Origin of the sequence: Anaeromyxobacter sp., from assembly GCA_016718565.1 — a bacterium.
Lineage (GTDB): Bacteria > Myxococcota > Myxococcia > Myxococcales > Anaeromyxobacteraceae > JADKCZ01.
On the sequence record JADKCZ010000005.1, the window covers coordinates 226834 to 457519 of the forward strand.

Genomic DNA, 230686 nt, shown 5'->3' on the forward strand with positions numbered 1-230686 from the left:
GTCCACCCCCGGACGCCGTCCGGGGCCGGTCAAGCCAGGCCCGGAGCCCGGACCGAGACGATCCAGCCCTCCCCGAGCCAACCCGCCAGCGCCTGGCGCGCCGCGGCGGCCGGGTCCGGCCCGGACGCGAACGGCGCGAGGGCCTCGCCCATGGTGGCGGAGCGGGCGATCCGCAGGGCCTCCGCCTCGGCGGGCCCCAGGGGCGCGTGGAACACCTCGAACCCGCGTCGCCAGACGGCCAGAGCGGTGGGCGCGGGGCGCGCGGGTCCGGCCGCCTCCCCTGCCGTGAGGTCGCGCCAGGCCGGCGCGACGTCGTGGCGCAGCCGGAGCAGCACCAGGGCGGGCGACAGGCGCAGCCGCACCTCGGCGAACGCCTCCGGCGCGATCGCCGCGAAGGCGCCTGGACCCGCGGCGACGACCGGCCTGGCGAAGAAGACCCGGTGGCGAGCCCACTCCAGCGCCGCCAGATCGGCGAGGTCGCTCCGCTCCGGCGCCGGGTGGCGGCGGAGGAAGCCCGGCAGGCGGCGACCGACCCGCCCCACGTCGTGGTGCTCCGAGGGGTGCCGCGCCAGGTAGGCCTCCGCCAGCGCCTCGAAGCGGGCGGGCCCGAGGCCTCGCGCCAGCGCCGGGAACACCTCGCGCAGGGCCCCGGTGAGCCGCGCCCGGTACATGGCGGCGTAGAGCCCGGCGCCCTCGACCGCCGCCAGGCCGGGCGTGTCCAGCAGGCAGGCCTCGAGCGCGCCTGGCGGCGCGGTCCCGGTCAGCGCGCCGTGGAGCAGCGCCTGCGTCTCGGCCAGCGTCATGACGCCCGCCTCGCCGCCGCCAGCTCCTCGGCCTCCAGCGCCGCGGCGCGGTCCCGCTCCGCCACCACCACCTCCAGCGGCGGGATCGCCTCGTCCCACTCCACCAGCGTCGGCACCGGCCCGCGCCGCCGGACCAACTCGCGGTGGAGCGCCCAGACGGCGGCGGGGACGGCGTGGTCGTGCGTGTCGAGCAGGTAGCGCCCGTGGTCCGAGTGGCCGGCCAGGTGGAGGTAGCCGACCGCGTCGAGCGGGACGCCGGCCAGGTAGTGGAGCGGGTCGAAGCCCAGGTTGTGGCCGCTCACGTGGACGTTGTTCACGTCGAGGAGGAGACCGCACCCGGTGCGCCGCACCAGCGCCGCCAGGAACTCCCACTCGGTCATGGTGGAGTCCCGGTAGGCCAGGTAGGCGGAGGGGTTCTCCAGGAGGAGCGGGCGGCCGAGCCGCTCCTGCACGGCGTGGACCCGGCCGGCCACGTGGGCCAGCGCCTCCTCCGTGTAGGGGAGCGGCAGCAGGTCGTGCAGGTACTGGCCGCGGTGGGTCCCCCAGCACAGGTGGTCGGAGACCAGCGCGGGCTCGATCCGCCGCACCAGCCGGGAGAGGTCGGCGAGGTACCGCTCGGGCAGCGGGTCGACCGACCCGATGGCGAGGGAGACGCCGTGCAACACCACCGGCAGGTCGCGGCGCACCTGCTCCAGCACCGCGATGGGCCGGCCGCCCGGCGCCATGAAGTTCTCGCTCACCGCCTCCACCCAGTCGACCTCCGGGCGCTCGGCCAGGAAGCGGGCGAAGTGGGCGGTTCGGAGGCCGACGCCGTGCCCGAGGGCGGGGCGCGTGGGTGGCCTCGACGGCCGGGCGGCGAAGGAGGGGTGGCGCATCGGTGTGGACCCCGGGGGCCGGCCGTGCCAGCCGGCCCCGGGGCTCCGGTGAGGGTCTACTTCTTCGCCATCGCGACCTTGCCGCCCTTGTCGGTGCACTCCTTGGCGGACGTGGCCTCCACCCAGCCGTGCCCCTTGCACGTGTTCTGGGCCTTGCAGGCGTTGTCGGCGCCGGCGCAGGCGCCCTGGCCCTTGCAGGCGTTGAGGCCGGTGCAGTGGACGGCCCCGCCGTCCTTGGACTTCTCCTCGGCCTGGGCGGCGCCGGCGGCGAACATGGAGCAGACGGCTGCGGCGACGAAGGCGCCCTTCATGGCGTTGCGGGTCATCGGTCCTTCCTTTCGGGTGCGGGGTGCTGCGGGTGGGTGCTGCGTTCACTTCGCCTTGGCGAAGAGGGAGAGCTCGACGGTGCCCCGCTCGGCGACCACCTTGGCGAGCGACTGGACGCGCGCCAGCCAGCCGTCGGTGTGCTTCGGGCCGATGAGGTAGGCCTCGCGGTCGAAGCCGGAGACGGTGGCGCGGATGCGGATGGTCCTGGCCTCGCCGTAGGTGCCGGGCGGGAAGAGCATGGCCGTGCCGGTCACGGTCTCGGCGCCGCCGCCGGCGCGGGTTCGACCGCACACCGTGAAGGGGACGCTGGCGGTGAAGGGGACGGCCCGCTCGGGCGCCAGCGCCCCGAGCTGCACGCCCGTGAAGACGGCCTCGAGCCGGCAGTCGCGGGGCTCCGACTTCTTGTTGGTGGCCCACTGGCGGAAGTGGTCGCTCTTGGTGTCGTCGTTGTCCACGCGGATGGACTCGAGCGGGACGCTGCAGCGGCCGGAGGCGGTGCCGGTCCTTTCGTCGAAGGTCACCTGGCAGCCGACGGCGGAGCTGACGGCGGTGATGCGCTCCCCCAGGGCGGCGTCGAAGACGGCGGAGAAGCCGCTGTTGCCGGCGTCGGGGTTGACGGCGTAGTCCGCCGCGGCGGCGGCGGCCGGCAGCGTGACCAGCAGGGACAGCAGGGCGGCTGGGTTCATCGGAGTGGCTCCTCTTCGGCCGAAGGGTTCGGCGGCCTCGAAGCCGATTGACTCAGATCAAGTCCGGCCGTTACAGCCAGGCCGCGAGCGACCCATTCGAGCGGCGCCGCGGGGCCGTCACGAGCGAGCAGGACCGGCCGTCAGCGCGATCCGGCCAGGTAGCCCTGGAGCGCCTGGCGCACCTTGCTCCGGGCCCGGTGCAGCAGCACCCGCTGGTTCGCCGCCGAGATCCCGAGCAGGGTGCAGACCTCCTCGGCCTCGAGCCCCTCGACGTCCCGGAGGGTGAGCACCGTTCGCTGGGCGTCGGGCAGCCTGGCGATCTCCGCCTCGAGGAGGGCGCGGGTCTCGGCCCCCATGGCGAGCCGCTCGGGGTTCTCCTCGGACCAGGTCCCGGGTGGCTCCCTCCACCGGCCGGCCTGGTCGAAGCCCCCCGCGGCCGCCTCCCACCCCTGGGCTTCGCCGGAGTCGGCGAGGGCCGAGAAGGGCAGCGTCCGCCCCTCCCGGACGGCTCGCGTCCTGGCCTTGTTGACGAGGATGCTGAAGAGCCAGGTCCGCAGCGAGGCGCGCTCCTCGAAGCCGTCGAGGCCGTCGAGGAGCGCGAGCCAGGCGTCCTGCACGACCTCCTCGGCCTTGGCGCGCTCGCGCAGGAAGCTCATCGCGACGCGCAGCATCGCGCCGCCGTGAAGGCCGACGAGCTGCGCGAAGGCCGCCCGGTCTCCTGCGCGGAGCCTGGCCAGGATGGTCCGCTCCTCCGCGCCGGACGGCGGGGCGGGGCGCTGGGGTGGGGCAAGGCCCATCGGAGCGGAAGGGTGCCACAGCGGGCGCGGCTCCGCCGCGAGATGGCCGGCCCCTCAAGGGTCGCCCCGCGCCGCACTGCCTGGCCGAGCGCGGCGCACGAGTGCCCTCCACCGAGTCGGCTGGGACGGTGTAACGTTCCGGCGCTCCGGGAGACACGGAGCCAGGGGTGTCACCGGACACCCCGTCGGTCGACTCCTCGTGGGGGGGAGGCCAGCGCGAATGCTGAGCTGCAAGGACATCACGGAGCTCGCCGCGGACCACGCGGAGGGCGCCCTCGAGCCCGAGTCGGGGCGGCAGCTGGAGGCCCACCTCGCCTCCTGCCCTGGCTGCCGGGCCTGGCTGGACCAGCTCGACGTCACCGCCCGCGCCATCCGCGGCCTGCCGCCGCCGGCGCTGCCGGCGGCGCTGCAGGACCAGCTCCTCCTCCGCTTCGACGCCTGGCAGGCGGGGCGGGCGGTCGCGGCCGTCCCGGGCCGCGCGGCGCCGGCCGAGCCCCGCGGCCGGTACGCCTGGGAGGCGCTCGTCGCGCTCGTCGGCGTGGTGGCGCTCCTCGTCGGGCTGGCGCGGCACCCATCGCGCGCGCTGGCCGACCTGGCCGTCTCCGCGGGGCTCGCCGCGGGGGCCATCCTGCTCGCCCGGCTGGCGCGGCGGCTCACCCCCCGGGTCGCGGTGGCGGCCGTCTCGGCGGCGCTCGTGGCGGCGGCCATCCGCGGAGGGCCCGGACCGCTCGAGCTCTCCGAGGGGCTGGAGTGCCTGGCCGTCGAGGGCGCGGCGGCCGCGGTGGTGGCGGGCGCCGCCTGGGTCTCGGCCCGGCGGACGAGGGGCGCCGTGTCGCTCGGGCCGTGGGCGGTCGCGGGGGCGCTGGCCGGGGCCGCGGTGCTCCAGCTCGCGTGCGGCGCCCACACATCGCTGGCGCACCTGGTCACCTTCCACGCCGGCGGCGTCCTGCTGGTCGCGGCGATTGCGCTGGTCGGGACCAGGCGCCAGCCGCGGCCGGCCTGAGCCGGCGCCCCCGCGGCAGGCAGGCGACGAGGGCGGCGCGCCAGCCCCTCCCTGGCCCACCGGAACGCGCTCCACTCCGGGTGCTGCTCGAGGGACGACTGCCTGCGGCAGCGATGCCGCGGCAAAGTGGCGCAGCCGGCGCCGGGCCGGCCGGCCCGGTTCCGTTTCCACCCCTTGTCCGTCGGCGTACCATCGAAGCCTCGAGGTCGCAGCCGAGGAGGTAGCCCCTGTGGAAGCTCCGGCGACCGGGCGACCGGTGCCGGCGACCGGTGCCCGACCGGCGGCGACCGGCGGGCGACCGGGGCGACCGGCGCGACCGGTGCCGCGCGACCGGTGCCGGACACCCCTGGACCGGTGCCGTGGACCGGGTGGACCGGTGCCGGACACCCCTGGCCCTGGCCCCCTGGCTCGGAGCTTGCTCAATGCCGAGGGAGCATGGGCCGACTCCTCCGCAGGCACCTCGTCGAGGAAGGCTCGACCAACCACTGCACCTGGCGCAGCCACGGCCATGGCCTGGTCCTCGACTCGAACGAGGCCCGCCACCACTTCCTGGCATTGCTGCGGAAGTACAAGCAGAAGTTCGGAATCGAGATCCACTCCTACTGCCTGATGGGCACCCATCCACACCTCATGTGCCGGGCCACCAAGGGGCAGCAGGCCTTCAGCGACTTCTGGAAGGCGGTCAACTGGGGCTTCGCCCGTTGGTACAATCAACGGACCCAGGGCCGCGGACAGGTCGTCATGGAGCGGCTCAAGTCTCCCCGCATCCAGGACGGCCGCCACCAGCTCGTGGTGATGCGGTACGGCGACCTCAACCCCGTCCGCGCCGGCCTGGTCCGGTCTCCGAGCCGGTGGCGCTGGTCGAGCTTCCGCCACTACGCCTACGGCGAGCCGGACGACCTCATCACCGAGGCGCCGGAGTACCTGGCGCTCGGCCGCACCAGGCCCGAGCGGCGCACCGCCTACCTGCACCTCTTCGCCAGGCCGCTCGTCGAGGAGCTTCGCTCGCGGCGCCCAGACCTGGTCTGCGGACCCTTCATCGGGGACCGCGACTGGGTGACCGTTCGCCTGGAGGCGTGCGGCCTCTCGCCGCCCGACTGAGGCAGCTCCCGACCCGACGGATGCCGCTCCGCCTCGACGCCAGGGCCGTGGTGCATCCGCGCGCCGCCAGTTTCAGCAACCTGAGTTCGTTGACGCCGGGTGACGGGCAGGCGCGCCCCTGTGGGCCATGGCCGGGCAGGTGGTCCCGGCCCTTCGTCCCGCTGGATCCGGTTCCCGGAGGCATCGACGCGTAGGTTCGCGAATTCAGGGATTCGGATTCACTGGCGATCGATGTCCGGCACCGCTTCCCGCTTCCCCGGTGGTGAGCTGGTCCTGGGACTTCGGCGCCGGCGGCCGGGCCACCGGGGTCACGGCTCACCATGGCCACGTCGCGGCGGCGGCTGCAGCATCCGGGGGGCCGGCGAGCTCGGCTCGCTGCTCGGCACCCTCCTCGCCTTGGGCGGCCTGTGCATCCGGAGTCGCGTGGTGCTCCCGGCCGCGCCGGTGTTCGAAGCCGGCCAGCGAGCGCGGGAAATCGGCCGCGGCCTGGTGCTCCGGCGCGCGCCCCTGATCGGACCCGGCGCGGAGGACCTCGCCGGCGGCGAGCGCCCCGGGCTTCTGCCTGTTAAGTGGGTTCTTTCCAGGTGGTGGCCCGGGCCGCCACCTGCCGTCCGCCCCGAACGGCGCCGTCGAAAGGCTTGCGATGCGCTCGCACCACCTGGCCGCCGCCCTCACGCTCCCGCTCCTCGCCGCCTGCGCCGCCGCGCCGCTCCCGCCCGTGGCGGTGAGGATCCCCGACCGGCCGATCCACTACCTCTCGCAGGTGAGGCCGCTCCTGGAGAAGCGCTGCACGGTCTGCCACTCCTGCTACAACTCGCCGTGCCAGGTGAAGCTGGACTCCTACGAGGGGCTCGACCGGGGCACCACCAGGAAGGCGGTGTACGACGCCGCCCGCCTGTCGACGATGGAGCCGACCCGCCTCTTCACCGACGCGGCCACCACGGCCGAGTGGCGCACGAAGGGCTTCTCGAGCGTGACGGAGAGCACCGCGGGCGAGGGCTTCAACGACTCGCTCATCCTCCAGCTCCTCGAGCACAAGCGGAAGCACCCGAAGAGCTCGGGCAGCTACAAGCCCGAGGCGGACGGCTTGACCTGCGCGCAGGACCGGAGCGAGCTGGCCGGCTTCCTCGAGAAGCACCCGAACAGGGGGATGCCCTTCGGCTTCCCCCCGCTCGAGCCGGCGGAGTTCGAGCTCGTGGCGGGATGGCTCTCGCAGGGCGCCAAGGGGCCCACGCCCGCCGAGCAGCGGGCGCTGGAGGCGCCGAGCCCGGAGGGGGCGGTCGAGGTCGCGAAGTGGGAGGCCTTCCTCAACCGGGACGACCCCAAGCACGCCATGACGGCGCGCTACCTCTACGAGCACCTCTTCCTGGCCCACCTCAAGTTCGCCACGCCGACCAGGGAGTTCTACGAGCTGGTCCGCTCCAGGACCGCACCCGGGGCCCCGCTCGACCTGGTGGCGACCGTCCGGCCCTACGACGACCCGGGCACGGCCCGGGTCTACTACCGCTTCAGGAAGATCCACTCCACCATCGCGCAGAAGTCGCACATGGTCTACGAGCTCGACGACGCCCGGCTGCGCCGCCTCCGCGAGCTCTTCCTCGAGCCGGCCTGGCTCCAGGCGCCTCACCTGGTGGGCTACGAACCGAAGCTGAGCGCCAACCCGTTCAAGGCCTTCGAGCAGATCCCGCCGCGCTCGCGCTACGCCTTCCTGCTCGACAGCGCCCACTACCACCTCATGACGTTCATCCACGGCCCCGTCTGCAAAGGGCAGATCGCGCTCAACGTCATCAACGACCACTTCTGGGTCCTGTTCCTGGATCCCGACCACGATCTCACGGTGCGGAACCCGGGGTTCCTCCGGCTCCACGCCGACCGGCTCGCCATGCCGAACGAGCAGGGGAGCGATCCCGGGCTCTTCTCCGCCCTGACCGACCGGCACCGGAAGTCCGCCGTCCAGTACTACCAGGCGCGCCAGGACACCGCGGCGGCGCTCAACTACACGGGGCTCGGCTACGAGGCGATCTGGAAGGGGGGCAAGGACTCGGGGGCGCCGCTCCTCACGGTCTACCGCCACTTCGACAGCGCCTCGGTGCACGAGGGGCCGCTGGGAGCCCTGCCCAAGACGCTCTGGGTGATCGACTACCCGCTCTTCGAGCGGATCTACTACTCGCTGGTGGCCGGCTTCGACGTGTACGGCACCGTCGGCCACCAGCTGGCCGTCCGCCTCTACATGGATCGGCTGCGCATCGAGGGGGAGAGCTACTTCCTCGACTTCCTGCCCGCGGAGGCGCGGCTGGAGACCATGAAGTCCTGGTACCGGGAGAGCAGCTTCAAGGACCTCGACTACCGCCCGGCCCCCATGCCCTCGGCGATCAGCTACGCCACGCAGGACCCGAAGCGGGAGTTCATCGAGCGGCTCGTCGGACAGGAGCTGCGTCCCGAGGCGGGGATGGCCTTCGACCCGGTCAACTACCTGAAGGCCGGGGAGGACTACCCCTCCGTTCCAGCGAGCGCGGTGACCAGGGCCGACATCATGCGAGGCTTCCGGGCCGTCTCGCGCCCCGGCACGCCCTTCGTGGCCATCGTCGACGGCCAGGACGCCAACCTGGCCTACGTGCGGATCCGCCAGCGGTCGGGCCAGGACCTGGTCTTCACCGCCGTCGTCAACCGCTGGCACGACGACATCACCTTCACGCTCCGGGAGGAGAAGCGCCTCGATCCGAAGAAGGACACCATCGAGTTCATCCCCGGGATGATCGGCTCCTACCCGAACATGTTCTTCGACGTGTCCCAGGACGACCTCCCGGCCTTCCTGAAGCTGCTGGCCACCTTCGACGGCGGGGCGGAGCACCGGGAGGCGCTGTCCAGGTACGCCATCAACCGCGGCGACGACCGCTTCTGGGCCACCTACGACTGGTTCCAGCGGCGCTTCGACGAGGACGAGCCGGTCCATGGAGGGCTGCTCGACCTGAACCGGTACTTCCACGTGGCGAACTGAATCGACGTCCGGGACGGTTGCCCCAGACCAGGGGCCCATCCACTCCGCCCCTCATCGAGTCGCCGGCGGGGTCGCGACGAACGCCTCGCGCACGATGCCCAGGACGTCGGAGAGCGCGGCCTTCACCGGAACGCGTGCCGGAACGCGCGGAACGCGTGCCGGGAACGCGGGGGAACGCGTGCCGGAGAGGAACGCGGGAACGCGTGCCGGACATCGATCGCCAGGGAACTCAGCGGAACGCGTGCCGGACATCGATCGCCAGGGAATTCCGCGCCCTGCGCCCGCGAGCCTGCCCATCGACACCTCAGCGAACCGCGTCGAGCGCGACGAGACATCGATCGCCAGAACGGTCCGGCGCTGCTTGCTGGAACGCGTGCCGGACATCGATCGCCAGGGAATTCCGCGCCCTGCGCCCGCGAGCCTGCCCATCGACACCTCAGCGAACCGCATCGAGCGCGACGAGACACCCTGCGTCTCCCTCTGGGAGGAGCCCAGGCAGCCGCGACGACCCTTCCACCCTCGGGTTACCGGCGCTGCTTGCTGAGTTGGGCCGTGCGCGAACGCACCAAGGCCGCCGCGTCGAGGCGGGTCTGGGTCTGTCGACCTGTCGACCGACTCAGTCCGGCGGGGAGAGGCCGCACGCCTCCAGGCGCACGGTCACCCAGTCGCGGTCCCCGATGAAGGGGCCGTAGACGAGGTCGGGGCGACGCGAGCGCAGCTCCTCGACGAGCGGCTTGGCGAAGAGGTGCAGGTAGGCGGTGCGCCGCTCGGGCCTGGTGCGGCCGAGCGCCAGGTACTCCGGCGCCTCGGTGATGAGGTCGTCCGGCTCGCCGTAGGCGTAGTGGCGGAAGCTCGACCAGCGCCACCGGCTCGGAGACCGGACCAGGCCGGCGCGGACGGGGTTGAGGTCGCCGTACCGCATCACCACGAGCTGGTGGCGGCCGTCCTGGATGCGGGGAGACTTGAGCCGCTCCATGACGACCTGTCCGCGGCCCTGGGTCCGTCGATTGTACCAAACCGCAAAGCCCCAGTTGACCAGCTTCCAGAAGTCGCTGAAGGCCTGCTGCCCCTTGGTGGCGCGGCACATGAGGTGTGGATGCGTGCCCATCAGGCAGTACGAGTGGATCTCGATTCCGAACTTCTGCTTGTACTTCCGCACCAGTGCCAGGAAGTGGAGCCGGGCTTCGTCGGAGTCGAGGACCAGGCCATGACCGTGGCTACGCCAGGTGCAGTGGTTGGTCGAGCCTTCCTCGACGAGGTGGCTGCGGGCGAGCCGGGCCATGCTCACGCTGCCTTGAGCAAGCTCCGCGCCAGCGGGGTCCCAGATTGTCCAATGGGCAATGGGTGTCCGGCACCGGGACCCCGGGACCCCAATGGGCAATGGGTGTCCGGCACCGGGACCGGCACCGGGACCGGACCCGCACCGGGACCCTCCGGCACCGGGACCCGACGGTCGACACACCGGAGACGCCTCCGCTCGGCATCCCGGGCGCGATGGTCGGCGGCGTGTGGGTGGCGCGCCGCGGCAAGGCGACCGGGAGGCGTCCGGGCCAGGTGCTGCGCAGCGCGGCCTGGTGGCCGTGAAGGCGAACCCGGGTCCCGTCCCACGGTCCACCACCCGGCGCCCTGAGCCGCTGCCCTGGCCTGACGCGAGCCCCCGCCCGGTCCCCACCACGACCTCCCTCCTCCGGGCGCCTTGCGAGGCCTCGCCCGGAGGTGGAACAGTCGCACCTTCCACCTTGGCCTGGCGGGCGCGGCGGGCGCACCGGGCGGAGAGGGTGAGCGGATGCTGCGGAGTGGCTCGGCGCTGCGGGTGGCGGCCCTCGGCCTGCTGGCCGGTCTTCCGGCCTGCCTGCCGGCGGCGCTGTTCGCACGGCACGATCCCTTCGCCGCCAACCGGACCCAGGTCCGGACCATGCCGTCGGGCTGGCGCAACCTGGCCATCCTGCCGTTCGGCGGCGATCCGGCGTTCCGGCGGCCCGCCGAGGAGCAGGTGGCGCTCGAGCTGCGCGCCGCCACGCCCCTCGGGCTGATGCGCCCGTACGCAGCCCACCGGTGGTTCCTCGCCCAGGGCGGGCCGACCGAGGCCGAGGCCGTCGTCGTGCTGGCCGGCCGCTGGAGCGACGCCGCGGCCGAGGGGCGCGAGGTGCCGGCCGACGAGGTGCGGGCGCTGGCGGGCCGGCTCGGCGTCGACGCGCTCCTGCTCGGGGCGTCGGGCGCGGGCGGGTGGTGGACCCAGCTCGCCCTCTTCGACGGGGCGACCGGCGCGCCGGTGGCGGCGGTGCGGCGAGGCGGCAGCAACTGGGCGGCCGATGACGGTCCGGTCGGGCGGTCCGAGGACGCCACCCGGCGGGCCCTCGTCGACATGGCGCGGGCGCTGCGGACACCGGCCGGGGAGGTGCCGGCGCTGCTCGGTCCGGCCGCGCCCACCGAGGGGGAGCCCGCATGGCCCACCAACTGATCCGCGCGGCGGCGACGGCGGCCGCGCTGGGGCTGCTCGGAGGCTGCGTCATCCTGTCCGCCAGCGTCCGCAGCGGCGAGCTGCTGCCCGATGGACGCCTGGCCTCCCTGAAGGACGGCGTCTCCACCAGCGCGCAGGTCGTGGAGGCCTTCGGCCCGCCGCTGCGGGTGGCCCGGCGCGGCGACGGGCCGGTCGGCGCCCCGGACCTCTTCGCGCCCTTCGGAGGTGTCCCGCCGGCGGCCGCCGACGTGGCCTGGTGGTACCACGCCGAGCGCTCCGGGGAGCGCTGGACCGGGCTCGGCGTCCTCAGGGCCGACGTGGCCGAGGGGACGAGCTACCGGCAGGCCAGCGACGACCTCTGGCTCCTGCTCGACGGCGAGACCGGCCGCCTGCGCGCCCACGTCCACCGCCGCTGGGAGAGCCAGGACCCGGAGCGCAGGGACAGCGCGCGCCGGGGCGAGGCGGATCCTTGGTCCCCGGGGGCCACCCAGTGACCGGGCGCCAGCGCCGGCGAGCCGCGGCGGCGGTGGCCATGGGGCTGCTCCTCCCCAGCTGCATCATCCCGCTGGCCGGCGACCGGACCGGCCGCTCGGTGTCCCTGCACCCGGCGGACCTGCAGCCGGGCAAGACCAGCAAGGCCGGGCTGTTCGGCCGCCTCGGCCCGCCGCTGGCCATCGCCGGGCCCGGCGAGGAGGTGGCGTTTCCCGCGCCCCGCGTCCAGCACGTGGCCCGCTTCGGTGCCCGCCTGGACGGCGGGGGCACCACCACCCGGCAGGCCGACGCCTGGTTCGCCTCGTTCGAGGCGCGGGGTCCGGTCCGCGCCGGCCACCGGGTCTACTACTGGTCCACCACCACCCACGGGGGCTGGGCGCTCTGGCTGGTGTTCCTGGTGTTCCGCGGCAACTCGTCTTCGACCGACGAGCTCTGGGTCCTGGTCGACGAGGAGACAGGGCTGGTGGCGGACGTGGTGCGCCGCTCCGGCGGGTGAGGGCGGCGCCGCCCCCGGTCTGCTGGTCTGCAGCCTGGTGACTGATCCGGCTGCCGGCGCGGTGGCGCCCGTTCCCGCGGCGCGGCGCGCGGCGCACCGTTAGCTCCCCGACATGGCACCCACCGTCACCCTCTGGTCCGACTTCGTCTGACCCTTCTGCTTCGTCGCCGAAGCCAGCAGCCTGGTCAGGCTGCAGCAGGAGTACGACGTCACGCTCGACTGGCGCGGGTTCGAGCTCCACCCGGACACGCCGATCGGCGGCCGGGCGCTGGCCGACACCTTCGGCGCCGAGAGGTACGCCGCCATGCGCGCCCACCTCTCCCGCTTCGCGGCCGGCTTCGGCATCACCGACATGCTGGCCCCCGAACGCTCCCCCAACACCCGGGCGGCCCTGGCGCTGGCGGAGCACGCCCGGGACCAGGGGCGGCTCCACGAGGCACGCCACGCCCTCATGGAGGCCTTCTGGCGGCGCGGCGAGGACCTGGAGGACCGGGCGGTGCTGGCCCGCTGCGCCAGCGCGGCCGGCCTCGATCCGGTCGCCGCGCTGGCGGCCATCGACGACCCGGCGGTGACGGCCCGCGTCGACGCCATGGGGCGCGACGCCGCCCGGGCCGGCGTGACCGGCATCCCCACCTTCCTCATCGGCGACCGCCGGGTGGTCGGCTGCCAGCCGTTCGAGGTGCTCGCGGCCGCGGCGGAAGCGGCCGGGGCGAGGCGGCGCTGAGGAGATCCCCGGGCGCTCCCCCCCGGGGTGGTCGGGCCCGACACCGCCGGCACCGGCGCGGCGGGTCAGCGAGCGGTGGGCCAGGCGGGCCTGGCCGCGCGGAGCCACCAGGCGCTCCTGGCGCGTCGGCGCCGCGCCGCTGAAGCCGCTTCCGTGAGCCTCCCTGGCGGAGGCCTCACGGCCAGCGCCCGGGCGAGCGGCGGCCGCGGGGCACGCCCGCGGTGGTGTTACACTCCGCGCCCATGTGCCCTCCCAGCTGGCCTTTCGTGCCCGTCGCAGGCGAGGCCGCCGAGTGAGCGCCCCGGCCGGCGCCGATCGGCGGCGCGACCGAGGCGCGCTCCTCGCGGTCGCCTGCGTCACCTTCCTGGTCTTCGCCTTCACCCTGCGCCTCGACTTCGTGGCCACCTGGGACGACGGCATCTACATCCTCGGCAACGAGAACATCCGCCAGCTCTCGCTGGCCACCGTGGGCTGGGCGATCACCGCCGTGCAGCACCTCTGGGCCCCGGTCACCTGGCTCTCCTTCGCGGTCGACCACGCCATCTGGGGGCTCGACCCGTTCGGCTTCCACCTCACCAACGCGGTCTGCCACGCGCTCGCCGCCGGCCTGGTGGCCTGGCTGGCGCTGGAGGTGCTGCAGGCGGCCTCCCCCGGGCTGCCGCGGCGGACCAGCCGGGTGGTGGCCCTGGCCGCGGCGCTCGTCTGGGCGCTGCACCCGCTGCGGGTGGAGTCGGTGGCCTGGGTCTCCGAGCGCAAGGACGTCCTGAGCGGCCTGCTGGGGCTCCTCGCCGTCCTCGCCTACCTCGGGTACGCGCGGAGCCCGGCCGGGCCCGGCCGGCGCTGGGGCGCCTACGGCCTGGCGCTGGCCTGCTACGCGCTCTCGCTGGGCGCCAAGTCGGCGCTGGTGACGCTGCCGCTGGCCCTGCTGCTCCTCGACTGGGTGCCGCTCCGCCGCTTCGGCGCCGAGGGCCTGCGCGCGCTGCTCCTGGAGAAGCTCCCGTTCTTCCTGCTGGCGGGCGTGGTGACCGCCATCACCTTCGTGCCCTTCCAGGGCGCCGGCCTGTCGCTCCAGGAGTCCGGGCTGGAGTCGCGCGCCCTCATCGCGCTGCGCTCGACCTGGGACTACCTCGGCATGTCGCTCTGGCCCTCCGGCCTGAGCCCCTTCTACCTGCACCCGATCCGGGCCAGCCTCCAGGACCCCGCCTTCCTCCTGCCCTCGCTCGGCACCCTGGCGCTCACCGCGGCGGCGCTCTGGCAGGCGCGGCGGCGGCCGGCGCTGGCCGCCACCTGGCTCGCCTACCTCGTGCTCCTGGCCCCAGGGCTCATGGCCACCCAGGTGTCCGACACGGCCATGGCCGATCGGTTCACCTACCTCCCGGCCATCCCGCTCACGCTGCTGCTCGCCGCTGGCCTGGGCGCGCTGGCCGACCGCGTCCGCGCGCCGGCCGGCCTGGCCGTGGCCGGCGCGGTGGCGCTGGGCGTGCTGGTGACGCTGTCCGTCCTCACGGTCCGCCAGATCTCCTACTGGCAGGACGACGTGACCCTCTGGACCCGCGCCATCGACGTCCGGCCGCACTTCTCCGGGCGGATCTACTTCATGCGCGCCACCGCTCACGAGCAGCGCGGCGACCTGAAGAGCGCCCTGGTCGACGTGGACGAGGCCCTGGCCATCGCCACCGCCAAGCGGTACGGCCGGCTGCAGGACCTCCACACCAAGCGCGCCCGCATCCGGAAGCAGGCCGGTGACCTCGCCGGGGCCCTGGCCGACTACAGCCAGGCCCTCGCCACCGAGAGCTCGCCGGACCTGCGCGCCATGCTGCTCGCCGAGCGCGCCGAGGTCCACCGTGGGCTGGGCCAGGCCGACCTGGCGGACGAGGACCTCCGCCAGGCGGCGCAGCCCGCGCAGCGGTAGGCCGGCGTCACCACCTGGGCGGGGGTGTGGCGCAGGGGCAGGGGCGTGCTGCTGCACCCTCTCCCGCTGGCCCGAAGGTGAGGCTCCACCCGGCGCGTGTCCTCCCGGCGTCCGGGGGCGCAGACTCCTGGTCCGGGAGGCCCCCATGCGCACGCCTGTCCTGCTGCTGCTGCTCGCCGGATGCGGCAACGCCCACTGGACCGAGGCCGAGGTGGAGCCGCCGCGAGACACCGACGAGGTGGTCGCCGCGGTGGCCTCCCTGCCCGAGTGCGGTGCGCTCCGGGACCGCGGCGGGATCATCCGCTGGCGCCCCCTGGTGTTCTGCGGGGCAGCCCAGCCGGTCTCGGGCTGCGCCTACCCGTTCCGGGACCCGCCGCTCATCGAGCTCGTCTACCGCTCGTCGGCCTGGGACGGCCCGCCCCAGAGTCCGACCATCTCGGCCCTGGCCCACGAGCTCTGCCACGTGTGCGGCTACATCGACGGCCCGGACCGCGAGGCGCAGGCCGACGCGTGCGCCATGCGGGCCAGGCACATGGCTGGGCAGTGAGCACCCGCCGTCCAGGTCGCACCCGCACCGGAGGTCCGCCATGCCAGGCGCGCGTCGTGGTCACCCGCCACTCCTCCTCGCCCTGGTGGCCGCGCTCGGCGCCTGCGGCAGCGAGCCGACCGGCACCGTCGGCGCCTGGCGACTCGGCGCCCCGATGATCGAGGCGCGCTCGGGTCACAGCGCGACCGTGCTGCCGAGCGGCCTCGTCCTGGTGGCGGGCGGCGCGGGCGCCTGGCACGCGGACGGCAGCGCCGACATCCTGGCCAGCGCCGAGCTCTACGACCCGGTGACCGGGGTCTGGACCCCGGCGGCCTCCATGGGGACGGCCCGCGGCTGGCACTCGGCCACGCTCCTCCAGGACGGCCGGGTGCTGGTGGCGGGGGGCGTCGGTGCCCAGCTCCCGGGCCGGTACACCGACCTCACCAGCGCCGAGCTCTACGACCCCGCCACGAATCGCTGGGAAGAGACCGGCTCGATGGCCTGGCCACGCGACGGCGAGGCCGTGCTCCTGCCCGACGGCCAGGTGCTGGTCGCCGGGGCCTGCCTGGACGACGGGACCGTGCTGGCCGTCTCCGAGCGCTACGACCCGGTGAGCGGGACCTGGTCGGACGCGGGGGCGCTCCCCGCCGCGCAGTACTCGATGCCGATGGTGCTCCTCGGGCCGGCTGGCCCCGTCCTCCTGGCGGGCGGGATCAGCTCCAGGTGCACCACCTGGGAGACCGCCGGGCTCACCTCGCGGGCCCACCTGTACGACCTCACGACCCGGACCTGGCGGGCGACCGCGCCGCTCCCCGTCTCGATCTCCGACCACACGCTGACGCTGCTCTGGTCCGGCGAGGTGCTCCTCACCTCGGGGGGCCGGGGCCGGACCCAGAACCCGGGCGGACCGGCGCTGCTCTTCGACCCCGCCCAGGAGACCTGGCGGCCGACCGGCCCGATGGCGTGGACGCACCACGTCGCGGAGGCGCGCGTCCTGCCCTCTGGCCGGGTCCTGGTCGCCGCCGGGAACTGGGTGGACGACGAGGGCGACTACCACGCTCCGGGAGGTGACGTGTACGACGCCGGCCTCGACGCCTGGTCGCCCACCCCGGTGCTGCCCCACCACGTCCTCGCCTGGTGCGCCGCCGTGACCCTGCCGTCTGGTGAGGTGCTCCTCACCGGGGGCGAGATCTTCAGCCCGGGCCCCTCACGGCAGGTCACCATCTCCGCCGTCCAGCTCTTCCGGGAGTGAGCGCTGCACCGCCGATCCCCACGCTGGGCAGGGATGCCGCCCCGGCCGCCCGGCGCTAGGCTCTCCCCATGCTCGTCGGCCTGGTCTCCGACTCCCACGGCCTGGCCGACCCGGCCCTGCCGGCGCTCCTGGCCGGCTGCGACCTCATCCTGCACGCCGGCGACCTGGTGAAGCCGGCGGTGCTGGCCGCCCTGGAGGTGGTGGCGCCGGTCCGCGCGGTGCGGGGGAACAACGACCTGGCGCCGGGGCTGGAGGAGCTGCCGGACCACCGGCTGGTCACCCTCGACGGCCTGACGGCCTACCTGGTGCACGACGTCGGCTCGCCGGGGCGCCCCCACCCCTCGGTCGGCAAGGCGCTGCGCCGGCTCCGGCCCGCCCTGGTGATCCACGGCCACAGCCACCGGCCCGGCACGGCGCTGGTGGGGAGCCACCTCTTCGTCAACCCGGGCAGCGCCGGGCCGCGCCGCTTCGACCTGCCGCGCACCGCCGGCCGGCTCCGGGTGGACGGGCGCGGGGTGGAGGTGACGCTCTTCGACCTGGCCACCTCGCCGCCGAGGCCGCTCGCCGCGCCGCTCCGGCTGCTGCTGTGACCCCCCTCCCCTGGAGGTGGTCCACCCCCTTTCCTCGAAGTGCACCCCCCGGGCAGACCTCGTTCGCCTAGACTCCCCGCTCCCGCGCCGCACCTGGAGACCTGCCCATGACCACCCGCCTCGCCGCCCTGGCCTTGCTCATGGTGTCCGCAGCCTGCGGAGGCGGGTCGTCTTCTCCGGCGCCGGCCTCGCTGGCCTTCACCGCCGAGCCCGCCTCGGGCAGCGCCCTGGCGCCGCTGGCCCCCGTGGTGACGGTGGAGCTGCGCGACGCCGCCGGCCTGCTGGTCGCGGACGCCACGGCCTCGGTGACGGTGGCCCTGGCCCCGGGCGCCGGCGCGGCGGTGCTGGCCGGCACCACCACCCGGGCCGCGGTGGCCGGGGTGGCCACCTTCCCTGGCCTGGTGGTGGCCCGCGCGGGGAGCGGCTACCGCCTCACGGCCAGCTCGGCCGGGCTCACCGGCGCCACCAGCGCCGCCTTCTCGGTGGCGCCGGGGCCCGCCGCCACGCTGTCCCTGGTGCGCCAGCCCGCCGACGGCCGCACCGGGGTGGCGCTGGTGCCCGCCCTGGAGGTGAGCGTGCTGGACGCGGCCGGCAACGCCGTGGAGGACTACGCCTACCAGGTCGACGTGTCGCTCGCGCCGGGTCCGTCGGGCGGGCCGCTCACCGGCGCCACCTCCGTCGCGGCGGTGGGCGGCGTGGCCAGCTTCCCCGACCTCGCCGTGGGCGGCGTGGGTCCCCACGCGCTCCGGGTGTCGCAGGGCGGCTTGCCCGCGCTGACCACCTCCACCTTCACCCTCTCCGACGCCTGGGTCTCCCTCGGCCCGGACGGCGGCCTGGTGGCGGTGGCCCCGGATCCCGGCAGCCCGCTCACCGCCCTGGCGGGCGGGGAGGCCAGCGGGGGGCTCTGGCGCACCGAGGACGGCGGCCTCAGCTGGACGCCCATCGCCCCGCTGCGCGGCCGCACCCTCACCCCGACCTTCCAGCAGGCGGGCGTCGCCTGGGCCTACGGCGACTCGCTCTGGCGCTCGGCCGACGGCGGCGTGAGCTGGGTGGAGACCCCTGGCCTGGCCCTCTCGCAGGACGGCGCGGTCGTCGGGGTGGCGCGGGATCCGGTCAGCGGGGTCACCTACGCCGCCATCAGCGACATCGACAGCCGGATCCTGGCCAGCGCCGACGACGGCGCCACCTTCACGACGGTGGCCCCGGCGCTCCCCGCCGGCGCCTCGCTCCTCGAGGTGGCGGCCGGACCGGGCGGCCTCTCGGTGCTCACCAGCCAGGGGTTCCAGACCCTGGCGCGGGACGCGCTCGCCTGGACCTCGCCCGTCCCGGTGGACACCAACCCGTACCTCCTGCTGGCCCACCCCACCGAGCCCCAGGTCCTCTTCGCCGCCGGCATCTTCGGCCTCCACCGGACCGGCGACGGCGGCGCCACCTGGGAGCAGGTGGCGCAGGGCCCCTTCCGCGACGTCTGGATCGACCCGGCCGACGACGCGGCCGTCCTGGCCCTCCGGCTCGTGGGCGGCCTGCAGGTCTCCGGCGACGGCGGCCTCACCTTCCCCACCAGCGTGGCCCTGGCTTCCTTCGAGGGGCTGTCTCTCGCCGGCACCGCCTCGAGCCTCTACCTCGGCGCGGACGACGGCCCGTACCGCAGCACCGACCGAGGTGCGACCTGGACTGCCGCCAGGGGCGGACTGCACGCCCGCCGCCTCGGCGCCGTCGCGGTCTCGGGCGGGTCGCCCTCGGTGCTCCTGGCCGCGGCCGACCACGGCGCGCTCTTCCGCTCGCTCGACGGCGGGAGCACCTTCGAGCCGGTGGCCTCGGGCGGGGGCTCCGAAGGGCGGCAGCTGGTCTTCGATCCCGCCAGGCCGGAGCGCGCCTACTTCCTGAACGGCACGCTGATGGCGTCGGACGACGCCGGCGCCACCTGGACCCAGCTCGGCGCGGCGCCCCCGGCCATCGTGCACCTGGCGATCTGCCGGCAGACGCCGACCACGCTCTGGGCCTCCGATCAGAACACCACCGGCGTCTGGCGGTCGACCGACGCCGGCGCGACCTGGGCCAGGGTCTTCACCCGGCCGGACGCCAACTTCGGGGTCGGCGACGTGTCGGCCGACGCGGGCGACCCGGCCGTCGCCACCTTCCCGGCCATCGACTACGCCCCCAGCAGCGCCAGGACCGGGCTCTGGCAGACCCGCGACGCCGGCCTCACCTGGAACAAGCTGGCCGAGCCCTTCTACGGCTACCTCCTGGTGGACGGCCTGGAGCCCGGCGCGTTCTGGGCGCTCAACGGCTCCTCCCTGAAGGGCACCACCGACCAGGGGGCCACCTTCACCTCGGTGGCGCCGCCCATGACCGGCAGCGGATTGGCGCTGGCCCTCGACCCCGCCGATGGGTCCCGGCTGGCGCTGGGCACCGTGAGGACCTACGCCTCCCTGCCGGCCGACGGCGTCTTCCTCTCCGCCGACCGCGGCGCCACCTGGTTCCAGGCGCGCAGCGGGCACGACCTCTTCAGCACCTACGCCCTGGCCTTCGACCCCGGCGACGCGGCCACCCTGTACGCGGCGACCAGGGGCGGCGGCCTCCTCAAGACCACCACCGGCGGGCGGTAGCCGCTCGCGGCGGCCCGCACCGGGCCCGCCGCGGAGGCCTGGCACGAGACACCGGGCTCGCCGCCCTGCCGGGAGGCGAGGCCGCCCAGCGCCTCGGCCCCCCTTCCCGCCAGGGGCTCGGACGTTCCATCGCACCCGGCCGTGGCGACCCGGCAAATCCGGATCCCGACCTCGACGGGGGACCTACGCTTGGTCCGTCGTTCGCCCGGCGTGCCGGAGCGGACGGGGAGGGGTCCCATGACATGCGAGAGGTGGAGCGCGGGCGCGGTCCTGCTGGTCGTGGCGCAGCTGGTGGTCTCGGCGGGGTGCAGCGGCGGAGGCGGAGGTGGGGGCACCGCGTCGGGGGACCCGACCCGGGCCGAGGTCTTCTCGGCCATCACCAGCTCGACCTCGCCCGACTCGGACGGCGACGGCCTGCCGGATGACGTCGAGGTGCGCTACCACGCCACGCTCGGCACCGACGTGGCGCGCGCCGACTCCGACGGCGACGGCGTGAACGACGCCATGGAGCTGTTCGGGGCCTCCTGGGTCTACCTGCAGACCAAGGGCCAGGCCGGGATCGCGCCCGGCGCCAGCGCCGCGGGCCAGGTCGGCGATCCGGCGCTGCCGCACGACGCCGACACCACCGACTCCGACGGCGACGGGGTGCCCGACCTCCTCGAGTTCGCCGGGTACCGCTACGCCTGGGCGACCGCCAGGTTCGTGCTCGATCCGACGGGCTACCGCACCGACCCGCTCCAGTGGTCCACCGACCAGGACGCCTACTCCGATGGCATGGAGGCGTCCGGGCTCAACATGGACGTGGCGGTGCGCCGGCCCGGCAACCACCCGCTGGTGCCGGCCTACCCGGACATCCAGGTCGAGCTGATGGGCTACACCGTGACCCTCAACGACCAGATCACCTACGGGCAGGGGAGCTCCATCGCCAGCGAGACCAGCTGGAGCCGCGAGGTCGAGCGGACCCACGCGGTGGAGACCGAGGTCGGCCTGGAGCTGAAGGTGGGGGCCAGCATCAGCCTCACCGACCTGGGCTGCTCCATGGAGGTGACCTCCTCCTTCTCGACCGCCACCACCGACACCACCTCGGTCTCGAGCGCCACCGGCGGCAGCGTGCTCGAGTCGAGCGAGTGGAGCCAGACCCGCAGCCACAACCCCACCGACGCGGCGCGGCTGAAGCTCTACGTGAAGGTGCGCAACCTCGGCACCGCGCCGGCCAGCAACGTCATCCCGACGCTCTCGCTGCGCATCGGCGGCGCCGACGTGGCCACCTTCGAGCCCCCCAGCCTCTCGGTGGCGACGCTCCTGCCCGGCGGCGTCTTCCCGCCGGACGAGGACGTCAACTGGGTCATCGACACGGTGGCCGACGGCACCCCCATCTCGCTCACCGACTGGGAGCTGCGCGCGCTCGAGTCGCGGGCCCCCATCGGCCTGAGCGTGGCGCAGAAGCGCGCCGACGTGATGCGCCTGGACCCGCAGGGCAGCTGGGTGCGGGTGGGCGACGCGGGCGACTACCTGGCCCGCATCCTCTCGGTCACCACCGACCTCTTCGCCGACGTGGGCGCCGGCCCCGACGGCGTGGAGGGCAACTTCATCCACGCCCGGGTCGCCTCCGACGACACGCCCACCTCGCCCGCCGTCACGCTGGCGGAGGCGCTGGCCTGGTCGATGAACTTCCGCGTCGAGGGGGATCACTACGCGGTGGACCTGCGCAAGCTGGACGGCAGCGTCGTGTCGGTGGCGCTCACCGGCACCCTCGGCGAGGGCGGCGAGCTGCTCGACGACGGCGAGTGGCGCTGGCAGGTGGACGCGCTCACCATCGCCCGCAACTGGCTGGTGCCGCCCCCGGTGCTGGAGCTCGAGGACCTGCTGTCCATGCGGCTGGGCCCGGCCTCCCGCATCTCGCTGCGGGCGCCGCGCCGCACCACCGAGCCGGGCCCGGTGGTCCACTCCGCCTGGGCCACCCCCACCAACACCGGCTACCAGGTGGTCACCTGCGTCTCGGACTACGACGGGATCGCGGAGGTGCTCTTCCTCGACGGGTCGGGCACCGCCACCGAGCTCAAGCGCGACGGGCGCGGCCCGTTCTTCTACTCCGGGGCGGTCACCGGAGAGCTGGTGGGCAACGGCACCGAGCGGATCCTGGCGGTGAGCACGCGGACCATCCCCGACACCGCCCCGCCCGAGCCGCTCACCACCGAGGCGCCGGTGCGGGTGACCCACACGCCCAGGGCGCTGCCGCCGGTGGTCGAGGACGTCAGCTACACGCCCACCGCCGGTGGCGGCGGGCGCTTCTACGCCAGGGTGCGGCCGGCCACGGCGGGCCTCACCTGGGTGCGCGTGTACCACCCGTCCTACCTGCGGAGCCAGACCGGCGAGGCCGCCGACGGGTACATGACGCTGCAGCCGGTCTCGAACCCGTTCGACGACCCCTACGGCTATGACCGGCGCACCTTCTGGCCCGGCTGGCCGGGCTGGCAGTCCGGCCAGCGGCTGGTGGCCTACAGCGCCGACCTGCTCTACACGGTGGTGGAGCTCGACACCGCGGACGACTACCGGGCCTACCGGAGCGGCACCGTCACCATGAGCGGCGCCTTCGACTGGACCGGGACCGACGAGTGGTGGATCCAGCAGTCGGACCTGGAGCGCGGGCCGCCCGCGCCGGTCATCCAGTACTACACGGAGTCCAACTCCTACGGGAACCCGGCCACGCTCCTCGACCAGTGGATCGGCTGGGTGACCGGCGGGCAGCCGGCCACCTGGACCTTGGGCACCCACGGCCTCTCGGACGTCTACCTGCGCGACAGCCAGTGGGCCTGCGGGGTCTACTACCTCGGGTTCTTCACGGCCGGCGCCAGGGCGCCGGGCGACGGGGCCGACTACTTCGCGGGCATCACCCGGCGCACCATCACCAACTACAAGCCGCTCTTCGCCAAGGGGTGGCTGCCCACCGGGCCCGAGGAGGCCCTCTTCGAGCCGTTGGTGAACAACGTGTTCATGTTCCAGACGCCCGAGGGCCGGCTCGGCAAGCTGCTGGTGACCTCCCGCGCGGGCGACCAGTCCGGCTGGCCGTACGAGAACTGCTGGACCACCGTCAACCTGCGCTACACGATCTTCGTGAAGGCGGGCGACTGAGAGGGACCGGGGCCGCGCCCGCCCGCCCGACGGACGCGCGCGGCGGCCGAGGTCAGGCTGGCCCGCTCAGGCCAGCCTGGCCCCGCCGGGCACGGGGAGGCCGGCCGCCGGGGTCGTGGCCGGGGTGACGGGCGGCGCCTCCAGCGCCGCCACGCTCCGGGCGATGCGCCCGACGGCCTCGAGGGTCTCGCCCACCACCTCGGCCCGCTCGTCCTGGGCCTGCGGCTCGCCCAGCCAGCGGACGTTGACCTTCACGGCCGCCAGCGGGTTGTTGATCTCATGGGCCACCCGGGCGGCCAGCTGGCCCAGGGCAGTGGCCGCCTGGTCGGCGCGCAGGCGGTTGGCCTCGAGCGCGGCCACCTTCCGCTCCAGGTCGCGGTGCAGGATGAAGCGCCGGCGCTGGGCGGCGGCGAACTGCTCGAACACCACGGTGTGGACCGCCACCAGGCTGAGCAGGGCAAGGTCGGACCGGAGCCGATCGGCGACCGGGCGGGCCTGGGGCCAGGCCAGGTCCAGGATGACGTGGCCGGTGCCCATGAGGGCGAACACGCCCAGGCGCCCGCGCAGGCGCACCGGCAGGAAGGTGGCCGCCGTGATGCAGGAGAGGACCACCGCGACGGTCTGCAGCGTCGAGCCGGCCAGCCCGAGCGCGAAGTAGGCCAGGTCGTTGCCCCAGGTCCAGACGACGGAGAGGACGATCACGATCGGCGGGAGCAGGCGCGAGCCCGGCGCGGTCCGGGCGGCCAGCCAGCCCAGGGCCGGCAGCACCATCCAGGGCAGCCGGAGCGCGGCCGCCTCGAGGAGGGTCCGCGGCGGATCCAGGGCGCCCACGAAGGCGGCGTCGAAGCCGAGGAGCACCAGGTTCCCCACCAGCGCGTACAGGCCGAGCAGGCGGGCGCGCGGCGCCCAGCGGCCGGCCAGGAAGGCCCGGTAGGTCCTCGGCGGCGGGGCCGGGGCGGGCGCGGTCCGCGGCGGAGGCGGTGGGGCGCCGGCGGGCGGGTCGGTGTGGCTGGCGCTGCTGGCAGGCACGCGCCGCACGCTCACACGCCCGCCGTGACCCTGCAAGCGGTGCCTGGAAGGGGGGCTGACAGCGGGCGGCTCCGAGGACAGACTGTGGGCATGCCCGACACCACCTACCAGGGCGGCTGCCACTGCGGCGCCGTCTCCTTCCAGGTCACCATGGCCCCGCCGGCCAAGGCGTACGCCTGCAACTGCTCCATCTGCGGCAAGGCCGGCTGGCTGCTGGCCTTCGTGGGCGGCGACGCCTTCAAGCTGGTCGCCGGCGAGGAGGCGCTCACCGACTACCAGTTCGGCAAGCGCGCCATCCACCACACCTTCTGCCGGACCTGCGGCGTCCGCCCCTTCTCGCGGGGGCTCGACCCGAGCGGCAAGCTCTCGGTGGCGGTCAACCTGCGCTGCCTGAAGGGGCTCGACCCCGCCGCGCTCCCGGTGGAGAGCTTCGACGGCGCCAGCCTCTGACCCGGCGGGGCCAGGCGGCCCGCCCCCGCCTCACACCACCGCGGCGCCGAAGCAGGCGTCGAGGTCGGCGACCCAGGCGCGCTTGGCGGCCTCCGGGGCGAAGCTGCCCTCGAGGCCGTTGCGCGCCAGCCGGTAGGCCTCGCGGGGCCCGAGCGCCGGCAGCGCGGCGAAGGTCTCCAGGTAGTTCTGGACGAGGTAGCCGCCGAAGTAGGCCGGGTCGTCCGAGTTGACGGTGGCCGCCAGCCCCGCCGCCAGCAGCGCCGGCAGGTTGTGCGCCGAGAGCGCCGGGAAGACCCGCAGCCGCACGTTGGAGAGCGGGCAGACCGTGAGCGGGGTGCGCGCCGCCACCAGCCGCGCCACCAGGGCCGGGTCCTCCAGGCTGCGCACGCCGTGGTCCACCCGCTCGACGCCCAGCGCGTCGAGCGCGCCGTGCACGAAGGCCGGCGGCCCCTCCTCGCCGGCGTGGGCCACCCGGCGCAGGCCCAGCGCGCCGGCGCGGGCGAAGACCCGGGCGAACTTCTCCGGCGGGTGGCCGCGCTCCGCGCTGTCGAGCCCCACGCCGATGAACCGGTCGCGGTGCGGCAGGGCCGCCTCCAGCGTGGCCAGCGCCGCCTCCTCGCTCAGGTGGCGCAGGAAGCAGAGGATGAGCGACGCCTCCAGGCCCAGCTCGTCCCGGGCTCGCCGGCAGGCGCGGTGGAGCCCGCCCACCACCGCCGCCAGCGGCACGCCGCGGTCGGTGTGGGTCTGCGGGTCGAAGAAGACCTCGGCGCAGACCACCCGGTCGGCGGCGGCGCGGCGCAGGTAGGCCCAGGCCAGGTCGAAGAAGTCGGCCTCCTCGCGGAGCACCGCGGCCCCCGCGTAGTAGAGGTCGAGGAAGCCCTGCAGGTCGGCGAAGTCGTAGGCGGCGCGCAGCGCCTCCACCGTGGGGTGGGCCAGCGCCACGCCGTGCCGGCGCGCCAGCTCGACGATCAGCTCCGGCTCCAGCGTGCCCTCCACGTGCACGTGCAGCTCCGCCTTGGGCATGTCCGCCAGCAGGCCGGGCAGCGCGGCGCGCGGGATGCGGTCGAAGTCGATGGACGGCGCCGGGCCACCCGCCGCCGCGGCCCCGGGGCCGGCGGCCTCTCGTGCAGCGCGGGGGGGGTCAGGGGGCACGGGGACCTCGAGGGGCGCGGGGTGCGGCGGGAGAGCATAGCCAGGGGACGCCGCCGGGGCACGCCCCACGGGCGGCGGTCCCGGATCGGGGTCCGGCCGGGCCGGCACGGCCCCGATCGAGCAACGCCAGGTTTCACGGGGAGTTCCGATCCCGGGCCATGGAGCCCAAGTGAGCCCGCGCCTGGCAGCCCCGGACCGGCCAGAATCAGCGGGACGGGCGGGGCATGGCGCCCCCCCACCCACCAGCTCCGTTCGCAGCGGGAGACCTTCGATGGACCTCGAGCACGAAGTCGCGCAGCTCCGAAAGTGGTTCCAGAGCCCACGCTTCCAGGGCATCAAGCGGGTCCACTCGGCGCGGGAGGTGGCGGAGCAGCGCGGCACCATCCGCCCCGACTACGCGGTGGCGCGCGGCGCCGCCGAGGCCTTCTACGCCCGGCTGCGCGAGCTCTGCGACCAGGGCAAGTCCATCACCACCTTCGGCCCCTACTCGCCCGGCCAGGCGGTGGCCATGAAGCGCATGGGCATCGAGGGCATCTACCTGGGCGGCTGGGCCACCTCCGCCAAGGGCTCGGCGCACGAGGACCCGGGGCCCGACCTGGCCAGCTACCCGCTCAGCCAGGTGCCCAACGAGGCCGCGCCCATCGTGCGCGCGCTCCTCACCGCCGACAAGAACCAGTTCTTCGCCCGCGCCCGCATGAGCGAGGAGCAGCGCAAGGCCACCCCCGAGGTGGACTACCGGCCGTTCATCATCGCCGACGCCGACACCGGCCACGGCGGCGACGCCCACGTCCGCAACCTGATCCGGCGCTTCGTCGAGGTGGGCGTGCCCGGGTACCACATCGAGGACCAGAAGCCGGGCGTGAAGAAGTGCGGCCACCAGGGCGGCAAGGTGCTGGTCTCGGAGGACGAGCAGGTCAAGCGCCTCTCGGCGGCCCGCTTCCAGCTCGACATCATGGGCGTGCCGGGCATCATCGTGGCCCGCACCGACGCCGAGTCGGCCACCCTGCTCGACGGGCGCAGCGACGACCGCGACCAGCCGTTCATCCTGGGCGCGGTCAACGTGTCCCTGCCGAGCTTCCGGGCGGCCTTCCTGGCCATCCTGCGCCAGTTCCAGCGGGCCGGGGTGGAGGAGCTCTCCGGCCACGAGTTCTACGCCATCGGCGACGACGAGTACGCCGCCGCCGACGCCTGGCTGGCCAGGTCCGGCTTCCCGGCGGGCATCGCCGCCGCCGTGGCCGCCCTGCACAAGGGCACCGTCAACGTGGACGCGGCGCTCGACCTGGTCTTCGACAAGTTCGTCGACGCCTGGCAGCAGGAGGCGGGCATCACCACCTACGCCGAGGCGGTCGGCAGCGTCATCGCCTTCCGCCACCAGGAGGGCGATCCGCCGCCCATGACCAAGGAGCAGTGGCTGGCCTTCGCCCACCGGGCGCCCTTCTACCAGGCCCGCGAGAAGGCCCACGCCATCGGCGTGGACATCACCTGGGACTGCGAGCACGCCAAGACCCCCGACGGCTACTACCAGGTGCGCGGCGGCATCGACTACGCCATCGCCAAGTCGCTGGCGGCGGCCCCCTTCGCCGACATCCTCTGGATGGAGACCAAGACCGCCGACCTCAAGGACGCCAAGCGGTTCGCCGACGCCATCCGCGCCGTCTACCCGGGCAAGATGATGGCCTACAACCTCTCGCCCTCGTTCAACTGGGACACCACCGGGATGAACGACGACCAGATGCGGGCCTTCCCCATCGAGCTGGGGAAGATGGGCTTCGTCTTCAACTTCATCACCTACGGCGGGCACCAGATCGACGGGCTGGCCTCCGAGGAGTTCGCCGCCTCGCTCCGCGAGGACGGCATGCTGGCCCTGGCCAGGCTGCAGCGGAAGTTCCGCCTCATCGAGTCGGGCTACCGCACGCCGCAGACCCTGGTGGGCGGCCCGCGCGCCGACGCCGGCCTGATGGCCATCTCCGGCCGCACCTCCACCACCAAGGCCATGGGGCAGGGCTCGACCCAGCACCAGCACCTGGTGCAGACCGAGGTGCCGCCCAAGCTGCTGGAGGACTGGGTCGACGCCTGGCGCAAGATCCACGGCCTGGCCGAGAAGCTCAAGGTGGGGCTCAAGCCCCGCTCGGCCGGCTCCGACCTGCTCGAGCTCTCGCTGGTCGATCCGGCCGGGCAGGTCAAGGCCAACGTCATCTTCGCGGTCATCCAGGATCGCAAGGGGCGCAACATCCTCTCGGTCCGCGACCAGAACAACTTCGACCTGGGCCTCCGCAAGAAGCGGCTCATGACCCTGCTGCAGCTCTTCCTGATGCACCGCTACAAGATCTACTCGGTGCACTACGTGTCGCCCACCGAGGACAACCAGCGCCAGGCCGAGGGCATGAAGAAGCAGGGCCTGTACCGGCTGGTCAACCAGGAGGTCGGCGAGATCATCGTCGCCGACGTCGACCTGGACCAGGTCAAGGCGCTGCTGGCCCCGGACCGGGCCGCGCTGCTCGCGCTGCTCCAGGCCAAGTGACCCGGCGGAGGGACCACCATGATCTCCCAGGACCTGCTCCAGGCGTTCCCCGACCTCTTCGGCACCAAGCGCGTCAACGGGCGTGACCTCGACGTCGACGACACCATCACCCGCCTGACCCGCGAGGTCGACCCGGCCATCGCCGAGGCGCTGGCGGCCCGGCGGGCCATCCTCCAGTCGCCGGCCCCGGTGGCCGGGAAGTACGCCTGGCCGTCGTGGGACGAGTCCTTCGTGGACCCGGTCTCGGGAACGGCCTGGACCTTCCGCCAGGTGGTGCAGGGGCTGGTGGACAACTTCCAGGGGCGCGAGAGCCCCTGGCGGTGGCGGCTCAACGACGAGGTGGCCATCCCGGCGCAGGTGCACCCGTCGCAGAACCCAGGCCTGGAGCTGACCGGGCCGTGGGCCCCGCTCGACATGGCCTTCAACGCGCTCAACAGCCCGGCGCCGATGAACATGCCGGACTTCGAGGACGCCTCGCCGCCCCACTTCCGCCCGCAGGGCGCGCCGGCCGGCGAGCCGGTGGGGGTCTTCGCGGCCCTGCAGAACGCCAAGGAGATCTTCGCCGGGAAGTGGAACGACCAGCCCTACCAGGTGGCCAAGAAGGGGGCCACGCGCAGCTACCGCATCACCCGGCCGCCGCAGCACTGGCCCACCCGCCTGGCGCGCCCGCCCAGCATCCACCTGCGCTTCGACCAGGTCACGGTGGACGGCCGGCCCGCCCCGGGCCTGGTGGTGGTGGCCGTCATCTGGGCGCTCACCAACTTCGACGCCCTGCGGGCCGCCGGCAGCGGGGTCTACTTCTACATCCCCAAGATGCAGACGCCGCGGGAGGCGCTGATCGTCGAGCGGCTGCTGTCCCGGCTGGAGGAGCTGATCGGCGTCCCGGCCGGCACCATCAAGGTGAAGATGCTCTACGAGGAGGGCAACGGCGGCCGCTACCTGGCGGCCATCGCCTGGACCTTCCGGCGCCGCCTGCTGGGCACCAACGTGGGGCGCTGGGACTACCTGGGCAGCCTCATCGAGATGTGGAAGGACGACCCGCGCGGCGTCTTCCCGGACCCGCAGTCGGTCGGGATGGCCACCCCCAACATGATCGCCTACCAGCGCTACAACGCGCTGCTCATGCTGATGGCCGGCATGAAGGACGGGCGGCTCAGCAACGCCTCGCCCATCGGCGGCATGGCGGCGGTGATGATCTACCAGAAGGGCGACCCCTACGGCCGCTCCCGCTACAACCCGCTGGCGCTGCGCGCCATGGTGGTGGACAAGCTGCGCGAGCGGCTGCTGGGGCTGGTGTTCGTGCCGGACGGCGCGGGGGCGGACCAGCCGACCCTCGACGACGTGCTGGCCGGCCGCGCCAAGGGCCGGCTCTACGACTGCTACCGGCAGAGCTGGGTGGCCAGCCCCGAGGTGGAGTACGTGGCCGCCGGCAACGGCCCGCTGCAGGCCGAGCTGGGCGGGCTGCAGGCGCTGGTGGACCGGCCGCTCCAGACCGTGGAGGTGGACGGCAAGCCGGTGCCGACCGCCGCCAGCGGCCTCGCGCCGGCCGAGCGGTCGCTGCTGCAGGCCCGCGGCATCCTCGACGCGGCCGGCCGCATCACCCCGAGCGTGGTGACCCGCCAGTCGCTCGACACGCCGGAGCAGCTGCTGTCGCCGGCGCTGTGGGAGGCCATCTACCGGCCGCCCACCGGCGAGGTCACCATCGAGCACGTGCAGCACTCCTTCTACATGGCGGCCAACTACGGCTTCCAGATCCTGAACGGCAACTTCGCGGCGGCCATCGACGACTACGAGCTGAAGCTGCGCTTCATGAACGACCTGGCCACCTACCGCATCTACGTCTCCTGGCTCTGGTCGCTGGCCCACCACCAGGCCCCCATCACCCGGGACGGCCACCTGCTCCGCCAGGCGCTCACCGGGGACGGGGTGGTGCTGGGGAAGCAGGCCGAGCCGGTCCGGGCCGGGACCCCCTTCGACCGCGCCCTCTTCGAGAAGGTCTTCGCCTACCACGACGAGTGGACGGCGGCCTTCTTCGCCGAGCTGGACCGCGGCGGCGCGCCGGGCCGCTTCGACCGGTCCAAGGCGCCGGTGATCATGGCGCTGCTCAAGCGGCAGCTGCTCTCGCCCCGCTACGTGCAGCACAGCGCCCGGGTGCTCTTCATCATCGGCCAGGCCAGCCCCGCCCTGCACGACCAGCTCCTCGAGGCCATCTTCGACCTCCCCCGGGACGAGGTGGCCCGCCGCGTCGCCTCCGGGCGGTTCGACCGCGCCGCGCTCGAGGCGCACGACTACGCCCTGGACCCGGCCGCGCCCTGAGCCGCCGACCCCGGGCCGCCGCCCGGCTTCAGGCGGCCGGGAAGGCGCCGGCCGCCAGCCGGCGGGCGTAGGCCCCCACGTCGGGCGGCCAGGCCGCCGTGAGCGCCTCGAAGCGCTCGCCCTGCCCGGCGAAGAGCGCCCGGGTGGCCTCCTCGTAGCCCGGCAGGTCGCCGGCCAGCGAGGTCATGAGGCGGTAGGCCACCTCCTGGGCGCGCCGCACCCGGTCGCGGCCCCCGCCCAGCCGGCGGGCCTCCTCGACCAGCCGGCGCAGCGCCACCGAGGCCCCACCCGGCTGGGCGGCGAGCCACTCCCAGTGGCGCGGCAGGAGCGTCACCTCGCGCGCCACCACCCCCAGCCTGGGCCGGCCCGGACCGCGCGGCTCGGCCGGGGGTGCCCCCGCCGGCGCCGCCCCGTCGGCCCCAGGGGCCACCGGCTGGGCCAGCCTGGCCGCGTGGCGGGCCTTCACCTCGGCGGCGCTGCCCCGCAGGTCGAGCTCCACCTGGCGCGCCGTGGCGTCCTCGAAGGCCAGGAGCGCGGCCCGCTCGCCCCGCTCGAGGGCGCCCCGGGCGGCCAGCGCCACCGTGACCAGGTCGCCCTCGGCGAGGCGGCGGTGGCCGGCGAACAGGGTGCAGCTGGGGGCGCTGGCGGCGGTCATGGTGGGCTCCTGGGCGCCCGGGCTGGCCGGGCGCTCCAGGTTTTACCCGGGTCAAACGTCGGCGTCAATTCCACCCGGATGAAACGGTGGCGCGGGCGGCCCCGCTGGCCCGGTCCACCGGACGCCCGGGCGAGGCTGGAGGGGGCGACTCCGGGTCCGTCCGCTCGCGTAGGATGCGCCGGTGCTCCTCCCCATCGGGCTCGACAACGCGCGGGTCAGCCGCCTGCCCTGGGTCACCATCACGCTGCTGGTGCTCAACGTGCTGGCCTTCGTGGGCTCGGCGCTCGCCGCCGACGACGACGCCCTGGCGGCCCGCTGGCACGAGCTGGCCACCTACTGGCAGGCGCACCCGTGGCTGGAGCCCCCGGAGGCGCTGCGCCCCCTGCAGCCGCGGCCCGCCGAGGCGGACGAGCCCGGCGAGGTGGAGGCGACCGCCGCGCCGCAGCGTCCGGCGCCCCCCGCGGGCGTCGACCTCGAGCCGCAGCGGCGCGCGCTGGCCGGCCTGGCGGAGGCCTACCTGGCCGAGCGGGAGGCGCAGCCGCGGCGGCGCTTCGCGCTCGTGCCGGCGCGCGGCCCGTGGCAGGTGGGGTGGCTGACGCACCTCTTCATGCACGCCGACCTGGAGCACCTGCTCGGGAACATGCTGCTCTTCCTGCTGGTGGTGGCGCCCTTCCTGGAGGACGCGTGGGGCGGCGGGTTCTTCCTGGCCTTCTACCTGGGCGGCGGCCTGGTGGCGGCGCTGGCGCAGGTGCTGCCGAAGGGCGCGTCGGAGGTGGGGCTGATCGGCGCCTCCGGCGCCATCTCCGCGTGCCTGGGGGCCTTCGCGGTGCGCTTCGCCCACCGCAAGGTGCGCATCTTCTACTGGTTCTTCCTCCTGGTGCGCGGCACCTTCTTCGTCCCCTCCTGGGCCTACGCGCTGGCCTTCGCCTCCATGAACCTGTGGGCCCTCTCGCTGACCGGGACCACCGGCCCGGTGGCCTTCGCCGCCCACGTGGGCGGGTTCGCCTTCGGCCTGGGGGTGGTGCTGGTGATGCGGGCCACCCGCCTGGAGGACCGGCTCTCGCCGGAGGGGGCCACCCGCTGGCGTGGCCACATGGGCCACGACCGCGCCGCCGAGGCCCTGGCCGCCGGCGACCTGGCCGGTGCCCGGCAGCGGCTCCAGGAGGTGGTCCAGCAGCGCCCCGACGATCAGGTGGCGCTCCTCGAGCTCGCCCGCATGGACGCGGCCCGCCTCGACGCGGTGGAGGCCACGCCGCGGGTGGAGCGGCTGGTGCTGCTGCGGCTGGCGGCCGGAGACGAGGCGGGTGCCCGGGCGCTGGCGGCCGAGCTGGGCCAGGTGACCCGGCCCGACCTCCTCCGGCCTGCCTCGGCCTACCGGCTGGGCGAGCTCGTGGAGCCGGCCGAGCCGGAGCGGGCGGCCCGGCTCTTCCAGGCGGCGGCGCGCGGCGACGGCGCGCTGGTGGGCAAGGCGGCGCTGCGGGCGGCGCTGCTGCTGCGCGACACCCGGCCCGCCGAGGCCCTGGAGCTGGCCGAGCAGGCGGCCGCCTCGGCCGAGGCGCCGCCGCCGCTGGCCGCGCAGGCGCAGGCCCTGGCGGTGGAGCTGGCCGCCGCGCTGGCCCGGGCCGACCCGTTCGCCGGTGGCCTGGCGCTCGAGCCGGAGGCGCCGGCGGCGGACGCCCTGGGGGCCGCCGAGCCGGTGCGCCTGGTGCGCTGCCGCCTGGCCGGGGTGGACGAGGGCGGCCTCGACCTGGTCACCGCGGAGGGGCGGCGCGCCCGCGTCGAGGCGGGGCGGCTGGCCGCGGTGGCCTGCGGCCTCGTGCCGGGGACGGCGGCGCCCGGCGCCACGGCGCCGCCCCGTCCCACCGTGCTGGTGGACCTCCTGCTCCACCCGCGCCCCGGCGAGCCGCGCGTGGTGCTGCGGCTGCCGGGCCAGGGACTCGACCTGGCCCGCCTGGCCCCGGGCGTGCCCCCCGCCGAGGCCTTCGCCCGGCTGCTGGGCCGCCTGCTCGAGACCAGCCGGGCCCGCGCCATCCCGGATCGCGCCGCGGTGCTGGGGCAGGCCTTCGCCCGCTTCGCCGACGCCGAGACCTTCGAGCGGGCCGCCTGGGGGCGGAGGCTCGAGCCAGCGGCGCCTGCCGGGACGGCGCCCGGAACCTAGAGCGGCGGCGACACGTACACGGCGCTGGCGCTGGCCGGCGCCGCCGCGGCCGCACCGCAGTCGCTGTTCCCGAACAGGTAGAGCCGGCGCCCCACCACCGCGCCCTGGTACAGCGGCGACGCGGCGGCCGGCAGCTGGGCCAGGGCCGACCACGGGCCGGGCTGCCCGTCGGCCTGCGGCGTGCTCGCCACCACCTCGCGGGAGCCCCCCAGCGCCACCACCAGCCGGCCCGACACCACCGTGAGGTGCGGGAAGCTCACGGCGGCGGGGAGCTGGCTGGTGGACTCCACCCAGGCGCCGAGCGTGTGGTCCGCCGCCACCGGCGCCACCCAGAGCCGGGTGCCGCCGCCGGGCAGCAGGTAGGCCCGCCCACCCAGGAAGACCAGGCCGGCGTTGAGCGTCGGCGTGGGCATGGTGGAGGCCTCGAACCAGCCGGTGGGCTCCCCGGTGGTGGCGTCGAGCGGCGAGGCGTAGAGCGCCTGGCTCACGTTGGGCGAGGCCGAGATGTTGAGCCCGCCCCCGGCGTAGAGGACGCCGTCCCGGGCCGCCACCAGCGGGGCCGAGCCGATCCAGCCGGGCGCGGGATTGGCCGCCGCGGTCCAGGCCGAGAGCGTGCCGTCGGTGGCCGCCCGGGCGAGCCAGACCGCGCCGTCCCAGCTCGGGCCGTTCCTGGCGCCGCCGGCCGTGTAGATGAAGCCGTTGGCCACCGCCACGCCCCCCAGCGACCGGTTGAATCCGCCGGGCCCGGTCTCGCCCTCGGCCCAGGCGCCCAGCGTGCCGTCGGCGGCCACGGCGGCGCGGAAGACCCGGCCGTCGCTCCGGCCGGTGTTGCACGCGGCCGAGTCGACGTAGCCGTTGAAGAGGTAGACGTGGCCGTTGCCGGGGGCGGCCGCCACCGCGTTGATGCGCGGCGAGAGGAGCGCGGCCGAGGCCTGCCACGCCCCGCCCTCCTCCGACCCAGACCCGCCCCCACAGCCGGCAGCGGCGAGCGAGGTCACGAGCCCGATCCAGACGCACCAACCCTGCGAGCGCATCCCGTTCATGGTGCTCCCTCCAGTCAGCCGGTTCTTCTGGTCGATCGTCCGCTCGCCGCCCAGCTGCGGCGGCAGGATCTTGGGTGCCGACCTGAGGTGGGCCGCGCGGCGGCGCGCCACGGCCCCGACCCGGACGAGCCGTTGAACCCTGGGCAGGGGACACGACTGCGCCCGCGTGGCCAGGCGGCGGCCCGCCTGGACTCCGGGCGCGGCCCGGGTACACTGCCTGTCCGGATCCCTGGAGGGGGACACCATGCGCCACCTGCTGGCCCCGCGGCTGCTCGCCGCAGCCCTCGCGCTCTCGGCCTCGCCGGCCGCGCGCGCCGGGACGTTCGACGAGGGCGGACGCAAGACCACCCGCCAGGAGCTCTCGGTGGAGGTGGAGCGGCTGGAGCTCCAGAACGGCCTGGTGGTCCTGCTGGCGCCGGACCCGGCCGTCGCCAGCGTGGCCGTCTGGATGAGCTTCGGCGCGGGCGCCATCCACGAGCCGCCCGGCCGGAGTGGACTGGCCCACCTGGCCGAGCACCTCATGTTCTCCGGCCCCACGCCGGAGACCGACTACCAGGCCCTGCTGGAGGGGCGGCGCGCCCGCCACCTCAACGCCAGCACCGGCTACGACGCCATGATCTTCCAGGTGGTGCTGCCGGCCGAGGAGCTGCCGGCGGCGCTGTGGGTCATGGCCGACCGGCTGGGCACCCTGCCCGGGCTGGTGGACGACGTCCAGGTGGAGCGGCATCGGCGGGTGGTGCTCGAGGAGCGGGCCATCCGCGCGGTGGACGAGCCCTACGGCCTGGTCGGCGAGCAGCTCCTGCGGCGGCTCTACGCGGCGCCCCACCCGCTGCACGCCGGGGTGATCGGCGCGCCGGCCCAGCTGGCCGCCGTCACGGGCGGCGAGGTGCGGGCCTTCGTGGCCGAGCGGCTGGTGCCGGCCAACGCGGTCCTGGCGGTGGTCGGGCGCTTCGACCCCGCCGAGGCGCGCCGGCTGGTGGAGGACGGGCTGGGCCGCCTGCCGGGCGGGCGACGCTCCCGCCCGCCGCCCCTCCCGCCGCCCTCCGAGGAGTACGTGGACCAGCGGGCCGAGCCGCTCTCGCGCGAGCCCCGCGTCACCATGGCCTGGCGGTTCCCGGGCATGCCCCACGCCGACGCCGTGGCGCTGGAGCTGGGCGGACAGCTCCTCACCCTGCTCACCGACGGCGCCTGGGGCATGCGCGTCTCGGCCGGCCTGCACGAGTACGTCGGCGAGACCACCTTCCGGATGGACCTCACCGTGCCCTACGACGAGCCGATGGCCGCGCTGCACCGCGACGCCGACGGCTTCCTGCGGATGCTGACGGTGCGCGAGATGCCGGTGGAGCACCTGCTGACGGCCAACCTGCTCCTCGATCGGCGGGCGCTCTTCGACCTGGACACGCTGGAGGGGCGCGCCGGGGCGCTGGTCCACTTCGAGCGGTTCGGCGGGGCCCGCCTCACCGTGGGCGACCACCTCTCCTGGCACTGGAAGCTGGACCGGATGGTGGTGCGCGACGCGGCCCGCGTCCACCTGCGCCAGCCCAAGGTGGTGATGCACGCCCGGCCGACCCGCCCCAAGCCGGCCCGCCTGGAGCGCGAGTGAGCCGCCCGCCCCGCCCCGGCCGGCCGGCCCTCCTCCTGGCGCTGGCCGCCCTGGCCCTGGCGGCGCCCCGCGCCGGGGCCGCCCTGCCCGCCGCGTCGCCCACCCTGCCCGCCGCGCCGGCCGCCCCCTGGCAGGCCACCGCGCCGCCGCCGGCCCTGGCGCCAGCCCCGGCGCCGGCGCCGCCGGCCCGCGAGCTCCTCCTGCCGAACGGCCTGCGGGTGGTGGTGGTGGAGCACCACCGGCGCCCGCTGGTGGTGGTCGACCTGCTGCTGGCCCGCGGCACCCTGCTCGACCCGCCGGAGGTGGGCGGCGCCGCGGCCCTGGCGGTGCGCCTGGCCGGCGACTTCCACGAGGTCTCCGAGACCGGCGAGGAGCTGGTGGAGGAGAAGTCCTTCCGCCGCCAGCTCATCGAGCTGGGTGGCGTGGCCCACTTCGAGGCCCAGGCCGACCTGGCCAGCGCCAGGCTGGCGGGCTACGCCCGCGACACCGGCGCCTACCTGCGGCTGCTGGCCGGCGCGGTGCAGGAGCCCCGCCGCGGCGAGCGGTCCTTCAAGGCGCGGCGCGACGGCTTCCTCGACGCGCTGGAGGACCTCCGGTCGTCCGACCCCGAGGCGCTGGAGCGGACGGTGGTCGAGGCCGCCTTCGGGGTCGGGCACCCGTACGCCCGCTCCGAGATCGGCACCCACGCCAGCCTGACCGCCATGGGGCTGGAGCAGGTGGTGGAGCTGCAGCGGCAGCTCTTCGTGCCGGAGGGCGCCACGCTGCTGGTGGTGGGCGACGTCGCGGCCAGCCGGGTCTTCGCCGAGGCCCGCCGGGCCTTCGGCGCCTGGGAAGGGCGCGCCGCGCCGGCGCCGGTGGTGGGCGCCACCCGCGCCCCGACGCGGCGCCAGCCGGTGGGGCTGCTCAGGCGGGAGCCGGCCAGCACCCTCGTCACCTGCGCCACCCGCCCGCTGGGCGGGGTGCGGGCCAGCGACGGCGCGCTGGAGGTCCTGGCCACCCTGCTGGGACAGGGGGGCGGCAGCCGGCTCTCCCTGGCGCTGCGCGACCAGGCGGGCCTCACCTACGACGCCAGCGCCATGCTGGTGCGGCGCCGCCACGCCCGCGCCTTCGTGGCCTGCTCGGCGTTGGCCGCCGATCGGGCCGGCCAGGGGCTGCGGCTCTTCCGGGAGACGCTGGAGGCGGCCCGGACCCGGGCACCCGTCGCGGCCGAGGTGGCCCGGGCCAAGGCCCTGCGGCTGGCCCAGCTGGAGGGCGCCTGGGACGACGCCGACCGCATCGCCCAGACCTGGCGGGAGGCCATCGCCCTGGGCACGCCGCGCCCCAGCCTCGAGCGGAGGCGGGCCGAGATCGAGCGGGTCACGGTGGACGACCTGGCCCGGCTGGCGCAGGAGGTGCTGCGCCCCGAGACCATCCGCTGGGTCGTCTCCGGCGAGCGCCTCGTCGCGGCCAGCGCCACCGCCGCCAACGGCCTGGGCCCGCCCGCCGCGCTGGTCGTCGGCCGGTGAAGCGGCCCGGCCCCTACAGCGGGAACTTCAGGCCGACGTTGAGGTAGAGGGCGCGGGAGGCCCCGACGTCCACGGTCTTGAGCGTGCTCAGGTCGGTGAGCGACCACTCGGAGCTGAGGTCGGCGAAGAGGAAGGCCAGGTCGAGGCCGACGCCGGCGACCACCCCGTAGGTCGGGTCCTCCAGGTCGCCCCTGGAGAGACCGCGGCCGTCCACCGCGGTGACGAAGAAGGCGGAGGCGCCGCCGAAGGCCCGCACCGAGAGGAACCCGCGGGCGTCGCCGATCAGGTGGTAGCCGACCACGACCGGGACGCGCAGGCCGGTCAGCCCGTCGAAGTCCACCCCGTGCGAGGCCGCGGTGATGGTGGTGCTCTTGCGCGCGTAGAAGGCCCCGGCCTCGAGGTAGAGCAGCTCGCCGAGCAGCGCGGTGCCGCCGGCCTGCCAGCCGACCTTGCCGGAGGCCTGCCCGCTCTGGGGATCCCGCGTCACGTCCGAGAAGGTGACCCCCGCCGCCGGCTTGAGCGTGAGCTGGGCGGCCGCGGCGCCGGGCGCGAGGGCGAGGGCGAGCAGGAGGAGCGCGGCGTGGGTGCGGTGCATGGTGGTCTCCGGTGGGCCGGTGCAGCAGGGGGGCACCTCGGTGACCCTCGGCGGCCACCGGATGCGACCGGGCGCCGGCCCGGCTCCCCAAGAGGGCGGCGGCGGCAGGCCCCCCGAGGGCCGCGGCGTGCCGGACCCTCCCCGCCTCAGTTGACGCAGACCAGCCGCAGGTCGATGGCGTCCCCCAGCCCGAGCCGGCAGCCGTTCTGGAACGTCAGCTGGGCGGGCCGGCCGAAGCGCGGCGGGGCGTAGACGGCGTCGGCGGCGGCCGCGCCGGCGGACCCTTCCTCGGCCACCTGGCAGGCCACCGTGCCTCCGCCCGCCCGGGTCAGCGAGACCACCAGCATGTGCCAGTCGGCCGGAGCGCCCTGCAGGGGCAGCGACGAGGGCATCAGGATCTCGGCGAAGCCCGCCAGCGTGTCGGCGAAGCTGGCGTCGCAGATGGACCCCAGCCGCATGCGGGCGCCGCCCACCGCCTCGAGCAGCGCGGCGAAGCGGTCGCCCTTGTCGAAGGCGGTGCCGCAGGCCGTGTTGACGCCGGCGCACTGCGGCTCGCCGCAGGAGGGGGCCAGGCTGGCGGGATCGAACCCGGCGATGACGCCCACCGCCACGTCGCGCAGCTCGCCGTCCAGCGGGCCGAAGAGGAAGGAGGCCAGGTCCTCGGGCGGGTCGAGCACCGGCGGCTCGGCCCCCTTGACGGCCGGGTCGTGGCACTCGGGGTTGGAGGCGGCGCGCGGCTCGGCCGAGTCGGAGCAGTCGTCCTCGTCGGTGACGAAGATCACGGCCAGCCGGGCCCCGGGGCGCAGGAACCCGGCGTTGGCGTCGCGCAGGCGGTCCGAGAGGGCCAGCCGCGCGGCGCGGAAGGGCTGCTCCTTGCCGGTGCCGCGGACGCCCAGCAGCACGTTGGCCCTGAAGTCCCTGGCCAGCCCCGCCAGCGCCGCGGGCGAGGCGCCCTTGTCGAGGACGCGGGCCCCGCCCCAGCCGCCGGTGGCCGCGTAGGTGGCGGCGTCGTACACCAGGTCGCCCGCCAGGCCGTCGCCGCCGGCGTCCTGCGCCACGGCCACCAGCGCGCCGTCCGGGTAGGGCACGCCGGCGGCCGGCCCGGCGCCGTAGGCCTGGCCGGCGGTGGCGCCGGCGCCGAAGCCCTCCACCGAGGTGGAGGTGACCCCGATGCGGAAGTCGTTCTGCACCGGCGAGGCGATGAGGGTGTCGATGAAGACCCCCAGGTTGTCGCGCAGGGTGGCCTGCTCCTCCGCCATCGACTGGGAGTCGTCGATGACGAAGAGGATGTCGGTGGCCACGGCGTCGGGCAGCACCTGCGTCGCGGCGCAGTCCTCGACCGCGCCGGCGGGGACGGCGCCGCAGCCGCAGCCGGGGAGCGCGGCCAGGGCGCCGAGGAGCAGGAGGGTGGCGGTGCGCATGGGCAGGTCTCCTGTGGGTCTCAGCGCTCGAGGCGCGCCTGCTTCTCGCCGGCCAGCCGCTCCAGCACCCCGGCCGCCGCGGCCCGGGCCTCGGCGCCCGCGCCGGCGTCCTTCAGCGTGGCCGCCGCCTGGAGCAGCAGGGCGCGCTCGCCCGCCTCCCGCCGCCGCAGCGCCTCCACCATGCCGGCCACGTCGCCGGCCAGCGCCACCAGGAGGTCGCGGGTGCGCAGCGGCCGCGGGGGCCGCAGCGCCCCCTCGGCCACCTCGCGGCAGGTGCGGCCGATGGCGAAGGCCGGGCCGGCGATCCGGTGGGTGATGACCACCGCCGCCAGGAGCAGCAGCAGCAGCACCCCGGCCAGGGCCGCGGCCACCAGCACGATGCGCCCGCGGTCCTCGGCGGCCAGCGCCCGGGCGATGGACTCCCCGGCGTCGGGGTCGCCGAGGGCGATGACCCGGCTGGTCTCCTGCCAGGCCCGCAGGAGGAGCCAGCCGAGGCCGAGGCACAGGAGCAGCGCCACCGCCACCAGGTAGCTGGCCAGCCTGAGCTGCAGCGCGCCGTCGACCAGGTAGTTGCGGATGCGCCGGTGGCTGCGGCCGCCGCGCGCCTGGGCGGGGGCGGGGGCCGTGGCGGGGCCGGGCTGGGCGGCGTGGTCCATGGCTGTCCCCTCTTACCGCCGTCCGAGGCGGGTCGCGAGCTCCTCACACGGCCCCCGGGCGGCTGCGTCCACCACCGTGGCGGCCACGGCGGCCAGCCGCGCCTCCGGCAGGGCGCCCGTCACCGTGGCCCGGGCGCTGCCCTCCAGGAGGTCGAGCCGGCCGTCGCCGTCGACGGCGGCCAGCGACACCGTGGCGGACACCACGGTCCGCTCGCCGCCCGCCTCCACCGCCACCTTCACCGTCACCGCCGGCCGGACCCGCACCTCGCCTGGCCCGGTGAGCGGCAGGCCGAGCCGCGCCAGGTGGCCCTGCAGCGCCTGCCGGGCCACGGCGCGCGCCGAGGGGGTGCCGGTCGGCTCCTCCAGGGCGAGGGTCACCGGGCCGAGGCCGGCCAGGGCGCGGGTCGCGGCGGCGCGCACGGCGGGGTCGGGGTCGGCCTGGGCGGCGGCCTGCAGGGTGGGCCGGGCCACCTGGGCGCCCATCCTGGCGAGCGCGCCCACCGCGGCCAGGCGGACCGCGGCGGCGCGGTCCTCGGCCACCGCCTGGCGCAGCGCCGGCACCGCCTCGAGGGCGCCGCGCTGCCCGAGCAGGATGGCCGCCTGGGTCCGCACCTTGAGCGAGTCGTCGCGGCGCAGCGCGCCCACCGCGGCCTCCACCGGCGACCCGGCGCGCGCCGGGGGCGCGAGCCCCACGGCCAGCGCCAGGGCGAGGAGGCGGCGGCGCGTGGACGGGTGGATCACTGGCCCGCGGGCGGCGCGCCCTCGCCCAGGATGGTGAACTCGACGCGCCGGTTCCTGGCGCGGCCCAGGGCCGTGGCGTTGCTGGCGATGGGGCGCTCGAAGCCGAAGCCCGCCGGGACCAGCCGCCCGGCCGGGATCCCCTTGCCGACCAGGTAGCGCGCCACCGCGGCGGCGCGCCGGGCCGACAGCTCCTTGTTGTAGGCGGCGGGGCCGACGTCGTCGGTGTGCCCCTCGACGCGGAGCCGGCCCAGCTCGTCGTGTTCGGCCAGCAGCCGGGCCACCTGGTCGAGCACCGGGAAGGACCCGGCCTGGATGGTGTCCCGGTCGGTGTCGAAGTGGATGGCGTCCTTGAGCGAGAGCCGCTGCGCCTCGATCTCCACCAGCGGCTCGCCCGGCTCGGGCGGGCAGCCGGCGCGCTCCGCCGGCCCTGGCACCCGCGGGCAGCGGTCCTCGCCGTCGGGGATGGCGTCGCCGTCGGCGTCGGGGCAGCCGTCGAGCTCCCGGCGGCCGGGCACGGTGGGGCAGGCGTCCTTCCCGTTGGGCACGCCGTCCCGGTCGGCGTCCTCGTCGGGCCGGCCCACCGCCTGGCCGCCCCAGCGGACCCCTGCGAAGACCCGCCAGCGCTCGTGGCCGTAGCCGGCCGCGCCCAGGCCGGCGCCCAGCCCGGCCTCCACCGACAGCGCCTGGGTCAGGAAGGCCCGCAGGCCGGCCCGCGCCGCCAGCGGGGCCCGCCAGCGCGCGCTGCCGGGCTCGAGGCCGGGCGGCACCTGGCCGGTGACCTCGGCCAGGGCCCGCCAGCGGTCGAGCCGCCCCACCGGCGGCAGCTCCAGGGTGGCGCCGGCGCCCCAGGTGAAGGCGTCGTCCACCGCCAGCTGGGCGTACTGCCCGCGGCCGCGGAGCAGCCAGCCGACCTGGCCGTCCAGCCGGAGGCGGCCCAGGGTGCGGGAGGCCAGCAGCGAGGGGGCCAGCGCCAGGCCGTCGCCGGCGAAGGCCCGCCGGTCGCCGGTGGGGAGCCGCAGGTCGAGCAGCGCGGCCAGCGAGACCGGCCAGCCCGCCAGGAAGGTGAGGGGCGCCTTGGCGCCGAGGCGCAGGTCGCCGAGCGCCGCGGCCGCCACCGGCTCCACCAGCGGGCCGGTCACCCCCTGGTCGGTGAGGAAGGAGAGGTCGCTCCACTGGCGCAGCGCCACCGGGAGGTGCGCCGAGAGCTCCACCCGGCCCAGCGACCAGCCGCCCAGCAGGTGGAGCGCCAGCCGCCGCTCCAGCAGGTCGTCCTGCCGGCCGCCCTGCGAGGCCGTCAGCAGGCCGCTGGCCAGGTCGAGCAGGGCGGCCAGCCGCCAGGTGCCGGTGGGCAGCGCCGCCGCGGTCTCCACCGTGAAGCCGCCGTCGAGCGAGAGGGCCAGGCGCGACGGATCGGCGTCGAAGCCGCGCTGGGTGGGATCCTCGGCCGCCCCGGCGCGCGCCGCGAGGGCGGCCGCGGCGGCCAGGCACAGGAGGAGGCGCTGCGGCATCCGGCGAGCTTAGGCGACTGGCACCGGGAGGCAAGGGTGCGCCGGCTCCCCGCGTCCCCGCCCTGTGGCAGGCTGGGCCCTCTTCGCCGGGGAGGCACACCATGGGACTGCTGGACGCGCTGCGCGGTGAGCTGGTCGACATCGTGGAGTGGGTGGACGACACCAACCGGACCCTGGTGTGGCGCTTCCCGCGCTACCAGAACGCCATCAAGAACGGCGCCCAGCTGATCGTGCGCCCGGGCCAGGTGGCGGTCTTCGTGGACCGCGGCCAGATCGCCGACGTGTTCCAGCCGGGCATGGTGCAGCTCACCACCGCCAACCTGCCGCTGCTCTCCACGCTGCAGGGCTGGAAGTACGGCTTCGAGAGCCCCTTCAAGTGCGAGGTCTACTTCGTCTCGACGCGCCAGATCACCGACCTGAAGTGGGGCACGCCCAACCCGGTCATGCTGCGCGACGCCGACTTCGGCCCCATCCGCCTGCGCGCCTTCGGCACCTACGCGCTCAAGGCCTCCGACCCCAGGGCGCTGCTGACCGGCCTGGTGGGCACCGACGGGGTCTTCGAGGCCGACGAGGTGGGCGAGCTGCTCCGCTCGCTCATCACCAGCGCCTTCGCCCAGCTGGTGGGCGAGAGCAAGATCGCCGCGCTCGACCTGGCCGCCAACACCACCGCCCTCTCCGAGACGCTGCGCGCCCGGGTGCAGGCCCGCATCGACGACGAGTACGGGCTGGAGCTGCCGCAGTGCCTCATCGTCAACGTCTCGCTCCCGCCGGAGGTGGAGAAGGCGCTCGACACCCGCAGCAGCATCGGCGTCATGGGCGACCTGCAGAAGTTCCAGCAGTACCAGCTGGGCCAGGCCATGCTGGCCTCGGCCCAGAACCCGGCCGGCGGGCTGGGCGCGGCCGGCGCCGGGCTGGGGCTGGGGGTGGCCATGCTGGGCCAGGTGGGCCAGGCCCTGGCGCCCCCGGCCGCCTCGCCGCCGCCCCCGCCGCCGCCGCCCGCCGGCTGGCACCTGGCGGTGAACGGGCAGACGCAGGGGCCCTTCGACGCCGCCGCGCTGGCCGCGGCCGCCGCCCGCGGGCAGCTCACGCCGGCCTCGCTGGTCTGGAGCGCGGCGCTGGCGGGCTGGACCCCGGCCGGCCAGGTGCCGGCGCTGGCCGGCCTCTTCGCCCCGCCGCCCCCGCCCCCCCACCAGCCCCCTGACCTGGACGTCGCCGCAGCGGCCGCCCGCACCGTGAGCGCTCCTCCGCCTCCCCTGCCGCCCCCGCCGGCGCCCCCGGGCTCCAGCCGGGGCCCGGCCGCCCCGGCCGCCGATCAGGACCGGGGCCGCACCTTCCCCTGCGAGCGCTGCGGGGCCGACCTCACCTTCAGCATCGGGGCGCAGCTGCTGCGCTGCGGCCACTGCGGCTTCGAGAAGGCGCTGGACGCGCCGGCCGCGCCCGAGGTCCAGGAGAACGACCTCGCCGCGGGCCTGCAGCGGCAGGTGGAGCGGCGCTCCCGCGGCGCCCAGGCGGTGGGCACCAGCGAGCTCGGCTGCGCCGCCTGCGGCGCCACCGTGGTCTTCCAGGGCACCCTCACCGCCACCGCCTGCGCCTACTGCGGCGAGCCGCTGCTGCGCGACCAGGTCCACGCCGCGCCCGACCGCGTCCCGGTCGACGGCCTGCTCACCTTCGCGGTGGAGCAGGCGGCGGCGCGCGCCGGGCTGGCCGGCTGGGTGCGCGGCCTCTGGTTCGCGCCCACCGAGTTCGTGCGGCGCGGCATCGACGGCGCGCTGCAGGGCGTCTACCTCCCCTACTTCACCTTCGACGCCATGACCTCCACCCGCTACGCCGGCGAGCGCGGCGACCACTTCTGGGTCGAGGTGGGCAGCGGCACCCAGCGCCGCCGCGAGCAGCGCACCCGCTGGACGCCGGCGGGCGGCGAGTTCCAGCGCTTCTTCGACGACGTGCTGGTGCCGGCGGTGTCCACCCTGCCGGCGGCGCTGCTGGACCGGCTCGAGCCCTGGCCGCTCGGCGGCGTCATCGCCTTCACCCCCGCGGCGCTGGCCGGCGCGCGGGCCCACACCTACGACCTCGAGCTCGAGCCGGCCGGCGGCCAGGCGCGGGCCCGCATCGAGGCGGCCCTCTCGGAGGAGGTGCGGGCGCGCATCGGCGGCGACGTGCAGCGGGTCCAGGCGCAGCAGACCGCCTACGCCGGGCTCACCTACAAGCACCTGCTGCTGCCGGTGTGGCTGCTGGCCTACCGCTACGGCGACCGGAGCTACCGGGTGGCCATCAACGCCTGCACCGGCGAGGTGCACGGCGAGCGGCCCTGGAGCCCCTGGAAGATCGGCGCGGCGGTGGTGCTCGGGCTGCTGGCGGCCGGGGTGGTGGCGCTGCTGACCGAGGGGCGCTGAGGCGGAGGCGCCCGGAGCGCCCGCCCCGACACACGGTTCGCTCCCACGCAGGGTCCGCCGATGGCGTGCGACACGGCGTCGCCCCCAGGCTCAGGCGGGCCTGCCACGGATGGCGGCTGGCCTTCTCCCTCCGGCGGTGGGACCGTTCTGGGGTCGAGTCGTCGTGAACCTGGGCACCTTGGGGGGAGCCATGTTCCGTTCGATCGCCGCCGCCCTGTCGCTCCTCGTGGCTGGCTCGCAGCTCGGCTGCGCCAAGAAGGCCTCAGACCCGATCCAGCCCTGCCAGCAACCGAAGCCCACGCTCGAGCAGTGCCTCGACACGGCCTGGATGACGCAGGTGCAGGAGGGCATCACGGAGGGCACCTGCGCCGACCAGCTCAGCGCCACCTGCTACGACCTCTTCGCCGATGCGCAGTCCGAGGCGCGGCTCAAGCAGGCCGCCTGCGACGACTACTGGAAGCCCTGCACCGAGGCCATCTGCCCCACCGGCCCCAACACCAGCGACGCCCCGGTGGTCTGCTACCGCGTCACGCTGGAGCTGTACCCGACCCACGTCCGGACGGACGGCCTGCTGCAGGGCAACCAGATCAGCTACGCCTGCCGCAAGACCTTCCTCCCCGGCAAGCCGCCCCTCACCACCACCACCGGCAACCCGCTCGAGCAGGACCTGCAGGAGCTCATCCTGCAGGAGCGCACCCTGCCCTGGAGCAAGGTGGAGGTGGGCGGGCTCGTCACCTGGGGCGTGACCGAGCAGGAGCAGCAGCAGGTCATGTCGCTCTCCATCCCGGCCGAGCCCGCCTCGCGGCCAGCGCCCAGGCAGCGCTCGCTCAACAACGTGCGGCTCTCCACGCTATGCGCCGGCGAGACCCTGCCCGAGCCGAACATCACCTACGAGTCCAGCCAGTGGTTCGACGAGCCGCTGCAGGACCAGCAGCTCGACATCGCCGAGCTGGGGAGCTGCCAGGGGTACGCCATCAACAAGTACTACGACTGGTCCGTCTTCAAGGCGCGCATGTCCCACGAGCGCGCCTACTCGCAGGAGGTGCCGGCCATCCTGCGCGTCCGCAAGGCCTTCGGCGGCGGGGTGGCCGCCACGCGCGGCGCCATCGGCTCGCTCTACCTCTCCACCGGGCTGATGTCGCGGAGCCTGGAGCCCGGCGCCTTCTCGGTCGGCCCCAACCCGGCCTTCCCGCTCACCGCGGGGGTGAGCCGCCAGGTGAGCCTGGTGCGCGAGATCCTGTTCCGGGCCCGCCGCGCCAACCTGGCGACCGCCCCCGACGACCACCGGCACCGGCTCAAGTTCGTCACGCCGGCCCTGGCGTCCTGGACCTCGCCCTGCCCCACGCCCACCTCCTGCCTGAACCTGCCCACCACCGAGGACTGGGCCTGGCACCGCGACATGCTGAACCGGTACCTGGAGACCGCGGTGACGCCGCTCCAGGAGGTCACGGCGCGCCTGCAGCGCCAGGCCCTCCTGGAGCTGCTGGCCCGGCGGGCCCAGGTGGAGGTGGCGGCCTGGCTGGTCGACCGGGATGTGACCCCGGTGGCGCGCACCGTGATCCTGCCCACCCCCAGCGTGAGCAACCTGGCCAGCATGTGGGCCTGGGAGCTGGCCCAGGGCCACATCTTCACCACCCTCGAGTCGGTGACCACCGAGGAGCGGCGCTTCCTGCAGGAGCAGTTCGCCCGCGACTGGGAGCTGGTCAAGTTCAACGTGAAGACCATGTCCGACGCCACGCTGGACCAGCTCCTGCGGGAGATCGACGAGCTGATCGAGACCTCCATCACCAAGCAGCACGCCGCCTGCCTGGCGGCCAGCGCCGCCGGCCGGCCGGTGCTGTGCGACTGGCTCCCGGAGATGTTCACGGCCCGCTTCGAGGGCGTCACCGAGCGCGACCTGCTGGCCCTGCCGGCGCCCGGGAGCGGCGACCTGCCCGACGCCGGTCCCAGCGCGGACAAGCACCGCTGCGACGTCTACACCGCGGGGCTGAGCTTCAGCCGGCTGGCGGGCACCCCGCAGCACCCGGGCTTCGCCTTCTCCTGCCCGCTCAACTCGGGGGTGGGGGACCTGGACCAGTACCAGGTGTGCGGCTGCAGCGAGGTCGCCGGGGGCTACGTCTGCGGCGACGACGACACCTTCAACCCGACGCCCAGGCCCGCGCCGCCCGGCACCTCCCCGCTCTTCTACCCGGCCACCAGCTACCGGGCCTCCATCGGCGCGCTGCAGCTCCTCTTCGGCAAGGGCGGGCGGGTGGACCGGATGAACGACGTGGCCTTCGCCGTGGCCACCTCCTTCATCCCCAACTGCAGCCCGACGCCCACCATGACCGAGGTCCGGGCGGCCACCCAGACGCTGGGCTTCGGCCTGTTCGGCGCCACCCTGGTGGAGGAGTTCAGCTGGTCGAAGAGCGGCGCCGCGGACGACCGTTCCTTCCTCAAGGCCCACTTCAAGGCCGAGGCGAAGGTCCTGTCGCTCGACGTCCCGCTCCTCGACGTGACCGCCACGGCCGACCGGGTGCGCGACTCGGACGGCACCCGGTCGCTCACCGTGGAGGCGGCCGGCATGAACATCCCCATCCCGGGCGACGGGACGAGCTTCAACGACGGGGACGAGTGGCTGGGCATCGGTGGCTTCTTCCCCTTCATGGTCGGACCGATCCCCATGTCGGTGAGCTTCGGCGTGGGCGGCTCCTGGAGCGTCCACGCCGGCGCCGGGCTGGCCTCGCCCTTGAAGGTCACGGCCGGGGGCCTCACCGGCGCCAACCTCTTCGTGGAGGGCGGGGTGGACGCCGGCATCGCCGGCGCCGGCATCGGCGCCTACATCGACATCGTGAAGCTGGGCCCGAGCTTCAGCGGGGCGCTCGGCATGCGGACCACGCCGCAGGGGAGCGGGCACTTCGCCCCGAACCCGCTCCAGCTCTCCTCCTCGCTGGACCTCGACACCGTGCTCCTCTCGGGCGCCTTCTACGCCTGGGCCAAGGTGGGGGTCTGCCCCATCTGCAAGAAGTTCTCGCTGACGCTCTTCGAGTGGGGCGGCTACCGGCTCAAGACCCCGGTCTGGAGCCGATCGGTGCCGCTCACCGAGGGGAACCTGGACAAGCTGGGGTCCTGGCACCCGCCCCCGCAGTGCACCAACTGACCGGGGAGGCGCATGGCGCGGCGAGGCGGCGGCTGGCCGAGGTGGGGGCGCTGGGCGCTCGGCGGGGCGCTGGCGACGGCCCTGCTGGTGGCGATCGCGCTGGTGACCTTCGGGCCGCTGGGGTCCGGGCTGCGCGCCCTGCCCCGGTGGGAGCCGGGCCAGGCCTACCGCTACCGGCTGGACTACCGGGCCACCGAGCGGGTGGCGCTGCTGGGTGACCCGGCGGCGGCCGGTGGGCGGGCCGACGTGGAGGGGCGCTTCGAGGTGGCCGCCACCCTGGTGCTGGGCGCGCTCGGGGTGGAGCCAGGCGGGTCGCTCCTGGCGCTCACCCTGGAGGCGCCCACGGCGGCCCGCTTCGAGTTCATGGGGCAGCCGCTGGTGCCCGAGGCGGAGGCGAGGGCCCAGCTGGCCGCGGGCGAGGCGCTGCTGGTGCTCACCCCCGGGGGCCAGGTGGCGTCGGTCCGCTTCGTGCCGGGCGCGCCGGTCCTCTTCCGGCGGACGGTGCTGACCGTCCTCTCGGAGCTTCGCCTGGACCTGCGCGCCGGGCAGGCGGCCTGGCAGGTCGCCGAGGCGGGCCAGCGCGGCGCCGGCCAGGCGGCCTGGAGCGCGCGCCGCGGCCTCACGGCCGACCTGGCCACCAAGCTGAAGGCGCCCTACACCCGGCTGCACGCCGTGCCGGAGGGGCTGGCCGGGCTGGCGCAGGACCTCGACGCCCGGGTCGAGGTCGAGGTCACCCTGCGCGGCCGCCTCCGGCGCGTCGCCAGCTCGGAGCGGCTCAGCCTCCGCACGGCCGCCCGCGCCACCCGGCTGGCCGCCGAGGCCAGCTGCTCGCTCCTGCTCTCCGGGGAGCGCCCGCTCGACGCGCCGCGGGGGCTCGAGGCGCTGCGGGACCGGGCGCTGGAGCGGCTGGCCGAGGCCGCGCCGGCCCGGCTGGAGGATCCCAGCCCGTCGGAGGAGACCCGGCGGGCGCTCGAGGAGCAGGTGGCCGGCGGGGTGGACCTGGCCGTGCTCATGGGCCGGCTCGACGGGCTGGCGGCCGGTCACCCGCTGCCCGCCGACTTCATGTGGCGTGGCGGCACCTGGCTCAGGCTCCACCCGGAGGCCTGCGCCGCCCTGGCGGCTCGCTTCCGCGAGGCCGGCGCCACGCCGCGGGTGCGCCGGGCGCTGGTCTCGCTGCTGGTCCAGGCGGCCTCGGCGGAGGCCCAGGCCACCCTGCGCGAGCTGCTGTCCGCCGCGACGTCGCGCGCCCAGGAGGGCTGGCCGCGCCTCCTCACCCAGCTCACCTTCCTGGAGACGCCCGAGCCGGCCACGCTCGAGCTCCTGGCCGCCGTGGCCGGCGCCGATGGGCCGGGCCGCACCGCGGCCACCATGGCGCTGGGGGCGGCCATCGGCCGGGCGCGCGGCGAGGAGGCCGCCGCGGTGGCGTCGGAGCTCGACCGGCGCCTCGGCGCCGAGCTGGCGGCGACCGCCGATCCGGCCCGCCAGGCCGTCCTGCTGGCCTCCCTGGCCAACGCCGGGCGGCCCGACGACGTCCCGGTGGTGCTGCCCTTCGCCGCGGCCCGGTCGGCGCAGGTCCGCATCGCGGCGGCCGACGCCCTGGGCCGGACGCCCACGCCGGACGGGGTGGCGGCGCTGGAGCGGCTGGTGGTGGACGGGGAGCTGCCGGTGCAGGGCGCGGCCATCGCGGCGCTGGCCCGCCACGCGCCCGGCCAGCAGGGCCTGGAGCGGCTGGCCGCCCTGGTGCGGGGCGGGGCGGTCCACGAGCTCTCCTTCCCGGCGCTCCTCAACCTGGCCGCGGCCAGCCGGGCCACCGGCGCGCCGCCACCCGCCGTCCGGGCGCTGCTGGCGGCCATGTCGGCCGCGCCCATCGGCCGGCCGGAGATCCGGCGGCTGGTGGACGACGCGCTGGCGGCCGCGCCCTGAGCGGCGCGCCGCCGGGGCCCGCCCTCACGTCTTCAGCGAGAAGGGCGTGAAGTCGGTGTCGCGGTCGTAGTAGTCCTCCTGCTCCCGCCGCTTCAGGAAGCCCACCACCCGGTAGGTCACCGGGGTGGCCAGCACCTCCCAGGCCACCTTGAGCGCGTAGTTCCCCAGCATCACCTTGAGCAGCAGCGAGGGCGCCCAGACGCCCAGGAACGCCAGGGGGTAGAACACCAGCGTGTCGGCGGCCTCGCCCACCACGGTGGAGCCGATGGTCCGCACCCACAGGAAGCGGCCGGCGGTCTTCACCTTGAGCTTGGCCAGGGTCACCGAGTTGGCGAACTCCCCGCAGGCGTACCCCAGCAGCGAGGCCAGCGCGGTGCGCCAGGTGGAGCCGAAGACGGCCGCCAGGGCCTCCTGGCCCTGCCACTCGGGCGAGGGCGGCATCTGCACCACCACCGCGCTCATGAGCGAGGCGTAGGCCAGGGCCGCGAAGCCGGCCCACACCACCTTGCGGGAGCGGGCGTAGCCGTAGACCTCGGTCAGGACGTCGCCGAAGAGGTAGCTGAGCGGGAAGAACAGGTTGCCGGCGCCGAAGGTGAAGCCGGCCACCGTGACCGCCTTGCTCACGCCCACCAGGTTGGCGCACAGCAGCACCGTGACGAATGCGGCCATGAGCAGGTCGTAGTACCGGTAAGTTCTGGCGGGAGGTGGCGTGGACATGGTCTCGAGCCGCAGGGGGTGCGCGTCGTGAAGAGGACTCTGGACTGGCCGGAAGGCTCCGAGGAGCTTCCCATGGTCGACGTCTACTTACCGATGATGAAGGCCGCGGCCATCATATCCGCAGGCCAGCTGCGGCTCTTCGAGGCGCTGGCCGGAGGGCCGCTGGGCGTGGCCCGCCTGGCCGAGGTCACCGGCTCGAGCGAGCTGGGCATCCGGCACCTGGCCGACTTCCTGGTGGCCGTGGGGTACCTGGTGGAGGGTCCCGAGGGGCTGTCCAACTCGCGGCGCGCGGCCCGCTGGTTCACCGGCCAGGGCGACGTGGACTACACCGCGGGCCTGCTCTGGACCGCCGAGTCCTGGGGCCTGATGGGCCACCTGACGGCGGCGGTGCGCCAGGGCGCGCCCGAGAAGACGCTGTGGGAGTCGATGCAGGAGCGGCCCCACTGGGGCCCCATCTTCTCGAGCTACATGATGGCCTTCGCCAGGCACCTGGGGCCGGACCTGCTCGAGCGGGTGGTCCTGCCCGGGGGAGCCCGCCGGCTCCTCGACCTGGGTGGGTCCCACGGGCTCCACTCGGTCGGCTTCTGCCGGCGCTACCCGCAGCTGGAGTCGGTCATCGTCGACTTCCCCAGCGCCCTCACCCAGACCGAGGCCATGCTGGCGCGCGAGGGGCTCTCCGATCGCATCCGCGTCCAGCCGGGCAACCTGCTGGAGGGCAGCTGGGGTGACGGCTACGACGTGGTGCTCTACCTCTCGGTGGCCCACAACCAGACCGCCGAGGACAACGCCCGGGTGCTCAGGCACATCGGGGCGGTGCTGCGCCCGGGCGGCCTGCTGGTGATCCACGAGTACCTCGCCGGCGCGCCGCTCGACGTCTACGACGCGGCCTTCCGGCTCACCCTGCTGGTCGAGACCGCCACCCGCACCTACAGCCTGGAGGAGATCTCCGCCTGGCTGGCCGACGCCGGCTTCGAGCCGCCGGAGCGGACCGACCTGGCGCCGCGGGAGAAGGGCTCGCTGGTCTTCGCGCGCAGGCGGGCCTGACGCCGCCCCGGCGCCTGGCCGGCGGCTACTTGATGAGCTTCAGGAAGGTCAGGGTGTCGCGGATGATGCCCATGACCACCCAGACGAAGACCGCGCCGAAGAGGAAGACCCCGAAGACCAGCAGGTTGAGGTACTGGGCCGGGATCTCGAAGTAGAGCGCCAGCGGGGAGAGCAGGTAGCAGGCGAAGAAGACCACGATGAGGGCCGTCAGCAGCCCCCACTTCTCGCCGACCTCGCCGCCCACGATGGCCCGCTTGAGCTGGACCGCCAGGACCGCGTTGTAGCCCATCACCAGGATGGCCAGGCCCGCCAGGGCGTAGGCGACGTAGAGCATGTGGTTCCCCTCGTGGGTGGTTACGTGGCGCGCTCCAGCAGCTCGCGCATGTGGCGGCCGAGCTCCTCGGCCTTCTTCTTGCTGATGAAGAGCCGCGTCAGCCTCTCGACGTCGGCGACCGCGCCGTGGAGCGCCTTGGGCACGTTCCCGGCGGCGGCCAGCAGCTCGTGCGCCTGCGCGCCCTGCTCGCCGAGCTCGGCGGTGACCAGCGCCTGCAGCCGGTCCAGCAGGCTGGGCTCGGGCGGGCGCGCCGGCGGCGCCGCGGCCAGCGCGAGCTCCCCGGTGGTGGCCCTGGCCGGCTCGCCGCCCAGGCGCAGCCGCCGGAGCACCTGGGTGAGCGACATGGAGAGCAGCGGCGCGTTCACCTGCGGGGTGCAGAGCACCAGCAGCCAGGCCTGCTCCATGGACCGGAGGATGACGCGCCCGTCACCGAACTGGAGGTCGAGGCTGGCGTGGTCGCCGGCCAGCCACTCCTGGAAGTACCCGTCGGCCGACAGCGTGCCGGCCAGCGCCTCCAGGCCGGCGGTGTCGAACACCGGCGGGAACTCGGAGAAGGCCACGGCGCCCGCCTGGTCGAAGACCATGCTGCCCACCACGCCGGGCACGGCGGCGAGCTGGCTGAGCGCGGCGCGCTGTCCCAGGGAGGGCTCCACGGTCACCTCCCCGCCGGGCGCGTCAGCAGCCCGCGCACCTGCACCGCGATGGGCTCCATGGCGACCCCCGGACCGCCCGCCACGCCCAGGTAGTTGCCGTTGCTGTGCACCACCAGGAACGCCTCGCGGGCGCCCTGCAGGGTGGCCACCACCAGCGCGCCCAGCCCGAAGGCCGCCCCGACCGCGCCGGCGTGGTTCAGCGCCAGGTACAGCCCCTTGGCGGCCAGCTCCTCGGCCGCGGGCCCCTCGCCGGGCGCCGTGCGCCCGTCGCTCCCGAAGCGCACCGCGCGGGCCACGCCCTGGATGGCCCGGACCCGGTCCACCGTGCTGGGCACGGCCCGCTCCCGCGCCGCCGGGCCGATGGGCGGCGGCGTCAGGGCCGGCGCCGGCTGGCGGCGCTGCTCGTCCAGCACCCGGTGGGTGTCGAGCAGCAGGTGGCTGAGCCGCTTGGTGATGGTCCGCTTGAGGGTGGTGGTGTTGGGGAAGGGCTCGAAGGCGCCGTCGGGCCAGCCGAGGATGACGCCCACGGCCTGCTCGCCCACCACCTGGCCGGCCTCGGCGTGCACCACCTCGCCGGCCTCGAAGTAGAGGTGCCCCACCTGGCCGTGGAAGGTGACCGCCACCAGGCCGGAGAAGTGGTTGAGCGACCAGACCTGGAGCAGGTCCACCAGCGGCAGGCCGCCGGTGGCGCCGCTGAAGCCGGCGCCGGCTGGACTCTCGGAGCGATTGGTCATGGTCTCCTCCGCGCTGCCCGCGTCGGACCTCCGGGGGCATGCACCGGTCCGGCCCGATGGGCCACCAGCGGCCCTCATACACACGGTCCAGGAGGCTCGCAAGGAAAGGGCACCCGGGCCAGCCCACGATCGAGTGTGTAGGCACAGGAGGAGGCGGGTGAGGATGCTGGGTAGGGGCGTGTGCGGCGAGGCCCTGGTGACCGCTCGCGCCCGGGCGGCGCCGGCCCGGCGTGGGGGTGGCCCAGGCTGCTCCGTACCGCGAGCACGGGACGGCGTGAGGGTGGCGGGTGCGACCGACGCTCGGTGGCGCTCCCCTGCGGCCGCGCTGCCACTTCACCGCCGCCATGTGGTCGGCTAGCCTCCGCCGCGGAGGAGGTCCACGCGCATGCCCGCCGCACGGAGTGACGGCCAGCCACGGCAGGTCCCGATGCGCCCGCGGGCAGGCACGCCCCGGCGGCGCGCGGCCGACCTGCTGGCCCTGGCCTGGCTCGCCGGGCTGGCGGCCTGTGGCGCCTCCGGCCCGGCCGAGGTGGCGCCGGCGCCCAGCATCTCCTCCTTCGCCGCGGCCCGGTCACCGCTCACCGCCGGGGAGGCCACCACCCTCACGGCCGTGTTCGCTGGTGGCACCGGCCGCGTGGACCCGGGCGTGGGGCCGATCGAGAGCGGTGTCCCGGCCGGCACCGGCGCGCTGGCCGAAGACACCACCTTCACGCTCTCGGTGGGCGGCGAGGGCGGCACCGCCGAGCGGACGGTGCGGGTGGTGGTGGTCGCCGCGCCGGTCGTGCCGGTGGTCACCGCGCCCGCCCTGCTGACGGCCGGCGCGGCCGGCGCGGCGTCGGTGCCACCCCAGGACGGCGTGACCTTCGAGTGGACCATCACCGGGGGCACCTTCCCGGGCGGGCGCAGCGCCACCACCGGCGCCTCGACCACCTTCACCGCCGGGGGACCAGGCGTCCTCCACCTGGCCTGCACCGCCACCAACTCCGCCGGAGCCACCTCCGCGCCCGGGGCGCGGGACGTGACCCTGGTGGCCCCCCCGGCCATCGCCTCCTTCGCGGCGGCGCGCTCGCCGCTCACCGCGGGCGGCGCCACCTCCCTCACCGCCACCTTCAGCGGCGGCGCGGGCGCCGTGGACCACGGCCTGGGCCCCGTGACCAGCGGCGTGGCCATGCCCACCGGCACCCTCGCCGGCACCACCACCTTCACCCTCACCGTCACCAACGCCGCCGGCGACTCCGTCACCGCCCAGGCCACCGTGCTGGTGGTGGCCCCCCCGGCCATCGCCTCCTTCGCGGCGGCGCGCTCGCCGCTCACCGCCGGCGGCGCCACCTCCCTCACCGCCACCTTCAGCGACGGCGCGGGCGTCGTGGACCACGGCCTGGGCCCCGTGGCGAGCGGCGTGGCCATGCCCACCGGCACCCTCGCCGGCACCGCCACCTTCACCCTCACCGTCACCAACGCCGCCGGCGACTCCGTCACCGCCCAGGCCACCGTGCTGGTGGTGGCCCCCCCGGCCATCGCCTCCTTCGCGGCGGCGCGCTCGCCGCTCACCGCCGGCGGCGCCACCTCCCTCACCGCCACCTTCAGCGGCGGCGCGGGCGCCGTGGACCACGGCCTGGGCCCCGTGACCAGCGGCGTGGCCATGCCCACGCCCCTCATCGGCGAGGACACCACCTTCACCCTCACCGTCACCAACGCCGCCGGCGACTCGGTCACCGCCCAGGCCACCGTGCTGGTGGTGTCCCCCCCGGCCATCGCCTCCTTCGCGGCGGCGCGCTCGCCGCTCACCGCGGGCGGCGCCACCTCCCTCACCGCCACCTTCAGCGGCGGCGCGGGCGTCGTGGACCACGGCCTGGGCCCCGTGACCAGCGGCGTGGCCATGCCCACCGGCGTCCTCGCCGCCACCACCACCTTCACCCTCACCGTCACCAACGCCGCCGGCGACTCCGTCACCGCCACGGCCGCGGTGCAGGTGGTCCCGCCGCCGGTGATCTTCCGGTTCGCCGCCACCCACGCCGCGCTCCCGGAGGGGAGCGCCACCACCCTCACGGCCACCTTCGCCGGCGGCGCGGGGGCGGTGGACCAGGGGCTCGGCGCCGTCCTGAGCGGCGTCCAGGTGCCCACCGGGGACCTGGCGCAGTCCACCAGCTACACGCTCACCGTGACCAACGCGGCCGGCGACTCGGTCACCTCCACCGCCACCGTCGCCCTGCTCCCCGCCACCAGCGTCATCACCTTCACCACCGAGGGCGAGACCTTCGCGCCGGTGCTGGTGGTGGAGGGCTCGCCGGACATCCTCTGGACCTTCGCCGACGGCACCACCAGCACCTCCCGGTCGCCCACCAAGTCCTACGGCTCGGCGGCCTCCAGGCCCACCACCCTGCGGGTGACGCCCTGGAGGGCGCTGCGGCGCATCAACCTGGGCTACGACGCCAGCGACGGCGGCTCCCCTGCCATCGAGCAGGTGCCGGACCAGCACGTCTCGGCGGTCGCGGGGCTGGAGGTGGTGGCGCCCACCCTGGCCCAGTGGTGCTCCTCCTACAACCAGCTCACCGCGCTGGACTTCGGAGACTTCACCAACCTCGACACCATCGAGTGCTACCACTCGGCGACCCTCACCAGCGTGCGACTGGTCAACACGCCGCGCCTGAGCCGGGCCTGCTTCGAGGACTGCCACCTCGCCGCCCTGGACGTCTCGGAGAGCCCCCATCTGGCGGACCTGCGCGGCGCCCTGAACGCCTTCCCCACGGTGGACTTCGGCGGCGTCCGCTTCGCCGAGGCCTGGCACATCTGCATCCGCGAGAACCCCCAGCTCACCAGCCGGTCGCTGTTCGCCGCCGCCGACCAGTTCCCCGCCATGGCGGAGCTCTGGATCTGGGAGACCCACCAGGCCGGGGCGCTGCGGCTCGGCTCCACCCACCCCACCCTGGACGTGAGCATCCTGGCCGCCACCAACCAGTACGACTCCCTGCTCCTGGCCGGCGCGCTGCAGAACCCCGGCGCCCGGGGGGTGGTCAACCTGCGGCGCAACCTGCTCACCCGGGTGGACCTGACCGGCTGCGTCCAGCTCACCGAGCTCTACCTGGCCGACAACCTGCTCGGCGAGGCCGAGGCGGACGGCATCCTGGCCACCCTGGACTCCCTGGGGCGGGCGCGCCTCGGCGCCAGCGATCTCACGACCCTGGAGGTGGACCTCACCGGCAACGCCAGCCCCAGCGCCGCGGGCCGCGCCAGCGCGGTCCGCCTGGCGTCCAGGGGTTGGACCGTCCGGACCCGCACCTGGACCGAGACGCCGCCGGCCGCGGCCGGCCCCACCCCCTGAGGCCTGGGCCGGAGGCCGGGCCTCGGCCCGGCCCTGGCCCGCTCGTGACCACGCCCTGGCCAGGCGCTCACGGGCCGAGGGGCGCGGCCCTCGGCGCGGCTGGCGCGGCGCGAGCCGGCGGGCCGGCCAGCGGCGCCAGGCGGAGCCGCTCCTGCGCGATCCGGTCGAGCAGCGCCGCCAGCCGGAGGCCGGCCTTGACGAGGGCGGCCTCGGCGCGCGCCCGCTGGCGGGACGCGTAGTCCGCCGGCACCAGGAGCCGCTCGGTCCTGGTCGGCGTGGCGCCCAGCTCCTGGTAGACGGCGCGGGCCAGCCGGTTCGATTCGCCCGCCCAGTCCGCCGGCGAGCGGTCGGCCGTCCAGGCCCGGCGCGAGGCCTCGTCGAGGGCGGCGTCGAGCGCCGCGGCGGCCTCCGTCGGCGACCGCCCCGCCAGGATGGGCCAGACCACCACCGCGTCCCAGACCACGTGCAGGTTGGTGTCGAAGGGTGGGCTGCCGGCCCTGGCCGGGAGGCGCACGCCGCCCAGGTTGCCCTGGCGCCACCCCTGCGCAGCGTGCAGCGGCTGGTGCAGGTCGCCCACCACGTGGACCAGCCACCGCAGCGCCTCGAGGCGACGCCCCGGGTCGTCGTCGCGCGCCAGCACCTCGGCCGCCCGCTCGATGCAGGCCACGGCGCACAGCCCCCCCGGGCAGTCGCGCGCCGCGTCGTAGCGCCCGGCCTCGAAGGGGATGTCCACCCAGTGGTTGGGCGCGTTGGCCCGCGTCCGGTGGTCGTCGGCCCAGACCGCCACCTCGTGGTCCGAGAGGTGCCCGTCGCCCAGCAGCTCGCGCACCAGGGCGCTGGCCTCTGGCCCGAGCCGCCGCTCGGCCAGCGCCCCGACCAGCTCGTGCCCCTCGTCGTTCCAGGCCCGCGCCGGGCCGGGGCCGAGCTGGGCGGCCAGCGCGAGGAGCGGCAGGAGGCGGCGCACGGGCCGGATCATAGCGCCCGCGCCGCCGCCGGGCCGCGCGGCGGGTTCGGCGCGCCGCGGCGAGGGCCCTCCGCCCGCCTGCGCCGGATCAAGGCGCACCGGGAGTCCGGCCTGCTAGGGTGCCCGGATGCGCTCGCTCCCGCTCCTCGTCCTGCTGGCCACCGGCTGCGCCGCCCCCGGGTTCGTGGGCCAGGTGGGCCGCGTCACCCCGGTGAAGGACGTGCGGCTCGGCCTCGGCGCCGGGTACCAGGTCAACACCTCGGCGGCGGCGGTGGTGCTGGACGGCCGCGACCTGGCCAGGCAGCTCTCCGGGAAGTCGGTGGCCTGCCCCGATCTCGCCGCCCAGGACTGCTGGACCCTGGCGGACGTCCGGCCGGTGGTCCGCGCCGGGATGCGCTTCGCCCTGGCGGCGCCGCTCTCCGCCAACACCTCGCTGTCGGGCCGCTACGGCTACGCCGACGGCCTCGACGTCGGGCTGCGCTTCGGCCCCGACAACAAGGGGCTCGACCTCGGCTGGCAGGCCTTCGGCCCGCGCGACGCCGCCGTGGAGGGGTGGGCCGGCTCGCTCTTCGCCGGCTGGACCAAGCGCGACATGGGCACCCTCGGCGCCATCATCGAGGACGTCCTGCAGGGGAGCGCCTCGCTCGACGACTACTCGCTCACCTTCGTGGCCGGCCGCCAGTTCCGCCAGGTGGCCCACGTCTACCTGGGCGGCCGGTACATCTACTCCCGCTGGAAGGTGCAGGTGCTGCCCGACCTGCCGATCGTCTACGACGGGGCCGCGTCGCAGCGGGCCCTGCTCGGCACCGACCCGTCGGGGAGCCTCCACCACGTGGGCGCGGTCCTCGGCGCGGCGGTGGGCTGGCGCAGCGTCTTCCTGGGCGCGGAGCTGAACCTCCTGCAGACCTTCGGCCGGGCCGAGGTGCTCTTCGAGGAGGTGAGCCTGTCCGGCTTCGGGGTCATGCCCGCCGTCTACCTGTACGGGCAGTTCTGAGCGCCCGCCCGCCCCGCGGACCGCCCCGGAGCGGCTACCCGCGCACCAGCGAGGCCAGCTTGGACACGTCCACCGTGCGGGCCTGCTCCTGGATGGCCCCGGTGTAGCGCTGCTGCAGGGCCCGCCCGTCGGCCAGGGTGGCCTGGAAGGCCTGGCGCACCGCGTCCGCGGTCAGGGTGCGGCCGCTGGCGTAGTAGCGCTTCGCCACCTGGCCCAGCGCGTAGGTGGAGGCGAAGGAGACCGCCGAGCCGGTGGCCGCGCCGGCCAGCCCGCCGAGCAGCCCGCCGGCCAGCCGGCCCAGCAGCCCACCCACCAGCTTGCGCCCCACCTGCTCGACGTACTGCGACGCCAGCCCCACGCCGGCGGTGGCCAGGAAGTCCTTCACGTGGCCGGCGTCGAGCTCGTAGCCGTGGGCCTGGCCGAGCCGGTACACCAGCCGCATCTGCAGCGGGATGATGGCCAGGGTGGCCAGCGACTGCGGCAGGAGCTCCAGCGCCCCGTTGAGGATGGCGGCGTCGAGGATGGTCTTGTCGAGCGCGGCGCCGTCCGGCGCCGCCCGCCCGGCCGGCCCGGCGGCGGGGCCCGCCCGCGGCCCGAGCGGCGCCGACACCAGCGCCCCGGCCTCGCGCCGGTAGGCCGCGGCCGCCGCGGCGTCCAGCCCGAGGGCGTCGCGCAGCCGCTCCAGGAAGCGCGCCTCGGCCTCGCCGTGGGCGCCGTCGGCGTCGCAGACGCCCACCGCCAGCTCGAAGGCCGCCTGCCTGCCCTCCGGCGAGGTCAGCGTAGCGGCCACGATGGTGGGCGTGAGGCGCCCGGTCCGGATCTCCTCCACCAGCGCGTCCAGCCGGTCGGCCGCCTCTGGGGCGAGCGAGCTGGCGATGCGCCGGAGCTCGGCCTGCTCGCGGGCGTCCTGCGCGCCGTCGGCGAGCGCGGCCATGAGGGCGATGGCGAGGGTGGCTTCCCGTTCCTGGCTGGTCATGTCCGGAGCATAGGCGCAACCCCCGGCCCGCCGCCCGACCCGGCCCCGACTGGCACGCCGCGCCGGCCCACCCCGATGGCGGGAGGTGCTACCATCGTCGCCCTCGATCGCGGAGACTGGCCCCTCATCCCGCAGCCGGCCCCCTGACCAGTGCCCACCAGCCTCGACTTCCCGACGCTGTCGCTCTCCACCTCGGTGCTGGTGCTGGCGCTGGCGGCCGCCATGCTCTACGTGAGGGCCACGCGGCGCACCTACCCCGGCTTCGACCACTGGGTGGCCGGGGCCCTCTTCGCCGGCCTGGCCTCGCTGCTCGGCGTGTTCCGCGGCGAGCTGCCGTCCCTGGTCAGCGCGGTGATCGGCAACACGCTGGCCAGCCTGGGCATCGCCCTGGTGGCCTCGGGGCTGGAGCGCTTCCTGGAGCGACCTGGCCGGTCCTGGCCGCAGCTGCTGGGGGTGGGCGCCACCCTCGCCACCTCCGTGGCCTTCACCTGGTGGTGGCCGTCGCTGCGGGCCCGGGTCGCCACGGGTGAGGCCATCTACCTGGTGCAGGTGAGCCACTGCCTCTGGCTGGTGGCGCGCGGCATCGCCCCGGCCCTGGGAGGGCGCAACCGGCTGCTCGAGCTGGTGCTGGGCCTGCAGGCCGGCTGGGGGGCGGTGCGCGTGGCGCTGGTGACGCTGGGCGACGGCAGCTTGGGCCCGCTGCTCGACGGCGACTTCGCCCGCGACCTCACCTTCCTCCTCTACCCCACCACCACCGCGGTGCTCACCTTCGGGCTGACCGTCCTCGACCTGCAGCGCGTCGAGGCCGACCTGCGCGCCTCGGTGGAGGAGGTGCGCACGCTGCGCGGCATCATCCCCATCTGCGCCACCTGCAAGAAGGTGCGGGAGGGGGCCGACTGGACCCGCATCGACGCCTACGTGCAGCAGCACACCGAGGCCCAGTTCAGCCACGGCATCTGCCCGGAGTGCCTGGACCAGCTCTACCCGGGCGGCATCTGACCGCCGGAGGCGTGACCCTCCCGGGCGCGCGCCCGGGATGCCCTCCCGGGCGCCGAGCCCGGCGTCCCGCGCGCGGGGCGCACGCGCGGGGACGCGCCGCGGCGCCCTGCCGCACCGTTCCCTGGCGGCCTCGAATGGGAGGAGACTCCCGGGTGTCGGCGTGCCGCGGGCAGACGCGCGGCCGCCCTCGCGCAGGGGGACGCCATGAAGAAGCGGCTCTACGGCTTTGGCGGCGGCAAGGCCGACGGCAACCGGAACCTCAAGGACCTGCTCGGCGGCAAGGGCGCCGGCCTCGCCGAGATGTCGGCCATCGGCATCCCGGTGCCGCCGGGCTTCACCATCACCACCGAGGTCTGCACCGCCTTCTACGCGGCGGGGAAGCGGCTGCCCCGCGGGCTGGAGGGCGAGCTGCGCGCCGCCCTGGCGACGGTGGAGCGGCTCACGGGCAAGGGGTTCGGCCGGGCCGCCGCGCCGCTGCTGGTCTCGGTCCGCTCCGGCGCGCGCGTCTCCATGCCGGGCATGATGGACACGGTCCTCAACCTGGGGCTCAACGACGACACCGTGGCCGGCCTGGCCGAGGCCACCGGCGACGAGCGCTTCGCCTGGGACAGCTACCGGCGCTTCTGCGCCATGTTCGGGGACGTGGTGCTGGGCCTGAAGCCCGAGCGCAAGGAGGACCGCGATCCCTTCGAGGAGCTGCTCCACGCCAAGAAGGACGAGCTGGGCGTGCGCAGCGACGCCGACCTGCCGGTGGCGGCGCTCAAGCAGCTGGTGGGCCAGTTCAAGGCGGTCATCCGCGAGCGGCGCGGCGTGGAGCTGCCGGCCGACCCCTTCGCGCAGCTCCTGCTGGCCGTCAAGGCCGTCTTCCAGTCCTGGGACAACGACCGGGCCGACGCCTACCGCCGGCTCAACGGCATCCCGTCCTCCTGGGGCACCGCCGTCAGCGTCCAGGCCATGGTCTTCGGCAACCTGGGCGACGACTCCGGCACCGGGGTGGCCTTCACCCGCAACCCGGCCACCGGCGAGGACCAGTTCTACGGCGAGTTCCTGGTGAACGCGCAGGGCGAGGACGTGGTGGCCGGCACCCGCACGCCACAGAAGCTCTCCGAGCTCTCGCGCCGGTGGCCCGCCATCGGCCGCCAGCTCCTGGCCGTGCGGCGCACGCTGGAGCGGCACTACGCCGAGATGCAGGACATCGAGTTCACCGTCGAGCGCGGCACCCTCTACGTGCTGCAGACCCGCACCGGCAAGCGCACCGGGCTGGCGGCGGTGCGCATCGCGGTGGAGATGGCGGAGGCCGGCCTCATCGGCCGCGACGAGGCGGTGCTGCGCGTCGACCCCGAGGCCCTCAACCACGTCCTGCGCCCGGTCTTCGACGAGGCGGCCCGGGCCGAGGCGGTGGCGGCCGGTCGGCTGCTGGCCACCGGCCTGCCGGCGGGCCCCGGCGCCGCCTCGGGGCGGCTGGTCTTCTTCGCCGAGGACGCCGTCGCCTGGCGGCGGCGCAACGGCGAGCAGGTGGTGCTGGCGCGCCACGAGACGAGCCCGGAGGACATCCGCGGCATGGCCGCGGCCGAGGGCTTCCTCACCGCCTTCGGCGGCATGACCAGCCACGCCGCGCTGGTGGCCCGGCAGATGGGCAAGGTGGCCATCGTGGGCTGCGAGGCGCTGACCTTCGACTACCAGGCCCGCACCATGACGGTGGCCACCGCCAGCGGACCGCGGGTGCTGCGCGAGGGCGACTGGATCTCCATCGACGGCATGGCCGGCCAGGTCGTGGAGGGCCGGCTGGCCACCAGCCCCTCGGAGGTGGTGCAGGTGCTGCTGGAGAAGAGCCGCCCCGCCGCCGCCGCGCCGATCTACCGGCGCTTCGCCACGCTGCTCGGCTGGGCCGACCAGGCGCGCCGCCTCGGCGTGCGCGCCAACGCCGACCAGCCCGACCAGGCCGCCACCGCGGTGGCCTTCGGCGCCGAGGGCATCGGCCTGTGCCGCACCGAGCACATGTTCTTCGGCGAGGGGAAGATCGGCCCGATGCGCGAGATGATCGTGGCCGAGACCGTCGCGGAGCGCCGCGCCGCGCTGGCGCGCCTGCTGCCGCTGCAGCGGGCCGACTTCGCCGGCCTCTTCGCGGCCATGGCGCCGCGGCCGGTGACCATCCGCACCATCGACCCGCCGCTGCACGAGTTCCTGCCCCAGGACGAGGCGGGACAGGCCGAGCTGGCGCGCGCCACCGGCCGCACGCTGGCGCAGGTGCGCGGCCGGGTGGCCGAGCTGCACGAGTCCAACCCCATGCTGGGCCACCGGGGCTGCCGGCTCGGCATCACCTACCCCGAGATCACCGAGATGCAGGCGCGGGCCATCTTCGAGGCGGCCTGCGACGTGGCCGCCACCGGCAAGAAGGTGCTGCCCGAGGTGATGATCCCGCTGGTGGGCGCCAAGGCCGAGCTGGACGACCAGGCCGCCATCGTGCGGCGGGTGGCGGCCGAGGTGTTCCGCGAGCGGGGGCGCGCCGTGCCCTTCCACGTGGGCACCATGATCGAGGTGCCGCGCGGCGCCCTCACCGCGGCGGCCATCGCCGAGACCGCCGAGTTCTTCTCCTTCGGCACCAACGACCTCACCCAGACCACCTTCGGCCTGTCGCGCGACGACACCGGCCCGGTCCTGGCCAGCTACCTGGAGCGCGACATCTGGCCGGTGGACCCCTTCGTCTCCATCGATCGCGAGGGCGTGGGCGCGCTGATGCGCCTGGCGGTGGAGGGCGGGCGGCGCACCCGGCCAGGGCTGCAGCTCGGCATCTGCGGCGAGCACGGCGGTGATCCGTCGTCGGTGGCCTTCTGCCACGAGCTGGGGCTGGATTACGTCTCCTGCTCTCCCTATCGCCTGCCCATCGCGCGGCTGGCGGCGGCGCAGGCGGCGCTGCGCCAGGCCGGGGCGAAGCGGAAGCCCGGGGCGAAGCGGAAGGCCGGGGGCGCGGTGCGGCGCAAGGCGACGGCGAGCCGGCGGCCGCCCGTGCGGCGCACGGTGAAGCGGCGTCGCTGACCGGTGGCGCGGCCGGGGAGGTGGCGGTGCGCCTGCCTTCCTCCCTCCATGGGCCTGGGTGGACTGGTCGTCCCTGTCGGGGCGAGGGTGGACACTTCGTCATCCCCGCAAGGCTGTACATGGATTGACCATGTCAATATTGAGCGCATTGCTCCAGCAACGCCCAGCTGCGGCACGATTGTCGATTCCTGATTCCGGAGTTCATTGACGTGGATCAGCGATAAGGCATTTAACCCACTACAATCAATGAGTTCCGAGTCGTGCGTGGGACTGGTGGTCCGCCGCGCCGAGCGTACATTGGCCCAAGTCATCCGCGCAGCCCGCGCGGAGCAGGGGAGGGTCACCATGGACAGCAACTATTCGGCGCTCACCTTCGAGGAAGTGGCCGTCGCCAAGGCCGCCATTCGCGTCTTCCGGTACCTGGCGGTCGTGGCCACCGCGGTGCTGGTGCCCGCGGTGGTGGTGCTGGTCACGCCGCTGGTCGGGTGGGCGCTGGTCGCCGCCATCGTCTTCAGCCCGCTGGTCTTCGCTTACGTCCTGGTCCTGGCCGCGCGGCAGGCCGCCGAGGAGCGCCGCCAGGCAGCGCCCTGACTCGGGCCGGCCCGGGCCTCGCCCGCCCTCGCCGCGGGCGCTCCGGGCGCTCCGGGCGCTCGGGGCGCTCGGACGCTCCGGACGCTCCGGACGCGCGGCGTGAGGCGTGGGGCGTGCCGCTGGCGCACGGTGTGTGAGGCCGCGTCCCGTCGTCGGGGACCCGGCCAGGCCCAAGCGGTCGGATTTCGTGGCGGCGCCGGCGGCATGGCCGGTGCACCGGTGGCTCCTCGCCGGCCGCCCTCCCTCGACCTCCGCCGGCACGAAAGGCAGGCCGCTCCATGCTGAAGCCCTTGCTCGCGCTCGCGGCGATCGTCGCCGTGCTCTCCGCCACTGGCTGCTGCCTCCCGCTGCACGGCGGCAGGTACTACGGCGACGACCGCTGGTCCGACTCGGATCGCCCGGCCTCGCCGGGCCACCGCAGCCGCCCGCACCGCTGAGCGGTAGAGGCCCCGCCGCCGGTGAGGGCGTGGCCACCGCCGGGCGGCCGCGCCCTCACCACTCGCGGAGGAAGTGGCAGGTGTAGCCGCCCGGGTGCTTCAGCAGGTAGTCCTGATGGTCGGCCTCGGCGCGGTACCACGGCCCCGCCGGCGCGATCTCCGTGACGATGACGCCCTTCCACCGACCGGCCTGCTGCACCCGCGCCTTGACCGCCTCGGCGGTGCGGCGCTGCGCCTCGTCGGCGTAGAAGATGGCGCTGCGGTACTGCGTGCCCCGGTCGTTGCCCTGCCGGTCCCTGGTGGTGGGGTCGTGCATGCGGAAGAACCACCGCTCGAGCAGCTCGTCAAAGCCGAGCCGCCTCGGGTCGAAGACCACCCGCACCGCCTCGGCGTGGCCGGAGCGCGAGTCGTGGGTGTCCTGGTAACGCGGGTTCAGGAGCCACCCGCCGGTGTAGCCCACCTCGGTCTCGAGGACGCCCGGGATCTTCCTGAGGAGGTCCTGCATGCCCCAGAAGCAACCTCCGGCCAGCACCGCCACCTCGCGCTCGCCGACCGGGCGGGGCGCGGCGGTGGCCGGCGGCGCTGGCGCCGGGGCGGGCCGGGACGCCGCGGCGGGCCGCTTCACCGCGGGTGATGTCGGCTGGTCGGCCGGCGCAGCGGCGGGCAGGAGGGTGGCGGCCAGGAGGGCGGCGGCGAGCGCCCGGCCCATCAGGTGGACGGCGGGGGCGGCAGTGGACGACGGCATGGCAGGGTCTTAGCGGGGAGGGCGGGGTGGCGCCTCCTCCACCTCGTCGTCGGCGCCCTGGGCCAGCAGCGCCTGGGCCCGCTCGGTCTTGATCGGCGCCCCCAGCGCGGCGATGGCCCGCGCCCGGCCGAGCACGTTGCCCTTCCCGGTGGCCAGCTTGGCGCGCGCCGTGTCGAAGGCGTCCTTCGACTGGTCGAGCCGCTGGCCCACCTCGTCGAGGTCGGCCACGAAGCCGGCCAGCTTCTCCAGCAGCTTGCCGGCCTCCTCGGCGATCTCCTGGGCGTTGGCGTTCTGCTTCTCCGACCGCCAGACGTGGGCCACCAGCTGCAGGGCCGCCAGCAGGGTGGTCGGGCTGCAGAGCACGATGCGGTGGCGGAAGGCCTCCTCGTAGAGCCCGGGAGCGCGCGACAGCGCGGCGTGGAAGGCCGCCTCGTTGGGCACGAAGAGCAGCACCAGGTCCACGGTCCGTTCGGCCACCACCTCCGGGTAGCGCTTGGCCGCCAGCCCCTTCACGTGGGTGCGCACCGAGGCCAGGTGGGCGTCGAGCGCGGCCTCGCGCGCCTCCGGGCTGGTGGCGCGCGCCGCCTCAACGAAGGCGGTGAGCGAGCACTTGGCGTCCACCACCAGGGCCCGGTTGCCCGGCAGGTAGACCAGCGCGTCGGGCTGCTTGCGGCCGCCGGCCTCGTCCTGGTGGCTCACCTGCAGGGCGTACTCGCGCCCGGCGGTGAGCCCGGCGGTCTCGAGCACCCGCTCCAGGACCAGCTCGCCCCAGTCGCCCTGCGCCTTGGACTCGCCGGTGAGGGCCCGCGACAGCGCCTCGGCGTCCTCGTGCAGCCTCCCCTGCGTCTCCTGCAGGCGCCGCAGGGCCTCCAGCAGGCTGGCCCGGTCGCGGTTCTCGGCGTCGTAGGTCTTCTCGACCTTGGCCTCGAAGGTCTCGAGCCGCGCCCTGAGCGGCGCGAGCAGCGCGCCCAGCCCCTCCTGGCTGCGATCGAGCAGCGCCTTCCCCTTCTCGTCGAGGACGCGGCCGGCCAGCTTCTCCACCTCGGCCCGCACCTGCTCGCGGGTCCGCTCGGCCTCCAGCCGCCGCTCGCCGGCGGCGCGCCGCTCACCGTCCAGCTCGGCGCGCGCCCCCGCCAGCTCGGCGGTGAGGGCGGTGAGCCCCTGCCGCGCCGCGGCCGCCTCGCGCTGCGTCGCCTCCGCCGCCCGGCGCGCCTCGGCCACCTGCCCCTCGCGGGCTCGCAGCTGCTCGCGCAGCGCCGCCAGCTCCAGGTCGGCCGCCCGCCGCGCCTCGCCGCCGGCCGACTCCAGCGCCAGCCGCCGCAGCCACAGCCCCACGCCGAGGCCTGCCGCCAGGAAGACCAGCGCCACCACCACCGTCGTCGCGACGTCCATGCCTCCTCCTCTCGCCACCCGCGCCACCCGCGCGCGGCCTGCGCCGACTGCGCCGACTGCGCCGACTGCGCCGCCCGCCCCGGTGCAACATGGCTGCCCGGAGCGCCCTGGCGCCCGCGCCGGCCGCGTCCGCCCCCCGGCCACGCTCGGGAACGCGGCGACCGCGGTCACGGGGTGGTGGCAGGGCGCTGGACCCCATCTCTAGCGCGGCCCCCTGTCTGCGGCGTCGGCAGCCGGGGTGGGCCTAGGGGTCGGGGTCGAGGTCGGGGTCGGGGTCGGGGTCTAGGTCGAGGTCGGGGTCGGGGTCGGGGTCGGGGTCGAGGTCGGGGTCGGGGTCGAGGTCGAGGTCGGGGTCCAGGTCACGATCGCGGCCGCGGTCCACCGCTCTCCCTCTCCCCCAGCCCGCTGGGGGAGAGGGCCGGGGTGAGGGGGCAGCACGAGGGAGGGGGCCGCCTGAGCAGTGCCCGCGAGCCCCGCCTCCATTCACCCTCGGTGACCACCGCCCTGCCCGCGCCCCCCGGCGCCCCGGCTGTCAGACCCGCGGCGCATACTGTACGCATGAGCAGCCGCGCTCCAGGTCCGGGTCTCCTCCTTCCGCCCCCCGGCGCGGAGGCCCTGTCCCCCTCGGCCGCGCTGGCCGAGGCCGCCTGGCAGCTCGAGCAGGTCCCCTTCGAGGAGCGGCGCCACGTGCTGCGCGGCGAGGCCGGCCTGCTGATCGACGGCCTGCTCACCCGCGTGGCCCGCGGCCAGGGCGCGCTCGAGGTCTCCCTGGCCGAGGGGCTGGCGGCCCTCTCCGCCGGCGACCGGCTGCTCCGGCTCGGCTACTCCTGCGTCGGCGACTACGCCCGCGAGCGGCTCGGCCTGGCCGGCCGGACCGCGCAGGCCCTGGTGCGGCTCGGCGCGGGGCTGACCGAGCGGCCGGTGCTCCGGGCTGCGGTCCGCCGCGGTGAGGTGAGCCTGCGCCGGGCCCAGGTGGTCCTGCCGGCGGCGCGCGGCGAGGCCGAGGCCGCCTGGGTGGAGCGGGCCCGGGGTGAGACCACGCGGGCCCTCGAGGCGGCCGTGGCGGCCTGGGCGCGGGGGGAGCGGGAGGCGGTGGAGCGCGACCCGGACGAGGAGAAGGCGGCGGACGGGGCAGCAGCAGGAGGCCAGGGTGCGCAGGTGCGGGCGCCACCGGCTTCACCCAGGTTCGACGACGACGAGCCCTGGGAGCGGCTGGTCCTCCCGCTCCCTCCCGAGACGGCCGACACGCTCGACCGGGCCTGCGCCCTGGCCGGCCGCCTGCTCGGCGCCGCCTCCCCCACCTGGCAGCGGCTCGAGGCCATCGCCCAGGAGTACCTCGGCGAGCACCCGCCCGACGACGCCGACCAGGAGGTGGCGGCCTGCGGCATCGAGGCCTGGGACCCGCCGCCCGACGGGACCGATCCCGACGGGTTCGATCCCGACGGCTCGGGTCCCGACGGCTCCTGCCCCGGAGACCTGTCGCCCTGGGCCAACGGCCCCCGGCCTGGCCGCCCTCCCTCCCTCTCCGAGCCCATCCCCGCTTGGAGCGCCGACCTCGAGGCCGTCCTCGAGCAGGAGTTCCACCGCTGGGACTTCCTCGCCACCGTCGAGCCGGTCGGCTCCCCTCCCCTCCTCGCCCTCGGCCTCTCTCCCCAGGACCTCGACCTCGAGCTCCGACACCTCTCCTCCCTGCGCGCCCGCTGGGACGAGCTCCTCGGCCACCTCGCCCTCCTCCTCCGCTCCCTCGGCCTTTGGCGCGACATGGGCTTCCTCTCCTTCCCCCACTACCTCAAGGAGCGCCTCGGCCTCGGCACCCGCGCCGTCGAGCAGCGCATCGCCCTCGAGCGCCGCCTCCACGAGCTCCCTCCACTCCGTGCCGCCCTCCGCGCCGGCCGCCTCTCCTACGAGCAGGCCCGCCTGGTCGCCCGCGTCGCCACAGACGACCTCTCCACCGAGGCCTGGGTGGCCCGCGCCGAGGGGCTCTCCTGCCTCGCCCTCCAGCGCCTCCTCGACACCTCCTCCACCGCGCAGGTGCGGGCGCGCGGCCACCTCGACCTCCGCGTCCCGAGCAGGGTCGGCGTCCTCCTCGCCGCCGCCTTCCGCGCCGCCGAGCGCGCCTCCGGCCGCTGGCTCTCCCAGCCCGCCTGCCTCTCTGCCCTCTGCGACCACTTCCTCCTCACCTGGGCCGGCCTCCCTCCACCTCGCCGCTCCGTCCAGCGCCGGGTCCTCCACCGCGACCACGGCCTCTGCCAGGTCCCAGGCTGCAGCCGCGCCGCCGCACGCCCACCACCTCACCTTCCCGCCCACGGCGGCTCCGACCTCCCAGACAACCTGGTCGCCCTCTGCGCCGCCCACCACCTCCACGGCGTCCACGCCGGCTGGCTCAGGGTCCACGGCTCCGCTCCTCACCACCTCTCCTGGGAGCTCGGCGAGCGCCGCCCGCCGGGGCCGGACCTCGGGCACCGGGCACCGACGGAGGACTGGCGAGCCTGAGCGCGGGTGAGGTGGCGGTGGGCGTGGCGGTGGGCGTGGCGGTGGGCCTGGCGGTGGGCCTGACCGTGGGCCTGACCGTGGGCCGGGTCGGTGGGGCCGGGCCGTGAAGCGCGGCCGCTCCAAACTCACGGTCAGGTACGACAGCGATGCCCCCACGAACACGGGACGAGAAATCCAGACGGGCCGTCCGCCCCTCCCGCCTTCACGGGACCTACCCGAGGCTGTTTGTCGCGGTACCACGTCCACGGACCGCGATGAGCGAACCCCACGACCAGACCTGCAGCGCCATCGTGAACCCACGCCGGGCCCCGCGGCTCGCGGTGCGGTGCCTGGTCCGGGCCGCGGCGCTGGATCGCCCCTGGACCACCGAGACCGAGGACATCAGCCAGCATGGCTGCCAGCTGCTGGCGCCGCTGGCGCTCCCGCGCGGGCAGGAGGTGCGGCTGGTGCTCACCTACCCGAGCCTGCCGGAGGCGCTGCACGTCGCCGGGGCGGTGGCCTGGGCCGGCCCCCACGCCCCGTGGCGCCACGGCGTCGCCTTCGACGCGGCGAGCCTGCCCGCCGCCGAGCGCTGGATCCTCCGCCTGCTGGCCATCCACCCGGAGCTGTCCTGCGCCCCACGGCTGCCGGCCCGGCTCGACCCGAGCGCCCGGCTGCACCTCGGCGAGCCGCCGCGCCACATCGTGGACTTCACCCACGAGGAGCTGGCGGTGCTCCACCTGGTGCGCGCCGGCGCCACCGCGGGCGAGCTCCGGGAGCGGCTCGGCGCCCACTGGAGCACCTCGCTGCGAGCCCTCTTCTCGCTCCTGAACCGGCGGGCCGTGACCTTCGACCGGACCGAGGGCCCCGCGCCGGACGCCTGGGACGCGGCGCTCGGCCCGAACGGCCCGCTCCGCCCACCCGGGGAGCCGCAGCGGCTGGCGCGGTTGAACGCCAGGCCTGCCCCGACGCCGGCCGGCAACTAGAATGCCTGGCATGCCCCTCGTCGACCTCGACACCATCCCGCAGGTCCCGCTCGACTTCATCAACGCTGACCACCGCGAGGAGGCCAGGCTCCTCAACGAGCTGGCCGAGGCCATCGCCGACCACCGGGCCGGCACGGTGGGCCCGGAGGCGGTGGTGGCCACCTTCCAGGTGCTCTACCAGCACACCGAGGAGCACTTCGGCCGGGAGGACCAGGCCATGCAGAAGAGCGGCTTCCCGCCCTACCAGATGCACCACTCAGAGCACGTCCGCGTGCTGGCCGAGCTGGCCGCCGAGGGGCGGCGCTTCGCCGAGACCGGCGACGCCGTCCGGCTCGACACCTACGTGACCAAGGTGGTCCCGAGCTGGTTCGTGAACCACATCCAGTCGATGGACCTCATCACCGCCCGCTTCGTGTCGATGCAGGACGGGTAGCCGGCGACCGGCCCGGGGCGCGATCCACCCCCAGGGGAGACCGGTCGGCAGGGAGACCGGGCCTCGGCGCGGCCGGCCCTCCTCGCGACCACTCAGCCCTCGCCGGGGTTCATCTCGCGCAGGTCCGGCAGCAGCGAGAGCACGTCGTGCTCGGCCACCACCGGCACGGCGCTGGCGAGGTCGGCGTGATCCCAGACCTCGCCCCCCGGGTTTGGCTCGAGCGCCTCGGCCACGTTCGGCGACAGGGCCAGCGTCAGGCGCGACGAGAAGATCCAGGCGTGCGGCGAGGTGGCCGGCCAGCGCCAGGCCTCGATGGCCTCCACCGCGTGCTCCCATGCCTCGTCGCCCGTGTAGCCGAGCGCGTCGAGCTCCCTCGCCAGCGCCTCGGCGATGGCCCGCACAGCCGCCTGGTACCGCGCGGTCAGCGCCTGCACCGCCTCCGGCTCCGGCACCACCACCTCGGTCGTCACCGCCTCGATCATCGGGTCCTGCGCCTCCGCGCCGTGTCTTCTACCAAGCGCCACCCGTGGCGCGCCAGCCGGGTGTGCGCTCCGTTCCCCACTGGGTGGCCCACCCGGTGGCCCACCCGATCGCTCACCGGATCGCTCACTTGATCGCTCACCTGATCGCCCGCCCGATCGCTCACCTGATCGCCCGCCCGATCGCTCGCCTGATCGCTCGCCTGATCGCTCACCCGATCGCTCACCTGATCAGTCACCTGATCGGTTGCCCGATCGGGCACCTGATCGTTTGCCCGCTGGCCCTCCGGGGCGCGGACTTTCGTCGGCCTGCCCGCCGGACGGACGCGACCGCCGTCGGGCGCGCGGGGCGGCGCTGGCATAGACTCCTGGGCCAATGCGGACGGAGCTGCACGTCGACTTCCTCGGCGCCGAGGTGCACGGCCTGCCGGGCCGGCTCGGGCTCACCAGCGCCCCGGGCGGCTGGTGGCCGGGGCGCGCCATGCCCCGCGACGGCGGTGAGCTGCTCGAGGACGACCTGCGCCTCCTCACGCAGGATCACGGCGCCAGCCTGCTGGTGACCCTCCTCACCGCACGCGAGGTGGCCAGGCTCGGCGACCTGAAGCGCCGCACCCGGTCGCTCGGGGTCGAGTGGCTCCACCACCCCATCCCGGACATGTGCCCCCCCGGCTCGCCGGCCGCGGCGGACAAGGTGGTGGAGCGCCTGGTGGCCCACCTGGGCGAGGGGCGCACCGCGGTGGTCCACTGCCTGGCCGGCCTCGGCCGGACCGGCACGGTGGCGGCCTGCCTGCTGGTGGAGCGCGGGCGCAGCGCCGAGGAGGCGGTGGCGGCGGTGCGGGCGGCCAGGCCGGGCTCGGTGCAGACCTCCGAGCAGGAGGCCTTCGTGGGCGCCTACCAGGCCTGGCGGGTCGAGCGCGCCGCCCGCCCGCCGCGGCGCCGCTTCTTCTTCAGGTGAGCGCCGGCCCGGCGCCTCCGCCCGGGACCTTCCGCGCCAGGGCACGCTCCACCTCGTGCCGAGCCTCCTCGGGCAGGCCGTGCTCGGCCAGCCCCTGCAGGATGAGCGCGACGTAGCGGCGCTGGGGCGGGGCGCTGGTGCGCCGGTCGGAGCGGGCGACGAAGACCTTCACCGCCAGGGCCTCGACGCCGCCCTGCGGCCGGGCGGCCTCCACCTGCCGGTCGACGAGGTCGTAGCCGCTCTCGAACTGGCGCAGCGCCTCCAGCCCGTCCAGCGCCATGCGGTAGATCACCCCGTGGACACAGTCGCCGGGCGAGCGCTCCACGTTGGCCCGCGCCGAGCCGTCGGCGCTGCGCTTGTCGAAGACCAGGCAGTGGTCGCGCAGCACGGCCGGGCGCGCCTCGGAGAACGCGGCGCCACGCTCGCGCATCCGGTCGACCATCAGGTTGGAGCCGTAGGCGAAGTACCTGATCACGAGCTGCCCCGCTTTCCCTTCCATGATGTAGGCCGCACGGACGCGCCGTTGTGACGCCCGGGACCTCTCCACCAGGCCGGACCATCCGTCTGGGGCCCCCGGGCCCGGGCACGGCGCCCACATCGACCGCGGAGGTGGTCCCGGCCCCCACGCCACCAGGTGCGGCGTGTGGCCGCGGCAGGCGGGCCGCAGCGGTCGAGCTCGGGTTCGGATTCGGGTTCGAGGTCACCGGGAACCGCTCCCCCTCTCCCCCAGCCCGCTGGGGGAGAGGGCCGGGGTGAGGGGGCCGCGGCGGCCGGGGGCGCAGCGGTCGAGGTCGAGGGAGAGATCGCGGTCGGGTTCGGGTTCGGGGTCGCCGGGGCGAGGAGGCCAAGGCGTGGTGCGGGCCACAGGAGGCGCCCGCGCGTCCCCGGGAGGCGTAGACTGTGCCCACGTGGCTCGTCCCCGCCGACCTCCCGAACCACCACCGCCCGCCCCCTATGCGCTCCAGCTCGCCGAGGCGGTGGCGGCCGCGCGCGCCGCGGCCGACCTGCTGGCCGCCGAGTTCGCCCGTCCGGACGGCCCGCGCGGGCAGGACGACAAGTGCCCCGCCGACGACGAGGCCGAGGTGCTGGTCCGCGATCGGCTGCTGGCCGCCTTCCCGGAGTACGGCTTCGTGGCCGAGGAGGATCGCGCCCAGGACCGGCCGCCGTCCGACACCGGCCGCCACGCCTGGGTGGTCGACCCCAACGACGGCACCCGCTACTTCCGCCAGGGCCGGCGTGGCGCGTCGGTCTCCATCGGCCTGCTGCGCGACGGCCTGCCGGTGCTGGGCGTGGTGCTGGCCCACACCGCCCCGACCGGCGGGGAGGACCTCTTCACCTGGGCCGAGGGCTCCGGGCCGGTGCGCCGCAACGGCGAGGTGGTGGCGGCCCAGCCGCCGCGCCAGGGGCTGGCGGCCGGTGACGTGGTGCTGGTCTCGGCGGCCGCCGGGGCCTGGCCCCTGGCCAACGCCCTGCTGCTGTCGCCGGCGCGCCACCGGCCGTGCGCCTCCATCGCCTACCGGCTGGCGCTGGTGGCGGCGGGCGAGGCCGCCGGCACCGCCTCGCTCCAGCCGCTCGACGGCCACGACGTCGCGGCTGGCCACGCCCTGCTGCGCGGCGCGGGCCTGTCCCTGCTCGACCTGGCGGGAGCGGAGGTGCGCTACCGCACGGCCGGCCACTCGAACGTCGGCCCGGTGGTGGCGGGCGGCGTGGCCCTGGCCAGGGAGCTGGCCAGCCGGCTGGCCCACCGGCCCGAGGTGACCGCCCACGAGGCCCCGCTCGACCTCACCGAGCCCAGGCCAGGCCGGCCAGCCACCGACGTGGCGCTGCTGCGGCGGGCCCAGGGGGCGCTGCTCGGGCAGCTGTGCGGCGACGCCCTCGGCAGCCTGGTGGAGTTCCAGAGCCCCGACGAGATCGCCGAGGACTACCCGCAGGGCGTGCGTGAGCTGGTGGACGGCGGCACCTGGGACCTGCTGGCCGGGCAGCCGACCGACGACTCCGAGCTGGCGCTGGCGCTGGCCCGGACGCTGGCGCGGTGCGGCACCTTCGAACCCGTCGAGGTGGCGCGCGCCTACGCCCGCTGGTACGAGAGCCGACCCTTCGACGTGGGCCACACCACCCGCGCCGCGCTGGCCGCGGCCGCCTCGGCGCGCCAGGCCGGGCGCGATCCAGCCGAGGCGTCCCGCGCCGCGGCGCGCCACGAGAGCAAGGCCAACGGCGCGCTCATGCGGGTCTCGCCGCTCGGCATCTTCGGGCACGGCCGGCCGCCCGCCGAGGTGGCCGGCTGGGCGCGCCAGGACGCGCGCCTCACCCACCCGAACCCCGTCTGCCAGGACGCCAGCGCGGTCTTCGCGGTGGCGGTGGCGCAGGCGGTGGCCCACGGCGGCGCGCCCGCCGAGGTGGCCGACGCGGCGCTGGCCTTCGCCCGCGAGGCCAGGCTGCACGCCGAGGTGCTGGCGGCCCTGGAGGGCGCCCGCGCCGCCCGTCCGGACTTCGTGACGCACCAGGGGCTGGTGACGGTGGCGCTGCAGAACGCCTTCTTCCAGCTGCGCCACGCCGCGCCCGAGGCGGCGCTGGTGGACACGGTCGGCCGCGGCGGCGACACCGACACCAACGCCGCCATCGCCGGGGCCCTGCTGGGCGCCGTGCACGGCGTGCTGGCGCTGCCGCTGCGCTGGCGCAGCGCGGTGCTCTCCTGCGTCCCGGTGGAGGGCGCCCCCGGGGTGCGCCGGCCACGCCCGCCCGCCTGCTGGCCGGTGGACGCGCTGGTGCTGGCCGAGCGGCTGGCGGCCGGGTAGGCGCCGTCCGGGGTGAGGGGACTCCCGACCTTCCCCCCCCTCTCCCCTCCGGGGAGAGGGCCGGGGTGAGGGGACTCCCGACCTTCCCCCCCTCTCCCCTCCGGGGAGAGGGCCGGGGTGAGGGGACTCCCGACCTTCCCCCCCTCTCCCCTCCGGGGAGAGGGCCGGGGTGAGGGGGACTCAGGACTGGCGCTGCGCCGGCGCCGGGCCGAGCCCCAGGGCGGCGCGCACCGCGCCCACCAGGTCGGCGGGGCCGAAGGGCTTGGGCAGGAAGCTGACCCGCCGGCCGGTCGCCTCCTCCGACGCCTCGTCGCGATCGGTGAACCCGGAGGTGAGCACCACCGGCACCTCGTCGCTCACCTGCCGGATGGCGGCCAGGGCCGCCTCGCCGCCCATGCCGGGCATGGTCAGGTCGAGGATGACGCAGGCCACCCGGGCCGCCTCGGCACGGAAGCGCTCCACCGCCACCAGCCCATCGGCGGCCTCCAGCACGGCGAAGCCGCCGCGCTCCAGCGCCCGGCGGGCGGCGCGGCGCACCACCTCCTCGTCGTCGGCCACCAGCACCAGCGGCCTGGCGTCCGAGGGCACCGGCGCGGGCGCCGGTCCCGGCCCGCCCGCCGGCCCCACCTCCGGCTCGTCGGCCCGGCCGGCGACTCGCGGCGGCAGCAGCACGGTGAAGCGGGAGCCGCGGCCGGGCTCGCTCTCCACCCGCATGGCCCCGCGGTGGCCGCGCAGGATGCCGAGCGCCGCCGCCAGCCCGAGGCCGCGGCCGGCGAACTTGGTGGAGAAGAAGGGCTCGAAGACCCGGGCCCGGGTGACCTCGTCCATGCCGGCGCCCTGGTCCGCCACCTCCAGCACCAGGTACGGGCCCTCCTCCAGCCCCTGGCCGCCGTGGAAGTGGGCCAGGCCCATCCGGTCCACCTGGGCCAGCGAGGTGCGCAGGGTGACCGCGCCGGGGTGGCCGGCCTGGGCGTCGGCGGCGTTGGTGAGCAGGTTCATGATCACCTGGCCCACCTGGCCGGCGTCGGCCTGCACCTCGGGCAGGCCGGGCGCCAGCTCCTGGAGCACCCGCACCTTCTTGAGGGCCGGCGCCGCCAGCGCCGCCATCTCCGTGGCCACCCGGTTGAGATCCACCGGGCCCACCGTGTACGTGCCGCGGCCGGAGTAGGCCAGCAGCTGGCGGGTCAGCTCGCTGGCCTTCTGGGCCGAGGCCCGGGCGTCCTCCACCGCGGCCTGCACCTCGCCGACCGGCAGCTCGGAGAGGGCGTAGCTGGCGTTGGCCAGGATGCCGACCAGCAGGTTGTTGAACTCGTGGGCCACGCCGCCCGCCAGCACGCCCAGGCTCTCCAGCTTCTGCGCCTCGCGCACCTGCTCGTCGAGGGCGCGCTGCTCGGTGATGTCGCGGAAGAGGGCGATGGTGCTGGAGATCCGGCCGTCCGCGGCGGGGACCGGCGCCGCCGAGATGTCCACCAGGATCTCGCGGCCGTCGGCGCACACCAGCTGGGTCTCGTACCGGTCCGCCAGGCCGGCGCGGCGGCGCTCCAGCCGCCGCCCCACCTCGGTCAGCTGGGAGGGCGCGGTGAACTCGCGGTAGCTGCGCCCCTGCAGCTCCTCCGACGACGCCGCGCCCAGCATCCGCGCCAGCTGGGGGTTGGCGTACCGGACCACGCCGGCGCCGTCGAGGATGGCCACCCCCTCGGCGCAGCAGGTGACGATCTGTCTGAAGCGGGACTCGCTGGCCTCCAGCGCGCTCCGCGAGGAGATGCGGTCGAGCTCGGCCCCGGCGCGGGCGGCGAAGGCGCCGAACAGGTCGCCCAGCTCCGGCATCGGGGCCATGGGGCGCTCGTCGAGCGCCACCAGCACCCCGACCGGGCGGCCGTCCGCCCCGGGCACCGCGATGCCGAGGTAGCTCTCGACGTGGTGATCGGCCAGGAAGGCGGCGTCCGGGTAGCGGCGCGCCGCCCCCTCGGTCACCTGGCAAACGGCCGTCCCCATCACCTGGCAGGGCGTGCCGGCCAGGTCGTACTCTGCGTCCTCCAGCCGCTGGCCGTCCCGGACGCCGGCCACTGTGCGGACCCGGGTCGGCGACCCGGCCAGGAAGGTGCCGAGGAAGGCCCACCGGGCCCCCACCACCTCCGCCGCCCCGAGCACCAGGGCGCGCAGGTAGGCCTCGCCGGTGGTGGCGCTGGTGCGAGCGTGCAGGGTGTGCAGGGCCCGCTCCAGCAGCTGCGCGGCGCGCCCGTCGGTCTCTGCCATGCCCAGAGTGTAGGTGGTCCGGCCGGATCCCGGAAGGGCACGACCTCCGACCCGAGCCTTCCGCACCGGTCCGGCCGTGCTTAGGTTGGCCTGCCGGCACACACGCGCGGAGGTCGGGGTGAAGGTCGTCACCTGGAACGTCAACGGAATCCGGGCCCGCGAGGCGCAGGTCGAGGAGCTGCTGGCGCGAGAGGCGCCGGACCTGGTCTGCCTGCAGGAGATCAAGGCGCCGGCCGCCAAGGTGCCGGCCCCGCTGCGCCCGCCCCCGGGCTACCACGCCCTGTGGCACGGCGAGACGGCCTACTCGGGGGTTTCTCTCCTGGTGAACGAGGAGCGGGTGACCGCCCCACCCAGCTTCGAGCACCCGCCCTTCGACTTCGAGACCAGGGCGGTCACCGCCGAGGTGGCAGGGGTGACGGTGGCCAGCCTCTACGTGCCCAACGGCGGGAAGGACTTCGAGGCCAAGCTCCGCTTCCTCGAGGCCCTGGAGGGCTGGGTGGCGGACGCCGCGGCCCAGGGGCGGCCGCTCCTGCTGTGCGGTGACCTCAACGTGACCCTGGGCGACGCCGACGTCCACGAGAAGGAGCGGCGCCCCGGCGCCATCGGGCAGCGCGAGGACGAGCGGGCCCTGCTGGGCCGCATCCTCTCGCACGGCCTGGCGGACGTGGGGCGCGCCCTCGACCCGGACAACCGGGCCCTCTTCACCTGGTGGCCGCCCTGGCGGGGGCTGCGGCAGAAGAACGTGGGCTGGCGCATCGACTACGTGGTGGCCAGCGCCGCGCTGGCGCGGACGGCCACCCGCTGCGCCGTGCTGCCCGAGTTCGGCACCAGCGACCACGCGCCGGTGGTGGCCGAGTTCGGGGAGTGGGGCTGAGCGTCGCGCCTGGCCCGCCCATCCACGGGGGGCTACGGCGGCTGGACCAGCCGACCGCGGGCGCCGCCCGTGGGCTTCAGGTAGGAGTGGCAGGCGTTGCAGTTGCCGTGGCTGCAGGCCCCGGGCGGGCTGGCCCGGGCCGCGCCGCCGGCCGGTAGCTCCAGCCGCGCCTGCACCGGGAAGCGGACCTTCCTGGAGGAGTAGAAGTTGCCCCCTGGGTTGGTGGTGAGCTCGTGGCGCGCCCCGGCGGCGTCGGCCAGCACCAGGCGGACGGCGGCGGCCCCCGTCTCGCGCGGCTCCCCGGAGGCGTTGCGGAAGACGGTGCCGGCCACGCTGAACTCGCTGCGCGGGGCCTTGCCACCCGGGCGGTGGCAGGACGTGCAGTCCTCGCCCTGGTTGCGCTGGGCGTTGGGGTCCTCGACGCAGCCGGCCAGGGCCACCAGCGCGGCCAGCGCCAGCGGCGCGGCCGGCCCGCGGGCGGGCGGGTGCGCCCGGGCCGTCACGGTGGGTGACCTCGGTCGCGGCCGGGATCGGCTCAACGGCGCGGCACCGGATCGAAGGCCCCGGCCGCCTTGAGCAGCTTGAGCGCGGCCAGCTGCGCGGCCAGCTCGTCGCTGGCGGCGGCGATGGCGGCGGTGCGGAGCGCCGCGGTGGCGTCGGCCTGCTCCACCGCGGTGGCGGCGCCGGCGCGGTAGGAGACGTCCACCAGCCGCTGGTTCTCCTTGGCCAGGCGCGCCTGCTCCTGGGCCTTGACGGCGTTGGCGCGCGCCGACTCCAGGTCGAGCAGCGCCTGGCGCACCTCGGCCACCGCCTTGCGCTCCAGGCTGCGCCGGGCTGCGGTGGCCTCGGCCACCTTGGCCCCGCCCTCGCGCAGCTCGGCCTCGCGCAGGCCGCCGTCGAAGAGCGTCCAGTTGAGGGCCAGGCCGGCCGCCCAGGTGGTCTTGTCGCCGGTGAGACCGGCCGGGTCGCTCACCTGCCAGCGCCCGAAGGCCCCCAGGCTGGGCAGGTAGCGGCCGGCGGTGGCCCGCTTCAGCTCGGTGGCCAGGTCCACGTTGCGGCGGGCCGCCAGCACGTCCGGGCGCTGCTCCAGGGCCGAGGCCTCCAGGCCGGCGGCGTCGGCCGGCACGGCCGGCTCGGGCGGCTCCACCACCTCGAAGGCGTCGTCGCGGTCGAGCAGCGTGGCCAGCGAGATCTTGGCCCCCTGGTAGGCGTTGCTGGCCCGCACCAGGTCCTGCTCGGCGCGGGCCAGGTCGATCTGGGCGCGCAGGTGGGCCACCTTGGCGATGGTGCCGGCCTCCAGCCGCACCCGGGCGTCGCGCTCCTGCCGCTGCGCCGTGCCCAGCAGCTCCTCGGAGATCCGGACCAGCTTCCTGAGCGACGTGACGCCGTAGTAGCTCTGGGCCACGCCGAAGAGCACGTCGCGGCGGGCCTGCTCCACCGTCTTGGCGGCCAGCTCCTGGCCGGCGCCAGAGGCGCGGATGGCGAACCAGAGCGACGGGGCGATCAGCGCCTGGGTGACCTGCACCTGGCCGGCCAGCGGGTCGGAGGCCTGCAGCGTGATCTGGCTACCGTCGGGCATGGGGATGGCGGCCGACGTGTCGTTGTGGGTCCAGGTGCCGCCCGCCGTCAGCTGCGGCAGGTGGTAGCTCCAGGCCTTCCAGACGCCGGCGCGGGCCTGCTCCAGCCGGGCCTGGGCCACCTGGAGGTCGAGGTTGGCCTCGTCGGCGCGCCGCAGGGCGTCCCCGAGGGACAGGACCGGCCCGGCCGGGATGGCCAGCACCGAGACCGAGGGGACCAGCGCGGCGGGCGCCGTCGCGGCGGGGCCGGTCGCGGCCGGGGCGGGGAGGCCCGCGGGGGCCGGGGACGCGGCCGGCGCGGGCGCCTGGGCCAGGGTGAGCGCGACCAGGGCCGCCGTCAGCGTGTTCATGTGTCCTCCACCTCGTGGGTCAGCTTGTGGATGATGCGGAAGAGATCGCGTCGGTCGGCCGCGTCGAGCCGGCCGAGGAGCCCGGTGAGCCGCTCCAGCACCTCGGCGTCCATGCGCCGGTGCAGCGCGGCGCCGCGGGGGGTCAGGCCCACGTGCACCACCCGGCGGTCCTCGGCGTCGCGGGCGCGGGCGCACAGGCCGTCGCGCTCCAGCCGATCGATGAGCCCGGTGACGGTCTTCTCGGTGACCGCCACGCGCCGCGCCAGGTCGCCCATGGCCAGCGGCCCGTCGTGGCCCAGCGCCAGCAGCGCGTGGACCTGCGGCGCCGACAGGTCGAGCTCGGCGCAGGTGGCGGCGATGGGGTCCCGGAGCGAGCGGCGGCGCATCAGCTCCACCAGCAGCCCGTGCAGGCGGCGGCCGTCGGCCCCCGGGCCGGCCGCGGCCGGCGGCGCGGCGGGTCGGGCGGGTCTGGCGGGTCGGGAGATGGTCCGCATTGCGGAGCTTCCCTAAAACGGAAGGTCTCCGCTGTCAAGGCGAGGCCGGGCCCCGCCCCGGCGGGGGCGGCCCCGTCAGGGCGTGCCGCCCAGGTCCTCGATCTCCCTTCGGATGTCCGCCTGGTCGTCGGCGTCGGGCCGCTCGGCCAGGTAGGCCTTGAACTCCTGGATGGCGCGGGCGCGCACGCCCTTCTCCTTGAAGGCGTACCCCAGGTAGTAGTGGGGCATGGGGTTGCCCGCCTCCTCCTTGGCCGCCCGCTCGTAGAACGGCAGCGCCGCCGCCGCCCCCTGGGTCTCGTGCAGCGCCCTGGCCAGGCGGTAGAGCACCTGCACCGCCGCCGGGTCGTCGCGGAGCACCTCGCGGTAGAGCCGCACCGCCTCGGCGCCCTTGCGGGTCCGGAGGCGGCAGTCGGCCAGCGCCATCTTGAGGCGTGACTCCCTGGGGGCCGCGACCAGCGCCTGCTCGAAGGACGGCGCCGCGTCCTCGCAGCGCCCCGCGGTGGCGAAGATCAGGCCCAGCCGCTCGAAGGCCTCGGGCTGGCTGGGGTCGGCCTTCGCCGAGGCGCGGTAGGACTCGATGGCGTCGCCCAGCGCGTTGGCCTTCTCCTGCGCCATGCCCAGGTGCAGCAGGAAGCCGGCGTTGCCGGGGTCCCGCTCCACCGACCGCCGCAGCTGCGTCAGCGCGCCGGGCGTCTCGCCCCGTGCCAGGAGGGCCCGGCCCAGCCAGTGGTGCCCGGCCGCCAGCCCAGGCGCCAGGTTGGAGCCGGCCTCGGCCTCGGCCAGCGCGCCGGCCGCGTCGCCGCGGGTCAGCTTGACGGCCGCCAGGTTGATGCGGACCTGCCCGTCGCTCGGGGCCAGCGCCACCGCGGCGGCCAGCGCCCGCTCGGCCGCGGGCAGGTCCCCCAGCTTCCACAGGAGCTCACCCAGGGCCGCCTGGGCGACCGCGTTGCGCGGCTCGATCAGCACCACCCGGGCCAGGCCGTCGCGCGCCACCGCCAGGTCGCCCCTGGCGGTGGCCAGCCGCGCCAGCCCGAGCTCGGCCTGCGCCGCCTCCGGGTCGGCCGCCAGCGCCGCCCGGTAGGCCGCCTCCGCCTCGGCGGCCTTGCCCTCGGCGCGGCGCAGGTCGCCCAGGGTGGCCTGCACGGTCGGATCGGCGGGGGCCTTGGCCACCGCCGGCTCGAGCGCCGCGGCGGCGCCGGCCAGGTCCTTGGCCGCCAGCGCCAGGCGGGTCAGCGCCAGCCGCGGACGCAGATCGTCCGGGGCGCGCTGCAGCGCCTGCTGGTAGAGGGCGGCGGCCGGCTCGCGCTGGCTCGCCTGCTCGTGCACGGCGGCGCGCGCCAGCAGGAGCCGCACGTCGCCGGGCGCCTTGGCCAGGGCGGCGTCGGCCAGCTGGGTGGCGTCGAGCGCGCGGCCTGCGCCGGAGAGGGCGCGGACCAGCAGCTCGGCCACGGCCGGATCGGCCGCCGCGCCTGCGGCCAGCGGCTTGAGCGCCTCGGCCGCCTCGGCCGGGGCGCCGCGCTTGAGCCGGAAGGCGGCCAGCGCCAGCCGCACCGCCGGCAGCCTGGGATCGGCGGCCACGGCGGCGTCGTAGGCCGCCTCGGCCTGCACCCCGTCGGAGGCCCGCCGGCCCAGCAGGCTGGCCGAGAGCGCCAGCGTCCGGGCGCGATCGCGCGGCGCCAGCTTGGCCTCGGACTCCTTGGCCAGGAGGGCGTCCACCTCGGCGCGCGCGGCCACCAGGTCGCCGGCCCGCTCCGCCAGGAGCGCCTGCTCCAGGCGGACCACCGGGTGGCCCGGCAGGCGCGCCAGCGCCTTGTCGAGCTCGGCGCGCGCGGCCGCCAGGTCGCCGCGGGCGGCGGCGGCGCGCCCCAGCAGCAGCGGCGCCCGCGCGGTGCCGGCCTGGGCGGCCTCCAGCCGCGCCGCCAGCCCGGCCGCCTTGGCGGCGTCGCCGGCCTCCAGCGCCCGGAACGCCAGCAGGGCCAGCGCCTCGGAGTCCAGCCCCCCCTTCCCCAGGGACCGCTCCAGCGCCCCGGCGGCGGCCTTGGCCGGGGCGGCCTGGCCATCGCCGCCCTCCAGGCCCGCCACCACCAGCGCGGCCAGCAGCGCCGCGGGCTCGCCCTCGGCCTCCTTGCCGAGCTGCTCCGCCACCGCCCGGACCCGCGTCAGCTGGTCCGGCGCGGCGGCGTGGCCCCGATCGAGCGCCGCCACCGCGGCGGCGTAGGTGGCCAGCACGGCCGGATCGTCGTCGGCCGCCGCCATGGCCTGCTGCGCCGCGGCCATGGCCTCGCGCTGGCCGGCCAGGTCGTCGCGGCCCAGCCCGGTGCGCGCGGTGCCCAGCAGCGCCGCCAGGCGGCCGGCGTCGGCGCGGCCGCGGAAGAGCTTGTGGAAGAACCAGCCGTGGCGCGTGAAGCCGCCGGCCGCGCCGACGCCCAGCACCAGGAGCAGCGCGCCGCCGACGGCCGCCAGCTTCCCCCAGGGCGGCAGGCTCGGGGCCAGGGCCGCCAGCCTGTCCTTCAGCGGGACGCGGGCGGCCTTGCCCTCGGTGAGCCTGGTGGCGGCCATGCGGTCGCCGAAGGGCACGCCGGCCGTCGGCGCGGGCCCGGCCGGGCGGCCGGCGCCCTGCCCGCTCCCCTCGGCGGGCGAGGAGGTGAGCGACCGCAGGGCGGCGCCGAACGACGGCACCGTGCCGATGGGGGCCCAGCTGCCGCCGCCGTCGCCGGAGACGTCCTCGTTGCCGAGCAGCTCCCCCTTGGTGAGCATCTCGACGATCTGGCCCTCCTCGAACGGCCCGAAGACCTTGCCGGAGCGGCGCCGCACCTTGTAGCCGTGCACCTGGCTTGCCGGCTTGCGGTCCCCCTCGCCGAAGAGCATCTCCAGCTCGCCGCCCGGACCGGTGCCGGCCGGCGGCATGGACGCCATGGGTGGGGGCGGCGGCGGGATGGCCGGCTCGATGCGGGCGAACGGATCCTCCTCGGGCGGCGGCACGCTGAAGGGGTCTCCGGCCTGGGCCGGGGGCGGCTCGCCCTCGCCGAAGTCCACCTCGCCGAAGCCCAGCGGCGCCTGGGCGGGCGCCGGCGTGAAGGCCACCGGCAGCGGCTCCTGCGGGCTGAATGGGCTGCCCCCCCCGGCCGGCGGCGCGGAGGCCGCGGCGAAGGCGTCGTCTCCGGAGGCGAAGGGGCTGTCGGACGCCGCGAACGGCGTCCCGCCGGAGCCGAAGGGCGCATCGCCGGCGGTGGAGGCAGGTGCGCCGGGGGCGTAGGCCGGCTCGCCGGAGGCGAAGGGGTTGCTGGTCGAGGCGAAGGCGGCGTCGTCCGGCGCGAACGGGGAGGCGCCCCCTTCGGTGGGCGGGCCGGCTTCGAACGCGGCGGCGCTGCCCAGGTCCTCGGCGCCGAAGGGATCGGCCCCGAACGGCGAGCCGGCGCTGGGCTCGCCCTGGTCCACCGGCCCGGCGTCGAACGGGGAGGTCTCCACCGGCAGGTCCAGGTCGTCGCCAGGCGGCGGCAGCGGGATGGCGCCCGCGCCGGCGCGGGCCGGCGGCGGCGCGGGCAGCGGCACGGCGCCCGGAGCCGGCGCGCCGGGCGCCGCGGCCCCGCCGCGCGGGAGCGGCGGCGGCAGCGGCACCGAGGCCCGCGGCAGCGGGGGCGGCGCCAGGCCGGAGCCGCCCGGCGGCGCGGCGGGGAACGGCGGCGGCGCGATGGCCGCGGGCGCGGGGAGCGGGACGGCGCCCGGGGACGCGGCGCGCTGGGGCGGGGCCCCGGCGGGCGCCGGCAGCGGCACCGCCCCGGGCGCGCCGCCTCCGGCCGGGCGCACCGGGAAGGCCGCCTGGCACCTGGGGCACTTCACGTTGACGCCCGTGGGCGGGATGCGCCGATCGTCGATCTGGTACTCGGCGCTGCAGTGCGGGCAGGCGACCCTCATGGCGGTGACCCCTCTGGATCGAAGCGGCGCTGGAGCTCGAGGTAGGCGAGGTAGTCGGTGGCCAGGGAGGCGTCGCGCCCCACCCGCCCCTCGGGCAGGAGCCTGGCGTGCAGCAGCTCGGCCTCCAGGCGGGAGGCCCGGCCGGCGGGCAGGTCGCCCACCTCGGCGAGCTCGCCGGCGGCCAGCGCGCCGAAGCGTGGGGCCAGCTCGGCGTACCGCATGTACTCGGCCACCACCGACTCCGGTGCCAGCCAGGCGCGCTCGCCGACCTGGCGCAGGAGCCGGGCCCGCTGCAGCCGCGCCACCAGGGCGGCGCCGTCGAGGGGCGCGCCGGAGCGCTCGGCCAGCCGGGCGGCGTCGAGCTCGGCGGGGATGGGCCGGAAGCCGTCCTCGCCGGGAGGCCCTGCCAGGGCGCGCAGGAGCGCCACCGCGCGGCAGGTGGCGTCGGCCGAGAGGAAGTCGCGGATCTGCCGGTTGGCCTGGCGCAGCCGGCGCGACAGGCGCGCCAGCAGGCGCAGCGCCACCTCGCTGCGCTCCGCCACCACCTGCTCGAAGGCCCCCTCGTCGAGCTCCAGGATGCGGGCCGCCTCGTCCACCACCGCGGTGGCGCTGCGCGGCTGGCGCTCGAGCAGGGCCATCTCGCCGAAGAACTCGCCGGGGCCGAGGCGGGCCAGGGTGAGGGCCCGGCCACCGGTGCGCTTCTCGATGCGCACCACCCCGGCCTGGATGACGAAGAGGCGGCTGCCGGGATCTCCCTCCTCGAAGATCACCGCGCCGGCGGGGAAGTCGCGCCCGTAGATGTCGGCGGCCGAGCGCTCTGAGGTCATGGTGTTCCAGGGAGCCGGCGCGACCGGCGCCGGTCGAAACCCGTGGAGATCCGCGACGCTACACCCGAGGGGGCCTGCCATCAAGGAACCGGCGCCCCCGCCCCCCGGCGTGCTAGATCGGCGCCATGGCCGAGGTCGGCGACATCCTGCTCGAGCGGCTGCGCGCCTGGACCTTCGCGCTGGCCGGGGCCGGCTCCCAGGGGCGGCTCGAGAAGCTGACGCCGCCGCGCAACGAGTACGGCGTCGATCCCTACGGCATGGACGTGGACTTCGCGGTGGCCGCCGCCGCCCCCTTCGTCTGGCTCTACCGCAAGTACTTCCGGGTGGAGCTGCACGGCCTGGAGAACGTGCCGTCCGACGGCCGGGTCCTGCTGGTCTCCAACCACTCCGGGCAGATCCCGCTCGACGCCGCCATGATCGAGGTGGCCCTGCTGGTGGACAAGGACCCGCCGCGGGTGCTGCGGGCGCTGGTGGAGAAGTGGGTGGCCACCCTGCCCTTCGTCTCCGCCTTCTACGCCCGCATCGGCCAGATCGTCGGCACGCCGGAGAACTGCCGGCGGCTCCTGGCCGCCGACGAGGCGCTGCTGGTCTTCCCCGAGGGGGTGCGCGGCCTCAACAAGCCCTTCAGCGAGCGCTACCGGCTGCGCCCCTTCGGCCACGGCTTCATGCGCCTGGCGCTGGAGGCGGGCGCGCCCATCGTGCCGGTGGGCGTGGTGGGCGCCGAGGAGCAGGCCCCGGCGCTCTTCGACTTGAAGCCGCTGGCCCGGCTCCTCTCCATGCCGTCCTTCCCGGTCACCCCCACCCTGCTGCCGCTGCCGCTGCCGACCCGCTACCACCTCTGGTTCGGCGAGCCCATGCGCTTCACCGGCTCGCCCGACGACGACGACGCCGAGCTGGAGCGCAAGGTGGCCGAGGTGCAGGCCGCCGTGCAGGCGCTGCTGGAGCGCGGCCTGGCCGAGCGGACCAGCGTCTTCCTCTAGGCGGACCCCGTGGACCAGCCCGACCCCACCGACGCCCCCCAGACCGTGCTGGTCACCGGCATCTCCGGCAACCTGGGGCGGGCGCTCGCCAAGCAGCTCCACGTGGAGGCGCGGGTGGTGGGGGTGGACCGCCGGCCGCTGCGCGACAAGCCCAAGGACGTGGAGCACCACCAGGTGGACCTGCGCAAGGCCCGGCTGGAGGAGGCCTTCCGCAAGCGCCCGGTGGACGCCCTCATCCACCTCGGCATCATGCACGACCCGCGCATGCCCTTCTCGGAGGCCCACAGCTTCAACGTGCTGGGCACCCGCAAGCTGCTCGACCTGTGCGTGCGCCACGGCGTGAAGAAGGTGGTGGTGCTCTCCAGCGCCAACGTCTACGGGCCGCTGCCGGACAACTCCAACTTCCTCACCGAGGAGACGCCGCTCATGGCGGCCGACCGCAACAGCGACCTGCGCGACCTCATCGAGGTCGACATGTACGCGCAGTCGTTCGTGTGGCGCCACCCGGAGATCGAGACCGTCATCCTCCGGCCGGTCAACATCGTGGGCCCCACCGTGCGGAACGCGCCCGCCAACTACCTGCGCCTGCCGCGCCCGGTCACCGTCATGGGCTTCGACCCCATGGTGCAGCTCATCCACGAGGAGGACGTGGCGCGGGCGCTGGTGCTGGCGCTCAGGCCCGGCGTGCGCGGCGTCTACAACGTGACCGGGCCTGGCGAGCTGCCGCTCTCGCTCATCCTGAAGGAGCTGGGCCGCGCCCCGGTGCCGGTGCCGCACTTCCTGCTGCGGCCGGCCCTGAAGCGGCTCTTTCGCGCCGGGGTCATCTCCTTCCCGGCCGGCGAGCTCGACCACCTGCAGTACCTGTGCGTGGTGGACGGCTCGCGGGCGGCGCGGGAGATGGGCTGGACGCCGCGCTACACGCTCAGGGAGACCATCCGGAGCGTGCTCACCTGACCAGGGCCGGGCCGGGCGCCCGGGCGGGCCCACCCCCTTGCCCCGCGCGCCCCGGCGGCGCGAGGATGCGCCCCCTCATGATCGACCGGCTCGTCCGCGGCCTCTACCCCTCGCGCGGTCTGCGCGCCCTCTTCGTCCGCACGGGCGACACGGCCCGCATGGCCCGCATGCTGCACGGCCTCTCGCCCACGGCGGCCCACCTCTTCGCCGAGGGGCTGGCGGCCGGGGCGCTGGTGGGCGCGCTGCAGAAGGACACCCGCGGGCGCGTCAACCTGCAGGTGGCCGGCGACGGTCCGCTGCGCGGCCTCTTCGTGGACGCCGACCCGGAGGGCAACGTGCGCGGCTACGTGCGCGCCCCCGCCATCCACCTGCCCGGCGACCCGGCCGAGGCGGCCCGGGTGGCGCTGGGCACCTCCGGCTTCCTCTCGGTGATCCGCGACCACGGCAGCGGCCAGTTCTACCGGAGCGCGGTGGAGCTGGGCGCCGACGGCCTGGCCGGCGCGCTGCGCCGCTGGTTCACCGCCAGCGAGCAGGTGGCCACGGCGGTGGACCTGTGCGTGGTGCCGCGGGCCCCCAACCTGCCCGCCGCCGAGGGGGGCTCGCCCGGGGCCGGCGCCGAGGCGGCGCCCGAGCCGCTGGGCGACGTGGTCGGGGTGCTGGTGCAGCGGCTGCCGGGCGGCAGCGATGAGGCGGTGGCGGAGGTGCGGGAGCGGCTGCTGGCCGGCGCGCTGCGGGCCGCGCTCACCGGCGGCGGCGCCTCGGCGACCGGCCCCTCGGCGCAGGAGGTGCTGCGGGCGGTGGCCTTCGAGGGCTTCGAGCTGCTGGCCGACCAGGAGATCGCCTACCGCTGCGGCTGCAGCCTGGCGCGCGCCACCTCGGCGGTCTCGGCGCTGGGAGCCGACGGCGTGGCCGAGGTGATCGCCGGCGAGGGCAAGGCGGAGGTCTCGTGCGAGTTCTGCCACGCCCACTACGTCCTCGATCGGCCGGCGCTGGAGGACCTGGAGCGGCGGCTGCGCCAGGTCGAGCCGGAGCCGGAGCCAGAGCCGGGGCCCTGAGGCGGGGCCGAGGGGCGGCGGGCCGGCCTGAGCGCCTGCGGACCCCCCTCCAGGCGTCGCGCCGTCGGCGCTCGCGTGGGGTCCGGGCCGCCTGCGCCGGCGGGCGAGCGGCCCGCCGCGCGTGGTAGGCTGCCACCCCACCGCCGGCGCGCCGGCCGAGCCCCGGAGTCGAGCCATCGCCACCACGAAGAAGCGCGGCCCCGCCGCGCGCCCCACGCCCACCCGGAAGCCCGCCGCGCGCCCCTCGCCCGCCCGGAAGGCCACCGCCCGCCGGCCCGCCCCGAAGCGCGCCCGTCGCGCCGCGGCGCCGTCCAGGCCGGGGCTGCCCGTCACCGACCACCCGCTCGGCATGGGCGTGGCCGACGGCTTCGCCATGGCCCGCCTCAAGGCCCCGGCCCGCCTGTCCCGCTCGCCCAAGAAGGCGGTGCGCGAGCTGGGCTGGGCCGCCTTCGGCGAGGTGGTCCGCACCCTGGCCGCCGAGATCGGCCAGCGCTTCCGCCCCGAGGTGGTGGTGGGCATCGCCAAGGGCGGCGTCTTCGCCGGCGGGGCGCTGGCCGCCGCGCTGCAGGCCGAGTTCCTGCCGCTGCGGCTGGAGAGCCGGCGCCGCGACGCCGCCCCGCTGCCGGCGGCGGGGCCGCAGCTCCCCGACCTCTCCGGCAAGCGGGTGCTGGTGGTGGACGACGTGGCCTCCACCGGCTCCACGCTGCGCAAGGGGCGCGCCCTCTGCCGGGCCTCCGGCGCCCGCGAGGTGCGCACCGCCGTGCTGGTGAAGCGCCCCGGCGGCGCCTCGCCCGACTGGTTCGCGCTGGAGACCGACCAGCTCATCCTCTTCGGCTGGGACTACCAGCTCGACGCGGGCGGCGCCGCCAGCGCCGACCCGGGCGTGGACCCGGGCGACGTGGGCGTCTAGCGGCGGCGGGAGCGCCTCGTGTCGCGGGTCGTCATCGGCACCGCCGGCCACGTCGATCACGGCAAGACCGCCCTGGTCAAGGCGCTCACCGGGGTCGACACCGACCGGCTCCCCGAGGAGCAGCGGCGCGGCATCACCATCGAGCTCGGCTTCGCCCACCTGACGCTGCCGGACGGCACCCAGGCCGGGGTGGTGGACGTGCCCGGCCACGAGCGCTTCGTGCGCGCCATGGCGGCCGGCGCCGGCGGCCTCGATCTGGTGGTGCTGGTGGTGGCGGCCGACGAGGGCGTCATGCCCCAGACCCGCGAGCACCTCGACATCTGCCGGCTGCTGGGGGTGCCGCGCGGGCTGGTGGCGGTCACCAAGAGCGACCTCTTGCCGGGGCTGGGCGCCGAGTGGCTACCGCTGCTCGAGGAGGAGCTGCGCGTCGCCACCCGCGGCACCTTCCTGGAGGGTTGCCCGGTGGTGCCCTGCTCGGCCCGCACCGGCGCCGGGCTGCCGGCGCTGCTGGCGGCGCTGCAGGCGCTGGCCGCCGAGGCGCCGCCCAGGCCCGCCGACGGGCCGCTGCTCCTGCCGGTGGACCGGGCCTTCTCGCTCAAGGGCTTCGGCACGGTGGTGACCGGCACCTTGCTCTCCGGCACGGTGGCCGAGGGCGAGCTGGTGGCGCTGCTGCCGGCGCCGCAGGGGGCCGCGCCGCTCCGGGTCCGCGCCGTGCAGGTGCACGGCCGCGGCGTGCCGCGCGCCCTGGCCGGGCAGCGCACCGCGGTGAACCTGCCCGGCCTGGAGCCGGGCGCGGTGCACCGCGGCCAGGCGCTCACCCACGCCGGGGTGGTGCCCACCTCCTCGCTCCTGGACGTCGAGGTGTCGCTGCTGGCCGCCGCGCCCAGGGCCCTGAAGCACCGCACCCGCCTGCTCCTGCACGTGGGCACCGCCCAGGTGCAGGCCACGGTGGCCCTGCTGGACCGGGCCGAGCTGGCCCCGGGCGCCACCGCCCCGGCCCAGCTGCGCCTGGCCGCCCCGGTGGTGGCGCTGCCCGGGCAGCGCTTCATCCTGCGCGGCTTCGCCAAGCTGGACGGGCGCGGCGCCACGCTGGCGGGCGGGCGGGTCCTCTCGGTGGCCGCCCCGCGCCGCCGCCGCGGCCGGCCCGAGCCGCTGGCCCAGCTGGCCGCGCTGGCCGGGCCGGACCGCGAGGCCCGGGTGGCGGCCGTGCTGGCCATGGCCGGGCCGGCCGGGCTGCCGCTGGAGGCGCTGGTCGGGCGCACCGCCCTCTCCCACAAGGCCGCCGAGGAGGCGCTGCAGCGGCTCTCGGCCCGCGGCGAGGCGCTGCTGGTGGACCGCGAGCACCGCACCTGGGTCTCCGGCGCGGTGGCCGAGGAGCTGGCCGGGCGGCTCACCGCCGCGGTGGCGGCGCACCACCGCAAGGAGCCGCTCTCGGCCGGGATGGGGCGCGAGGCGCTGCGCGGGGCGCTGCCGCCGGTGGCCGACCCGCGGCTCTTCACCCGGCTGGTGGGCCGGCTGGTGGAGCAGGGGGCGCTGCTGGCGGAGGGGGACCTGGTGCGCCAGCCGGCCCACCGCGCCGCGGCGGCCGGCGGCGCCGGCGGCCTCGCCAAGGCCAAGGTGGCGGCGGCGCTGGCGGCCGGCGGCTTGACCCCGCCCTGGCTCACCGAGCTGCCGGGCCTCACCGGGGTGTCGCCCGCCGACACCACCGCGGTGCTCAAGCTCCTGCTGGCCGAGGGGGCGGTGGTGCGGGTCTCGGCCGAGCTCTGGTTCGACGCCGCGGCGGTGGCGGCGCTGCAGGCGCGGCTGGTGGCGCTGCTGCGTGAGCAGAAGACCGTCAGCACCGCCGAGTTCAAGGCCCTGGTGGGCGCCACCCGCAAGCACGTCATCCCGCTGGCCGAGTACTTCGACCGCGAGCGCGTCACCCTGCGGGTGGGCGAGGCGCGCCAGCTGCGCGGAGGTGGCGGGTGAGCCCGGGCGACCTGCCCACCCCGACCCCGCCGCCGGGGCCGCCCCCGGAGCGGCGCCCCGCCGGCGGCCGCGTCCTGGTGGTGGACGACCAGCCCGAGCTCAGGACCAGCACCGCCGCGGTGCTGCGGCGGGCCGGGCACCTGGTGGAGGAGGCGGTGGACGGGGTGGCCGCGGTGGAGCGGCTGCAGGGCGAGAGCTTCGACGTGGTGCTGACCGACCTGCGCATGCCCGACGTGGACGGCATGGAGGTGCTGCGCACCGCGCGCCAGCTGGCCCCCGAGACCGAGGTCATCGTCATGACCGCCTACGGGACCATCCAGTCGGCGGTGGAGGCCATCCGGCGCGGCGCCTCCGACTTCCTGGCCAAGCCCTTCAAGGACGACGAGCTCCTGCTGCGGGTGGCCAAGGCGGTGGAGAAGCGCCGCCTGGTGGGCGAGGTCAGCCTCTTCGCCGGCGAGTTCCGCCGCCGCCACGGCTTCGACCACATCGTGGGGCGCTCGGCCGCCATGCGCGACGTGCTCGACCGCATCCGGCGGGTGGCCGCCACCGACGCCACCGTGCTCCTCACCGGCGAGTCGGGCACCGGCAAGGAGGTGGTGGCGCGCGCCCTGCACGTCACCAGCCGGCGCGGTGACAAGCCCTTCGTGCCGGTCAACTGCGCCGCCATCACCGAGACGCTGCTGGAGTCGGAGCTCTTCGGCCACGCCCGCGGCGCCTTCACCGGCGCCACCCGGGCGCGCCGCGGGCTCTTCGAGGAGGCCAGCGGCGGCACCCTCTTCATCGACGAGATCGGCGAGACCAGCCCCGGCTTCCAGGCCAAGCTCCTGCGCGCCCTGCAGGACGGCGAGATCCGCCGGGTGGGCGAGTCGGTCTCGCTGCAGGTGGACGTGCGGGTCATCGCCGCCACCAACCAGGACCTGCGCCGCGCCATCGCGGAGCGGCGCTTCCGCGAGGACCTCTTCTACCGGCTCAACGTGGTGCCGGTGCGCATCCCGCCGCTGCGCGAGCGCCGCGACGACGTGCCGCTCCTGGCCACCCACTTCCTGGCCCGCTTCAACGCCCGGGCCGGCACCTCCCGGACCCTCTCCCGCGAGGCCCTGCTCAAGCTGGCCGACCACCCCTGGCCGGGCAACGTGCGCGAGCTGGAGAACATGATCGAGCAGACCGCCGCCCTCTCGCCGCAGGACGAGATCCGGGCCGAGGACGTCTCCCTGGAGGAGGGCGGCCCGCTGCCGCCGCCGGGGGAGGCGCAGGAGGGGGAGGGCCGCACGCTGGCGGCCGCGGTGGAGGAGGCGGAGCGGCGCGCCATCGAGGCCTCGCTGGCGCGGCAGGAGGGCGACCTGGGGCGCGTGGCGCGCGACCTGGGCGTCTCGGCCACCACGCTGTGGCGCAAGATGAAGCGGCTCGGCATCTCGTCGCGCGGGGCCGGCCCGGCCTGAGGTCGAGGACCGTGCCGGCGGAGCGAGGTCGCGGATCGAGCCGGCGGACCGAGTTCACCGTCGGGCCTCGTCGTGCACTCCTGAAACTGGATTGCACTCTTGAACGATGGAGCGGGCAGCGAGACGACCGGAGTCGGCGCGCCCGGGACACCAGGCGGAGCTCAAGGGGCTGTCGTCACTGTCTTTTGTCGGCAGACGGCCAGCCCCATCCGGGTTGGCACCCTCGTTGCTACCGTATGGGGCTGGAAGCGCCGAGCAGCCTGTTGAGGACGGTCCCCCCCCGCCACTTCAGCTGCGCTCGGCGCTTCCTCTTTTGAAGGGCTGCCCGCCGCGCCCGCAGGCCCCGGCCGCGCGCAGCGGCCAGGAGGCGCGGGCTGGGCAGCGCGCCGGAGGGAGCGGCCGCCCATCCCGACCCCGGACGCAGCGAAGGCGCCGCAGCGAGGGCTCGCTGGCGGCGCCTCCTGGGGCGGCCTGGCTGCTGGAAGGGCCCCGGCGGTCGTCTACATCACCACCGCGCTGGCCGCCTGCGCCAGCCGCACCAGCGGGTCGCCGAAGACGCCCAGGATGGCCACCACCGCCACGGCGCAGCCCAGCGCCAGCGCCATGGTGGGCGCGGCCACCACCGGCTCCTCGCCCTCGCCCGGCTTCATGTACATGTGGACGATGACGCGCAGGTAGTAGAAGGCGCCCAGGATGCTGGTGAGCACGCCGGTGATGGCCAGCCCGTAGAGCTCGGCGCCCACGGCGGCCTTGAAGATGTACAGCTTCCCGACGAAGCCGGCGGTGGGCGGCACGCCCGCCAGGCTGAGCAGGAAGACCGTCATGACGAAGGCCAGCAGCGGGTTGCGCCGGGCCAGGCCGGAGAAGCGCGACAGGTCCCAGGCGCCCTTCGGCTCCTCGCCGCTGTCGCGGGACTCGATGGCGCCCACCACGGCGAAGGCGCCGATGGCGGTGGCGGTGTAGGCGGCCAGGTAGAAGAGCACCCCGGCCAGCGCGATGGAGCGGGCCCCCTCCACCTTGGCCGAGACCACGCCCACCAGCAGGTAGCCGGCGTGGGCCACCGACGAGTAGGCCAGCATCCGCTTGACGCTGCGCTGCGGCAGGGCCAGCAGGTTGCCGAAGACCATGGTGAGGATGGCCAGCACCGTCAGGATCTTCTCGAAGGAGAGGTCGGCCACCTGGGCGCCGGTCTGCGACGAGAGGAAGATGCGCGCCAGCAGGGCGAAGGCGGCGGTCTTCACGCCGGCCGCCATGAAGGCGGTCACCGGGGTGGGGGCGCCCTCGTAGACGTCCGGGGTCCAGGCGTGGAAGGGGACGGCCGCCACCTTGAAGGCGATGCCGGAGGCCACCAGGCCCAGCCCGGCCACCAGCAGCAGGGAGCCGGCGCCGCGCCCGCCGTGCATGCCGGAGAAGAGGGTGGTGCCGGTGGCGCCGTAGATCAGCGAGGAGCCGTAGAGCAGCAGCGCCGAGGAGATGGCGCCCAGGATCATGTACTTGAAGGCCGCCTCGGAGGGGCGGCGGCCGCGCCGCTGGAAGGCGGTCAGGGCGTAGGTGGAGAGGCTCATGATCTCGATGGCCACGAAGGCCACCAGCAGGTCGGAGGCCATCCCCAGCAGCACCATGCCGGCCGCGGCGAAGAGCGTCAGGGCGTAGTACTCGCCGCGCTCGGCGTCGCGGGCGCGCAGCCACCCGGCCGACACCAGCGCCGACAGGCCCACGCCCATGTTGACCACCACGGTGACGAAGACGCTGAAGGCGTCCACCGTGGCCTGGCCGCCGAAGACGCTGCCGGCCGGCGGCCCCACCACGGCGAAGACGGTGGCCACCGCGGCGGTGATCATGGTGCCCACCGCCTGGTAGCCGCGCCGGCCGGAGGCGGTCAGGAAGACCTCCGACATGAGCAGCGCCAGGGCGCCGAGCGTGAGGACGGCGACCGGGGCCATGGCGGCCAGGTCGCGGACGGGCAAGCCGTTCATGTCAGAAGCCCCTCCCGGGCGGCAGGCTGGGCCGGGTGGCGACCGCCGTGTCGGCGGTGCCCACCGACGGCGGCGCGCCCAGGCGGGCCTCGGCCTGCTGGAAGCGCACCACCAGGCGATCCACCGCCGGCTTGGCCGGCGCCAGGAACGGGCCGGGCGCCAGGCCCATCACCACGATGGCCACGATCAGGGGGGCCAGCACGAAGCCCTCCCGCACCGACAGGTCCGGCAGGTGCCGGTTGGCCGGGTTCTCGATCTTCCCGAAGAAGACCTTCTCCACCAGCACCAGCATGTAGACCGCGCCCAGGATGACGCCGATGGAGGCCAGGGTGGCGAACATGGCGCCGCCGGCCAGGCGCGACAGGAAGGTGCCGGAGAGGATGAGGAACTCGCCCACGAAGCCGTTGGTGCCGGGCAGGCCGATGGAGGAGAGCGTCACCACCACGAAGGCGGTGGCCAGCCAGGGCACCTGCTTGGCCAGCCCGCCGTACTCGGCGATGGCCCGGGTGTGGCGCCGCTCGTAGAGCATGCCCACCAGGAGGAAGAGCGCCCCGGTGGACACGCCGTGGTTGAGCATCTGGTAGACCGAGCCGGTCAGGCTCTCGGCCGAGAGGGCCGCCAGGCCCAGCATGACGAAGCCCAGGTGCGACACCGAGGAGTAGGCCACCAGCCGCTTCATGTCGGTCTGCACCAGGCTCATCAGCGCGCCGTAGAGGATGCCGATGGTGGCCAGCACCGCCAGCTGCGGGCGGTAGGTCAGGGCCGCCTCCGGGAAGAGCGGCAGGGCGTAGCGGAAGAAGCCGAAGGTGCCCATCTTGAGGAGCACGCCGGCCAGGATGACCGAGCCGGCGGTGGGCGCCTCGGTGTGGGCGTCGGGCAGCCAGGTGTGCAGCGGGAACATCGGCACCTTGACCGCGAAGGCCAGGGCGAAGGCCAGGAAGAGCCAGCGGGCCTGGTCGGGGGTCACCGAGAGGGCGCTGCGGGCCTCCACGTAGTCGAAGGTGTTCCCGTCGTGGAAGTAGATGAAGAGGATGGCCAGCAGCATGAGCACGCTGGCGGCGAAGGTGTAGACGAAGAACTTCACCGTGGCGTAGAGCCTGTTCTGCGAGCCCCACACGCCGATGAGCAGGTACATGGGGATGAGGATCAGCTCCCAGAAGACGTAGAAGAGCACCAGGTCGAGCGCGGCGAAGGTCCCGATCATGGCGGTCTCGAGGACCAGCAGCGCGATCATGAACTCCTTGACCCGCTCCTCCACCGCCTTCCAGGTGGAGAGGATGACGATGGGCATCAGCGCCGTGGTCAGCATGACCATCAGCAGCGCCACCCCGTCGAGCCCCACGTGGTAGCCGATGCCGATCGACGACATCCAGGGCTGCTTGACCTCGAACTGGAACTCGGGCGCGCCGGCCGAGGCGTCGAAGCCGAACCAGAGCCCCAGCGACAGGAAGAAGGTGACCAGCGCCACCGCCAGGGTGGCGACGCGGTGCTGGCCGGCCTCGCTGCGCGGGATGAGCGCCAGCAGGAGCGCCCCGGTGAGCGGCACGAAGGTGACGACGGTGAGCAGGTTCACTTACAGCCCTCCCACGCCGAGGACGGTCCAGAGGATGGCCGCCGCGGCCACCGCCATGATGGCCGCGTAGCGCTGCAGGTCGCCGTTCTGGCTGAGCCGCACGAACGAGCCGAGCAGGCCGGCCACCTTGGCCACCCCGTTGACGGTGCCGTCGATGAGGAAGACGTCCACCACCCGCCAGAGGAAGTAGGCGGTGGCCTTGAGGGGCTGCACCACGAAGAGGTCGTAGATCTCGTCGACCCGGAACTTGTCCACCATGAGGCGGTAGGTGCGGGGCAGGGCGCCGGCCAGCTGGCCGGGCAGCTTCATGAGCCCGCCGCCGTACATGGACCAGCCGATGAGGGTGCCCACCAGGGCGATGCCCCAGGCCGCCAGGTACGGCCAGACCCCGTGGGAGCCGGCGCGGAAGTGACCGACCTCCAGGAGCCGGTCGGTGCCGGGGGCGAAGACCGGCGCGAGGTAGCTCTGGAAGAGCTCGGAGAGCGGCCCGAAGCCGTGGGGCAGGCCGAGCACCAGGGCCACCGTGGCCAGCACCGCCAGCACCATGAGCGGCACGGTCATGATGAAGGACGACTCGTGGGCGTGCTCGGCGGCGGGGGTGCGGGGCGCGCCCTGGAAGGTGAGCCAGTAGAGCCGCGTCATGTAGAAGGCGGTGCCCAGCGCGGCCAGCGAGCCGAGGGCGTAGGCCCAGGGCCCCACCTGGTGCCAGGCCGGGTTGTGGCTGAAGAGGGCGTTGCCCAGGATGGCGTCCTTCGACCAGTAGCCGGACAGCGGCAGGATGCCGGTGGCGGCGATGGAGGCCACCAGGAAGGTCCAGTGGGTGTGCGGCATCTTCCTGGCCAGGCCGCCCATCTTGCGGATGTCGGTCTCGTCGCCCATGCCGTGCATCACCGAGCCGGCCCCGAGGAAGAGGCAGGCCTTGAAGAAGGCGTGGGTCACCAGGTGCAGCACGCCGGCCCACCAGGCGCCGCAGCCGACGCCGATGAACATGAAGCCCAGCTGGCTCACCGTGGAGTAGGCCAGCACCTTCTTGATGTCGGTCTGGGTGAAGGCGATGACCGCCGCGAAGAGCGCGGTGATGGCGCCCACCAGCGTGACGGTGGCCATGGCCGCCGGCGCCAGCGTGAAGAGCATGGAGTTGCGGGCCACCAGGTAGACGCCGGCGGTGACCATGGTGGCGGCGTGGATCAGGGCCGAGACCGGGGTCGGGCCGGCCATGGCGTCCGGCAGCCAGATGTAGAGGGGCAGCTGGGCCGACTTGCCGGTGGCGCCCACGAAGAGCGCCAGCAGGGCGAAGGTGACGGCCGCCTGGTAGGTGTGGCCGGCGAAGACCCCGGCGGTGATGACCGCGTCCGGGGTGACCACCCGCGCCGCCGCCTGCAGGTCGGCGTAGCCGGGGGTGCCGAAGATGGCGATGAGGGAGAAGACGCCCACCAGGAAGCCGAAGTCGCCGACCCGGTTGACGATGAACGCCTTGCGCCCGGCGTAGGCCTTCTGCGGATCGGTGAACCAGAAGCCGATCAGCAGGTAGGAGCAGAGGCCGACGCCCTCCCACCCGACGAAGGTGAGGAGCAGCGAGTCGCCGAGGACGAGGGTGAGCATCGCCGCGACGAAGAGGTTGAGGTAGGTGAAGAAGCGGGCGTACCCGGCGTCGTCCTCGTGCGACATGTACGACACCGAGTAGACGTGGATCAGCGTGCCCACCCCGGTGATGACCAGGAGGAGGGTGCCGGAGAGCCGGTCGACCAGCAGGCTCCAGGTGAGGTTGATGAGGGCGCGACCGTCCGAGCCCGTCACCGCGATCCACGGGTCACCGCGGAAGTGGAGCGTGCGGCCCGCCAGGGCCCACGAGAACGCGATGACGGCGATGGAGAGCGAGCCCACCATGGCGCCGAGCGCCACCAGGGTCGCGTTTCCCTTGCCGATTCGCTTCCCGATGAGCCCGTTGATCAGGGCGCCGGCGAGCGGGAAGAGGATGATGGCCCAGAGATACGCCTCGGCCGCGGAGGGGTTGGCGAGAGCGGGCATAGGGTGGGGCGAAGGATTACCTGTCCCACGCGGGCAAGGCAACGATCTTCTGACCGATTCTCCCGTCGGTTCGCGGTGATGCCTACCCGTGAAGTCCACGAACCGCGGTCGTGCTAGACCCGAGCGATCATGTGCGCCGCCCCCGATCCCACGGCCGAGCTCCGCAGGCTGCCCCGGGCCGACCGCCTCCTCGGCGCGGCGGATCGCGCTGGCTTCGTGGCCCGCCTGGGCCACGAGGTGGTGATGGCGGCGGTGCGCGCCGAGCTCGGCCTGCGGCGCGAGCAGGTGCTGGGCGGGGCCCCCTGCCCTCCCCCGGAGGCCCTCGAGGCAGCCCTGCTCGACCGCCTGGCCGTCGAGGGGCGGGGCACCCTCCGGCGGGTGGTCAACGCCACAGGAGTGGTGATCCACACCAACCTCGGGCGGGCGCCGCTCTCGGCGGCCACGGCGCGGGCCATGGCGGCCGCGGCCGAGGGGTACCTGAACCTCGAGTACGACCTCGAGGCCGGCGGGCGCGGCGACCGGTACCACCACGCCGAGGCGGCCCTCTGCCGGCTCACCGGGGCCGAGGCGGCGGTGGCGGTCAACAACGGCGCCGCGGCGGTGCTGGTGGCGCTGGCGGCCCTCTCCGGCGCCCGCCCCTCGGGCGCCGGCCGCGGCGACGGCCCCGCCGGGTCGGCGGGCGCGGCGACCCCGGAGGCGCCGGGCGCCGGGCCGCCGGAGGCGCCGGGCAGCGGCCCGCCGGAGGTCATCGTCAGCCGCGGGCAGCTGGTCGAGATCGGCGGCGGCTTCCGCATCCCCGACGTGCTGCGCCGCAGCGGCGCGGCGCTGGTGGAGGTGGGCACCACCAACCGGACCTACCTCGGCGACGTGGAGGAGGCCATCACGCCCAGGACCCGGGCGGTGCTGCAGGTGCACCGCTCCAACTTCCGGCTCGACGGCTTCGTCACCGAGCCAACCCTGGCGGAGCTGGTGGCCCTGGGGAGGCGGCGCGACCTGTGGGTGGTGGACGACCTCGGCTCGGGGGCGCTGCTGCCCACCGCGCCCTACGGCCTGGCGCCCGAGCCCACCGTGCCGGAGCGGGTGGCGGCCGGCGCCGACCTGGTCTGCTTCTCGGGCGACAAGCTCCTGGGCGGACCGCAGGCCGGGCTGCTGGTGGGGCGGGCGGCGGCGGTGGCGCTGGTGAAGCGCCACCCGCTGCTGCGCGCGCTCCGGCTCGACAAGGTGGCGCTGGCCGGCCTGGCCGCCACGCTCGGCCACTACGAGCGGGGCGAGGCCCTGCACGAGCTCCCCATCTGGCGGGCCATCTCCCGGCCGCTCGCGGCGCTGCAGGCGGAGGCGGCCGGGTGGCTGGCGGCCCTGGAGGGCGCGGCGCCGGGGGCGAGGGTGCGCGCCTCCGAGTCGGCGGTGGGCGGCGGCACCCTGCCGGGCGAGACGCTCCCCACCGCGGTGCTGGCCCTCCCGGTGGCGGACCCCGACGCCCTGGCGGCGCGCCTGCGGCGAGCCGACCCGCCGGTGGTGGGGCGCATCGAGGCCGGCGAGCTGGTGCTCGACCCGCGCACCGTGCTGCCGGGCGAGGGGCCGCAGGTGGTGGCGGCGCTCCGGTGGGCGCTCGGCGGCTGAGCCGGGCAGGTCGGGCTCGCCGCCGGACCGGCCGCTACGGGTTGAAGCGGTAGCCCACCCCGCGCACCGTCTCCAGGTGCCGCGGCGCGTCGGCGTCGTCGCCGATGTGGGCCCGCAGCCGGGCCACGAAGTTGTCCACCGTGCGCGCCGTGCCGAAGTAGCGCGAGCCCCAGACCGCCTCCATGAGCTGCTCGCGCGAGTAGACGCGGTCCGGGTGGGCCACGAACCAGGCCAGCAGGTCGTACTCCTTGGCGGTCAGCTCGAGCGGCTTGCCGCCGGCGCTGGCGCGGCGCGCCGCCAGGTCCACCTCGACGTGGCCGGCGCGCCTGAGGTCCCGGGGGGCGCCGGTCTCGCCGCGGGCGCGCCGCCGCCTGAGCAGCGCGCCGATGCGCGCCAGCAGCTCCTTCAGCGAGAAGGGCTTCACCATGTAGTCGTCGGCCCCCAGCTGCAGCCCGGCCACCTTGTCCGACTCCTGCCCCTTGGCCGAGAGGATCAGCACCGGCAGGTCGGGGTCGTCGCGCCTGAGCTCGCGGATCACCTCCAGCCCGCCGAGGCGCGGCAGCATGACGTCCACCACCAGCAGGTCGAAGCGCTCGGCGCGGGCCATGGTCAGGCCGGTCTCGCCGTCGGCGGCCGAGCGGACCGCGTAGCCCTCCATGCCCAGGTTGAGCTGCAGGCCGCGCAGGATGGAGGGGTCGTCCTCGATGACCAGGATGCGCTCGCTCACGGCGGGGTCCTCCGGCCGGCGCGCGGGGCGGCGGTCTCCAGCGGGGCGACGGCCGGCTCGGCGGACGGCAGCACGACCGTGAAGGTGGCCCCGTGGCCCACCTCGGAGGTCACGCCGATGCGCCCCCCGTGCGCCGTCACGATGTGCTTCACCATGGCCAGGCCCAGGCCCGAGCCCTCGATGGTGCGCTGCAGGGGATCGCGGGCCCGGTAGAACTTGTCGAAGATGCGCTGCTGGTCCGAGCCCGCGATGCCCGGGCCGTTGTCGCTCACCGAGATGGTCACGGTGGGGCCGGCGCGGGCCGCCGACACGGTGATGACCTTGTCCGGCCCGGTGTACTTGTGGGCGTTGTTGAGCAGGTCGAGCAGCGCCCCGGTGAGCGCCTCGCGGTCGGCCATCACCGGCGGCAGGCCGGGCTCCAGGGCGCGCCGCAGCTCGAAGGGGTGGCTCAGCTGCTGCGGGGCGAAGGCCGAGACGGCCGCCTCCAGGATGGGCTCGAGCGGCTGGCGGGTGAACTGGTAGCTGCGCTTGCCGGACTCCATGCGGGCCCAGTCGAGCAGGCGGTTGATGAGCATGGAGAGCCGGGTGGTCTCCTCGGAGATGATGTGCAGCGCCTCGCGCTGCCGCTCCGGGTCCGGCAGCCGCCCCAGCTGCAGCGTCTCGACGAACATGCGGATGCTGGTGAGCGGGGTGCGCAGGTCGTGGCTGACCTTGTTGACGAAGTCGGTCTGCAGCCGGGCCACCCGGGCCTCGCGCTGCACCACCATCAGGGTGGCGGCGGTGCCGGCCACGGTGGTGGCCACCAGCGCCAGGATCAGGCCGCCGAAGACGTAGTCCCGCGGCGCCGCGCCGAACACCAGGATGAGGATCCCGATGGCCAGCAGGAGGGCGGCCGGGACGAAGACGAACCCGATGATGAGCGGCAGGACGCGGCGCACGAGGCCGTCCATCCTAGCGGAACGCGGCCGGGAGCGTCGTTCCTCACCCCCTCACCCCTGCCCTCTCCCCGGAGGGGAGAGGGAGCAGACCTGGTGAGCCTCTCCCCGGAGGGGAGAGGGAGCAGACCTGGTGAGCCTCTCCCCGGAGGGGAGAGGGAGCAGACCTGGTGAGCCTCTCCCCGGAGGGAGGAGGGAGCAGACAAGGCGTGCCCCTGTCCAGGCGGGAGTGCGTGCAGGGCTCGTCCGCTCGAGCCCCCTCTCCCCCAGCCTGCTGGGGGAGAGGGCCGGGGTGAGGGGGAGCGTTCCGAGCGACCGGCGTGAGGTGGACCGGGTCGCGCGCAGGCCCCTAGGAGTGGAACCGCCCGCCGTGGCGGGCCTGCTCCACCAGCAGCGGCGCCGGCTCGAAGCGCTCGCCGTGGGCGTCGCGCAGGCGCGACAGCGCGTCCACCACCACGTCGGCCCCCAGGGCGTCGGCGGCGCGGAAGGGCCCGCCGCGGAAGGGCGGGAAGCCGATGCCGAAGACCGCCCCGACGTCGCCGTCGCGGGCGCTGCGCACCACCCCCTCGCCGAGCGCCCGGGCCGCCTCGTTCAGGAGCGCCAGCGTGAGCCGCTCGACGATGGCCTCCCGCGCCACCCTGGTGCGGGCGCGGCCGCCCGGCAGCAGGTCGTAGGCGGCCGGGTCCACCTGCTTCTGCTTGCCGTCGTAGGTGTAGAAGCCCTTCTTCGCCTTGCGGCCCAGCCGGCCGGCCGTCACCAGGCCGCGCAGCGCGTCGGGCGGCCGCATGCGCTCGCCGAAGCCGGCGTGCAGCACCTCCCCCACCTTGGCGCCCACGTCCAGCCCCACCTCGTCGAGCAGGGCGATGGGGCCCACCGGGAAGCCGTAGCCGGTGAGCGCCGCGTCGAGGTCCTCGATGGCCGCCCCCTCGGTGAGCAGCCAGGCGGCCTCGTTCACGTAGGGGCCGAGGATGCGGTTGACCCAGAAGCCGGGCCGGTCGGCGGCCAGGATGACGGTCTTGCCCTGCCGCTTGCCGAAGGCCACCGCGGTGGCGATCACCTCGGGCGAGGTGGCGGCCGAGGGGATGACCTCCAGGAGCGGCATCTTCGGCACCGGCGAGAAGTAGTGCATGCCCACCACCAGCTCGGGGCGGCGCGCCCCCTCGGCGATGGAGGCGATGGGCAGGGAGGAGGTGTTGGAGGCGAAGACGCCGCCCGGGTTGAGCGCCTGGAAGGCCTTCACCATCTCGCGCTTGAGCGCCAGGTCCTCGAAGACCGCCTCCACCAGCAGGTCCACCCCCTCCAGCCCGGCCCAGCTGGTGGTGGTGGTGAAGAGCCGCAGGGTGGCCTGCCGCTCCAGCCGATCCATGGAGCGGCGCTTCACCTTCTCGTCCAGGAAGGCCGCCAGCCCCGCCAGGGCCCGGGCCGCCGCCTGGTCGTCCTTCTCGCGAAGCCGCACCGGCACGCCGGCGGCCACCGTCACCGCCGCGATGCCGCCTCCCATGAGCCCGCCGCCCAGCACCCCGACCCGCTCCACCGGGCGCGGCGCCACGGCCGGATCGGCCACGCCGCTGTCCTTCTTGAGCGCGGTGGAGGCGAAGAAGATCTCCACCAGCCGCCGCGACACGTCGGTCACGGCCAGCTCGCCGAAGCTGCGGGCCTCCAGCGCCAGCCCCTCGGCCACGCCGCGCTCGGCGCCGCGCTGCACCGCCTCCAGGGCCCGCAGCGGCGCCGGGTAGTGGCCGCGGGTCTTCTTGAGGAGGAGGGCGCGCGCCTGCGAGAAGAGCAGCGCCCGGCCCACCGGGTTCTCCTCCAGCAGCGCCAGCTTGACCCGCTCCACCCCGCGCGCCCGGCGAGCGTGCTCGCGCCAGCGCCCGCGCGGCAGGGCCGCCAGCGCCAGCGCCCGGCGCCGCGCCACCGCCCGCAGGATGGCGGCCGGCGCCAGCTCGTCCACCAGCCCGAGCGCCAGCGCCTTCCTGGCCTTGACCGTCTTGCCGGCCAGGATCAGGTCGAGCCCCGCCGCCAGGCCGATGAGGGCCGGCAGCCGCTGCGTGCCGCCGGCGCCCGGCAGCAGGCCGAGCTGCACCTCGGGCAGGCCCAGGGTGGTGCGGGGGTCGTCGGCGGCCACCCTGGCGTGGCAGGCCAGGGCCAGCTCCAGCCCGCCGCCCAGGCAGGCGCCGTGCACCGCGGCCACCACCGGCTTGCCGAGCCGCTCCAGCCGGTCGAAGCCGGCCTGCGCCGCCCGGGAGAGGGCCTCCGCCTCGGCGGCGCTGCGCACCGCCTGGATCATGTCGATCTTGGCCCCGGCCATGAAGCCGGCGGCCTTGCCGCTGGCGATGACCACCGCCTTCACCGCGGCGTCGGCCTCCAGCCGGAGGAGCAGCGCGCCCAGCTCCTCGCCCACCGGGCCGGAGAGGGTGTTGACGGCCTCGCCGGGCACGTCGATGAGGAGCGTGGCCACACCGTCCAGGTGCTCCACCGAGAAGGCGGAGGGCGTGGCGGCCCGGGGTGCAGGCGGGGGCGAGGCCGGGGTGGCGGGCGGGATCGAGGTCATGGTGCGCTCCTGTGCCTACTCGCGCTCGAGGACCACGGCGGCGCCGAGGCCGCCGGCGGCGCAGACGGTGAGCAGGGCGTACTGCTGGCCGCGGCGCCCCAGCTCGCGCAGGGTCTGGGTGATCATGCGGGCGCCGGTGGCGGCGAAGGGGTGGCCCAGCGCGATGGAGCCGCCGTTCACGTTGAGCCGGGCCGGGTCCACCTCGCCGAGCGGCGCGGCCCGCCCCAGCTTCTCGGCGGCGAAGCGCGCCGAGGCGAAGGCCTGCAGGTTGGACAGCACCTGGGCCGCGAAGGCCTCGTGCATGTCCACCAGGTCCATGTCCGCCAGGGTGAGCCCGGCCCGGTCGAGGGCCACCGGCGCGGCGTAGGCCGGCCCCTGCAGCAGCTGGTCGGCCGGGTCGAGCGCGGCGTAGGCGAAGCTCCGCAGGTAGCCCAGGGGCGTGAGGCCGAGCGCCTTGGCCCGGTCCTCCGCCATCAGGATCACCGCGGCGGCGCCGTCGGTGAGCGGCGAGGCGTTGCCGGCGGTGATGGTGCCGTGGCGCCGGTCGAAGACCGGCCTGAGCTGCGAGAGCGCCTCCACGGTGGTGTCGGCCCGCACGATGGTGTCGCGCGCCGAGACCTGCTCGTAGCGCGGCGGCACCGCCACGTGGATGACCTCGTCGTCGAAGCGGCCGGCGGCCCAGGCGGCGGCGGCCCGCTGGTGGCTCTGGCAGGCCAGCTGGTCCTGGGCGGCGCGCGGGATGCCGTTCTTCTGGGCCATCTGCTCCGCCGACTCACCCATGGTGAAGCCGGTGGTGGGCTCCTTGAGGGCCGGCGGCTCGGGGGTGAAGTCCCGGGGGCGCAGGGTGGCCAGCAGCGAGAGCCGCTGCGAGAGGCTGCGGGCCTTCGACAGCTCGATGAGGGTCTGGGCCAGGCGGCGGCTGGCGAAGATGGGGGCGTCGGAGATCGACTCGGTGCCGCCGGCGATGACGCAGGAGGAGCGCCCCAGGGCGATCTGGTCGGCCGCGTCGGTGGCCGCCTGCAGCGAGGTGGCGCAGGCGCGCGCCACCGTGTGGGCCTCCACGGTGCGCGGCAGCTGGGTGCGCAGCACCATCTCCCGGCCGATGAGCGACACCAGCTTGGAGGGGATGACCTGGCCGAAGATGAGCGAGTCGTAGGTGGCGGGCGGCAGCCCGGCGCGGGCCACCAGCTCGTTCACCAGGAGCGCGCCCAGGTCCACGGCGCCCAGCGCCTTGAAGTCGGTGCCGGCCTTGACGAAGGGGGTCCGGAGGCCGGCGACGACGGCGGCCCGGCGGCCGGCGGGGGGGGTACCTGCGGTGGCCATGCCTGCTCCCATTGATTTTCGAATCGGCTGGATGCCGCTCCGGGTGTAACCGTCATGATGCAAGGCGTCAACCCCCGGAAGCGGCTGCTTTCTGCCTTGCGACCGCCCCGCCCAGGCGCCACGATCCCGCCCCATGAAGCGCAGCCGGGAGCTGAGGCCACTGTCCGCCGAGCACCACCAGGCCCTCCTGGTGGCCTTCCAGCTCAGGAAGTCGCTGGAGGGACACCCCGAGGCGGCGGGGGCGCCCAGGGACCTCCCCGGGCTGGTCTCGCTGACCCGCCGCTTCGAGGAGCAGGTCTTCACGCCGCACGCCCGGGCCGAGGAGGAGCTGCTGGGGCGGTACCTCACGGCGACCGACCTGAAGCGGCTGGCCGCCGAGCACGTCGAGCTGAAGCGGCTGGCCACGGCGGCCCGCGCGCCGCAGCCCGGGGAGCAGCGCAGCGCGCTCGGCGCCTTCGCCGAGCTCCTGGAGCGCCACGTGCGGTGGGAGGAGCGGGAGCTCTTCCCCTACGCCGAGGACCACGTGGACGGCGAGGCGCTGGCGGCCATCGGCGGCGAGCTGGAGAAGCGGCTGGTGCTGCAGGGCCAGGGGACCAAGCCGGCCCGGCGGTGACGGCGCGGGCCGGGCGGTGGCCGTGGCGGCCCGCCCGGGCCAGCCCAAGCGGGCCGGGCGGAGCGGGCCCCCGGGGTGTCACGAGAGGAGCCACCTCATGCGCCCCGCCCCGCACCTCGCCCTGCTCGCCCTGCTCTCCCTGCTCGCCGCCCCGGCCAGCGCCGAGGGGCCCGGCCCCGCGCCGGCGCTCGACCTCGCGCCCGCGGCGCCCGCCGCGCCCCCGCCCGGCCTCGACTTCGACCTGCTCGAGCCCACCCTGGCGGCGCCCTCCGCGGTGGACCCGGCCTTCGGGCGCGCCGTGGAGCGGCGCCGCTCCATGCTCGGCCTCCACCAGGCCCTGGGCATCGCCACCGTGGCCTCGCTGGCCGCCACCAGCGTGGTCGGCCAGCTGCAGTTCGACGACCGCTTCCGCGGCGGCGGCGACACCGGCACCTGGAAGATGCCCCACCGGGCCCTGGTGATCACCTCCAGCGCCCTCTTCGTCTCGGCCGGCCTGCTCGGCGTGCTGGCGCCGGAGCCCTACGCCAAGCGCGGCGGGCGGGCCGACAGCGCCACCCTGCACAAGGTGGCCATGGGCGTGGCCACCGCCGGCATGGTGGCCCAGGTGGTCCTGGGCATCGCGGCGCGCGGCAAGGCCGGCACCACCCGCGAGCGCGACCTGGCGGTGGCCCACCAGGTCCTCGGCTACTCCACGCTGGGCGCCGCCACCGTGGGCGCGGCGGTCCTCTTCTTCTGACGTCCCCGAGCCTGCCCGTGCCCCACGCCACCCGCCCCGCCGCCCCGCCCCTCGCCGCCCGCCACGCGGGCGCGCCGCCCGCCCGGTCGGCGCCGCGCCTCGCCGCCCTGGCCCTGCTGGCGCCGCTGCTGCTGCCGGTGCTGCTGGGCCTGTCCACCACCGCGGCCCGCGCCGCCGACGGCCCGGTGGACCTCGCGGTGAAGCCCGGCTCGACGCTGGCCTACACCCTGGTCCACAAGTTCCACGAGGTGGTGGGCGTCTCCAGGACCGTGGAGGGCAAGGCCCGCCTCCTGCCCGGCGGCGGGGTGCAGGTGATGGTGCGCGCCCGGGTGGACTCCTTCGACTCCGGCAACGGCAACCGCGACGCCCACATGCTGGAGGCCACCGAGGCGGCCCGCTTCCCCTTCGTCACGCTCAAGGCGGTGGGCGCCGTGGCGGCGCCGGCCGCCTACCCCGCCGAGGCGGCGGTGACGCTGAGAGGCGAGCTCTCCTTCCACGGCGTGACCAGGGCGGTGGAGGTGCCGGTCACGGTGGCCTTCACCTCGCCGCGCGCCGCCACCGCCGAGGCCGGGCTCACCATCTCGCTCGACGGCCACGGGGTGGAGCGCCCGTCCCTGCTCTTCGTGAAGGTGGACGACCCGCTGGTGGTGAAGGCCAGCCTGCGGCTCGAGGCGGAGGCGCCATGACGCCAACGGGGAAGGGGCTGGGGCGGCGCGGGTTCCTGGCGGTGCTGGGCGGGGGCGGCGCGGCGGCCGTGGCTGGCGCGGCGCTGCCCGGCTGCGCCCCCACCAACGGCCCGGCCCCCTCGGTGTCGGTGCCGCCGCCGGACCAGGACGGCAACGTGATCTTCCGGCTGGCCGACTTCCCCGACCTCGACCGGCCCGGCGGGGCGGTCATCGCCCGGGCGGCCGGCATGGACCCGCTGCTGGTGGTGCGCACCCCGGTGGGCGACGTGGCCGCCGTGTCGGCCACCTGCACGCACCAGGGCTGCCCGCTCGGCTTCGAGGACCCCGAGGTGGTCTGCCCCTGCCACCAGTCGCGCTTCGACCTGGGCGGCGCCGTGCTGAAGGCGCCCGCCACCGCGCCGCTCGCCACCTTCCTGGCCAGCTACGACTCCGCCACCGGCCTGGTCACCATCGCGCTGGCCAGCTTCCCCCCGGTGGTGGCCGGCGCGGTGACGCTCCTCTTCTCCCGCTTCCCCGAGCTGCAGGCGCCCGGCGGCTCGGCGGTGGGCCGGCCGGCCGGGTTCGACAGCCCCATCCTGGTGATGGCGCTGGCCGGCGGCGCCTTCGCCGCCGTGAACGCCCGCTGCCCGCACCAGGGGTGCACGGTGGCCTTCCCGGCCAGCGGCGGCGGGCAGGTGGTCTGCCCCTGCCACCTGTCGCGCTTCCAGGTGGACGGCGCCCTGGTGACCGGGCCGGCCACGGTCGGGCTGGCCGCCTACCCGGCGGTGGCCGACGCGCTGGGGGTGGTGGTGACGCTGCCGGGGTAGGTGGCCGCGAACCCTTCCCGGGGCGCGCCGGCTCCCAGCAACCACCATGAACGATCTCCTCCAGCTCGCGCTCTTCGTCGTCGGCTGGGTGATCCTCCAGCGGTACGTGCTGCCCCGGCTCGGCGTGCGCGGTTGAGGCGTGCCCCCCCGGCGCCCGGGCGGCGCCGACGACGACCAGCCGCGGCCCGGCTGCTGAGCGCCCCCGGCGCGACCTCCACCCTGGCGTCGAGCCGGCGGGGCCCGCCGCGGCTCGCCCGGCCGCCGGCCGCGGAGTAGAAGGGCCCGTGCCCGACACCCGCCAGCAGCGCATCGGCCTCCTCTACGGCCTGGCCGCCTACCTGGCGTGGGGGCTCCTGCCCCTCTACTTCCGCGCCCTGCGCGGCGTGCCCCCGCTGGAGATCCTGGCCCACCGGGTGGTCTGGTCGGTGCTGCTGCTGGCCGGGCTGGTGACCTTCCTGCGCCGCTGGCCCGAGGTGATCCGCCCGCTCGCCACCGGCCGCGGCCGGCTCACCCTGCTGGCCACCACCACCCTCATCACCGTGAACTGGGGCGTCTACATCTGGGCGGTGCACGCCGGGCGGGTGCTGGAGGCCAGCCTGGGCTACTTCGTGAACCCGCTGGTCAACGTGCTGCTGGGCGTCCTCTTCCTGGGCGAGGCGCTGACGCGCCGCCAGCTCTGGGCGGTGGGGCTGGCCGGGCTGGGCGTGGCGGCGCTGGTGCTCTCGGCGGGCGCGCTCCCCTGGGTGGCGCTGGTGCTGGCGGTGAGCTTCGGCTTCTACGGCCTGCTCCGGAAGCGCGCCCGCATCGACGCGGTGGCCGGGCTCTTCTCCGAGACGGCGCTGCTGGCGCCGCTGGCCCTGGGCCTGCTGGTGGTCCTGTGGCGGGACGGGACCGGCCACCTGGGCGCCGCGCCGCGCACCACCTGGCTGCTGGTGGCGGCCGGCCTGGTGACCGCCCTGCCCCTCATCTGGTTCGCGGTGGGGGTGCAGCGGCTGCGGCTCTCCACCATCGGGCTGCTGCAGTACCTGGCCCCCACCATGCAGTTCGCCATCGCGGTCTTCGTCTTCGGCGAGGCCTTCACCGCGGCCCACGCCGTGGCCTTCGCCTGCATCTGGTCGTCGCTGGCGCTCTACACCTGGGACGTCCTCGCCGGGGTTGCCCGGGCGGGCGGGCGGCTCTACCGTGCCGACCCGTGATCGAGGTCCGCGACCTGTCGAAGCACTACCGCGTGCACAAGCGCCCGCCCGGCGCCGCGGCGGCGCTGCGCTCGCTCTTCCGGCGGCGCTACGAGGAGGTCCGGGCGGTGGACGGCCTCTCCTTCTCGGTGGCGGCCGGCGAGCGCATCGGCTTCCTGGGGCCGAACGGCGCCGGCAAGACCACCACCCTCAAGATCCTGTCGGGCCTGCTCCACCCCACCGCCGGGCAGGTGTCGGTGGCTGGCCACGAGCCCCGGCGGCGCGAGACCGCCTTCCTGAAGACCATCACCCTGGTGATGGGGCAGAAGCAGCAGCTGCTCTGGGACCTGCCACCCTCCGAGACCTTCGCCCTCAACCGCGCCATCTACGACGTGCCGAGGGCGGAGTTCGCCGAGACCCTGGCGGAGCTGTCGCGGCTGCTGGAGCTGGGCGACCTCGTCAACAAGCCCACCCGGCAGCTCTCCCTGGGCGAGCGGATGAAGTGCGAGCTGGCGGCGGCGCTGCTGCACCGCCCCCGGGTGCTCTTCCTCGACGAGCCCACCATCGGCCTGGACGTCTCCATGCAGGCCACCGTGCGGACCTTCGTGAAGGCCTACAACGAGCGGTTCGGCGCCACCGTGCTCCTCACCAGCCACTACATGGAGGACGTGGTGGCGCTCTGCCCGCGGGTGGTGGTGATCGACAAGGGGCGGCTGCTGCACGACGGCGACCTCCGGGCCCTCATCCACCAGGTGCGGCCGGACAAGCGCATCGTGGTCCGCTTCGGCGCCGGCACGCCGCCCTCGGCCGCCGACCTGGCCCGCTTCGGCGAGGTGGTGTCCAGCGACGGCGCCCAGGCCACCCTGCAGGTCGGGGCCGACCAGGTGGCGCCGATGGTGTCGCGCCTGCTCGGCGCCCTGCCGGTGACCGACCTCACGGTGGAGGACCCGCCGCTCGAGGAGGTCATGAAGGAGCTGTTCGAGCGCTCGCGCGGGGAGCGCGAGGCCCGCGAGGCGGGCGGGGGCTAGGAGGCCGTGGAGAGGTCCCCGCCCACCGCCCCGGCCCGGTGGAAGGCGCAGGTCTCGCCCAGGCACTCCCGGTTCTCCTCGCTCCACTCGCAGGGGGCGCCGCGCGCCTCCAGGCGGGTGTCCAGCGCCTCGCGGGAGAACCTGGCCGCGGCCAGGATGGAGAGGAAGGTGTCCCGCTTGCAGCAGCGCGGGCCGCCGGCGGCGGCCACCAGGCCGAGCGCCTCGGCGGTGAGGCCGTTCGAGAGGCTCCAGGCCTCGGTGGAGAGCGGGGTGGCCCCGGTGATGATGGAGGCGAAGATGCCGGCGCCGATGGCCGCGCCGCAGGCGCCCTGGAAGCCGCACAGGCCGCCCACCAGCGGCTCGGACCGCCGCCGCGCCTCGGCCACCCGCCCGGCCCTTCGCTCCGGCTCGCCGCAGGCGTTGGAGATGGCCGCCAGCAGCGCCGCCGGCACCAGGAAGTGGTGCTCCGGGCCGTGCAGCTTGACGCTCGGGTGGCGCATCAGCCCCTGGGCGATGGCCATGGGGTCGGTGAGCGTGGTGGCGGCGCAGAACCGCTCGATGACGTCCCTGGCCTCCCCGGCGTGGCAGCCGTCGCAGACGAAGTGCCCCTCCTGGCAGGCGGCGGCGCTGGGCCTGGCCTGCCCGCACAGGGCGCAGGTCATCGCCACGGTGCCGAGCCGGTAGGTGATGGGCCGGCCGCAGAGGAGGCAGCCGGCGTGGTGGGTGGTGGGGTCGGGCACGGGTGGCTCGCTCGGGGGTGGGTCAGCTTGGCACGGCGTCGTCGCGCCGTGTGAGCCGAGGGCGGGAGGCCCCGGTTCAGGGGTGCGCCGCGGGGCGCAGGACCCGTGAGGAGGAGGACCGCCGCCGACCGCGGTCACACGGGCTGCGCCATGCTGCTCTCCTGTGGGGGGCCTCCGCCGCGGCGTGGCGCACCTCCCGCCAGGAGGCGCCATGACCCCGACGCTCACCACGCTGCTCGCCTCGCTCGCGCTCGTGGGCCCGCCCACCCTCGACCTGCAGGAGGCCGGCCCGGAGTCGAGGGGGAGCGCTCCGCCCGCCGCCCTCTCCGGCCCGAAGGTCCTCCCGCCCTTCGGCCTCGTCCCGCCCGGCTCCCCCGCCCTGCGCGCCGATCAGCCGGTCCGCTGCCTCTACGGCCCCTCTGGCGCCTTCCGCGCCCAGTGCGACGACCGGGCGCGCCGCTGCCTGGTGGCCCAGGACGCCATGCTCGACGCCGAGGGGCGCCCGTCGGGCCCGCTCGAGCAGGCCGGCGCCTGCCTCGCGCCCGCCATCCGCGAGGCCGACCTGGCCGGCTGGACGCTGGTGCCGGCGCTGGCCGACACGCCGCCCGGCTACCGCCGCGACGAGCGGCAGCGCGCCACCCAGGTGAGCTTCGACCTGGGGCGGCGGCTCTGGCTGGGCTTCGGCGCCGCGGTGGGCGGCCAGCCCTGGCAGCCGGGGGCGCTGGCCTCCTCGGGCCTGCGGCTCGACGTGCCCTTCACCTGGGGTGAGGCCCGGGCGCTCGGCCGGGTGCGGGCGCTGGAGGGCTTCACCGCGGTGGACGGCAGCGCCGCCGAGCTCAGCGCCGTCTCGGTGGACTTCAGCCGCGCCTACCCCCACCCGCTGCTCCGGCTCACCACCTTCTTCGGCACGCCGCGCCGCTACGACCCGCCCCTCTACGTCGGGCTATGGGCCGAGGCGCTGCGCTTCGAGAGCCTGAGGACCCGGGCCGGCGGGCGCCACGAGCGGACCGGCGCGCTGGCGGCGGCCCTCACCTTCGACTTCTGGCGCTCGGCCGACTTCGGCTCCTTCCTGCGGGCGCGCACCGGCGGCGGCTGGGAGAAGGCCTCCGGGCGCGACGACGGCGACTGGGCGGTGCACTGGCTGGTGGAGGGCGAGGTGGCGCTCGACGAGGACGGCCTCTCGCACCTGCGCGGCGCCGCCGGCAGCGAGCTCGTCCTTCCGGCCGGCGACGGCCCGGCCGCGCCGCTGCCGGACCGGCGCTGGCGCCACCAGGCCCGCCTGGAGTGGGAGCGCATCCTGGTCTCGGTGAACGACCAGCCGGTGTCGCTGGTGGTGCTGGGGCGCGCCAGCCGCCGCACCGACGTGCCCGACTGGCCGGACGGCTGGACCGCGGAGGCCACCGCGCAGCTGCGCGTCAACCTGTGGGCGCCGCCGCGCCGCTCGGCCGGGGCGGTCGCTCCCGGACTCACCCCGGCGGCCGTCCCCGCCCTCGCGCCGGCGGCCTCCGACGCCTCCCGCGCCGAGCCGCCGCCGGCCCAGGCCGCGCCGGCCGCGCCCGCCGCGCCGCCACCGCCGGGATCTCCCGAGCGGCCGTGAGCCTGGCCGCCGCCCTCCTCTCGGCCCTCGCGGTCGCGGGGGACCCCTGCCTCGTCGCCGACGAGGCGGGGCGCCCCGTCGTGGCCTGCTTCGACCCGGGCAACCGGCTGGAGCTGGCCGCCGGCGCCCGGACCGCGGACCAGGGGCCGGGGGAGGGCGGGGCGCTCGAGCTCTCGGCCGCCTGGCGCTGGCGCGGCGACACCCGCGACCAGTCGGGGGCGGTGTCCTGGCGGCGCGACCAGCTGGTGCTGGACGCCGCGGCGGCGCTCCGAGGCGGGCGGGTCACCGGGGCGCGGGCCCTGGCGTGGCGCGGCGCCTTCGTGCGGCGGCTGGCCGAGCCCTTCATCCTCCTGCCCGGCCCGCGCCCGGTGCGGCTCCCCTTCCCCTTCGACGTGGGCATGCTGGTGGAGGCCGGCGGGGTGCGCTGGGAGCGGGCCCGCGAGCGGGAGGCCGAGGTGCGGCTGCTCCGCTCCACCCTGCTGCTCGACCTGGCCCGCCACCTGCCCGGGGTGCGGCGCGCCGGCTTCGGGCCGGAGCTGGCCTACGACCTGTGGCTCTCGCGCGACGCCGCCCCGGTGCACCTGCTGGTGCCCTTCACCGGCGGCGCCCTCGACCTGGCAGCCGAGTCGGCCGACGGGCTCTGGGTGGCCACGCTCGCGGCGCGGGCCGGCGCGGCGCTGCGGGTGCCGGGCGGCTTCGCCGGCTACGCCTCGGCGGCGCTCGGCCTGGAGCGGGTGGTGCTGGCGGTGAACGACCGGCCGATCGCGCTGGCGCTCTGGCTCGGCGGCGAGCGCGGCGCCACCGGGCGCGGTCCGGCTCGGGTGGAGGCGGCCCTGCTGCTCCGGGTGGCCCAGCCGCGCTGAGCCGGCGGGAAGGACGGGGCCTGGCCCCACCCGGGGGCCGAGAAGGCCTAGGCTGTGGCATGCCCAGCGAGCGCTTCGTGGCCAGCCGGTGGACCCGCGGCAACCACCTCTTCCCCACCGTCATCGAGGTCACCGAGGCCGCCGTCATCCGGCGGCGCCGCACCGTGTTCACCAGGAGCGAGGCCAGCCTCCACCTGCAGCGGGTCGCCTCGGTGGGCATCCAGACCGGGTTGATCTGGTCCGACCTCACCATCGAGAGCACCGGCGGCGCCGAGGCCATCACCAGCCACGGCCACCTGAAGGCCGACGCCCGGCGCATCCGGGACCTGGTGACGGCCGCCCAGCAGGCCCAGCTGCCGGCCCCGGCCGACCCCGGGGCCACCCGGGTCTGCCCGTCCTGCGCCGAGACGGTCAAGGCGGCGGCCAGGGTCTGCCGCTACTGCAACCGCGAGCTGCCCGCCGGGCCGGGCTGAGCCCCGGGTCGGCGCGGCGGGGGTCGCGCCGGGCCGCCCACCCTCGAGCCTGGCCACGCTGCCCGCGCCGTGCCTGGCGCAGGGCAGCGGCTCCTCTCCTAGGCGGCGGGCAGGACCTGGTCGATGGTGACCAGGTCCACCAGCCCCTTGAGGCCGTACAGCGCCGGGATGATCACCTCCGGCGGGTGGCGGCGGCGCAGGGCGGCCACCTTCTCGGTGCCGGCGCGGTAGGCCGGCAGGTACATGCGCCCCATCAGCGGGTGCTGGCCCCAGGCGCCGGAGAGCTTGTCGGCCCGCTCGGCCGAGACCAGGAAGTCGGCGCGCAGCGCGGCGGCCACCTCGGCCTGCGGCCGTCCCTCGCCCCAGGTGAGCCAGGAGGACTGGTTCTTGGCGTCGTCCTGCAGCAGCGCCAGCAGCAGGCCGAGCTGCAGGTCCTCGTCGGGCAGGTCGGCCACCTCGGTGACGCCGAAGGCCATCAGCAGGGCATTGTTGGCGATGCCCTCGGAGAGGGCGGCCCCGCGGGTGTTCATGGTGAGCACCGTGCCCTCGAAGCCCACCTGCCCCTGGACGTAGAGCCCCTGCAGCAGGGCGAAGGTGGTGACGTGGCCCGGCACCACCTCGTGGCTCACCAGCTGGGCGAACTCCGGGACCGAGATCTGCAGCGAGGCGTTGAGCTCGTAGGTGGCCTCGTAGCGCGGCTGGCCGGCCTGGTCGCGCTCGCGCCCCACGTAGTTCATCGAGCCGGAGAACCAGGCGTCCTCGATGGGCAGGAACTGGATGTTGGCGCGCGGGACGTCGCGCAGCGCGGCCGGTAGGTGGGGCACCAGGTGGCGGCGCGTCCCCTCCTCCAGCTGCGCGATGAAGGCGTCGGCCAGCTGCTTGATGGACTTCTTCGGCACCAGCCGGGCGGCGCGCCAGGCGTCCACCGCGGCCAGCAGCTCGGGGCCGGTGCGCGAGGGGTGGCCGGCGCGGGCCAGGAGCTCTGCCACCCGGCGCCGCTTCTCCTCCGGACGCGACGGCTCGGGGGCCTGCCCGCTCGAGGCCAGCACGCAGCGCTCGTAGGGCACCTTGGGGCCGCGGCCCAGCCGCTCCTCGGAGAGCTCCCACATGATGCCCAGGCTCTCGGCCATGGCCTCGAGGTAGGCGCCGCGCAGCCCGCCCAGCCGCGTGGCCTCGGCGGCCAGCGACCGGACCGCGCCGGGCACGTCCACCGCGGCCAGGTAGGCGTCGATGGCCGCCACGTCCGGCTGCTTGGCCCCCACGCCGCCGCTCTCGCGCAGCGCGGCCGCCGCCGGGTGGGCGTAGGCCGGCGGCAGCGGCGCGTCGGAGAACCAGGAGTCGGCGATGAAGCGGCCGACGCCGGACGGGTTCGTGACGTCGCCGCCCCAGAGGGTGTCGACGCCGAGGACGGCGGTGGCGGTGGCCTGGTCGAGCGCGCTGGTGTCGGGCATGGGCCCCTCTCTACCGGCGCCCCGGCGCGCGCGCAATTCCGGCCGACCGGCCGGAACGCGGCTAGACTCGGGCCGCCTGGGGCCGCCTGGCCCCTTCCCCGGAGGCTGGATGGACGCTGCCGACACCCGCTCGCTCCCCGAGAACGCCTACCTGCCGCTGCGGCCCGGCGAGACCTACCAGCCGGTGGTGCCAGCCGCCGCGGACGTGCCGGAGTCCACCTGGCGCTCGGTGTCCTGGGGCGTCTTCCTGTGCGTCATCTTCACGGCCGCCTCGGCCTACTCGGGCCTGAAGGTCGGCCAGGTCATGGAGGCGGCCATCCCCATCTCCATCCTGGCCATCGGGCTCGGCCGGGCCTACCCGCGCCGCTCCACCCTGCTCGAGAACGTCATCATCACCGGCATCGGCGGCAACTCCGGCGCGGTGGTGGCGGGCGCGGTCTTCACGCTGCCGGCCCTCTACATCCTCAAGCTCGACCCCCACCCCTGGCAGACCATCTTCATCTGCGTGGCCGGCGGCGCGCTCGGCGTCCTGTTCCTCATCCCGCTGCGCCGCTACTTCGTGCGCGAGACCCACGGCCAGTTCCCCTTCCCCGAGGCCACCGCCATCACCGAGGTGCTGGTGACCGGCGAGAAGGGCGGCTCCCAGGCCACCCTGCTCCTGCAGGCCACCGGCATCGCCGCCCTCTTCGACTTCTTCGTCACCACCTTCCAGGTCTGGAAGGAGACCATCGACCTGCGCTTCATCCCGGCCGTGGAGGCCCTGGCCCAGAAGGCCCGCATGACCCTCTCCTTCGACGCCCTGGGCTTCATCCTGGGGCTCGGCTACGTCATGGGGCTGCGCTCCTCCATGCTGCTGTGCGCCGGCGGGGTGCTCTCCAACCTGGTGCTGGTGCCGCTCATCTGGTTCCTGGGCAGCCACTTCCCCGAGGCGGTCTACCCGGGCACCAAGGCCATCTCGGCCATGGACGCCAACCAGATCTTCCGCGCCTACGTGCGGCTCATCGGCGTGGGGGCCATCGCCACCGCCGGCATCTTCGGCATCCTCAAGTCGCTCAAGATCGTGGCCGGCTCCTTCGGCATCGCCGTGAAGGCCTTCCGCGCCGGCGACCACGGCCTGGAGCGCACCGACCGCGACGTCTCCATCATGGTCATCCTGGGCGGGGTGGTGGTCTCGGCCCTGGCGGTGGCCGGCTTCCTGGGCAACCTCACCGCCTCGGCCGCGGTGGTGGGGGTGGGCCTGGTGCTGGTGCTGCTCTTCTCCTTCTTCTTCACCTCGGTGGCCGCCAACGCCATCGCCACCACCGCCCGCAACCCGGTCTCCGGCATGACCATGCTCACGGTCATCGTCTCCTCGGTGGTGCTCCTCGAGTTCGGCCTGTCCGGCCGCACCGGCATGTTCTTCGTCATGGCCATCGCCGGCATGGTCTGCACCGCCCTCTCGGTCTCGGGCCAGACCGTCACCGACCTGAAGGTGGGCTACTGGCTCGGCTCCACGCCGCGCGCCCAGGAGCGGGTCAAGTTCCTCGGCGTGGTGGTGGCCGCGGTGGTGGCCGGCCTGACCATCGTGCTGCTGGCCGAGTACTTCCAGTTCGGCGAGGCGGCCCCGGGCGACACCCGCACCGTGCTGGCGTCCCCCCAGGCGTCGCTCATGAAGGTGCTGGTGGAGGGGTTCATGAGCCACCAGCCGGTGGCCTACCTGCTCTTCGCCATCGGCGCGGTCATCGCCGTCACCATGGAGATGCTGGCGGTGCCGGCCCTCACCTTCGCCCTCGGCATGTACCTGCCGCTGGAGCTCAACTCGCCGGCGCTGGTGGGCGGGCTCATCGCCCACTGGCTCACCAGGCGGTCGGAGCGGGTGGGCGGCGAGGCGGGGCGCGGCATGCGCGAGCGCGGCGTCATCGTGGCCTCGGGCCTGCTGGCCGGCGGCGCGCTGGGCGGCGTCTTCGGCGCGGCGCTGCGCATGGTCCCCGGCTACCACGAGGGCTGGGTGAAGCTGCCGTTCTACGACCACGAGGCCATCTCGCAGTCGGTCAGCCTGGTGGCCTTCCTGGGGCTGTGCCTCTACCTGTGGTTCGCCTCGGTGCGGCGCGGCCGGGAGGCCTGACCGGACGCGGGCCGGCGGGGCGGGGGCGCCCACCGGTCCCTGGCGCGCTGTGCCCCGGGCCGATCCCCGGTAGCATGTGCGCATGCCCTCGCTCCACCAGGCCGGCCGGGTGGCCGGACTCCTCGCCGCGCTGCTCCTCCCGCTCACCGCCCCCGCCGGCAGCACCCCGGCCGCCCTGCCCCAGCCGGCGCCGGCCACGCTCGACGAGGCCTCGGCCGGCCGCTTCGCGGCGCTGGCCCTGGCCTGCGTCCACCGCGAGTACCCCAACAAGGTCTCCCACGTGCTGGCGGGCGACGCGGACGCCCGGCCGCCGCGCCAGCTGACCCCGGCCTTCTACGGCTGCCTCGACTGGCACTCGGCGGTGCACGGCCACTGGCTGCTGGCGCGCCTGGCCAGGCTCTACCCCACGGCCCCCTTCGCGGCCGAGGCCCGGGCCGCGCTGGCCGCGAGCCTCACCGCCGCCAACGTGGCCGCCGAGGTGGCCTACCTGCAGGGCAAGGGCCGCGCCTCCTTCGAGCGCCCGTATGGCCTGGCCTGGCTGCTGCAGCTCACCGCCGAGCTGCGCGCCTGGAAGGACCCGCAGGCGCAGGCCCTGGCCGCCGCGCTGGCCCCGCTGGAGGCGGAGGCCAGCGAGCGGCTGCTCGGCTGGCTGCCCAAGCTGCGCCACCCCATCCGCTCCGGCGAGCACTCGCAGACCGCCTTCGCCCTCGGCCTGGTGCGCGACTGGGCGGTGGGGAAGGGGGACGCCGCGCTGGTGAAGCGGCTCGACGCCCACATCCGCAGCTTCTACGAGCGGGACTTCACCTGCCCCATCGCCTACGAGCCGTCCGGCGAGGACTTCCTCTCGCCCTGCCTGGCCGAGGCGGACCTGCTGCGCCGCCTCATGACGCCGGCCCGCTACGCCGCCTGGCTGACCCGCTTCCTGCCCACCATCCCACAGCGCCCCTTCCAGGCCTGGCTGGCCCCGGCGCCGGTGACCGACCGCGCCGACCCCAAGCTGGCCCACGCCGACGGCCTCAACCTGAGCCGCGCCTGGATGCTCTACGGCATCGCCGCCGGCCTGCCGCCCACCGACAACCGGGTGGCCGTGCTGCACGCCACCGCCACCGCCCACCACCAGCTCACCCTGCCGGCCGTCACCGGCCAGCACTACGAGGGCGGCCACTGGCTGGGGACCTTCGCCGTCTACCTCACCAGCGAGGCCTGGCGGTCGTCGTCGCGCTGAACCAGCAGCGGGCCGGGCTCCAGCGACCCCTGCAGCTCGAAGGCCACGAAGACCCCGGCCAGCAGGGCCAGCAGGGTCACCAGGCCGGCCGTCAGGCGGATGGTGTTGCGCCGGTCGGTGGCGCAGTCCCAGCAGCCGCAGCCCCAGTGTCCCTCGGTGTCCATCGGCGCCCCCGGCGGTGTGGCGCGCCCCGTCGGCGCGTGCACCACTGAGACAGGCGCCGGCTGCCGGCTGTGACCGGCCGTGGCTCGTGGCCCCGGTGCCCCGCGGCAGGGCCGGGCCCGCCGCCCCGGCAGGCGCGCCCCGGCCGGCGAGATCCCAGGAGAAACGCCCTCGCTCGACGGGGGTCCCCCCTCGGGGTTGCGGCCGGGGCCGAGGGAGCCTAAACAAGGCCCGTGCCCGTCCGACCCACGCTGGTCCCAGCCCTGCTCGCGCTGGGTGTGTCCCTCCTCGTCCCGGCCTGCAACCGCGACGAGGTCACCCACTTCCGCGTCGCCAAGGCGCCCCAGGCGGCCGACGGAGTCGGTGGCCAGGCGTCCCACGCCGGCGCGCCCGCGCCGCCGCCCGGCATGGCCGGCGACGTCGCCCCGCCGCCCGCGCCGGATCGCGGCCTGCGCTGGACCCTGCCGAAGGGCTGGACCGATCAGCGCTCCGGCGGCGGCATGCGCTACGCCACCCTGAAGGCGCCGGTGGCCGGCCGCATCGACGCCTCGGTGGTGGTGCTGCCCGGCCCGGCCGGCGGGGAGCTCATGAACGTCAACCGCTGGCGCGGGCAGATCGGGCTCGGGCCCATCGACGAGGCCACCCTGGCCGCCGCCCGCAGCGCCGTCGCCAGCCCGGCCGGCACCATCTCGGTCTACGACTTCACCAGCGACGGCGAGAAGAAGAGCCGCCTCATCGCCGGCCTGCTCGAGGCCGGCGGGTCCACCTGGTTCGTCAAGGTGACCGGCGACGCCGCCCCGGTGGGCGCGGCCGCCAAGGACTTCACCCAGCTGCTGGGGAGCCTCCGCCTTGAATAACCTCCTCCACAAGGTCTGGGACGTGCTGACGTCCCTCAAGCTCACCATCGTCTGCCTGGCCATCCTGATGGTGCTGGTCATCGGCTGCACCCTGGCCCAGGTCAGCCTGGGCACCTGGGGCGCCGTCGAGATCTACATGCGGGCCTGGATCGTCTGGTGGCGCCTGCCGGGCACCTCGCTGTCGCTGCCCGTCTTCCCGGGCGGGGCCCTGGTGGGCCTGGTGCTGATGTTCAACCTGGCGGCCGCCCAGCTGAAGCGGATGGAGCTGTCCTGGAAGAAGCTCGGCCTGTGGATCGTGCACGCCGGCCTGATCCTGCTCTTCGTCGGCGAGTTCATCACCGGCGTCTACCAGGTGGACACCCGCCTGGCCGTCGAGGTGGGGCAGACCGTCGACTTCGTCGAGAGCCCCCGCGAGAACGAGCTGGTGGTGACCGACGTGACCGATCCGGCGGCCGACGAGGTCTACGGCCTGCCGGAGGGCCTGCTGGCCCGGGCCGACTCCATCCCGCTGCCGGGCACGCCGCTGACCATCAACGTGAAGAAGTTCTTCCGCAACGCCCAGCTGGGCAGCCGCCGCCCCACCGACCCGCCCTCGCCGGCCACCATGGGCGTGGGTCCGGGGGTGGCGGTCTTCGAGCTGGCGGCGGTGGCCAACGACGAGGACGTCAACCGCACCAGCGCCTTCATCGAGCCGGTGGCGGGCGGCAGGAGCTACGGCACCTGGCTGGTCTCCAACGTGCTGGGCGCCCCGCAGTCCTTCACGCACGAGGGGCGCACCTACGAGCTGGCCATGCGGGCGCGGCGCTGGTACCTGCCCTACTCGGTGACGCTCAAGCAGTTCCGCCACGACGTCTACGAGGGGACCCAGATCCCCAAGAACTTCTCCAGCCTGGTGCAGCTGCGCGACCCGGCCCGCAACGAGGACCGCGAGGTCCTGATCTTCATGAACCAGCCGCTGCGCTACGCCGGCAAGGCCTTCTACCAGGCCAGCTTCGGCAAGGGCGACACGCTCTCCATCCTGCAGGTGGTGGAGAACCCGGGCTGGCTCCTGCCCTACATCTCCTGCGTCCTGGTGGGGATCGGCCTCATCGTCCACTTCGGCATCGCCCTGCGCCGGGCGTTCAAGCGGCGCGCAGCACTCACGGAGGCGACCACATGAGCAAGCTCACCCGGTACGTGCCCTGGGCCGCGGGGGCCCTGGCCCTCCTGGCGGTGGTGGTGGCGGCCCGCCCGCCGGCGCAGGTGGAGGGGCTCGACCTCGACGCCTTCGCCCGCATCCCGGTGCTGGAGGGCGGCCGCGTCAAGCCGGTGGACTCGGTGGCGCGCATCTCGCTGCTGATGATCCGCAGCAAGCAGAGCCAGCCGCTCTACGACGCGGCCGGCAACCACACCCGCACCATCACCGCCAACGAGTGGCTGCTGGACCTGCTCTTCCGGCCCGAGGTGGCCGACCAGCAGCGCACCTTCTACATCGACGACCCCGAGGTGCTGGCCCTCATCGGCCAGCAGCAGTCGTCCAACCGCTACTACAGCTTCGCCGCGCTCCTGCCGCACCTGGCGGAGATCGAGCGGCAGGGCGGCATGGCCCAGGGCATCGACCCCAAGCAGCGCACCCGCTTCCAGGGGGCGGTGGCCAACCTCTACGAGCGGGTCTTCCTCCACTACAAGCTCAAGAACACCGTGCAGCTGGCCGGCAACGTGCCGCTGGCCCTGGAGCTGGGGAGCCGCGCCGATCCGGCCTCGGCGCCGCGCCACCAGTCCCTGGCCGAGCTGGCCCAGTTCCGCATCCTGCCCCCGCAGGCCGGGGTGCAGGGCTCGCCGTGGCGCAGCACCGGCGAGGGGCTGCGCGACGCGGCCCGCGGCGGCCCGCTCGATCCGGGGCTGGAGCCGCTGGCCCGCATGGGCTTGGCCTACGCCGCCCGCGACGCCTCCTCCTTCAACCGCGCCGTGGCCGAGCTGACCGCCGTGGCCCAGGCCTCCCGGCCGGAGGACCTGGCCCAGGCCGGCCACGAGATCGTCTTCAACCGGGTCGAGCCCTTCTACCTGGGCATGGCCATCTACGTGCTGGCCATGCTGGCCATCTTCGCCTCCTGGCTGCGCCTGCCGGGCCTGGCGAAGGACGGCTCGCGCTGGGGCGCGGTGCTGCAGGTGCTGCAGCCCACCGCCTTCGCCCTGCTGGTGGCCGGCTCCATCGTGCACACCCTGGGGCTGGTCTCGCGGGTCATCCTGCAGGGGCGCCCGCCGGTCACCAACCTCTACTCCTCGGCGGTCTTCGTGGGCTGGGGCGCCGTCATCCTGGGCGTCGTCCTGGAGCGGCTCTACCGCCGCGGCTTCGCCACCGCGGTGGCGGCCGCCACCGGCTTCGCCTCGCTCATCGTGGCGCACCACCTCTCCGGCGACGGCGACACCATGGAGATGATGCGGGCGGTGCTCGACTCCAACTTCTGGCTCGGCACCCACGTCATCACCATCACCATCGGCTACAGCGGCACCTTCCTGGCCGGCGCCATCGCCATCGCCTGGACCATCCGCAAGCACTTCGGCAAGGGGCTCGACGTCGCCACCTCCAAGATGCTCACCTCGATGGCCTACGGCATCATCTGCTTCGCCCTGTTCTTCAGCTTCATCGGCACCGTGCTGGGCGGCATCTGGGCCGACCAGAGCTGGGGCCGCTTCTGGGGCTGGGACCCCAAGGAGAACGGCGCGCTGCTGATCGTGCTGTGGAACGCCATCATCCTGCACGCCCGCTGGGGCGGGTACGCGCGCGACCGCGGCATCATGGCCATGGCCATCTTCGGCAACGTCATCACCGCGCTCTCCTGGTTCGGCGTGAACATGCTGGGGGTGGGGCTCCACTCCTACGGCTTCATGGACAAGGCCTTCTGGTCGCTGAGCGGCTTCTGCGCGTCGCAGCTGGCGCTCATCGGGCTGGCGCTGGCGGCGCCGCTCTTCACCCGCGGCGCGGCCACCCCGCCGGCGGCGGGTGGCGCGGCGGCCAGCCGGGCCTAGTCGGCAGGCGCTGGCGGCCCATCCAGGCGCCGAGACCGGCTGGCTCCAGGGCGGAGCCGGCCGGTGTCGTCTGCGGCGGCGCTGGTGGGCCACGGGCGGGCCCTGCGCCCGCCGGTCGCAACCCAACGGGCGTGCGACCCTGAACCGCGCCGACCGCGCTTGAGCTCGAGCGGTGGGAAGAGGGAGGGTGCGTCCTCCGTTCCTGCCGTCGAAGCCGCCGCCCGCTCCTGCCCGGAGGACGCCATGCCTGCTGCCGAGCTGCTGGTCCAGCTGGACGGGATCTTCGACCTGGGGGCCGCGGAGCGCATCGGCGAGGCCCTGGCCTCGGTGGCGCCAGGCGGCGCGCTGCGCATCGACCTGACGCAGGTGCGGGAGTTCCACGACGCCGGCATCGCGTCGCTGGCGCGGATCCTCGGGGCCGGCGGGCAGGCCGTGTGCGTCGTGCTGAGTGGCCTGCGGCAGCACCAGCTGCGCATCCTGCAGTACCTGAACGTGGACCTGGCGGCCCTGGCCTGTGGCGCCGGGGCGAGGCCCGGCGCCGCCCTGCCTACCTGGTGAACTGCACCTGCGGGTGGAGCTGGCGCGCCAGCGGGGAGCGGGTCAGCAGCGCCAGGGCCCGCTCGAGCCGCTGCGCGCCGGCGCCAGGCACCGCGTCGTAGGCAGCCGAGATGAGGTCGCCGAGCGTGGTCACCACGGCGCGCGGCACGGAGCGGGTGGTCCTGCTTGGGGTGCTGGTGGTGCGCTTCATGGCCTGGCTCTCCTTCTCGTCGTTGGTTTCCACTTCACCTAGCAAACCCCTTGCCTCGACCTCTGGGGCGGGGTTACAGGGGGTTGCGCCGCCCTCGCTCCAGCCCGGCTGTCGTTTCTTCAGCCTCAGGACTGGAATATGAACAGTACCCGTCCAGGTATTGTCCACTGCCTGGACAGCATAACCACCCCCGCAAGGATGAGTTCCCATGCCGTCGAAGCCCGCCAGGACCCTCGCGACCTTCCCCAACCCCAAGCCGGGGCGCCCCTACGAGATCGCGATGGAGTGCCCCGAGTTCACCTGCGTCTGCCCGGTCACCGGGCAGCCGGACTTCGGCACCATCCGCATCCGCTTCATCCCCAACAAGACCTGCGTGGAGCTCAAGAGCCTCAAGCTCTACCTGTGGAGCTTCCGCGACACCGGGACCTTCCACGAGGCGGTCACCAACCTCATCTGTGACGACCTGGTGAAGGCCATTGCGCCCCGCTGGCTCGAGGTGACCGGCGACTTCGCGGTGCGCGGCGGCATCCACACCGTGGTGACCGTCCGCCACGGCAAGCGGCCGGCCCTGTAGCCGCCCGCCCGGACCGACCGTCCGGATGTCGCCCTCCCGCCCTCCCCCCCGCCTCGCCGTTCACCGGCCGGCAGCGCTCCCGCGCTAGAATCGCCCGCCCGTGCCGGACACCGCCCACCCGCTCCCCGCCTTCGACCCAGCCTCGCTGGTGGGGACCACGCTCGATGGCCGCTACCTCATCGAGGAGCACCTGGCCACCGGCGGGATGGGCGCGGTCTTCAAGGCCCGCCACGTCTACATGCGCAAGGACGTGGCGCTCAAGGTGCTGCGCCCGGACCTGTCGGCGTCAGCCGAGCTGGTGGAGCGCTTCCGGCTCGAGGCCGAGATCGCCTCCTCGCTGGAGCACGAGCACATCGTCAAGGTCACCGACTTCGGGCGCTCCCCCGAGGGCTGGCTCTTCCTGGCCATGGAGCTGCTCTTCGGCGAGAGCCTCTTCACCCGGCTGAGCCGCGAGGGCTTCATGCCGCCCGAGGAGGTGGTCACCATCCTCTGGCAGGTCTGCTCCGGGCTGGAGGCGGCGCACGCCCGCGGGGTGGTGCACCGGGACCTGAAGCCGGAGAACGTCTTCCTGGCGCGCACCCCGGACGGGCGCGAGGTGGCCAAGATCCTCGACTTCGGCATCGCCAAGATGGCCGACCCGTCGGAGGTGGGCGCCACCCAGGCCGGCATGGTGGTGGGCACGCCGGAGTACCTCTCGCCCGAGCAGGCCACCGGCTCGGTGGTGGACGGCCGCGCCGACCTCTACACGGTGGGGCTGATCGCCTGGCGCGCCCTGACGGGCCGCGCCCCCTTCACCGCCCCCGATCCCCGCTCGCTCCTGATGATGCAGGCCACCCGGCCGGTGCCGCTCATCACCGAGCCCAGGCCCGACCTGGGCGACTTCCCGGCCCTGGTGGCCACCGTGGCCAGGGCCTGCGAGAAGGACCGGGACCTGCGCACCCAGACCGCCAGCGCGCTCAAGGCCGAGCTGGAGGTGGCGCTCGGCCCGTCGTTCGCCCTGCCGGTGGGCGCCACGCCGCCGCCGCGGGTCAGCTACACCACGCTGCCCCCCGTGGAGCCGCCCCGCATGACCCCCGGCTCGGCCAGCGGCACCGTGCGCATGGGCTCCTCGGCGCCGACCACGCCGCCGCCGCCGGACCTGCCCCCGCTGCCGCCGCCCCCGCAGACCAGCTCGGGGGCCTACGGTGCGCACCCCGCCACGCCGGCGCCGCCTGGTGCGGGCTGGCTCCGCGGCCACCCGCTGCTGGTGGCCGCGGCCGGCGGCGCGCTGGCCCTGCTGGTGGCGGCGCTGCTGTGGCGCGGCGGCGCGCCGGAGGCCCCGCCGGCCCCTGTGGTGGTGGCCGCCGCGCCCCCGCCGGTGGCCGCGCCCGCACCGCCGCCGGTCCCCGACGACCTGGAGCTGGCCCGCGACCACCTGACCGCCGGCCGGGCGCAGCAGGCGCGCGCCCTGCTGGAGGCGCTGGTGGTGAAGCAGCCGGGCGACGCCGAGCTGCTGCGCCTCCTCGGCCACGCCTTCCACGACGAGGGCGAGGTGGTGAAGGCCATCGAGACCTGGGCCGCCTCCCAGGCGCTGGCGCCCCTCGACGCGGCGGCGCTGGAGCACCTGGGGTCCGACCTGTCGCGCGACAAGGTGGTGGCCGACCGGGCGGCGCGGCTGCTGGTCAAGGCCGGCGCGGCCGCCGGGCGGGCGCTCGACGGGGCGCTGGCCGCCTCCTCCACCCAGGTGAAGCTGCGCGCCCTGGCGGTGGCCCGGGAGGCCGGCCCCGAGGCGGGCGTGGACACCCTGGGCGGCTACCTGGCGCTGCTGGCCGACCCCGACTGCGACGTCCGCAAGGCGGCGGCGCGCGGCCTCGGCGAGCTGCGCGACCGGCGGGCCCTGCCCCGGCTGCGCGAGCGGGCCGCCGAGCGGAACGAGCGGCGCGGCCTCTTCGGCGTGCTCATCGAGTCGAAGCCGGTGTGCGGCGGCCCCGAGGCGGCCGAGGCGGTGCGCCGCCTCGAGGCGCGCTGAGCGGGAAGCCCCTCCCGGCCTCCGACCGCGCCCGCGCTGGACGCCCCCCGGGCGCGCGGGGTCGCCGGTGCGGCTGCGCCGGCGGCCGGCCCCCACTAGAACGACGCGCGCCCGCGCTGGATCGGCGGCGCGACCAGGAGCGGAACGACATGACCGAGGTGGACGGGATCGCGGTGCGGCTGACCGGCGCGGCGCCGGCTGGGCTGGAGGCGGGGCTGCTGGCCCTGCCGGTGTTCGAGGACGAGGGGGTCGGCGCCGGCACCGGGCTGGTGGCCGAGCTGGACCGGCGGCTCGGCGGCCACCTGCTCTCCGCGGCGCGCGCCGAGCGCTTCGGCGGCAAGGCCGGTGAGCAGCTGCTGGTGAGCACCATGGGGCGGGTCAAGCCGGCCCGGGTGCTGCTGCTCGGGCTGGGCGCCCGGGCCGCCGCGGCCGGCTGGGTCGAGGGCGGCGCCGAGCCCTTGCGCGTGGCCATGGGCAAGGCGGCCAAGGCGGCCCGCGGCGGGACGCTGGCGGCGGCCCTGCCCTCGCTGGCCGGGCTCGGCGTGGGCCAGGTGGCCGCGCTGGCCCGCGCCGCGGTGGAGGGGGCGCTGCTGGGCGCCTACCGCTTCACCGTCTACAAGGCGGCGGCCAGGAAGGCCCCGGCCCTCACCGCCCTCACGCTGGCGGTCCCGGCGGCCGCGGCCCGCTCCCGCCAGGTGGCCGACGCGGTGGCGCTGGCCGGGCGGCTGGTCGCGGCGGTGACCCTGGCCCGCGACCTCGTCAACCTGGGGCCGGCCGAGTGCACCCCCACCACCCTGGCCGACGCCGCGCTGCGGGTGGCCCGGCGGGCCGGGCTGCGCTGCCAGGTGCGCGGTCCCAGGCAGATCGCGGCGCTGCGGATGGGGCTGTTCCAGGGCGTGACCCGCGGCTCGGTGGAGCCGCCGCGGCTGGTCACCCTGAGCTGGATCCCGAAGGGGGCGGCCGCCCGCAAGCGCCCGGTGGTGCTGGTGGGCAAGGCCATCACCTTCGACTCGGGCGGCCTGTCGCTCAAGCCCAGCGACTCCATGATCACCATGAACACCGACATGGCCGGCTCGGCCGCGGTCATCGCGGCCATGTCGGTCATCGCGGCCGAGGCGCCGCCCTTCCCGGTGCACGGCGTCTTCGGCGCCTGCGAGAACATGCCGAGCGGCGCCGCCTACAAGCCGTCCGACGTGCTCACCGCCTCCGACGGCCAGACGGTGGAGATCACCAACACCGACGCCGAGGGGCGGCTGGTGCTGGGCGACGTGCTGGCCTGGTCGGCGGCCACCTGGAAGCCGGCGGCGCTGGTGGACGTGGCCACCCTCACCGGCGCCTGCATGGTGGCGCTGGGGATGACCACCGCCGGCCTGATGGGTCCCGACGGCCCGGTGGTGGAGGGCCTGCTGGCCGCGGCGCGGCGCGCCGGCGAGGAGGCCTGGCGGCTGCCGCTCACCGAGTCCTTGGCCGACAACCTGAAGAGCGAGCGGGCCGACCTGAAGAACGCCGGCGACCGGATGGGCGGGGCCATGAGCGCCGCCCTCTTCCTGCAGAAGTTCGTGGGGAAGGCCCCCTGGGCCCACCTCGACATCGCCGGGCCGTCGCACGCGCCCAAGGAGCGCGGCTACGTGGCCGCCGGCGGCACCGGCTACGCGGTGCGCACGCTGGTGGAGTTCGTGCGAGGCTGGGAGGGCTAGGGCCCGCTCGCCGCGAGCGGCAGCGAGCCGAGGTCGAGGGGCGCCCCTGGAGCGGGTCCGCGCCAGAGAGGAGCGACGCCGTGACCCTGGTCGACACGCTGGCCCGCCTGCTCCGCCCGCCGGGCGGCGGCATCCACCTGGTCTCGACCGGGCGGGCCGAGCAGGCCGCCCTGGTGCGGCGCCTGGCGGGCGCGGCGGACGACGCCGCGGTGGAGGCCCGCTGGCGGACCGAGCTCGGCCGGGCCGCCGGCGCCCGGGCGGTGCTGCTCGGCATCCCCTGCGACGTGGGGGCGGGCTTCCGGCGCGGCGCCAACCTGGCCCCGGCCGCCATCCGGGCCCACCTGGCGGCCGCCGACCCGGGCTGGTTCGACCGGGCGCGCGCCGCCGGCCTGGTGGACCTGGGCGACGTCTTCACCGTGCCGCAGCTGCTGCACGACGAGCAGGTGGCCCCGGCCCAGCTCGAGGCCTGCCGCCGCGCGCTCCACCCCGGGCTCGACCCGGCGGCGCGCGCCGCCCTGCCGGTCTCGCCGCTCTCGGTGGCCGAGCACGCCCTGCGGCTGGTGCTCTCGGTGAACCCGGCCGCCAGGGTGCTGGCGCTGGGCGGCGACCACTCGGCCGCCTGGCCGGTGGTGGCGGCGCTGGCGGCGGCCCGCCCGGGCCTGGGGGTGGTGCAGGTGGACGCCCACACCGACCTGCTGCCCGAGCGGCTCGGCATCCGGCTCTGCTTCGGCACCTGGTCCTTCCACGCCAACCAGCTGCTGGGGCGGGGCGGGCGGCTGGTGCAGCTCGGCATCCGCGCCAGCCGCTTCGAGCGGGCCCACTGGGAGGCCACCCTCGACGTGCGGCAGGTCTGGGCCGCCGAGGCGCGGCGCGACCCGGCCGCGGCGGTGGAGCGGGTGGTGGGGCTGGTGCGCGCGGCCGGCGTCACCGAGGTCTACCTCTCGCACGACGTGGACGGCCTCGACCCGGCCTTCGCGGCCGGCACCGGCACGCCGGAGCCGGACGGGCTCGACCTCGAGACGGTGCTCCTGCTGACGCGGCGGCTGGGGCGCGAGATCGGCCTGGCCGGCGGCGACGTGATGGAGGTGGCGCCGGACCTGGCGCCCACCCCGGCGGCGCGCGCCACCACCTTGGACAGCGCCGTGGCCTCGCTGCGCGCCACCGCCGAGGCGGCGCTGGGCGTGGCCATCTGAGGCGGGGCCGGACCAGGCCTCCTGGTCCGGAGGCAGGAGCGGCGCCAGGGAGCCAGCCCACCCAGCCTGGCGCCACCCGCCGCGCCCCGTTACACGGGGGCCATGCTCGCCTGGCTCCAGCGTCACCGCCCCGGCCCCATCGGCGGCGCCCTCATCGGCGCCCTGGCCTTCACCGGCCTGATGCAGATCTTCCCCGCGCTCGGGTGTGGTTGAGGCGGCTTCTCCAACCCGGCGGTCGCCGGGCTCATCGGGGCGCTGCTCGGCGCCAACTTCATCGCCGACCCGAAGCTGCGCCCCAAGGGCGGTCCGCCGGCCCAGGGCCAGCCAGGCCCGCCCGAGCCCCCTCACCCGGGGTGACGCTTGCCCCCTCACCCCGGCCCTCTCCCCCAGCGAGCTGGGGGAGAGGGTGAGCAAACACCAGCTCCCAGCCCTGCTCGCGCTTCCGCCTGGACCCGGGCAGACCACTGCCATTTCGCCTGACCCGGGCAGGCCTCTGCCATTCCGCCTGACCCGGGCAGGCCTCTGCCATTCCGCCTGACCCGGGCAGACCTCTGCCATTCCGCCTGACCCGGGCAGACCTCTGCCATTCCGCCTGACCCGGGCAGACCTCTGCCATTCCGCCTGACCCGGGCAGACCTCTGCCATTCCGCCTGACCCGGGCAGGCCTCGTCTGCCCCCTCTCCCCTCCGGGGAGAGGGCAGGGGTGAGGGGCACCTGCGTCCACCCGCGGTTGAGTCCCCCTCTCCCCTCCGGGGAGAGGGCAGGGGTGAGGGGTACCCGCGTCCACCCGCGATCCAGCCCCGGGAAACACGAACGCCCCGGTGACCAGGGCGGTCGCCGGGGCGTTCCAGGTGGCAGCCGCGTCGAGCGGCCGCGGTGCGGCGGTGCGGCCTAGACCTTCGAGGCCGCCACGGCCTTCTCGGCCGGGGTGACCGCCTTGGTCAGCGCGCCGACGGCGGCGCCGGCGACGGCGCCCATCACGGCGAAGAGGGAGGCGATGCCGGTGACGCCGAGGACCATGCCGAAGACGATGAGGGCGCGGACCAGGAAGGTGGCCTGGACCGGGGTGCCGACGATGCCGCCGGCGAGGAGCAGGCCGGCGTAGCCGCCGTAGAGGATGGAGGGCAGGAGGGCCAGGGCCAGGAAGGCCGCCAGGCCGATGCCGGCGCCGACGAGGGCGAAGGTCTTGTTCTGGGGCTTCGAGTTCGTGGTCGTCATGGCGTTCTCCAGTTCAGGTTGAGGTGTGGGGCCGCGTCGCGCTGCCACCTGACTCCTCCCAAATGCACCTGCCTTGCCAACCCGGCGCCCACCTGATTCCAGGGGGTTGCGTCCCAGGCTGTCGGGATCCCCCGACGCCGCGCCGCGCCAGGGGGACGAGGACCTCCCGTGGATCCCCCGGCCGCCGCTTGCTAGGGTGCGCCGCCGTGGATCCCTTCAAGCCCCATCTGGCGCAGATCGCCGACTACCCGTACTCGAAGGTCGACGCGGCCATCAAGCTCGACCAGAACGAGAGCCCGGAGGACCTGCCGCCGGAGGTGAAGGAGCGGGCCCTGGCGCGCCTCGCCGCCCTGCACTGGAACCGCTACCCGGAGCTGCACGCCGAGGACGTCCGCGCCGACCTGGCCCGCCACGAGGCCTGGCCGGAGGCCGGCGTGGTGCTCGCGCCGGGCTCCAACCTGCTCATCCTGGCGCTGGCCCAGGCCGCCACCTCGGTGGTCGACACCTCGCCGGCCTTCCCCTACTACAAGGGCGGCGCGGCGGCCGCCGGCACGCCCTACCGCGCGGTGCCGCTGGGGCCCGGCTTCACCCTGCCCCTGGACGGCCTGCTGGCGGCCATGGACGGGGCGCCGGGGGTGCTCTTCCTGCCCAGCCCGCACGCCCCCACCGGCGCCCTCTTCGCCTCCGGCGACCTCGGCCGCCTGGCCGAGAAGGCCCGCGCCACCGGCTGGCTGCTGGTGATCGACGAGGCCTACCAGGCCTTCGCCGGCACCGACGCCCGCCCGCTGGCCCGCGGCAACCCCTGCGTGGCCATCCTGCGCACCTTCTCCAAGAGCTGGTGCCTGGGCGGCATCCGCACCGGCTACCTGCTCGGCGCGCCGCGCGTCGCGGCGGTGGTGCGGGCGCTCATCCCGCCCTTCTGCATCCCGGCCCACACCAGCGTCATCATCCGCGCGGCGCTGGAGTCGCCCGGCTACGTGGCCCCGCTGGTGGAGCGGATCCGGATCGAGCGGGCCCGGCTGCTGGCCGCCCTGGCGCGCCACCCGCGCTGGACCGCCTACCCCTCGGTCACCAACTTCATCCTGGTGCGCACCCCGGACGCCCGGGCCGCCTACCAGGCGCTGCTGGACCGCGGCCTGCTGGTGCGCCGGCAGGACCACTACCCAGGCCTGGAGGGGTGCATCCGCATCTCGGTGGGCACGCGCGCCGAGAACGACGCCCTGCTCGCCGCCGCGGCCGAGGCGCCCTGAGTGGCGCCGGCGGGCCACCGCCACACCTGGCTGGAGGACGTCCAGGCCATCGTCACGGCGGCGGCCTTCGCCTCGCTCGGCCTGCGCCTCCTCTCCCACGCCGGGCTGCTCACCGGCGGCCTCACCGGGGTGGCGCTGCTGCTGACCCGGCTCCTGCCGCTCACCTTCGGCCAGCTCTTCCTGCTGCTCAACCTGCCCTTCGCCTGGCTGGCGGTGCGGCAGCTGGGGTGGCGCTTCACCCTGAAGAGCTTCGCCGCCATCGCCCTCACCTCCGGGCTGGCCGACTGGCTCCACCTGGCCGTCCGGCTGGAGTACCTGCACCCGCTCTACGCCGCGGTGCTGGGCGGGTTCCTCCTGGGGATCGCCCTGCTCATCCTCTTCCGCCACCAGGCCTGCCTGGGCGGCCTGAACGTGCTGGCCATCTGGCTGCAGCGCGACCGCGGGGTGCGGGCCGGGATCTTCCAGCTGGTGGTGGACTCGGCGGTGCTGCTGGCCTCGCTCTTCGTGGTCTCGCCCGGCACCATCGCCCTGTCGCTGGTGGGGGCGGTGGCGCTCAACGTGGTGCTGGCGGTCAACCACCGCCCGGGGCGCTACCTGGGGGCGTGAGGGTCACGGGGCCTTCGGGGCCGGCGGCTCCGCGGGCGCCGGCGCCGTGGCGCCCTCCACCTCGGTCCGCCGCACCTGCACCCGCACCTGCCTGGCCCCGCCCTGGTCCTCGACCTCGACCTCGACCTCCACCTCGGCGCCCGGCTCCTCGGCCGCGAGCTCCGCGGAGATGGCCGCCTTCAGCTCCTCCGGCGAGAGCGTCCGCTCCAGCCCGACGAGCCGGCCGGCCGCCTCCCCCACGGTGCCCGCCACCTCGCGCTCGATGGGGACGACCGAGATGGGCAGCCCCGCCAGCGCCGGCACGGCCCGCCGGAGGGTCGCGGCCACCTCGTCGAGGGCCACCGTCTCGCCGAAGAGCTCGATGCGGGTCAGCACCTGGCCGTCGCCGCGCGGCTCGCCCTGGACCCGCACCTCGAAGCGCCGCCCGCCGGCCTGCAGGGCGGCCACGGCCGCCTCCACCACCGGGTGGGCGAGCGGGCCCCCGCTCACCACCTCGATGCGCTTGCCGATCTCGGCCTTCACGTCGGCCGGCGCCTGGCTGGCCCCGCCGGCGGCCAGGAGGAGCCCACCCACCAGCGCCAGCCGCCACCCCGTGATCATGGACATGGACCGCTCCCTCCTTGACTGCGGGTGAAGCTCGCCGAACCGGGCGAGCAGCTCGGCCTCCAGCGCGGCCCGGTGGCCGCCCGAAGGAGGCGCCTCCTGGCGCCTGAAGATCCTGGTGAGCGCCATGTCCGGCCTCCGCGTCACGAGGTGAGCTCCCCGGCGCCGGCCTCGGGGGCCGCCAGCGCCGCCCGGAGGTCCCGCACCGCCCTGCTGACCCGCTGCTTCACCGCCGCCTCGCTGGCGCCGGTGAGCGCGGCGATCTCGGCGTGCTTGAGCCCATCGCCGAAGCGGAGCTCGAGGAGCTCCCGGGTCTCGGCGGGCAGTCCGTCCAGCAGCCGCGCCACGGCGAGGAGCCGCTCCCGCTCCAGCAGCCGATCCTCGGCGCCCGGCCGGCCGTCCGACCGCTCGAGCGCCTCCGGGCCGAGCGGCTCCCGGCCACCCGCCCGGCGGGACCGGGCCTCGTCCGCCAGGGCGTTGCGCGCGATGGCCAGGGTGAAGCCGAGGACCGTGCCGCGGGCCGGGTCGAGCCGCGGCAGGGCCTCGAGCAGCTGGTGGAAGGCGCGGGCCACCACCTCCTCGGCGTCGGCGGCGCTGGCGGCCCGGCGGGCCACGAACCGGGCCACCGTCGGGTAGAGGTCGCGGTAGAGCGCCACGAAGGCCCGCTGGTCGCCACCCGCGGCCCTGGCCGCCAGGCGGGCGTGGAAGGCGGCGAGCTGTTCCCACGGGAGGCGCATGGTCCACCCTCCCTACGGCCGAGGGGCTGGAAGGTGACCACCCCTGGACGTCGTGATGCGCCGGGGCGGACCCCCCGCCCCAAGAGGGCCCTGGGCGGTGGCCGGCGCCGCCCACCACCATCCTGCCCTGGTCACACCCCTGGCGCCCCAGCCTCCGAGTCAGCACATGCCCTCTTCCATGAGCCTCCCTCCTCGCTGGGCCGCCCCGCTCCTCGCCGTCGGGCTGTCGCTGGCGACCGCGCCGGCCCTGGCCGCACCCGCGCCGGTCCCCACCACCGACGCCCCGTCGCCGTCCGCGGGACCAGCCCCGGCCCGGCAGGCGTCGGCCGTCGCGCCGCTGCCCCTCGTCTCCTTCGCCCTGCCCAACGGCCTGGCCGTCACCCTGGCCCCCGACCACCGGGTGCCGCGGGTGGTGGTGGACACCTGGTTCGGCGTGGGCTCCAAGGACGAGGCCGCCGGGCGCGCCGGCTTCGCCCACCTCTTCGAGCACCTCATGTTCATGGGCACCGCGCGGGTGCCCGGGAACAAGTTCGACGTGCTGATGGAGCAGGGCGGCGGCGCCAACAACGCCTCCACCTCGGAGGACCGGACCAACTACTACTCCTTCGGCCCGGCCTCGCTCTTGCCCACCCTGCTGTGGCTGGACGCCGACCGGCTCGACGCCCTGGGCGCGGCCATGACCACCGAGAAGCTCGACCTGCAGCGCAGCGTGGTGCGCAACGAGCGGCGCCAGACGGTGGAGAACACGCCCTACGCGCTGGCCGAGCTGGTCATCCCCGAGGCCATGTACCCGGCGGGACACCCGTACCACCACTCGGTGATCGGCTCGCACGAGGACCTGGAGGCGGCCACCCTGGCCGACGTGGTGGGCTTCTTCGACGCCCACTACGTGCCCGCCAACGGCTCGCTGGTGGTGGCGGGGGACTTCGACCCGGCCGTGGTGCGGCCACTGGTGGAGCGGCTCTTCGGGGCGGTGCCGACCCGCCCGCACGTGGCGGCGCCGATGCCGCCGCCGGCCAGGCTGGAGGGCGAGGTGCGCCGGGTGGTGGTGGACCGGGTGGAGCTGGCGCGCCTGGAGCTCCTGTGGCACGCCCCGCCGGCCTACGCGCCCGGCACCGCCGAGCTGGAGCTGCTGGGGCGGGTGCTGGCCGACGGCGCCTCGTCGCGGCTGGTGAAGCGGCTGGTGCACGAGCTGCGGCTGGCCGAGGCGGTGGAGGCCGGGCTGGAGCCGCGCGTCCTCGGCTCGCTCTTCCGCGTGCAGGTCACCGCCGTGCCGGGCGCCGATCTCGAGCGGGTGAAGCGCGAGGTGCGCGCCGTGCTGGCCGGCCTGGCCGCCAACGGCCCCGGCCCCGCCGAGCTGGCGCGGGCCCGGGCCCGCGACGAGGTGGCGCTGCGGGCCACCCGCGAGGACCTGCTGCGCCGCGCCGACAAGCTCAACGAGTACCGCTTCTTCCTCGGCACCCCGGACGGCTTCGCGGCCGACCTGGCCCGGGCCGCCGCCGTCACGCCGGCCTCGGTGCGGCAGGCGACGCGCGCCCTGGGGGACGGGCACCTCGACCTGCGCATCCTGCCGCGGGTGGAGGGGGCCGCGCCGCTGCCGGCCACCGCGCCAGCCGACCTGCCGGCCCCGGCGCTGGCGCCGCCCCCGGTCGCCGCCTTCACCCTGCCCTCGGGGCTGGAGGTGCGGGCGCTGCGGCTGCCCGGCTCCGGCCTCTTCGCCGGGCACCTGGCCTTCCCGGGCGCCGAGCGGGCCGTGCCGCCGCCGCAGGCCGGGCTCTCGGCGCTGCTGGCGCAGCTCCTCACCTCCGGCGCGGGCGGGCGCGACGCCGCGGCCTTCGCCGAGGCCGCCGCCACCCTGGGCGCCGAGGTCTCGGCCGAGGTGGAGCAGGGAGCGCTGGTGGTGTCGGTGCAGGGGCTGTCGCGCCACCTCGAGCCCACCATCGACCTGCTGGCCGACGCCGTCCTGCGCCCCACCCTGGCGCCTTCCGACTTCGCGCGGGAGAAGGCGCTGCTGGCCGCCCGGGTGGACGCCCGCGCCTCCGAGCCGCGCGAGGTGGCCGCCCTGGTGGCCGGCGCCGCGCTCTTCGGCGAGGGCGACCCGCGCGGCCGGCCGGCCGAGGGGTTCGCTGGCACGGTGGCCGGGCTCTCCCTGGCCGGCGTGAAGGCCGCCGCCCCGTCCCTGCTCCACCCGCGCGGCGCGGTGCTGGTGCTGGCCGGCGACTTCGACCCGGCCGCGCTGCGGGCCGCCCTGACCCGCCGCTTCGGCGGCTGGCGCCCCGCGGCCGCGCCCCCGCCGCCGGCCCCGGCGCCCGCCACCAGCGCCGCCTCGCCGGTGCGGGTCTGGCTGGTGGACCGGCCCGGCGCCCCGCAGACGCGCATCCTGGCGGTGCGGCCGCTGCCGCCCCTGGCGGGCGCGGCGCGGGCGGCGCGGCAGCTGGCCGACGTGGCGCTGGGCGGCGGCTTCACCAGCCGGCTCAACCAGAACCTGCGCGAGAAGCACGGCTACACCTACGGCGTGCGCAGCGGCGTGGGGGAGCGCGACGGCCAGGTGCTGCTGTCGGTGGGCACCGCGGTGCAGACCGAGGTGACCGGCGCGGCGCTCGGCGAGCTGCGGCGCGAGCTCGACGGGCTCACCGCGGGCGGGCTGCTGCCCCACGAGGCGGCCAAGGCGCGCGAGACGTCCCGCTCCGACGTGGCGGCCCGGCTCGGCACCTCGACCGGGCTCTCCGGGGCGCTGCTCGAGATGGCGCTGGCGGGGCGGCCCGCCACCGCCCTGGCCGACGAGGTGGCCGCGCTCGACCAGGCCACGGCGGCCCAGGCCGACGCCCAGGCCCGCGGCGGCGCCTTCGCCTTCGACGGCCTGACCCTGGTGCTGGTGGGCGACCGCGCCGCGGTGACGGCGCAGCTCGGGCCGGCCGGGCTGCCGGCCCCCACCGTGGTGGACGCCGAGGGGAAGCCGGCCCGGTAGCGCGGGCGCGGCGAGAGGCGCCCGGCGGCGGCCGCCCTAGTGCATGCGCGGCAGCAGCGGCAGCGCCGCCACCAGCCTGGCCTCGGCCTCGGCCAGCACGGCCAGCCGGGCCCGCGCCGCCTCGCCGCCCACCACCACGGCCAGCTCCACGAAGAGGGCCTCGTGGCCGGCCTCGCTCTGCGCCAGCCGCCGGTAGAGCTCGCGCAGCCGCTCGTCCGGCAGCCGCTCGCCGAGCAGCACCATGCGCTCGCAGGAGCGGGCCTCCACCAGGGCCATCACCAGCAGCTGGTCGGTGAGCCGCCCGGGGCCGTGGCCCATGAGCTTGAGCAGCCCCTGCACGTAGGGGTCGCCCTGGTCGGTGGTGAGCCGGGCGCCGCGCCGCTCCACCTCGGCCACCATGGCGAGGAAGTGCTGCAGCTCCTCCTGCGCCAGCTTGGCCAGCGGGCGCACCAGGGCCGGCCGGTCCGGGTGGTCGGCCACCAGCTTCAGCGCGGTGGCCACCGCCTTCTTCTCGCAGTGGGCGTGGTCGATGAGCGTGGCGTCGAGATCCGAGAGGGCCACCTCGACCCATCGCGGATCGGTGGCGGAGCGCAGGATGGAGCCGCTCAGTGGCCGCCCCACTTCTTCTCGCCGGCCTCGATGCGCACCGGCAGGACGTTCTGCGGCAGCGGCAGCGGGCAGGTGGCGAAGGCGGTGAAGGCGCAGGGCGGGTTGGTGGCCCGGTTGAAGTCGAGCACCACCACGCCGCCCCGCGGCGGCGGCGCGGAGAGGAAGCGGCCGGCGCCGTAGGTCTCCTTCGGCGCGGTGCGGTCCTTGAAGACGAAGAAGAGCGCCTCGCCGTCCTGGGTGGGCTCGAGGGCGTACTCCTGCCCGTCCACCGTGAAGACGGCGCGCCCCGGCGCCAGCTGGTGGGTGGCGCCGCCGCTGGCGCTGGGCACCTCCACCGCCCGCGGCTGCGGGTAGGCCTCCCAGCGGGCCGTGACGCGCCAGCGCGGATCCGGCGGGTAGGTCTCGATGGTGGTGAAGCCGGCGCGGACCGGGCTGGCGGCGTCCCAGGTCCGGAGCGCCACCTGGCCGCCCCGCTCGATGACCATGGCCGCCTGGGTGCCGACCAGCACCCGGTCCGGGGACTCGTCGGAGTCGGTGGCCAGCGTGCGCCGCTCCACCGCGGCGCCGCCCAGCGTGTAGCCGTCGCCGGGCTCGGCCACCAGCGTCACCACCCCGTCGTCGAGCTCGAAGCGGCCGGGCAGCCCGGGGATGCGGTTGGCGCCGGGCTTGAGCCAGTGCAGGCCGGTGAGGGCCAGCCAGCCGTAGGGCTTCTTCAAGGTGACCAGGCGGCGCGCCTGCCAGGCCTTCCACTCGGCCACGAAGTCCTCGGCCGGGGGCGCGGCCAGCGCCGCCCCCGCCACCAGGATCGCCGGGAGCGCCCACGCCAGGGAGAGGAGGTTCACGGCCGGGAGGGTAACCGAGAGGCGCCGGCCGTGCACGCCCGGCCTGGCCGGTCACCCCTGCCCCCTCACCCCAGCCCTCGCCCCCAGCAGGCTGGGGGAGAGGGAGCTCCAATGGACCAGTTCCCTGCTCCCGCGGGTTGAGTCCCCCTCTCCCCGGGGAGAGGCACACCATGTCTGCCCCTAAACCCGCCAGGGAGAGGCACACGTCTGCTCCCTCTCCCCTCAGGGGAGAGGGCCGGGGTGAGGGGTGCCCGCGGCTCGGCGTTACCCGGGCAGCAGCGCCTGCACCGCGCCCGCCGCCAGCCGGGCCGGCGCCCGCGGCAGCCGGTCGAGCCGGAACCCCTCCACCAGGTCGGCGGGCAGGCAGCGGGCCCCCGGCTCCGCCAGCCCGGAGAGCGCCGCCAGCAGCCCCACCACCCGCCGCGGATCCGCCCCGCGCTCCCTCAGCTCGCCGAGCGAGAGCGCCCCGTGCCGCTTGGCCAGCCGCTCGCCGTCCTCCCCCACCACCAGCGGCACGTGGGCGAAGCGCGGCGGCGGCAGCGAGAGCGCCCGGTAGACCAGCAGCTGCCGGGCCGTCGAGGGCAGGAGGTCGTCGCCGCGCACCACGTCGGTGACCTGCATGAAGGCGTCGTCCACCGCCACCGCCAGCTGGTAGGCGGCGATGCCGTCGGCGCGCATCACCACGAAGTCGCCGGTGGCCTCCGCCACGTCGAAGGCGCAGCGGCCGTGGACCCCGTCCTCGAAGGCCACCTCCCCCGGCTCCACCAGGAGCCGCCAGGCGGGCCGGCGGTCCCCGCTGCGGCGGGTCACCTCGGCCGGGGTGAGGCCGCGGCAGGTCCCCGGGTAGCGCGGCCCGTCGTCCCCCGGGCCGTGCGGCGCCGAGGCGGCGGCCGCGATCTCGGCGCGCGAGCAGAAGCACGGGTAGACCTTGCGCCCGGCCCGCAGCCGCCCCAGCGCCTCGGCGTAGCGCGCCCCCAGCTGCGACTGCCGGTAGGGGCCGAGGGGCCCGCCCACGTCCGGCCCCTCGTCCCAGTCCAGCCCCAGCCAGCGCAGCTCGTCCAGGATGCGCTCCGCCATGCCGGTGCGGACCCGCGGCCCGTCGAGGTCCTCCACCCGCATCAGCCAGTCCCCGTCGGCGGCCAGGGCGTCGAGCCAGGACAGCAGCGCCGTCCGGGCGTTGCCGAGGTGGAGGGGTCCGGTGGGGCTCGGGGCGAAGCGGCCGCGGTGGGTCATGTCGGTGTCGACCCGCAGGAGAAGTGGCGGGACGGTCGCCCGACTGATATCCCGGGGGCGCCTCCTCGCTCAAGGCTCCCCCACCCATGTCCCGTCAAGCCGGCCTCCTCATCCCGCTCTTCTCCCTGCGCTCCTCCACCGACTGGGGCGTGGGCGAGATCCCCGACCTGGTCCCCTTCGCCCGCTGGGCGGCGGCGGCCGGGTTCGGCATGGTGCTCGGCCTGCCGGTCAACGAGGCCTCCCGCGGCCAGAACAGCCCGTACGGCGCCCTCTCGGCCTTCGCCATCGACCCGGTCTACGTGGCGGTGGACGCGCTCGACGACTTCGCCGCGGCCGGGGGCCACGACGCCCTCTCGCCGGAGGACCGCCGGCTGCTGGACGAGGTCCGCGCCGCCCCGGCGGTGCGCTGGGACGCCGTGCGCGGGCTGAAGATGCGCGCCCTGGAGCTGGCCTTCGCCTCCTTCGTGCAGCGCGAGTGGCACGGCAAGACCCAGCGGGCCCGCGAGCTGGAGCGCTTCGCCCGCGAGCAGTCCGCCTGGCTCGACGACTACGCGCTCTTCGTGGCCATCCACGACGAGCTGATGGGCGGCCGCAGCTGGACCGAGTGGCCCGCGCCGCTGCGCGACCGCGAGCGCGGCGCGCTGGCCGACGCCCGGGCCCAGCTGAGCGACCGGGTGGTGTTCCGCACCTGGCTGCAGTGGGTGGTGGACCGCCAGTGGCAGGGCGCCCGCCGCGGCGCCAACGCGGTGGGCGTGGAGCTGGCCGGCGACATCCCCTTCATGGTGGCGCCCGACTCGGCCGACGTCTGGGCCCGGCGGGAGGACTTCCGGCTCGACGCCCGGGTGGGCGTGCCGCCCGACGCCTTCAGCGCCACCGGCCAGGACTGGGGGCTGCCGCTCTACCGCTGGGCCGAGATGGAGGCCGCCGGCCACCAGTGGCTCAACGCCCGGGCCGATCGCATGGCCGCGCTCTACGGCTTCTACCGGGTGGACCACGTGGTGGGGCTCTACCGGACCTACTACTTCCAGGACGGCGCGCCGGCCGCCTTCACCCCGGCCGACGAGCCCTCGCAGATCGCCAACGGCGAGCGGGTGCTGGGCATCTTCTCGCGCGGGGCCCGGGTCATCGCCGAGGACCTCGGGGTGGTGCCGCCCTTCATCCGCACCTCCCTCGACCAGCTGGAGATCCCCGGCTACAAGGTGCAGCGCTGGGAGCGCGACTACCACGCCGCGGGCGAGCCCTTCCACGATCCGGCCGGGTGGCCGGCCGTCTCGGTGGCCACCACCGGCACCCACGACACCGACTCGGTGGCCGACTGGTACGAGGGGCTCTCCGACGAGGACCGCGTCAAGCTGCTGGCCATCCCGGCGCTGGCGCCGGTCCGCGCCCGGGCCACGGCGCGCTTCGACGACGGCGTGCGCGACGCCCTGCTGGAGATGCTCTACGGCTCCGGCTCCGACCTGCTGCTCCTGCCGTTCCAGGACTGCTTCGGCCACCGCGAGCGGGTCAACGTGCCGGGCACCGTGACCGAGCAGAACTGGACCTACCGGCTGCCGGTCTCCATCTCGCGGCTGTCGGCCGACCTGCCCTCGCGCGACCGCCTGCGCGACCTGGCGGCGCGCCACCGGCGGCTGCCCGGCCGAGCCTGAGCCGGGGTCGCGCCGTGGCCGCCCGCTTCCACCTGGTGCGCCACGCCCACGCCGAGGCCGCGGCCGCCGGCGGGGACGCGGCGCGCCGGCTCACCCCGCAGGGCCGCGCGGCCTTCGCGGCGGCGGCGCGGCGCCTGGCCGGGCGGCTGCCCCTGACCCGCATCGTCACCAGCCCCTTCGCCCGGGCCCGCGAGACCGCCGCGCTCCTCTCCACGGCCACCGGCGCCCCGGTGGAGGAGGACCCCCGGCTGGCCAGCGGGACCTCCACTGGCCGGGAGCTCCTGGCCCTGGGGGCGGCCCTGGGCCCCGGCGTGGCGCTGGTGGGCCACAACCCCGAGGTGGCCGAGGCGCTGGCGCTGGCCGGGCTGTCCCCGGCGGAGGTGCCGCCCGGCACGGTGGCGGCCCTCGACGAGCGGGGCGGGCTGCTCTGGGTCGAGCGGGGCTGAGGGGGCTCGCGGGCCGGCCAGCCGGGCCAGGATCGACCGGCCGCGCCGCCGACACCGCGGCCCCGGCTGGTATGCTGCCGGGCCGATGGCCTCCCCCGGTACCCCCACCGCCCCCGGACCGCACCCGCCGCCGCGCGCCGCCGCCGTGCCGCCCTTCCTCTCGGAGCTCGACACCCTGGTGCGGGCCCGCTACCCGCTCGTCTACCTGGTGACCAGCGAGGAGCAGCGGCTGGAGGCCCTGCTCGGCGACCTGGCCGAGCGGCACGGCAAGGCGCTGCTCGGCTGGACCGCCACGCGCGGCTTCCGGCGCCTGGGCGGCCTGAAGACGGTGACCGCGCCGGACGGGGCGCGCGACCCGGTGGAGGCGCTGCAGGCCGTGGAGCGGCTGCCCGAGCCCTCGCTGGTGGTGCTCAAGGACTTCCACCCCTACCTGGGCGATCCCGCCGTGGTGCGGGCGCTGCGCGACCTGGCCCACGCCCTCAAGTCCACCTACACCACCGTGCTGCTGCTCTCGCCGGTGCTCACCATCCCGCCCGAGCTGGAGAAGGAGATCTCGGTCCTGGACGTGCCGCTGCCCGCCTTCGACGACCTGCTGGCGCTGCTGCGCGAGATCGTCGGCGTGCTCCGGCAGAACGGGCGGGTGCCGGTGGAGCTGTCGAAGGACGACGCCCACCACCTCATCACCGCGGCCCAGGGCCTGACCCTCTCCGAGGCCGAGAACGCCTTCGCCAAGGCCGTGGCCCACGACGGCAAGCTGTCGCGCGCCGACATCCAGCTGGTGCTGGAGGAGAAGCGCCAGGTCATCCGCAAGAGCGGGCTGCTGGAGTACTTCGCCCCCGACCAGTCCCTGTCCGAGGTGGGGGGGCTGGAGCTCCTGAAGGGCTGGCTGGGGCGCCGCGGCGCCGCCTTCTCGGAGGCGGCCCGGGCCTTCGGCCTGCCCGAGCCGAAGGGGCTCCTGCTGCTGGGCGTACAGGGCTGCGGCAAGAGCCTGACCGCCAAGGCCATCGCCGCCACCTGGCGGCTGCCGCTGCTGCGGCTCGACATGGGGCGCATCTTCTCCGGGCTGGTCGGCTCCTCGGAGGAGAACCTGCGCCGGGCCATCCACACCGCCGAGAGCGTGGCCCCGGTGGTGCTGTGGGTGGACGAGATCGAGAAGGGGCTCTCGGGGCTGGCCTCCTCGGGCAGCGTGGACGGCGGCGTCACGGCCCGCGTCTTCGGCACCCTGCTGACCTGGCTGCAGGAGAAGACCGCCCCCTGCTTCGTGGTGGCCACCGCCAACCGCATCGAGCTCCTGCCGCCCGAGCTCCTGCGCAAGGGGCGCTTCGACGAGCTGTTCTTCATCGACCTGCCGGCGGCCGCCGAGCGGCAGGAGATCCTGCGCATCCACGTGGCGCGCCGCCGCCGCGACCCGGCCGCCTACGACCTGGCGGCCCTGGCCCGGGCCGCCGCCGGCTTCAGCGGCGCCGAGCTCGAGCAGGTGGTGGTGGCGGCGCTGCACGAGGCCTTCGCCGAGGGAGGCGAGCTCTCGCAGCGCCACCTGGAGCGGGCGGTGGCCGAGTCGCTGCCGCTCTCGGTGACCATGCGCGAGGAGATCGACCGGCTGCGCGACTGGGCCGCCACCCGCACCCGGCCCGCCTCGGCGGCGCGGCCAGAGCCGGTGCCCGCGCCGGCGCCCCAGCTCACCCCCTGACCCGCCTTGGCCGACGACCGCCGCCGCCGCTTCTCGCAGATCGAGCGCCCGCGCGGGCCGGGCGGCGAGGGCTCGACCACCGACCCCTCGCCCGGCACCGGCGCCCGCTTCGGCGCCGTGGGCGAGCCGGCCCGCCCGCCGCCCGGGTCGCCGCCCGGATCGCCGGCTGCCCCGCTTCCCGCTCCGCCGGGCCCCCCCATGGCCGAGCCCACGGAGCTGGCGCCCGGGCCGGACCCCTTCGGCCCGCCCACCACCCCGGTGGCGCCCGGCCACGTCGACCGCTTCCGCCCGGCCGCCGCGCCGGCGCTCGAGGTGGAGGAGCGCGGCGCGCAGAGCCAGCCCTTCGTCCGCTGCTGCCGCTGCGAGACCGACGCCTCGCGCTTCGCCTCCCGCTGCTCCACCTGCGGCGCCGACCTCGACACCGACGAGCAGCGCGCCTTCAACGAGCGGCTCTGGGCCGGGCGCCAGGCCGACGCGGCCGCCGAGGCCGAGGCCCACGCCGCCCGGCAGGTGGCGCTGGACCAGGACCGCGCGCAGCAGGCCCGGGCGCAGCGCGAGCTGCACGAGGCCATGGCCCGCGAGGTGGGCCAGCGGGAGCGCTGGCGCTACGACACCCAGGTGGGCGGCGAGCCCAGCTTCGGCCCGCCCTCGGGAGGCTGGAGCGGCTCCACCGGCTGGGGCCAGGACGGCGCCAGCTCGCCCGGCGGCGGCCTCCTCACCCCGGGCCTCCCGCTGGGCTTCCGGCTGCTCCGGCTCGTCCCCCCCGGCTGGCGGGTGGCCGTGGGCCTGCTGGTGGTGGCGGTGCCGGCGCTGCTCTTCCTGGCCTGGCCGGGCGCCGGGCTGGTGCTGGGGGCGCTGGTCCTGGGGCTGTTCACCCCCCGCTGGCGCAGCTGGCGTCGGCGCGGCTGGTAGGGGCTCCCGCGACCCCTCGAAGGTGTCGCTTGATCTCCCCCCGCCGATTGGCGAATCTCCGCGCTCTTCTGCCGCCCCCCGCCGCGCCCACCTGGAGGAAGCAGTGCCGAACGCGAGCCCCGCCCTGGTCGAGAAGGCCGTCAACACCATCCGCATGCTCTCCGCGGACATGGTCCAGCAGGCCAACAGCGGCCACCCGGGCCTGCCCATGGGCGCGGCCGACATGGCCTTCGTGCTCTGGACGCGGCACCTCCGCTTCGACCCGGACGACCCGCGCTGGCTGGGCCGCGACCGCTTCCTGCTCTCGGCCGGCCACGGCTCGGCGCTGCTCTACTCGCTGCTCCACCTGGCCGGGTTCGACTGCACGCTCACCGACCTGAAGCAGTTCCGCCAGCTGGGCTCCCGCACCGCCGGCCACCCGGAGTTCGGGCACCTGCCGGGCGTGGAGATCACCTCGGGGCCCCTCGGGCAGGGCTTCGCCAACGGGGTGGGCTTCGCCATGGGCCAGGCCATGCTCTCGGCCAAGCTGGGGCCGGGCAACCCGGTGGCCGACCACTTCACCTACGCCATCGTCTCGGACGGCGACCTGATGGAGGGCGTGGCCGCCGAGGCCGCCTCCTTCGCCGGCCACCACCGGCTCGGCCGGCTCATCTACCTCTACGACGACAACGGCATCACCATCGACGGCACGACCTCCATCACCTTCGCCGGCGAGGACGTGACGCGGCGGTTCGAGGCCTACGGCTGGCACGTCCAGATGGTGGACGGGCGGGACCACGGCGGCATCGGCGCCGCCATCGAGGCCGCCAAGGGCGACCCGCGCCCGTCGCTCATCCGGGTCAAGACGGTCATCGGCTTCGGCAGCCCGAAGAAGGCCGGCACCTCCGGCGCGCACGGCGCGCCGCTCGGCGAGGACGAGCTCAAGGCCACCAAGGCGGCGCTGGGCTGGCCGCTCGAGCCGCGCTTCCTGGTGCCGGACGACGTGCGCGCCTTCTGGGGCGAGCTGGTGGCGGAGCGGCAGGTGGGGCGCCGGGCCTGGCAGGAGCGGGCCGACCGGTGGCGCACCAACAACCCCATCGAGTCGGCCCTGCTCGACACCCACGTGGCCCGCTGGGTGCCGGCCCGCATCCAGGAGCGGCTGCTGGAGGCCGGCCCGGCCGCCGACGCCACCCGCAAGCTCTCGGCCGGCGCCATCAACCGCGCCGCCCCCATCGTGCCGTGCCTGGTGGGCGGCTCGGCGGATCTCGCCGAGTCCAACCTCACCGACATCAAGGGCGCCGGCGGCTTCTCCCCCGAGCGGCTCGACGGTCGCAACGTGCACTACGGCATCCGCGAGCACGCCATGGGGGCCATCGCCAATGGCCTGGCCTACGACGGCCTGCACATCCCCTTCACCGCCACCTTCCTGCAGTTCGCCGACTACATGCGGCCGGCGGTGCGGCTGGCGGCGCTGGCCAAGCTCCAGTCGATCTACGTCTGGACCCACGACTCGATCTTCCTCGGCGAGGACGGGCCGACGCACCAGCCGGTGGAGCACCTCTCCGCCCTGCGCGTCATCCCCAACCTGCACGTGGTGCGGCCGGTGGACGGCGAGGAGGTGGCGGTGGCCTGGGCCCACGCCCTGACGCGCAAGGACGGCCCGACCGCGCTCATCCTCACCCGGCAGAAGCTGGCGCCGGTGGAGCGCGACGGCGCCTTCGACCCGGAGCAGGCGGCGCGCGGCGGCTACGTGGTGAAGGCGCCCGCCGGGGCCACCTTCACGGTGCTGGCCACCGGCAGCGAGGTGCCGCTGGCGCAGGCGGCGCTGGCCCTGCTGGCGGCGAAGGGCCGGCTCGGCCGGCTGGTCTCGATGCCCTGCCTGGAGTGCTTCGAGGCGCAGGACCAGGCCTGGCGCGACGCGGTGCTGCCACCCTCCCTGCCCACCGCGGCGGTGGAGGCGGCCGTGGGCATCGAGTGGTGGAAGCTCACCGGGCGCGACGGCCTGGTCATCGGCATCTCCGGCTTCGGCGCCAGCGGCCCGGAGAAGGCGCTGGCCGAGGCCTACGGGTTCACGCCGGCCAAGGTGGCGGAGCGGCTGGCCGCCTGGCTCGACCAGGGGCCCAGGGCGTAGGAGACCCGCCCGGCCGGGGTCGAGCGGCGCGACGGGTAGGTCGGGGTCCCACCTGGCTGGCCGCCGCGCCCCGGCGAATCCGGCCGCTTCCTTTGACACGGGGCGGCGGCGGCCGCTATCGATCGGGTCCATGCCCGCCGCCCCGAGCCACCGCCCCCTCCGCCGCCGTACCAGCCCGTCCGCCGCCCTGGCGGTCCCGCTGCTGGCCGGCCTGCTGGCGGCCGGCTGCGGTGGCGGCAGCGACACCCCCACGGTGGTGCCCCCGCCGGACTGCTCGGCGCTCACCGCCGCCGCCGCCCCGGATCCCTGGAAGGTGGTGGCGCCGGCCTGGAGCGCGGGCGCCAGCCCGGCCCCGGCCCAGCCCGCGGCCACCTGCACCACCACCGTCACCGCCAGCGTCACCGGCCCCTGGCAGCTCCTGGCGCCGGCCGCCTGGAGCGGCTGCGACAGCCTCACGCTCTCCGCCCCGGCGCTGGCCGCCGACGAGCGGCTGGCGCTGCTGCTGGTGAACGCCGGCGGCCCGGACCGCGCCACGCCCGCCATCACCACCGCCGGCACCGCCCAGTTCCTGGCGGCCGGGCCGGTGGCGTCGGCCGCCGCGGGGCCGCTGGCGCTGGCCTCGACGTCCAGCCTGGAGGATCGCTCCCCCCAGGCGCGCGGCCACGCGCTGGTGGTGGCCCGCCGCGAGGAGACCATGCGGCGCTGGCTGGCCGCGGGCGGCGTGCGCCCCGCGCCCGCGGCGCGGGCGACGGCGGTGGCCCCGGCGGAGCCGGCGCAGAACCGGAGCTTCTGCGTTTTCAGTTACACCACCAAAGAGATGAGCCGGAAGGCGGCCACCCTCGTTCATGCCTCGCGCCACGCCCTTTTCTACGTGGCCGACGAGCGCTTGGGGGCCCTGGAGGCGACGCTGACGGCGCGCCGCGACCTGTGGACCACGCTCGAGAGCTACTTCGAGGGGACGCCGGACGCCGCCCGCAACCCCGGCGGCGCGAGGCGCATCTTCCCGGCGCTCACCGAGTCCTTCGGCGCCCCCAGCGACGTGGACGCCAACTGCCGGCTCATCTTCCTCTTCGCTGACCTGGGCGGCAGCGCCGCCAATGGCTTCACGGTGGGCTACTTCGACCCGGGCGACGTGGTCTACCCGGCCGACACCAGCAGCGACTGCAGCGGCAGCGGCTCCAACGGCGCCGACATGCTCTACCTGCTCGACCCGGCCAAGTACCGGTCCAACAGCGGGCTCAGCTACGACACCATCATCGACCAGGAGGTGCCGGGCACCATGGCCCATGAGCTCCAGCACGACGTCTTCTACAACGTGCGCTGCCGGGGCAACCCGCCGCTGCCCTCCTGCTCCGAGGCGGCCATGAAAGCCGACCTCTTCCTCAACGAGGGGCTCTCCATGGTCTCGGAGGACTTCGCCGGCTTCGGGCTCGCCACCGCCACCGAGCGCGGCCGGGTGGGGCGCTACCTCAGGGACTACCAGGGCTTCAGCCTGACCACCTGGCCGACCACCGGCGGCGACCCGGCCGGCGACTACGGCGGGGCCCACGCCTTCCTGCGCTGGCACCTCGACCAGGCCACCCGGGGGCTGGCCGCGGCGCCCTCCGCCCCGGCCTTCAGCCGGGCGCTGGTGGCGTCGCCGCTGGCGGCGCGGGCGGCGCTGGCCGCGGCCAGCGGGATCAGCTTCGAGGAGGGCTACGCGCGCTTCGCCACCGGGGCGCTCTTCTCCGGCGAGACCTTCACGCCCCAGCCGGCCTGGAGCTTCGCCACGGGCGTGCCCTGGAGCCCGCTGCACACCACGGTGGGCTACGCCGGCTACACGTCGCTGCCGCGCCCGGCCCAGCCCACCTTCGTGACCAGCCTCCGGAACGACGGCTGGGGCGCCTACGTGACCGGGCTCGGCCAGGGGCAGGAGGCCACCCTGCGCCTCGACTCCACCGCCGCGGTGAAGCCGCACGCGGTGGTGGTGCGCTTCAAGGGGAGCCTGCCGAAGCCCTGAGCGGTCGGAGCGCCGGCGCCTCCGCCGCGTCGCCGGACGCGGGCGTCGGCCCAGGTCGTCGGCCGGCGCCCTGGGCCGGGCCGCGCGCACAAAAGCGACGGCGCGGCCACCCGTGAGGGCGACCGCGCCGGAGCACGTCGGCTGGCCTACGCTGCGGCTAGCGCACCGTCGGCTGCGCCACCGGGGCCGGGGCCTGCACCACCGGCGCCATCACCTTGCGCTCGATCTTCTCGCCGTTGGCGAGCATCTTGAGCGCGAGGGAGAGGAGGCTGGCGAGCAGCTCGCCCGAGCCGGGCACGTCGAGCTTGCGGTAGATGCGCTTGCGGCGGGCGCGGATGGTCTCCGGCGACACCCCGGCGGCGGCCGCGGAGTCCTTGCAGGCGAAGCCCTGGGCGATGCGCAGCACCTCGGCGCGCTCCGCCGGAGTCAGGGTGGTGCCTTCCATGAAGCGGGCAGCGAAGGGCGTGAGGATCTCGATGTCGATCTGGGCCATGATTCATTCCCCGTTTTTCTGGCCCCGTCGGAGGGGCCGGCTCGTCGGCTTTCGGGGTCCGTTGCTCGACAGGGTCTCTTCGTCCAACACCCCGTCCGGTCCGTCAGTCGGCGATCGAGACGTTAATACCGACCCGTGTGGTTGCCACCCCCCTTGTCCGACTTTTTTCTACACGGCCGATTTTGCATGGTGAAATCCGTCTACGTCCCTTGGGGGTCATGGGTCACCCCTGTGCGGGTTCGTCCAAAAGTTGACCGGAACGGGTGAGACCCCGGGACGCAACCCTGTCTCCGCCAGGATCGGGCGAACCGTACGGTCGGTACGCGTTCGCGCACAGACGGAGCGTCAACCGATGGAGATGCGATCGCGCCGCTTGGGCGGCTCGGCCCCGCTGGCGCGATCGCCGCCGTCGGCGCGCGCCGACGCCAGCGCCTCGGCGGCCCGCTTCACCAGCGAGCCGAAGGAGACGGTGCCCTGCCCCTCGTGGCTGGCCACGCCCACGCTCACCGTCACCGGGAAGGAGGTGGACCGCTCGCGCACCCGGGCGCAGAGGCGCCGCGAGACGTGCAGCCCGCCGGCCGAGGGCGTGTGCGGCATGAGCACCACCAGCCGCTCCTCGCTGAAGGGGACGGCGATGTCGATGTCGCGCACCGCGCCGGCCACCAGCCCGGTCAGCTCGCCGAGCAGCGCGGCGCGGGCGCCCGCGCCCAGCTGGCCCGCCACCGCGTCCCACTGGTCCACCGACACCAGCGCCAGCGAGAGCGGGATGCCGTAGCGCTTGGAGCGCTTCACCTCGGTGAAGATGAGCCGCTTGAGGAAGCCCAGGTCCTGGTCGGCGCTGGGCGTGACCGGCCGGGCCCGCTCCACCACCGCCGCCCGGCGCTGCGCCACGGTGAGCCGGGCCGCCAGGGCGCAGGTGCCGGCCACCTGCGGCGCCGTCAGCGGCCCCACCAGCACGCCGTCGGCCCCCAGGGCGCCGGGGTGGCCCTCGGCCTCCTCCTCGTCGAAGAAGAGGGCCAGCACCGTGAGGTGCGGGTCCACCGCCTTCAGGGCCGCCACCACCACGTCGGCGCCGGGCGCGGCCCGCACCACCGCGGCCACGTGGCGGGCGGTGTCGAGGCGGGCGGCGGCGTCGGAGGGGGCCACGGCGTCCATCCCGAAGCCGGCAGGCTCCAGGTCCCGCCGCAGGGCGGAGACCACCGGCTTCGACTCGACCGCCACCAGGATGCGCCCCGCCATGCCCGGTCAATGTATCATCCCGGGCGCCGTGGCCCCCTCCCGAATCGCGCTGGCCCAGATCGACCCCACCGTCGGGGACTTCGACGGCAACGCCGCCCTGGTCCGGCGGGCCGCCGCCGCCGCGCGCGCCGCCGGGGCCGGGCTGGTGATCTTCCCGGAGCTGGCGCTGTGCGGCTACCCGCCCCGCGACCTGCTGGACCTGCCCGAGTTCGTGGACCGCGCCGGCCAGGCGCTGGCCGAGCTGGCCGCCCCGGCCGAGTGGTCGCGCGGCCTGGCGCTGGTGCTGGGCTTCCCCGAGAAGGTGGAGGGCGCGCCGCCGCCCGGCCTGATGAACGCCGCCGCGCTGATCGCCGGCGGGCGGGTGGCGGCGGTGGGGCGCAAGTCGCTCCTGCCCACCTACGACGTCTTCGACGAGACCCGCTACTTCCTCTCCTCGGCGGTCACCACGGTGGCGCCGGTGGACGGCCTGGCCGGCGCGCTGGGGCTCTCCATCTGCGAGGACATCTGGAACGACAAGCGCTTCTGGCAGGTGCCGCGCTACCAGCGCGACCCCATCGCCGAGCTGGTCCGGGCCGGCGCCGGCCTGGTGGCCAACCTGTCGGCCTCGCCCTACGCGCTCGGCAAGCCGGCGCTGCGGGAGCGCATGCTCACCGCCAGCGCGCGCGGGCACGGCGCCCCCATCGCCTACGTCAACCAGGTGGGCGGCAACGACGCCCTGATCTTCGACGGCGGCTCGATGCTGGTGGCCGCCGACGGCCGGGTGCTGGTGCGCGCCCCGCTCTTCCAGGAGGCGCTGCTGGTGGCCGACCTGGACGGCGGCCGCCCCGAGGTGCTGGACCTGGAGGGGCGCCCGCTGGCGCCGGCGGCCCCCGCCCCGGACGCGGAGGCCGACGAGCTCTTCCAGGCGCTCTCGCTGGGGGTGCGCGACTACGTGCGCAAGTGCGGCTTCCGCAGCGCCGTGGTGGGGCTCTCCGGGGGCATCGACTCGGCCCTGACCGCCTGCCTGGCGGCCGACGCGCTGGGGGCCGCCAACGTGCTCGGCGTGGCCATGCCCTCGCGCTACAGCTCGGGCCACAGCCGCGAGGACGCCCGGGCCCTGGCCGGCGCGCTGGGCCTCCGCTTCATGGAGATCGCCATCGAGCCCATGCACGCCGCCTTCCTGGCCCAGCTCGAGCAGGCCACCGGCGCGCCGCTGGGGGATCTCGCCGAGCAGAACGTGCAGGCCCGCATCCGCGGCCAGATCCTGATGGCCCTCTCCAACGACACCGGCGGGCTGGTGCTCTCCACCGGCAACAAGAGCGAGCTGGCGGTGGGCTACTGCACCCTCTACGGCGACATGGCCGGCGGCCTGGCGGTCATCGGCGACCTGCCCAAGACCATGGTCTACCGGGTGTCGCGCGCCGCCAACGCGCGGGCCGGGCGCCAGCTGATCCCCGAGCGGACCTTCACCAAGCCGCCCTCGGCCGAGCTCAAGCCCGGCCAGGTGGACCAGGACTCCCTGCCGCCCTACGACGTGCTCGACGACATCCTGCACGCCTACCTGGAGGAGCGGCGCGCCACCGACGAGATCGTCGGGCGCGGCCACCCGGCCGAGGTGGTGCGGCGCGTGCTGCGCATGGTGGTGATGAGCGAGTACAAGCGGCGCCAGGCGGCGCCGGTGCTCAAGGTGAGCGAGAAGGCCTTCGGCGAGGGGCGGCGCTTCCCCATCGCCCACGGCTGGCGGCACTAGCGGTCCGGGCGCGGCCCGGAGGGAGTCGACATGGGCAAGCGGGCAGTCACCAGGAAGAACGCGGCGCGGGCGGTGGCGCGGGGCGCGGGGCCGGGTGACCAGGCCTACCCGGCCGGCACCCTCTCGCTCGACCGGGTCGACCTCGCCGCCGACGTCGGCGAGGGCGAGTACGAGGAGCGGCTGGCCGAACTGCAGGAGCAGGCCTTCGCCCTGCAGATCAAGGGCTTCCAGCAGGGGCACAGGACCATCCTGGCCTTCGAGGGCTGGGACGCGGCCGGCAAGGGGGGCTGCATCAAGCGGCTCACCTCGCTGATGGACCCGCGCGGCTACAAGGTCTGGCCCATCGCCGCGCCGCGCGACGAGGACGCCCGCCACCACTGGCTGTGGCGCTTCTGGCGCCGCCTGCCCGAGGCCGGCGAGCTGACCATCTTCGACCGCACCTGGTACGGCCGGGTGCTGGTGGAGCGGGTGGAGGGCTTCGCCCGGCCGGACGCCTGGCGGCGCGCCTACGAGGAGATCAACGCCTTCGAGCGGACCCTCACCGCCGACGGCACCCGGCTGGTGAAGATCTTCCTGCACATCGACCGCAAGGAGCAGAAGCGCCGCTTCGAGGAGCGCGCCGAGGACCCGCTCAAGCGCTACAAGATCGGCCCGGACGACTGGCGCAACCGCAAGAAGTGGCCGGAGTACCAGGTCGCCCTGCAGGAGGTCTTCGACCGGACCCACCGGCCCGACGCCCCCTGGGTGCTGGTGGCCGCCAACTCCAAGCGCCACGCCCGGCTGGAGGTGCTGCGCACCGTCATCCAGGCCATGGGCTGAGGCCCGCCGAGGCCGGCCGGGGCGAGCCCCCGGGCGGGCCGCCGCCCCGTCGTTTCGGTCGCGCCGGCGGGCCGGGCGCGCTACACCTCCGCGCCAACCGGAGGTCCCACCCGTGCTCCACGTCTTCCGCCTGCTCCACGTCCTCTCCGTCGCCAGCTGGCTGGCCGCCTCGCTCTGGCTGGCCGGCGACGCCCGCCGCTCGCTGGCCGCCGGCGCGCCCGAGGCCCTGGCCTTCGTCGGCCGGGCCCGCGCCGCCGTGAAGCTCGACAAGCTGGCCGCCATCCTGGTCATCGTCACCGGCCTGGCGCTGATCCACTTCGCCAAGGCCTGGCCGCTGCGCGGCGGGCTGTGGCTCGGCATCGTGCTGGCCACGGTGCGGGCCGGGCTCACCGACGCCGTGCTGGCGCCCTCGCTGAAGAAGATCGCCGCCGGGCTGCAGGCCGGCCAGGCGCCGGCCGAGCTGCTGCCGGTGGCGCGCCGCATGGCCTTGGTGTCCGGCCTGGGCCACGTGGCCTGGCTGGGGGCGCTGGCCGGCATGGTGCTGCCCTTCTGACCGGCGCGCCGCCGCGCCCCCCCGGGGCGGCGGCGGGCGGGCCCGAGGGGCGGCGTCCCTCACCAGACGCGCAGCAGGGCGGCCAGCACCAGCCAGACCGGGGCGCCGACCAGCAGCAGCAGCACCCAGCCGATGGAGCGGCGGCGGCGCCCTGGGCCGGGCGGCTGGCGCAGCGCCAGGCCCCGCAGCGCGCCGGCGGCGGCGCCCAGGGCGAAGAGCGGGACGAGGAGGAGCGCGAGGCGCAGCGGGTCCGAGGGCATGACCGGAGCCGCTAGATCGCCATCACGTCCTTCTCCTTGGCGGCCAGGATGGCGTCCACCTGCTTGACGCCGTCGTCGGTCTCCTTCTGCACCTTCTCCTGCGCCTTCTTCACCTCGTCGGCGGAGGCGTCGCCGTCCTTCTCGGCCGACTCGAGCAGCTCCTTGGCGTCGCGCCGCTCGTTGCGGATGGCCACCTTGAACTCCTCGGCCTTGTGCTTCACCTGCTTGACGATGTCGCGGCGGCGCTCCTCGGTGAGCGGCGGCACCGGCACCCGCACCATGTCCTTGTCCGACATGGGGTTGAAGCCCAGGTTGGCGTCCCGGATGGCCTTCTCGATCACCGGGATCATGTTCTTCTCCCAGGGCTTGGCCACGATCATGCGGGCCTCGGGCACCGAGAGGGTGGCCACCTGGTTCAGCGGGGTGGGCGTGCCGTAGTAGTCCACCTTGACGCCGTCGAGCATGTGCAGCGAGGCGCGGCCGGTGCGCACCGACGACAGGTCGGTCTTCATGGTCTCGAGCGTCTTCTGGATGCGCCCGTGCAGGTCCTGGAGGACGTCGTCGACGATGCCCATGCGGGTGTTCTCCTACGGTGGTGGCGCGCGCCGCGTCACTTGCCGCTGCGGCTGACGGTGGTGCCGATCTCCTCGCCCTGCACCACCCGCTTCACGTTGCCGCGCAGGGTGGAGTCGAAGACGATGATCGGGAGGTCGTTGTCCATGCACAGGCTGATGGCGGTGGAGTCCATCACCTTGAGGTTCTTCTTGAGCACGTCGATGTAGCTGAGCTGCTTGAACTTGGTGGCGTGCGGGTTCTTCTTGGGGTCGTCGGTGTAGACCCCGTCCACCTTGGTGCACTTGAGCAGCACCTCGGCGTGGATCTCCATGGCGCGCAGCGAGGCGGCGGTGTCGGTGGTGAAGTAGGGGTTGCCGGTGCCGGCGGCGAAGATCACCACCCGCCCCTTCTCCAGGTGGCGGATGGCGCGGCGGCGGATGTAGGGCTCGCCCACCTGGTGCATCTCGATGGCCGTCTGGACGCGGGTCTCGACCCCGATCTTCTCGAGCGCGTCCTGCAGCGCCATCGAGTTGATGACCGTGGCCAGCATGCCCATGTAGTCGGCGCTGGCCCGGTCCATGCCCTCGGTGGCGCCGGCCACGCCGCGGAAGATGTTGCCGCCGCCGATGGTGAGGGCCACCTCGACCTTGAGGTCGATGCAGTCCTTCACGTCCTGGGCGATGGCCCCGAGCGTCTTCGGCGAGATGCCGTACTTGCCGTCGCCCATGAGCGCCTCGCCCGACAGCTTGAGGAGGATGCGCTTGTAGCGGGACTTCTGCTTCTCGGGGCGCTCGCTGGGCATGGTCCGCGGTTTCTATCGAAGGGCGCCTGAGCGGTCAAGGCGCCGGGTTTTCAAAGGGAATCTAGCTGGCGGACGCGTTCGACGGAGGTGCTCCGCCCGCGCCGCCCTCGCCACCACCACCCTCGCCTGCGCCGCGGCGGCGGCGCCGCCGGCCTCCGCGGTGGCGGCGGCGCTTGCGCTGGCCCCCGGCGCCGGGCTGGCCCTGGGCGGCCTGGGCCGGGGTCCCGCCGGCCTCCACCGTGGTGCCCTCGTCGTCCGGGCCGTCGTCGTACTCGTCGCCGTCCCGATCGTCACCGGCGCCCACCTCGATGACCGCGGAGGCGCCGCCGGCCGGGAGGGCCTCGCCGTAGAGGCCGGGCGCGGACGGGGCGGGCCGACCGCGACGGGGCGGGCGGCCGTGGGGCGCAGGGGCCTCGAGCTCGCCGGAGCGCACGGTGCGGCCGTGGGGCGCGGGGGCCCCGGGCTCGCCGGTGCGCGGCGGGCGGGCGTGAGCCGCAGGGGCCTCGGGCTCGCCGGAGCGCGGTGGGCGGGCGTGAGCCGCAGGGGCCTCGGGCTCGCCGGAGCGCGGCGGGCGGGCGTGGGCCGCAGGGGCCTCGGGCTCGCCGGTGCGCGGCGGGCGGGCGTGGGCCGATCGCCCCGCCTCGGTCTCGACGCCGCGGGCGGCGCGGGCGTGGTGCGAGCGCGGCGCCTCGGCCTCGCCGGCGCGGGCGTGGCCGGGGGACCGCGCCGGGCGCGGCGCGGACTCGGTGTCGCCGTCGCGCGCCACCTCCTCGCGCAGGGTGGGGCGGGCCGGCTCGAGATCGCCGTCGGCCCCCTCGTCGTCGTGGTGCCCGCGCGGCGCCTGCTCCAGCTCGGCGCGCCAGCGGTGCAGCACCTCCAGCCCCTCGCCGGTGGCCTCCACCGTGATCTGCAGGAGCTGCAGCGCGTCGGTGAACCAGTGCTGGCCGGCCGGGCCGCGCCCGCGCCGGCGGCGCTTCCCGCCCGCGCCGCGCGGGGTGTCGCGGAAGGTGCGCTGCGCCGAGAGCGCCAGCCGGATGCCCTCGGCCACCTTGCGGGGCAGCCGGGAGGTCTGGACCAGCTCCTCGAGCAGCGCCTCGGCGGCCGGGGCCTCGTGGCCACCCTGCCCGCCCAGGTGCATCAGCAGCGCCCCGAGCAGCACCACCTCGGAGGGGGCCGCGCCGGAGCGGACCAGCCGGTCGAGCGCGCCCAGGTGGGCGATGAAGCTCTTGCGCTGGCCCTCGTCCCACCGGTCGTGGGCGGTGCCCAGCGCCGGCAGGATGACCGGCAAGGCGCCGCAGGCCCGCAGCAGCGCGAAGGCCCGGGCCGAGCCGCCGCAGCGGAGCAGCTTGAAGATCTCCTCGAGGACCCGGGCCGGGGCGCAGCGGCTCAGCTCGCCGGCGTGGCGGCGCATGGCCTCGAAGGTGTCGGGGGCGATGGCGAAGCCCAGCCGGGCGGCGAAGCGGACGGCCCGCAGCGCGCGGACCGGGTCCTCGCGCATCCGGATCTCCGGGTCGCCGATGGTGGCCATGCGGTGCGCCTCGAGATCGGCGCGCCCGCCCACGTAGTCGATGACCTCGCCGGTGGCCGGGTCGTAGAAGAGCCCGTTCACCGTGAAGTCGCGGCGGACGGCGTCCTCCTCGGCGGTGCCGAAGACGTTGTCCCGCGTGATGAGCAGGTCGCTGCCGGCCTCGCCCGTGTCCTCGGCCACGTCGGTGGGGTTCTTCCGGAAGGTGGCCACCTCGATGACCTTGCCGCCGCGGAAGTAGACGTGGGCCAGCCGGAAGCGCCTGCCGATGAGCCGGCAGTTGCGGAAGATGGCCCGCACCTCGCCCGGGTGGGCGTCGGTGGCCAGGTCGAAGTCCTTGGGCTTGGCGTCGAGCAGCAGGTCGCGCACGCACCCGCCCACGAAGTAGGCCTGGTGGCCCATGGCGCGCAGCCGGTAGATGACGCGCAGGGCGTCCTGGTCGAGCCGGTCCACCGGGATCTCCGGCGGGTGGGCCGGATCCGGCGCGGGCGGCGGGTCGAGCAGGAGCCCCGGCGGCGGGCGGCCGCGCGGAGCGTCGTCGTGGTCTTCGGTGTGGCGGGCGTGGCGCTGCGGGTTGCGGTGAGGTCTCTCGGTCATTCGATCGCCGGATCGGGGGGCGCCCGGGCCGCGGGGGATCCGCGAGGCATCCGGGACGCGCCGTCTCCGCCGGGCTCGTCCTTGGGGGGGTGGTTTACCGGCCTGCCGGGGATCCGTCAATGACGAGGGGGCCTTCGGGGCGCGGAAGCGGGGTGGATTTCGGGGCCTCCGGGGCCTCGCCGGGCTGCTGCTCCCCCGGCGGCGCTCGGCCCTGGCGCTGGTCGTCCGGCGCTGGCGCTCAGCCCGGGGTTGGTCCTCCGGCGCAGGCGCTCAGGCCCGGGGCCAGTCGTCCGGCGCTGGCGCTCAGCCCCGGAACAGGTCGCCCTGTGACGGCCGGAGGCCCAGGACCTCGGCCACCGGGGCGTAGGAGCGGCGGTGGATGGGGCAGGCCCCCAGGCGGCGCAGGGCCTCGAGGTGCTCCGGCGCGCCGTACCCCTTGTGGCGGGCGAAGCCGTAGCCGGGCCAGCGGGCCTCGGCCTCCACCATGAGGGCGTCGCGGGTGGTCTTGGCCACCACGCTGGCGGCGGCGATGGAGAGGCTCCTGGCGTCCCCCTTCACGATGGGCTGCTGCGGCGCCAGCTGCCCCGGGACGCGGCGGGCGTCCACCAGCAGGTGCTCCGGGGCCACGGCCAGCCCCTCGACGGCGCGCCGCATGGCCAGCAGGCCGGCCTGGTACGGGTTGAGCCGGTCGATCTCCTCCGGCGAGGCCTGCCCCACCGCCCAGGCCACCGCGCCGGCCTTCACCTCGGCGGCCAGCCGGTCGCGCGAGGGCTCGTCGAGCTTCTTCGAGTCGTCCAGGCCGCGCGGGCGCAGGGAGGGCGGCAGGATGACCGCCGCCGCCACCAGCGGCCCGGCCAGCGGCCCCACGCCCGCCTCGTCCACCCCGGCCACCCGGGTGAGGCCGGCCGCCCAGAGCGGCCGCTCGAAGGCCAGCAGCCGCGAGAGCCGCTGCCCCTCCCGCTGGTTGGCGGCGCGGCGCCGCTCCACGGCCGCCAGCACGGCGCGGGCCCCGGCCCTGGGGTCGCCGCGCAGCGCCGCCTCGTCGGCCGCCGAGAGCGGCGCGCCCTCGGTGAGGAGGCGGCGGCGCAGGTCGGCGAGGGGGAGGCGGGAGAGGGGCACGGGGGCGGGATCGTACCATCGGGGGCGACCTCGACCGCGGCCACGGCGGTTGAGTCCCCCTCTCCCCTCCGGGGAGAGGGCCGGGGTGAGGGGACCCATGTCCTCGCGATCCTGCCCCCTCACCCCAACCCTCTCCCCCAGCAAGCTGGGGGAGAGGGAGCTCCAGCGGACGAGCCCTGCGCTCCTCCGTGGGTTGAGGCCCAGGCCAGCCCCGCAGGTTCAGTCCCCCTCTCCCCTCCGGGGAGAGGGCCGGGGTGAGGGGCCTGGGGGCGGTCCGCCCCCGGGGGGGGGGGGGTCTGCTCCTCTCCCCTCCGGGGAGAGGGCCGGGGTGAGGGGACCGCGGCCCCGACCTCTCAGCCCTGGCACCCCGGGCAGAAGAACGTCGACCGCTGCGCCTGCACGATGCGCCGCACCTGGCCACCGCAGCCGGGGTGGCGGCAGCGTGCCCCCTCGCGACCGTAGACGTGGAAGGGGTTCTCGCCGCCGGCCTCGATGTACTCGATCTCCGGGCCGTCGAGCTTCGAGAGGGCGAACCGGAAGGTGGCGCGCAGCCCGCGGGCCAGCGCGGCCACCTCGGCGGGCGAGAGCCGGTCGGCGCGGCGGCGCGGATCGAGCCGGGCGCGCCAGCAGGCCTCGGCGGCGTGGATGTTGCCCACCCCGGCCAGCAGCCCCTGGTCGAGCAGCGCCACCTTGACCGGGCGGCGGGTGGCCGAGAGCCCGGCGCCGAGCGCAGCGGCGTCGATGCCGTGGTGGAGGGGGTCGGGGCCCAGCGCCGCCACCTCCTCCACCGCGGAGAAGTCGGCGCCCGCCACCAGGCGCACCCGGCCGAACATGCGCGGGTCGTCGTAGTGGAGCGCCGACCCGTCGTCGAGCAGCAGCGCCAGTCGCACGTGCGGCGGGAGCGGGGCGTCGGCCCGCGGCGAGGCGGGCCGCGGCGGCTTCTCCCCGGCGCCCCGACGCAGTGCCCGTGCGGACCGCGCCGCGCCCGCCGCCGCCCAGGGCGGCCCGGCCTCCCACTTGCCGGTCATGCCGAGGTGCGAGACCAGGCCGAGCGCGCCGGCCCTGCCCTCGAAGGTGAGCAGGAGCTGCTTGCCGTGGCGCCCCACCTCGGCGAGGCGGGCGCCGGTGAGCGCCGCGGCCACCGCGTCCGGGCCGTCGGGCCGGAAGAGGCGGCGGGCCCGCTCGTCGGCCAGCACCCGCGCCACCCGCCGGCCCAGCGCCAGGCGGCGCAGGGTGCGGGCCGCGAACTCGACCTCGGGCAGCTCGGGCATCGGCGGCGGCCTCCTCGGTGCTGGTCCGCGCCGCGGACCTGCGGACGAACGGCGGAACTCCGGGTCTGGCCGGCCGGTCTGGCCGGCCGCCTAGCGCCGCCGCTCGAACACGGCCAGGAAGAAGCCGTCGGTGCCGTGGCGGTGCGGCAGGAGCTGCAGCTGGTTCGAGCCCTCGGCCACGCCGAGGGCGGCGGCGCGGTCCGCCCCGAGCCGGGCCGAGAGGGGCGCCGGGTCGAGGGGCAGGGTGGCGGCGGCGTGGGCGGCCACCTCGGCGTTCTCCGCGCGCGAGATGGCGCAGGTGGCGTAGACCAGCCGCCCGCCCGGCTTGAGCAGCGGCGTGAAGCGGGCCAGCAGGGCCTTCTGCAGCTCGGCGAAGCGGGCCGGATCGCCGGGCTTGAGGCGCCAGCGGGCGTCCGGCTTGCGGCGCAAGGTGCCCAGGCCGCTGCAGGGCGCGTCCACCAGCACCACGTCGGCCTTGCCGACCAGGTCGGCCAGCGCGGCCCCGGCCGTGTCGTCGGCCGGGATGGCCCGGGTGCGCAGGTTGTCCACGTGGGCGCGGCGGGCGCGGCGGCGCGCCTCCTCGAGCCGGTCGGCGTCGGAGTCGAGCGCCCACAGGGTGCCCTTGTTCCGCATCTCCATGGCCAGCGCCAGCGACTTGCCGCCGGCGCCGGCGCAGGCGTCCACCACGGTGAGGCCGGGGCGCGCCCCGCAGGCGAGCGCGATGAGCTGTGAGCCCTCGTCCTGGATCTCGAAGCCGCCCTCCTGGAAGGCGCGCAGGGCGAAGGCGTTCTGGTGGCCGTCGAGCGTGAGGCCCCAGGGGCTCGCGGCGGTGGGCGTGCCGGTGGTGCCCTCGGACTCCAGCCGCGCGGCCAGCGCCTCGCGGGTGGCCACCAGCAGGTTGGCGCGCACCGTGAGCGGCGCGCGCTGGTTGAGCACCGCCACCAGGGCCTCGGCCTCCTCGGCGCCGAGCTCCTCCCGGAAGCGGCGCGCCAGCCAGAGCGGCAGCGAGCCCCGCTGCGCCAGCGACTCCACCGGGTCCCGCAGCGCCGCCAGCCGGGCCTCGGCCCCCTCCAGCGGCAGCAGGGTCGCGGCCGGGAGGCCGAGGCGGCGGGCCGCGTCGAGGCGGGGCACGCCGCCGAAGCGGACCAGCCAGGCGGCGTAGCGGGTCACCAGGTCGGGCGGGCGGCCGCCGGCGGAGAGCAGCCAGTCGAGCTGCCCCTGCCAGCGGGTCAGGCCGTAGAGCGCCTCGGCGGCGGCGCGCCGCTCCGAGGCGAAGAGCTTGTCGCTGCGCAGCGCCCGCTCCAGCGCCCGGTCGGCCAGCCAGCCCTGGTCGTGCACCAGGCCGTGGACCTCGAGCACCGCGGCGTCGACGAGGTCGTGGCGCAGCGGGCGCGGCCCGGCGCCCGCCTGGCCGCCCTCGCGCGGGGAGCGCTGGGACCGCCCCGCGCCGGGCCGACCCGGCTTGCCTGGCTTGCCCGGGCGCCCGGGCTTGCCCGGGGCACGCCCGTGGCCGCGGCCGTGGCCGGTGCCGGTCTTGGTCCTGCTGGTGGTCGGCTTCTTGGCTGGGGGCTTCGTCACGACCCCCTTCTACAGCGCTTCGAGGACGCTCGCGACGTGGCCGGCCACCTTCACCTTCGAGAAGACCCGCTCGACCGTGCCGTCGGCCCCGACGAGGACGGTGGTGCGGATGGTCCCCTGCACCTTCTTGCCGTACATCACCTTCTCGCCCCAGACGCCCCAGGCCTTGTGGACCTCGAGGGTGGGATCGGCCAGTAGCGGGAAGGGCAGGTCGTACTTCAGCTGGAACTTCTTCTGGGCGGCCGGGGTGTCCTTGGAGACGCCCAGCACCACCACCTTGTGCTTCTTGAACGCGTCGACTTCGTCACGGAAGTCGCAGGCCTCCTGGGTTCAACCAGGGGTGGAGGCCTTCGGGTAGAAGAAGAGCACCACCCGCTTCCCCTTGAAGCCGGACAGCTTCACCGGCTGGCCGTCCTGGTCCTGCAGCGTGAAGTCGGGTGCCTTGGTGCCGGGCTCGAGTGCCACTGGGTCCTCCTCCTGGTCTGGCGCCGCCCCGCCCTGCCGGGGCCGCCGCGCGGGCCACCATCCTGACGGCGGGAGGGGGCCCGGGAAACGCCCCTGAGGGGAGCGGGCCGCGCGCGGCGCCGGCGGGAGGGCACTAGGATGGCGCCGGTGAAGCGCCGCACCGCACGCCACGCGCCGTCCCCCGGCGCCGCCGCGGCCGGGACGCCAGGTCGGGCGCCGCCCCCGGGCGCCGCGCCGGCCGGGAGGCCCAGCCCCCCGCGGCCACCAGGTGGCCCGGCGCCCCCGCCCGCCCGGCTCCGCCCGGAGGGGGTGGCGCTGGCTTACGCCCGCGATCGGGACGGCCGGGTCACGCCGGTGGCGGCGCTCGACGCCCTCACCCGGCGCAGCCGGGCCCCCTTCACCTGCCCCGGCTGCGGCGACGAGCTGGTGGCGCGGCTCGGCGCAGAGCGGGCCCGCCACTTCGCCCACCGGCCCGGCTCGGACTGCCCGCTCACCTCGCCGGAGACCGCCCTCCACTTCAACACCAAGGAGCGGCTCCTCTGGCTCTGCCGGCAGGCCTTCCTGGGCCAGCTCGCCGTCACCTTGCTGGTCCGCTGCGCCACCTGCCGCCGGCTCGACCAGCGCGAGCTGGCGGCCCTGGGCGACGCCGCGGCCACCGAGGGCGCCGTGGGGGCGCTGCGGGCCGACGTGCTGGTGACGCGGGCCGGGCGGCCGGCGCTGGCGCTGGAGGTGCTGGTGACCCACGCGGTGGACGCCTGCAAGGAGGCGGCCCTGGCCTCGGCCGGCGTGCCGGCGGTGGAGGTGGACGCCCGCGACGGGTGGGAGCGGGAGGTGGCGGGAGGGGTGGAGGTGGCCTGCCAGCGGTCGCTCGGGTTCCCTCCTTGCCCCGCCTGCCGGGCCCAGGCGCGGGCCGAGGCCGACCGGGCGCTGGGCGGCGAGGCGGCCCAGATCGCCGAGCTGGAGGCCTACCGGGCCCGCGGGCTCCTCGGCCGGCTGGCCGGCCTGGCCGAGCTGACCGGCCCGGCCGGGAGGTCGCCCGGGCATGACGCGCTCATGACGCGGCACCGGGGGAAGGCGGTGGGCCGGGCCGGCCAGGCGAGTAGGGCGAGCCGCGTCAAGTCCATGGCTTCACGACGGATTTCGTTTCCGGTCCCAGAGTCATTGCCAGATGACTCTGGGACGGGAGACGCCGGCGGCCCCCTCGCCGCCGCCGAACGTGACGCGCTCGCCGACCGCTTCCGGTGCCCGCAGTGCGGCCAGGCCACGCTCGTCTTCGGCGCCCGCCTGGCCACCCACCCCTGCCCGGGCCAGGGCGCGCGCCCGGTGGCCTGGCGTGGCTACGACGGGGGCTTGGCGGTGCTGGGGTGGTGGCGACCGAAAACGTGAGGCCCAGCGGCGGCTTGCCCCGGCCGGTCCACCGTGTTAGATCGCCCTCCCCTTCCCCTCCGGGCTGTCGACGGCGCCGGGCAGGGGGGCGCCGCAGCCCGCGCCACGCAGCTCACTACGCACACGACCCGGCAGCGCTCCGGTGCCACGAGGCAGGTCCTCTGGCTCTCCCCGCGCTGGCAGCACCGAGCCGTGGTGGACACCAACCGGAAGAAGAGACCATGACCGAGAACACCGAGCAGCTCCCCGCGGCCGAGGCCGCGCCCGCCGTCCCCCCCGAGGCCGTCGCCGCCGAAGCCGTCGTCGCCGCCCCCGCCGCCCCCGCCGAGACCATGGCCGCCGCGCTGACCAGCAGCGGCACCGCCATCAGCATGAAGCAGCTGCTCGAGGCGGGCGTCCACTTCGGCCACCAGACCAAGCGCTGGAACCCGAAGATGAAGCCGTACATCTTCGGCGCCCGCAACGGCATCTACATCATCGACCTGCAGAAGACGGTCGGCCTGGCCCGCAGCGCGCTCCGCTTCGTCTCCGACGCCGTGGCCAAGGGCGGCTCGGTGCTCTTCATCGGCACCAAGAAGCAGGCCCAGGACGCCGTCCGCGAGGAGGCCTCCCGCTCCGGCCAGTACCACGTGACCAACCGCTGGCTGGGCGGCACGCTCACCAACTTCAAGACCATCAAGACCGGCATCGAGCGGCTCAAGACGCTGGAGAAGATGAAGGAGGACGGCACCTACGAGCGCCTGCCCAAGAAGGAGGTGGCCTCCAACGAGCGCGAGCGCCTCAAGCTCGAGAAGAACCTGGGCGGCATCAAGGACCTGCCCCGCCTGCCGGCCGCCATCTTCGTCATCGACACCAAGAAGGAGCACATCGCGGTGCACGAGGCCAACCGGCTCGGCATCCCGGTGGTGGCGGTGGTCGACACCAACTGCGACCCCGAGGGCATCGACTACGTCATCCCCGGCAACGACGACGCCATCCGCTCCATCCGCCTGTTCACCGGCAAGGTGGCCGAGGCCTGCCTCGAGGGCAAGGGCCGGCACGCCGCCTGGGTGGCCGAGCACGGCGCCCAGGAGACGCGCGGCGACGACGACCGCGACGCCGCCAGCGAGCGCGGCATGAAGGACCGCCGCGACCGCGGTGGCCGCCGCGACCGCGGCGAGCGCCGCCCGCCCCGCGAGGACCGCGGCGCGGCCTCGGCCGGCGTGGAGGTCGTCCGCAAGGGCGAGGTGGTGGCCGTCGCCGCCCCGGCGCCCGAGGCGGCCAAGGAGTAGCGGCCGCAGCACCTTCCAGGCTTGCGGGGGCGGGTCCGACCGGGCTCGCCCCCGACCCTTATCCGACAGAGGAGAGAACCGACATGGCAGAGGTCACCGCGAAGATGGTGCAGGAGCTCCGGGAGAAGACCGGGGCCGGCATGATGGACTGCAAGAGGATGCTCACCGAGGCCGGCGGCGACATGGCCAAGGCCGAGGAGCTGCTCAAGAAGAAGGGGCTCTCCGCCGCCGCCAAGAAGTCCTCGCGCGCCGCCACCGAGGGGGCCGTCACCTCCTACATCCACATGGGCGGCAAGATCGGCGTGTTGCTCGAGGTGAACATCGAGACCGACTTCGCCGCGCGCAACGAGGCCTTCCAGTCCCTGGTCAAGGACCTGGCCATGCACATCGCCGCCTCCAACCCGCTCTACGTGCGCCGCGAGGAGGTCCCCGCCGAGCTGGTCGCCAAGGAGGTCGAGCTGGTCAAGGCGCAGCTGCGCGAGCAGAAGAAGCCCGAGGCCATGCTGGAGAAGATCGCCGCCGGCAAGCTCGACCGGTACTACTCGGAGATCGTGCTGCTCGAGCAGCCCTTCGTGAAGGACGACAAGAAGAAGGTCGGCGACGTGGTCACCGAGGCGGTCGCCAAGATCGGCGAGAACATCCAGGTGCGCCGCTTCGCCCGCTACGCGCTCGGCGAGGGCATGGTGAAGAAGGTCGAGAACTACGCCGAGGAGGTCGCCAAGGCCGCCGGCCTGGCGAAGTAGCCCTCCCGCCGCGCCAGCCGCTCGGGACACGACCCGGCCCCGGCCCCGCGCGAGCGGGGACCGGGGCCGGTTCACTTGGGGGTGCCGGCGCGCCGGCGCTACTTGCCGAGCTTGTTGGCCACGATCAGCACCACGAACAGCGTGTTCTTGCCGAGCCGCGGGTGGCGGCCCAGCGCCCCGCCCAGCCCGAGCAGCCGGCCGGTGCCCAGGGCGTCGGAGTCCTCGGCGAAGTCGGAGGGGTCGAGCCGGGCGTCCACCAGCAGGTTGATGTTCTTGTAGGCCTTCTGCAGGGCACGGTTGAGCTGCTCGGTGGTGGCCTTGGGCGGCGGGCCGCCGGCGGCCGCCACGGCGGCGGCGTACTCGTTGGCCAGCTTCTCCAGCCCCGCATCGGCCGTCAGCGCGGCCTGCTTGTCGGCCGCCCGCTTCTTCGCGATGGCGTCGCGGATGGCCTGCTTCATGGCCGGGACGTCGGGCGGCGGCTGGATGCGGATGAAGAGCTGGGTCAGGTAGGTGATGGAGCGGCCGCTGGCGTCGGTGCCGACGGCCACGCCCAGGCCGCCGTGGGTCACCTCGGTGGACATGACGTTGGCGCGGTGGCTCGGGCTGGCCAGCAGCCGATCGTGGGCCTGGTCGGCCCCCACCGCGGCGGCCGGGTTCTGCAGGATGACCGGGGCCTGGATGTCGGCCTCGCCGAGCCGCTGCACGATGTTGACCGGCACGGCGGTGACCCCGCCCTTGGCGCCGTCGCGCATGGCCTCGGAGAGGGCCCGGGCGATCTTCTCCACCGGCTCGGACCAGGTCAGCGCCGGCAGGCCGGCCGCGGCCCGCTCGGCGTCGATGAGCCCGGCCATCTTCTTCTCCAGGGCGGCCGGCTCGGTGGGCCAGGCCGGCTCGGCCACCGGCGCCGAGGTGGCCAGGGGCAGGCCGCAGGCCACCGGCACGGTGGCCAGCACCCGCTCGTTGCCCATCTCCTCGCCGCGCACCTCCACCACGATGCGTCCGGGCCGGTCGCAGGCCACCTCGCCCTTGAAGGCGCGGCCGGGCGGCTGCTCCAGGGTGGTGAGCCGGCCCTGGGCGTCGGAGATCAGCAGCTTGGGGTTCTCCAGCTCCCCGGTGAGCGCCCCGGTCACGGCGGCCTTCTGGCCCGCCTCCAGGCGGCGCGGCAGCGGGTCGAGCGCCACCAGGCCGTTCTGCAGCACCAGCACCGCCTTGGTGCGGTTGGTGCCCAGGCGCATGGTGGCCAGGCCGTAGCGCGGCGACGGCACCTTGAGCCCGTAGGCGATGACGGAGTCGGCCAGGGAGCCGCCGATCTGGCGCGGGTCCTCGATCTTGGCCTTGCCCGGCTCACCGTCGCTGGCGGTCATGATGGTCTTCACCATGATCGAGGCCACCGGCGAGGCCAGGCCGAAGTACTGCGCCAGGAAGGCGCTGACCGAGGGGGGCACGGCCTGGTCGTCCTCCCAGCCGAGCAGCGCTTCGGCCAGCGCGCAGAGCTGGCCGTCGGCCACCGGCAGCGGCGAGTCGCTGGCCTTGGCCGTGGCCTCCACCTTGGCGTAGGCCTCGGTGGCGGCGGCGTTGACGGGGCACCGGTAGCTGGCGTCGGGGCCGAACTGGGCCGCGGCGGGCCGGCCGGGGGTGAGGGCGCCGGCCGCGATGGTGCCGGGCAGGCGCTTGTTCACCTCGGTGAGGCCGGCGACGCCGGCGCAGCCGGCCAGGGTGAGCAGGGCGGCGGCCGCGGCGAGTGCGCGGGCGCCCGGTGAGGGCAGGGGGTGGGGCACGGGGGGTCTCCTTCGGTGATGGGTGCCACGAAAAGCAACCGGGCCCCGCCCGACGGCGCACGTGGCGCTCCTCGAACGGGACCCGGGTACTCTACGTGAAACTGGGGCGGGCGGACGCCGAAGCGCCGCCCGCCCCGTCAGGTGCGACTAGAACGACTGCGACAGACGGGCGTAGACGTAGCGGCCCATGTAGTCGTAGGTCGAGGCGTCGGAGCTCGCCAGGAAGCCGTTGTAGACCTTGGCGGGCTTGCGATCGAGCAGGTTCTGCGCGCCCACGGTCACCGCGGTCTTGCCGGCCACCGAGGAGAACCCGTAGGTGACGTACCCGTCGAAGGTCATGTAGGTCTCGACCTGGCGGGACAGCGTGGCGTCGACGTAGCAGAGGCCGCCGGCGCCGGAGAGCCCGTCGGGGTCAGCGCACTCCTTGAACGTGCCGATGTAGCGGCCGCTCAGGCCGGCGCCCAGGTCGCTCATCGACCAGAGCACCGAGGCGTTGGCCTTGTACCGCGGCATGGCGAGCGACTGGTCGTAGGTGCCGGCGTTCTTGATGACCGTGCCGTCAGCCAGCGTGTCGTCGTAGTACTGCAGGTAGGTGCCGTCCACGCCGAACCGGAACTGGCCGGCCACGTCGGTGGGCAGCGTGTACTTGAGCGAGACGTCGAGGCCGGCCGTCTTGGTGCCGCCGATGTTCTCGTTCAGGTTGGCGATGTTGGTGATGAGGCCGGTGCCCGGATCGCGGGTGATCTTCCCGCAGTACTTGCGTTCCTCCGTGGGGAGCGGGTAGCAGTTGCTGATGATGGTGCCCTCACCGATGGACGAGATCGAGTTGGTGAGATCGATCGAGTAGTAGTCGACCGTGAGCGACAGGTTCGGCACCCAGCGCGGCAGGAAGACGGCGCCGACCGTGAAGATCTTGGCCGTCTCCGGGGTCAGGTCCGGGTTGCCGCCGGTGGTGGAGCGCAGCTGGTCCCGGTCGTCGCCGTTGGTGGTGTTCGGGGCGATGGCGCCGTCGGCGAGGCACCGATTGTAGGTGGAGTTCGGGTTGGTGAGGATGGGGTCGTTCGGATCGGCCGGATTCGGAAGCGCCAGCCCGCCGCCGCACGGATCCGAGACCTGGGCGAAGTTGTCGGCCTGGCCGGAGAACAGGGCGCTGATGGTGGGCGCGCGGAACGCCGTCGAGTAGGTGCCGCGCAGGGTCACGTCGGACACCGGCTGCCAGGTGAGGCCGAACTTGTAGGTGTTGTCGCTGCCGAACGTGGAGTAGTTGAAGATGCGGGCGGCCGCGGTCAGCTCCAGGTCCTGGGCGAACGGGACGTTGTTGATGAGCGGGATGCTGAGCTCGCCGTAGCCCTCGGTGACCTCGTAGCCGCCCTCGGTGGCGAAGTAGTTGTTGCCCGAGTTCTCGCCGGAGCCGGTGATGGGGTTCGGCTTGTCGAAGCCGCGCTCGTTGCGCCAGTCGAAGCCGAGGGCCAGGCCGGCCGCGCGATCCGAGAAGAGCTTGAAGAGCTCACCCGACACGCCCACCTGGACGATCTCCTGCTGGGTCAGGCCGAGGTCGGTGCCGAAGAAGCCGAGGCCGAGCACCTGCTCCTGGGTGATGGAGCCGACGCCGCCCAGCATGTTGAGCGGGGTGCAGCCGGTGATCTGGGTGTTGAGGTCACCCGCGGTCTGCACGCAGACCGGGGCGCCGGTGGCCGGATCGATCATCGACGGGCCGATGGCGGCGGCGATGCGCGGGACGCGCAGGGTGCCGTTGGTGGTGTTGACCCCCTGGGTGCGGCCGAAGTTGTAGGAGGCGTCCCAGGTCCAGCCGGAGAGCGGGCCGGCCCAGTCGCCGAAGGAGCCGTCGAGGCCGGTGACCACGCGGAAGGTGGTGATGTCCTGGGTGAAGTCGCGGTTGCCGAACTCCACCAGGCGGCGGCGGGCGTCGGCGATGTCCACGCCGAACGGGTTGTAGAAGCTGTCGGCCGAGATGGGCACGCCGAAGTTGACGGTGAAGAGCGGCTCGGGCGCCAGCTTCTGGGACGACTTGCGGTTCACGTACGACGCCTCGAAGTAGCCGCGGGCCACGTTGCCCAGGTTGGTGTCGCCGGTGGCGAAGAGGCTGACGCGCTTCTGCGGGGTGACGAGGTAGTTCTCGGGCTGGAAGTTGTAGGCGTCGGTGGCGGCGACGTAGGGGCGGAAGGTCGGATCGGCCCCGCCCGCGCCCGGCACCACGATGAAGTTGGCCGCGCCGGTGCCCGGGGTGGCGGCGGCGAGATCGATGCAGGCCTGGGTGGTGCAGGCGTCCGGATCGACGCGGAAGCGGCCGTTCGGCACGGCCGAGGAGCCGCCGGGGATGGTCTCGCCGGAGGCGTAGTCGAGGGTCAGGGCGGTGGCGGCGAAGTCGCGGTCGCCGGCCCAGACGGTCTTCTGCTCGTAGTAGCCGCCGGAGAAGAGGATGTTGCCCTTCTCGGTGCCGGTGCCGGTGGTGAAGTTCACGTCGTAGATCTGGCCGTCGTTATGGCCGGAGGTGCCGGCGAAGGCCGTGACCTCGGTGCCGTTGAAGCGCTTGCGCAGGATGATGTTGACCACGCCGGCCACGGCGTCGGAGCCGTACACGGCGGAGGCGCCGTCCTTGAGGACCTCGATCCGCTCGATGGCCGAGGTGGGGATGGAGTTCAGGTCGACGGTGGAGTCGGCGCCGTCGCCGCCCGGCACGAACCGCCGGCCGTTCACGAGCACCAGGGTGCGGCCGGCGCCCAGGGAGCGCAGGCTGATGGTGGTCGTGCCGTTGCCGCTGTTGTTGTACTGGGTGTTGATGGCGTTGCCCTGCTCGGGCATCGACTGGAGGAAGTCGCCGATGGAGACCTTGCCGGAGGCGACCACGGCCTCGCGGGTCATGATGCTCACCGGGGCCGGCGTGGTGAGGTCCTTGCGGCGGATGCGGGAGCCGGTGACGACCACCTCCTCCATCTGCACGGCCTCGGGGACCACGGCCAGGTTGGCGCGCAGGGTGACGTTCTCACCCAGGGCCAGGTCGGCGCGGAGCTCCGACTTGTAGCCGTCGGCGGAGGCGGCCAGCTTGTACCTGCCGGCCGGAAGGTTGGCGATGGTGAACGAGCCCTTGGCGTCGGTCACGACCGTCTGCTCGCCGGGGGCGGCCGGGCTGGTGGCGGTGACGAGGGCGCCCACGACCGGCTGGCCGTTGGAGCCGTCGGTCACGACGCCGGTGATGGTACCGGTGGTCTGCGCGGACGCCACACCCGCGAACAGCAGCGCGAGCGGCGCGAGACGCGCAAGCTGCATCAACATCTTCTTCATGACTACCTCCAGGGAGAGTTCACACCAGGTGATTCCCCGGTCGATCGGCTGGAAGCTCCCGGAATATCCGGGAAACGTTGGCCGATCGGCGGGTCAGACGGATTGGTCGAAACTTCTAAGCCTCGGATGTCGGGAATGTCAAGGCAACGTCACGGGTTGTGGGCGATGGTGTGCCTCGTCGCAACGGCGCGCCATCCCGGGGTGTTTCGGACTCGGACAATTTCCCGTTGCCGGCCCGACACTTTGCCGCGCCCCCCTCCCAGCGTCCGTGCCGCCGCCCCTCTTGAGGTGGGACCGGCGCCGCGCGACCGGCGCCGCGCCGGGGCCGGTGCAGCCGCCGGATCTGGGCTCGCCGATGGCGGGCCCTGATCGCGCTCGCCCTGTCTGGCGAGCGCACCGGCGGGTGACGTCGCGCTATTGACAAGGGGTTGGGGGGCGACTAGACAGCAGCCTTCTTTTTGCCGGCTGATTCCGCCGTCAATTCGCGAGCGAGCCGAACGTGTTCGACGAGGTCACGAAGCGAGAGACAGGGAAGGCCGCGGCCCGCCGGGCGGGCTTCGTCTTCGGCTCAACGGCCTTCCAGATCGGCCTGGTCGCGGCGGCCATCCTCGCCGGCCAGCAGATCAAGGAGGCGGTGCAGGAGAAGGCGGTTGACGTGAAGTTCGTCAAGTCCGCCGCCCCGCCGCCGCCCCCGGCGCCGCCCCCGCCGGCGGCCCCGCCGCCCAAGCGCAAGAACGCCCCGGACAAGCCGCCGCCGGTCAACGCCCCTCCCCCCCCTCCGCCCACGGCCCTCATCCAGCCGACGGACCTGAAGGAGGAGATGAAGGAGGACACCTCCCCGAAGGAGCCAGAGTACAACTACGGCTCCGGCGAGGGCGTGGTGGGCGGGGTGGTGGGCGCGGTCACGCCGGCCCCCTCCATCGAGGACGCCCCGGCCTACGCCACCGCGGGCTTCAGGAAGCCGGCGCCGGAGGATCCGGCCTGCATCGGCCGGTCCGTGCGCATCTCCTCGGACCTGCTCGACTACGTCACCGGCCCCATCAAGGTGAAGTTCGCCGTCAACAAGGACGGGACGCCGAGCCGCTTCGAGGTGCTCTCCGCCATCTCGGACCAGCGCATCGCCAGCGCCATCTGGCAGGCCATCAAGTCCTGCAAGTGGACGGCGGGCGCCGACGCCCAGGGCCGCCCGACCAACATCTGGATGATCCTGCCGGTGCGGCTGCAGTAGGCACGCCCCCGCGGCGCCACCCCCTTCCCCGACTCAGCCCTCTCCCAGGAGGATTCACCCGATGTCGCTCCACATCTTCGAGACCGTCCAGCAGCTCGTCCTCGCCCAGGCCACCTCGGCCGGCACCCCCCAGCTCGACTTCTCCCTGACGGGGATGGTCAAGTCCATCGAGGGCTTCGGCATCGTGGTGGCCGGCATCCTGGCCATCATGTCCGTCTACTCCCTGGGCGTGGTGGCGGAGCGCATCTTCACCTACTCCCGGGCCAACCGGGCCTCGCGCCGCTTCCTGGAGGCGCTGCAGCCGCTCCTCAAGGAGCACCAGTTCGAGGCGGCCATCGAGCTCGCCAAGAAGGAGAAGGTCGGCCACCTGCCCCGCGTGCTCGGCCTGGCCATCGGCGAGTACAAGAACGGCCTGGAGGCGCTGCGCAGCAAGGGCCCCCACGACGTGGGCCACTTCGACATCATCGACGCCGTCAACCGGGCCATCGAGCGGAGCTCGCTGCGCACCGTCAACGAGCTGCGCCGCGGCCTGGGCGCCCTGGCCACCATCGGCTCGACCGCCCCGTTCGTCGGCCTCCTCGGCACGGTGTGGGGCATCATCAAGGCCTTCCAGAAGATGGCCATCGAGGGCGGCGGCGGGCTCGGCACCGTGTCCGGCGCCATCGCCGAGGCGCTCATCAACACCGCCTTCGGCCTGCTGGTCGCCATCCCGGCCGTGATGTTCTTCAACAACCTCACCAACCGGGTCGAGGAGATGCAGGTGGACATCACCGACTCGGCCACCGAGCTGGTCGACTTCTTCATGAAGGAAGGGCGCTAGTCACGCCGGGCGGCGCGCTCGCCGCCCACAGGCTGGCCCACCTCAAGGAGAGGGAGACCCACGATGTCCATGGACGTCGGCTCCAAGTCAGTCAGGAGCGACATCAACGTCACGCCGCTGGTCGACGTGGTGCTGGTGCTCCTCATCATCTTCATGGTCATCACGCCCATGCTGCAGCGCGGCAAGCCGGTGACGCTGCCGGAGGCCAAGCACGTCTCCACGCTCGGCAAGGGCGGCGACCCCATCCTGCTCTCGGTCACCAAGGACGGGCGGGTCTGGCTGGACGGCGAGCTGCACTCCAAGGAGGAGGTCAAGGACGACCAGATCTCCGCCGAGGTCACCCTGGAGATCCAGGCGCGCCCCACCGTGCCCATCATGGTGAAGATCGATCGTGACGTGCCGTACAAGCGGGTCCGCGAGGTGGTGCTGGAGGTCAGCAAGACGCACGTCATGGGCGTCTCCCTGGCGGCCTCCAAGGTCGACGACGGCTCCGAGGAGCCGGCCGCGGGCGCCCCGGCGGGCGAGAAGGCGGAGGGCAAGTAGCCATGGGAATGGCACTCGGCACCAAGAAGCCCACCTCCGACATCAACGTCACGCCGCTCATCGACGTGGTGCTGGTGCTCCTGATCATCTTCATGGTGCTCACGCCGCTGGCGGAGAAGCAGAAGTACACCCGCGTGCCGGAGTACCAGCCGGAGGCGCAGCCGGTCCCGCCCGACTCCGTGCCGCCCGACCAGACGGTGCTGACGGCGCTGCCCAACGGCATGGTGCTGCTCAACAAGCAGCTCATGACGCTGGAGCAGGCGGCCGTGAAGCTGGAGCCCAACTACGACGGGCGCCCGTCCAAGGTGCTGTTCTTCAACGCCGACGACAAGACGCACTATGGCGTGGCCATGGCGGCGCTCGACATGGCCCACGGGGCCGGCGTCAATACCATCGGCCTGATGACCGACCCGCCGCTGGTGACCGCCGAGGCCCCGGCCGACGGGGCGCCGGCCGAGGCCCCGCCCCCGACGCCCTGATCGTCGCGACGCCGGGCCGCACCCATGGGGCCGGTCCGCCAGGGCCGGCCTCTCGTCGCGTCAGGGGGCGGGCGCCAGGCCGCTCGCCGGTGCGGCGCGGCGGAGGCTGGTCCGGCCCGTCAGGCGGGCGTCAGGCCGGCCAGCAGCGCCTCGAGCTCGGGCGGCAGCGGGCACTCCACCACCACCCGGCCGCCGTCGGGCGACTCGAAGCCGAGCCTGGCCGCGTGCAGGGCGTGGCGGCCCAGCCCGGGCAGCGCCGCCGCCTCGCCGCCGTAGAGCTGGTCGCCGCTCACCGGGTGGCCCTGCAGGGCCAGGTGGGCGCGGATCTGGTGCATGGCGCCGGTGGTGATGCGCACCCGCAGCAGCGTCTGGCGCTGGAAGCGGCGCTCCACCTCCCATCGCGTCTCGGCGGGCCGGGGCGAGAAGCCCTGCTGGCGCAGCCGGTCCTCGGCCTCGGCGTCGGGCGCCGGCACCACCCGGCTCCCCCGCTGCGCCAGCGGCGCGGTGCAGACGCCGCCGGCCGCCACCCGGCCCTCCACCAGCGCCAGGTAGACCTTCTCGACGGAGCGGCGGCGCAGCTGGTCGTGCAGCCGCTCCCAGGCGTCCCGGTCGCGGGCGAAGAGGATGCAGCCGCTGGTCTCGAGGTCGAGCCGCTGCGCCGCGCCGCCCTCGCGCGGATCGAGCGAGGCCGCGGCGCACTCCGGGTAGCGGGCCACCACCGCGTTGGCCAGCGTGCCGCGCTCGCCGGGCCTGAGCGGGTGCACCGCCACGCCGGCCGGCTTGTCCACCACCAGGAAGCGCGGGTGCTCGAGCAGCACGGCCAGCGGCACCTCCGGCTCCGGCTCCGGCGGGCCGCGCGGCCCCTCCACCTCCAGCACCACCTCCTGCCCGGGCGCGGCCGGGTCGGCGGCGCGGGCGCGCCGACCGGCCACCCGCACCTCGCCGAGGGCGAAGGCGCGCTTCAGGGCGGCGCGCCCCAGGCCGAGGGCGTCGGCCAGCGCCCGGTCGAGCCGGCCCTCGACGGCGGCGGGGAGGATGACGGTGCGTCGCACGGGGTGCTCCATACGGCCCGGGGTGGCCCGCTGGCAAGCGCCGTCCGCCCGGCGGGGCTCAGCGGGCGCGGCCCCCCTCGGGCCGGCTGGCCATGCGCACCACCCCGTAGAAGAGCTGGCGCTCGGTGTAGAGGCGGCGCTCCCGGCCGCCGTCGCGCCGCGCCCCGGCCGGCCGCTCGAGCCACATGCGGGCGCGCGCCAGGCCGTGGTGGGAGAAGGGGGCCAGCAGCTCGGCGGGCGCCGCCGCCAGGTAGCGGTCGCGCAGCCGCCGCACCCGCCGCGTGAAGGCGTCCCGCGGCAGGGCGCCGTGGCGCCGGCCGCGGTGGAGGCGGCCGTCGAAGCGGGTGGAGGCGTGCCACAGCTCGTGCAGCACGGTCTCGACGCGCGCCTCCGGCGTGGAGTCGAGGAACCAGAGCGGGCGCAGCGTGATGACGTAGCGGATGTCGCGGCCGCGGATGCGGATGAGCGGGGCGCCGGGGCGCGGGGCGGCCGGGCGGATGGTGGCGCGGGAGGCGCGGCGGGCCTCGCCGGCCACCACCAGCAGGCGCGACGCGTCCACGTGGGCCAGCTCGGGCAGGCGGGCGGCGGCGTCGCGCACCAGCCGCTTCACGGCCAGCGTCACGTTGAGGCGGGGCACGGGGTGGAGCATGGCCCGCCGGGCGGCGCGGGGACAAGCGCGGGCCGGGGCCGGGGCCGGGGCCGGGGCCGGGGCCGGGGTCGGGGTCGGGGTCGGGGTCGCGGTCGCGGGCGCGGGCGCGGCGAGCGGCGCGGATTCGGCGCGGCCAGCTTGAACGCCCCGTCCGGGGTCGCTAGCATGCCCGGAGATGTCCCTCCCGCTCACGCTCGGGCTGCTCGTGCTGCTGGCCGTCCTCGGCCTCCGGTGGCGGCGCCGCGAGGCGGCGCTGCGGCAGGAGCTGGACGCCCTCACCGAGCGGCTGCACGAGCTCGGGGCGCGGATGGAGGCCGACGAGCAGGACCTGGCCGACGCCCTCTCCTCCTCCGGCGTGGCCGAGCAGCTGCTGCTCGAGAAGGGCATCGCCGACGAGGACGAGATGGAGGCGGTGCGCCGCCGCCTCGACGCCGAGGGCGGCCCCCGCGAAGGCGACGACGCGCTGCACTAAACACGCGCCGCCACCCCCACGCGCCGCCTTGGCGGCGCGGCCTGTGGCGTCCCGCTCCTCCTACCCAAACACGCGCCGCCTTGGCGGCGCGGCCTGTGGCCATCCGCTCCTCCTACCGGGCAAGTGCCGCTTCACCCAAGGGTTCGCCTCTCCCCTCCGCCGCACGGCATGCCTCCACTCCGCGCCTGCATGGCAGGCGCTCCGCTCGGCACGAACGGATGGTCCACCTACCGCCGCGGCGTGCGCCCAGTGCGCTTCGGCGGCCGCCCGCCGGCGGGCCGGGCAGGCCGCCCAGGCCGCGCATCCCTGGTCGGCCGCTCCCCGCGAGGAGGCCGGCCAGCGCGGGGCGGCCGCTCCTCACGGGCCGGCCGGCCGACGCGAGGCGACCGCTCCTCGCGAGCCGGCCGCCCAGCGCGTGCCGTGCGCTCGCCGCGAGGCTGCCAGCCGGCGCGTGCCGGCCGCTCGTCGCGGGTGGGCCTGTCACCGCGGGGGGGACGCTCGCCGCGCTCAGGCCGGCCACCACGTGCCGGCCGCTCCTCGCGCTCGGGCCGGCCGCCTCGGAACGGACGGTCGCCGCGAGGAGGACGCTCGCCGCGCGCCGGGCGGTCACCGCCGCCGAAGGCGCCCCTGGGCTTCCGCGGGCGGGCCGGCCGCGCCGGGGCGGGCGCAGGCTCGGCGCGCCTGGCCACCGGCGGCCCCTTCTCGAAGCGCGGCCGCTCGGGGTGCTTCCGGTAGAGCAGCACCACCCGGCCGATGAGCTGGGCCACCTGGACCCCGGGCAGCGCCGCCAGCCAGGCGGCCACCTCGAAGCGGTCCTCCGGGCTCTCCGAGCCGACCTTCACCTTGATGAGCTCGTGGGCCAGGAGCTGCTCGTCGAGCGCCCTGGCCACCGCCGGCGTGGCCCCCTCCTTGCCGACCTGCACCACCGGCGAGAGGTGGTGGCCGGCGCCGCGCAGCGTCTTGCGCAGGGGCGAGGCGGCCATGAGGGACTGCTTCTTCGGGTTGGTCGGAGCGGGCACGGGTCACTTCCTCAGGTACTTCAGTTCGCGCTGCATGTCGGTGTGGTCGGGGGCCACGCCCAGGCCGCGCTTGAGCTGCTTCTCGGCCAGCGGCAGGTCGCCCAGGAGCTTGGCCATCTGGCCGAGGAACAGGTAGCCCTGGGAGCACCGCGGGTTCTTCTTCAGGCCCGCCTCGATGAGGCCGGCCGCCGCAGGGTGGACCTTCTTCTTGTCGGCCGCCAGCAGGAACTCGCACCAGGCCTTCCACATCGCGAACTCGGCCTCGTCGGGGTTCAGCACCATGGCGTCGCTGAACTTGACGATGGCCTCCTCGTAGCGGCGGGCCTTCACCAGGAGCGTGCCGGCCTGGAAGACGTTCTCGGCCTGCAGGATGTTCATGATGTCGACGTCCACCCCGGCGCCGGTCCTGAGATCCTCGGTGTACTTGGCGCGGCGGGCCTCGTCGCCCAGCACGCCCCAGGCCTCGCCGATGCGCGAGAAGACGTCGGCGCAGAGCTTCTTCACCTCGGGCGGCGCGCCGGCCGGCACGGTGTCGGGGTGGTAGGTCTTGGCGAGCTGGAAGTAGGCCACCTTGACCGCCGCCGCCGCCGCGTCGGGCTTGACGCCCAGCACCTGGAAGAGGTCGGCGTCCTTGGCCGTGATGCGGGAGAGCAGCGCCTGCAGGGCCACCGGGTCGGCCTGGGGCGGCAGCGCGGCCGCGGCCTGGGGCGCGGCCGGTCGGGCAGGCGCCGCGGGGCGAGGGGCGGCGGGGCGCGGCGGAGGCTGCGCGGGCCGGGGCACGGCCGCGGCGGGGACGGGCGGGCGCGAGTGCGGCGGGGGCACCGCCGGAGTGGCGCCAGGCGGCGGGGTCAGCGCAGGGCCGGCGGCACGGGTCGTGGTCGGGGCCGTGGTCGGGGTCGCGGTCGGGGTCGTGGTCGGGGCCGATTCCGCGGCAGCCATCGGCTGGGGCGGGGTCAGCACCGGCGCCGCCTGCCGGGCCGGCGGCGGCGCCGGCGGGGCCTCCCCCTCCCGCGGCGGCACGAAGGTCAGGAGCTCGGTCTCCGCGAGGAGCAGCGCCACCCGCAGCACGGTGGTGGCCTCGGCCGAGGAGGCGCGCGCCACGTCGGCCAGGCGGCGGCCGTCGAGCTGCGCGGCGGCGCGGGCCTCCTGCGGGGTCAGCCGCAGGTCCTCCGGCCGGATGCGCCCGCCCACCCGCGCGGTCCCGAGCTGCTCGCGCTCGCCGAGCCGGCGGCGCACCGCGGCGGCGTCCAGCGCCCGCACCGCCACGCCGAGCAGCGCCCAGGGCGGGCCGAGCGAGAAGGCGCCGGGCGGGGGGGCCACGCCCGGCTCCCAGCGCCAGGTCCCCTGCTCGGCGCCGAGCGCCCGCGTCACCAGCTGGGCGCCGTGCTCCTGCAGCCAGCGGGCGATGTCGCCCGGGTTGACCAGCCGCAGCGTCACCAGCGCCGCCACCACGTCGCCGCCCACCTGGTCGCGGGCCGCCTCGGCCTGCGCCACCTGCGCCTCGGTGACCGCGCCGCGGAACAGGAGGAAGCGCGGCAGGGCGTCGTCCGGGCTGGCCGAGGAGGCGTGCTCCACCGCCCCCTTGCGGAAGACCAGCCGGTAGCCCTTCCCGGGCGGCAGCAGGGTGAGCCGCCCGCTGGCCTGGGTGGAGGCGCACAGCGAGAAGAGGTGCAGGCCGCTCTCCCGGTCCAGGGCGCCCTCCTGCGGCAGCCCGGCGGCGATGGCGGCGGCGGCGGTGACCTCCGGCGCGGCCAGCCCGTAGCGCGCGCCGGGCGCCACGGGGGGCGCCGCGGGTGCGGGCGGGGGCGCCGCGGCCGGCCGCTGCGGAGGCGGGCCAGCCGGCGGCGCACCCCCGGAGGGCGCGCCGCCGTCCGGGGCGACGCGCTCCAGCCGGGGCGGTGGGGTCGACGCGCCGGTCGGCCGGGTCTTCGGGGGCTCCGCCACGCGGGGTTAGAGTACCACCGTCTCCCGGTACTCGCCGTAGACGTCCCGCATGGCGTCGCAGATCTCGCCCAGCGTGGCGTTGGCCTTCACGGCCGTGAGGATCAGCGGCATGAGGTTCTCGGTGCCCTTGGCGCCGGCCCGCACCGCGTCCACCGCCTGCTTGGCCGCGGTGTTGTCGCGGCGGGCCCGGAAGGCCTTGACCCGCGCCACCTGCTGCGCCTCCAGGGCCGGGTCGATCTTCATGATGGTGACCTTGGGGTCCTCGGCCTTGTAGGCGTTGACGCCCACCACCACGTGCTCCTTGGCCTCCACGCCCTTCTGCCAGGCGTAGGCGGCGTCCTGGATCTCGCGCTGCACGTAGCCCTTGGAGATGGCCTGCACCATGCCGCCCAGCTCGTCGATCTTGGCGATGTACTGCTCGGCCCGCCCCTCGATCTCGTCGGTCATGGCCTCGATGGCCCAGCTGCCGCCCAGGGGGTCGATGACGTCGGCCACCCCCGACTCGTTGGCGATGATCTGCTGGGTGCGCAGCGCGATCTGCACCGAGTCCTGGGTGGGCAGGCCCAGCGCCTCGTCGCGGCTGTTGGTGTGCAGCGACTGGGTGCCGCCCAGCACCGCCGAGAGCGCCTGCAGCGTGACCCGCACCACGTTGTTGTCGGGCTGCTGCGCGGTCAGCATCGAGCCGGCCGTCTGGGTGTGGAAGCGCAGCATCCAGGAGCGCGGGTCCTTGGCCTTGAAGCGCTCCTTCATGATGCGGGCCCACAGACGGCGGGCGGCGCGGAACTTGGCCACCTCCTCCAGCAGGTTGTTGTGGGCGTTGAAGAAGAAGGAGAGCCGGCCGGCGAAGGCGTCCACGTCGAGCCCGGCCTTGACGGCCGCGTCGACGTACTGGATGCCGTCGGCCAGCGTGAAGGCCACCTCCTGCACCGCCGTCGAGCCGGCCTCGCGGATGTGGTAGCCCGAGATGGAGATGGGGTTCCACTTCGGCATCACCTTGGCGGTGTAGGCGAAGATGTCGGTGATGATCCGCAGCGAGGGCACCGGCGGGTAGATGTAGGTGCCGCGGGCGGCGTACTCCTTGAGCAGGTCGTTCTGGATGGTGCCCTGCAGGTCGCCGGGGGCCACGCCCTGCTTCTCGCCGATGGCCTGGTAGAGCGAGAGCAGCACCGCCGCCGAGGCGTTGATGGTCATCGAGGTGGAGACGGTGCCGAGCGGGATCTGGTCGAAGAGGATCCCCATGTCCTCGATCGAGTCGATGGCCACGCCCACCTTGCCCACCTCGCCCATGGCGCGCACGTGGTCGGAGTCGCGCCCCATCTGCGTGGGCAGGTCGAAGGCCACCGAGAGGCCGGTCTGGCCGCTCTTGAGCAGGTAGCGGTAGCGCTCGTTGGACTCGGCGGCGGTGCCGAAGCCGGCGTACTGGCGCATGGTCCAGAAGCGGGCCCGGTACATGGTGGGCTGCACGCCGCGGGTGAAGGGGTACTCGCCGGGCAGGCCGAGGCGGGCCTCCAGGCCGGGGGCCACGTCGTCCGGCCCGTAGACCGGCTGCTGCACCACGCCGCCGGTGGTCTCGAAGCGCGCGCGGCGCTCCTTCCCCTTGGCGACCGCCTTCTGGTAGGTCGCCTTCAGCCAGCGGTCCTTCTCGGTCTTCGACTGCGCGCGCTCGTCAGCCATGTGGTCCCTCGCTCCCTCGTCGTTCGGCGCGGCCTGGTCGAGGGCCGCGCGCCGTGTGTACCACCCGTGCCCCGCTCACTCCACCGCGCAGAGGCGGGCGTTCCCCTCCACCACCTGCCCCGGCGCCACCGCCAGGTCCACCACCGTGCCGGCCCTGGGCGCCCGGAGCTCGTTCTCCATCCGCATGGCCTCGATGACCAGCAAGGGCTGCCCGGCCACCACCCGCTCGCCGTCGCGGCACAGCACCCGCACCACCCGGCAGGCCACCGGCGCGGTGAGCGTCTGCCGCCCCTCCACCGTGAACGCGCCGGGGGCGCGCCGCAGCCGCAGGCGCCGCTCGTCGAGCAGCTCGAGCGGGAAGACCGAGTCGCGCACCCGCACCCGCACCAGCGCCTCGCGGCGGTCCAGGGTGGCGGTGTAGCTGGCCAGGTCGACGATCAGCGAGAGGGTGCCGTGATCGTGCTGGAAGGCGTCCACCCGGTGGACCCGATCGCCCAGCCGCACCGTGTAGACGCCCGGCGACTCCTCGGCCACCTCCACCGCCACCTCGCGGGCGCCGCCGTCCAGCAGGGCCACGTAGCCGCTCACCGGGGCCACCCGCGCAGCCCCTGGGCCCGCCCCTGGCGCAGCCAGGCCGAGGTGGCCGCGGCCGCCCCGGCCCTGGCCGCCCCGGCCTGGGCCTCCTCCTGGTCGCGCCGGTAGGCCGCCACCGCCGCGGCGATGAGCGCCACCTCCTCCAGGGCCGGGTCGGGCCGGCGCAGCAGCTCGGCGGCGTGGGCGGTGCAGAAGGTGGTGTCGTAGTCGCCGCGCTGGAAGGCCGGGTGCGACAGCGCCGAGGCCAGCCAGGCCACGTTGGTGGTGATGCCGTGGACCACGTAGTCGCCCAGGGCCCGCACCAGCCGGGCCACCGCCTGCTCGCGGGTGGGGGCCCAGGCCGAGAGCTTGGAGAGCAGCGGGTCGTAGTGCGGCGTGACCACGAAGCCGCCGTAGACGCCGCCGTCGTCGCGGATGCCGGGGCCGCCCGGCACGCGCAGGTAGGTGATCTTGCCGGGGCTGGGCAGGAAGCCGCGCGCCGGGTCCTCGGCGCAGACCCGCGCCTCGACGGCGTGGCCGCGCCAGGACACCGAGGCCTGGGGTGGCAGCGGCAGGCCGGCCGCCACCTCCAGCTGCAGGCGCACCAGGTCCAGGCCGGTGACCAGCTCGGTGACCGGGTGCTCCACCTGGAGGCGGGCGTTCATCTCCAGGAAGTAGAAGCGCCGGTCCTGGTCCACCAGGAACTCCACGGTGCCGGCGCCGCGGTAGCCCACCGCGCGGGCCGCCCGCAGCGCCGCCTCGCACAGGGCCCCGCGCAGCGGCTCGTCCACCAGCGGGCTGGGGCTCTCCTCGATGACCTTCTGGTGGCGCCGCTGCACCGAGCACTCGCGCTCGCCCAGGTGGATGGCGCCGCCGTGCTCGTCGCAGACGAGCTGCACCTCCACGTGGCGCGGGCGGTCCAGCGCCTTCTCCAGGTAGAGCCGGTCGTCGCCGAAGGCGGCCAGCGCCTCGCGCCGGGCCGACTGCCAGGCCGCCGGCAGGTCGGCCTCGCGGTCGCAGCGCCGCAGGCCGCGCCCGCCGCCCCCGGCCACCGCCTTCACCATCACCGGGAAGCCGAGGATCCGGGCCTCCACCAGCGCGTCGGCCTCGCCGGCCAGCGGGCCGTCGGAGCCCGGCACCACCGGCACGCCGGCCGCCCGCATGTGGGCCCGGGCGCTGGTCTTGCCGCCCATGGCCTCCATGGCCGCGGCCCCCGGCCCCACGAAGGTGAGGCCGGCCGCCTCCACGGCGCGGGCCAGCTCGGGCCGCTCCGAGAGGAAGCCGTAGCCGGGGTGCACCGCGTCGGCGCCGGTCTTCTTGGCGGCGTCGAGCAGCCGCTCCAGCGACAGGTAGCTCTCGCGCGCCGGCGACGGGCCCAGGTGCACCGCCTCGTCGGCCTTGCGCACGTGCAGCGCCCCGCGGTCGGCGTCGGAGTAGACGGCCACCGTGGCCAGCCCCATCTCCTGGCAGGTGCGCAGCACGCGGACGGCGATCTCGCCGCGGTTGGCGACCAGCACCTTCCTGATCCGCTTCGGCTGGCTCACGCTTCGGGCCTCTGGGGGCGGCGCCGGGGCGCCGCGCTCACGGGGACGACGGACCGGGGACGATACCCGCGACCCGCTCGTCCCGTAAAGCGAGCGGCCGGCCCTCGGGCGGCAGGGCCGCCGCGATGGCGGCGCGGGCGGCCTCGCGGAGCCGGGTCGGGCTGCCCTCGTGGTCGGCCGGGTGGAGGGGCTCGAGCACCCGCACCCGCGCCCGCATCGGCTCCCGCAGCATGGCGCCGTGCTTGGGCAGGGCGTCGTAGGTGCCGGTGATGACCACCGGGATGACCGGGCAGCCGGCCTCGCAGGCCAGCTTGAAGGCCCCGTCGCGGAACTCCTGCAGCCGGCCGTCCGGCGAGCGGGTCCCCTCCGGGAAGATGAGCAGCGGGGCGCCGGCCGCGAGGTGGGCGCGGCACTCCGCCATCATCCGCTTGATCGACTCCCGGTCGCCGCGCCGCAGCCCCACGTAGCCGTTCAGCTTCATGTTCCAGCCGATGAAGGGGATGCGGAAGATCTCGGCCTTGGAGACCCACTTGAACGGCCGGAAGAGGCCGTAGAGCACCAGGATGTCGAGCAGCGAGAGGTGGTTGGACACGATGACGGCCGGCCCGCGCCACGGCAGCTCGTCCCGCCCGGTCACCGAGAGCCGCCAGATGGGGTTGAGCCAGACGTAGGACACGCCCCACAGGCAGGCGTAGAGGTGGAGGATCAGGCGGCGCCGGTCGAAGGGCAGGGTCAGCACGAAGAGGACCAGCTGCGGCACGAACCAGATCGGCAGCGAGACCGCGAAGAAGGTCCAGTAGAGGATCGAGAAGAGGGGCATCGGCGGCTCGGTGGTGCGGCGGGCCCGGCGGGCCCGGCGCGGTCAGGCGGGCGGCAGGGCGGTCGAGGGGGGGGGCGGCGCGCCGCCGGCGGGGGCGGCGGCCACCGCCTCCAGGATGCGGTAGAGGCCGAACTTGGGGAGCCGCATGTAGCCGGCCCAGGCGGCCGCGGCCAGCAGCCCGTCGGCCAGCCAGTCGGAGAGCCAGTCGGCCGCGAAGCGCGGGTCGCGCTGCTTCAGGCCCGCGCCGGCCTCGCGGGCCCAGCGCCGGTTGTAGTGCTCGTGCACCCCCACCGGCGGCGCGCACACCAGCGGCAGGCCGAGCGCCGCGTAGAAGGTGAGCTCGGAGGGCTTGGTCCAGAGGATGTCGGTGCGGGCCAGCAGGGCGTTGAAGCGGGCGTAGTACTCGCCGAAGGTGGGGGCGCGCAGGATCTGGAGGGCGCCGCCCAGGTGCCCCTCCAGCCCGGCGGCGTGCACCGCCTCCCGGAAGCGGGCCTCCACCTCGGGGCGCAGGCCGGCCACCAGCGCCACCTCGAGCCGCCCCTCGTCGAGCAGGCGGCGGCAGCCCGGCAGGAAGGCGCGCGCCAGCTCGCTCTGGGCGCCGGCCCCGCCCACCGCGAAGGTGAGCAGCGGCGGCCGGCCCTGCTCGGCCACCGGCAGCGGGCCGAGGAAGTGGGCCAGCTCCTCCGGCACCTCGCGGCGGAACTCGCCGGTGGGGTCGAGCCGCACCAGCCGCGCCGCCAGGTTGCGCTTGAGGACGGGCAGCCCGGTGCCGCCCACCAGGCCGTCGGGCAGCGGGAAGCCGGTGAAGGTGATGCGCGCCTCGGGCACGCCGTAGGCCAGCAGCCGGCGGGCCGCCCGCCGGGTGGGCGCCAGGTACTGGATGCGGGTCTTCTCCGGCTCGGCCGGCACCCAGATCCGGTTGAGGTCGGTGTCGGTGACCACGCAGAAGATCCGGTCGTAGCCGGCCCGGTCGGCCACGATGGCGGGCGAGTAGAAGGTGGTGAGGAGCGGCACCCTGGTCTCGGCGAGGTGGCCCAGCATGCCTTGCCCGAGGTTGCGGCGGACCAGCCGCTCCAGGGTGAGCACGCCGCGGGTCGGGGCGGAGAGGTCGCGGTACGGGTGGAGCCGCGGGATGTCGGTGAGCCCGTCGAGCAGGAGCTTGAGCGGCGCCCCCACCAGCGGCAGCTGGGAGAGGCGCGACACCGCCTCGTAGGCCACCCGGACGCGCCGCCAGAGCTTCTCCTCCCCGGGCGCCACGATGGGCGGGCGGTCCACCTGGGTCACCACCGTGCCGAGGGCCTCGGCCAGGGGGGTGGCGGCCCGCAGGTGGCCGTAGCCCATGTCGGCGGCGACGACCAGCGGCGGGCGGGTGGGGACGAGCGCGGTGGACATGGTGGGGCCGCGCTCCGGTCGCGGCGGGAGGGGCACGCTAGCAGAGGACCCGCCGCCACCGCGAGCGGCGGCCCGGCGCCCGCGGGACGGGGTCGCAGGTGGAGGTCCGGCCAGGCGGCGACGGGGTCGCCCACGGGGCCGGCGGCGGGGCCGGACCGGGCGGCGATGGCACGCTGGGGCCGGCGGGCCGGCCCTCGCCGGAGCCCGGATCCCGCCTCCTCCGCGTCTCGGATCTTCCGATCAGCTGAAAATTTCGATACAGATCTTTTCCGTCCAGCGTCCCCGAGCTGGATCGACTGTCATCCCGGCGGATCGAATCGACGAAGGAAGCTAGCGAATGGCGACCGGCACCGTGAAGTGGTTCAACGACGCGAAGGGCTTCGGCTTCATCACCCAGGACAACGGGGGTGAGGACGTGTTCTGTCACTACAGCGCCATCAACGCGGACGGCTTCAAGAGCCTGTCCGAGGGCCAGAAGGTGGAGTTCGACGTGGTCAAGGGGCCGAAGGGGCTCCAGGCCGCCAACGTCCGCAAGGCGTAAGGCACGCGTCGTCCAGGGACTCGAGCCCGGCCCTCGCGAGGGGGCCGGGCTCGCGCGTTCGGGGGGCCCGGCCAGGGTAGGCCGCGGCCCGCGGACGACCCGGCCTACCGCACCGCCAGCAGCTCGACCTCGAACACCAGGGTGGCCTGGGCCGGGATGACGCCCGGGTAGCCGCGCATCCCGTAGCCGAGCTCGGGCGGGATGGTGAGCTTGCGCTTGCCCCCCACCTTCATTCCGGCCACGCCCTGGTCCCAGCCCTTGATGACCTGGCCGCCGCCGAGGGCGAAGGCGAACGGGCCCCGCCCCTTCGAGGAGTCGAACTGCTTCCCGTCGAGGAGCCAGCCCGTGTAGTCCACCTCCACGGTCTTGCCCCCCACGGCCTCGGCGCCAGCGCCGACCACCAGGTCTTCCACCACGAGCTCGGCCATCTCCACTCCTCCGCGTCCCAGGGAGCGGCTCTCCTACCCCGCCGCCCCCGGTCGTGACCAGCGGCCTGGGGTGTGGCCAGCCCACCCACACCCCCCCGCCAGGGTGGGTCGGACGGGCGCGCCGGGAGCCCGCCGGCGTGGTCTACTCGTCGGGAACCGCGCGCCGCTCCCGTCACCCTCCGTGAGGCCTCGATGCTGCGTCCCTCGCTCCTGCTCCTCGCCGCCCTGCTCCTGCCCGCCGTCGGGCGGGCGGACGACGGCCGCCAGATGTACGGGAAGAAGTGCCTGGCCTGCCACGCCCTGGACGGCTCGGGGGACAAGCCGCTCGGCAAGAAGGTGGGCGCGCCCGACCTCAGGAAGAGCACGCTCTCGCAGGCCGAGGTCGAGCAGGTGATCGCCGACGGGCGCGGCAAGATGCTGCCCTACCGGGGCAAGCTCACGCCGGAGCAGATCGCCGAGATCGCCGACTGGGTCCGGACCGGCCTGCGCCGGGGCGCCGGGAGCGCGGCGCCCGCCAGCCCGGCCCCCTAGCCGCGGCCCTCAGTACCGCGAGGCCTCCACCGGCCCGCGCAGCGCCTCCTGGACCTGCCGGGCCAGCCCGAGCTCGCGCCGCGACAGGTCGGGCGCCTCCTCGCAGCCGTCCGGGCCGCAGCGCTCGCGGTCGAGGTCCAGGCCGACGCGGCCGTCCACCAGCACCCGCAGCCGCAGCCGCCGCCCGCGCTCCAGCGCGAACCAGTGGCTGCGCAGCCGGAGGCGCGCGTCGTCGTCGGTCCACTCCCGCTCGATGGGCAGCCCGGCGTCGCCGAGGAGCTGGCGCGCCAGGCCGTAGACCGCCCGGTGGTTGGTGCCGGCGTAGCGGATGGGGCGCAGCTCGAGCTCCTCCGCGGTGAGCTCGGGCGAGGGCAGCCGCGCGCCGTCCGGCGCGGCCGCCGGGAAGGCCAGCCGCACCGACCCGGGCGGCGGCGCGGCCGAGCCGGCGGGCTGGCCGGCCTGGGCCGTCGCGGCGCCGGCGGCCCCGGCGGCGTGGCCCGGGGCGGGCGGCGCGCCGAAGAGCTCCGCCACCAGCGCCACCACCGCCGAGGCGATGGCGTCGGCGCGCCGCACCGTGCGGGTGGCCGAGCCCAGGCTGCGGGCCTGCGCCACCTCCACCCGGCGCAGCTCCACCACCCAGGTCTCGCCGAGCCGGCCCAGGCGGCCGGCCACCAGCTCGTCGGCGCCCAGCGCCCCGCCCAGCTCCACGAGGCAGGCGGCGTCGCCGCCGCAGCCGAGCATGAGCCGGTCCTTCTGGTGGGTCAGCAGCGCCCGCACGTCCTCGGAAGAGAGGACCCGGCTCTCGGGGCGGAAGCGCCGCACCTCGGTGGGCACCAGCGCGGTGGCCGACTCGGCCAGCTCGGGGGGCACGCCCGAGGCCTCCAGCCGCAGGACGGCGATCTGGTGACGGGCCGGGGCCGGCGCGGTGGCCGGCGCCGCCGGGTCGGCGGCGAGGGCGAGGGCGAGGGCGAGGAGCGGGAGCACGTGGGTGGCCTCTGGCGAGCGGGCGCGGCTACTTCTCGTCCTCCTCCTCCTCCTCCTCGGAGAGCTTCACCGTCTTCTTGACGATCTTGGCCGACATCTTCTGCACCAGCGGCTCGAAGACCTTGCTGGCCAGCTCGTCGTCGTACTCCACCTCGGAGCCGCCGCCGGCCACCTTGGCGGAGGTGTCGCCGGTCTCGGACTCGTCCTTGAAGGTCACCAGGATCTCGCCGGTCTCCACCTCGATGAGCCGGGCGTCGAGGCGGCCGGAGAAGTTGACCTTCTTCACGTTGACGCTGCCGGCCACGCTGCCGGCCAGCCCGCTGCCGGTGACCTTGCCCACCAGCGCGCCCACGCCCCAGCCCGTGCTGGCGCTCTGCACCTTGCAGGCGAAGCGGGTGATCTTGCCGGTCAGCACGTACTTGGCGCCCAGCAGCTTGCCCACCTTCTGGGCCGAGCCCGGGTCCACCTCGTCGCTCTGCTGGAAGGCCAGCTCCTCGCGCAGGTCCTTGAGCCGCTCCCGCTCCACCAGCCGCAGCTTGCCGTGGGCGCGCTCGGAGATCTCGGAGGTGAAGAGGTCGCGCAGCACGTCGGACATCATCCCGGAGTTGCTCGACCAGCCGCCGCAGGCGTGGGCGTTGTGGGTGGACGGGAAGTCCAGGATGGCGAGGCGCGGCTTCTTGGCCTTGGTCTCCTTGGTCTCGCCGGCGGCGGCGGCCAGCGGCAGGAGGAGCGCGAGGAAGAGGGCGGCGCGGCGCAGGGTCGGGTGGGTCACGTGGGCTCCTGGGGGCTACAGGGGGATGTTGCCGTGCTTCTTCTGCGGCAGGACCTGCCGCTTGGTGCGCAGCATGGCCAGCGCCCGGATGACCTTGGGGCGGGTCTGCTCCGGGCGGATGACCTCGTCGAGGTAGCCGAGCTCCGCCGCCACGTAGGGGGTGGCGAAGCGCTCGCGGTACTCGGAGACCAGGCGGGCCCGCTCGGCCACCGGGTCCTTGGCGGCCTGGAGCTCCTTGCGGAAGAGGATGCCCACCGCCCCCTCGGGGGCCATCACCGCCACCTCGGCGCCGGGCCAGGCGAAGGAGACGTCGGCCCTGAGGTGCTTGGAGGCCATGATGGCGTAGGCGCCGCCGTAGGCCTTGCGCAGGATGACCGTGACCTTGGGGACGGTGGCCTCGGCGTAGGCGTAGAGCAGCTTGGCCCCGTGGTGGACGATGCCGCCCCACTCCTGCCCCGCGCCGGGCAGGAAGCCGGGCACGTCCACGAAGGTGACCAGCGGGAGGTTGAAGGCGTCGCAGAAGCGGACGAAGCGCGCCGCCTTGACCGAGGCCTTGATGTCGAGCGCGCCGGCCAGCACCGCCGGCTGGTTGGCCACCACCCCGACCGGCCGCCCGTCCAGCCGGGCGAAGCCGACCACCAGGTTCTGGGCGAAGTGCTCGGCCACCTCCAGCAGGTGGCGGTCGTCCACCACCGCGCGGATCACGTCGCGCACGTCGTAGGGCCGGGTGGGGTCCTCTGGCGCCAGGGTGGCCAGCGCCGGGTCCTGACGGGCCGGGTCGTCGCGGCAGGGGAGCGCCGGCGCGTCGTCGGCGTTGTTCAGGGGCAGGAAGGAGAGCAGCGCCCGCACCGCCCGCAGCGTGGCCTCCTCGGTGTCGAAGGCGAACTGCGCCACCCCGGAGCGCTGCGCGTGCGACTGGGCGCCCCCCAGGTCCTCCTTGCTGACCTCCTCGCCGGTGACCGCCAGGATGGCCTCGGGTCCGGCGGTGAAGAGCGAGGAGGTGCCCTTCACCATGAAGATGAAGTCGCTGATGGCCGGCCCGTAGACGGCGCTGCCGACGCAGGGGCCCATGATCACCGAGAGCTGCGGCACCACCCCGGAGGCCAGGGTGGTGCGCAGGAAGATGTCGGCGTAGCCGGCCAGCGCCACCACGCCCTCCTGGATGCGCGCGCCGCCGGAGTCGGCCAGGCCGATGACCGGGCAGCCCACCTCCAGCGCCAGGTCCATCACCTTGCAGATCTTCTCCGCGAAGGCGCCGGAGAGCGAGCCGCCGAAGACGGTGAAGTCCTGGGCGTGCACGAAGACCTGGCGGCCCTCCACCAGCCCGTAGCCGGTGACCACGCCGTCGCCGGGGATCTTCTGCCGATCCAGCCCGAAGTCGGTGGCGCGGTGGGTCTTGAAGCGGTCCATCTCCACGAAGGTGCCCGGGTCGAGCAGGAGCTCGAGCCGCTCGCGGGCGGTCAGCTTGCCGTCGCGGTGCTGCTTGTCCACGCGCGCCTGGCCGCCGCCCGCCCCGGCCTCCGCGTCCTTCTCGTCGAGGCGGCGGCGGCGGGGATCGGCATCGACGGGGGTGGTCATGGGGCGCCTCGCCTGGCTTCCGGGGACTGCGGGGGGCGGCTCACGGCCGGTGACCGCCCCGCTCGAACCAGCTGGCCCAGGCCTGGGCCGCCTGGTGGCGCTCGGCCTCCGGCAGGTCGGCGGAGTAGGCCACCGGCGTGGCGGCCGCCTCGCGCAGCTCGGCGGCCGCCTGCAGCCGCAGGTCGCGGTCGCCGGCGGTGAGCGCGCCGAAGAGCCACTCCGCCCGGGTGCGGCCGCGGTTCTGCTTCCACCAGAGCAGCCAGGCGCGCGCCGCGGTGCCGTGGCGCTGCAGGGTGATGGTGGCCAGGGCCTCGCCCGAGGCGGCCGCGGTGGCGGCGTCGCTGCCCTCCAGCGCCTGGATGAGGATGGGGATCGACTCGGCGTCGCGCAGGGCGGCGATGGCGCGGGCCGCCGGGGCGGCCCGACCGGCCAGGCCGGAGAGCAGGGCGCGGCGCAGCCGCTCCGGCACGCCCTTCATGGCCGGATCGCGCCGGTGGCGGGCCAGCGCCCCGCGGGCCGCCTCCGCCACCGCCGGGTCGTGGTCGAAGCAGCGGTCGGCCAGCAGCGGGAAGGCCTCGGGGTCGCCGGCCAGGCCCAGCAGGTCGGCCGCGGCGCGGCGCCGCCCAGGGTCGGGGTCGCCCACCAGGGCCAGCAGCGGGCGGACGGCCGCCGAGCCGAGCGCCGCCACCGCGGCCAGCACCGGCCCGTGGTCCGTGACGGGCGCGGCGGCCCGCGCCTCGGGCGCCACGTCGAGCGGGCCGGGGAGCGCCTGGCAGAGGAGCGGGGCCACCTCCTCGGCGCGGTCGACCAGCCAGCCGAGCAGCCGGGCCCGCTCGTCGCTGCCGCGGGGGCTGGTGAGGTAGTCGGCCACCAGCGCCGCCGGGTCCTGGTCGGGCCGGGGCGAGGGCGGCGGCGGCAGCGGCTTCTCCAGGGTGAGGTCGATCGAGGCCGAGGTGTCGCCGGCAGGCGGGGCGGCCGCGGCTGGCGGCGGGGGCGCCACCTCCAGGGCCGCGGCCAGGGCCGGCGGGAGGTCGAGCGAGGGCCCGGGCGAGGGCACCGGGGGGGGCGACGGGACGCCCTCCGGGGCGGCGGCGGGCTCGGCCGCAGCGGCGGGAGGCGGCGCGGGCGGGAGCTCGATCGCGATGGAGATGGACGGCTCGGGGGCCTCCGGACGTGGCGGTGGCAGCGGGGCGGCGGCCACGGGGGGCGGCGCGGGCGGGAGCTCGATGGCGATGGAGATCGACGGCTCGGGGGCCTCCGGACGTGGCGGTGGCGGCGGGGCGGCGGCCACGGGGGGCGGCGCGGGCGGGAGCTCGATGGCGATGGAGATCGACGGGTCCGGGGCGTCCGGGACGGCGGGGGTCGGTCCGGCGGCGGCGCGCGGGACGGCGGGGGTCGCCAGGAGCTCGGGCGGGACCTCACCGGGCGCCGAGGAGAAGAAGGCGTCCTCCAGCGGGTCCAGCCGGCTGGGCGGTGGGGGCGTGCGGGTGGCGACGCGGTCGGGGAGCGGTGGGGTCGGGGTCGGGGTCGGGGTCGGGGTCGGGGTCGGGGTCGGGGTCGGGGTCGGGGTCGCGGTCGGGGTCGCGGTCGCGGTCGGGGTCGCGGTCGCCGTCGGGGTCGCGGTCGGGGGCGCCGTCGCCGTCGCCGTCGCGGTCGCGGTCGCGGTCGCAGCCGGAACCGCTCCGCCCTCCGGCGCCGCCTCGGTGAGCAGGGCCTCCGGCGGTGGCTCGGCGTATGGCTCGGACGCCAGCTGCTCAGGCGCCGCGGGTGCAGGGTCCGGCTCCGGCGGCCGACTGGCGCCCGGCGCGGGCGGCACCGACCAGGCCTCGGCCTCCGGCGCGGCCGCGGGCCCGGCCGGCTCCACCTTGCGGGCGCGGATGATCCGCTCGAAGGCGCCGCCCACCGTGGACAGGAACATCAGGAGGTCGCCGAGCCTGCGGGCCGACACCGAGGCCTCGCCGTTGTCGGCGTACAGGATGCAGACCGGCCTGCCGCGCAGCAGGATCGGGTAGACCAGCGCGGTGCGGGGCGCGCCGCGGGCCAGCCCGTCGAGCACGGCCGCGCTTCCGGCCGCGTCGCGCGCCACCGGGCCGAGGTAGGGCGCCAGCGTGTCGAGCGCGGTGCGGAAGATGCCGGGGTCGGTGGTGTAGAGCGCCACCGTGCGGACCAGGTCGCGCGTGCCGTCCTCCAGCCCGATGGCGTCGTGGCCGGCCACCGCGTCGCGCGTCACCGCGAAGAAGGCGGCGAACTCGAAGAAGTCGCGCGCGTAGCGCAGCGCCGCCTCCACCACCTGATCCCGGCTGGTGGCCGCGGCCAGCTCGGCGCGGGCCCGGGCCATGGTCCAGCGGGGCGGCAGGCTGCGGTCGGCGGCGGGCGGGGCCGGGGGGGGCGGCGCGGCGCCGCCCTCCGGCCCGGGCAGGTCGGGCGGCGGCTGCACCGCCCAGGCGTCCGGCCCGTCGGCACCGGCGGGTTCGAGCCTGGCGGCCGACTCGGCGTCGGCCTCGGCGTCGGCCTGCTCCTCGTCCTCCGCGGGCTCGGGCTCCGGCTCGGCCGCGGCGGCGGCCGCCGCGGTGGCGACCATGGAGGCGGCCGAGGCCGCGCCGGGCGCCGCCTCGTCCGGCGGGGCGCCCGCGGGTGGGGCCGGCCGGAGCGGCAGCGGCGACGGCGTCAGCGCGTCGGAGCCGAGCGGCGGCGTGAGGGCCGGGGTGGGCCGGGGCGAGGGCGGCGCCGGCGGCTCGCCGGGCCGGGGCAGCGTCGGGGCCGGCGGCAGCTGGGCGGCCAGCGCCTCCCGCTCCCAGTCGAGCTCGAAGGCCTCGGCCGCCTGCGCCAGCGCCGCGGCCAGCGGCTCCATGGGCTCGTCACTCCGGGCGAAACCGCCGAAGCCGCCGGGCCGCGCCGGCGGGCCGGCCTGCGCCGGCAGCGACGGCCGGGACGGGGTCCGGGCCGGCTCGGGGCGGGACAGCCTGGCCAGCCGGGGGGCCAGCGGGGCGCCGTAGAGCCTGTGGATGAGCGCCCGCACCCGGTGCTCGGGCCCGACGTGGGCCGTCAGGTGGAGCGAGAGCATGAAGGAGAGCTCGTCGAGCAGCCCCAGGTCGAGCGGGTGGACCGCCACCAGCGAGAGCTCGCGCCCGTCGAGGGCGAAGGGCGCCAGGCCGTGGCGCTCGGCCACCTTGGAGGGGAAGACCCGCCGGGCCCGCGCGTCCACCGCCTGGTAGGCCGTGGCCGGCGCGGCCGGCAGGTCGGAGGCGCGAGAGAGCAGGCCCGCCAGCTGGTCCTCGGCCACCAGCCCGAGCTCGAGCAGGGCGGTGTCGAGCGCCCCGCCGGCCTCGCGCTGGCGTGCCACGGCCCGCGCGGCGTCGTCGGGCGACACGACGCGCTCGTCGACGAGGAGCTGGGCGAGCTCGCGCGGCACGGTGATCCCTCCCCGAGGGTTCTAGGCCCCGCCGGCGGAGCCGGTCAAGGAAGCGTCCACCACGGCGGTGCCGGCCACCAGGTCGTGCAGCGCCCGTCCGCTCTGCGTGAACAGGGCCAGCAGCGGCCCGGCCCCCAGCAGCGTCGTGCCCATGACGGCGGCCGCGGCCCGGAGCGCGCTGCGCCCCGGCCCGGGGCGCTGGCCGTCCGGCCCCACCACCCGCAGGCGGAGGAGCCGCTTGCCGAGGGTGGCGCCGAGCAGCCAGTGGGCCAGGGCCTGGTAGGTGAAGGAGGCCAGCCCCACCACCACCAGCAGCTGCAGCGCCACCGTCGCGTCGCCGGCCGAGAGGGTGCCGACCAGCGCCGCGGCGACGGCCAGGAACGGCAGGCCATCCACCAGCCAGGCCGCCGCCCGGCGACCCGAGGAGGCGCGCCGCAGCTCCACCACGGCGCCGGGCGGCGGGACGTCCGGCCGCCCGGGCGCCGCGCCCACGGCGAGGTCGTCGGGGCCGGTCGGGGACGGCGGCGGGTGCAGGGCCGCCGGGCGGGGCGGGCTCACCGGCGGCGGGACGCGCGGGGGGCTGACCGGGGGCGGCGCCCGCGGCGGGGACACCGGGGGCGGCGCGGCCGGAGGCGGGGCGGCGGCGCGCCAGGCGCCGGGCCTGGCCGGCGCGCCCACCAGGGGCGGCGGCGGATGCGGGCGCGGGACCGGGTCGCCCGCGTCCGGCGCCTCGTCCCGGGGCGCGGCTGGGCCGGAGGGCACGGGCGGCACCGGGGTGCCGCGGCGATCGAGCTCGAGCGGCCGGTCGAGCGGCTGGGCCGGCCGCTCCTCGGGCAGGGCCAGCGGCGCGCCGCAGTCGGCGCACCGGATGGCGGCGTGACCGGTCTCGCCGTGGCAGCGGGGGCAGCGCATCGAGCGGGACGCTACCCGCGCCCCCCGGGCCGATCAAAGAAACGGCGGCTCGTGGCGGCGCCGCGATATCGGCCCGCCACGGGCCGCCACCTAGCGCAGGTCGCCCACCAGCCCCTGCAGCAGCGCCACCACCGCGATGGCGGCCGTCTCGGCGCGCAGCGTGCGGGGTCCGAGGGTGGTGCCGAGCGCGCCCGCCGCGCGGCAGGCCGCCAGCTCCTGCTCGTCGAGCCCACCCTCCGGCCCCACCACGGCCGCCACGCCCGGCGCCCCCTCCAGCCCGAGCGCGCCGAGCGGCGCGCCGCCCTCCCCGTGCAGCACCAGCAGCCGGAAGCCCGCCGGCACGGCGGCCAGCGCCGCCGCCAGCGAGGCCGGGGCCGCCACCTCGGGCACGTCGGCGCGCCCGCACTGGCGGGCCGCCTCCTCGGCGATGCGGCGCCAGCGCACCGCCCGCTCCGCCCCCTTGGCCTCGTCGAGCCGCACCACCGACCGGGCCGCCGCGAAGGGCGCCAGCCTCGCCGCGCCCAGCTCGGTGGCCTTCTGCACCACCAGCTCGCTCTTCTCGCCCTTGGCGAGCGCGAAGAGCAGGTGGAGCGCCGGTCCGCCGGGCGCCGCGTCGCGCCGCGGGCCCAGGCTGAGCCACTCCAGGCCGGGCTCGAGCCGCGCCGGCCAGGCGGCGCCGCGCCCATCGAAGAGCTCCACCTCGTCGCCGGGCGCCAGCCGGAGCACGTCGCGGAGGTAGTGGCGGGCCGCCTCGGTGAGCGCGGCGCGCCCCGCCTCGATCCGCTCCGGCGGCAGGTGGACCCGGCGCGCCACGGTCAGACGACCCGCTGCAGCGCCAGCAGGCTCCACTCGTCCTGCCGGCGGTCCCCGCCCGGCAGCGGTACGAGGCCGGCCGCCAGGTAGGCGGCGCGCACCTCCTCCTCCTGCGGGCGCAGGATGCCGGAGAGGATCACCACGCCCCCCGGGGCCAGCTGCGCCGCCAGGGCCGGCGCCAGCTCCACCAGGGTGTTGGCCAGGATGTTGGCCAACACCAGGTCGAACGGCCCGTCCTGCGCCGCCACGTCGCGCTCGTTGAGGTCGAGCGCCACGCCGTTCAGCGCGGCGTTCTCCTGCGCCACCCGCACCGCGATGGGGTCGTTGTCGTTGCCGGCCACCACGCCGCCGCCCAGCTTCCTGGCGGCGATGGCCAGCAGGCCGGAGCCGGTGCCCACGTCGAGCACCCGGGCGCCCGGCCGGGCCTGGAGCAGGTCGGAGAGCGCCGCCAGGCAGAGCGAGGTGGTGGGGTGGGTGCCGGTGCCGAAGGCCATGCCGGGGTCGAGCACGATCTCGGCCATGCCCTCCGGCACCTGGGCCGGGATCCAGCTGGGGCGCACGAAGGCCCGCCCGATGGACAGCGGGGCCAGCCCCTGCTTCCAGGTCTCGCTCCAGTCCTGGTCCGGCAGATCGGCCAGCTCGCCGGCGCGGCCCGCCGCGGCGGCCTCTGCCTCGTCGCGCCCGGCGAAGTAGGCCACCACCAGCGCCCGCCCCGGGGCCGGCTGGCGCAGGCCGGGCATGGGCGTGCCCTCGCCGTCGCGCACCTCGACCCCGCTGGCGCCCTCGTCCCACAGCGCGGCCGAGAGGTCCTCGGCGCCGTCCCTGTCCACGTCGAACGTCACGGTGAAGCTCGGCACGGCGCCTCCCTGGCCCTCGGATCGCGCGTTGGGAGTACCCCGTCCGGCGGCCGGGATCCAGCGGGGTGGAGGTGGGGGCGGGTGGGCGGGACGACGGGCTCTCCCGCCGGCGCGATTGGCGGTAGCATGCGGCCAACCCTATGGCGTGGAACATCCTGGTGGTCGAGGCCGAGGCCTCGCTGACGGACTCGCTCCGGCAGGCCTTCGAGCCGGCCGGCTTCCAGGTGACGGCCCTGGCCGCCGGCGAGCTGGCGGTCGAGCGGTGCCGCGCCGCGCCGCCCGACCTGATCCTGCTCTCGGCCGAGCTGCCCGACATGAGCGGGTTCTCGGTCTGCAACCGGCTCAAGCGGGCCCACCCGACCACGCCGCTGATCCTCTACACGCGCGAGGCCGCCGACGGGGCCATCGAGGCGCACCGGGCGAGCAAGGGGCGCGCCGACGCCTACCTGCGCACGCCGCTCGACCTGCCGGAGCTGATGGCGCGCGCCGCCTCGCTGCTGCACGCCGGCGAGCCCGGCCTGACGCCGCCGCCCGGGAGCCTGCGCGCCCCGGTGCTGGCCGCGCCGCCGTCCGCCCCGCGCCCCGCGCCGCCCACCCCCGCCGCCGGGCTCACCCCCGCCGCACCGCCAGCCCGCCCGCCTGGGCCGCCCTCCGCCGCGCGCGCGGCGCCGCCGGCCGCGCCGCCCCAGCCGGCCCCGCTCCAGCCGGTGCCCGCACCCGCGCCCGCCGCCGCGCCGCCGCCGGCCGCCGCGCCCGGGTCGGCCCTGGCCCGCGCCGAGGCCCTGCTGGCCGAGTGGCAGCGCGACCCGTCGCCGCCCAAGGGCACGCCGGAGGAGAAGCTCGAGTACTTCCGCGAGCGGCTCCGGGCCCGCGACCTCTTCCTCAACCGGCTGCGCGAGGCGGTGGCCGGGCTGGCCGGCGAGGGGCGCGCCCTCGGCGCCGAGGGCGCCCACCTCCGCGAGGAGCTGGCGGCGGCCCAGGCCCACGGCACCGCGGTGGAGGACCGGCTGGCCGAGGTCTCGTCGCACGCGGAGCAGGCGGCGACCGAGGCGGCCCGCCAGGCGGCGGAGGCGGCGGCCCGGCTCCAGGCGGCCGGGGTCGAGGCGGCGCGGCTGGCCGGGGCGCACGCGGCGCAGCTGGCCGCGCTGGAGGCCAGGCTGGCCGAGGTGGACGGCACCCGCCAGTCGCTCTCGGAGGTGCTCTCCGAGACCATGCAGGAGCAGGAGCGGGCGGAGCAGCAGTGGGCGGTGCGGGTGGCGGCGGCCGAGCAGGCCCGCGCCGAGGTGGAGGCGGCCTTCGAGGAGGCGCGCCAGGCCCACCTGAACGAGCTGAGCGAGGTGGCGGCCGATCGGGCCGACGAGCACGCCCTGGCCGAGGCCATGCGGGCCGAGCAGGAGGCGGTGCACGCCCAGGCCCTGACCCAGCTGGACGCCGAGCGCGGCGCCGACCGCGCCCGGGCGGAGGGTGAGGCGGCGGCGGCCGAGGCCAGGGTGCAGGCGCTCGAGGCCCGGGCGGCCGAGGACGCGGCGGCGGCCGAGGCGCGCCTGCAGGTGTTCGAGGCCCAGGCGGCGGAGGACGTCGCCGCGGCCGAGGCCAGGCTGCAGGCGCTGCAGGCCGGCGCGGCGGCTGAGCTGGCGGAGGCCGCGGCCGGGGCGGCCGCGGCGCTGGCGGCGGCCGAGGCCACGGCCGCCGAGGTGCTGGCGGCGGTGGAGGCCAGGGCGTCCGGGGAGCTGGCCGCGGCGGACACGCGGCTGCAGCTGGCCGAGGCCCAGGCCGCCGAGGACGCGGCGGCGGCCGAGGCCAGGCTGCAGGCGCTGCAGGTTCAGGCCACCGAGGACGCGGCGGCGGCCGAGGCCAGGTTCCGGGCGCTGGAGGCCCAGGCGGCGGAGGACCTGGCCTCGCTCGACGCGGCGGCGCAGGCCCGCGAGGCGGCGCTGGGGGCCGCGCGCGACCAGCTCACCACCGCCCGCGACGGGCTGCTGGCGGAGCTGGCCGCCCTGACCCAGCGGCTCGGGGCGCAGGAGGTGGCCGCCACCGAGGCGGCCCAGCGGGCCGACGACGCGGCGCGGGATCAGGAGGCGCGGATCCTCGAGGCCGAGGGCCGGGCCCAGGCCTCGGCCGGCGACCACGCCGAGGCCGTGGCGCGAGCCGACGGGCTGGCCGCCGAGCTGGCGCGCGCCGAGGGCGAGCGGGCCAGGCTGGAGCTGGCGCTGGCCGAGGCGGCGCGGCGCCAGGCGGAAGCGGCGGCCGAGTCGGCCCGCCGGCTCACCGCCGAGGCGGCGCGGGCCGGCGGCGCCGAGCAGCAGGTGGCCGCGCTGCAGCAGGCGCTGCAAGGGGAGCGGTCCCGCTCGGCCGAGCTCGGCGCCGCGCTGCAGGGCGCACGCGCCGGCGAGCAGGGCCTGCGGGCCGAGCTCGCCCAGCTGGAGGCCGCCCGCGCCGCGGCCACGCAGCGCGCCGCCGAGCAGGAGGCGGAGGCCGACCGCCTGGAGCACGAGCTGGGGGCGGTGAACCTGCAGGCCGCGTCCGACGCCGACCAGCTGGCGGCCCTCGCGGCCGAGGTGGCGCGGCTGGCGCCGCTCGAGCCGGCGGCCCAGGAGGCGGTGCGGCTGCGCAAGGAGCTGCCGGCGCTGCAGGAGCTGCTGGCGCAGCGCACCCAGGCCGTCGAGAGCGCCTCGCGCTCCGGCGCGGCCACCGCGGCGGAGCGGGCCAAGCTGGCCGAGCGGCTGGCCATCGAGACCGGCGAGCTGTCGGCGGTGGCCCGGCGGCTGGAGGGCGAGCTGGCCCAGGCCAGGCGCAAGCTCGGCGACGCCGAGGCGGCGGCGGCGGCGGCCCGCGAGGACCTGGCCAGGGGCCAGCAGGCGTCCAAGGCCGAGCTGGTCCGGCTGAAGGCGGCCGCCGAGGCCAGGTTCGCCGAGCTGAACGCCAGGGCCGAGGCGGCGCTGGAGCGCGAGAAGCAGGCGGCCGGCCAGGTGCGGGCCGAGGCGGGCCAGGTGCGGGCCGAGGCCGGGCAGGTGCGCGCCGAGGTCGACCAGGCGCGCGCCGAGGCCAGCCAGGCCGCCGCCGCCGCGGCCGCCGCCGCCACCCAGGCCGAGCAGCGCCACGCCGCCGAGCAGCAGCGGCTGCGGGCCACGCTGGCCGACCTGGAGCACCGGCTGGAGGCGCGGGCGCGCGCCGAGCTGCAGTTCAAGCGGCGCATCCAGGAGCTGGAGCAGGCGGTGGCGCGCGGGCCGGGCGCCGCGGCGCCCTCGGCGGCGGCGGCCGGCGCGGCCACGGCGGCCGCCGAGCGGGCGGCGGCGCTGGAGGCCAGGCTGGCCGAGCTCGCCGGCGAGCTCGAGGACCTGCGCGGCGAGAACGACTTCCTCAACGGCGAGGTGGCCCGCTACACGCAGAAGAACCGCGAGCTGGCGGCCCGGATCGGCGGGAAGTAGCGGGCCGGGCGGGCCCGGCCCTGGCTCAGTCGGCCGGCGGCGCGATGAGGCCGCCCGGCGCCGACCGCACCTCGGGCAGCCCGCGGTCGTCCTTGAGCTCCACCCCGCTCAGCCCACGCCCCAGCGCCTGGCCGGTGAGCCAGCCGAGCAGCTCGGCCGCGGCCGGCACCGGCAGCCCCTCGGGGCGCACGTTGGAGACGCAGTTGCGCTCGGCGTCGGTCCGGCCTGGCCGCGGCCCGTAGACCAGGTAGGCGCCCAGGCTGTCGGGCGAGCCCAGGCCCGGCCGCTCGCCGAGCAGGATGAGCGCCGCCCGCGCCCCCAGCGCCGCGCCGACGGGGTCCATCACCGCCACCCGCGCCTGCCGCACCAGCGTGAGCGGTCCCACCCGCAGCCCGCGCCCCGCCAGCGGGCCACCAGCGCGGCCACCAGCGCCGGCGCGTGGGCCTGCGCGGCGGTGGCCGAGAGGCCGTCGCCCACCACGATGGCCACGTCGCAGCCGCCGTCCCGGGCCGCCGCCAGCCGCGCCGCGCTGGCCGGCTCGAGCCGCCGGCCCAGGTCCGGGCGGCGCAGGTAGGTGGCCCGGTCCGGCGCGCAGGACGACAGGCGCAGCGCCGCCAGGCCGACGCCCAGCGCCGAGAGGTCCGCCTCCAGCCGGTCGAGGTCGAGCTCCGACCAGACCGCGTCGCGCGCGGCGGCGTGGGCCGCCGAGAACCCCAGCACCTCGGCGGTGGGGAGCGAGCCGCCGGCCCGGCCGAGCGCGATGCGGGCCCCGGTGAGGACCTTCAGGTGGGCCCAGGCGTCGGCCACCAGGCGCGGCTGGTCGCTCACGGCGCGGGCTCCCCGGCGGCGGGGCCGGCCGGCGGCCTGGGGCCGCCCGAGCCGAGACCGGCCTGAAGGAGGCGGTGGCCGCGCCCCACCGGCTGGAGCCGGAGCGCGTCGTCCAGGATCCCCATGCGCCGGAGCCAGGCCTCGAACTCCGGGGCCGGGCGCAGCCCCAGCACCTGCCGCAGGTAGTGGCTGTCGTGGAAGCTGGTGGACTGGTAGTTGAGCATGACGTCGTCGGCGCCCGGCACGCCCATCACGTAGGTGCAGCCGGCGGCGCCCAGCAGCGTCAGCAGCACGTCCATGTCGTCCTGGTCGGCCTCGGCGTGGTTCGTGTAGCAGACGTCCACGCCCATGGGCAGGCCGAGCAGCTTGCCGCAGCAGTGGTCCTCCAGGCCGGCCCGCACGATCTGCTTGCCGTCGTAGAGGTACTCGGGGCCGATGAAGCCCACCACCGAGTTCACCAGCAGCGGCGAGAAGCGGCGGCAGACGGCGTAGGCGCGCGCCTCGCAGGTCTGCTGGTCCACCCCGTGGTGGGCCTCGGCCGAGAGGGCCGAGCCCTGCCCGGTCTCGAAGTACATGACGTCCTGGCCCACGGTGCCGCGCCCCAGCGACCGGGCCGCCGCCTGGGCCTCCTCGAGCAGCGCCAGCGAGACGCCGAAGGACCGGTTGGTGGCCTCGGTGCCGCCCACCGACTGGAAGACCAGGTCCACCGGCGCCCCGCGCGCCATGACCCGCAGCGCGGTGGTGACGTGGGCCAGCACGCAGGACTGGGTGGGAAGCTCCAGGCGCTCGATGAGGTCGGCCAGCTGCCGCACCAGCGCCTCCATGGAGGCCACCGAGTCGGTGGCCGGGTTGACGCCGATGACGGCGTCGCCGCAGCCGTAGGCCAGGCCGTCCACCACGCTGGCGGCGATGCCGGCCGGGTCGTCGGTGGGGTGGTTGGGCTGGAGCCGCACCGAGAGGCGGCCGGGCAGGCCGATGGTGTTGCGGAAGCGGGTGGTGACCCGGCACTTCCCGGCCACCAGCACCAGGTCCTGGTTGCGCATCAGCTTGCTGACCGCCGCCACCATCTCGGGCGTCAGGCCAGGGGCCAGCGCGGCCAGGCGAGGGGCATCGGTCTGGTAGGCCAGCAGCCACTCGCGGAAGGCGCCCACGGTGAGGTCCTTCACCGGGGCGAAGGCGGCCGCGTCGTGGCGGTCCACGATGAGCCGCGTCACCTCGTCGTCCTCGTAGGGGATGAGCGGCTCGGCCAGCAGCCTGGCCAGCGGCACGTCGGCCAGCACGGTGCGGGCCGCCACCCGCTCCTGCGCCGACCCGGCGGCCAGGCCGGCCAGGGCGTCGCCGGAGCGCGGCGGCGAGGCCTTGGCCAGCACCTCCTTCAGGTCGGCGAAGGCGAAGCGGGTGCGGCCGATGGTGGCGGCGAGGCGGGGCATGGGGTCGTCCGGATCGAGGCCGCGGCGGGCGGACGCGCTGTCCGCCGCGCCGGCCCGGGCGCGGTCACGCCGCCTCGGGCTCGACCACCCCCGCCACCGCCGCCGCGCGCGAGGCCTCGATGGCGAAGGCCTCCTCCGGGGAGAGGACCAGGCGGCGGCGGCTGTGCAGGGCGAAGTAGAGGATGCCGGCCGCGAACCAGGCGGCCGCGCCCAGCGCCGCCGAGCGGTAGTTGACCGGGTCAACCACGAAGAGCGTCACCAGGGTGACGAGCGCGATGAGGCCGGCCACGATCGCCCCCGGCACCCCCACCGCGCTCACGAAGGGGCGCTCCAGGCCGGGGAAGCGCAGCCGCAGGATGACGAACGACGCCATCTGCAGCACATAGGAGATCATGGCGCCGAAGACCGCCAGGCAGAGCAGCTTGGTGCCGATGTAGACGGTGGCGTCGGCCGAGAACCACCACAGGGCCAGCATCACCGCGTAGCCCACCACGCCGCCCGCCACCAGCGCCACCCAGGGCGTCTTGTGGGTGCGGTGGGTCAGCGAGAGGAAGGTGGGGAAGTAGCCGGCGCGGGAGAGCGAGTAGATCTGCCGGCCGTAGGCGTACATGATCCCGTGGAAGCTGGCGACCAGGCCGGCGGTGGCCGCCAGGCCCAGCAGGCGGGCCGAGCCGTCGCCGAAGATGGTGCGGAAGCCGTCCAGGATGGGCTCGCCGCTGGTGGCGAGCTTGGCCGCGCCCGGGGCGATCCCGGTGTTGAGCACCAGCGTGAAGAGGGTGATCACGATGAGCGTGAGGATGCCGCCGATGATGCCGCGCGGCAGGTCGCGCTTCGGGTCGTTGGTCTCCTCGGAGGCCAGCGGCAGCTCCTCGATGCCCAGGTAGAACCAGACCGCGAACGGCAGCGCCATGAAGACCCCGCCCAGCCCGAACGGCAGCGCCGCGGTGGCGCCCGGCTGCGGGGGGATGTCGAAGAGGTTCCGGGCGAAGTCCACGTGCGGCAGGGCGGCGCCGAAGAAGAGCACCAGCACGCCCATGGCCACCAGCGTGATGACGAAGGCGAAGCGGAAGGAGAGGTGGGCGCCCATCACGTTGAGCGTGATGAAGACCACGTAGAGCAGGGCCCACCAGAGCGGGTCCGGCAGGGCGCCCAGGAAGGTGCCGGCGAAGACCGCCTTCAGGTAGGACCCGGCGAAGAAGGCGATGACCGCGGGGGTGAAGATGTACTCCATGTTCTCGGCCAGGCCGGTGATGAAGCCGCCCCACGGGCCCATGCTGGTGCGGGCGAAGGAGTAGGCGCCGCCGGTGTGCGGCAGCGCGGTGCCCATCTCGGCCAGGCTGAGGCACAGCAGCAGGTACATCACCGTGATGATCACCGTGGCGATGGCCAGGCCCCAGAAGCCGCCCACGCCCAGGCCGAAGTTCCAGCCGGAGAAGGCGCCGGAGATGACCGCCGCCACGCCCATGGCCCACAGCTTCCACGGGCCGGCCACGCGCTTGAGCTGCCGCCCCTCGAAGTACGCCGTGCCCTGGGTGGAGTAGCTGACCGACCCGACCGCCTTCGCCTCGCTCATTGGTGCCGCCTTCCCGTGGGTGAGAGCGGCAGCCGGGAGCAAGCCGGGTGCCACGGGGATTGCCGAGCAACGGCGCGGTGGGCGTGGAGGCGGAGGGCCCGGCTGCCTCGCCGCGAAGCAGCCGCTGCCCGGGGCGGGGCCAGGCGGGGGCGCGGCGCCTGTCGGCTTCGCGACAATCGGCGCGGGCGTCGCGGCGGCGCACGCAGACCTCCGCCGCGCCGAGGCGGGTTGGGGCGTGGCGGCGACTACCAGAGCTCGATGGTAACCACGCCGGGCTGGCGGGACGTCGGCGGGGAGCGCTCCGGCGGTGGCTCGGGCGGCACGATCTCCAGCTCGGCGCGCCGCTCCGACCGCTGCCGCGCCTCCCGCTCGCGGCGCTCGCGCTCCAGCGTCTCGATCATCCAGGGGGGCAGCATGGGGACCTCCTCGGTCGTGGCGACGTCTGCTGGATCGACACCACGGCGGCGCGCGCCGTGCCATCCCAGGATGGGGTGAACCCGGGTACCATGACGCTCATGTCAACTCCGTCCGACCTCCTGTCCGCCGCCACGATCGCCGCCGAGCTGTCCGTCTCCGACGCCAAGGTGAAGAAGGCCATCGCCGCCCTGGGGCTGGCGCCCACCGCCAAGAAGGGTGTGTGCAACCTCTACGCGCGGTCGGCGGTGGCGAAGATCAAGAAGGCGCTGGGGTAGGGGCGACGGGGCCGCAGTCCACGGCTCACGCGGCCTGCTGGGGCTCCGGTCGAGGCATGTCGCATCCACCGCTCTGCCTCTCCCCCAGCAAGCTGGGGGAGAGGGCCGGGGTGAGGGTGCCGTGGAGGTCCAGGTCGAGGTCCAGGTCGAGGTCGAGGTCCAGGTCGGGGTCGAGGTCCAGGTCGGGGTCTAGGTCTAGGTCGAGGTCGGGGTCGGGGTCGGGGTCGAGGGCACCGCCCTCCCTCTCCCCCAGCCCGCTGGGGGAGAGGGCCGGGGTGAGGGGGCAGCACGAGGGAGGGGGCCGCCTGAGCAGTGCCCGCGAGCCCCGCCTCCATTCACCCTCGGTGACCACCGCCCTGCCCGCGCCCCGGCGCCCCGCCTGTCAGACCCGCAGCGCATACTGCACGCATGAGCAGCCGTGCTCCAGGTCCAGGTCTCCTCCTTCCGCCGCCCTCCGACCCGGAGGCCCTGTCCCCCTCGGCCGCGCTGGCCGAGGCCGCCTGGCAGCTCGAGCAGGTCCCCTTCGAGGAGCGGCGCCACGTGCTGCGCGGCGAGGCCGGCCTGCTGATCGACGGCCTGCTCACCCGCGTGGCCCGCGGCCAGGGCGCGCTCGAGGTCTCCTGGCCGAGGGGCTGGCGGCCCTCTCCGCCGGCGACCGGCTGCTCCGGCTCGGCTACTCCTGCGTGGGCGACTACGCCCGCGAGCGGCTCGGCCTGGCCGGACGGACCGCGCAGGCCCTGGTGCGGCTCGGCGCGGGGCTGACCGAGCGGCCGGTGCTCCGGGCTGCGGTCCGCCGCGGTGAGGTGAGCCTGCGCCGGGCCCAGGTGGTCCTGCCGGCGGCGCGCGGCGAGGCCGAGGCCGCCTGGGTGGAGCGGGCCCGGGGTGAGACCACGCGGGCCCTCGAGGCGGCCGTGGCGGCCTGGGCGCGGGGGGAGCGGGAGGCGGTGGAGGAGGACGAGGCGCAAGGCGGCGGACGGGGCAGCAGCAGGAGGCCAGGGTGCGCAGGTGCGGGCGCCACCGGCTTCACCCGGGTTCGACGACGACGAGCCCTGGGAGCGGCTGGTCCTCCCGCTCCCTCCCGAGACGGCCGACACGCTCGACCGGGCCTGCGCCCTGGCCGGCCGCCTGCTCGGCGCCGCCTCCCCCACCTGGCAGCGGCTCGAGGCCATCGCCCAGGAGTACCTCGGCGAGCACCCGCCCGACGACGCCGACCACGAGGTGGCGGCCTGCGGCATCGAGGCCTGGGACCCGCCGCCCGACGGGACCGATCCCGAAGGGTCCTGCCCCGGAGACCTGTCGCCCTGGGCCAACGGCCCCCGGCCTGGCCGCCCTCCCTCCCTCTCCGAGCCCATCCCCGCCTGGAGCGCCGACCTCGAGGCCGTCCTCGAGCAGGAGTTCCACCGCTGGGACTTCCTCGCCACCGTCGAGCCGGTCGGCTCCCCTCCCCTCCTCGCCCTCGGCCTCTCTCCCCAGGACCTCGACCTCGAGCTCCGCCACCTCTCCTCCCTGCGCGCCCGCTGGGACGAGCTCCTCGGCCACCTCGCCCTCCTCCTCCGCTCCCTCGGCCTCTGGCGCGACATGGGCTTCCTCTCCTTCCCCCACTACCTCAAGGAGCGCCTCGGCCTCGGCACCCGCGCCGTCGAGCAGCGCATCGCCCTCGAGCGCCGCCTCCACGAGCTCCCTCCCCTCCGTGCCGCCCTCCGCGCCGGCCGCCTCTCCTACGAGCAGGCCCGCCTGGTCGCCCGCGTCGCCACAGACGACCTCTCCACCGAGGCCTGGGTGGCCCGCGCCGAGGGGCTCTCCTGCCTCGCCCTCCAGCGCCTCCTCGACACCTCCTCCTCCGCGCAGGTGCGGGCGCGCGGCCACCTCGACCTCCGCGTCCCCAGAACCGTCGGCGTCCTCCTCGCCGCCGCCTTCCGCGCCGCCGAGCGCGCCTCCGGCCGCTGGCTCTCCCAGCCCGCCTGCCTCTCTGCCCTCTGCGACCACTTCCTCCTCACCTGGGCCGGCCTCCCTCCACCTCGCCGCTCCGTCCAGCGCCGGGTCCTCCACCGCGACCACGGCCTCTGCCAGGTCCCAGGCTGCAGCCGCGCCGCCGCACACGCCCACCACCTCACCTTCCGCTCCCACGGCGGCTCCGACCTCCCAGACAACCTGGTCGCCCTCTGCGCCGCCCACCACCTCCACGGCGTCCACGCCGGCTGGCTCAGGGTCCACGGCTCCGCTCCTCACCACCTCTCCTGGGAGCTCGGCGAGCGCCGCCCGCCGGGGCCGGACCTCGGGCACCGGGCACCGACGGAGGACTGGCGAGCCTGAGCGCGGGTGAGGTGGCGGGGCGGTAGGCCGGGCGAGGTTCGGCTGAGCGGGGTTCGGCTGAGCGGGGTTCGGCTGAGCCGGGCTCGCCGGGGCCGGGAGAGCGGGGCTCGGTTGGCCGGTGGCTTGGATGAGGCCATGGTCGCGGAGGACCGGCACGCTCCAGAAACGAAATCCGCCGCCGGTCGCGGGCGCCCAAGGGGGAGCGCCGCGCGACCAGCAGCGGATCTGCTGCGAGGAACCGGTGAGGTCGAGGCTCAGACGTGCGGCTACCGACCGCCCGGCATCACGGGGCCGGTCGGACCGGTGGGGCCCGTCGGACCAGAGGGACCAGTCGGACCAGTGGGACCGGTCGGACCAGTCGGCCCGGTGGGGCCAGTCGGACCGGTCGGGCCGGTCGGGCCAGTGGGACCAGTCGGACCAGTGGGACATGCCGGACCGGTCGGACCGGTCGGACCAGTGGGACCGGTGGGACCAGTCGGGCCGCCAGCGCCGTCACCGGGGCCGGGGCCGCCGGGGGGACGGCAGTCGAAGCGGCCGCCGAGCGAGCCGCACGGGACGATGCAGATGGCCACCGTGCCGCCAACCGGCGTGGTGCAGGTGCCGGCCACTTCCTGGTGACGACCCACGGTGCAGGCCGCGCCCTCCGCCAGGCCTGCGCAGGCCTCGGCGCCGCGGGGCAGCAGGTCGCGCACGGGGGCGCAGGCCAGCACGCCGGTGCCGGCGGGGCCGAGGCTGCAGACGCCGGTCACGGTGACGGCGCCGCTGCGGGTCGGCATGGTGCAGGTGTCTCCGGCCGCCAGCGCGGCGCAGGCGTCGACGCACGCCTGGGGCGGCACGTGGACCCGTCCGCAGACCAGCGTGGCGCCGTCACGGGCGGTCACGCACGTGCCGGCGCGGGTGGCGCCGAAGGCCTCTGCGGGGGTGCAGGCGTCGCCGAGCGCCAGGGTGGCGCAGGCGTCGACCAGCGCCTGCGGGGGCGCGGGCGGCAGCGGGGCGCAGGCCAGCGTGACGCCGTTCACCGCCAGGCGGCAGGCGCCGGCCACGGTGGTGGCGTCGGCCAGGGTGAGGTCGCAGGGGTCCCCGGCGGCCAGCGCGGCGCAGGCCTCGGTCTGCGCGGCCAGCGGCGCGCACAGCAGCGTGCCGGCCGAGTCGCTGGCCGAGGCGTAGGCCACCGACAGGCTGGAGGGATCCACGGCGGTGCTGGCGGTGGTGCCGGACGAGGTCTGGCCGCAGGCGGTCAGCTGCAGCGCCGCGGCGCCCAGGGCGACCAGGAGGGTGGAGGTCTTCGAGAGCGTCATGGGAGGAGTTCCTCTGGCGGCAGGGGTCACCGCGGTGGATGGGCGAGCTGCCCGGGTGGGGTCTCGTGGTTCAGACGCCGCGGCCGCCGAGGAAGTTCCCGGCCGGCCGGCAGGCCCCGTTCGCGCGGCTGCCGGCCCGCCCGGGCTCGACTAAGGTGGCGGCGTGCCGAGCCGCGCCGACCTCGACGACCTCATCGCCCGCGCCCAGGCCGGCGAGCCGCGCGCCTTCGAGCTCCTGGTGGCCGGCCACCTCGGCCAGGTGCGCCGCTACGCCCGCGCCTTCGCGCCGCACCCGGCCGACGCCGACGACCTGGCGCAGGAGGCGCTCCTCAAGGTCCACCGCAGCCTGCGCTCCTTCCGCTACCAGGCGGCCTTCACCACCTGGCTCTTCGCGGTGGTGCGAACCACCTTCCTCGACCTGGCCCGCAGCGCGTCCAGGCGCGGGGTGGAGCGCTCGCTGGTGGAGGCCGACGCCCAGGCTCCGGCCGGCGCCCCGCTGGCGGACGAGCAGCTGGCCGACGCCCAGGAACGGGAACGGGTCTGGGCTGCGCTCCGCCAGGTGCCGCTGGAGTTCCGGTCGGCGCTGGTGCTGTTCGACCTCGAGGGCCACAGCTACGACGAGGTGGCGGTCATCGAGGGCATCCCGGTGGGCACGGTCCGGTCGCGCCTCTCCCGGGGCCGGGCCCAGCTCAGGCGCCTGCTGGAAGCGGCCGACGCGGCCGTGGCCCTGGCGGAGGCTCCGCCGCCTGAGGGTGCGACCGCGACCCAACCGGGAACTTTCGCTGACGGTGCGGCGTCACACCTTGGCAGGAGCAGACCATGACCAGTCCCGTGGACCCCAGAGAGCAGGACGTGACGGCGCGCCTGCGTCGCCTGCGGGTCGATCCGCCCGACGACGACTTCGGGGCCGCCCTGCATCGCCGGCTCGCCGAGGCACCCCCGCCGGTCCCGCCTTCCCCATGGGCCCGCCTGGTGGACGCCTGGCGCGCCGCGCCGCGCCTCTCGCTCCCGGCGTCGGCCGGCCTGGCCGCGGCGGCGGCGCTGGCGGTCTTCGCCTGGCGCGGCCCGGCCCCGGCACCGGCCACTCCAGGTGGGCGCTCGGCGCTGGCCGGCCCTGTCCAAGTCGCACCGGCCGGGAGCGGCGCGGCCGCCCCCACGGCCCAGGGCGAGCGCGACCCCGAGGGTTCCGAGGTCCGGCAGGTGGTCACCGTGCCGGCCACGCAGGTGGCGCTGGTCCGGCTCGACCTCACGGTGAGCGTGGCGGTGGCCAGCGCCGACGTGAGGGTCACCCTGCCCGACGGGCTGGTCTTCTGGAGCCGCGGCCAGGCGCTCCCCGACCGCTCCTTCGCGTGGTCGCAGTCGCTGGCGGCCGGCCGCAACGAGATCCCCATCGCGGTGCGCGGCCAGCGCTCCGGGCGGTACCACCTGACGGTGACGGCCCGCGTCGGCGGCGAGTGGATCGCCCATGACGTGCCGCTCGAGGTGACCGAGGGATGAGCGCCCGGCACCTCATCGCCGCCCTCGCCATCGGCGCCTCGCTCGGCCTGGCCGGGCCGGCGCGGTCGGAGCCGCCCGTCCCCGGCGCCGGCGGCCCCGTCTCCTCCTCCCCGGCCATCGGCCCGGCGGGCGCCTTGCCCCGGGCCTCCGGCCCGGCGAGCGCATCCGGCCCCGCTGCCGGCCCAGGCACGCCGGGCACGGGCGCGGCCAACCCGCGCCTGCGCGCCTCCCACCGGATCGACGTCATCGCCCCCGGTGAGCAGGTGGACAGCGTCATCGACCGGATGCGCGGCGCCATGCCCGCCGGCGCCGGCACGCCGCGCGGCCCGACCAAGGACGGCTCACCGACCGGCGTGCCTGGCCAGGGCCCGGGCACTGGCCAGGGCACAGGACCGCCAGGGCAGGGACCGGGCTCCGGCCAGGGCACGGGACCGCCAGGGCAGGGACCGGGCCAAGGGCAGCAGGCGCCGGGCGCCGGCCAGCCCGCGCCGGGCCAGGGGCCCGGGCGAGGCGACGGCCCGCGTGGCCCTCACCTCGGACCGCCGCTCGGCGCCACCCCTGGCGCCGCGCCGGGGACCCCCGGCGGACCACGACCACCACGGAGTGAAGGACCGCCCCCCGACCGACGCCCTCGATGAACCCGGGCTTCGCGTTCGCGCTGCTGTTGGGCCTCCTGGCCGGCGACCCGCTGGCGCCGGCCCGGGAGGCGTTCGCGCGCCTGGACCACGAGGCCGCCGCGACGCTGGCGCTGGCCGAGGCGCGACCGCCGCGGCAGGGGGCGGCGCTCGACCTGGCCGGCCTGGCGCGCTTCCGCGCCGGCCGGAGCGCCGAGGCGCTGGCCGCCTTCGACGCCGCGGGGCGCGCCGAGGACGCGCCACCGCGGGGCCGGTGGCAGTACAACCGCGGCGCCTGCCTCTACGACCTGGGGCGCGCCGCGGAGGCCGAGCAGGCCTTCCTGGAAGCCGCCACGCTCGACGAGGCGCTGGCGCCGGCGGCCCTGGCCAACGCCGGCTTCGCCGCGCTCGACGCGGGGTCGCCGTCGCGGGCGCGCGCGCTGCTGCAGGGCCTCCGTTCCCTGCCGGGCCTGAGCGAGCCGGTGCGGCGGCTGGCCGAGGAGCTGGACGCAGCGCTGCCTGCCGCGAGCCCGCTGCCCTCGCAGCCGGTCGTGGTCGGCGTGGTTGGCGTGGTCGGCGCGCCGGCCGTCGCCGGCGACGGCTCGGCCCCGCCGCCGCTCCCGGCGCCGGAGCCGCTGCGCGCCCCGACGCTCTCGCTCCTGGCTGGCGTCGGCTACGACAGCAACGTGCTGCAGTCCGGGCTCGGCACCGCGCCGGAGGGAGCCCCCATCGCCTCCGGCCGGGTCCAGGGCGCCACCCTCTCGCTGGCCGGCGCCGCCCAGCGCCGCTGGACCCCCGCGCCGGGCACCACGCTCTGGCTGGGCTACGGCCTGGATCAGCTGGCCTACCCCTCCGCCACCGCCGAGGACTACTCGCTCCAGCAGCACCAGCTGACCGTCGGCGTGGAGCGGCAGCTGGGCGCCTGGCGGCTGGCGCTCTGGGCGGACGGCTACGCGGCCTTCACCGGCCTCTCCAGCTTCCGCGGCCTGCAGGCGGGCGGCGGCCTGGGCGGCTCGGCCTCACGCGCCTGGAGCGCGGCCTCCTCCACCCGGCTGGACATCGGCTGGGGCGGCCGCCTGGCGCTCTCCGGCGAGTTCGAGCACCTCGACGGCGACCGCCTCGACCTGGCGCTCGGGCAGGCCCACCAGCTGGGCCCGCTGCTGCTCGGGGCCAGCCTGCGCTGGCGGCGGGAGCGGCTCGGCGTGCTGGAGCAGGCCACCCAGCAGAACCTGCCCTGCCCGGTGGGGCACACCTGCAGCCAGCGGTACGAGATCCCGTACGGCTCCGACGGCCTGCAGCTGGCCGCCTCGGCGCAGCTCGAGCTGGGCGACCGGCTCTGGCCCGGCCAGGCGAAAGACCGGCTGGCGCTCGGCCTGCTCCTCGGCTGGGAGGGGCGGCGCTACGACGGGCCCAGCCTGCTGCGGCGCCAGGAGACCGACGCGCTCGGCGGGGTGACCAGCGCGGTGGTGGCGCCGCGGCTCCGGCTGGACGACCTCGCCTTCCTGGGCGCCACGGCCCGGCTCAAGCTCGGGGCGCACCTGTGGCTGGCGGTCCGCTACGACCTGTCGCTCAACTGGTCCACGGTGGCCCGGACCGGCCGCCCTGGCCCCACCTGCCTGCCCTCGTCGCCCGGGTGCCACGCGCTGGACTACGACGACAAGAACTACACGCGCCACGCGGGTGGGCTGGAGGCGACGCTGGCCTGGTGAGGCCGGGAGGCGGACCTGGAGCGCGACCGGTGCGCCGCCGGCGGCGGAATGGGCTCCACCGCCTTCGCCTGCGCGAGTTGAGGCCCACCCGACGGCCGCGCGGCCTGGCCTCCCGGGCGTGGCGGTCGCTCAGGCGCGCGCCGCCGCGCCGCGCCCCCGCGACAGCCCGTAGGCCAGGAGCCCCACCGCCGCGGCGCCGGCCACCCAGGCCAGCACCACCGGCGCCTCGCCGAAGGCCCTCCAGAACATCCAGGCCGAGGAGGCGACGTAGACGGCGGCGGCCAGCAGGGCGGCCAGCGACGGCGCCGGCGTGCGGCCGCGCAGGCGCGCCAGCACCAGGCCGAGCGCCGTCAGCGCCGCGAAGAGCACCAGCACCGCCCCCACCTGCCCGAGCGCGCCGCGCAGCCCCTGCGTGAAGACGATCAGCAGCGCCAGCGCCCCCTGCAGCAGGATGGCGGCGCGGGGCGGGTGACCGTGCGGGCTGGCCGCCAGGAAGCGCGGCAGGAACCCGTCGCGCGCCATGGCCGCGTAGACCCGCGGGCCGAGGAAGATCATGGCGCTCATGGCCGAGAGGAAGACCAGCACCGTGGCCGCCGACCAGAGCGCGCCCGCCCACGGCCCCATCAGCCGCGCCATCACGGCGTGCCCCAGCGTGACCTGGTCGGCCTCGTAGCGGAACACCACCGCGGCCTCGGCCGGGGCCAGGTTGGCCACGAAGATCCAGTTCACCGTGAGGTAGAGCAGGGCCACCAGCGAGGTGCCCACCAGCATGGCCCTGGGCACGGTCCGCTCCGGCGCCTCGAACTCCTCGGCGGCGTAGACCGCGGCGTTCCAGCCGGAGAAGGCGAAGGCGATGAAGAACAGGCTGCCGGCGAAGGCGCCGACCGGGAAGCCTCCACCCGGAGCCGCGCCGGGCGGCAGCCAGGTGGGCCAGGCGCGCGCCCCCAGGCCCAGCCCCACCAGCACGAAGCCCGCCAGCAGCGCGGCCTTCACCACCACCAGCACGTCCTGGGTCCGGGTGGAGGTGCGGAAGCCGGCGGCGTGGAACGCGGTGAGCAGCACCACCAGCGCCGCCCCGGTCAGGGTCGGGTCGAGCCCGGGCACCACGGTGCGGGCGAAGGCGCCGGCGGCCAGCGCGTCCACCGCGATGGGCGCCGAGAAGCCGACCAGCAGCGAGGCCCAGCCGGCCAGGTAGCCGGCCGCCGGGTGGACCAGCTCGGAGAGGTAGCGGTACTCGCCGCCGGAGCGCGGCACCAGCCTGGCCACCGCGCCGTAGGCGACGGCGCCGCACAGGGCCAGCAGCGCGCCGGCCACCCAGGCCAGCAGGATGGGGCCAGGGCCCATGTCCTGCGCCATGAACCCGGCCGACAGGAAGACCCCGGCGCCGATCATGTTGGCGGCGACGAGGCCCACCCCGGAGGCGAGCCGGAGCCTCGGGGCCGAGGGTGGTGGGGGCACCCCGGCATGGTACATGAGGCGGGTGATCGCCGCCCCGGCAGCGCCTGCCGCCCCCTTCGGCGTCTACGTCCACTTCCCCTACTGCGCCCACCGCTGCCCGTACTGCGACTTCGCCGTCACCACCAGCCCGGTGCCGGCCGGCGGCCGCTACGGGCGCGCCGTGCTGGCCGAGCTCGGACTGCGCGCCGCCCCGTTCGACGACCTCTCGCTGGTGAGCGTCTACCTGGGCGGCGGCACGCCCTCGCGCTGGCCGGTGGAGGAGGTGGCCGAGGTGCTGGCGGCGCTGCGCGCCCGCTTCGGCGACGCGGCGCTGCGCGAGGTGACGCTGGAGGCCAACCCGGAGTCCTGCGACCCCGGCCGCCTGGCGGCCTGGCGCCAGGCCGGGGTCAACCGGCTCTCCATCGGCGTGCAGTCCTTCGATCCCGGCGTGCTGGCCCAGCTGGGCCGGCGCCACGACGGCGTCACCGCGGCCCGGGCCATCGAGGCGGCGGCGGCGGCCCTGCCGAGCGTCAGCGTGGACCTGATCTACGCCGGTCGCCGCTCCAGCGTGGCCACGGCCACCACCGACGCGGCGCGGGCGGTGGCCTGCGGGGCCAGCCACGTCTCGGCCTACGCGCTCACGCTGGAGGCCGCGGTGATGGCCGAGGAGGTGCCGCTGGCGCGGGCGGCCCGGACCGGGCGGCTCACCTTCCCGGGCGACGAGGAGGCGGTGGCGCAGGCGCGGGCCATCCGCAACAGGCTGCGCCGGCTCGGCCTGCGGCGCTACGAGGTCTCCAACTTCGCCCGGCCCGGCCACGAGTCGGTGCACAACCAGCTCTACTGGGACGGCGAGAGCTACCTCGGCCTGGGCGCCGGGGCGGCCGGCTGCCGGCGCGGCGGGGCCGGCGGCTCGCTCCGCTGGCAGGACCTGCGCGACGCCGGGGCCTGGCTCGCCGCGGTGGAGGCGGGGCGGCTCCCCACCGGAGAGGAGGACCCCATCTCGCCCGCCGCCGACCGGAACGAGCGGCTCATGCTGGGGCTGCGCACCCGGCGCGGCGTGGCGCTGGCGGCCCTCTCCAGCGCGCAGGCGCGGGAGGTGGAGACCCTGGTGCGGCGGCGGCTGGCGGTGCGACGCGCCGGGCGGCTGGTGCTCACCAGCCGCGGCCTGGACCTCGAGAGCGCGGTGGCCGAGCGGCTCTTCGAGTAGCGGGCGCCATCCGGCCGAGGCCCCTGGGCGGCGTGCCGGCCAGGCCCCTCCCCCGCCACGGCGAGGCCGCGGCGGCGCCGGCCTCCCGGGCCCCGGGACCGCCCCCCTCACCGCGGCAGCGTCACCGGCCTGGCCTGCAGCGCGTCCACCGCGGCGCAGAAGGCGGCGAAGGCCGGGTAGTCGGCCGGCGCGATGCGGCCGCGCGGCAGGAGCAGCCGCTCCTCGCGCACCAGCGCGCCGGCCTCCACCCGCTCGGTGCGGGCGTAGCTGCCGAAGGGGGTCTCGAGCCGCTGCGGCAGCCCGGCCACCGGCCTCACGCCGGGCGGCGGCACCACCGTGAGCCGGAGGGTGGCCCGCTCGGTGGTCGCCAGGAGGAGGGGCGTGGTCCGGGTGGCCAGCTGCACGTGGCGGGCGCCGAGCCGGAGCTGCAGGATGGGCGCGTCGAACTCGAGCCCCCCCGGGCCCTGCCGGGCCAGGGTCGCCACCGCGCCGCGCCAGCGCAGCGTGAACGGCGCCTCGGGGTCGTCCTCGCCCTCGATGGCCTGCTCCGTCAGCGCCAGGCCGCGGAAGGCGCGCGAGACCAGCGCCTCCAGCCCCTGCCGCCGGGCGCTCTCGTCGAGCCGCTCGAAGCCCGCCTTGGCCGCCGCCCCCTGGGTGCCGTGGTGGCGGTCCACGCCGCGCACCTCGGCGCCGCCGTCCGCGTCGAGCGTCACGGTGAGGTCGAGCTCGCGTCCCTCCGGGCGCCCGTCCTGCACCGGGGTGCGCACCACCTCGGCCGGCTCGCCCGGCGCCGGCAGCAGCAGCGCCTCGGCGCCCTGGGCCCACTCGGAGAGCAGGCCGAAGGGCTGCTGGCGCAGCGCGAGGTCGAGCCAGAGGACCTGCCCCGGCAGCTCCACCCGCAGCACCGGGGCGCTCCAGAGCGCCGGGCTGGGGAAGCGGTAGTCGGTCCGGTCGCCGCCCAGGGGCCGCGCCAGGGCGAAGCGGGCGCGCACGCCGAGGGCGTCGAGCAGCGCCTTGAGCAGCACCAGCCGGCTGCCGCGGCCGCGCGACAGCACCACGCTGGCCTCCTCGCCGAAGGAGCCGCCCTGGCCGACCACCAGCGCCCGCACCCGCTCGGCGGCGGCGCGGACCAGCGCCTCCCCGGGAGAGGTCGCGCTCGAGGTCGCGGTCCCGGCGCGCGCCAGCGCCCGCACCTCGGCGGCCAGCGCCCGGAGCTCCAGCGTGAGGGCGGTGCGCGGCACCGCGGCGTCGGCCAGCGCCAGCTGCACCGCCTCGCGCCCACCGCCGACGCCGACGTGCACGAAGGGCGTGTGCTCCGGGCCGGGAGGCGCGCCCGGCTCCGGGATGAGCGCCGGGACCTCGGTGGCCTCCGCCCGCACCACCTCGAAGTCCCCCTGGCGCACCACCTGGGGCGGCGGCAGCCCGTGGGCGTCGGCGGCCATCCCCAGCCCGGGCGGCGCCCGCACCAGGTAGGTAGAGCGCACCATGCTGGCGCCGGGGGTGGCGAAGAAGAAGGGGTCGGCGGCCACGCCCTGGCGCGCGTGCGGGCCGCGCACCGAGCGCAGGTACTCCAGCTCCACGAAGTCGCCCGGCTCCAGGCCGGGCAGGGAGGCGGTGCCCTTGCCGGCCCCGCCCTCCGGCTCGAAGACGCGGCCGTCGGCCTTGAGGGCCCTGAGCGCCAGCACCTGGGCGCCGGAGGGCGCGGCCAGCTCGCCCTGCTGGTCCACCGCCTGCTGGTCGAGCACCCGGATCACCCTGGTGGACCCGCTCGGTGAGGGCGCCGCCGGGGTGCAGCTCGATGGCGGCGGCGTCGAGCACCAGGCTCGACCCGGCCGCCTCGCGCCTGGGCGTGGCCAGGTAGGCGCGCAGCGCCGCCGGGCCGTCCTGGGCCACGTCGTCGAGCACGTCGTGGCCGTCCTCCAGCGCCAGGGCGCGGCGCAGCCCGAGGTCGCTGCCGTCCACCACCAGCGAGCGCTGGCGCAGCCGCCGGGCGCCGACGGCGTCGCCGGCCAGCTCGAGCTGGTCGGCGGCGGCCTTGAGGAGCCCCACCCCGCGGGGCCAGGTGGCCAGCGGCCCCTCGAGGGAGCGGGCCGCGGCGGCGTGGTCGCCCAGCGCCGCCAGGGCGTTGGCCCGCTGCAGCACCGCCTGCAGCTGGGTGGGACGGGCCCGCAGCAGCGGCGCCAGCGCCGCCAGCACCCCGGCCGCGTCGCCCCGCTGCTCCAGCAGCCGCACCCGGCGCTCGCGCCCGCCGCGGCAGCCGAGCAGCGCGCTGGTGAGCTCGTCCTCGCGCGCGGCGGCCTCGCGCCGGCCGGCCTGGTCGGCCAGCAGCTTGAGGGCGTCGCAGCTGCCGCCGGCGCCCCGGGCCGCCTCGGCCAGCGCCTCGGCCTCCTCGGCCAGGCCGCGGTCGAGCGCCACCCGGGCCTGGGCGGCCAGCGCGGCCGGGCGCAGGGTGAGCGGCTGCGGCAGCCCGGCCAGCAGCTCGGCGGCGTCGGCCGGCCGGTCGGCGCGGCGCACCAGGTCCGCCAGGGCCAGCCGCACCTCGCCGTCGCCGGGGTCGGCCACCAGCGCCGCGCGCAGCGCCGCCTCGGCGCGGCCGCGGGCGATCTGCTCGTCGAGCGAGCCGTCGGCCGCGTGGGCCGCCCCGCGGGCGGCGCGCAGCACCGCCGAGGCGGGGTGGGCGGCCAGGGCGTCCTCGAGCAGCCGCTTGGCCGCCTCGAGGTCGCCGGCCTGGGCGTCGCGCGCCGCCAGCAGGCCGGCCAGGGCCAGGCCGCCGGACCGGAGCGCCCCGAACAGCTCGGCCGGGGTGAAGCCCGGCGCCGGCCAGGGGCCCGGCGCGGCCGCCGCCAGCGGACCGGGCGGGCGCGGGGCGGAGGTGACGTCCGACGGCTCGCCGTCGACCCGCGCCAGGTTCACCACCAGCGTGGTGCGGGCCCCGCCGCGGGCCAGCTTCACCAGCAGCAGGTGGCGTCCGGCCGCGAGCTCGAGCGGCCGGACCAGCTGCGTGGGGGCGGGCCCCTCGAAGGCGCGGCGCTCGGCCAGGGGCGCCCCGTCCACCCAGGCCCGCAGCGACGCCGCGGCGCCGATGACCACCAGGTAGCGGCCGCCGCGCGCCACCGTGAGGTCGGCCGCCAGGTAGAACTGCTCGCCCTCGGCGGGCTCGCCCTCCAGGGTGGCCACCCCGTCGGGCGCCTCGAGCGGGCGGGTGGGGCGCGGCGCCCCGAGCAGCGGCGCGGGCGCCTCGGCGGGCAGCGTGCCCACCTCCGGCGGGAAGGGCCGGTCGAAGTCCAGCGCCGACAGCGCGCCGAAGGGGCCGGCCAGCGTCCAGGCCGAGACCGCGCCGTTCTCGGCCCGCAGGCGCAGCACCAGGTCGAGGTCGCCGCGGGCCTCGGCGGCGGCCAGCCGCGCCACCCGCCCGCGGAAGGCGGCCAGCCCGGTGAGCCGGCTCCCGGCCGCGGCCAGCCCGGCCACGCCGCGCTCCACCAGCTCGCCCTGGGCCGGCGAGCCCTCCGACAGCTCGCCGAGCCGGCGGAGCGCCAGCAGCGCCAGCGGGTGGTCCGGGGCGGCGGCCACCAGCGCCACCAGCCGTGCGACCTCGGCCGGCCCGTCGAGGGCGCGCCGGGCCAGGAGCGAGAGGCCCAGCTGGGTCCAGGGATCCCCGGGGTGGCGCGCCGCGGCCGCCTCGAGCCGGGGGGCGGCGCCGGCGGCGTCGTTGCGCAGGACCAGGGCCTCGAGCCCCTCCCGCGCGGCGCGGCCGGGGGCCGTCGCCGACGGCCAGGGGGCCGCTGCGGCCGGCGCACCCGGCCAGGAGGAGGACCCCCGCCAGGACCCCCGCCAGGAGCGCGGGCAGGCGCACGGGCAGGCGCGGGGGCGGTGCGGCGGCGCGGGCGCGCGGGCGCTTCATGGCGTCTCCTGCGCGGCGCCGGGCGCCGCGGTGACGCGCCGGGAGAAGGCGCGGTCGATCTCCACCAGCGCGGCGCGGAAGGCCGGGTAGGACGCGGCCGGCACGCTCGAGCGCCGGAACGCCACGAACCCCTCCACCACCAGCAGCGGCCCCTCGGCGCGCCACCCCACCTGGTAGGCCACCTCCGGCGTCTGGCCGGCCACCGGCCCGGGCAGCGCGCCGGTGGTCCACCCGGGCGGCAGCGCGATCCGGTAGGTGAAGCGGTTCACCGTGGGCTGGCCCAGGCCGAGCTCGTGCCGGCGGGTGGCCAGCGAGGCCCAGGTCTCCACGTAGGTGGCCGCGCCGCCGAAGGGGGTGAAGCGCAGCCCTGGGCCGTCGGGCTCGGCCCAGCGCGGCACGCGCAGCGTGAAGTCGAGCGCGACATCCTCCTCGAGCCGGCCCAGGTCGGAGAAGGCCACCCGCTCCACCGCCAGGCCGGGGAAGTTCCGGTTGAAGGCCTCCTCCAGCGTGGCGCGCCGGTCGTTCTCGGTCTCGTAGGCGCGCCGGTAGCCGGGCGCCTGCGCCCCCGCCACCAGGCTGCGCCCCTCGACGCGCGCCGCGCCATCGGCCGAGAGCGCGATCTCGAAGCGCGACTCGGTGCGGTTCTCCTCCGGCGCCTCCTCGGGGAGCCGGCCGTACCAGGGGTGGCCGGCCGGGTCGATGACCAGCACGGTGGCGCCGCGGTCCTCGCCGGGCAGCTCGCGCGTGCCGGTGTGGGCGGCGGTGCCGTCGAGCCACAGGTCGAGCGAGGGCACGCGCAGGATGGCGTGGTTGAAGCCGGACAGCGAGGCCGGCCCCTCGGGCAGCCGCCCCAGCCGGCGCGTGCGCAGCAGCACCAGGCGCGACTCGATCCCCAGCGCGCCCAGCAGGGCGTGGGTCAGCGAGGCCTTGTCCTTGCAGTCACCGAAGCGGCGCGCCAGCACCTGGTCCACCCGGTAGGGCTTGAAGCCGTGGATGCCGAACTCCAGGCCCACGTAGCGGGTCTGGGTCACCACGAAGGCGTGCACCGCCGCCACCAGGGCCCGCCGGGTGGCCGGGTCGAGGGCGGCGCCCCCGCGGGCCAGCAGCGCCGGGTCCTGGCCGCGCGCCCGCAGCGCCTCCTCCCCGAGCCGCCGGGCGGTGGCGGTGAGCTCCGGGGTGGGGCGGAGCTGGTCCTTCACCAGGCCCCAGTAGAACCGGTTGACCTCCTCCCAGGAGCCGTAGGTGGAGACGTGCAGCGTGCCGGCCACCTCGGCCCAGCCTGGCATGTGCGGCTCGCCCTCCAGGCGAGGCAGGTCGCGGGCCCGCCAGCGGTGCTCCACGAGGCCGCCGGGCAGCGCCCGCTCGGTGCGGTGAAGCCCGGCCGGCGCGCTGGCGTGGATGGTGCGCGCCGCCGGCGCCAGCAGCACGTAGTCGAAGAGCCGCTTGGGGTCGCCGCCCTCCAGGAAGGCCAGGTCGCCGAAGTAGTCGGAGAGCAGGTTCTCGGCGGCGGTGTCGTCCACCCGCCAGGCCACCTCCAGCACGTCGCCCGGGGCCAGGGCCGGGAAGGTGAGCGTCTTGACGCGGGTGTCGTAGTAGAGCCGGTACCAGGGCTCGGAGGCGCTGCGCTCGCTCTCGTCCCAGGCCTCCACCACCGCGCCGTCGGCCTTGAAGACCCGGCCGCGCTCCACCTTCACCTCCTGGCGCCCCGGGTCGAAGGCGGTGGCCTGCTGGCGGGCCGCGTCGGCGCCGCGCTGGGTCAGCACCTTCACCACCCGCTGGCGGTAGCGCGAGGACAGGCCGGAGGGGTAGAGCCGCACCACCTCCAGGTCGGCCAGCTCCACCGCGTCGTCGCCCGGCGCCGCGCCGTCGGCGGCGGCGGCCAGCGCCGCCGCGTCCACCTGGTAGGGCGTCTCGTAGCGGTCGCGGGCCGGCGTCAGGCTGCGCGCCAGCTCCTTCACCGCCGGGTCCTGGGGGCGCAGCTCGAGCGAGCGGGTCAGGTCGGCCAGCGCCTCGGCGCGCCGGCCGGCCCGCAGGCGCGCCCGGCCGCGCCGCTCCCAGGCCTCGGGCTCCTCCGGGCAGAGGCGCAGCGCCGCCGCGAAGGCCGCCTCGGCCTCCTCGTCCCGGCCGGTGGCGGCCAGCAGGTCGGCCAGCTCGAGCCGGGTGGCCACGCCGGCGGGCTCCAGCCGGACGGCCTCGGCCAGCAGCGCCGCCGCCCCGTCCACGTCGCCGCGGGCCAGCAGGACCCGCTGCAGCGAGGCGCGGGGCCCCTCGTCGTCGTGGCGCAGGGCCAGCGCGGTGCGCAGCAGCGCCGACGCCCGGTCGAGCCGCCCGAGCCGCCGCGCCGCGCCCGAGGCGGCGACCAGCGCCGCGGCGGAGGGCGGGTCGAGCTCCGCCAGGGCCAGCCGGTCGGCGGTGGCGCGGGCCGAGCGGCCGGCCCGATCCTGCGCCCCGGCCAGCGCCACCCGCGCCGCCACCCAGCCCGGCGCCGCGGCCACCGCCCGCTCCAGCAGCCGCGCCGCCTGGTGCGGCCGGTCGAGCAGGGTGGCCTCCTCGGCCAGGGCCGCCAGCACCGCCGGGTCGCCCGGCGCCCGCGCGCGGGCCGCCTCCAGGTGCGCCAGGCGCCGGCTGCGGTCGTCCTCCAGCGAGGCGGCCAGCAGCCGGAGCTCCACCGAGCCTGGGTCGAGCTCGGCGGCGCGCCGGGCCTGGCGGGCCGGCCGCCGCTCCTCGGCGTCGGCGCCCTGGCGCACCTCCAGGGCCACCGCCAGCGCCCGGCGCGCCGCGGCCTCGGCCACCCGGGCCGCCCGCGCCGCCGGCCCGGCCCCGCCGCCCACCTGGGCCACCCGCCTGGCAGCGCCCTCGGCGCGCGCCGTGAGCCGCTCCACCAGCCCGTCGATCGGCCGCGGCCGCTCGCCCGGCGCCACCGCCGGGGGCAGGCCGCCCTCCAGCAGGGCCTGCGGGTCGCGCGCCGGCAGCCCCAGCCCGCCGCCCCGCTCGTCGGCCAGCCGGACGGCCATGCGGAAGGCGCCGGACACGTTGCAGAGCTTCACCAGGATCCGGTTGGGCCCAGGGCGCAGCGCCACCACGGCGCCGCGCTGGTCGATGCGGAAGGGGTGGTCGCCGGGGTCGGCCAGGGCCAGCGCCCCGTTCACCCAGACCTTGGCCCGGCCGCTGCCGCCGAACCAGAGCCGCGCCGCCTGGGCGCGCGGCGCGTCCACCACCGCCAGCGCGTAGGCCGTCGCCTCCGCGGTGGGGCGCAGCATGGCCGCCAGGTGCAGGGCGCCGTCGGCGGTCACCTCCGGCGGCGCGGCCCGCCAGGCCACCTCCCGCACCTTGCCCGGCAGGCGCGCGGTGACGTCCTGGGACCGCTCCGGCGGGTAGACGGCGTCGAGGCCGCGCTTCCCCTCGTCGTCGAACGGGCCGATGACCAGCCAGCGGTCCACGAAGCCCTGCCGCGCCCGCACCGCCGCCGCCCGCTGCGGGTTGCCGCGGGCCACCTCCTGCCGCGCCAGCTCCTGGCGCGCCAGCGCCCGCAGCTCGGCGTCGGTGGCCGGGTCCTCGATGAAGCGACCGAGGGCGGTCACCACCTGGGCGCGGTCGGGCGCCTCGTCGGCCACCGCGGCCAGGGCGTCGAGCGGCACCACCGCCTCCGGGCCGCGCTCCCGGGCCAGGCCCGCCAGGGCGAGGGCCAGCCGCTCGGCGGCGAGATCGCGGGGCGGGGCGGCGACGGCGGTGGGCGCAGCAGCCGCGGCGACCGTGAGGCGGCCGGCGGGCTGCGCGACGGCCAGCAGGGCGACGAGGGGCGCGAGGAGGGTGATCATCGGGTCAGGGAGTGTAACCGCCGGCCGGCCGCGGCGCGCCAGCTCACTCCGCGCGCGCCAGGGCGACCACCGCGATGGAGCGGGCGCCGGCGGCGCGCAGGGCGGCGGCGGCCGCGTCGGCGGTGGCGCCGGTGGTGACCACGTCGTCCACCAGCACCACGTCCCGGCCGGCCACGGCGCGCCAGTCGGCGGCGAAGGCCCCCGCCACGTTGCGGGCCCGCGCCGCCCGGGAGCGGCCCACCTGCGGCGGCGTCTCCCGCCGCCGGGCCAGGGCCCCGCGCAGCCGCACCAGCCCGGCCGCCCGGGCCAGGTGGCGGGCCAGCAGCGAGGCCTGGTCGTAGCCGCGCTCCAGGCGCCGCCGCCGCCCCAGCGGCACCGGCACCACCACCGCCCCGGCCGGCAGCGCCACCCGGCCGGCCAGCCAGCCGCCCAGCGGACGGGCGACCGCGGGGCGGCCCCCGTACTTGAGGGCCTGGACCGCCTCGGCCAGCGGCCCGCCGTAGAGCCCGCCGGCCTGCACCGAGTCGAACGCCGGCGGCGCCGCCAGGCAGGCGCCGCAGGCCAGCCCCGGCCCCGGCAGCCCGCAGCGCAGGCAGCCGGGCGGGGCGTCGAGCAGGGCCTCCGCGCAGTCGGAGCAGAAGGGCCCGCCGCCGCACGGCGCCCGGCAGGCGGCGCAGCGGGGCGGATAGACCAGGTCGAGGAGGGCCGAGGCCACCGGGGCGAGGTGGCGGGCCAGCGGTCCGAGGGCCGGGACGGGCATGGGAGGTGCCCAAGCACGGGCCGTGCCGACCCCGACCCAGGACCGCGCCACCCCCTCCCCTACCGGATGATCAGCCCCAGCCCCTTCATCTCCTTGGGCTGCGGCAGCCCCATCACCTGCAGCGCCGTCGGGGCCACGTCGGCCAGCACGCCCTTGGAGCGGAGCTTGGCCCCGCGGAAGTCCGGATCGGCCAGGATGAACGGCACCGGGTTCAGCGTGTGCGCGGTGTGCGGCTGGCCGGTGATGGGGTCGGTCATCAGCTCGCAGTTGCCGTGGTCGGCGGTGACCAGCATGGCCATGCCCTGGGCCTTGGCCACCTGCCAGAGCCGTCCGATGCTCTCGTCCACCACCTTGACCGCCTGGATGGCGGCCGGCAGCAGGCCGGTGTGGCCCACCATGTCGGGGTTGGCGAAGTTGACCAGCACGAAGCCGTACTTCCCGGTGGCGATGGCGGCGGTGAGCTTCTCGGTCACCTCGCGCGCGCTCATCTCGGGCTTCTGGTCGTAGGTGGCCACCTCGCGCGGCGAGGGGATGAGCAGGCGGTCCTCGCCCGGGTAGACCGTCTCGCGCCCGCCGTTGAAGAAGAAGGTGACGTGGGCGTACTTCTCGGTCTCCGCGCAGCGCAGCTGCTTCAGGCCGGCGCGGCTGACGATCTCCGGGAAGATCTCGTCCAGGCTGGTGGGGCCGAAGGCCACCGGGTACGGGAAGGTCTCGTCGTACTGGGTCATGCAGACGAAGGCCGAGAGCCGCGGCACCACCACGCGGTCGAAGTCCTTGAAGTCCGGATCGGCCAGCGCCCGGGTGATCTCGCGGGCCCGGTCGGCGCGGAAGTTGAAGAAGAGGATGGCGTCGCCGTCCTTGACGGTGCCCACCGGCTTGCCGTCGGCGTTGACGATGGTGGTGGGCTTGATGAACTCGTCGGTCTCGCCGTGGGCGTGCGAGGCCTCCACCGCGGCGATGCCGCTCGAGGCCCGGTAGCCCTCGCCGCGCGCCATGGCCGCGTAGGCCTGGCCCACCCGATCCCAGCGCTTGTCGCGGTCCATGGCGTAGTAGCGGCCGTGCACCGTGGCCACCCGCCCGTAGCCGGTGTCGGTGAGCCGCCGCTCCAGCTGCCGCATGTACTCCACGCCGGAGCGGGGCGGCGTGTCGCGCCCGTCCATGAAGGCGTGCACGAAGCAGCGCGCCACCCCCTCGCGCCGGGCCAGGTCGAGGCAGGCGTAGAGGTGCTCCTGGATGGAGTGGACGCCGCCGTCGGAGACCAGCCCCATGAGGTGGAGCGCCCCCCCGGCCGCCTTGGCGCGGCGGCACGCCAGCAGCAGCGCGTCGTTCTGGAAGAAGGAGCCGTCCTCGACGGCGCGGTTGATGCGCACCAGGTCCTGGTAGACGATCCGCCCGGCGCCCAGGTTGGTGTGGCCCACCTCCGAGTTGCCCATCTGCCCCTCGGGCAGGCCCACCGAGAGCCCGCTGGTCTCGATGGAGGTCCACGGGTACTCCCGCATCAAGGCGTCCAGGTTGGGCGTGCCGGCCTGCGCGATGGCGTTGGCCTCGCGCTCGGCGCGCAGGCCGAAGCCGTCGAGGACGACGAGGAGGACGGGCTTGATCTTCGGCACGCTGGGCCTCTGGAGGGTGCGGTCGGGTGGGACGGGCGGGGGCGGATGATAGGGCGCGGGGGCGGGGCGCTCAAGGTGGCAGGTGAGCAGGCGGTGGGGCCGCACCGGGAGGGTCGGGCGAGGGCGCGCCCGAATCCTTCCCGCGGGGCCGGGACTCTCCCGTGGTGAACCTCCTCCACCCTGGCCCGGAGCCCCACCACATGAAGACCCTCGCCGCCGCCGCCCTGCTCGCCGCCCTCACCCTCGCCGCCCCGGCCCGGGCCGACGGTCCGACCCTCTCGCTGGCCCCGTCGCTGGAGCGCCTGGCGCTCTCGCTGCAGCTGTCGTCCGCCGGGGCGGTGACGGCCCAGGTGAAGGAGACCACCGTCTTCGGGCTGCCGAAGAACATCGGCCCGGTGGAGCGGGTGGCCCGCCTGGCCGTGGCGGCCACCCTGGTGGGCGTCGGCACCTACCGCCTGGCCAACGACTCGCCCAACACCGGGCTCTCCTGGGCGCTCGTGGGCGTGGCCGCGGTGCCGGGCGCCACCGGCGCCACCGGGTACTGCCCGCTCTACCAGCTGCTCGGCATCGACAACACCTTCTAGTACGCCATCACCGTGCCGACCGAGAGGCGCCAGGCGTCCGCCTCCAGGTCGCGCTGCACCTCGCCCACCAGCCGGACGTTGCGGCGGTGGAGCCAGCTGGCCGACAGCGCCGCCGAGTGGCGCCTGGCCAGCGCGTCGTCGGACTCCACGTAGTTGTAGAGGCCGACCAGCGCCAGCCGGCCGTTGTCGCCCTGCGGCAGCACCACCAGCTCGGCGAAGCCGCCGCGGGTGACGGTCTCCTGGTACCCGCTGGCCAGGAAGCCGGCGTTGGAGTCGCGCCGCTCCAGGTAGACGGCCGTGAGGGTGGCCTGCTCGCCCAGGGCCACCGCCACGTCCGGGCCGAAGAAGACGCTGGTGTTCACCATGGGTGAGCCGGTGGTCACCTCCTTGAGCTGCTTGCCCAGGTAGCCGAAGGCGCCGACCTTGACCGGCCCGAAGGCGCGGGTGAGCCGCAGCGCGTAGTTCTTGTAGCGGTCCGGGTCGCACAGCCCGCCGTCGCAGGGGCCGATGCCGGCGCCGTTGACCACCTGGCCCACCACCTCCACCCCGGCCGGCGCGTGCCAGGCCGCCAGCAGGCCGCGGTCGTAGGTGAGGTCGAGGTCCGAGGCGCCCGGCCGGGTGGTCAGCACCTGGTAGTCGAGGCGGGTGAGCTTGAGCTCGCGCTTGACCACCGGGTCGGAGACGGTGAACTGCCCGACGAGCAGGTCCACCGGCAGGCCGAACACCCCGGAGAGCTGCAGGTAGGCGTCCTCCAGGCCCACCACCTCGCCCTTCTCGATGATGAAGTAGCCGTAGTAGGAGACGCCGTCGGCCACCGGGCCGCCGGTGAGGATCTTGAAGACCCAGGGGGACTGGAGCTGGGTCTGGGGATCGGCGTCCGGGGTCCACTCGCCGAAGGCGTCCACCCGGATGGCCAGGGGCAGCTCGCGCGGCAGCTGCAGCAGCTCGTCGCCGGCGTCCACGGTGGCGCGGGCCGGCTCCTGCCCGGCCTCCATGACGAAGCCGCGGCCGGCGAACTCCTCGCCGTAGGGCTTGAGGCGCGGGAAGGGGGCGTGGCAGGTGGTGCAGCTCACCTTGTACTTGCGGGCGAAGGCCGGGATGGCGGCCGCGTCCAGGGGCACGAGCAGGGCGGCGGCGGCGGCCAGGGCCAGGGCGGGCGGGAGGAGGCGGGCGAGGGGTCGGCGCATGGTGGGTTCCTCTGGCGCTACGGCAGGACCGTGAAGGTGGAGGTGTGGGTGTTGATCAGCACCGGCGCCGACTCCTCGGCCGGCACCTTCATGAAGCGGGCGACCGAGGGGACCAGGCGCGAGTACCAGACGGTGGCGGTGATGACCACCGGGCCGGGCGGCAGGTCGGCCTTGGGCGAGAGCAGGAAGGTCTCGGTGACGGCGGCCAGGGGCGCCAGCCGGTAGTCGGTGCCCAGCGTGGCCGTGTTCCACTGGGCGATGGTCATGCGCCCCTGCTCGTCGAAGTAGGGCATGCGGAAGATGCGGTCGCCGTCCGGCACGTCGCCGTCCCGCGCCAGCCCCTGGAAGCCGACCAGCCCCTGGATGTCGCCGATGTCCTGGTAGGCCAGCGCCTTCGAGTCGGCGATGGTCCAGGCCTCGCCCGGGAAGCCCTTCTTCTCCACGGCCAGGTGGTGGACCGTGCCCGCGGCGTCCCTGGCCTCGACGTGCAGCCAGAGCAGCCGCTCCTCGGCCGAGCCGGAGGGGATCTTGTGGCCGGCCTTGGCGTTGACCACCACCGCGGTGATCCGGACCGGGTCGCCCGGCTCCACCTCGCGCGCCTCGGGGTGGACCCGCACCTCGGCCACGCCGTTCAGCTTCCCGCCGTCGTGGGCGCCGTGGAAGAGGTGCTGGCGCACGTCGTCGCGCTCCGGCGCCATGCGCGCGGCCCGGCCGCGGGCCTTCGGCATGTGGCAGTCCTGGCAGGTGATGCCGCCCTTGCCGTGCGGCCCCTCCTTCCACTCCAGCTGGGTGGACTTCACGAAGACCCCCCAGGGGTTCTGCTCGTTGTGGCAGGTGCCGCAGTACTCGGCGGTCTTGAGGAAGGGGTTCTCGCGGGTGGCGTGGTAGGGGCTCTCCACGCCGGCGCGGGTGCCCTGCTTGACGCGGCCCGGCGCGGTGACCCAGTTGAAGTTGACCGAGGGCTCGCCGGCGCGGCCGGTGATGGTGTGGCACAGGTCGCAGCTGACGCCCTCGTTGGCGCGCGAGCCCTTCTCCGGCCGGGGCGGCGGCACGTCGCCGGCCAGGAAGGAGAACGGCGCGTGGCAGCCGTTGCAGCCGGCCTTCACGCCGGCCACCTTGGGGTTCTTGGCGGCGTGCGGCACGGCCAGCTCGAAGTACTCGATCTCGTCCCAGGCGTGCGTGTAGCTCTGCGACATCATGGCCTGCTCGTGCTGGCGGGCGATGTCCACGTGGCAGGCGGCGCAGGCCTGCGGCTTCTCGAACTTGGCGTAGGGCTGGGTGCCGAGCGCCGCGTCGGAGGCGACGGCGCCTGGCAGGACCCCGACCGGCACGACCCCGACCGTCGCTGCGACCGGAGCGGCGGCCGGAGCAACGGCCGGCTCGGCGGCGAGGGTCGGGGCGGCGGCGAGCGCCAGGGCCAGGGCGGCGGCGAAGGCGGCCGGGCGGACGAGCCGCCCGGCGGAATGGCAGGCGGTGCGGCGGGTGGCGATCATGGGGAGTCCTCTCTGGAGGAGCGGACGATAGCCTCCGTCCCGCGGCGCGCAGCGCGCGGCCTAAGGTCGCATACCGACAAAGGACCGCTTACGGCGTGGCCCGCGCCGACGCCACGATCGACCCCGCCGCTCGACGCGGGCACCCACCAGGAGGCAGACTCCGCCCATGTTCCCCGTCGCCGCCGGCCGCCTCGAGGGGCGCCCAGGCCTCCCGAGCCGCCCCCGCCCGCCGCGCGAGCGCCGCGGTGGCTGACGGGCTCCTGCTGGCCGCCTTCCCGCCCGAGCTGGCCGGGCTCGACGCCGCGCCGCCGCCCGGCTGGCGCGTGGCGCTCACCGGCGTGGGCGCCCTGGCGGCCGCGGCCGCCACCGCGCGGCTGCTCGCCGAGGCCCGCCCGGACCGGGTGCTCTTCGTCGGCACCTGCGGCGCCTACGACGCGCGGCTCTCGGTGGGCGACCTGGTGGCGGCCTCGGTGGTGGTGGCCGCCTCGCTCGACGTGCTGGAGGGGCGCGCCTACCGGCCCGAGGTGGAGGCCACCCGCTGGCCAAGCACCCTGCCCCTCCCCTTCGCACCCCACGCCGTGGTGGTGCCGCCCGGCATCACGGTGGCGCCGGGCGGCGCGGCGCTGCTCGGCACCCTGGGCGCGGCCGAGCACCTCGAGCTCTCCGGCGTCTTCCAGGCGGCCCACGCCGCCGGGGTGCCGGTGGGGGCGGTGCTGGCGGTGGCCAACCGGGTCGGCCCGGGGGCGCACCAGGAGTGGAAGGCGAACCACGCCCGCGTCAGCCGGGCGCTGGTGGCGGCGCTGGGGCCGGTGCTCCGGCCGCCCGCGGCTGGCCCGGCCGGGCGCTGAGCCCTCCGCGCCCGGCTCACTCCTTGTGGTACGGCTCGCCGCGCAGGATGGTGGCGGCCCGGTAGAGCTGCTCCAGCAGCACCAGCCGCGCCAGCCGGTGCGGCAGGGTGAGGCGGGAGAGCGAGAGCCGCTCCACGGCCTGCTCCAGGACCGCGGGGGCCAGGCCGTCGGCGCCGCCGAGGAGCAGCGCCACGTCCTGGCCGCGCTCCTGCCAGCGCGCCACCCGCCGGGCCAGCTCCAGGCTGGTGGGCTGCTCGCCGCGCTCGTCGAGCGCCACCACCTTCTCGGCCTTGCGGAGCGCGCCCAGCAGCGTGGCCCCCTCCTCCTCCCGGGCCTGCGGCGTGCCGGCGTGCTTCCGGGCCTCGGGCAGCTCCACCAGCTCGACCTTGAGGGTGCGCGAGAGCCGGCCCAGGTACTCGTCCACCGCCGGGGCGAACAGGCCGGAGCGGTCGCGGCCGATGGCCAGGACGCGCAGCTTCACGAGAGCGGGTCCTCGTCGTCCGGCGGCTGGCCCGCCTCGGCGGCGCGCAGCACCGCGTCGAGCGCCCCCAGGGTCTCCAGGTTGCCGTCCTGGTGGTAGGCGGCCAGGCTGCGCTGGAAGTCGGGCACCCGCTCCAGCAGCTCCCCCAGCCCCTCGGCGGTCAGCTCGTCGGCGGTGAGCCCGTACCCCAGCCGCTGCAGCCAGCGCCCGTTGAGCGCCTGCTCGAACTGCTTCCTCACCGGCACCGAGAGCATGGGCACCTGCAGGGAGACGGCCTCGCTCATGAGGGTGAAGCTGCCGCCCGACACCACCGCCCGCGCCGTGCGCAGATCCTCGATGAAGCCACGCTCGCTGAAGGGGCGGTAGACGAGGTCGCCGTCGCGCTGGTCGGCCGTCAGGTCGCGGCGCAGGCCGTAGATGCGGCACTCGCGGCCGCTGCCCTTGAGCAGGTCCGGCAGCGCGGCGTTGGAGGTGCTGGTCTGGTAGACCAGCAGGTGCTCGCCCGGCTCGCGCCGCGCCGCCAGCACCTCGGGGCGCAGCACCGGCGGGTGCAGGCTGGTGCGGGGCTTGGTGATCTCCGGCTGGAAGAAGCTGGTGATGAGGTAGTGGTAGCAGGCCGGCAGCTTGGCCTTCACCACCCCCTTGGCCACCAGGTACTCGGCCTCCTTGCCCTCCAGCACCTCGGGCGGGTGGGCGCAGCGGTTCACCACCTGGTTGTTGTCGAGGCTGATGATGGGCAGGCCGTGCAGCTTCCCGTACAGGCCGCTCCAGGTCTCGAAGTCGGAGACCACCACGTCCGGACGGAACTCGGAGGCCAGGTCGAAGTAGGCCTTGACGTTGGTGGGCAGCCCGCCGGTGAGGCCGCCCTTCACGTTGGAGAGGAAGGTGCGGAAGTTCTGGACCTCGTTGTCCTCGTAGACGATGGAGAGGCCCCAGATGCGGGTGACCCCCAGGTGATCCGACTCGCGCGCCTTCAGGTAGTCGTGGGCGCGGCCCGAGACCACCACCTCCACCTCGTGGTGCCGCGTCAGGTGGTCGATGACGACCCGGGAGCGGGTGGCGTGGCCCATGCCTTCGCCGGCCACCCCGTAGAGGATCCGCATGTGGGCGAGTCTACCGCAGCCCCCGCTCAGCGGCCGCAGCGCGGCGGGGCAGCCTCGGCCTCGGCGGCGCTGGCGGCCAGGGTGACCCCCGGCGTCGGCGCGGGCCGGCCGGCCCGGAGCGCCGCGGCGTCCACCTCCACGGTGCGCCCGCCGGCCTCCACCCGCGCCCACCGGAGCGCGCCGTCCGGGCCGAAGACCTCCTCCACCCGGAGCGGCTGGCCGGAGAGGGTGCCCTCGCCGAGGCGGCGGATCAGCCGGCCCGCGGCGTCGCGGATGAGGGTGCGGCGGGCCTCCCCGGGGCAGTCGGGGTAGCGCTGCACCTCCTGGCGGGAGGTGGAGAGGGCGCGGGCGGCCCTGGCCGAGGCGGCTGGCGGCGTGGCCTCCTCGAGGGAGGCGGCGTCCTGGGCCGCCTCGGCGAGCTGCGAAGGGGGCGGGGCGGCGCGGAGGGCGGTGGCGGCCCTGGGGGCGGGTTGGGTCGGGGTCGCGGTCGGGGCCGAGGTCGGGGTCGGGGCCGAGGTCGGGGTCGGGGTCGCGGTCGGGGTCGGGGCCGAGGTCGGGGTCGGGGTCGCGGTCGGGGTCCCGCCCTCGGCGGCGGCCTTCCGCGCCTTCGCCGCCTCCTCCGACCGCGCCAGCTTCGGCTCCCGCCGCGCCGGCGCTGCGTTGCCGGACGCCTCGCCCCGCGCTTCGCCGGCCCCACCGATCCCGATCTCGCGCCGCTCCGGCGCGGCGGGCGCTGCGACCTGGGCCGGAGCGACCGGCCTGGCTGCCGCCGGCGCGGGGTCTGCCGGCCCCGAGGCTGCGGGTGTGGATCCCAGCAGCGCCTCCCGGTCCTGGTCGAAGGGGGAGCGCGGCGCCACCTGGCCGAGCTGCAGCGACAGCAGCACCGCGGCGGTGGCGCCCACCACGCCCAGCGTGGCGCCCCACAGCCAGGCCGGCAGGAAGCGAGGCCGCCTGGCGCGGGCCGCCTCGGCCGCCTGGCGGGCGGCGGCCAGCAGCACCCGCTCGCCGTGCGCCGGCGCCGGCAGCTCGGGCAGGGCGCGGGCGGCCGCCGCGGTGGCGCGCAGGCCGCGGAGCTCGGCGGCGCAGGTCGGGCAGGTGGCCGCGTGCGCCTCGGCGGCGCGCGCCTCGGCCGGCGAGAGCGCCCCGATGGCCAGGTCGAGCACCTGCTCCCGCTGGGTCTCGTGGGTCATGGGGCGGCGCCCCCATCCAGCGCCGCACCCGCCGGCGCCCCCGGGTCCACCCCGGCCGCGGCCAGCCGATCGCGCAGCCCGGTGAGCGCGTAGCGCATCCGGCTCTTCACGGTGTTCTCGTTGACCCCGGTGGCCTCGGCGATCTCGGGGAAGGAGAGGCCGGCGTGCTCGCGCAGCAGGAAGACCTCGCGCTGCTCCAGCGGCAGCGCCGCCAGCGCCGCCTCCAGCAGCGGGCGCACCAGGGCGTCGCCGGCCGCCTCGTCCGGGGCGCGGGCTTCGGAGGCGGGCTGGCGCGGCGCCCCGCCTTTCCCCGGGGCGTCGAGCGGCTCGGCCTCGCGGAAGGCGCGGCGGCGCCCCTCGTCGGCGGCCAGGTTGCGGGCGATGGTGAAGAGCCAGGTGCGGAAGAGCGCCCGCGGCGCCCAGCCGGCGCTCCCCTGGATGACCCGCAGGAAGGCCTCCTGCGTCAGGTCCTCGGCGCGGGCGCGGTCGCGGAGCAGTCGGCAGAGGAAGCCGTGCAGTGGCGTGCGGTGGCGGCGCATCAGCACCTCGAAGGCCGGCGCGTCGCCGCGCTGGAACCTCGCCATGAGCTGCTCGTCGGTCTGGTCCGGCGCCACGGCCTCACGAAGGCCTCCACGCAGGTGAACGCGCGAGGCGTGACAGGGATCTGCGGAGGAGAGTCTAGCGCGGTTCCCGGAGGCCACCCCCCACGCGCCTCCCGCCCGCGACGGGGTCGCCAGGCGGCGGTGGCCCCGCGTGAGAATTCCCCAGGGGCGTCATCTGTAGTATGATGTCGGACAAGGTGAGACCAGACGCCAAGCGGCTCTATTCCATGAGTTTTTCCAAGGCCGACGAAGATCTGCTGCTGCCCGACCGACGCGGCGCGGCGCGTCAGTACCACGCCCTGCTCCCCGGCCTGCACCCGGTGAAGCTGGGAGGCGATCACATCGCGGTGGACTTCCTGGTGGGCGACCCGGCCGCGGCGCTCCACTCGGCACCGCCGTCGGCCGGCCGGACGGTGGCCCTGGCCACGCCCGTACCGGGGCTCGCCGCCTTCGACCTCAGGGTCTCGCCTCGCCGCGTCCTCGCCTGGCTGCACTCCATGCCCGCCTACCGGGCCGGTGTGCCGGTGCACCTCGGGCGCCACGCCGACGCCGGCCGCTCCTTCGACAAGGTGGAGGAGCTGCTGCAGCTGCTCGACCCGGGCCGCGCCGTCGTCTACCTGGCTCGCCGGCCCCTGGGCGCCGCCGAGCGGGCCGCCTTCGCCGCGCCGCGCAGCAACCTGCTGGTGGAGCTCACCGCCACCCCGCGCTGTGCCTCGCTGCAGGTGCGGCGCGATCCGGTCGATGCGGTCCGCTCCGCCGCCGGCCTCGACCCCCGCCGCCTGTTCGTGGTCGTGGGACCCATCACCGCTGACGGCCTCCTCGACGCGGCCCGCGTGCTCGAGGCCCTGCCGCGCGGAAGCCGCCTCTCGCTCGAGCCGTGGACCGCCGGAGCCGGCGGCGCCCCGCCCGCGTCCGGTCCGGCCTACCCGATCCCCGGCCTGACCCCGCCGCCCCGCTCACC

186 protein-coding genes and 3 pseudogenes (1 of these 189 cut by a window edge) are annotated in these 230686 nt (G+C 75.9%); 96 read left to right on the forward strand and 93 right to left on the reverse strand.

Annotation, left to right across the window (positions count from 1 at the left end; all coding sequences use genetic code 11):
- Positions 1-29: 29 nt before the first annotated feature.
- The 5 genes from IPO09_13480 to IPO09_13500 all read right to left on the reverse strand — a co-directional run bounded on the left by IPO09_13480 (position 30) and on the right by IPO09_13500 (position 3488).
- A complete protein-coding gene (locus IPO09_13480; GenBank protein ID MBK9518330.1) occupies positions 30-803 on the reverse strand; it encodes a putative DNA-binding domain-containing protein in 774 nt (257 codons plus the stop codon).
- On the reverse strand, positions 800-1678 hold the full coding sequence (locus tag IPO09_13485; GenBank protein ID MBK9518331.1) for a DUF692 domain-containing protein: 879 nt from the start codon (positions 1676-1678) through the stop codon (positions 800-802). Before IPO09_13485 ends, IPO09_13480 begins: the two co-directional genes overlap by 4 nt.
- Before the next feature lie 56 nt (positions 1679-1734).
- Entirely contained in the window at positions 1735-2004 is a 270-nt protein-coding gene (locus IPO09_13490) for a hypothetical protein (protein ID MBK9518332.1), read from the reverse strand.
- A 45-nt stretch (positions 2005-2049) separates the two neighbouring features.
- A complete protein-coding gene (locus IPO09_13495) occupies positions 2050-2691 on the reverse strand; it encodes a hypothetical protein (GenBank protein ID MBK9518333.1) in 642 nt (213 codons plus the stop codon).
- Between the two features lie 140 nt (positions 2692-2831).
- Entirely contained in the window at positions 2832-3488 is a 657-nt protein-coding gene (locus tag IPO09_13500) for a sigma-70 family RNA polymerase sigma factor (protein MBK9518334.1), read from the reverse strand.
- Positions 3489-3708: 220 nt separating this feature from the next.
- Here IPO09_13500 and IPO09_13505 point away from each other — a divergent pair, with 220 nt between their 5' ends.
- From IPO09_13505 to IPO09_13515, 3 genes are all read left to right on the forward strand, one after another.
- Positions 3709-4491 (forward strand): zf-HC2 domain-containing protein, encoded by a 783-nt coding sequence (locus tag IPO09_13505; protein ID MBK9518335.1) that lies wholly within the window; start codon positions 3709-3711, stop codon positions 4489-4491.
- 435 nt (positions 4492-4926) lie between these two features.
- Positions 4927-5592, forward strand: coding sequence for a transposase (locus IPO09_13510; GenBank protein MBK9518336.1), 666 nt, complete (start codon positions 4927-4929; stop codon positions 5590-5592).
- Between the two features lie 643 nt (positions 5593-6235).
- Complete coding sequence (locus tag IPO09_13515; protein MBK9518337.1) at positions 6236-8590, forward strand: fatty acid cis/trans isomerase; 2355 nt, start codon at positions 6236-6238, stop codon at positions 8588-8590.
- A 51-nt stretch (positions 8591-8641) separates the two neighbouring features.
- On the opposite strand, the gene IPO09_13520 is transcribed toward IPO09_13515, so the two are convergent.
- The gene (locus IPO09_13520; protein MBK9518338.1) at positions 8642-9019 is read right to left on the reverse strand and encodes a hypothetical protein; all 378 of its coding nucleotides are present in this window, start codon (positions 9017-9019) and stop codon (positions 8642-8644) included.
- Between the two features lie 187 nt (positions 9020-9206).
- The gene (locus IPO09_13525; GenBank protein ID MBK9518339.1) at positions 9207-9872 is read right to left on the reverse strand and encodes a transposase; all 666 of its coding nucleotides are present in this window, start codon (positions 9870-9872) and stop codon (positions 9207-9209) included.
- Positions 9873-10376: 504 nt separating this feature from the next.
- Between IPO09_13525 and IPO09_13530 the strand changes: the two genes are divergently transcribed.
- The 10 genes from IPO09_13530 to IPO09_13575 all read left to right on the forward strand — a co-directional run bounded on the left by IPO09_13530 (position 10377) and on the right by IPO09_13575 (position 22784).
- Positions 10377-11051: a hypothetical protein gene (locus IPO09_13530; GenBank protein MBK9518340.1), complete on the forward strand. Its 675-nt coding sequence runs from the start codon at positions 10377-10379 to the stop codon at positions 11049-11051.
- Positions 11036-11545, forward strand: a complete 510-nt coding sequence (locus IPO09_13535; protein ID MBK9518341.1) for a hypothetical protein — start codon at positions 11036-11038, stop codon at positions 11543-11545. The genes IPO09_13530 and IPO09_13535 overlap by 16 nt, the downstream gene beginning before the upstream one ends.
- Before the next feature lie 38 nt (positions 11546-11583).
- Positions 11584-12039 (forward strand): hypothetical protein, encoded by a 456-nt coding sequence (locus tag IPO09_13540; protein ID MBK9518342.1) that lies wholly within the window; start codon positions 11584-11586, stop codon positions 12037-12039.
- Between the two features lie 181 nt (positions 12040-12220).
- Positions 12221-12763 (forward strand): DsbA family protein, encoded by a 543-nt coding sequence (locus IPO09_13545; GenBank protein MBK9518343.1) that lies wholly within the window; start codon positions 12221-12223, stop codon positions 12761-12763.
- Between the two features lie 292 nt (positions 12764-13055).
- Positions 13056-14675 (forward strand): tetratricopeptide repeat protein, encoded by a 1620-nt coding sequence (locus IPO09_13550; protein MBK9518344.1) that lies wholly within the window; start codon positions 13056-13058, stop codon positions 14673-14675.
- A 145-nt stretch (positions 14676-14820) separates the two neighbouring features.
- Complete coding sequence (locus IPO09_13555) at positions 14821-15222, forward strand: hypothetical protein (GenBank protein MBK9518345.1); 402 nt, start codon at positions 14821-14823, stop codon at positions 15220-15222.
- Positions 15223-15262: 40 nt separating this feature from the next.
- Positions 15263-16453, forward strand: a complete 1191-nt coding sequence (locus tag IPO09_13560; GenBank protein ID MBK9518346.1) for a hypothetical protein — start codon at positions 15263-15265, stop codon at positions 16451-16453.
- Between the two features lie 68 nt (positions 16454-16521).
- On the forward strand, positions 16522-17043 hold the full coding sequence (locus tag IPO09_13565; protein ID MBK9518347.1) for a metallophosphoesterase family protein: 522 nt from the start codon (positions 16522-16524) through the stop codon (positions 17041-17043).
- A 107-nt stretch (positions 17044-17150) separates the two neighbouring features.
- On the forward strand, positions 17151-19652 hold the full coding sequence (locus IPO09_13570) for a hypothetical protein (protein MBK9518348.1): 2502 nt from the start codon (positions 17151-17153) through the stop codon (positions 19650-19652).
- A 237-nt stretch (positions 19653-19889) separates the two neighbouring features.
- Positions 19890-22784, forward strand: a complete 2895-nt coding sequence (locus IPO09_13575; protein ID MBK9518349.1) for a hypothetical protein — start codon at positions 19890-19892, stop codon at positions 22782-22784.
- A 66-nt stretch (positions 22785-22850) separates the two neighbouring features.
- Here the strand turns inward: IPO09_13575 and IPO09_13580 are convergent, their stop codons facing one another.
- On the reverse strand, positions 22851-23813 hold the full coding sequence (locus IPO09_13580) for a hypothetical protein (protein MBK9518350.1): 963 nt from the start codon (positions 23811-23813) through the stop codon (positions 22851-22853).
- A gap of 90 nt (positions 23814-23903) precedes the next feature.
- On the opposite strand from IPO09_13580, the gene IPO09_13585 reads away from it, so the two are divergent.
- Positions 23904-24263: a GFA family protein gene (locus tag IPO09_13585; protein ID MBK9518351.1), complete on the forward strand. Its 360-nt coding sequence runs from the start codon at positions 23904-23906 to the stop codon at positions 24261-24263.
- Between the two features lie 30 nt (positions 24264-24293).
- Here the strand turns inward: IPO09_13585 and IPO09_13590 are convergent, their stop codons facing one another.
- Positions 24294-25286 carry an adenosine deaminase gene (locus tag IPO09_13590; protein MBK9518352.1) on the reverse strand — a complete coding sequence of 331 codons (993 nt, stop codon included), beginning with the start codon at positions 25284-25286 and terminating at the stop codon, positions 24294-24296.
- A gap of 400 nt (positions 25287-25686) precedes the next feature.
- On the opposite strand from IPO09_13590, the gene IPO09_13595 reads away from it, so the two are divergent.
- Positions 25687-27936, forward strand: a complete 2250-nt coding sequence (locus IPO09_13595) for an isocitrate lyase family protein (protein ID MBK9518353.1) — start codon at positions 25687-25689, stop codon at positions 27934-27936.
- Between the two features lie 18 nt (positions 27937-27954).
- The gene (locus tag IPO09_13600) at positions 27955-30252 is read left to right on the forward strand and encodes a malate synthase (protein ID MBK9518354.1); all 2298 of its coding nucleotides are present in this window, start codon (positions 27955-27957) and stop codon (positions 30250-30252) included.
- Positions 30253-30280: 28 nt separating this feature from the next.
- Here IPO09_13600 and IPO09_13605 read toward each other — a convergent pair whose 3' ends face one another.
- Positions 30281-30907 carry a DUF2239 family protein gene (locus tag IPO09_13605; protein MBK9518355.1) on the reverse strand — a complete coding sequence of 209 codons (627 nt, stop codon included), beginning with the start codon at positions 30905-30907 and terminating at the stop codon, positions 30281-30283.
- Positions 30908-31088: 181 nt separating this feature from the next.
- Here IPO09_13605 and IPO09_13610 point away from each other — a divergent pair, with 181 nt between their 5' ends.
- Positions 31089-33065 carry a rhomboid family intramembrane serine protease gene (locus IPO09_13610; protein ID MBK9518356.1) on the forward strand — a complete coding sequence of 659 codons (1977 nt, stop codon included), beginning with the start codon at positions 31089-31091 and terminating at the stop codon, positions 33063-33065.
- On the opposite strand, the gene IPO09_13615 is transcribed toward IPO09_13610, so the two are convergent.
- Positions 33062-34219 (reverse strand): hypothetical protein, encoded by a 1158-nt coding sequence (locus IPO09_13615; GenBank protein MBK9518357.1) that lies wholly within the window; start codon positions 34217-34219, stop codon positions 33062-33064. The two genes, IPO09_13610 and IPO09_13615, sit on opposite strands and share 4 nt — an antisense overlap.
- A gap of 133 nt (positions 34220-34352) precedes the next feature.
- On the opposite strand from IPO09_13615, the gene IPO09_13620 reads away from it, so the two are divergent.
- The gene (locus IPO09_13620) at positions 34353-35711 is read left to right on the forward strand and encodes an insulinase family protein (protein ID MBK9518358.1); all 1359 of its coding nucleotides are present in this window, start codon (positions 34353-34355) and stop codon (positions 35709-35711) included.
- Positions 35708-37216, forward strand: a complete 1509-nt coding sequence (locus tag IPO09_13625; protein MBK9518359.1) for an insulinase family protein — start codon at positions 35708-35710, stop codon at positions 37214-37216. Before IPO09_13620 ends, IPO09_13625 begins: the two co-directional genes overlap by 4 nt.
- A gap of 13 nt (positions 37217-37229) precedes the next feature.
- On the opposite strand, the gene IPO09_13630 is transcribed toward IPO09_13625, so the two are convergent.
- From IPO09_13630 to IPO09_13650, 5 genes are all read right to left on the reverse strand, one after another.
- Complete coding sequence (locus IPO09_13630) at positions 37230-37811, reverse strand: outer membrane beta-barrel protein (protein MBK9518360.1); 582 nt, start codon at positions 37809-37811, stop codon at positions 37230-37232.
- Between the two features lie 146 nt (positions 37812-37957).
- Positions 37958-39232: a hypothetical protein gene (locus IPO09_13635; protein MBK9518361.1), complete on the reverse strand. Its 1275-nt coding sequence runs from the start codon at positions 39230-39232 to the stop codon at positions 37958-37960.
- 20 nt (positions 39233-39252) lie between these two features.
- Positions 39253-39888, reverse strand: a complete 636-nt coding sequence (locus tag IPO09_13640; GenBank protein MBK9518362.1) for a hypothetical protein — start codon at positions 39886-39888, stop codon at positions 39253-39255.
- Positions 39889-39900: 12 nt separating this feature from the next.
- Positions 39901-40629 carry a HEAT repeat domain-containing protein gene (locus IPO09_13645; protein ID MBK9518363.1) on the reverse strand — a complete coding sequence of 243 codons (729 nt, stop codon included), beginning with the start codon at positions 40627-40629 and terminating at the stop codon, positions 39901-39903.
- Positions 40626-42137, reverse strand: coding sequence for an OmpA family protein (locus IPO09_13650; GenBank protein MBK9518364.1), 1512 nt, complete (start codon positions 42135-42137; stop codon positions 40626-40628). Before IPO09_13650 ends, IPO09_13645 begins: the two co-directional genes overlap by 4 nt.
- A 101-nt stretch (positions 42138-42238) precedes the next feature.
- Between IPO09_13650 and IPO09_13655 the strand changes: the two genes are divergently transcribed.
- The 3 genes from IPO09_13655 to IPO09_13665 all read left to right on the forward strand — a co-directional run bounded on the left by IPO09_13655 (position 42239) and on the right by IPO09_13665 (position 49592).
- Complete coding sequence (locus IPO09_13655) at positions 42239-44530, forward strand: SPFH domain-containing protein (protein ID MBK9518365.1); 2292 nt, start codon at positions 42239-42241, stop codon at positions 44528-44530.
- A gap of 190 nt (positions 44531-44720) precedes the next feature.
- Positions 44721-47669, forward strand: coding sequence for a hypothetical protein (locus IPO09_13660; GenBank protein ID MBK9518366.1), 2949 nt, complete (start codon positions 44721-44723; stop codon positions 47667-47669).
- A 12-nt stretch (positions 47670-47681) separates the two neighbouring features.
- Positions 47682-49592 carry a HEAT repeat domain-containing protein gene (locus IPO09_13665; GenBank protein ID MBK9518367.1) on the forward strand — a complete coding sequence of 637 codons (1911 nt, stop codon included), beginning with the start codon at positions 47682-47684 and terminating at the stop codon, positions 49590-49592.
- A 24-nt stretch (positions 49593-49616) separates the two neighbouring features.
- Here IPO09_13665 and IPO09_13670 read toward each other — a convergent pair whose 3' ends face one another.
- Positions 49617-50309, reverse strand: a complete 693-nt coding sequence (locus tag IPO09_13670) for a queuosine precursor transporter (protein ID MBK9518368.1) — start codon at positions 50307-50309, stop codon at positions 49617-49619.
- A gap of 72 nt (positions 50310-50381) precedes the next feature.
- On the opposite strand from IPO09_13670, the gene IPO09_13675 reads away from it, so the two are divergent.
- Positions 50382-51353, forward strand: coding sequence for a methyltransferase (locus tag IPO09_13675; GenBank protein MBK9518369.1), 972 nt, complete (start codon positions 50382-50384; stop codon positions 51351-51353).
- Between the two features lie 25 nt (positions 51354-51378).
- On the opposite strand, the gene IPO09_13680 is transcribed toward IPO09_13675, so the two are convergent.
- The 3 genes from IPO09_13680 to IPO09_13690 are packed head-to-tail and all read right to left on the reverse strand — an operon-like array spanning position 51379 to position 53074.
- Positions 51379-51687, reverse strand: a complete 309-nt coding sequence (locus IPO09_13680) for a hypothetical protein (protein ID MBK9518370.1) — start codon at positions 51685-51687, stop codon at positions 51379-51381.
- Positions 51688-51707: 20 nt separating this feature from the next.
- Positions 51708-52340 carry a hypothetical protein gene (locus IPO09_13685; GenBank protein ID MBK9518371.1) on the reverse strand — a complete coding sequence of 211 codons (633 nt, stop codon included), beginning with the start codon at positions 52338-52340 and terminating at the stop codon, positions 51708-51710.
- A gap of 2 nt (positions 52341-52342) precedes the next feature.
- Entirely contained in the window at positions 52343-53074 is a 732-nt protein-coding gene (locus tag IPO09_13690; protein ID MBK9518372.1) for a DUF4388 domain-containing protein, read from the reverse strand.
- Positions 53075-53501: 427 nt separating this feature from the next.
- Here IPO09_13690 and IPO09_13695 point away from each other — a divergent pair, with 427 nt between their 5' ends.
- Positions 53502-56396, forward strand: a complete 2895-nt coding sequence (locus tag IPO09_13695; GenBank protein ID MBK9518373.1) for a hypothetical protein — start codon at positions 53502-53504, stop codon at positions 56394-56396.
- A 67-nt stretch (positions 56397-56463) separates the two neighbouring features.
- On the opposite strand, the gene IPO09_13700 is transcribed toward IPO09_13695, so the two are convergent.
- The gene (locus IPO09_13700) at positions 56464-57360 is read right to left on the reverse strand and encodes a S1/P1 nuclease (GenBank protein ID MBK9518374.1); all 897 of its coding nucleotides are present in this window, start codon (positions 57358-57360) and stop codon (positions 56464-56466) included.
- Between the two features lie 127 nt (positions 57361-57487).
- On the opposite strand from IPO09_13700, the gene IPO09_13705 reads away from it, so the two are divergent.
- Positions 57488-58354: a hypothetical protein gene (locus tag IPO09_13705; protein ID MBK9518375.1), complete on the forward strand. Its 867-nt coding sequence runs from the start codon at positions 57488-57490 to the stop codon at positions 58352-58354.
- Positions 58355-58388: 34 nt separating this feature from the next.
- On the opposite strand, the gene IPO09_13710 is transcribed toward IPO09_13705, so the two are convergent.
- The gene (locus tag IPO09_13710) at positions 58389-59330 is read right to left on the reverse strand and encodes a TerB family tellurite resistance protein (protein ID MBK9518376.1); all 942 of its coding nucleotides are present in this window, start codon (positions 59328-59330) and stop codon (positions 58389-58391) included.
- 150 nt (positions 59331-59480) lie between these two features.
- Here IPO09_13710 and IPO09_13715 point away from each other — a divergent pair, with 150 nt between their 5' ends.
- The 4 genes from IPO09_13715 (at position 59481) to IPO09_13730 (ending at position 64393) form a co-directional block, all read left to right on the forward strand.
- On the forward strand, positions 59481-60329 hold the full coding sequence (locus IPO09_13715; GenBank protein MBK9518377.1) for a hypothetical protein: 849 nt from the start codon (positions 59481-59483) through the stop codon (positions 60327-60329).
- Positions 60330-60533: 204 nt separating this feature from the next.
- Positions 60534-63365 (forward strand): pyruvate, phosphate dikinase, encoded by a 2832-nt coding sequence (locus tag IPO09_13720; GenBank protein ID MBK9518378.1) that lies wholly within the window; start codon positions 60534-60536, stop codon positions 63363-63365.
- Positions 63366-63710: 345 nt separating this feature from the next.
- Positions 63711-63956 (forward strand): hypothetical protein, encoded by a 246-nt coding sequence (locus IPO09_13725; GenBank protein ID MBK9518379.1) that lies wholly within the window; start codon positions 63711-63713, stop codon positions 63954-63956.
- 278 nt (positions 63957-64234) lie between these two features.
- Positions 64235-64393: a hypothetical protein gene (locus tag IPO09_13730; GenBank protein ID MBK9518380.1), complete on the forward strand. Its 159-nt coding sequence runs from the start codon at positions 64235-64237 to the stop codon at positions 64391-64393.
- Between the two features lie 55 nt (positions 64394-64448).
- Here IPO09_13730 and msrA read toward each other — a convergent pair whose 3' ends face one another.
- From msrA to IPO09_13745, 3 genes are all read right to left on the reverse strand, one after another.
- On the reverse strand, positions 64449-65138 hold the full coding sequence (msrA, locus tag IPO09_13735; protein ID MBK9518381.1) for a peptide-methionine (S)-S-oxide reductase MsrA: 690 nt from the start codon (positions 65136-65138) through the stop codon (positions 64449-64451).
- A gap of 9 nt (positions 65139-65147) precedes the next feature.
- A complete protein-coding gene (gene rmuC / locus IPO09_13740) occupies positions 65148-66530 on the reverse strand; it encodes a DNA recombination protein RmuC (protein MBK9518382.1) in 1383 nt (460 codons plus the stop codon).
- A gap of 244 nt (positions 66531-66774) precedes the next feature.
- The gene (locus IPO09_13745) at positions 66775-66912 is read right to left on the reverse strand and encodes a hypothetical protein (protein MBK9518383.1); all 138 of its coding nucleotides are present in this window, start codon (positions 66910-66912) and stop codon (positions 66775-66777) included.
- Positions 66913-67088: 176 nt separating this feature from the next.
- Here IPO09_13745 and IPO09_13750 point away from each other — a divergent pair, with 176 nt between their 5' ends.
- The 3 genes from IPO09_13750 (at position 67089) to IPO09_13760 (ending at position 70421) form a co-directional block, all read left to right on the forward strand.
- Positions 67089-69023: an HNH endonuclease gene (locus IPO09_13750; GenBank protein ID MBK9518384.1), complete on the forward strand. Its 1935-nt coding sequence runs from the start codon at positions 67089-67091 to the stop codon at positions 69021-69023.
- A gap of 254 nt (positions 69024-69277) precedes the next feature.
- Positions 69278-69988, forward strand: a complete 711-nt coding sequence (locus IPO09_13755) for a PilZ domain-containing protein (GenBank protein ID MBK9518385.1) — start codon at positions 69278-69280, stop codon at positions 69986-69988.
- 10 nt (positions 69989-69998) lie between these two features.
- On the forward strand, positions 69999-70421 hold the full coding sequence (locus IPO09_13760; GenBank protein MBK9518386.1) for a hemerythrin family protein: 423 nt from the start codon (positions 69999-70001) through the stop codon (positions 70419-70421).
- 92 nt (positions 70422-70513) lie between these two features.
- On the opposite strand, the gene IPO09_13765 is transcribed toward IPO09_13760, so the two are convergent.
- Positions 70514-70891 (reverse strand): hypothetical protein, encoded by a 378-nt coding sequence (locus IPO09_13765; protein MBK9518387.1) that lies wholly within the window; start codon positions 70889-70891, stop codon positions 70514-70516.
- A 385-nt stretch (positions 70892-71276) separates the two neighbouring features.
- Between IPO09_13765 and IPO09_13770 the strand changes: the two genes are divergently transcribed.
- Complete coding sequence (locus tag IPO09_13770; GenBank protein MBK9518388.1) at positions 71277-71855, forward strand: dual specificity protein phosphatase family protein; 579 nt, start codon at positions 71277-71279, stop codon at positions 71853-71855.
- Here the strand turns inward: IPO09_13770 and IPO09_13775 are convergent.
- A complete protein-coding gene (locus tag IPO09_13775) occupies positions 71848-72330 on the reverse strand; it encodes a gamma-glutamylcyclotransferase (protein ID MBK9518389.1) in 483 nt (160 codons plus the stop codon). The two genes, IPO09_13770 and IPO09_13775, sit on opposite strands and share 8 nt — an antisense overlap.
- A gap of 433 nt (positions 72331-72763) precedes the next feature.
- Between IPO09_13775 and IPO09_13780 the strand changes: the two genes are divergently transcribed.
- On the forward strand, positions 72764-74650 hold the full coding sequence (locus IPO09_13780) for an ADP-ribosylglycohydrolase family protein (GenBank protein ID MBK9518390.1): 1887 nt from the start codon (positions 72764-72766) through the stop codon (positions 74648-74650).
- Between the two features lie 180 nt (positions 74651-74830).
- On the opposite strand, the gene IPO09_13785 is transcribed toward IPO09_13780, so the two are convergent.
- A complete protein-coding gene (locus tag IPO09_13785; protein ID MBK9518391.1) occupies positions 74831-76906 on the reverse strand; it encodes a response regulator in 2076 nt (691 codons plus the stop codon).
- Between the two features lie 118 nt (positions 76907-77024).
- Here IPO09_13785 and xth point away from each other — a divergent pair, with 118 nt between their 5' ends.
- Positions 77025-77780 (forward strand): exodeoxyribonuclease III, encoded by a 756-nt coding sequence (gene xth / locus IPO09_13790; GenBank protein MBK9518392.1) that lies wholly within the window; start codon positions 77025-77027, stop codon positions 77778-77780.
- Positions 77781-77812: 32 nt separating this feature from the next.
- Here xth and IPO09_13795 read toward each other — a convergent pair whose 3' ends face one another.
- The 5 genes from IPO09_13795 to IPO09_13815 all read right to left on the reverse strand — a co-directional run bounded on the left by IPO09_13795 (position 77813) and on the right by IPO09_13815 (position 84943).
- Positions 77813-78283 carry a hypothetical protein gene (locus IPO09_13795; GenBank protein ID MBK9518393.1) on the reverse strand — a complete coding sequence of 157 codons (471 nt, stop codon included), beginning with the start codon at positions 78281-78283 and terminating at the stop codon, positions 77813-77815.
- Between the two features lie 32 nt (positions 78284-78315).
- The gene (locus tag IPO09_13800) at positions 78316-79707 is read right to left on the reverse strand and encodes a TolC family protein (GenBank protein MBK9518394.1); all 1392 of its coding nucleotides are present in this window, start codon (positions 79705-79707) and stop codon (positions 78316-78318) included.
- The gene (locus IPO09_13805) at positions 79704-80201 is read right to left on the reverse strand and encodes a MarR family transcriptional regulator (protein MBK9518395.1); all 498 of its coding nucleotides are present in this window, start codon (positions 80199-80201) and stop codon (positions 79704-79706) included. The genes IPO09_13800 and IPO09_13805 overlap by 4 nt, the downstream gene beginning before the upstream one ends.
- A gap of 75 nt (positions 80202-80276) precedes the next feature.
- Entirely contained in the window at positions 80277-84116 is a 3840-nt protein-coding gene (locus IPO09_13810; protein ID MBK9518396.1) for a zinc-ribbon domain-containing protein, read from the reverse strand.
- Positions 84113-84943 (reverse strand): cyclic nucleotide-binding domain-containing protein, encoded by an 831-nt coding sequence (locus IPO09_13815; protein ID MBK9518397.1) that lies wholly within the window; start codon positions 84941-84943, stop codon positions 84113-84115. The genes IPO09_13810 and IPO09_13815 overlap by 4 nt, the downstream gene beginning before the upstream one ends.
- Before the next feature lie 125 nt (positions 84944-85068).
- Here IPO09_13815 and IPO09_13820 point away from each other — a divergent pair, with 125 nt between their 5' ends.
- The 6 genes from IPO09_13820 to IPO09_13845 all read left to right on the forward strand — a co-directional run bounded on the left by IPO09_13820 (position 85069) and on the right by IPO09_13845 (position 92249).
- Positions 85069-85923, forward strand: coding sequence for an acyltransferase family protein (locus IPO09_13820; GenBank protein MBK9518398.1), 855 nt, complete (start codon positions 85069-85071; stop codon positions 85921-85923).
- Positions 85924-85932: 9 nt separating this feature from the next.
- Positions 85933-86877, forward strand: coding sequence for an SDR family oxidoreductase (locus IPO09_13825; protein MBK9518399.1), 945 nt, complete (start codon positions 85933-85935; stop codon positions 86875-86877).
- A 77-nt stretch (positions 86878-86954) separates the two neighbouring features.
- Complete coding sequence (locus tag IPO09_13830) at positions 86955-87932, forward strand: Hsp33 family molecular chaperone HslO (GenBank protein ID MBK9518400.1); 978 nt, start codon at positions 86955-86957, stop codon at positions 87930-87932.
- Between the two features lie 349 nt (positions 87933-88281).
- On the forward strand, positions 88282-88842 hold the full coding sequence (locus tag IPO09_13835; protein ID MBK9518401.1) for a phosphoribosyltransferase: 561 nt from the start codon (positions 88282-88284) through the stop codon (positions 88840-88842).
- Positions 88843-88860: 18 nt separating this feature from the next.
- On the forward strand, positions 88861-90810 hold the full coding sequence (gene selB, locus IPO09_13840; GenBank protein MBK9518402.1) for a selenocysteine-specific translation elongation factor: 1950 nt from the start codon (positions 88861-88863) through the stop codon (positions 90808-90810).
- Positions 90811-90890: 80 nt separating this feature from the next.
- Entirely contained in the window at positions 90891-92249 is a 1359-nt protein-coding gene (locus tag IPO09_13845; protein ID MBK9518403.1) for a sigma-54-dependent Fis family transcriptional regulator, read from the forward strand.
- A 500-nt stretch (positions 92250-92749) separates the two neighbouring features.
- Here IPO09_13845 and IPO09_13850 read toward each other — a convergent pair whose 3' ends face one another.
- From IPO09_13850 to nuoL, 3 genes are read right to left on the reverse strand one after another with little or no spacing between them, the layout of a single operon-like run.
- Positions 92750-94225, reverse strand: a complete 1476-nt coding sequence (locus tag IPO09_13850) for an NADH-quinone oxidoreductase subunit N (GenBank protein ID MBK9518404.1) — start codon at positions 94223-94225, stop codon at positions 92750-92752.
- 1 nt (position 94226) lies between these two features.
- On the reverse strand, positions 94227-95798 hold the full coding sequence (locus tag IPO09_13855; GenBank protein ID MBK9518405.1) for an NADH-quinone oxidoreductase subunit M: 1572 nt from the start codon (positions 95796-95798) through the stop codon (positions 94227-94229).
- Entirely contained in the window at positions 95799-97826 is a 2028-nt protein-coding gene (nuoL, locus tag IPO09_13860) for an NADH-quinone oxidoreductase subunit L (GenBank protein ID MBK9518406.1), read from the reverse strand.
- Between the two features lie 129 nt (positions 97827-97955).
- On the opposite strand from nuoL, the gene IPO09_13865 reads away from it, so the two are divergent.
- Positions 97956-99446 carry an L-seryl-tRNA(Sec) selenium transferase gene (locus IPO09_13865; protein MBK9518407.1) on the forward strand — a complete coding sequence of 497 codons (1491 nt, stop codon included), beginning with the start codon at positions 97956-97958 and terminating at the stop codon, positions 99444-99446.
- A gap of 34 nt (positions 99447-99480) precedes the next feature.
- On the opposite strand, the gene IPO09_13870 is transcribed toward IPO09_13865, so the two are convergent.
- The 4 genes from IPO09_13870 to fadI all read right to left on the reverse strand — a co-directional run bounded on the left by IPO09_13870 (position 99481) and on the right by fadI (position 104982).
- Entirely contained in the window at positions 99481-100173 is a 693-nt protein-coding gene (locus IPO09_13870) for a response regulator transcription factor (GenBank protein MBK9518408.1), read from the reverse strand.
- Complete coding sequence (locus IPO09_13875; GenBank protein MBK9518409.1) at positions 100170-101123, reverse strand: sensor histidine kinase; 954 nt, start codon at positions 101121-101123, stop codon at positions 100170-100172. The genes IPO09_13870 and IPO09_13875 overlap by 4 nt, the downstream gene beginning before the upstream one ends.
- 334 nt (positions 101124-101457) lie before the next feature.
- On the reverse strand, positions 101458-103659 hold the full coding sequence (gene fadJ, locus IPO09_13880; protein MBK9518410.1) for a fatty acid oxidation complex subunit alpha FadJ: 2202 nt from the start codon (positions 103657-103659) through the stop codon (positions 101458-101460).
- 15 nt (positions 103660-103674) lie between these two features.
- The gene (gene fadI, locus IPO09_13885; protein MBK9518411.1) at positions 103675-104982 is read right to left on the reverse strand and encodes an acetyl-CoA C-acyltransferase FadI; all 1308 of its coding nucleotides are present in this window, start codon (positions 104980-104982) and stop codon (positions 103675-103677) included.
- Between the two features lie 133 nt (positions 104983-105115).
- On the opposite strand from fadI, the gene IPO09_13890 reads away from it, so the two are divergent.
- The 6 genes from IPO09_13890 to IPO09_13915 all read left to right on the forward strand — a co-directional run bounded on the left by IPO09_13890 (position 105116) and on the right by IPO09_13915 (position 110026).
- Positions 105116-105595 carry a hemerythrin domain-containing protein gene (locus tag IPO09_13890; protein ID MBK9518412.1) on the forward strand — a complete coding sequence of 160 codons (480 nt, stop codon included), beginning with the start codon at positions 105116-105118 and terminating at the stop codon, positions 105593-105595.
- A gap of 97 nt (positions 105596-105692) precedes the next feature.
- Positions 105693-106331 carry a hypothetical protein gene (locus IPO09_13895; GenBank protein MBK9518413.1) on the forward strand — a complete coding sequence of 213 codons (639 nt, stop codon included), beginning with the start codon at positions 105693-105695 and terminating at the stop codon, positions 106329-106331.
- Between the two features lie 113 nt (positions 106332-106444).
- Positions 106445-107017 carry a YceI family protein gene (locus tag IPO09_13900; protein ID MBK9518414.1) on the forward strand — a complete coding sequence of 191 codons (573 nt, stop codon included), beginning with the start codon at positions 106445-106447 and terminating at the stop codon, positions 107015-107017.
- Positions 107014-107823, forward strand: coding sequence for a Rieske 2Fe-2S domain-containing protein (locus IPO09_13905; GenBank protein MBK9518415.1), 810 nt, complete (start codon positions 107014-107016; stop codon positions 107821-107823). The genes IPO09_13900 and IPO09_13905 overlap by 4 nt, the downstream gene beginning before the upstream one ends.
- A 284-nt stretch (positions 107824-108107) precedes the next feature.
- Positions 108108-109019, forward strand: coding sequence for an EamA family transporter RarD (rarD, locus tag IPO09_13910; protein MBK9518416.1), 912 nt, complete (start codon positions 108108-108110; stop codon positions 109017-109019).
- On the forward strand, positions 109016-110026 hold the full coding sequence (locus IPO09_13915; GenBank protein MBK9518417.1) for an ATP-binding cassette domain-containing protein: 1011 nt from the start codon (positions 109016-109018) through the stop codon (positions 110024-110026). Before rarD ends, IPO09_13915 begins: the two co-directional genes overlap by 4 nt.
- Here IPO09_13915 and IPO09_13920 read toward each other — a convergent pair.
- On the reverse strand, positions 110023-110766 hold the full coding sequence (locus IPO09_13920; protein MBK9518418.1) for an SAM-dependent methyltransferase: 744 nt from the start codon (positions 110764-110766) through the stop codon (positions 110023-110025). The two genes, IPO09_13915 and IPO09_13920, sit on opposite strands and share 4 nt — an antisense overlap.
- 211 nt (positions 110767-110977) lie before the next feature.
- On the opposite strand from IPO09_13920, the gene IPO09_13925 reads away from it, so the two are divergent.
- Genes IPO09_13925 through IPO09_13935 form a run of 3 tightly spaced genes read left to right on the forward strand, consistent with a single transcriptional unit; the run spans position 110978 to position 113699 of the window.
- Positions 110978-112363 carry a hypothetical protein gene (locus IPO09_13925; GenBank protein ID MBK9518419.1) on the forward strand — a complete coding sequence of 462 codons (1386 nt, stop codon included), beginning with the start codon at positions 110978-110980 and terminating at the stop codon, positions 112361-112363.
- Positions 112360-113226, forward strand: coding sequence for a hypothetical protein (locus IPO09_13930; GenBank protein ID MBK9518420.1), 867 nt, complete (start codon positions 112360-112362; stop codon positions 113224-113226). Before IPO09_13925 ends, IPO09_13930 begins: the two co-directional genes overlap by 4 nt.
- Positions 113227-113285: 59 nt before the next feature.
- Positions 113286-113699: a hypothetical protein gene (locus IPO09_13935; GenBank protein ID MBK9518421.1), complete on the forward strand. Its 414-nt coding sequence runs from the start codon at positions 113286-113288 to the stop codon at positions 113697-113699.
- A gap of 98 nt (positions 113700-113797) precedes the next feature.
- On the opposite strand, the gene IPO09_13940 is transcribed toward IPO09_13935, so the two are convergent.
- Positions 113798-115150, reverse strand: coding sequence for a hypothetical protein (locus IPO09_13940; GenBank protein MBK9518422.1), 1353 nt, complete (start codon positions 115148-115150; stop codon positions 113798-113800).
- Between the two features lie 109 nt (positions 115151-115259).
- On the opposite strand from IPO09_13940, the gene IPO09_13945 reads away from it, so the two are divergent.
- On the forward strand, positions 115260-117254 hold the full coding sequence (locus IPO09_13945) for an oligopeptide transporter, OPT family (protein ID MBK9518423.1): 1995 nt from the start codon (positions 115260-115262) through the stop codon (positions 117252-117254).
- A gap of 82 nt (positions 117255-117336) precedes the next feature.
- Positions 117337-118479, forward strand: coding sequence for a DUF2891 domain-containing protein (locus IPO09_13950; protein ID MBK9518424.1), 1143 nt, complete (start codon positions 117337-117339; stop codon positions 118477-118479).
- Here IPO09_13950 and IPO09_13955 read toward each other — a convergent pair.
- On the reverse strand, positions 118440-118643 hold the full coding sequence (locus IPO09_13955) for a hypothetical protein (protein ID MBK9518425.1): 204 nt from the start codon (positions 118641-118643) through the stop codon (positions 118440-118442). The two genes, IPO09_13950 and IPO09_13955, sit on opposite strands and share 40 nt — an antisense overlap.
- 231 nt (positions 118644-118874) lie before the next feature.
- Between IPO09_13955 and IPO09_13960 the strand changes: the two genes are divergently transcribed.
- The 4 genes from IPO09_13960 (at position 118875) to IPO09_13975 (ending at position 123065) form a co-directional block, all read left to right on the forward strand.
- Positions 118875-119498 carry a hypothetical protein gene (locus IPO09_13960; protein MBK9518426.1) on the forward strand — a complete coding sequence of 208 codons (624 nt, stop codon included), beginning with the start codon at positions 118875-118877 and terminating at the stop codon, positions 119496-119498.
- Positions 119499-119565: 67 nt separating this feature from the next.
- Positions 119566-120657 carry a cytochrome c biogenesis protein ResB gene (locus IPO09_13965; protein MBK9518427.1) on the forward strand — a complete coding sequence of 364 codons (1092 nt, stop codon included), beginning with the start codon at positions 119566-119568 and terminating at the stop codon, positions 120655-120657.
- Positions 120654-122507, forward strand: a complete 1854-nt coding sequence (gene ccsA, locus IPO09_13970) for a cytochrome c biogenesis protein CcsA (GenBank protein MBK9518428.1) — start codon at positions 120654-120656, stop codon at positions 122505-122507. The genes IPO09_13965 and ccsA overlap by 4 nt, the downstream gene beginning before the upstream one ends.
- A 243-nt stretch (positions 122508-122750) precedes the next feature.
- A complete protein-coding gene (locus tag IPO09_13975) occupies positions 122751-123065 on the forward strand; it encodes an STAS domain-containing protein (protein ID MBK9518429.1) in 315 nt (104 codons plus the stop codon).
- On the opposite strand, the gene IPO09_13980 is transcribed toward IPO09_13975, so the two are convergent.
- A complete protein-coding gene (locus IPO09_13980) occupies positions 123055-123255 on the reverse strand; it encodes a hypothetical protein (GenBank protein ID MBK9518430.1) in 201 nt (66 codons plus the stop codon). The genes IPO09_13975 and IPO09_13980 overlap by 11 nt on opposite strands.
- A 208-nt stretch (positions 123256-123463) precedes the next feature.
- On the opposite strand from IPO09_13980, the gene queF reads away from it, so the two are divergent.
- From queF to IPO09_14000, 4 genes are all read left to right on the forward strand, one after another.
- Positions 123464-123829, forward strand: a complete 366-nt coding sequence (gene queF, locus IPO09_13985) for an NADPH-dependent 7-cyano-7-deazaguanine reductase QueF (GenBank protein MBK9518431.1) — start codon at positions 123464-123466, stop codon at positions 123827-123829.
- A 205-nt stretch (positions 123830-124034) separates the two neighbouring features.
- A complete protein-coding gene (locus IPO09_13990) occupies positions 124035-125837 on the forward strand; it encodes a protein kinase (protein MBK9518432.1) in 1803 nt (600 codons plus the stop codon).
- A gap of 149 nt (positions 125838-125986) precedes the next feature.
- Positions 125987-127534, forward strand: coding sequence for a leucyl aminopeptidase (locus IPO09_13995; protein ID MBK9518433.1), 1548 nt, complete (start codon positions 125987-125989; stop codon positions 127532-127534).
- Between the two features lie 80 nt (positions 127535-127614).
- Positions 127615-128727 (forward strand): arginase family protein, encoded by a 1113-nt coding sequence (locus IPO09_14000; GenBank protein ID MBK9518434.1) that lies wholly within the window; start codon positions 127615-127617, stop codon positions 128725-128727.
- An 891-nt stretch (positions 128728-129618) separates the two neighbouring features.
- On the opposite strand, the gene IPO09_14005 is transcribed toward IPO09_14000, so the two are convergent.
- Entirely contained in the window at positions 129619-129945 is a 327-nt protein-coding gene (locus IPO09_14005; GenBank protein MBK9518435.1) for a hypothetical protein, read from the reverse strand.
- Positions 129946-130151: 206 nt separating this feature from the next.
- Between IPO09_14005 and IPO09_14010 the strand changes: the two genes are divergently transcribed.
- Both IPO09_14010 and IPO09_14015 read left to right on the forward strand, forming a co-directional pair.
- The gene (locus IPO09_14010) at positions 130152-131195 is read left to right on the forward strand and encodes a histidinol-phosphate aminotransferase family protein (GenBank protein MBK9518436.1); all 1044 of its coding nucleotides are present in this window, start codon (positions 130152-130154) and stop codon (positions 131193-131195) included.
- Positions 131196-131801, forward strand: coding sequence for a YitT family protein (locus tag IPO09_14015; GenBank protein MBK9518437.1), 606 nt, complete (start codon positions 131196-131198; stop codon positions 131799-131801). It abuts the gene before it with no gap.
- 3 nt (positions 131802-131804) lie between these two features.
- Here IPO09_14015 and IPO09_14020 read toward each other — a convergent pair whose 3' ends face one another.
- Positions 131805-132533, reverse strand: coding sequence for a hypothetical protein (locus IPO09_14020; GenBank protein ID MBK9518438.1), 729 nt, complete (start codon positions 132531-132533; stop codon positions 131805-131807).
- Between the two features lie 14 nt (positions 132534-132547).
- Positions 132548-133141, reverse strand: coding sequence for a sigma-70 family RNA polymerase sigma factor (locus tag IPO09_14025; GenBank protein MBK9518439.1), 594 nt, complete (start codon positions 133139-133141; stop codon positions 132548-132550).
- 178 nt (positions 133142-133319) lie between these two features.
- On the opposite strand from IPO09_14025, the gene IPO09_14030 reads away from it, so the two are divergent.
- On the forward strand, positions 133320-136109 hold the full coding sequence (locus IPO09_14030) for an insulinase family protein (protein MBK9518440.1): 2790 nt from the start codon (positions 133320-133322) through the stop codon (positions 136107-136109).
- Positions 136110-136145: 36 nt separating this feature from the next.
- Here the strand turns inward: IPO09_14030 and IPO09_14035 are convergent, their stop codons facing one another.
- Positions 136146-137732, reverse strand: coding sequence for a hypothetical protein (locus tag IPO09_14035; GenBank protein ID MBK9518441.1), 1587 nt, complete (start codon positions 137730-137732; stop codon positions 136146-136148).
- A 92-nt stretch (positions 137733-137824) separates the two neighbouring features.
- Positions 137825-138793: a tRNA glutamyl-Q(34) synthetase GluQRS gene (gene gluQ / locus IPO09_14040; GenBank protein MBK9518442.1), complete on the reverse strand. Its 969-nt coding sequence runs from the start codon at positions 138791-138793 to the stop codon at positions 137825-137827.
- Between the two features lie 86 nt (positions 138794-138879).
- On the opposite strand from gluQ, the gene IPO09_14045 reads away from it, so the two are divergent.
- The 6 genes from IPO09_14045 to IPO09_14070 all read left to right on the forward strand — a co-directional run bounded on the left by IPO09_14045 (position 138880) and on the right by IPO09_14070 (position 147599).
- Complete coding sequence (locus tag IPO09_14045) at positions 138880-140442, forward strand: 4-alpha-glucanotransferase (protein ID MBK9518443.1); 1563 nt, start codon at positions 138880-138882, stop codon at positions 140440-140442.
- 14 nt (positions 140443-140456) lie between these two features.
- Positions 140457-140888, forward strand: coding sequence for a histidine phosphatase family protein (locus tag IPO09_14050; protein MBK9518444.1), 432 nt, complete (start codon positions 140457-140459; stop codon positions 140886-140888).
- Between the two features lie 85 nt (positions 140889-140973).
- Complete coding sequence (locus tag IPO09_14055) at positions 140974-142578, forward strand: AAA family ATPase (protein MBK9518445.1); 1605 nt, start codon at positions 140974-140976, stop codon at positions 142576-142578.
- Positions 142579-142584: 6 nt separating this feature from the next.
- Positions 142585-143490, forward strand: a complete 906-nt coding sequence (locus IPO09_14060) for a hypothetical protein (GenBank protein ID MBK9518446.1) — start codon at positions 142585-142587, stop codon at positions 143488-143490.
- 103 nt (positions 143491-143593) lie between these two features.
- Complete coding sequence (gene tkt / locus IPO09_14065; GenBank protein MBK9518447.1) at positions 143594-145600, forward strand: transketolase; 2007 nt, start codon at positions 143594-143596, stop codon at positions 145598-145600.
- Between the two features lie 130 nt (positions 145601-145730).
- The gene (locus IPO09_14070; protein ID MBK9518448.1) at positions 145731-147599 is read left to right on the forward strand and encodes a hypothetical protein; all 1869 of its coding nucleotides are present in this window, start codon (positions 145731-145733) and stop codon (positions 147597-147599) included.
- A 157-nt stretch (positions 147600-147756) separates the two neighbouring features.
- Here IPO09_14070 and IPO09_14075 read toward each other — a convergent pair whose 3' ends face one another.
- Positions 147757-148092, reverse strand: a complete 336-nt coding sequence (locus IPO09_14075; protein MBK9518449.1) for a helix-turn-helix transcriptional regulator — start codon at positions 148090-148092, stop codon at positions 147757-147759.
- A gap of 345 nt (positions 148093-148437) precedes the next feature.
- Positions 148438-149331, reverse strand: a complete 894-nt coding sequence (locus tag IPO09_14080; protein ID MBK9518450.1) for a diguanylate cyclase — start codon at positions 149329-149331, stop codon at positions 148438-148440.
- Between IPO09_14080 and IPO09_14085 the strand changes: the two genes are divergently transcribed.
- The 3 genes from IPO09_14085 to IPO09_14095 all read left to right on the forward strand — a co-directional run bounded on the left by IPO09_14085 (position 149330) and on the right by IPO09_14095 (position 152432).
- Complete coding sequence (locus IPO09_14085; protein MBK9518451.1) at positions 149330-151060, forward strand: NAD+ synthase; 1731 nt, start codon at positions 149330-149332, stop codon at positions 151058-151060. The two genes, IPO09_14080 and IPO09_14085, sit on opposite strands and share 2 nt — an antisense overlap.
- Positions 151061-151090: 30 nt before the next feature.
- Positions 151091-151879 carry a polyphosphate kinase gene (locus IPO09_14090; GenBank protein MBK9518452.1) on the forward strand — a complete coding sequence of 263 codons (789 nt, stop codon included), beginning with the start codon at positions 151091-151093 and terminating at the stop codon, positions 151877-151879.
- A gap of 112 nt (positions 151880-151991) precedes the next feature.
- On the forward strand, positions 151992-152432 hold the full coding sequence (locus IPO09_14095; protein ID MBK9518453.1) for a hypothetical protein: 441 nt from the start codon (positions 151992-151994) through the stop codon (positions 152430-152432).
- A gap of 59 nt (positions 152433-152491) precedes the next feature.
- On the opposite strand, the gene IPO09_14100 is transcribed toward IPO09_14095, so the two are convergent.
- The 8 genes and pseudogenes from IPO09_14100 to bcp all read right to left on the reverse strand — a co-directional run bounded on the left by IPO09_14100 (position 152492) and on the right by bcp (position 160604).
- Positions 152492-152692, reverse strand: a complete 201-nt coding sequence (locus IPO09_14100) for a hypothetical protein (GenBank protein ID MBK9518454.1) — start codon at positions 152690-152692, stop codon at positions 152492-152494.
- Positions 152693-152703: 11 nt separating this feature from the next.
- Entirely contained in the window at positions 152704-153267 is a 564-nt protein-coding gene (frr, locus tag IPO09_14105) for a ribosome recycling factor (GenBank protein ID MBK9518455.1), read from the reverse strand.
- A 35-nt stretch (positions 153268-153302) separates the two neighbouring features.
- On the reverse strand, positions 153303-154049 hold the full coding sequence (locus IPO09_14110) for a UMP kinase (protein MBK9518456.1): 747 nt from the start codon (positions 154047-154049) through the stop codon (positions 153303-153305).
- Between the two features lie 850 nt (positions 154050-154899).
- Positions 154900-156171 (reverse strand): annotated as a pseudogene (gene pcnB / locus IPO09_14115) (polynucleotide adenylyltransferase PcnB).
- Positions 156172-156474: 303 nt separating this feature from the next.
- Positions 156475-157389 carry a ribonuclease HII gene (locus tag IPO09_14120; protein ID MBK9518457.1) on the reverse strand — a complete coding sequence of 305 codons (915 nt, stop codon included), beginning with the start codon at positions 157387-157389 and terminating at the stop codon, positions 156475-156477.
- 254 nt (positions 157390-157643) lie between these two features.
- Positions 157644-158561 carry a bifunctional DNA-formamidopyrimidine glycosylase/DNA-(apurinic or apyrimidinic site) lyase gene (locus IPO09_14125; GenBank protein MBK9518458.1) on the reverse strand — a complete coding sequence of 306 codons (918 nt, stop codon included), beginning with the start codon at positions 158559-158561 and terminating at the stop codon, positions 157644-157646.
- Between the two features lie 90 nt (positions 158562-158651).
- Positions 158652-159947 (reverse strand): RsmB/NOP family class I SAM-dependent RNA methyltransferase, encoded by a 1296-nt coding sequence (locus IPO09_14130; protein MBK9518459.1) that lies wholly within the window; start codon positions 159945-159947, stop codon positions 158652-158654.
- Between the two features lie 201 nt (positions 159948-160148).
- Positions 160149-160604, reverse strand: coding sequence for a thioredoxin-dependent thiol peroxidase (gene bcp, locus IPO09_14135; GenBank protein ID MBK9518460.1), 456 nt, complete (start codon positions 160602-160604; stop codon positions 160149-160151).
- A gap of 138 nt (positions 160605-160742) precedes the next feature.
- On the opposite strand from bcp, the pseudogene IPO09_14140 reads away from it, so the two are divergent.
- From IPO09_14140 to tsf, 3 genes and pseudogenes are all read left to right on the forward strand, one after another.
- A pseudogene (locus tag IPO09_14140) lies at positions 160743-161594 on the forward strand (hypothetical protein).
- A gap of 728 nt (positions 161595-162322) precedes the next feature.
- A complete protein-coding gene (rpsB, locus tag IPO09_14145) occupies positions 162323-163261 on the forward strand; it encodes a 30S ribosomal protein S2 (protein ID MBK9518461.1) in 939 nt (312 codons plus the stop codon).
- A gap of 83 nt (positions 163262-163344) precedes the next feature.
- The gene (gene tsf, locus IPO09_14150) at positions 163345-164004 is read left to right on the forward strand and encodes a translation elongation factor Ts (GenBank protein ID MBK9518462.1); all 660 of its coding nucleotides are present in this window, start codon (positions 163345-163347) and stop codon (positions 164002-164004) included.
- A gap of 98 nt (positions 164005-164102) precedes the next feature.
- Here the strand turns inward: tsf and IPO09_14155 are convergent, their stop codons facing one another.
- A complete protein-coding gene (locus IPO09_14155) occupies positions 164103-165782 on the reverse strand; it encodes a CAP domain-containing protein (protein ID MBK9518463.1) in 1680 nt (559 codons plus the stop codon).
- Positions 165783-165929: 147 nt separating this feature from the next.
- Positions 165930-169070, reverse strand: a complete 3141-nt coding sequence (locus tag IPO09_14160; GenBank protein ID MBK9518464.1) for a TonB-dependent receptor — start codon at positions 169068-169070, stop codon at positions 165930-165932.
- Positions 169071-169584: 514 nt separating this feature from the next.
- Here IPO09_14160 and IPO09_14165 point away from each other — a divergent pair.
- From IPO09_14165 to IPO09_14180, 4 genes are all read left to right on the forward strand, one after another.
- A complete protein-coding gene (locus tag IPO09_14165) occupies positions 169585-170313 on the forward strand; it encodes a hypothetical protein (GenBank protein MBK9518465.1) in 729 nt (242 codons plus the stop codon).
- Positions 170314-170374: 61 nt separating this feature from the next.
- Entirely contained in the window at positions 170375-171133 is a 759-nt protein-coding gene (locus IPO09_14170) for a MotA/TolQ/ExbB proton channel family protein (protein ID MBK9518466.1), read from the forward strand.
- 63 nt (positions 171134-171196) lie between these two features.
- The gene (locus IPO09_14175) at positions 171197-171676 is read left to right on the forward strand and encodes a biopolymer transporter ExbD (protein ID MBK9518467.1); all 480 of its coding nucleotides are present in this window, start codon (positions 171197-171199) and stop codon (positions 171674-171676) included.
- 2 nt (positions 171677-171678) lie between these two features.
- Complete coding sequence (locus IPO09_14180; protein MBK9518468.1) at positions 171679-172155, forward strand: biopolymer transporter ExbD; 477 nt, start codon at positions 171679-171681, stop codon at positions 172153-172155.
- A gap of 119 nt (positions 172156-172274) precedes the next feature.
- On the opposite strand, the gene IPO09_14185 is transcribed toward IPO09_14180, so the two are convergent.
- On the reverse strand, positions 172275-173207 hold the full coding sequence (locus IPO09_14185) for an RNA pseudouridine synthase (GenBank protein MBK9518469.1): 933 nt from the start codon (positions 173205-173207) through the stop codon (positions 172275-172277).
- Positions 173208-173265: 58 nt separating this feature from the next.
- A complete protein-coding gene (locus IPO09_14190; protein ID MBK9518470.1) occupies positions 173266-173829 on the reverse strand; it encodes a hypothetical protein in 564 nt (187 codons plus the stop codon).
- Between the two features lie 202 nt (positions 173830-174031).
- On the opposite strand from IPO09_14190, the gene IPO09_14195 reads away from it, so the two are divergent.
- The gene (locus tag IPO09_14195; GenBank protein MBK9518471.1) at positions 174032-174328 is read left to right on the forward strand and encodes a hypothetical protein; all 297 of its coding nucleotides are present in this window, start codon (positions 174032-174034) and stop codon (positions 174326-174328) included.
- A 227-nt stretch (positions 174329-174555) separates the two neighbouring features.
- Here IPO09_14195 and IPO09_14200 read toward each other — a convergent pair whose 3' ends face one another.
- The 7 genes from IPO09_14200 to IPO09_14230 form a co-directional block, all read right to left on the reverse strand.
- Entirely contained in the window at positions 174556-175347 is a 792-nt protein-coding gene (locus IPO09_14200; GenBank protein MBK9518472.1) for a YhbY family RNA-binding protein, read from the reverse strand.
- 3 nt (positions 175348-175350) lie between these two features.
- Positions 175351-177291, reverse strand: coding sequence for a DnaJ domain-containing protein (locus IPO09_14205; protein MBK9518473.1), 1941 nt, complete (start codon positions 177289-177291; stop codon positions 175351-175353).
- A 6-nt stretch (positions 177292-177297) separates the two neighbouring features.
- Positions 177298-178965 carry a methylmalonyl-CoA mutase family protein gene (locus IPO09_14210; GenBank protein ID MBK9518474.1) on the reverse strand — a complete coding sequence of 556 codons (1668 nt, stop codon included), beginning with the start codon at positions 178963-178965 and terminating at the stop codon, positions 177298-177300.
- Positions 178966-179040: 75 nt separating this feature from the next.
- A complete protein-coding gene (locus IPO09_14215) occupies positions 179041-179553 on the reverse strand; it encodes a biotin/lipoyl-binding protein (GenBank protein MBK9518475.1) in 513 nt (170 codons plus the stop codon).
- Positions 179550-181082 (reverse strand): acetyl-CoA carboxylase biotin carboxylase subunit, encoded by a 1533-nt coding sequence (locus IPO09_14220; GenBank protein ID MBK9518476.1) that lies wholly within the window; start codon positions 181080-181082, stop codon positions 179550-179552. The genes IPO09_14215 and IPO09_14220 overlap by 4 nt, the downstream gene beginning before the upstream one ends.
- Positions 181083-181119: 37 nt before the next feature.
- Positions 181120-181902, reverse strand: a complete 783-nt coding sequence (locus IPO09_14225) for a 1-acyl-sn-glycerol-3-phosphate acyltransferase (protein MBK9518477.1) — start codon at positions 181900-181902, stop codon at positions 181120-181122.
- Positions 181903-181944: 42 nt separating this feature from the next.
- Positions 181945-183294, reverse strand: a complete 1350-nt coding sequence (locus tag IPO09_14230; GenBank protein ID MBK9518478.1) for a hypothetical protein — start codon at positions 183292-183294, stop codon at positions 181945-181947.
- 337 nt (positions 183295-183631) lie between these two features.
- Between IPO09_14230 and IPO09_14235 the strand changes: the two genes are divergently transcribed.
- Positions 183632-183835, forward strand: coding sequence for a cold-shock protein (locus IPO09_14235; GenBank protein ID MBK9518479.1), 204 nt, complete (start codon positions 183632-183634; stop codon positions 183833-183835).
- 104 nt (positions 183836-183939) lie between these two features.
- On the opposite strand, the gene IPO09_14240 is transcribed toward IPO09_14235, so the two are convergent.
- The gene (locus tag IPO09_14240; protein MBK9518480.1) at positions 183940-184263 is read right to left on the reverse strand and encodes an FKBP-type peptidyl-prolyl cis-trans isomerase; all 324 of its coding nucleotides are present in this window, start codon (positions 184261-184263) and stop codon (positions 183940-183942) included.
- 192 nt (positions 184264-184455) lie between these two features.
- Here IPO09_14240 and IPO09_14245 point away from each other — a divergent pair, with 192 nt between their 5' ends.
- Positions 184456-184794, forward strand: a complete 339-nt coding sequence (locus IPO09_14245) for a cytochrome c (protein MBK9518481.1) — start codon at positions 184456-184458, stop codon at positions 184792-184794.
- A gap of 9 nt (positions 184795-184803) precedes the next feature.
- Here IPO09_14245 and IPO09_14250 read toward each other — a convergent pair whose 3' ends face one another.
- The 7 genes from IPO09_14250 to IPO09_14280 all read right to left on the reverse strand — a co-directional run bounded on the left by IPO09_14250 (position 184804) and on the right by IPO09_14280 (position 194122).
- Positions 184804-185778: a hypothetical protein gene (locus tag IPO09_14250; protein ID MBK9518482.1), complete on the reverse strand. Its 975-nt coding sequence runs from the start codon at positions 185776-185778 to the stop codon at positions 184804-184806.
- 28 nt (positions 185779-185806) lie between these two features.
- Positions 185807-186550, reverse strand: coding sequence for a hypothetical protein (locus IPO09_14255; protein MBK9518483.1), 744 nt, complete (start codon positions 186548-186550; stop codon positions 185807-185809).
- A gap of 15 nt (positions 186551-186565) precedes the next feature.
- The gene (locus tag IPO09_14260; GenBank protein ID MBK9518484.1) at positions 186566-188128 is read right to left on the reverse strand and encodes a methylmalonyl-CoA carboxyltransferase; all 1563 of its coding nucleotides are present in this window, start codon (positions 188126-188128) and stop codon (positions 186566-186568) included.
- Between the two features lie 40 nt (positions 188129-188168).
- Positions 188169-191540: a HEAT repeat domain-containing protein gene (locus IPO09_14265; GenBank protein ID MBK9518485.1), complete on the reverse strand. Its 3372-nt coding sequence runs from the start codon at positions 191538-191540 to the stop codon at positions 188169-188171.
- A gap of 21 nt (positions 191541-191561) precedes the next feature.
- Positions 191562-192452: an RDD family protein gene (locus IPO09_14270; GenBank protein MBK9518486.1), complete on the reverse strand. Its 891-nt coding sequence runs from the start codon at positions 192450-192452 to the stop codon at positions 191562-191564.
- A gap of 90 nt (positions 192453-192542) precedes the next feature.
- Complete coding sequence (locus tag IPO09_14275) at positions 192543-193265, reverse strand: 16S rRNA (uracil(1498)-N(3))-methyltransferase (protein MBK9518487.1); 723 nt, start codon at positions 193263-193265, stop codon at positions 192543-192545.
- 2 nt (positions 193266-193267) lie between these two features.
- Positions 193268-194122: a 50S ribosomal protein L11 methyltransferase gene (locus tag IPO09_14280; protein MBK9518488.1), complete on the reverse strand. Its 855-nt coding sequence runs from the start codon at positions 194120-194122 to the stop codon at positions 193268-193270.
- A 140-nt stretch (positions 194123-194262) separates the two neighbouring features.
- Here IPO09_14280 and IPO09_14285 point away from each other — a divergent pair, with 140 nt between their 5' ends.
- Complete coding sequence (locus tag IPO09_14285) at positions 194263-197550, forward strand: response regulator (protein ID MBK9518489.1); 3288 nt, start codon at positions 194263-194265, stop codon at positions 197548-197550.
- A gap of 25 nt (positions 197551-197575) precedes the next feature.
- Here IPO09_14285 and eutC read toward each other — a convergent pair.
- The 4 genes and pseudogenes from eutC to IPO09_14305 all read right to left on the reverse strand — a co-directional run bounded on the left by eutC (position 197576) and on the right by IPO09_14305 (position 201797).
- A pseudogene (eutC, locus tag IPO09_14290) lies at positions 197576-198378 on the reverse strand (ethanolamine ammonia-lyase subunit EutC).
- Positions 198375-199808: an ethanolamine ammonia-lyase subunit EutB gene (locus tag IPO09_14295; protein MBK9518490.1), complete on the reverse strand. Its 1434-nt coding sequence runs from the start codon at positions 199806-199808 to the stop codon at positions 198375-198377. Before IPO09_14295 ends, eutC begins: the two are co-directional and overlap by 4 nt.
- A gap of 64 nt (positions 199809-199872) precedes the next feature.
- Positions 199873-201381: an ethanolamine permease gene (gene eat / locus IPO09_14300; GenBank protein ID MBK9518491.1), complete on the reverse strand. Its 1509-nt coding sequence runs from the start codon at positions 201379-201381 to the stop codon at positions 199873-199875.
- Between the two features lie 245 nt (positions 201382-201626).
- On the reverse strand, positions 201627-201797 hold the full coding sequence (locus IPO09_14305) for a hypothetical protein (GenBank protein ID MBK9518492.1): 171 nt from the start codon (positions 201795-201797) through the stop codon (positions 201627-201629).
- A 90-nt stretch (positions 201798-201887) separates the two neighbouring features.
- On the opposite strand from IPO09_14305, the gene IPO09_14310 reads away from it, so the two are divergent.
- The 7 genes from IPO09_14310 (at position 201888) to IPO09_14340 (ending at position 209504) form a co-directional block, all read left to right on the forward strand.
- Positions 201888-202073, forward strand: a complete 186-nt coding sequence (locus tag IPO09_14310) for a hypothetical protein (protein MBK9518493.1) — start codon at positions 201888-201890, stop codon at positions 202071-202073.
- Positions 202074-202481: 408 nt separating this feature from the next.
- The gene (locus IPO09_14315; protein MBK9518494.1) at positions 202482-202835 is read left to right on the forward strand and encodes a hypothetical protein; all 354 of its coding nucleotides are present in this window, start codon (positions 202482-202484) and stop codon (positions 202833-202835) included.
- Between the two features lie 243 nt (positions 202836-203078).
- Complete coding sequence (locus tag IPO09_14320) at positions 203079-204386, forward strand: HNH endonuclease (protein MBK9518495.1); 1308 nt, start codon at positions 203079-203081, stop codon at positions 204384-204386.
- A 135-nt stretch (positions 204387-204521) separates the two neighbouring features.
- Entirely contained in the window at positions 204522-205004 is a 483-nt protein-coding gene (locus IPO09_14325; protein MBK9518496.1) for a hypothetical protein, read from the forward strand.
- An 843-nt stretch (positions 205005-205847) separates the two neighbouring features.
- Positions 205848-206507, forward strand: a complete 660-nt coding sequence (locus tag IPO09_14330) for a sigma-70 family RNA polymerase sigma factor (GenBank protein MBK9518497.1) — start codon at positions 205848-205850, stop codon at positions 206505-206507.
- Positions 206504-207181 carry a hypothetical protein gene (locus tag IPO09_14335; GenBank protein ID MBK9518498.1) on the forward strand — a complete coding sequence of 226 codons (678 nt, stop codon included), beginning with the start codon at positions 206504-206506 and terminating at the stop codon, positions 207179-207181. The genes IPO09_14330 and IPO09_14335 overlap by 4 nt, the downstream gene beginning before the upstream one ends.
- 634 nt (positions 207182-207815) lie before the next feature.
- Positions 207816-209504, forward strand: coding sequence for a hypothetical protein (locus IPO09_14340; protein MBK9518499.1), 1689 nt, complete (start codon positions 207816-207818; stop codon positions 209502-209504).
- A 129-nt stretch (positions 209505-209633) separates the two neighbouring features.
- Here IPO09_14340 and IPO09_14345 read toward each other — a convergent pair whose 3' ends face one another.
- Positions 209634-210962, reverse strand: a complete 1329-nt coding sequence (locus IPO09_14345; protein ID MBK9518500.1) for an amino acid permease — start codon at positions 210960-210962, stop codon at positions 209634-209636.
- A 13-nt stretch (positions 210963-210975) separates the two neighbouring features.
- On the opposite strand from IPO09_14345, the gene IPO09_14350 reads away from it, so the two are divergent.
- A complete protein-coding gene (locus IPO09_14350) occupies positions 210976-212148 on the forward strand; it encodes a radical SAM protein (protein ID MBK9518501.1) in 1173 nt (390 codons plus the stop codon).
- Positions 212149-212255: 107 nt separating this feature from the next.
- On the opposite strand, the gene IPO09_14355 is transcribed toward IPO09_14350, so the two are convergent.
- A complete protein-coding gene (locus IPO09_14355; protein ID MBK9518502.1) occupies positions 212256-213893 on the reverse strand; it encodes a hypothetical protein in 1638 nt (545 codons plus the stop codon).
- Between the two features lie 527 nt (positions 213894-214420).
- Between IPO09_14355 and IPO09_14360 the strand changes: the two genes are divergently transcribed.
- On the forward strand, positions 214421-215245 hold the full coding sequence (locus IPO09_14360) for a hypothetical protein (GenBank protein ID MBK9518503.1): 825 nt from the start codon (positions 214421-214423) through the stop codon (positions 215243-215245).
- Positions 215246-216045: 800 nt separating this feature from the next.
- Here the strand turns inward: IPO09_14360 and IPO09_14365 are convergent.
- Genes IPO09_14365 through IPO09_14375 form a run of 3 tightly spaced genes read right to left on the reverse strand, consistent with a single transcriptional unit; the run spans position 216046 to position 222237 of the window.
- Complete coding sequence (locus IPO09_14365) at positions 216046-219867, reverse strand: DUF3857 domain-containing protein (protein ID MBK9518504.1); 3822 nt, start codon at positions 219865-219867, stop codon at positions 216046-216048.
- A gap of 43 nt (positions 219868-219910) precedes the next feature.
- Positions 219911-220627 (reverse strand): ComF family protein, encoded by a 717-nt coding sequence (locus tag IPO09_14370; GenBank protein MBK9518505.1) that lies wholly within the window; start codon positions 220625-220627, stop codon positions 219911-219913.
- Positions 220628-220686: 59 nt separating this feature from the next.
- Positions 220687-222237 carry a 2,3-bisphosphoglycerate-independent phosphoglycerate mutase gene (locus IPO09_14375; protein ID MBK9518506.1) on the reverse strand — a complete coding sequence of 517 codons (1551 nt, stop codon included), beginning with the start codon at positions 222235-222237 and terminating at the stop codon, positions 220687-220689.
- Positions 222238-222611: 374 nt separating this feature from the next.
- On the opposite strand from IPO09_14375, the gene IPO09_14380 reads away from it, so the two are divergent.
- Positions 222612-222821 carry a DUF2892 domain-containing protein gene (locus tag IPO09_14380; protein ID MBK9518507.1) on the forward strand — a complete coding sequence of 70 codons (210 nt, stop codon included), beginning with the start codon at positions 222612-222614 and terminating at the stop codon, positions 222819-222821.
- Here IPO09_14380 and IPO09_14385 read toward each other — a convergent pair.
- A complete protein-coding gene (locus IPO09_14385) occupies positions 222818-224008 on the reverse strand; it encodes a hypothetical protein (GenBank protein MBK9518508.1) in 1191 nt (396 codons plus the stop codon). The two genes, IPO09_14380 and IPO09_14385, sit on opposite strands and share 4 nt — an antisense overlap.
- A 17-nt stretch (positions 224009-224025) precedes the next feature.
- A complete protein-coding gene (locus IPO09_14390) occupies positions 224026-225501 on the reverse strand; it encodes a hypothetical protein (GenBank protein MBK9518509.1) in 1476 nt (491 codons plus the stop codon).
- A gap of 245 nt (positions 225502-225746) precedes the next feature.
- Between IPO09_14390 and IPO09_14395 the strand changes: the two genes are divergently transcribed.
- Positions 225747-226349 carry a phosphorylase gene (locus IPO09_14395; protein ID MBK9518510.1) on the forward strand — a complete coding sequence of 201 codons (603 nt, stop codon included), beginning with the start codon at positions 225747-225749 and terminating at the stop codon, positions 226347-226349.
- 16 nt (positions 226350-226365) lie between these two features.
- Here IPO09_14395 and rlmH read toward each other — a convergent pair whose 3' ends face one another.
- The 4 genes from rlmH to IPO09_14415 are packed head-to-tail and all read right to left on the reverse strand — an operon-like array spanning position 226366 to position 229737.
- Positions 226366-226830, reverse strand: a complete 465-nt coding sequence (gene rlmH, locus IPO09_14400) for a 23S rRNA (pseudouridine(1915)-N(3))-methyltransferase RlmH (protein MBK9518511.1) — start codon at positions 226828-226830, stop codon at positions 226366-226368.
- The gene (locus IPO09_14405; GenBank protein MBK9518512.1) at positions 226827-227933 is read right to left on the reverse strand and encodes a teichoic acid biosynthesis protein; all 1107 of its coding nucleotides are present in this window, start codon (positions 227931-227933) and stop codon (positions 226827-226829) included. Before IPO09_14405 ends, rlmH begins: the two co-directional genes overlap by 4 nt.
- 26 nt (positions 227934-227959) lie before the next feature.
- The gene (locus IPO09_14410; protein MBK9518513.1) at positions 227960-229123 is read right to left on the reverse strand and encodes a hypothetical protein; all 1164 of its coding nucleotides are present in this window, start codon (positions 229121-229123) and stop codon (positions 227960-227962) included.
- Positions 229120-229737, reverse strand: coding sequence for an RNA polymerase sigma factor (locus IPO09_14415; GenBank protein ID MBK9518514.1), 618 nt, complete (start codon positions 229735-229737; stop codon positions 229120-229122). The genes IPO09_14410 and IPO09_14415 overlap by 4 nt, the downstream gene beginning before the upstream one ends.
- A 185-nt stretch (positions 229738-229922) precedes the next feature.
- Between IPO09_14415 and IPO09_14420 the strand changes: the two genes are divergently transcribed.
- Positions 229923-230686: the 5' portion of a hypothetical protein gene (locus IPO09_14420; protein ID MBK9518515.1), read on the forward strand. The gene runs 577 nt beyond the window's last position; only the first 764 of its 1341 coding nucleotides appear in the window; its start codon is at positions 229923-229925; its stop codon lies off the right edge, out of view.

Excerpts from the sequence above, each read along its gene's own strand:
- IPO09_13480 (MBK9518330.1), bottom strand. The coding sequence starts at position 803 with ATGACGCTGGCCGAGACGCAGGCGCTGCTCCACGGCGCGCTGACCGGG.
- IPO09_13485 (MBK9518331.1), bottom strand. The coding sequence starts at position 1,678 with ATGCGCCACCCCTCCTTCGCCGCCCGGCCGTCGAGGCCACCCACGCGC.
- IPO09_13490 (MBK9518332.1), bottom strand. The coding sequence starts at position 2,004 with ATGACCCGCAACGCCATGAAGGGCGCCTTCGTCGCCGCAGCCGTCTGC.
- IPO09_13495 (MBK9518333.1), bottom strand. The coding sequence starts at position 2,691 with ATGAACCCAGCCGCCCTGCTGTCCCTGCTGGTCACGCTGCCGGCCGCC.
- IPO09_13500 (MBK9518334.1), bottom strand. The coding sequence starts at position 3,488 with ATGGGCCTTGCCCCACCCCAGCGCCCCGCCCCGCCGTCCGGCGCGGAG.
- IPO09_13505 (MBK9518335.1), top strand. The coding sequence starts at position 3,709 with ATGCTGAGCTGCAAGGACATCACGGAGCTCGCCGCGGACCACGCGGAG.
- IPO09_13510 (MBK9518336.1), top strand. The coding sequence starts at position 4,927 with ATGGGCCGACTCCTCCGCAGGCACCTCGTCGAGGAAGGCTCGACCAAC.
- IPO09_13515 (MBK9518337.1), top strand. The coding sequence starts at position 6,236 with ATGCGCTCGCACCACCTGGCCGCCGCCCTCACGCTCCCGCTCCTCGCC.
- IPO09_13520 (MBK9518338.1), bottom strand. The coding sequence starts at position 9,019 with ATGGGCAGGCTCGCGGGCGCAGGGCGCGGAATTCCCTGGCGATCGATG.
- IPO09_13525 (MBK9518339.1), bottom strand. The coding sequence starts at position 9,872 with ATGGCCCGGCTCGCCCGCAGCCACCTCGTCGAGGAAGGCTCGACCAAC.
- IPO09_13530 (MBK9518340.1), top strand. The coding sequence starts at position 10,377 with ATGCTGCGGAGTGGCTCGGCGCTGCGGGTGGCGGCCCTCGGCCTGCTG.
- IPO09_13535 (MBK9518341.1), top strand. The coding sequence starts at position 11,036 with ATGGCCCACCAACTGATCCGCGCGGCGGCGACGGCGGCCGCGCTGGGG.
- IPO09_13540 (MBK9518342.1), top strand. The coding sequence starts at position 11,584 with ATGGGGCTGCTCCTCCCCAGCTGCATCATCCCGCTGGCCGGCGACCGG.
- IPO09_13555 (MBK9518345.1), top strand. The coding sequence starts at position 14,821 with ATGCGCACGCCTGTCCTGCTGCTGCTGCTCGCCGGATGCGGCAACGCC.
- IPO09_13560 (MBK9518346.1), top strand. The coding sequence starts at position 15,263 with ATGCCAGGCGCGCGTCGTGGTCACCCGCCACTCCTCCTCGCCCTGGTG.
- IPO09_13565 (MBK9518347.1), top strand. The coding sequence starts at position 16,522 with ATGCTCGTCGGCCTGGTCTCCGACTCCCACGGCCTGGCCGACCCGGCC.
- IPO09_13570 (MBK9518348.1), top strand. The coding sequence starts at position 17,151 with ATGACCACCCGCCTCGCCGCCCTGGCCTTGCTCATGGTGTCCGCAGCC.
- IPO09_13575 (MBK9518349.1), top strand. The coding sequence starts at position 19,890 with ATGACATGCGAGAGGTGGAGCGCGGGCGCGGTCCTGCTGGTCGTGGCG.
- IPO09_13585 (MBK9518351.1), top strand. The coding sequence starts at position 23,904 with ATGCCCGACACCACCTACCAGGGCGGCTGCCACTGCGGCGCCGTCTCC.
- IPO09_13590 (MBK9518352.1), bottom strand. The coding sequence starts at position 25,286 with ATGCCCAAGGCGGAGCTGCACGTGCACGTGGAGGGCACGCTGGAGCCG.
- IPO09_13595 (MBK9518353.1), top strand. The coding sequence starts at position 25,687 with ATGGACCTCGAGCACGAAGTCGCGCAGCTCCGAAAGTGGTTCCAGAGC.
- IPO09_13600 (MBK9518354.1), top strand. The coding sequence starts at position 27,955 with ATGATCTCCCAGGACCTGCTCCAGGCGTTCCCCGACCTCTTCGGCACC.
- IPO09_13605 (MBK9518355.1), bottom strand. The coding sequence starts at position 30,907 with ATGACCGCCGCCAGCGCCCCCAGCTGCACCCTGTTCGCCGGCCACCGC.
- IPO09_13620 (MBK9518358.1), top strand. The coding sequence starts at position 34,353 with ATGCGCCACCTGCTGGCCCCGCGGCTGCTCGCCGCAGCCCTCGCGCTC.
- IPO09_13630 (MBK9518360.1), bottom strand. The coding sequence starts at position 37,811 with ATGCACCGCACCCACGCCGCGCTCCTCCTGCTCGCCCTCGCCCTCGCG.
- IPO09_13635 (MBK9518361.1), bottom strand. The coding sequence starts at position 39,232 with ATGCGCACCGCCACCCTCCTGCTCCTCGGCGCCCTGGCCGCGCTCCCC.
- IPO09_13640 (MBK9518362.1), bottom strand. The coding sequence starts at position 39,888 with ATGGACCACGCCGCCCAGCCCGGCCCCGCCACGGCCCCCGCCCCCGCC.
- IPO09_13650 (MBK9518364.1), bottom strand. The coding sequence starts at position 42,137 with ATGCCGCAGCGCCTCCTCCTGTGCCTGGCCGCCGCGGCCGCCCTCGCG.
- IPO09_13655 (MBK9518365.1), top strand. The coding sequence starts at position 42,239 with ATGGGACTGCTGGACGCGCTGCGCGGTGAGCTGGTCGACATCGTGGAG.
- IPO09_13660 (MBK9518366.1), top strand. The coding sequence starts at position 44,721 with ATGTTCCGTTCGATCGCCGCCGCCCTGTCGCTCCTCGTGGCTGGCTCG.
- IPO09_13665 (MBK9518367.1), top strand. The coding sequence starts at position 47,682 with ATGGCGCGGCGAGGCGGCGGCTGGCCGAGGTGGGGGCGCTGGGCGCTC.
- IPO09_13670 (MBK9518368.1), bottom strand. The coding sequence starts at position 50,309 with ATGTCCACGCCACCTCCCGCCAGAACTTACCGGTACTACGACCTGCTC.
- IPO09_13675 (MBK9518369.1), top strand. The coding sequence starts at position 50,382 with ATGGTCGACGTCTACTTACCGATGATGAAGGCCGCGGCCATCATATCC.
- IPO09_13680 (MBK9518370.1), bottom strand. The coding sequence starts at position 51,687 with ATGCTCTACGTCGCCTACGCCCTGGCGGGCCTGGCCATCCTGGTGATG.
- IPO09_13690 (MBK9518372.1), bottom strand. The coding sequence starts at position 53,074 with ATGACCAATCGCTCCGAGAGTCCAGCCGGCGCCGGCTTCAGCGGCGCC.
- IPO09_13695 (MBK9518373.1), top strand. The coding sequence starts at position 53,502 with ATGCGCCCGCGGGCAGGCACGCCCCGGCGGCGCGCGGCCGACCTGCTG.
- IPO09_13705 (MBK9518375.1), top strand. The coding sequence starts at position 57,488 with ATGCGCTCGCTCCCGCTCCTCGTCCTGCTGGCCACCGGCTGCGCCGCC.
- IPO09_13710 (MBK9518376.1), bottom strand. The coding sequence starts at position 59,330 with ATGACCAGCCAGGAACGGGAAGCCACCCTCGCCATCGCCCTCATGGCC.
- IPO09_13720 (MBK9518378.1), top strand. The coding sequence starts at position 60,534 with ATGAAGAAGCGGCTCTACGGCTTTGGCGGCGGCAAGGCCGACGGCAAC.
- IPO09_13725 (MBK9518379.1), top strand. The coding sequence starts at position 63,711 with ATGGACAGCAACTATTCGGCGCTCACCTTCGAGGAAGTGGCCGTCGCC.
- IPO09_13730 (MBK9518380.1), top strand. The coding sequence starts at position 64,235 with ATGCTGAAGCCCTTGCTCGCGCTCGCGGCGATCGTCGCCGTGCTCTCC.
- msrA (MBK9518381.1), bottom strand. The coding sequence starts at position 65,138 with ATGCCGTCGTCCACTGCCGCCCCCGCCGTCCACCTGATGGGCCGGGCG.
- rmuC (MBK9518382.1), bottom strand. The coding sequence starts at position 66,530 with ATGGACGTCGCGACGACGGTGGTGGTGGCGCTGGTCTTCCTGGCGGCA.
- IPO09_13750 (MBK9518384.1), top strand. The coding sequence starts at position 67,089 with ATGAGCAGCCGCGCTCCAGGTCCGGGTCTCCTCCTTCCGCCCCCCGGC.
- IPO09_13755 (MBK9518385.1), top strand. The coding sequence starts at position 69,278 with ATGAGCGAACCCCACGACCAGACCTGCAGCGCCATCGTGAACCCACGC.
- IPO09_13760 (MBK9518386.1), top strand. The coding sequence starts at position 69,999 with ATGCCCCTCGTCGACCTCGACACCATCCCGCAGGTCCCGCTCGACTTC.
- IPO09_13770 (MBK9518388.1), top strand. The coding sequence starts at position 71,277 with ATGCGGACGGAGCTGCACGTCGACTTCCTCGGCGCCGAGGTGCACGGC.
- IPO09_13785 (MBK9518391.1), bottom strand. The coding sequence starts at position 76,906 with ATGGCAGAGACCGACGGGCGCGCCGCGCAGCTGCTGGAGCGGGCCCTG.
- IPO09_13800 (MBK9518394.1), bottom strand. The coding sequence starts at position 79,707 with ATGAACACGCTGACGGCGGCCCTGGTCGCGCTCACCCTGGCCCAGGCG.
- IPO09_13805 (MBK9518395.1), bottom strand. The coding sequence starts at position 80,201 with ATGCGGACCATCTCCCGACCCGCCAGACCCGCCCGACCCGCCGCGCCG.
- IPO09_13810 (MBK9518396.1), bottom strand. The coding sequence starts at position 84,116 with ATGAGGGTCGCCTGCCCGCACTGCAGCGCCGAGTACCAGATCGACGAT.
- IPO09_13815 (MBK9518397.1), bottom strand. The coding sequence starts at position 84,943 with ATGACCTCAGAGCGCTCGGCCGCCGACATCTACGGGCGCGACTTCCCC.
- IPO09_13820 (MBK9518398.1), top strand. The coding sequence starts at position 85,069 with ATGGCCGAGGTCGGCGACATCCTGCTCGAGCGGCTGCGCGCCTGGACC.
- IPO09_13830 (MBK9518400.1), top strand. The coding sequence starts at position 86,955 with ATGATCGACCGGCTCGTCCGCGGCCTCTACCCCTCGCGCGGTCTGCGC.
- IPO09_13835 (MBK9518401.1), top strand. The coding sequence starts at position 88,282 with ATGGGCGTGGCCGACGGCTTCGCCATGGCCCGCCTCAAGGCCCCGGCC.
- IPO09_13850 (MBK9518404.1), bottom strand. The coding sequence starts at position 94,225 with ATGAACGGCTTGCCCGTCCGCGACCTGGCCGCCATGGCCCCGGTCGCC.
- nuoL (MBK9518406.1), bottom strand. The coding sequence starts at position 97,826 with ATGCCCGCTCTCGCCAACCCCTCCGCGGCCGAGGCGTATCTCTGGGCC.
- IPO09_13865 (MBK9518407.1), top strand. The coding sequence starts at position 97,956 with ATGTGCGCCGCCCCCGATCCCACGGCCGAGCTCCGCAGGCTGCCCCGG.
- IPO09_13875 (MBK9518409.1), bottom strand. The coding sequence starts at position 101,123 with ATGGACGGCCTCGTGCGCCGCGTCCTGCCGCTCATCATCGGGTTCGTC.
- fadJ (MBK9518410.1), bottom strand. The coding sequence starts at position 103,659 with ATGACCTCGATCCCGCCCGCCACCCCGGCCTCGCCCCCGCCTGCACCC.
- fadI (MBK9518411.1), bottom strand. The coding sequence starts at position 104,982 with ATGGCCACCGCAGGTACCCCCCCCGCCGGCCGCCGGGCCGCCGTCGTC.
- IPO09_13890 (MBK9518412.1), top strand. The coding sequence starts at position 105,116 with ATGAAGCGCAGCCGGGAGCTGAGGCCACTGTCCGCCGAGCACCACCAG.
- IPO09_13895 (MBK9518413.1), top strand. The coding sequence starts at position 105,693 with ATGCGCCCCGCCCCGCACCTCGCCCTGCTCGCCCTGCTCTCCCTGCTC.
- IPO09_13905 (MBK9518415.1), top strand. The coding sequence starts at position 107,014 with ATGACGCCAACGGGGAAGGGGCTGGGGCGGCGCGGGTTCCTGGCGGTG.
- IPO09_13925 (MBK9518419.1), top strand. The coding sequence starts at position 110,978 with ATGACCCCGACGCTCACCACGCTGCTCGCCTCGCTCGCGCTCGTGGGC.
- IPO09_13935 (MBK9518421.1), top strand. The coding sequence starts at position 113,286 with ATGCCCAGCGAGCGCTTCGTGGCCAGCCGGTGGACCCGCGGCAACCAC.
- IPO09_13940 (MBK9518422.1), bottom strand. The coding sequence starts at position 115,150 with ATGCCCGACACCAGCGCGCTCGACCAGGCCACCGCCACCGCCGTCCTC.
- IPO09_13945 (MBK9518423.1), top strand. The coding sequence starts at position 115,260 with ATGGACGCTGCCGACACCCGCTCGCTCCCCGAGAACGCCTACCTGCCG.
- IPO09_13950 (MBK9518424.1), top strand. The coding sequence starts at position 117,337 with ATGCCCTCGCTCCACCAGGCCGGCCGGGTGGCCGGACTCCTCGCCGCG.
- IPO09_13955 (MBK9518425.1), bottom strand. The coding sequence starts at position 118,643 with ATGGACACCGAGGGACACTGGGGCTGCGGCTGCTGGGACTGCGCCACC.
- IPO09_13965 (MBK9518427.1), top strand. The coding sequence starts at position 119,566 with ATGGTGCTGGTCATCGGCTGCACCCTGGCCCAGGTCAGCCTGGGCACC.
- ccsA (MBK9518428.1), top strand. The coding sequence starts at position 120,654 with ATGAGCAAGCTCACCCGGTACGTGCCCTGGGCCGCGGGGGCCCTGGCC.
- IPO09_13975 (MBK9518429.1), top strand. The coding sequence starts at position 122,751 with ATGCCTGCTGCCGAGCTGCTGGTCCAGCTGGACGGGATCTTCGACCTG.
- IPO09_13980 (MBK9518430.1), bottom strand. The coding sequence starts at position 123,255 with ATGAAGCGCACCACCAGCACCCCAAGCAGGACCACCCGCTCCGTGCCG.
- queF (MBK9518431.1), top strand. The coding sequence starts at position 123,464 with ATGCCGTCGAAGCCCGCCAGGACCCTCGCGACCTTCCCCAACCCCAAG.
- IPO09_13990 (MBK9518432.1), top strand. The coding sequence starts at position 124,035 with ATGGGCGCGGTCTTCAAGGCCCGCCACGTCTACATGCGCAAGGACGTG.
- IPO09_13995 (MBK9518433.1), top strand. The coding sequence starts at position 125,987 with ATGACCGAGGTGGACGGGATCGCGGTGCGGCTGACCGGCGCGGCGCCG.
- IPO09_14005 (MBK9518435.1), bottom strand. The coding sequence starts at position 129,945 with ATGACGACCACGAACTCGAAGCCCCAGAACAAGACCTTCGCCCTCGTC.
- IPO09_14020 (MBK9518438.1), bottom strand. The coding sequence starts at position 132,533 with ATGGCGCTCACCAGGATCTTCAGGCGCCAGGAGGCGCCTCCTTCGGGC.
- IPO09_14025 (MBK9518439.1), bottom strand. The coding sequence starts at position 133,141 with ATGCGCCTCCCGTGGGAACAGCTCGCCGCCTTCCACGCCCGCCTGGCG.
- IPO09_14030 (MBK9518440.1), top strand. The coding sequence starts at position 133,320 with ATGAGCCTCCCTCCTCGCTGGGCCGCCCCGCTCCTCGCCGTCGGGCTG.
- IPO09_14035 (MBK9518441.1), bottom strand. The coding sequence starts at position 137,732 with ATGGTGTGCCTCTCCCCGGGGAGAGGGGGACTCAACCCGCGGGAGCAG.
- gluQ (MBK9518442.1), bottom strand. The coding sequence starts at position 138,793 with ATGACCCACCGCGGCCGCTTCGCCCCGAGCCCCACCGGACCCCTCCAC.
- IPO09_14045 (MBK9518443.1), top strand. The coding sequence starts at position 138,880 with ATGTCCCGTCAAGCCGGCCTCCTCATCCCGCTCTTCTCCCTGCGCTCC.
- IPO09_14055 (MBK9518445.1), top strand. The coding sequence starts at position 140,974 with ATGGCCTCCCCCGGTACCCCCACCGCCCCCGGACCGCACCCGCCGCCG.
- IPO09_14070 (MBK9518448.1), top strand. The coding sequence starts at position 145,731 with ATGCCCGCCGCCCCGAGCCACCGCCCCCTCCGCCGCCGTACCAGCCCG.
- IPO09_14075 (MBK9518449.1), bottom strand. The coding sequence starts at position 148,092 with ATGGCCCAGATCGACATCGAGATCCTCACGCCCTTCGCTGCCCGCTTC.
- IPO09_14085 (MBK9518451.1), top strand. The coding sequence starts at position 149,330 with ATGCCCGGTCAATGTATCATCCCGGGCGCCGTGGCCCCCTCCCGAATC.
- IPO09_14080 (MBK9518450.1), bottom strand. The coding sequence starts at position 149,331 with ATGGCGGGGCGCATCCTGGTGGCGGTCGAGTCGAAGCCGGTGGTCTCC.
- IPO09_14090 (MBK9518452.1), top strand. The coding sequence starts at position 151,091 with ATGGGCAAGCGGGCAGTCACCAGGAAGAACGCGGCGCGGGCGGTGGCG.
- IPO09_14100 (MBK9518454.1), bottom strand. The coding sequence starts at position 152,692 with ATGCCCTCGGACCCGCTGCGCCTCGCGCTCCTCCTCGTCCCGCTCTTC.
- frr (MBK9518455.1), bottom strand. The coding sequence starts at position 153,267 with ATGGGCATCGTCGACGACGTCCTCCAGGACCTGCACGGGCGCATCCAG.
- IPO09_14110 (MBK9518456.1), bottom strand. The coding sequence starts at position 154,049 with ATGCCCAGCGAGCGCCCCGAGAAGCAGAAGTCCCGCTACAAGCGCATC.
- IPO09_14120 (MBK9518457.1), bottom strand. The coding sequence starts at position 157,389 with ATGGGTCCCCTCACCCCGGCCCTCTCCCCGGAGGGGAGAGGGGGACTC.
- IPO09_14125 (MBK9518458.1), bottom strand. The coding sequence starts at position 158,561 with ATGCCCGAGCTGCCCGAGGTCGAGTTCGCGGCCCGCACCCTGCGCCGC.
- rpsB (MBK9518461.1), top strand. The coding sequence starts at position 162,323 with ATGGCCGCCGCGCTGACCAGCAGCGGCACCGCCATCAGCATGAAGCAG.
- tsf (MBK9518462.1), top strand. The coding sequence starts at position 163,345 with ATGGCAGAGGTCACCGCGAAGATGGTGCAGGAGCTCCGGGAGAAGACC.
- IPO09_14160 (MBK9518464.1), bottom strand. The coding sequence starts at position 169,070 with ATGCAGCTTGCGCGTCTCGCGCCGCTCGCGCTGCTGTTCGCGGGTGTG.
- IPO09_14170 (MBK9518466.1), top strand. The coding sequence starts at position 170,375 with ATGTCGCTCCACATCTTCGAGACCGTCCAGCAGCTCGTCCTCGCCCAG.
- IPO09_14175 (MBK9518467.1), top strand. The coding sequence starts at position 171,197 with ATGTCCATGGACGTCGGCTCCAAGTCAGTCAGGAGCGACATCAACGTC.
- IPO09_14180 (MBK9518468.1), top strand. The coding sequence starts at position 171,679 with ATGGGAATGGCACTCGGCACCAAGAAGCCCACCTCCGACATCAACGTC.
- IPO09_14195 (MBK9518471.1), top strand. The coding sequence starts at position 174,032 with ATGTCCCTCCCGCTCACGCTCGGGCTGCTCGTGCTGCTGGCCGTCCTC.
- IPO09_14210 (MBK9518474.1), bottom strand. The coding sequence starts at position 178,965 with ATGGCTGACGAGCGCGCGCAGTCGAAGACCGAGAAGGACCGCTGGCTG.
- IPO09_14225 (MBK9518477.1), bottom strand. The coding sequence starts at position 181,902 with ATGCCCCTCTTCTCGATCCTCTACTGGACCTTCTTCGCGGTCTCGCTG.
- IPO09_14230 (MBK9518478.1), bottom strand. The coding sequence starts at position 183,294 with ATGTCCACCGCGCTCGTCCCCACCCGCCCGCCGCTGGTCGTCGCCGCC.
- IPO09_14235 (MBK9518479.1), top strand. The coding sequence starts at position 183,632 with ATGGCGACCGGCACCGTGAAGTGGTTCAACGACGCGAAGGGCTTCGGC.
- IPO09_14240 (MBK9518480.1), bottom strand. The coding sequence starts at position 184,263 with ATGGCCGAGCTCGTGGTGGAAGACCTGGTGGTCGGCGCTGGCGCCGAG.
- IPO09_14245 (MBK9518481.1), top strand. The coding sequence starts at position 184,456 with ATGCTGCGTCCCTCGCTCCTGCTCCTCGCCGCCCTGCTCCTGCCCGCC.
- IPO09_14260 (MBK9518484.1), bottom strand. The coding sequence starts at position 188,128 with ATGACCACCCCCGTCGATGCCGATCCCCGCCGCCGCCGCCTCGACGAG.
- IPO09_14270 (MBK9518486.1), bottom strand. The coding sequence starts at position 192,452 with ATGCGCTGCCCCCGCTGCCACGGCGAGACCGGTCACGCCGCCATCCGG.
- IPO09_14285 (MBK9518489.1), top strand. The coding sequence starts at position 194,263 with ATGGCGTGGAACATCCTGGTGGTCGAGGCCGAGGCCTCGCTGACGGAC.
- IPO09_14295 (MBK9518490.1), bottom strand. The coding sequence starts at position 199,808 with ATGCCCCGCCTCGCCGCCACCATCGGCCGCACCCGCTTCGCCTTCGCC.
- eat (MBK9518491.1), bottom strand. The coding sequence starts at position 201,381 with ATGAGCGAGGCGAAGGCGGTCGGGTCGGTCAGCTACTCCACCCAGGGC.
- IPO09_14305 (MBK9518492.1), bottom strand. The coding sequence starts at position 201,797 with ATGCTGCCCCCCTGGATGATCGAGACGCTGGAGCGCGAGCGCCGCGAG.
- IPO09_14310 (MBK9518493.1), top strand. The coding sequence starts at position 201,888 with ATGACGCTCATGTCAACTCCGTCCGACCTCCTGTCCGCCGCCACGATC.
- IPO09_14315 (MBK9518494.1), top strand. The coding sequence starts at position 202,482 with ATGAGCAGCCGTGCTCCAGGTCCAGGTCTCCTCCTTCCGCCGCCCTCC.
- IPO09_14325 (MBK9518496.1), top strand. The coding sequence starts at position 204,522 with ATGGTCGCGGAGGACCGGCACGCTCCAGAAACGAAATCCGCCGCCGGT.
- IPO09_14335 (MBK9518498.1), top strand. The coding sequence starts at position 206,504 with ATGACCAGTCCCGTGGACCCCAGAGAGCAGGACGTGACGGCGCGCCTG.
- IPO09_14340 (MBK9518499.1), top strand. The coding sequence starts at position 207,816 with ATGAACCCGGGCTTCGCGTTCGCGCTGCTGTTGGGCCTCCTGGCCGGC.
- IPO09_14350 (MBK9518501.1), top strand. The coding sequence starts at position 210,976 with ATGAGGCGGGTGATCGCCGCCCCGGCAGCGCCTGCCGCCCCCTTCGGC.
- IPO09_14365 (MBK9518504.1), bottom strand. The coding sequence starts at position 219,867 with ATGATCACCCTCCTCGCGCCCCTCGTCGCCCTGCTGGCCGTCGCGCAG.
- IPO09_14370 (MBK9518505.1), bottom strand. The coding sequence starts at position 220,627 with ATGCCCGTCCCGGCCCTCGGACCGCTGGCCCGCCACCTCGCCCCGGTG.
- IPO09_14385 (MBK9518508.1), bottom strand. The coding sequence starts at position 224,008 with ATGCGCCGACCCCTCGCCCGCCTCCTCCCGCCCGCCCTGGCCCTGGCC.
- IPO09_14390 (MBK9518509.1), bottom strand. The coding sequence starts at position 225,501 with ATGATCGCCACCCGCCGCACCGCCTGCCATTCCGCCGGGCGGCTCGTC.
- IPO09_14405 (MBK9518512.1), bottom strand. The coding sequence starts at position 227,933 with ATGCGGATCCTCTACGGGGTGGCCGGCGAAGGCATGGGCCACGCCACC.
- IPO09_14410 (MBK9518513.1), bottom strand. The coding sequence starts at position 229,123 with ATGACCCACGAGACCCAGCGGGAGCAGGTGCTCGACCTGGCCATCGGG.